Annotated in this window: 187 protein-coding genes and 7 pseudogenes (2 of these 194 cut by a window edge); 107 read left to right on the top strand and 87 right to left on the bottom strand. The window is 58.3% G+C overall.

Going from position 1 to position 230686, the window contains the following annotated elements:
* Positions 1 to 220: the 5' portion of a glycoside hydrolase gene (locus WA302_RS12085; RefSeq protein ID WP_238476121.1), read on the bottom strand. Its footprint begins 29 nt before the window's first position; the window shows 220 of its 249 coding nt (coding positions 1-220); the start codon lies at positions 218 to 220; the stop codon falls past the left edge of the window.
* Between the two features lie 442 nt (positions 221 to 662).
* Between WA302_RS12085 and WA302_RS12090 the strand changes: the two genes are divergently transcribed.
* Together WA302_RS12090 and mgtA are read left to right on the top strand one after the other, a co-directional pair.
* A complete protein-coding gene (locus WA302_RS12090) occupies positions 663 to 1361 on the top strand; it encodes an MgtC family protein (protein WP_025303346.1) in 699 nt (232 codons plus the stop codon).
* 241 nt (positions 1362 to 1602) lie between these two features.
* Positions 1603 to 4302, top strand: a complete 2700-nt coding sequence (gene mgtA / locus WA302_RS12095) for a magnesium-translocating P-type ATPase (protein ID WP_043140563.1) — start codon at positions 1603 to 1605, stop codon at positions 4300 to 4302.
* A gap of 48 nt (positions 4303 to 4350) precedes the next feature.
* Here the strand turns inward: mgtA and WA302_RS12100 are convergent, their stop codons facing one another.
* The 4 genes from WA302_RS12100 to WA302_RS12115 all read right to left on the bottom strand — a co-directional run bounded on the left by WA302_RS12100 (position 4351) and on the right by WA302_RS12115 (position 7320).
* A complete protein-coding gene (locus tag WA302_RS12100; protein ID WP_060447854.1) occupies positions 4351 to 5124 on the bottom strand; it encodes a DUF3307 domain-containing protein in 774 nt (257 codons plus the stop codon).
* Positions 5125 to 5126: 2 nt separating this feature from the next.
* Positions 5127 to 5723, bottom strand: a complete 597-nt coding sequence (locus WA302_RS12105; protein ID WP_025303343.1) for a hypothetical protein — start codon at positions 5721 to 5723, stop codon at positions 5127 to 5129.
* 212 nt (positions 5724 to 5935) lie between these two features.
* A complete protein-coding gene (locus tag WA302_RS12110) occupies positions 5936 to 6115 on the bottom strand; it encodes a hypothetical protein (protein WP_019453520.1) in 180 nt (59 codons plus the stop codon).
* Positions 6116 to 6210: 95 nt separating this feature from the next.
* On the bottom strand, positions 6211 to 7320 hold the full coding sequence (locus tag WA302_RS12115; RefSeq protein WP_273830665.1) for a YbdK family carboxylate-amine ligase: 1110 nt from the start codon (positions 7318 to 7320) through the stop codon (positions 6211 to 6213).
* A gap of 151 nt (positions 7321 to 7471) precedes the next feature.
* On the opposite strand from WA302_RS12115, the gene WA302_RS12120 reads away from it, so the two are divergent.
* From WA302_RS12120 to arsC, 3 genes are all read left to right on the top strand, one after another.
* A complete protein-coding gene (locus WA302_RS12120) occupies positions 7472 to 7798 on the top strand; it encodes a metalloregulator ArsR/SmtB family transcription factor (RefSeq protein WP_025303341.1) in 327 nt (108 codons plus the stop codon).
* Positions 7799 to 7868: 70 nt separating this feature from the next.
* Entirely contained in the window at positions 7869 to 9158 is a 1290-nt protein-coding gene (locus WA302_RS12125) for an arsenic transporter (RefSeq protein WP_025303340.1), read from the top strand.
* Between the two features lie 14 nt (positions 9159 to 9172).
* Positions 9173 to 9604, top strand: coding sequence for a glutaredoxin-dependent arsenate reductase (gene arsC, locus WA302_RS12130; protein ID WP_025303339.1), 432 nt, complete (start codon positions 9173 to 9175; stop codon positions 9602 to 9604).
* Between the two features lie 26 nt (positions 9605 to 9630).
* On the opposite strand, the gene WA302_RS12135 is transcribed toward arsC, so the two are convergent.
* Genes WA302_RS12135 through fdhD form a run of 3 tightly spaced genes read right to left on the bottom strand, consistent with a single transcriptional unit; the run spans position 9631 to position 12446 of the window.
* On the bottom strand, positions 9631 to 10593 hold the full coding sequence (locus WA302_RS12135; protein WP_261456466.1) for a Dyp-type peroxidase: 963 nt from the start codon (positions 10591 to 10593) through the stop codon (positions 9631 to 9633).
* A gap of 34 nt (positions 10594 to 10627) precedes the next feature.
* Positions 10628 to 11545 (bottom strand): bestrophin family protein, encoded by a 918-nt coding sequence (locus WA302_RS12140; RefSeq protein ID WP_025303337.1) that lies wholly within the window; start codon positions 11543 to 11545, stop codon positions 10628 to 10630.
* A 58-nt stretch (positions 11546 to 11603) separates the two neighbouring features.
* The gene (gene fdhD / locus WA302_RS12145) at positions 11604 to 12446 is read right to left on the bottom strand and encodes a formate dehydrogenase accessory sulfurtransferase FdhD (protein ID WP_025303336.1); all 843 of its coding nucleotides are present in this window, start codon (positions 12444 to 12446) and stop codon (positions 11604 to 11606) included.
* A gap of 896 nt (positions 12447 to 13342) precedes the next feature.
* On the opposite strand from fdhD, the gene WA302_RS12150 reads away from it, so the two are divergent.
* The 13 genes and pseudogenes from WA302_RS12150 to umuC all read left to right on the top strand — a co-directional run bounded on the left by WA302_RS12150 (position 13343) and on the right by umuC (position 25078).
* Positions 13343 to 14287, top strand: a complete 945-nt coding sequence (locus WA302_RS12150; RefSeq protein ID WP_025303335.1) for an alpha/beta hydrolase family protein — start codon at positions 13343 to 13345, stop codon at positions 14285 to 14287.
* A gap of 278 nt (positions 14288 to 14565) precedes the next feature.
* Positions 14566 to 15507: a LysR family transcriptional regulator gene (locus tag WA302_RS12155; RefSeq protein WP_025303334.1), complete on the top strand. Its 942-nt coding sequence runs from the start codon at positions 14566 to 14568 to the stop codon at positions 15505 to 15507.
* A 268-nt stretch (positions 15508 to 15775) separates the two neighbouring features.
* A pseudogene (locus WA302_RS12160) lies at positions 15776 to 15961 on the top strand (DNA polymerase V); the annotation flags it as partial.
* A gap of 14 nt (positions 15962 to 15975) precedes the next feature.
* Positions 15976 to 16221: a hypothetical protein gene (locus WA302_RS12165; protein WP_049295892.1), complete on the top strand. Its 246-nt coding sequence runs from the start codon at positions 15976 to 15978 to the stop codon at positions 16219 to 16221.
* A gap of 84 nt (positions 16222 to 16305) precedes the next feature.
* Positions 16306 to 16761: pseudogene (locus tag WA302_RS12170) on the top strand (resolvase); the annotation flags it as partial.
* Between the two features lie 75 nt (positions 16762 to 16836).
* On the top strand, positions 16837 to 17208 hold the full coding sequence (locus WA302_RS12175; protein ID WP_126502249.1) for a hypothetical protein: 372 nt from the start codon (positions 16837 to 16839) through the stop codon (positions 17206 to 17208).
* Between the two features lie 313 nt (positions 17209 to 17521).
* Positions 17522 to 17701 (top strand): annotated as a pseudogene (locus tag WA302_RS25335) (SOS response-associated peptidase family protein); the annotation flags it as partial.
* Between the two features lie 194 nt (positions 17702 to 17895).
* Positions 17896 to 18324, top strand: a complete 429-nt coding sequence (gene umuD / locus WA302_RS12185; RefSeq protein ID WP_049209475.1) for a translesion error-prone DNA polymerase V autoproteolytic subunit — start codon at positions 17896 to 17898, stop codon at positions 18322 to 18324.
* Positions 18325 to 18420: 96 nt separating this feature from the next.
* Positions 18421 to 20958 carry a TonB-dependent receptor gene (locus tag WA302_RS12190; RefSeq protein ID WP_380824848.1) on the top strand — a complete coding sequence of 846 codons (2538 nt, stop codon included), beginning with the start codon at positions 18421 to 18423 and terminating at the stop codon, positions 20956 to 20958.
* Between the two features lie 168 nt (positions 20959 to 21126).
* A complete protein-coding gene (locus tag WA302_RS12195) occupies positions 21127 to 21639 on the top strand; it encodes a sigma-70 family RNA polymerase sigma factor (RefSeq protein ID WP_025303329.1) in 513 nt (170 codons plus the stop codon).
* 17 nt (positions 21640 to 21656) lie between these two features.
* A complete protein-coding gene (locus WA302_RS12200) occupies positions 21657 to 22574 on the top strand; it encodes a FecR domain-containing protein (RefSeq protein ID WP_038629539.1) in 918 nt (305 codons plus the stop codon).
* A gap of 250 nt (positions 22575 to 22824) precedes the next feature.
* Complete coding sequence (locus tag WA302_RS12205) at positions 22825 to 23556, top strand: energy transducer TonB (protein ID WP_158523806.1); 732 nt, start codon at positions 22825 to 22827, stop codon at positions 23554 to 23556.
* 205 nt (positions 23557 to 23761) lie between these two features.
* Positions 23762 to 25078, top strand: a complete 1317-nt coding sequence (umuC, locus tag WA302_RS12210; protein WP_049204968.1) for a translesion error-prone DNA polymerase V subunit UmuC — start codon at positions 23762 to 23764, stop codon at positions 25076 to 25078.
* Between the two features lie 27 nt (positions 25079 to 25105).
* Here the strand turns inward: umuC and aceE are convergent, their stop codons facing one another.
* A complete protein-coding gene (aceE, locus tag WA302_RS12215; RefSeq protein ID WP_336064011.1) occupies positions 25106 to 27781 on the bottom strand; it encodes a pyruvate dehydrogenase (acetyl-transferring), homodimeric type in 2676 nt (891 codons plus the stop codon).
* 154 nt (positions 27782 to 27935) lie between these two features.
* On the opposite strand from aceE, the gene WA302_RS12220 reads away from it, so the two are divergent.
* The gene (locus WA302_RS12220) at positions 27936 to 28373 is read left to right on the top strand and encodes a MarR family winged helix-turn-helix transcriptional regulator (protein WP_025303324.1); all 438 of its coding nucleotides are present in this window, start codon (positions 27936 to 27938) and stop codon (positions 28371 to 28373) included.
* On the opposite strand, the gene WA302_RS12225 is transcribed toward WA302_RS12220, so the two are convergent.
* Positions 28374 to 29453, bottom strand: coding sequence for a transketolase-like TK C-terminal-containing protein (locus WA302_RS12225; protein ID WP_089181047.1), 1080 nt, complete (start codon positions 29451 to 29453; stop codon positions 28374 to 28376).
* A 491-nt stretch (positions 29454 to 29944) separates the two neighbouring features.
* On the opposite strand from WA302_RS12225, the gene WA302_RS12230 reads away from it, so the two are divergent.
* The 7 genes from WA302_RS12230 to WA302_RS12260 all read left to right on the top strand — a co-directional run bounded on the left by WA302_RS12230 (position 29945) and on the right by WA302_RS12260 (position 58654).
* Positions 29945 to 31108 (top strand): colicin-like pore-forming protein, encoded by a 1164-nt coding sequence (locus tag WA302_RS12230; RefSeq protein WP_226905715.1) that lies wholly within the window; start codon positions 29945 to 29947, stop codon positions 31106 to 31108.
* 304 nt (positions 31109 to 31412) lie between these two features.
* A complete protein-coding gene (locus tag WA302_RS12235; RefSeq protein ID WP_049209473.1) occupies positions 31413 to 32594 on the top strand; it encodes an MFS transporter in 1182 nt (393 codons plus the stop codon).
* 98 nt (positions 32595 to 32692) lie between these two features.
* A complete protein-coding gene (locus tag WA302_RS12240) occupies positions 32693 to 33649 on the top strand; it encodes a diiron oxygenase (protein ID WP_025303320.1) in 957 nt (318 codons plus the stop codon).
* A gap of 14 nt (positions 33650 to 33663) precedes the next feature.
* Complete coding sequence (locus tag WA302_RS12245) at positions 33664 to 34575, top strand: class I SAM-dependent methyltransferase (protein WP_025303319.1); 912 nt, start codon at positions 33664 to 33666, stop codon at positions 34573 to 34575.
* 21 nt (positions 34576 to 34596) lie between these two features.
* A complete protein-coding gene (locus WA302_RS12250; protein ID WP_336064016.1) occupies positions 34597 to 41727 on the top strand; it encodes an amino acid adenylation domain-containing protein in 7131 nt (2376 codons plus the stop codon).
* The gene (locus WA302_RS12255; protein ID WP_336064018.1) at positions 41727 to 57773 is read left to right on the top strand and encodes a non-ribosomal peptide synthetase/type I polyketide synthase; all 16047 of its coding nucleotides are present in this window, start codon (positions 41727 to 41729) and stop codon (positions 57771 to 57773) included. Before WA302_RS12250 ends, WA302_RS12255 begins: the two co-directional genes overlap by 1 nt.
* Positions 57774 to 57919: 146 nt before the next feature.
* Complete coding sequence (locus WA302_RS12260; RefSeq protein ID WP_049204955.1) at positions 57920 to 58654, top strand: thioesterase II family protein; 735 nt, start codon at positions 57920 to 57922, stop codon at positions 58652 to 58654.
* Between the two features lie 50 nt (positions 58655 to 58704).
* Here WA302_RS12260 and WA302_RS12265 read toward each other — a convergent pair whose 3' ends face one another.
* The 4 genes from WA302_RS12265 to WA302_RS12280 form a co-directional block, all read right to left on the bottom strand.
* The gene (locus WA302_RS12265; protein WP_025303315.1) at positions 58705 to 59121 is read right to left on the bottom strand and encodes an RbsD/FucU family protein; all 417 of its coding nucleotides are present in this window, start codon (positions 59119 to 59121) and stop codon (positions 58705 to 58707) included.
* A 48-nt stretch (positions 59122 to 59169) separates the two neighbouring features.
* Positions 59170 to 59934, bottom strand: coding sequence for an SDR family NAD(P)-dependent oxidoreductase (locus WA302_RS12270; RefSeq protein WP_336064020.1), 765 nt, complete (start codon positions 59932 to 59934; stop codon positions 59170 to 59172).
* A 21-nt stretch (positions 59935 to 59955) separates the two neighbouring features.
* Positions 59956 to 61191, bottom strand: coding sequence for an MFS transporter (locus tag WA302_RS12275; RefSeq protein WP_016927236.1), 1236 nt, complete (start codon positions 61189 to 61191; stop codon positions 59956 to 59958).
* 270 nt (positions 61192 to 61461) lie between these two features.
* Positions 61462 to 62496: a LacI family DNA-binding transcriptional regulator gene (locus WA302_RS12280; RefSeq protein ID WP_025303312.1), complete on the bottom strand. Its 1035-nt coding sequence runs from the start codon at positions 62494 to 62496 to the stop codon at positions 61462 to 61464.
* A gap of 297 nt (positions 62497 to 62793) precedes the next feature.
* On the opposite strand from WA302_RS12280, the gene kynA reads away from it, so the two are divergent.
* A complete protein-coding gene (kynA, locus tag WA302_RS12285) occupies positions 62794 to 63636 on the top strand; it encodes a tryptophan 2,3-dioxygenase (protein WP_025303311.1) in 843 nt (280 codons plus the stop codon).
* Positions 63637 to 63659: 23 nt separating this feature from the next.
* The gene (gene sbmC / locus WA302_RS12290) at positions 63660 to 64127 is read left to right on the top strand and encodes a DNA gyrase inhibitor SbmC (protein ID WP_049204947.1); all 468 of its coding nucleotides are present in this window, start codon (positions 63660 to 63662) and stop codon (positions 64125 to 64127) included.
* Positions 64128 to 64224: 97 nt separating this feature from the next.
* On the opposite strand, the gene WA302_RS12295 is transcribed toward sbmC, so the two are convergent.
* From WA302_RS12295 to WA302_RS12475, 37 genes are all read right to left on the bottom strand, one after another.
* Positions 64225 to 64923: a hypothetical protein gene (locus WA302_RS12295; RefSeq protein WP_089181043.1), complete on the bottom strand. Its 699-nt coding sequence runs from the start codon at positions 64921 to 64923 to the stop codon at positions 64225 to 64227.
* 53 nt (positions 64924 to 64976) lie between these two features.
* Positions 64977 to 65354, bottom strand: coding sequence for a hypothetical protein (locus WA302_RS12300; RefSeq protein WP_025303308.1), 378 nt, complete (start codon positions 65352 to 65354; stop codon positions 64977 to 64979).
* A gap of 177 nt (positions 65355 to 65531) precedes the next feature.
* On the bottom strand, positions 65532 to 66020 hold the full coding sequence (locus WA302_RS12305; protein WP_071826121.1) for a hypothetical protein: 489 nt from the start codon (positions 66018 to 66020) through the stop codon (positions 65532 to 65534).
* Position 66021: 1 nt separating this feature from the next.
* Entirely contained in the window at positions 66022 to 67347 is a 1326-nt protein-coding gene (locus WA302_RS12310) for an RHS repeat-associated core domain-containing protein (protein ID WP_336064024.1), read from the bottom strand.
* Positions 67248 to 70313 carry a DUF6531 domain-containing protein gene (locus WA302_RS12315; protein ID WP_336064026.1) on the bottom strand — a complete coding sequence of 1022 codons (3066 nt, stop codon included), beginning with the start codon at positions 70311 to 70313 and terminating at the stop codon, positions 67248 to 67250. The genes WA302_RS12310 and WA302_RS12315 overlap by 100 nt, the downstream gene beginning before the upstream one ends.
* Before the next feature lie 2 nt (positions 70314 to 70315).
* Positions 70316 to 70756 carry a DcrB-related protein gene (locus WA302_RS12320; RefSeq protein ID WP_025303306.1) on the bottom strand — a complete coding sequence of 147 codons (441 nt, stop codon included), beginning with the start codon at positions 70754 to 70756 and terminating at the stop codon, positions 70316 to 70318.
* A gap of 54 nt (positions 70757 to 70810) precedes the next feature.
* Positions 70811 to 72739: a type VI secretion system Vgr family protein gene (locus WA302_RS12325; protein WP_025303305.1), complete on the bottom strand. Its 1929-nt coding sequence runs from the start codon at positions 72737 to 72739 to the stop codon at positions 70811 to 70813.
* Between the two features lie 142 nt (positions 72740 to 72881).
* Positions 72882 to 74327, bottom strand: a complete 1446-nt coding sequence (locus tag WA302_RS12330; protein WP_043138720.1) for a serine/threonine protein kinase — start codon at positions 74325 to 74327, stop codon at positions 72882 to 72884.
* 49 nt (positions 74328 to 74376) lie between these two features.
* Positions 74377 to 77031 (bottom strand): type VI secretion system ATPase TssH, encoded by a 2655-nt coding sequence (gene tssH / locus WA302_RS12335; protein WP_043138717.1) that lies wholly within the window; start codon positions 77029 to 77031, stop codon positions 74377 to 74379.
* Positions 77032 to 77087: 56 nt separating this feature from the next.
* Positions 77088 to 78158 carry a type VI secretion system baseplate subunit TssG gene (gene tssG, locus WA302_RS12340; protein WP_049206010.1) on the bottom strand — a complete coding sequence of 357 codons (1071 nt, stop codon included), beginning with the start codon at positions 78156 to 78158 and terminating at the stop codon, positions 77088 to 77090.
* Positions 78155 to 80041 (bottom strand): type VI secretion system baseplate subunit TssF, encoded by a 1887-nt coding sequence (tssF, locus tag WA302_RS12345; protein ID WP_261456455.1) that lies wholly within the window; start codon positions 80039 to 80041, stop codon positions 78155 to 78157. The genes tssG and tssF overlap by 4 nt, the downstream gene beginning before the upstream one ends.
* A gap of 4 nt (positions 80042 to 80045) precedes the next feature.
* Positions 80046 to 80621, bottom strand: a complete 576-nt coding sequence (locus tag WA302_RS12350) for a type VI secretion system baseplate subunit TssE (RefSeq protein ID WP_043138711.1) — start codon at positions 80619 to 80621, stop codon at positions 80046 to 80048.
* Between the two features lie 2 nt (positions 80622 to 80623).
* A complete protein-coding gene (locus WA302_RS12355) occupies positions 80624 to 81445 on the bottom strand; it encodes a type VI secretion system accessory protein TagJ (protein WP_315903100.1) in 822 nt (273 codons plus the stop codon).
* Positions 81446 to 81460: 15 nt separating this feature from the next.
* Positions 81461 to 82447, bottom strand: a complete 987-nt coding sequence (locus WA302_RS12360; RefSeq protein WP_261456454.1) for a type VI secretion system-associated protein — start codon at positions 82445 to 82447, stop codon at positions 81461 to 81463.
* A 28-nt stretch (positions 82448 to 82475) separates the two neighbouring features.
* On the bottom strand, positions 82476 to 83249 hold the full coding sequence (locus WA302_RS12365; protein WP_025303297.1) for a PP2C family protein-serine/threonine phosphatase: 774 nt from the start codon (positions 83247 to 83249) through the stop codon (positions 82476 to 82478).
* The gene (gene tagH / locus WA302_RS12370; RefSeq protein WP_261456453.1) at positions 83249 to 84985 is read right to left on the bottom strand and encodes a type VI secretion system-associated FHA domain protein TagH; all 1737 of its coding nucleotides are present in this window, start codon (positions 84983 to 84985) and stop codon (positions 83249 to 83251) included. The genes WA302_RS12365 and tagH overlap by 1 nt, the downstream gene beginning before the upstream one ends.
* 480 nt (positions 84986 to 85465) lie before the next feature.
* Positions 85466 to 85801: a T6SS amidase immunity protein Tai4 family protein gene (locus WA302_RS12375; RefSeq protein ID WP_227255704.1), complete on the bottom strand. Its 336-nt coding sequence runs from the start codon at positions 85799 to 85801 to the stop codon at positions 85466 to 85468.
* Between the two features lie 69 nt (positions 85802 to 85870).
* Positions 85871 to 86209 carry a T6SS amidase immunity protein Tai4 family protein gene (locus WA302_RS12380; RefSeq protein WP_227255705.1) on the bottom strand — a complete coding sequence of 113 codons (339 nt, stop codon included), beginning with the start codon at positions 86207 to 86209 and terminating at the stop codon, positions 85871 to 85873.
* A 20-nt stretch (positions 86210 to 86229) separates the two neighbouring features.
* The gene (locus tag WA302_RS12385; RefSeq protein WP_089196535.1) at positions 86230 to 86709 is read right to left on the bottom strand and encodes a type VI secretion system amidase effector protein Tae4; all 480 of its coding nucleotides are present in this window, start codon (positions 86707 to 86709) and stop codon (positions 86230 to 86232) included.
* A 51-nt stretch (positions 86710 to 86760) separates the two neighbouring features.
* The gene (locus WA302_RS12390; protein ID WP_004961372.1) at positions 86761 to 87243 is read right to left on the bottom strand and encodes an Hcp family type VI secretion system effector; all 483 of its coding nucleotides are present in this window, start codon (positions 87241 to 87243) and stop codon (positions 86761 to 86763) included.
* Positions 87244 to 87547: 304 nt separating this feature from the next.
* Positions 87548 to 89053: a type VI secretion system contractile sheath large subunit gene (gene tssC / locus WA302_RS12395; RefSeq protein ID WP_016927259.1), complete on the bottom strand. Its 1506-nt coding sequence runs from the start codon at positions 89051 to 89053 to the stop codon at positions 87548 to 87550.
* Positions 89054 to 89056: 3 nt separating this feature from the next.
* Positions 89057 to 89593 (bottom strand): type VI secretion system contractile sheath small subunit, encoded by a 537-nt coding sequence (gene tssB, locus WA302_RS12400; protein ID WP_016927260.1) that lies wholly within the window; start codon positions 89591 to 89593, stop codon positions 89057 to 89059.
* A gap of 120 nt (positions 89594 to 89713) precedes the next feature.
* A complete protein-coding gene (gene tssA, locus WA302_RS12405; RefSeq protein WP_049206021.1) occupies positions 89714 to 90745 on the bottom strand; it encodes a type VI secretion system protein TssA in 1032 nt (343 codons plus the stop codon).
* A 23-nt stretch (positions 90746 to 90768) separates the two neighbouring features.
* A complete protein-coding gene (gene tagF, locus WA302_RS12410; protein WP_025303290.1) occupies positions 90769 to 91488 on the bottom strand; it encodes a type VI secretion system-associated protein TagF in 720 nt (239 codons plus the stop codon).
* A gap of 18 nt (positions 91489 to 91506) precedes the next feature.
* Positions 91507 to 95142 carry a type VI secretion system membrane subunit TssM gene (tssM, locus tag WA302_RS12415; protein ID WP_336064046.1) on the bottom strand — a complete coding sequence of 1212 codons (3636 nt, stop codon included), beginning with the start codon at positions 95140 to 95142 and terminating at the stop codon, positions 91507 to 91509.
* On the bottom strand, positions 95142 to 96344 hold the full coding sequence (locus WA302_RS12420; RefSeq protein ID WP_049272050.1) for a DotU family type VI secretion system protein: 1203 nt from the start codon (positions 96342 to 96344) through the stop codon (positions 95142 to 95144). The genes tssM and WA302_RS12420 overlap by 1 nt, the downstream gene beginning before the upstream one ends.
* Positions 96345 to 96365: 21 nt before the next feature.
* A complete protein-coding gene (gene tssK / locus WA302_RS12425; RefSeq protein ID WP_025303287.1) occupies positions 96366 to 97712 on the bottom strand; it encodes a type VI secretion system baseplate subunit TssK in 1347 nt (448 codons plus the stop codon).
* A gap of 40 nt (positions 97713 to 97752) precedes the next feature.
* The gene (gene tssJ, locus WA302_RS12430) at positions 97753 to 98283 is read right to left on the bottom strand and encodes a type VI secretion system lipoprotein TssJ (RefSeq protein ID WP_099817134.1); all 531 of its coding nucleotides are present in this window, start codon (positions 98281 to 98283) and stop codon (positions 97753 to 97755) included.
* A 29-nt stretch (positions 98284 to 98312) separates the two neighbouring features.
* The gene (tagV, locus tag WA302_RS12435) at positions 98313 to 98813 is read right to left on the bottom strand and encodes a type VI secretion system accessory protein TagV (RefSeq protein WP_025303285.1); all 501 of its coding nucleotides are present in this window, start codon (positions 98811 to 98813) and stop codon (positions 98313 to 98315) included.
* 48 nt (positions 98814 to 98861) lie between these two features.
* Positions 98862 to 99254 (bottom strand): DUF4150 domain-containing protein, encoded by a 393-nt coding sequence (locus WA302_RS12440; RefSeq protein WP_004934933.1) that lies wholly within the window; start codon positions 99252 to 99254, stop codon positions 98862 to 98864.
* A 16-nt stretch (positions 99255 to 99270) separates the two neighbouring features.
* Positions 99271 to 99906 carry a DUF3540 domain-containing protein gene (locus WA302_RS12445; RefSeq protein WP_025303284.1) on the bottom strand — a complete coding sequence of 212 codons (636 nt, stop codon included), beginning with the start codon at positions 99904 to 99906 and terminating at the stop codon, positions 99271 to 99273.
* 30 nt (positions 99907 to 99936) lie between these two features.
* A complete protein-coding gene (locus WA302_RS12450; RefSeq protein ID WP_043138675.1) occupies positions 99937 to 101004 on the bottom strand; it encodes a pentapeptide repeat-containing protein in 1068 nt (355 codons plus the stop codon).
* Entirely contained in the window at positions 101001 to 103553 is a 2553-nt protein-coding gene (locus tag WA302_RS12455; protein WP_261456451.1) for a DUF2169 family type VI secretion system accessory protein, read from the bottom strand. The genes WA302_RS12450 and WA302_RS12455 overlap by 4 nt, the downstream gene beginning before the upstream one ends.
* 171 nt (positions 103554 to 103724) lie before the next feature.
* Positions 103725 to 104225, bottom strand: coding sequence for a hypothetical protein (locus tag WA302_RS12460; protein WP_025303281.1), 501 nt, complete (start codon positions 104223 to 104225; stop codon positions 103725 to 103727).
* A gap of 100 nt (positions 104226 to 104325) precedes the next feature.
* The gene (locus WA302_RS12465; RefSeq protein ID WP_025303280.1) at positions 104326 to 104715 is read right to left on the bottom strand and encodes a DUF3592 domain-containing protein; all 390 of its coding nucleotides are present in this window, start codon (positions 104713 to 104715) and stop codon (positions 104326 to 104328) included.
* Positions 104716 to 104725: 10 nt separating this feature from the next.
* Entirely contained in the window at positions 104726 to 107065 is a 2340-nt protein-coding gene (locus tag WA302_RS12470; RefSeq protein ID WP_025303279.1) for a type VI secretion system Vgr family protein, read from the bottom strand.
* 512 nt (positions 107066 to 107577) lie between these two features.
* Positions 107578 to 108510 (bottom strand): LysR family transcriptional regulator, encoded by a 933-nt coding sequence (locus WA302_RS12475; RefSeq protein WP_025303278.1) that lies wholly within the window; start codon positions 108508 to 108510, stop codon positions 107578 to 107580.
* Positions 108511 to 108607: 97 nt separating this feature from the next.
* On the opposite strand from WA302_RS12475, the gene pcp reads away from it, so the two are divergent.
* The gene (gene pcp / locus WA302_RS12480) at positions 108608 to 109255 is read left to right on the top strand and encodes a pyroglutamyl-peptidase I (RefSeq protein WP_025303277.1); all 648 of its coding nucleotides are present in this window, start codon (positions 108608 to 108610) and stop codon (positions 109253 to 109255) included.
* A 34-nt stretch (positions 109256 to 109289) separates the two neighbouring features.
* Here pcp and WA302_RS12485 read toward each other — a convergent pair whose 3' ends face one another.
* From WA302_RS12485 to ydgT, 3 genes are all read right to left on the bottom strand, one after another.
* Positions 109290 to 110321: an NADP-dependent oxidoreductase gene (locus WA302_RS12485; RefSeq protein WP_025303276.1), complete on the bottom strand. Its 1032-nt coding sequence runs from the start codon at positions 110319 to 110321 to the stop codon at positions 109290 to 109292.
* Positions 110322 to 110406: 85 nt separating this feature from the next.
* Positions 110407 to 110826, bottom strand: a complete 420-nt coding sequence (gene uspC, locus WA302_RS12490; protein ID WP_025303275.1) for a universal stress protein UspC — start codon at positions 110824 to 110826, stop codon at positions 110407 to 110409.
* A gap of 197 nt (positions 110827 to 111023) precedes the next feature.
* A complete protein-coding gene (gene ydgT, locus WA302_RS12495; protein WP_025303274.1) occupies positions 111024 to 111239 on the bottom strand; it encodes a transcription modulator YdgT in 216 nt (71 codons plus the stop codon).
* Between the two features lie 1337 nt (positions 111240 to 112576).
* On the opposite strand from ydgT, the gene flhD reads away from it, so the two are divergent.
* The 17 genes and pseudogenes from flhD to WA302_RS12580 all read left to right on the top strand — a co-directional run bounded on the left by flhD (position 112577) and on the right by WA302_RS12580 (position 129346).
* The gene (flhD, locus tag WA302_RS12500; RefSeq protein ID WP_004934891.1) at positions 112577 to 112927 is read left to right on the top strand and encodes a flagellar transcriptional regulator FlhD; all 351 of its coding nucleotides are present in this window, start codon (positions 112577 to 112579) and stop codon (positions 112925 to 112927) included.
* The gene (gene flhC / locus WA302_RS12505; protein WP_016927281.1) at positions 112927 to 113511 is read left to right on the top strand and encodes a flagellar transcriptional regulator FlhC; all 585 of its coding nucleotides are present in this window, start codon (positions 112927 to 112929) and stop codon (positions 113509 to 113511) included. The genes flhD and flhC overlap by 1 nt, the downstream gene beginning before the upstream one ends.
* A gap of 145 nt (positions 113512 to 113656) precedes the next feature.
* Positions 113657 to 114547: a flagellar motor stator protein MotA gene (gene motA / locus WA302_RS12510; RefSeq protein ID WP_015378266.1), complete on the top strand. Its 891-nt coding sequence runs from the start codon at positions 113657 to 113659 to the stop codon at positions 114545 to 114547.
* Positions 114544 to 115620 (top strand): flagellar motor protein MotB, encoded by a 1077-nt coding sequence (gene motB, locus WA302_RS12515; protein WP_043138656.1) that lies wholly within the window; start codon positions 114544 to 114546, stop codon positions 115618 to 115620. Before motA ends, motB begins: the two co-directional genes overlap by 4 nt.
* Positions 115617 to 117638: a chemotaxis protein CheA gene (gene cheA / locus WA302_RS12520; protein ID WP_099817135.1), complete on the top strand. Its 2022-nt coding sequence runs from the start codon at positions 115617 to 115619 to the stop codon at positions 117636 to 117638. The genes motB and cheA overlap by 4 nt, the downstream gene beginning before the upstream one ends.
* 32 nt (positions 117639 to 117670) lie before the next feature.
* A complete protein-coding gene (gene cheW, locus WA302_RS12525; protein ID WP_025303271.1) occupies positions 117671 to 118171 on the top strand; it encodes a chemotaxis protein CheW in 501 nt (166 codons plus the stop codon).
* Between the two features lie 196 nt (positions 118172 to 118367).
* Positions 118368 to 120038, top strand: coding sequence for a methyl-accepting chemotaxis protein (gene tsr, locus WA302_RS12530; RefSeq protein ID WP_025303270.1), 1671 nt, complete (start codon positions 118368 to 118370; stop codon positions 120036 to 120038).
* Positions 120039 to 120114: 76 nt separating this feature from the next.
* Positions 120115 to 121731: a methyl-accepting chemotaxis protein gene (locus WA302_RS12535; RefSeq protein ID WP_047730456.1), complete on the top strand. Its 1617-nt coding sequence runs from the start codon at positions 120115 to 120117 to the stop codon at positions 121729 to 121731.
* A 37-nt stretch (positions 121732 to 121768) separates the two neighbouring features.
* Complete coding sequence (gene cheR, locus WA302_RS12540; protein WP_141968156.1) at positions 121769 to 122641, top strand: protein-glutamate O-methyltransferase CheR; 873 nt, start codon at positions 121769 to 121771, stop codon at positions 122639 to 122641.
* Positions 122641 to 123690 (top strand): protein-glutamate methylesterase/protein-glutamine glutaminase, encoded by a 1050-nt coding sequence (locus tag WA302_RS12545; RefSeq protein ID WP_025303269.1) that lies wholly within the window; start codon positions 122641 to 122643, stop codon positions 123688 to 123690. Before cheR ends, WA302_RS12545 begins: the two co-directional genes overlap by 1 nt.
* Before the next feature lie 102 nt (positions 123691 to 123792).
* Positions 123793 to 124182 (top strand): chemotaxis response regulator CheY, encoded by a 390-nt coding sequence (cheY, locus tag WA302_RS12550; RefSeq protein WP_004934862.1) that lies wholly within the window; start codon positions 123793 to 123795, stop codon positions 124180 to 124182.
* Positions 124183 to 124192: 10 nt separating this feature from the next.
* On the top strand, positions 124193 to 124837 hold the full coding sequence (gene cheZ, locus WA302_RS12555) for a protein phosphatase CheZ (RefSeq protein WP_004934858.1): 645 nt from the start codon (positions 124193 to 124195) through the stop codon (positions 124835 to 124837).
* A gap of 125 nt (positions 124838 to 124962) precedes the next feature.
* Positions 124963 to 125196 carry a type II toxin-antitoxin system VapB family antitoxin gene (gene vapB, locus WA302_RS12560; protein ID WP_089195989.1) on the top strand — a complete coding sequence of 78 codons (234 nt, stop codon included), beginning with the start codon at positions 124963 to 124965 and terminating at the stop codon, positions 125194 to 125196.
* A pseudogene (gene vapC / locus WA302_RS12565) lies at positions 125196 to 125593 on the top strand (type II toxin-antitoxin system tRNA(fMet)-specific endonuclease VapC). The gene vapB and the pseudogene vapC overlap by 1 nt, the downstream one beginning before the upstream one ends.
* A gap of 126 nt (positions 125594 to 125719) precedes the next feature.
* Positions 125720 to 126871 (top strand): flagellar biosynthesis protein FlhB, encoded by a 1152-nt coding sequence (gene flhB / locus WA302_RS12570; protein ID WP_043138644.1) that lies wholly within the window; start codon positions 125720 to 125722, stop codon positions 126869 to 126871.
* Positions 126864 to 128942, top strand: a complete 2079-nt coding sequence (flhA, locus tag WA302_RS12575) for a flagellar biosynthesis protein FlhA (RefSeq protein ID WP_025303268.1) — start codon at positions 126864 to 126866, stop codon at positions 128940 to 128942. The genes flhB and flhA overlap by 8 nt, the downstream gene beginning before the upstream one ends.
* The gene (locus WA302_RS12580) at positions 128942 to 129346 is read left to right on the top strand and encodes a flagellar protein FlhE (RefSeq protein ID WP_038629510.1); all 405 of its coding nucleotides are present in this window, start codon (positions 128942 to 128944) and stop codon (positions 129344 to 129346) included. Before flhA ends, WA302_RS12580 begins: the two co-directional genes overlap by 1 nt.
* 2 nt (positions 129347 to 129348) lie before the next feature.
* Here WA302_RS12580 and WA302_RS12585 read toward each other — a convergent pair whose 3' ends face one another.
* From WA302_RS12585 to flgA, 5 genes are all read right to left on the bottom strand, one after another.
* Entirely contained in the window at positions 129349 to 129651 is a 303-nt protein-coding gene (locus tag WA302_RS12585) for a helix-turn-helix domain-containing protein (protein WP_015378258.1), read from the bottom strand.
* Positions 129644 to 130018 (bottom strand): type II toxin-antitoxin system RelE/ParE family toxin, encoded by a 375-nt coding sequence (locus WA302_RS12590; RefSeq protein ID WP_025303266.1) that lies wholly within the window; start codon positions 130016 to 130018, stop codon positions 129644 to 129646. Before WA302_RS12590 ends, WA302_RS12585 begins: the two co-directional genes overlap by 8 nt.
* A gap of 230 nt (positions 130019 to 130248) precedes the next feature.
* Positions 130249 to 130683 (bottom strand): flagella synthesis protein FlgN, encoded by a 435-nt coding sequence (locus WA302_RS12595; protein WP_025303265.1) that lies wholly within the window; start codon positions 130681 to 130683, stop codon positions 130249 to 130251.
* 40 nt (positions 130684 to 130723) lie between these two features.
* Positions 130724 to 131035 carry a flagellar biosynthesis anti-sigma factor FlgM gene (flgM, locus tag WA302_RS12600; protein WP_004934832.1) on the bottom strand — a complete coding sequence of 104 codons (312 nt, stop codon included), beginning with the start codon at positions 131033 to 131035 and terminating at the stop codon, positions 130724 to 130726.
* A 129-nt stretch (positions 131036 to 131164) separates the two neighbouring features.
* Positions 131165 to 131818 (bottom strand): flagellar basal body P-ring formation chaperone FlgA, encoded by a 654-nt coding sequence (gene flgA / locus WA302_RS12605; RefSeq protein ID WP_025303264.1) that lies wholly within the window; start codon positions 131816 to 131818, stop codon positions 131165 to 131167.
* Positions 131819 to 131978: 160 nt separating this feature from the next.
* Here flgA and flgB point away from each other — a divergent pair, with 160 nt between their 5' ends.
* The 11 genes from flgB to flgL all read left to right on the top strand — a co-directional run bounded on the left by flgB (position 131979) and on the right by flgL (position 142133).
* Entirely contained in the window at positions 131979 to 132392 is a 414-nt protein-coding gene (gene flgB, locus WA302_RS12610; RefSeq protein ID WP_025303263.1) for a flagellar basal body rod protein FlgB, read from the top strand.
* Positions 132393 to 132397: 5 nt separating this feature from the next.
* Positions 132398 to 132802, top strand: a complete 405-nt coding sequence (gene flgC, locus WA302_RS12615) for a flagellar basal body rod protein FlgC (RefSeq protein WP_004934826.1) — start codon at positions 132398 to 132400, stop codon at positions 132800 to 132802.
* A 12-nt stretch (positions 132803 to 132814) separates the two neighbouring features.
* A complete protein-coding gene (gene flgD, locus WA302_RS12620; RefSeq protein WP_016927297.1) occupies positions 132815 to 133492 on the top strand; it encodes a flagellar hook assembly protein FlgD in 678 nt (225 codons plus the stop codon).
* 54 nt (positions 133493 to 133546) lie between these two features.
* On the top strand, positions 133547 to 134770 hold the full coding sequence (flgE, locus tag WA302_RS12625; protein WP_099817138.1) for a flagellar hook protein FlgE: 1224 nt from the start codon (positions 133547 to 133549) through the stop codon (positions 134768 to 134770).
* Positions 134771 to 134782: 12 nt separating this feature from the next.
* A complete protein-coding gene (locus tag WA302_RS12630; protein WP_025303261.1) occupies positions 134783 to 135538 on the top strand; it encodes a flagellar basal body rod protein FlgF in 756 nt (251 codons plus the stop codon).
* Positions 135539 to 135556: 18 nt separating this feature from the next.
* Positions 135557 to 136339: a flagellar basal-body rod protein FlgG gene (flgG, locus tag WA302_RS12635; protein WP_004934819.1), complete on the top strand. Its 783-nt coding sequence runs from the start codon at positions 135557 to 135559 to the stop codon at positions 136337 to 136339.
* Between the two features lie 83 nt (positions 136340 to 136422).
* Positions 136423 to 137124: a flagellar basal body L-ring protein FlgH gene (flgH, locus tag WA302_RS12640; RefSeq protein WP_004934817.1), complete on the top strand. Its 702-nt coding sequence runs from the start codon at positions 136423 to 136425 to the stop codon at positions 137122 to 137124.
* Positions 137125 to 137134: 10 nt separating this feature from the next.
* Positions 137135 to 138235 (top strand): flagellar basal body P-ring protein FlgI, encoded by a 1101-nt coding sequence (locus tag WA302_RS12645; protein WP_004934816.1) that lies wholly within the window; start codon positions 137135 to 137137, stop codon positions 138233 to 138235.
* Positions 138235 to 139179, top strand: coding sequence for a flagellar assembly peptidoglycan hydrolase FlgJ (flgJ, locus tag WA302_RS12650; protein ID WP_169540639.1), 945 nt, complete (start codon positions 138235 to 138237; stop codon positions 139177 to 139179). The genes WA302_RS12645 and flgJ overlap by 1 nt, the downstream gene beginning before the upstream one ends.
* 285 nt (positions 139180 to 139464) lie before the next feature.
* A complete protein-coding gene (flgK, locus tag WA302_RS12655; RefSeq protein WP_033643519.1) occupies positions 139465 to 141114 on the top strand; it encodes a flagellar hook-associated protein FlgK in 1650 nt (549 codons plus the stop codon).
* A gap of 59 nt (positions 141115 to 141173) precedes the next feature.
* Positions 141174 to 142133: a flagellar hook-associated protein FlgL gene (gene flgL / locus WA302_RS12660; protein WP_016927302.1), complete on the top strand. Its 960-nt coding sequence runs from the start codon at positions 141174 to 141176 to the stop codon at positions 142131 to 142133.
* A 273-nt stretch (positions 142134 to 142406) separates the two neighbouring features.
* Here flgL and sra read toward each other — a convergent pair whose 3' ends face one another.
* From sra to fliF, 14 genes are all read right to left on the bottom strand, one after another.
* A complete protein-coding gene (sra, locus tag WA302_RS12665) occupies positions 142407 to 142541 on the bottom strand; it encodes a stationary-phase-induced ribosome-associated protein (RefSeq protein ID WP_197759062.1) in 135 nt (44 codons plus the stop codon).
* A gap of 356 nt (positions 142542 to 142897) precedes the next feature.
* Positions 142898 to 143680 (bottom strand): flagellar biosynthetic protein FliR, encoded by a 783-nt coding sequence (fliR, locus tag WA302_RS12670; RefSeq protein ID WP_043138626.1) that lies wholly within the window; start codon positions 143678 to 143680, stop codon positions 142898 to 142900.
* 2 nt (positions 143681 to 143682) lie between these two features.
* Positions 143683 to 143952 carry a flagellar biosynthesis protein FliQ gene (gene fliQ, locus WA302_RS12675; protein WP_004934803.1) on the bottom strand — a complete coding sequence of 90 codons (270 nt, stop codon included), beginning with the start codon at positions 143950 to 143952 and terminating at the stop codon, positions 143683 to 143685.
* Positions 143953 to 143973: 21 nt separating this feature from the next.
* Positions 143974 to 144735 carry a flagellar type III secretion system pore protein FliP gene (gene fliP, locus WA302_RS12680; RefSeq protein ID WP_025303257.1) on the bottom strand — a complete coding sequence of 254 codons (762 nt, stop codon included), beginning with the start codon at positions 144733 to 144735 and terminating at the stop codon, positions 143974 to 143976.
* Complete coding sequence (fliO, locus tag WA302_RS12685; RefSeq protein ID WP_025303256.1) at positions 144732 to 145136, bottom strand: flagellar biosynthetic protein FliO; 405 nt, start codon at positions 145134 to 145136, stop codon at positions 144732 to 144734. The genes fliP and fliO overlap by 4 nt, the downstream gene beginning before the upstream one ends.
* Positions 145136 to 145552, bottom strand: a complete 417-nt coding sequence (gene fliN / locus WA302_RS12690) for a flagellar motor switch protein FliN (protein ID WP_038876868.1) — start codon at positions 145550 to 145552, stop codon at positions 145136 to 145138. The genes fliO and fliN overlap by 1 nt, the downstream gene beginning before the upstream one ends.
* Entirely contained in the window at positions 145545 to 146549 is a 1005-nt protein-coding gene (fliM, locus tag WA302_RS12695) for a flagellar motor switch protein FliM (RefSeq protein WP_025303254.1), read from the bottom strand. The genes fliN and fliM overlap by 8 nt, the downstream gene beginning before the upstream one ends.
* A gap of 5 nt (positions 146550 to 146554) precedes the next feature.
* The gene (gene fliL / locus WA302_RS12700) at positions 146555 to 147040 is read right to left on the bottom strand and encodes a flagellar basal body-associated protein FliL (RefSeq protein ID WP_025303253.1); all 486 of its coding nucleotides are present in this window, start codon (positions 147038 to 147040) and stop codon (positions 146555 to 146557) included.
* A gap of 165 nt (positions 147041 to 147205) precedes the next feature.
* Complete coding sequence (locus tag WA302_RS12705; RefSeq protein ID WP_261456447.1) at positions 147206 to 148435, bottom strand: flagellar hook-length control protein FliK; 1230 nt, start codon at positions 148433 to 148435, stop codon at positions 147206 to 147208.
* Positions 148432 to 148878, bottom strand: a complete 447-nt coding sequence (gene fliJ / locus WA302_RS12710) for a flagellar export protein FliJ (RefSeq protein WP_043138615.1) — start codon at positions 148876 to 148878, stop codon at positions 148432 to 148434. Before fliJ ends, WA302_RS12705 begins: the two co-directional genes overlap by 4 nt.
* Positions 148879 to 148899: 21 nt before the next feature.
* Positions 148900 to 150261 carry a flagellar protein export ATPase FliI gene (gene fliI, locus WA302_RS12715; RefSeq protein WP_004934781.1) on the bottom strand — a complete coding sequence of 454 codons (1362 nt, stop codon included), beginning with the start codon at positions 150259 to 150261 and terminating at the stop codon, positions 148900 to 148902.
* Positions 150261 to 150965 (bottom strand): flagellar assembly protein FliH, encoded by a 705-nt coding sequence (fliH, locus tag WA302_RS12720; RefSeq protein ID WP_025303250.1) that lies wholly within the window; start codon positions 150963 to 150965, stop codon positions 150261 to 150263. Before fliH ends, fliI begins: the two co-directional genes overlap by 1 nt.
* A complete protein-coding gene (gene fliG, locus WA302_RS12725) occupies positions 150958 to 151950 on the bottom strand; it encodes a flagellar motor switch protein FliG (RefSeq protein WP_025303249.1) in 993 nt (330 codons plus the stop codon). Before fliG ends, fliH begins: the two co-directional genes overlap by 8 nt.
* Positions 151947 to 153641 (bottom strand): flagellar basal-body MS-ring/collar protein FliF, encoded by a 1695-nt coding sequence (gene fliF, locus WA302_RS12730; protein WP_049204117.1) that lies wholly within the window; start codon positions 153639 to 153641, stop codon positions 151947 to 151949. The genes fliG and fliF overlap by 4 nt, the downstream gene beginning before the upstream one ends.
* 315 nt (positions 153642 to 153956) lie before the next feature.
* Here fliF and fliE point away from each other — a divergent pair, with 315 nt between their 5' ends.
* Positions 153957 to 154271 carry a flagellar hook-basal body complex protein FliE gene (gene fliE, locus WA302_RS12735; RefSeq protein ID WP_025159836.1) on the top strand — a complete coding sequence of 105 codons (315 nt, stop codon included), beginning with the start codon at positions 153957 to 153959 and terminating at the stop codon, positions 154269 to 154271.
* A gap of 77 nt (positions 154272 to 154348) precedes the next feature.
* Positions 154349 to 154552, top strand: coding sequence for a hypothetical protein (locus WA302_RS12740; protein WP_141998313.1), 204 nt, complete (start codon positions 154349 to 154351; stop codon positions 154550 to 154552).
* A 173-nt stretch (positions 154553 to 154725) separates the two neighbouring features.
* On the opposite strand, the gene WA302_RS12745 is transcribed toward WA302_RS12740, so the two are convergent.
* Positions 154726 to 155325, bottom strand: a complete 600-nt coding sequence (locus tag WA302_RS12745) for an FMN-dependent NADH-azoreductase (protein WP_261456445.1) — start codon at positions 155323 to 155325, stop codon at positions 154726 to 154728.
* Between the two features lie 128 nt (positions 155326 to 155453).
* On the opposite strand from WA302_RS12745, the gene WA302_RS12750 reads away from it, so the two are divergent.
* Complete coding sequence (locus tag WA302_RS12750; protein WP_261456444.1) at positions 155454 to 156383, top strand: LysR family transcriptional regulator; 930 nt, start codon at positions 155454 to 155456, stop codon at positions 156381 to 156383.
* A gap of 479 nt (positions 156384 to 156862) precedes the next feature.
* Here WA302_RS12750 and WA302_RS12755 read toward each other — a convergent pair whose 3' ends face one another.
* From WA302_RS12755 to fliD, 4 genes are all read right to left on the bottom strand, one after another.
* A complete protein-coding gene (locus WA302_RS12755) occupies positions 156863 to 157723 on the bottom strand; it encodes a helix-turn-helix transcriptional regulator (RefSeq protein WP_025303244.1) in 861 nt (286 codons plus the stop codon).
* Between the two features lie 308 nt (positions 157724 to 158031).
* A complete protein-coding gene (fliT, locus tag WA302_RS12760) occupies positions 158032 to 158400 on the bottom strand; it encodes a flagella biosynthesis regulatory protein FliT (RefSeq protein ID WP_004934765.1) in 369 nt (122 codons plus the stop codon).
* Entirely contained in the window at positions 158400 to 158810 is a 411-nt protein-coding gene (gene fliS, locus WA302_RS12765; protein ID WP_025303243.1) for a flagellar export chaperone FliS, read from the bottom strand. The genes fliT and fliS overlap by 1 nt, the downstream gene beginning before the upstream one ends.
* A 32-nt stretch (positions 158811 to 158842) precedes the next feature.
* The gene (fliD, locus tag WA302_RS12770) at positions 158843 to 160258 is read right to left on the bottom strand and encodes a flagellar filament capping protein FliD (RefSeq protein ID WP_049204116.1); all 1416 of its coding nucleotides are present in this window, start codon (positions 160256 to 160258) and stop codon (positions 158843 to 158845) included.
* Positions 160259 to 160539: 281 nt separating this feature from the next.
* On the opposite strand from fliD, the gene WA302_RS12775 reads away from it, so the two are divergent.
* The 7 genes from WA302_RS12775 (at position 160540) to tcyN (ending at position 166732) form a co-directional block, all read left to right on the top strand.
* On the top strand, positions 160540 to 161811 hold the full coding sequence (locus WA302_RS12775; RefSeq protein ID WP_043138593.1) for a FliC/FljB family flagellin: 1272 nt from the start codon (positions 160540 to 160542) through the stop codon (positions 161809 to 161811).
* Positions 161812 to 161993: 182 nt separating this feature from the next.
* Entirely contained in the window at positions 161994 to 162716 is a 723-nt protein-coding gene (locus tag WA302_RS12780; RefSeq protein ID WP_004934752.1) for an RNA polymerase sigma factor FliA, read from the top strand.
* A 55-nt stretch (positions 162717 to 162771) separates the two neighbouring features.
* Positions 162772 to 163281: a flagella biosynthesis regulatory protein FliZ gene (gene fliZ, locus WA302_RS12785; protein ID WP_025303240.1), complete on the top strand. Its 510-nt coding sequence runs from the start codon at positions 162772 to 162774 to the stop codon at positions 163279 to 163281.
* A 124-nt stretch (positions 163282 to 163405) separates the two neighbouring features.
* Entirely contained in the window at positions 163406 to 164398 is a 993-nt protein-coding gene (locus WA302_RS12790) for a D-cysteine desulfhydrase (RefSeq protein WP_049209050.1), read from the top strand.
* A gap of 115 nt (positions 164399 to 164513) precedes the next feature.
* The gene (gene tcyJ / locus WA302_RS12795; RefSeq protein WP_197819139.1) at positions 164514 to 165314 is read left to right on the top strand and encodes a cystine ABC transporter substrate-binding protein; all 801 of its coding nucleotides are present in this window, start codon (positions 164514 to 164516) and stop codon (positions 165312 to 165314) included.
* Positions 165314 to 165976 carry a cystine ABC transporter permease gene (tcyL, locus tag WA302_RS12800; protein WP_025303237.1) on the top strand — a complete coding sequence of 221 codons (663 nt, stop codon included), beginning with the start codon at positions 165314 to 165316 and terminating at the stop codon, positions 165974 to 165976. The genes tcyJ and tcyL overlap by 1 nt, the downstream gene beginning before the upstream one ends.
* 3 nt (positions 165977 to 165979) lie before the next feature.
* Positions 165980 to 166732: an L-cystine ABC transporter ATP-binding protein TcyN gene (tcyN, locus tag WA302_RS12805; RefSeq protein ID WP_025303236.1), complete on the top strand. Its 753-nt coding sequence runs from the start codon at positions 165980 to 165982 to the stop codon at positions 166730 to 166732.
* Between the two features lie 29 nt (positions 166733 to 166761).
* On the opposite strand, the pseudogene WA302_RS12810 reads toward tcyN, so the two are convergent.
* Positions 166762 to 166863 (bottom strand): annotated as a pseudogene (locus tag WA302_RS12810) (type II toxin-antitoxin system HicB family antitoxin); the annotation flags it as partial.
* Between the two features lie 194 nt (positions 166864 to 167057).
* A complete protein-coding gene (putA, locus tag WA302_RS12815; protein ID WP_025303235.1) occupies positions 167058 to 171029 on the bottom strand; it encodes a trifunctional transcriptional regulator/proline dehydrogenase/L-glutamate gamma-semialdehyde dehydrogenase in 3972 nt (1323 codons plus the stop codon).
* Positions 171030 to 171600: 571 nt separating this feature from the next.
* On the opposite strand from putA, the gene putP reads away from it, so the two are divergent.
* The 7 genes and pseudogenes from putP to WA302_RS12850 form a co-directional block, all read left to right on the top strand.
* Positions 171601 to 173085, top strand: coding sequence for a sodium/proline symporter PutP (gene putP / locus WA302_RS12820; RefSeq protein WP_025303234.1), 1485 nt, complete (start codon positions 171601 to 171603; stop codon positions 173083 to 173085).
* 244 nt (positions 173086 to 173329) lie between these two features.
* Positions 173330 to 174175 carry an iron uptake transporter permease EfeU gene (efeU, locus tag WA302_RS12825; RefSeq protein ID WP_261456443.1) on the top strand — a complete coding sequence of 282 codons (846 nt, stop codon included), beginning with the start codon at positions 173330 to 173332 and terminating at the stop codon, positions 174173 to 174175.
* 20 nt (positions 174176 to 174195) lie between these two features.
* Complete coding sequence (gene efeO / locus WA302_RS12830; RefSeq protein ID WP_261456442.1) at positions 174196 to 175329, top strand: iron uptake system protein EfeO; 1134 nt, start codon at positions 174196 to 174198, stop codon at positions 175327 to 175329.
* 11 nt (positions 175330 to 175340) lie between these two features.
* Positions 175341 to 176639, top strand: a complete 1299-nt coding sequence (gene efeB / locus WA302_RS12835) for an iron uptake transporter deferrochelatase/peroxidase subunit (RefSeq protein WP_089181026.1) — start codon at positions 175341 to 175343, stop codon at positions 176637 to 176639.
* Between the two features lie 716 nt (positions 176640 to 177355).
* Entirely contained in the window at positions 177356 to 178144 is a 789-nt protein-coding gene (gene phoH, locus WA302_RS12840; protein WP_015378226.1) for a phosphate starvation-inducible protein PhoH, read from the top strand.
* A 47-nt stretch (positions 178145 to 178191) separates the two neighbouring features.
* A pseudogene (locus tag WA302_RS12845) lies at positions 178192 to 178447 on the top strand (replication endonuclease); the annotation flags it as partial.
* Position 178448: 1 nt separating this feature from the next.
* Positions 178449 to 178775, top strand: a pseudogene (locus WA302_RS12850) (integrase core domain-containing protein); the annotation flags it as partial.
* Positions 178776 to 178872: 97 nt separating this feature from the next.
* Here WA302_RS12850 and WA302_RS12855 read toward each other — a convergent pair.
* The gene (locus WA302_RS12855) at positions 178873 to 181473 is read right to left on the bottom strand and encodes an N-6 DNA methylase (RefSeq protein ID WP_336064086.1); all 2601 of its coding nucleotides are present in this window, start codon (positions 181471 to 181473) and stop codon (positions 178873 to 178875) included.
* Positions 181474 to 182275: 802 nt separating this feature from the next.
* Positions 182276 to 183205: a phage portal protein gene (locus WA302_RS12860; RefSeq protein WP_336064087.1), complete on the bottom strand. Its 930-nt coding sequence runs from the start codon at positions 183203 to 183205 to the stop codon at positions 182276 to 182278.
* 311 nt (positions 183206 to 183516) lie between these two features.
* Between WA302_RS12860 and lpxO the strand changes: the two genes are divergently transcribed.
* Positions 183517 to 184419, top strand: coding sequence for a lipid A hydroxylase LpxO (gene lpxO / locus WA302_RS12865; RefSeq protein ID WP_025303230.1), 903 nt, complete (start codon positions 183517 to 183519; stop codon positions 184417 to 184419).
* A 36-nt stretch (positions 184420 to 184455) separates the two neighbouring features.
* On the opposite strand, the gene chaA is transcribed toward lpxO, so the two are convergent.
* Both chaA and WA302_RS12875 read right to left on the bottom strand, forming a co-directional pair.
* A complete protein-coding gene (chaA, locus tag WA302_RS12870) occupies positions 184456 to 185559 on the bottom strand; it encodes a sodium-potassium/proton antiporter ChaA (RefSeq protein ID WP_025303229.1) in 1104 nt (367 codons plus the stop codon).
* A gap of 294 nt (positions 185560 to 185853) precedes the next feature.
* Entirely contained in the window at positions 185854 to 186672 is an 819-nt protein-coding gene (locus tag WA302_RS12875; RefSeq protein ID WP_025303228.1) for a siderophore-interacting protein, read from the bottom strand.
* A gap of 130 nt (positions 186673 to 186802) precedes the next feature.
* Between WA302_RS12875 and chaB the strand changes: the two genes are divergently transcribed.
* The 10 genes from chaB to WA302_RS12925 all read left to right on the top strand — a co-directional run bounded on the left by chaB (position 186803) and on the right by WA302_RS12925 (position 197946).
* Positions 186803 to 187030 carry a putative cation transport regulator ChaB gene (gene chaB, locus WA302_RS12880; protein ID WP_025303227.1) on the top strand — a complete coding sequence of 76 codons (228 nt, stop codon included), beginning with the start codon at positions 186803 to 186805 and terminating at the stop codon, positions 187028 to 187030.
* Between the two features lie 251 nt (positions 187031 to 187281).
* Positions 187282 to 187977, top strand: a complete 696-nt coding sequence (locus WA302_RS12885) for a gamma-glutamylcyclotransferase (protein ID WP_025303226.1) — start codon at positions 187282 to 187284, stop codon at positions 187975 to 187977.
* Between the two features lie 301 nt (positions 187978 to 188278).
* Entirely contained in the window at positions 188279 to 189232 is a 954-nt protein-coding gene (cbl, locus tag WA302_RS12890) for an HTH-type transcriptional regulator Cbl (protein ID WP_025303225.1), read from the top strand.
* Between the two features lie 175 nt (positions 189233 to 189407).
* Entirely contained in the window at positions 189408 to 190976 is a 1569-nt protein-coding gene (locus WA302_RS12895) for an ABC transporter substrate-binding protein (RefSeq protein ID WP_261456439.1), read from the top strand.
* Positions 190976 to 192031 (top strand): ABC transporter permease, encoded by a 1056-nt coding sequence (locus tag WA302_RS12900; protein WP_025303223.1) that lies wholly within the window; start codon positions 190976 to 190978, stop codon positions 192029 to 192031. Before WA302_RS12895 ends, WA302_RS12900 begins: the two co-directional genes overlap by 1 nt.
* Positions 192028 to 192897 (top strand): ABC transporter permease, encoded by an 870-nt coding sequence (locus WA302_RS12905; RefSeq protein ID WP_016927339.1) that lies wholly within the window; start codon positions 192028 to 192030, stop codon positions 192895 to 192897. Before WA302_RS12900 ends, WA302_RS12905 begins: the two co-directional genes overlap by 4 nt.
* Positions 192887 to 193729, top strand: coding sequence for an ABC transporter ATP-binding protein (locus tag WA302_RS12910; RefSeq protein ID WP_025303222.1), 843 nt, complete (start codon positions 192887 to 192889; stop codon positions 193727 to 193729). Before WA302_RS12905 ends, WA302_RS12910 begins: the two co-directional genes overlap by 11 nt.
* Positions 193726 to 194397, top strand: a complete 672-nt coding sequence (locus WA302_RS12915) for an ABC transporter ATP-binding protein (protein ID WP_043138574.1) — start codon at positions 193726 to 193728, stop codon at positions 194395 to 194397. Before WA302_RS12910 ends, WA302_RS12915 begins: the two co-directional genes overlap by 4 nt.
* Before the next feature lie 132 nt (positions 194398 to 194529).
* The gene (locus WA302_RS12920; RefSeq protein ID WP_025303220.1) at positions 194530 to 196104 is read left to right on the top strand and encodes an ABC transporter substrate-binding protein; all 1575 of its coding nucleotides are present in this window, start codon (positions 194530 to 194532) and stop codon (positions 196102 to 196104) included.
* A 231-nt stretch (positions 196105 to 196335) separates the two neighbouring features.
* A complete protein-coding gene (locus WA302_RS12925; RefSeq protein WP_336064097.1) occupies positions 196336 to 197946 on the top strand; it encodes a hypothetical protein in 1611 nt (536 codons plus the stop codon).
* On the opposite strand, the gene WA302_RS12930 is transcribed toward WA302_RS12925, so the two are convergent.
* Positions 197943 to 198611: a prepilin peptidase gene (locus WA302_RS12930; protein WP_025303218.1), complete on the bottom strand. Its 669-nt coding sequence runs from the start codon at positions 198609 to 198611 to the stop codon at positions 197943 to 197945. The two genes, WA302_RS12925 and WA302_RS12930, sit on opposite strands and share 4 nt — an antisense overlap.
* A 430-nt stretch (positions 198612 to 199041) precedes the next feature.
* Between WA302_RS12930 and WA302_RS12935 the strand changes: the two genes are divergently transcribed.
* A complete protein-coding gene (locus tag WA302_RS12935; protein WP_261456437.1) occupies positions 199042 to 200541 on the top strand; it encodes a YchO/YchP family invasin in 1500 nt (499 codons plus the stop codon).
* Here WA302_RS12935 and narL read toward each other — a convergent pair.
* Positions 200538 to 201188, bottom strand: a complete 651-nt coding sequence (narL, locus tag WA302_RS12940) for a two-component system response regulator NarL (protein WP_025303216.1) — start codon at positions 201186 to 201188, stop codon at positions 200538 to 200540. The two genes, WA302_RS12935 and narL, sit on opposite strands and share 4 nt — an antisense overlap.
* 10 nt (positions 201189 to 201198) lie before the next feature.
* Positions 201199 to 202983 carry a nitrate/nitrite two-component system sensor histidine kinase NarX gene (gene narX, locus WA302_RS12945; protein ID WP_260514708.1) on the bottom strand — a complete coding sequence of 595 codons (1785 nt, stop codon included), beginning with the start codon at positions 202981 to 202983 and terminating at the stop codon, positions 201199 to 201201.
* Between the two features lie 350 nt (positions 202984 to 203333).
* On the opposite strand from narX, the gene WA302_RS12950 reads away from it, so the two are divergent.
* From WA302_RS12950 to WA302_RS13050, 21 genes are all read left to right on the top strand, one after another.
* Positions 203334 to 204728, top strand: a complete 1395-nt coding sequence (locus WA302_RS12950; protein WP_089195977.1) for a NarK family nitrate/nitrite MFS transporter — start codon at positions 203334 to 203336, stop codon at positions 204726 to 204728.
* Positions 204729 to 205500: 772 nt separating this feature from the next.
* Positions 205501 to 206400: a winged helix-turn-helix domain-containing protein gene (locus tag WA302_RS12955; protein ID WP_336064101.1), complete on the top strand. Its 900-nt coding sequence runs from the start codon at positions 205501 to 205503 to the stop codon at positions 206398 to 206400.
* Positions 206401 to 206580: 180 nt separating this feature from the next.
* Positions 206581 to 207543, top strand: coding sequence for an NAD-dependent epimerase/dehydratase family protein (locus WA302_RS12960; RefSeq protein ID WP_025303213.1), 963 nt, complete (start codon positions 206581 to 206583; stop codon positions 207541 to 207543).
* A gap of 174 nt (positions 207544 to 207717) precedes the next feature.
* Positions 207718 to 208767, top strand: a complete 1050-nt coding sequence (gene wecA / locus WA302_RS12965) for a UDP-N-acetylglucosamine--undecaprenyl-phosphate N-acetylglucosaminephosphotransferase (RefSeq protein WP_025303212.1) — start codon at positions 207718 to 207720, stop codon at positions 208765 to 208767.
* Positions 208768 to 208812: 45 nt separating this feature from the next.
* Positions 208813 to 209946: a polysaccharide export protein gene (locus WA302_RS12970; RefSeq protein WP_336064102.1), complete on the top strand. Its 1134-nt coding sequence runs from the start codon at positions 208813 to 208815 to the stop codon at positions 209944 to 209946.
* A 27-nt stretch (positions 209947 to 209973) separates the two neighbouring features.
* Positions 209974 to 212157, top strand: coding sequence for a polysaccharide biosynthesis tyrosine autokinase (locus tag WA302_RS12975; protein ID WP_060433316.1), 2184 nt, complete (start codon positions 209974 to 209976; stop codon positions 212155 to 212157).
* A gap of 4 nt (positions 212158 to 212161) precedes the next feature.
* Positions 212162 to 213460, top strand: coding sequence for a flippase (locus WA302_RS12980; RefSeq protein ID WP_043138544.1), 1299 nt, complete (start codon positions 212162 to 212164; stop codon positions 213458 to 213460).
* The gene (locus tag WA302_RS12985) at positions 213441 to 214289 is read left to right on the top strand and encodes an ATP-grasp fold amidoligase family protein (protein ID WP_025303208.1); all 849 of its coding nucleotides are present in this window, start codon (positions 213441 to 213443) and stop codon (positions 214287 to 214289) included. Before WA302_RS12980 ends, WA302_RS12985 begins: the two co-directional genes overlap by 20 nt.
* Positions 214290 to 214295: 6 nt before the next feature.
* Positions 214296 to 215450 (top strand): hypothetical protein, encoded by a 1155-nt coding sequence (locus WA302_RS12990; RefSeq protein WP_336064104.1) that lies wholly within the window; start codon positions 214296 to 214298, stop codon positions 215448 to 215450.
* A 3-nt stretch (positions 215451 to 215453) separates the two neighbouring features.
* Complete coding sequence (locus WA302_RS12995; RefSeq protein ID WP_025303206.1) at positions 215454 to 216359, top strand: glycosyltransferase family 2 protein; 906 nt, start codon at positions 215454 to 215456, stop codon at positions 216357 to 216359.
* A gap of 1 nt (position 216360) precedes the next feature.
* Positions 216361 to 217416 (top strand): glycosyltransferase family 4 protein, encoded by a 1056-nt coding sequence (locus WA302_RS13000; RefSeq protein WP_049209033.1) that lies wholly within the window; start codon positions 216361 to 216363, stop codon positions 217414 to 217416.
* Positions 217417 to 217423: 7 nt separating this feature from the next.
* Positions 217424 to 218167, top strand: a complete 744-nt coding sequence (locus tag WA302_RS13005) for a glycosyltransferase family 2 protein (protein ID WP_038876984.1) — start codon at positions 217424 to 217426, stop codon at positions 218165 to 218167.
* An 11-nt stretch (positions 218168 to 218178) separates the two neighbouring features.
* Positions 218179 to 220038: a carbohydrate-binding protein CenC gene (locus WA302_RS13010; protein ID WP_151428105.1), complete on the top strand. Its 1860-nt coding sequence runs from the start codon at positions 218179 to 218181 to the stop codon at positions 220036 to 220038.
* A gap of 292 nt (positions 220039 to 220330) precedes the next feature.
* Positions 220331 to 224092, top strand: a complete 3762-nt coding sequence (locus WA302_RS13015) for a nitrate reductase subunit alpha (protein ID WP_060433303.1) — start codon at positions 220331 to 220333, stop codon at positions 224090 to 224092.
* Complete coding sequence (gene narH, locus WA302_RS13020) at positions 224089 to 225633, top strand: nitrate reductase subunit beta (protein ID WP_025303201.1); 1545 nt, start codon at positions 224089 to 224091, stop codon at positions 225631 to 225633. Before WA302_RS13015 ends, narH begins: the two co-directional genes overlap by 4 nt.
* Positions 225630 to 226352, top strand: a complete 723-nt coding sequence (narJ, locus tag WA302_RS13025; protein WP_025303200.1) for a nitrate reductase molybdenum cofactor assembly chaperone — start codon at positions 225630 to 225632, stop codon at positions 226350 to 226352. Before narH ends, narJ begins: the two co-directional genes overlap by 4 nt.
* A gap of 2 nt (positions 226353 to 226354) precedes the next feature.
* Positions 226355 to 227032 (top strand): respiratory nitrate reductase subunit gamma, encoded by a 678-nt coding sequence (gene narI, locus WA302_RS13030; protein WP_025303199.1) that lies wholly within the window; start codon positions 226355 to 226357, stop codon positions 227030 to 227032.
* A 273-nt stretch (positions 227033 to 227305) separates the two neighbouring features.
* Positions 227306 to 228313 (top strand): 3-oxoacyl-[acyl-carrier-protein] synthase III C-terminal domain-containing protein, encoded by a 1008-nt coding sequence (locus WA302_RS13035; protein WP_261456435.1) that lies wholly within the window; start codon positions 227306 to 227308, stop codon positions 228311 to 228313.
* Positions 228310 to 229326, top strand: coding sequence for an NAD-dependent epimerase/dehydratase family protein (locus WA302_RS13040; protein ID WP_197822343.1), 1017 nt, complete (start codon positions 228310 to 228312; stop codon positions 229324 to 229326). The genes WA302_RS13035 and WA302_RS13040 overlap by 4 nt, the downstream gene beginning before the upstream one ends.
* On the top strand, positions 229319 to 230125 hold the full coding sequence (locus WA302_RS13045) for an MBL fold metallo-hydrolase (protein ID WP_043138513.1): 807 nt from the start codon (positions 229319 to 229321) through the stop codon (positions 230123 to 230125). Before WA302_RS13040 ends, WA302_RS13045 begins: the two co-directional genes overlap by 8 nt.
* Positions 230122 to 230686, top strand: the 5' end (the start) of a protein-coding gene (locus WA302_RS13050) for a F390 synthetase-related protein (RefSeq protein WP_261456434.1). Its footprint extends 722 nt past the window's final position; the window shows 565 of its 1287 coding nt (coding positions 1-565); its start codon is at positions 230122 to 230124; its stop codon lies off the right edge, out of view. Before WA302_RS13045 ends, WA302_RS13050 begins: the two co-directional genes overlap by 4 nt.

Below are 230686 nucleotides of genomic sequence, written 5' to 3' on the forward strand. Positions count from 1 at the left end.
TAAGGCGTAACGTCGAATGTGCGGCCGTCGGCCAGTTTGGCGCGCAGGCTGTGGGCCGCGATGACAGCGAAAGGCTGCGCGTAAAGTTGGCGGCCAGCGTCGAACCGTCGCTAAAGGTCGTCTGCTGCACCCAGCCGTCCCGATCGAGCCAGCGGAAGTCGAACAACGCTTTGTCCCACAGGGCCTGATGCAGCGGCCGGAAGGCGGCGTCGGCGCCCAATGTCGCCACCTTCTATTTGTGACATCGAAATATAATCGCCGTATTCCAGTTTATTTTTCGTTTAATAAATTAGCCTTTACTTCATTATCCGACGTCACTATACTCAGCCAAAATTTCGGTGGAGAAACTCAATTGGACAGTTGTAGTTGTAATAAAACAAATAAGGCAAGCTGACCAATTCTCTTCTGATTTGTTGCTTGCCGTTATCGGCGGGCAGCACCCCTCTCCAGTTATTTCTGAGCTGTGCATACCCGAGTAATAAACGTTTCCTGATGCCTGACGGTTTCAGGTGAATCGAGTTGGACGTTATTATGGTATTTTGCAGCCACAGCCTTTTCCCTCCAGGCACGACACGCTGATTCGCTGATTTATTTTCAGCGCGCTTTCGCGTGTGCTAAACAGCACATGATTTTATCTCCTGCGGTTAATTAAGGGGACAGTCATGGCTATGACTCCTTTCGTTTTAAATTTATTGCTGGCGATGTGCCTGGGCGCGGTCATTGGCGCCGAGCGCCAGTGGCGCCAACGCATGGCCGGCCTGCGCACCAATGCGCTGGTGGCGACCGGTGCGGCGGTCTTTATTCTCAGCTCCATGTCCACCGATCCGGCCAGCGCCGGCCGGGTGGCTGCGCAGATCGTATCCGGTATCGGTTTCCTCGGCGCCGGCGTTATCATGCGTGAAGGGCTGAACATTCGCGGCCTTAACACCGCCGCCACGCTGTGGTGTTCGGCGGGGATCGGCGTCCTGTGCGGCCTGGGCCAGCATTGGGATGCGGTGGTTGCTACGCTGGTGATCCTGTGCGCCAATATCCTGCTGCGCGAAGCCGCGCAGCGTATCAATCTGCAGCCGCACCAGCAGGCAACCGATCTGGAACTGTGCTATCGCATTCAGGTGACCTGCGGCGAGCAGGACGAAATTCTGGTGCGCACCCTGATTCTGCAGGCGCTGAACGGCGTGGCCTTGCGGCTGCAATCCTTGCGCAGCGCCGATATCTCCAGCCCGGGGCAATTGGAAGTGTGCGCGGAAATTACCGCCACGCCGGCCGCGCAAAAAGAAATTGAGGGTATTGTCTGCCGCGTCAGCCTGGAGAAAAGCGTGAGTGCCGTTCGCTGGCGCGTCGCGTCCGAATTACCGGTCTGATTAATTATATAAATATTTATTAACTTGATTATATGCTCAGGTTATTCGGGCTCGCCTGAATAACGCGGAGCATTAAGGAGGCGTTATGGACGATGACCCCGGAAGGAAAATGATTCCAGCGTGGCTGACAGGGTAATTCCGCCATTTAGTCACGCTAATAAAAAATTCCAAGCTGCGCAGAGTCACCTGTTTATCGGGCGGGGCTTCGCTGTGCGCAGAACGAAAATAAGAGAATAGCGTTATGACTCAGATTAATGAAAGAACGCGTCGCCGTGATAAAGACGCGGTGACCTACGCCATTGCGCAAGAGGCGACCAACAGCATCGCTCAAACGCTGGCGAACCTGAAGTGCAACCGCAACGGCTTGACCCAGGACGACGCCGATGAGCGGCTGGAACAGTTCGGCGCCAATCAGGTCGCCCATGACAAGGCGCCGCATGCCCTGATCCAGCTGATCAAGGCCTTCAACAACCCGTTTATCTTCGTGCTGATGGTGCTGGCTGCGATCAGTTTCTTTACCGATTATTGGCTGCCGCGCCAGAGCGGTGAAGAAACTGAACTCACCGGCGTCATTATCATCCTGACCATGGTCACGCTGAGCGGGCTGCTGCGTTTCTGGCAGGAATACCGCACCAACAAAGCGGCGGAAGCGTTGAAGTCGATGGTGCGCACCACCGCCACGGTGCTGCGCCGCAGCAGCTACAGCGCGCATCCGCTGACGTTGGAAGTGCCGATCCGCGAACTGGTGCCGGGGGATATCATCCAGCTCTCCGCCGGTGACATGGTGCCGGCCGACGTACGCCTTATCGCCTCGCGCGATCTGTTCATCAGCCAGGCGATTTTGACCGGCGAAGCGATCCCGATCGAGAAATACGATGCCATGGGCAACGTGGCGCAGAAGTCGAGCGAAGGGGAAGTGTCCAGCGAGAACGCGCTGCTTGAGCTCTCCAACATCTGCCTGATGGGCACCAACGTCGCCAGCGGCACCGCTACGGCGGTGGTAGTGGCGACCGGCGGGCGCACCTACTTCGGCTCGTTGGCCAAGTCAATCGTTGGTTCGCGGGCGCAAACCGCGTTCGATCGCGGGGTGAACAGCGTCAGCTGGCTGTTGATTCGCTTCATGCTGGTGATGGTGCCGGTGGTGTTGCTGATCAACGGTTTCACCAAAGGTGACTGGAGCGAGGCGGCGCTGTTCGCGCTGGCGGTGGCGGTCGGCCTGACGCCGGAAATGCTGCCGATGATCGTCAGCTCCAATCTGGCGAAAGGGGCGATCGCCATGTCGCGTCGCAAGGTGGTGGTGAAGCGTCTGAACGCCATTCAGAACTTCGGTGCTATGGACGTGCTCTGCACCGACAAGACCGGCACGCTGACCCAGGACCGCATCATTCTCGAGCACCACATCGACGTCACTGGCGCCAGGGATAACGAAGTGTTGCACCTGGCCTGGCTGAACAGCTTCCATCAGAGCGGCATGAAGAACCTGATGGATCAGGCGGTGATCCGTTTCGGGCGCGGCAAACCGGGGATTGAAGCCCTGGGGCGTTTCAGCAAGGTGGATGAGCTGCCGTTCGATTTCGTGCGCCGCCGTCTGTCGATCGTGGTGGCGGATGAGAATGGCAAGCAGCAGCTGATCTGTAAGGGCGCGGTGGAGGAGATGCTGGAGATCGCCACCCACGTGCGTGAAGGCGACAAGATGCTGGAGCTGGACGACGCGCGCCGTGCGGCGTTGCAGGCGCTGGCCCGCGAGTACAACGAAGACGGTTTCCGCGTGCTGGTGCTGGCGACGCGTGAGTTGGATGCGCAGCGCCCGGCCGAACCGCTAAGCGTGGCCGACGAGCGCGACATGGTGGTGCAAGGGCTGCTGACCTTCCTCGACCCGCCGAAGGAGAGCGCGCAGCAGGCGATCGCCGCGCTGCAGGAAAACGGTGTGACGGTGAAGGTGCTGACCGGCGACAACCCGGTGATCACCTGCAAGATTTGCCGCGACGTCGGGCTGGAGCCGGGCGAGCCGCTCTCCGGGCTGCGGATTGAACAGATGGATGACGAAGAACTGGCGCGCGAAGTGGAACAGCGCACGGTCTTCACCAAGCTGACGCCGCTGCAAAAATCGCGGGTGCTGAAAATGCTGCAGGCCAACGGCCATACCGTCGGTTTCCTCGGCGACGGCATCAACGATGCGCCGGCGCTGCGCGATGCTGACGTCGGCATTTCGGTCGACACCGGCACCGACATCGCCAAGGAATCGGCGGACATCATCCTGTTGGAAAAGAACCTGATGGTGCTGGAAGAGGGGGTGATCAAAGGGCGCGAGACCTTCGGCAATATCATCAAGTATCTGAACATGACCGCCAGTTCCAACTTCGGCAACGTGTTCTCGGTACTGGTGGCGAGCGCCTTCATCCCGTTCCTGCCGATGCTGGCGATCCACCTGTTGATTCAAAACCTGATGTACGACATTTCCCAGCTGTCGCTGCCGTGGGACAAGATGGACAAAGAGTTCCTGCGCAAACCGCGCAAGTGGGACTCCAAAAACATCGGGCGCTTTATGCTGTGGATTGGGCCGACCTCGTCGATCTTCGATATCACGACGTATGCGCTGATGTGGTACGTATTTGCTGCCAACAGCGTGGAACACCAGGCGCTGTTCCAGTCCGGCTGGTTCATTGAGGGGCTGCTGTCGCAAACGCTGGTGGTGCATATGCTGCGCACCCAGAAGATCCCGTTCATTCAGAGCACCGCGGCGCTGCCGGTGTTGCTGACCACCGGGTTGGTGATGGCGCTCGGCATCTACATTCCGTTCTCGCCGCTCGGCGCCCTGGTTGGCCTGCAGCCGCTGCCGTGGGAATACTTCCCGTGGTTGGCCGCTACGCTGGTCAGCTACTGCGTGGTCGCGCAGTTGATGAAGCGTTTCTACATCCGCCGCTTCGGCGAGTGGCTGTAAGCCGCCTCGGCGTTCACTTCGGGGGCGAAATTCTTCGCCCCTGCACTACTACAGCAGTTTGTTGACCAGCAGGCCGAGCATGATGGTCAGCGTGAAGGAAAACAGCGTGCCGAGCAGCACATACTCGGTGCGCATCTTATCGTCGCTCTGGCGCAGATCGCCGAAACGGAAGATAGATTTGGCCGCCAGCAAAAAACCGATCGCCGGAATTTGCCCCAGCAGCACGAAGGTCAGGATCAGCGTTCTCTCCAGATAGCCAATCTGTTTGCCCGCGCGCAGCAGCGAATCGTTGTCGGCCTTGGCCGAAGGCGGCATTTGCGGCGTCCAGTGCGCCAGTAGTTGCCCGATCAGCAGGCTCATCGGCAGATAAATCAGGCTGTAGGCCACCAGCACCAGGCCAATTTGCCAACGCCCCAACTGCTGCCCCAGCGCGGCGAGCAGTTCACCGGCATTCGGCGTCAGCCCCAGCCACAGCAAGGCGATCACCGCCAGATGCAACCCCTGATCGAGCAGGAAACTGCGGGCCGGGCTCAGGCGGGTCATGACGGTGACTTTCAGCAAATCGATCAGGTAATGGCTGACGGCGATGACCAGCAGGCTGACCAGCACCTGAAGTGAAGAAAGCCCGCCGTGCAGCAGGCCGAACCCGGCCACCACCCAGGCGGCCAGCACCCCGTGCAGCAACGCGTGCAATACCAGAAAACGCGAACGCGCGCGATGTTGGATTTTGTCTTCCACCCAACTCAGCGGCTGCAGCGGAAAATCCGCCAGCAGATGGACGAGCAACAGCCAGGCCAGCAAAGGCGCATAGGTCAGATCCATAGTCAGACGATCCTGTTAATGGCGTGAATAAACCGCATGATTTCCTCGTAGGCCGCGCGTTTCAGTGCGGCGGAGACCGTGGAGGCGGCTTTTTGCAGCTGGTCCGCCACGGCGGCGCCGCTGTCGGCGAACATTCTCATCTGGACGATGCGCGCTTCGGTCTGCGACAGGCGGCCAATCACATGATCTAACATCGGCAGCAGATCGCTGACAATGGCGTTTGTCCGATCGTTGTCGGTTTTCAGAGCCAGGCGGCAATTTTTCGCCATGGCGTCCAGCGCGCTGCCGGAGTTGATAAAGGCACTGCCGTAACCCGCGGCGTCGGGCCGTTGGCTGCCCAGCCCGACGGCGACGCGCGCATCCCAGTGCGCGGCGCCCATCGCCCGCAGCGCGAGGCGAATATATACCGCCAGCAGCAGCCCGTCCTCCGGGGCGGCCTGCGCCTGGAAGGCGTCGCCGCGAAAGATTTCCACCTGATGAAGCTGCCCGTCGCGCTGCAGCCGATCGAGCAGGCTGTGCAGCTCGTTGAGGTAGTTGACGGTATCTGATCGGCGAGAATCGACCAGATCGCCGCTGATTACGCTGATTGGCGTCGACATAGCGTGTTCCGTTGCTTACCGAGGGATGACTATAAATTCGCACCTGGATACGAATATGTCAATAATTCGTCTTTGGATACGAATTTGTAGGGAATTCGCCTGTGAGAACGAAATGCGGTGGCGTGAGGAAAGGGGACGAACGGCCGGGAATGCGCGGGCCTGTCAGGCTCGCCACCGGCGGTGTAGAGGGAAAATGGCCGGCAACCGGCCGTTCAGAAACTTTTAACCAGCACTTCACGCGGCATTTCGCTGCCGTGCTTCAGCAGGTGCTCAAACGATCGTTCGCTGCTTTTCAGCTGTTGCAAAAACTCCTGCGGCGACAGATCGTGTTTTTTGCCGCTCATGTAAGCCAGCGCCAGTTCTTTTGCCTGATAGCGGGAGAAGTTGTACATGGTGTCCTCGATACGGTGAATGTCAGTGCTCACGATTGTAGCGAAAGAGCACATAATGAACAGTGGCTTTGGCGTATGGAATCGATAGCCGAAACTTAACTTGCCGGTTGCAACAGCTCATCGCACAGGCGTTTGATCACCTGAGCCTGCGGCAGGCCGTTGTGCAACATCTGACGGATATGCTCCGAATCGCTGATGCCCTGGCGGACATGGTGCTCGACGGCCTGTAACACGGCCCGATCCTCCCGCCGCTCGGCGAAATCGCTCAGCGCCTCGAGGGTGTGCAGGATGTGGGCGGTCAGGCTGCGGCGGCGCAGCGTCGTGGGATCGACGTATTCGGCGGCAAAACCGCTGCGATAGGCGTTGATCTTGTTGTAGTGGGTGAAGGCATCGTATTCCGGCGCGATCGGCGTCCGGCGTTGCAACAGAAAATCGGCCAGCAGACGGCAGTAACCGACCAGCAGCACGGCGTGCGCGAGGCGCAGCGGCGTATCGCAGATGCGGATCTCCACCGTGCCCAGCTCCGGTTTCGGCCGTGCATCCCAGTAAATATCCTTGACGCTTTCAATCACGCCGGCGGCGTTCAACCGTTCGTAGTAAGCGTTGAATTCGCGCCAGCTGTAGATGTGTTCCAGGCACCCGTAGTTGGGGAAAGAATTCTGGGCGCTGAAGCGGGAACTGGCAAAGCGCGTGTCGACCCCCTGATACAGCGGCGACGAGGCGCTGAGCGCGATCAGCTGCGGAAAATAGGGCGTCAGCGCATGGCACAGGTACATCGCCTCGTCCCCGTCGTTGACGCCGAGGTGAATGTGTTGGCCGAATACGCAGGCCAGCTTGGAGAGATAGCCAAAACGGCTGGCCAGCTGCCTGTAGCGCGCGCTGTCGCTGATGACCTGCTTGCGCCAGTCGTTGCTCAGGTGCCGACCACCGCCGCAGACGTCACAGCCCAGGCGCTGCGCGCTGCGCCGGACGGTATGGGTCAGGGCGCGCAGCTCGGCGTGCAGCTCATCGAGATCGCGGTGCACCGAGCTGTTCAGCTCCACCATCGATTGGGTGAGCTCATGCTTGACGCGCCGGCGGTCGCCGACCGCGCTGACCACCCGGTCGGCCCGATCCGCCAGATCGTAGTGCTCGGCATCGACCAGCTGTAACTCTATTTCGGTGCCGATGGAGAGCCTTTCCGAACGTTTGAATGTGAGCGGCATGGTACCTCCTTCCTGCAAGAACGGCATAAAGATAAGTATATGTCTCGGTGAGGAGGGCAACGTTTTGCATTTTATATTTGTTTTTTCGAATATGAAGATGGTATCTTCACGAGCGATTTGTGGAGAAGATAAAGGTTAACGGGAGTGCGACATGACGTCATTGACGCCGCTGAAGCTGTTTAAAAACCTGTCTGACGAGACGCGTCTGACGCTGGTGCTGTTGCTGCGCCACGCCGGCGAGCTGTGCGTTTGCGAGTTGTCGGGCGCACTGGCGCTGCCGCAACCCAAAATCTCAAGGCATCTGGCGATGCTGCGCGAAAGCGGGCTGTTGCTCGATCGGCGCGATGGTAAATGGATACATTATCGCCTGTCGCCACATATGCCGGCTTGGGCCGCGGCGATTATTGAGCAGGCTTATCAGTGTCGGCCAGAACAGATGACGAAGTTAGCGCAACGTGTGGCGAAAGGTTGTCCGTAACGGTAAAAAAATTTACGTAAATACATATGAAAAATCGAATATGTAAACTTAAAAGGGCGAAAGAGCAGCGATGATAGTGGCAGGGGCGATCTTTATTCTGACGTTGATCTTGGTCATCTGGCAACCGAAAGGGCTGGGCATCGGTTGGAGTGCGTCGTTCGGGGCGGGATTGGCATTATTGAGCGGCGTGGTGCACGTCGGCGATATTCCCGTGGTGTGGCAGATAGTCTGGAATGCGACCGCGACCTTTATCGCCGTCATCATCATTAGCCTGTTGCTGGATGAAAGCGGCTTCTTCACCTGGACCGCCTTGCATGTCGCACGTTGGGGCAACGGCAAAGGTCGATGGCTGTTTACCTATATGCTTCTACTGGGGGCCGTAGTGGCGGCGCTGTTCGCGAACGATGGCGCTGCGTTGATTCTGACGCCGATCGTGATCGCCATGCTGTCGGCGCTCGGTTTTCGTCCTGCTGCCGTGCTGGCTTTCGTCATGGCGGCGGGCTTTATCGCCGATACTGCCAGCCTGCCGCTGGTGGTGTCCAACCTGGTAAATATCGTTTCAGCGGATTTCTTCCGGCTGGGCTTTACGGAGTATGCGGCGGTGATGGTGCCGGTCAACCTTGCCGCCGTCGCGGCGACGCTGGTGATGTTGCATCTGTTCTTCCGCAAGGATATTCCGCAGCGCTACGCATTGACGCGTTTACCGGTGCCACGGGAAGCGATTCGCGATCGTGCGACTTTCCGAACCGGCTGGGCGGTATTGGCACTGTTGCTGATTGGCTTCTTCGCCCTGGAACCGCTCGGTGTGCCGGTAAGTTTGGTCGCTGCCTGCGGCGCGCTGGTTCTGTTGGCGGTGGCGAAACGCGGGCTAGCGATCGATACCGGTAAGGTGTTGCGCGGAGCGCCCTGGCAGATCGTCATTTTCTCACTGGGCATGTATCTGGTGATCTACGGGCTACGCAACGCAGGCTTGACCGATTGGCTTTCCGGTGTGCTGGACGCATTGGCGCGGCAGGGGCTGTGGGCAGCGACGTTTGGCACCGGCTTCCTGAGCGCATTTCTCTCTTCCATCATGAATAACATGCCGACGGTATTGGTGGGGGCGTTGTCTATCGACGGCAGCAGTGCGGAAGGCGTCATCAAACAGGCGATGATTTACGCTAACGTTATCGGCAGCGATCTCGGCCCCAAAATTACCCCGATTGGCAGCCTGGCGACGTTACTGTGGCTGCATGTGTTGGCAAAAAAGAACATCGTCATTACCTGGGGCTATTATTTCCGCGTGGGACTGGTGATGACGCTGCCGATCCTGTTCGTCACCCTGGCCGCGCTGGCGCTGCGGCTGTCCGTTTTGTCCTAACCGGAGAAACCGTCATGAGCAGTATCAAGATTTACCATAACCCGGCCTGCGGCACGTCGCGCAACACGTTGGCGCTGATCCGCAACAGCGGCGCTGAGCCTGAGGTGATTTTGTATCTGGAAACGCCGCCCAGCCGCGAACGGTTGATTGCGTTGCTGGCCGAGATGGGCATGACGCCGCGCGCGTTGCTGCGTAAAAACGTCGCGCCTTACGCCGAGTTGAAACTGGACGAGACTCGTTGGAACGATGATCAACTGATCGACTTCATGCTGCAACAGCCGATCCTGATCAATCGCCCCATTGTGGTGACCCCGCTTGGCACGCGTTTGTGCCGTCCGTCGGAGGCGGTGTTGGAGATTCTGCCGGATCCGCAGCGTGGCGCTTTCAGCAAAGAGGACGGAGAGCCGGTGATTGATGCGCAGGGCCACAGGATAACCAACGGCTAATCGCTGTGGCCCCGCATTTCATTCAATCAGTGCAGTTCGGCGCCGCTGCGGTCGGCCAGCGCTTCCAGCAGCGGGGCGGAAGGCACGAAGAACAGGGTGCCGGTCACCGCGTGGCTGAAATCGAGCAGCCGATCGTAGTTGCCGGCCGGGCGGCCGATAAACATGTTTTCCAGCATCTGCTCGATCGGCTGCGGGGAGCGCGCATAGCCGATAAAGTAGGTGCCGAATTCGCGCAGGCCGGGGCGGCCGAACGGCATGTTGTCACGCAGAATTTTCACCTCGTTGCCTTGCTCGTCGGTGATGGTGGTCAGCGAACTGTGCGACGACGACGGTTTGACCGCTTCATCCAGCTCGATGTTGGACTGCTTATGGCGGCCGATGATCTTCTCCTGCGTTTCCACGCTGAGCGAGTTCCAGCCCTGCATGTCGTGCAGGTATTTTTGCACCAGCACATAGCTGCCGCCGCTGAACGCCGCGTCTTCGTCGCCGATCACCGTGTAGTCGAAGGCTTCGTGCCCCTCCGGGTTCTCCGTGCCGTCGACGAAGCCGATCATGGCGCGCTGATCGAAATAACGGAAGCCGTGCACCTCTTCTATCACCGTCACGGCGTCGCCGAGTTTGGCGGTCAACTGAGAGGCCAGTTCAAAACACAGATCCATTTCATCGGCGCGGATGTGCAGCAGGATGTCGCCGGGCGTGGCGACGGCGACGCGCTCCCCGCTGCCGATCGGGCTGAACGGATGCAGCTGGCGAGGGCGCGGCGCGCCGAACAGCGTATCCCAGGCTTCGGAGCCGAAGCCGCAGACGCAGGTGAGATTGCCTGCCGGCGCGCGTTTGCCGACCGAACGCACTACGGCGGCAATGTCGCCGCACCAGGTGCGCACCGCCGCCAGATGGGCGGGAACGGGCGACAGGGTAGCGACGATGAAGATGGCATGGCGCGTCACCGGTGTGAATACGGCTTGCGGCAGAGGGTTATTTGCATTCATTGCATTCGGCTCCAGTGTGTTCGGGTGAAATAGATCAGATCAAATTAAAGTGCTCGTCGGGTTTCATCGGCGGTGGCAGCGGGCTTTGGTCGTTCATTTCCAGCAGGTTGCGCTCGATGGTGTTGCAGATGGCGTTTAACGGCAGATGGTTAGCCGACACGCCAAACGGATCCTCCAGCTCTTCGGCCAGTGAGTCCCAGGATAAGAAGGTATAGGAAATGAACACTGAAACAAACGGTGTCATGTAATGCAGGTCGGTCACCAGGGCAAAAGGCAACAGGCTGCAGAACAGGTAAACGGTGCGCTGCAGGATCAGGGTATAGGCGAACGGCACCGGCGTGCTGGCGAGCCGTTCGCAGCCGCCGAGGGCGTGGGACAGTTCGCTCAGCTTGTTGTCGAGCAGCTCGAAAGTGATGTCGCTCAGCAGCCCCTGTCGGCGCAGCTTGCCGATCTCCTGGCCCAGCATCAGCAGGATGCGGTTGGTCGGCATCGGGCTGGCGATCACCTCGGCCAGCTCTTGGCTGCTGAGATTGTGGTACAGATCGGCGGTCGGGTCGGTGCCGCGCAGCTGATGCTTCAGGCTCCAGCTGAAGGCGATCAGCAGCTTGGCAACCTTTTGCTGCACCGCCGATTCGTCCGGCAGCAGGCTTTTGATCTGGCGCAGCAGGGAGCGCTCGGTAATCAGCAGCGAGCCCCACAGGTTGCGCGCTTCGACAAAGCGGCTGTAGCCGGCGTTATTGCGAAAGCCGAGAAAAATGGCGATGGCGATGCCCAGCAGGCTGAATGGTGCGATGGTTAAATGCACGCCGAGCTGTTCGTACCATTGGTAGCTGATCACCGCCACTATCGACATCAGCACGTTCAGCGATAGGCGAAAGGTGATCTTTGATAGCACGGAACCGTGCCAGGCGAACAGGCGAAAAAACCAGTTCTGATTCGGGCGAATTATCATGACGTGGGTGCTTCCTGGTGTCCTGCTATTGAGAATAGTCGATTCTTATCCGGCGGCGTTAGGCCGCCGTTGTCGATTGCCAGAGCCGCTGCGGATGCGTATAGACGGTGGCGCGCCCCGGTTTGCTGAAGCCCACCAGCGTCAGGTTGCTGCGTTCGGCCACTTCCACCGCCAGGCGGGTGGCGGCGGAAACGGCGAACAGGATCTCGACGCCGCACATGGCGGATTTTTGCACCATTTCATAGCTGGCGCGGCTCGACACCAGCGCCGCACCCTGCAGCCACGCCTGTTGGCTGCGGTAGCCCAGCAGCTTGTCGAGCGCCACGTGGCGGCCGACGTCTTCACATCCGCCGCTGAGCGCGCCGTCCGGCTGGATCCAGGCCGCCGCATGGGTGCAGCCGGTCAGTTTTCCTACCGTTTGCACCTCCTGCAGCTGCGCTAACGCCCGGTCGAGCAGCGCCAAATCGAAACGTTGCGTGAAAGGCAGTGGTGCGATGGGCTGAGCAACCTCCTGCAGCTGTTCCACCCCGCAGACGCCGCAGCCGGTGCGGCCGGCCAGGCTGCGGCGCTTCTCTTTCAGCTGCATAAAGCGGCGGCTCGAGAGTTCCACATGCACTTCAATGCCGTTGCAGGCCGGTTGCTGGCGGATGTCGTAGATGTCGTCGGGGGAGGCGATAATGCCTTCGGACAGCGAAAAACCGATGGCGAAGGCCGCCAGATCTTTCGGCGTCGCCATCATCACCACGTGGGAAATGCCGTTGTACACCAGGGCGACCGGTACTTCTTCCGCCAGCCAATCCTGTTGCGCCTGAGCCAGATCGTTGCGCTGCCAGACCGCGTGGCGCGACAGGCATTCCTGTTTGATATCGTCGGTTTCTGCGAGGAGTAGGTGCTTGTTCATAACGTTCTCGTGACTGTCGGTGACGAGGCGCCGACGGGGATGAATTCTTATTAGCAGGTGTGGGGATTATACAGGATTCTGATCCCGCTCGCGTAGGGAATCACGCCCTGCAGGTTATCCACAGTTTTGGTGGATAACGTGTGTGCAAGGCAGAGTGAAACCGTTAGCAGGCGTAAAAAAATCGCTAAGAAAATTATTATATTACGCAGAGGACTGCAGCGTATGGCGACTTTTGGCGATGGATGCCGCTTTGCGCCACGAACACAATGACGGTATTAAAATACAGTGCTTTAGAAAGTCAGGGGGCATGGAGAAGAGGCGCATTTTTTAATCAGCAGGTTTATCCTGTCGTCGTTTGCTCTGGCAATGAGCCTTACGTGATTAAGCACCGGTGCAAAAATGTCAAAATTGGTACTCGACGATGCGGCATTGCGACGAGTCTGCGCTTGAACAGCCGCGGCACTTTTTCTTCTGACAAGCCACCAGAGTGAACATAACCCTATCGATATATTCACCGTGATTTCAAATGAGCCGCTGACTTATCAAATTGAAACGTTGTCGGCATTTTATGTGGGTTTTTACGTCATGGAATTTTTGGCGTTATTAATAATGACTTGTGACTTGTGACTTGTGACTTGTGACTTGTGACTTGTTATTGGTGTAAGTGATTTTTTTATTATCGCTGAGGTCAGCCTCTGTCTGATTGCTGCTTCTGTCTTTTTCTCATCGCCCCCTATTGTTGTTGTTTAGTGAAACAATACGTTTATATTTTTGCTATTTATCGCAAACAATATCCTTACTAGTATCCATCTCAGCTAAGCAATACAGCGCATCTGCGAACTATTGATTAACTAATATGCACTTTAACCAATATATTATAAATGGAGCACAATATCATGACACAGACAACGTCTACGCCAAGCCGTGAAGAAGCCGATGCCATCGTTGAAAGCATGGTTGCTATTTTCAGTAAACCTATCCGTTCTCCGGTCATCGGCAAACCCACTGACTTCGGTTTGCAGTATGAAGACGTCTTTTTCCCAGCGTTGGACGGCGTGCCGCTGGAAGCGTGGTTCATCCCTTGCGTAGGTTCCGACAAGGTCATCATCTGTAACCACCCTGTGTGGTGCAGCCGGACTGGCCTGCCTGCCGACCGCGAGCCGTGGCGTTCCATCGGCGCTGCAGGCGGTAACGATTTTGCTTTCAGCTTCCTGCCGGACTATAAAATTCTGCACGATGCAGGCTACAACGTACTGGCTTACGACCTGCGCAATCTGGGTCTGAGCGGCGAAGCTAACGGCGGTATCGGCAGCATCGGCGTGCTGGAAGCGCGCGACGTCGTGGGGTCATTGAACTATGTCCGCAGCCGTCCTGACCTGAAAGGAAAGAAAATCGGTTTGTTCAGTCGCTGCATGGGCGGTAACGCGACGTTCTTTGCGATGGCGAAATATCCGGAGCAGTTCAATGATGTCCGTTGTGTGGTTATGCCACAGCCGATTTCCATGCGTGCCGCCGTTGGCGTCGCGACGGAATTGGCCGGTATCCCGGACCGTCTTGATGAAATTGACGAACGTCTGGCGATGGTCACCAGTTTCCATCTGGATGACATGGATCCTTCCGTGCCTGCGCGGACCAACACCAGCGTTCCCACCTTCATCTATCAGGTACATGACGACGTGATGACCCGGCCATCCGATGTGCAGAACATTTTCGACAGCATGCCGGTTAAAGAGAAACAGCTGCACTGGATCCGTAATACCACCCACCGCTGGGATGGTTATCTGTACTTCCAACGCGAGCCAAAGCTGATGTTGGACTGGTTCAATAATTACATGAACTGAGGGTGAATGGATCTTTTAAGCAGTATTTATTTTTAATGTGATGAATAAGTGAGTGTGTCCACATGGAGTTATAAAAACTGCATTTCGCCATCACCTTTTTATTTCACGGAATTCTCCTAGGGCATCGCTCGTTTTGGCGGTGCTTTTCTTTCTTTTTTTTGTTATTCAATTAATATATTTATTTCTGGTTGTGACGGAATAGTCGTTCTGGATAATATTTTGCGGTGGCATAACGTCTGGACCTCCCCATGAATATGCAAAACGTTAGGAGATATCGCATGAATACCCTGGAAAATCTGAGGATTTTTTTGCGTGTGGCCCAGACCTGCAGCTTCACAAAAACGGCAGACGATCTGGGGGTGAATAAGAGTCGAATTTCCATTGTTATCCGCCAGCTGGAAGACGTGCTTGGCGTACGCCTGTTACATCGAACCACCAGGGCAGTGCATCTGACGGAAGACGGCTTGGCGTTTTACGAACGCGCAGTAGAAATACTCTCTTCGGTAGATGACCTGCAGACGATGTTTGTCGAAAGGACGGAACTGAAAGGCAAGCTGAGGGTGGATATGCCTACGGATATAGCCAACAGCATTATTATCCCTAAACTCCCCGATTTTTTTTCCCGCTATCCCGGCATTACGCTGGAATTATCTTGCACCGACCGGCGGGTGGATCTGGTACAGGAAGGCTTCGACTGCGTTGTCCGGGCGGGTGCCGTTTACGATAAGAACCTGGTGGCGAAACTGATTGGAGAAATGCCCGTATTCAACCTCGCCAGCCCGGATTATCTGGCGAGAAAAGGCACGCCATACAGTATCGATGACCTTCTCAAGTATCAGCATGTGGCCGTGCACTATACGCCGAATATTGGTAGTAAGCCGATGGGCTGGGACTACCTGAAAAACGGTAAATATGAATATTTAAATCTGCCAGGATCGCTGAAGCTGAACAATGCGCAGTCGTTTATTGCTGCTGGGTTGGCGGGGATTGGCTTAATCCAGTCACCGATGCTTGGCGTGCATAACCACGTCGAGCGTGGCGAGCTGCTGCAGATTCTGCCTGATTGTGAGCCTGAGCCGATGAAGTTCTGGTTCGTCGTCGCGCATCGTCATAATTTGTCCCGTAAAGTTAACGTATTCATGGATTGGATAACCGAGCAGCTCGCACCGTGGCTTACGAAGAAGGGCGCGGTACGGGATAACACGCCGATTAATCGCTGAATATCACGGTCTTCGGCACCGTTCGCCATGACAGTGCATGACTCACCATGGCTATCGATATGCCGTGGGGGCGAGTGCCAGGTTATCCACAGTTTTGGTGGATAACGTGTGTGCAAGGGGCAGTAAAACACTTAGCAGGCGTAAAAAAAAATCGCTCAGAAAATTATTATATTACGCGGCAAAGCGCGATCCGCAGGGGGATAGGGGGTTGCACGCGTTCGCGTTTTGTTTATGCCTTGCTGTATAAATATACAGCCTGGTTGTGATTATGCTGAGTACTTTAAGGTTGTATGCTTTTTCACCAGGTGACCCCCTGACGTTACCGCTGTTTGCCGATCGCGTGGCCTGCAGTTTTCCTTCCCCGGCGCAGGACTATGTCGAGAGCCGGCTGGACATCGGCAAGCTGCTGGTGCGGCACCCCAACGCCATCTATTTCGTGCGCGCCAGCGGTGAGATGGAGCGAGCAGGATGGATCAGGCACTGAATTTTTCACTCAGCTATGCGCAGCTGACCCGGGAAGCAGAAGATGCGATTAAAAAATGCAATCTGAACCAGGGCGGGATGGGTTACACCCTAGAGTTGGGTAAGGCTTCTGTCATTCTGAGTTTCTGGTACGGTCTGGCGCTGCAGGGCTATCCGGGCACAATAATGGATGAACGTGTTGATGCCGACCGGCTGCGCCTGCATGTCCTCATCTATAAGAGAGAGGAGTGACATCGTGGCAACGGTTAACGTTCGCCGGCCGTCGCCGCTGCAGCGACGGATGCTGATTGTGCTGGCCGCCCCCAAACGGTAACTGATATTTTGCTGGTTGAGCAGATAGACCGCCTGACCCGTCTCAGCAACAGTGACTGGATGACGTTGAAAAAGCAGATTGAGCAGCATGAGTTACGGATTGTCAGCCTGGATGTCCCTACCTCATGGCAGGCGCTGTCAGAGAAAGATCCTTCACAGGCGGGCCCGATCACCCGTGCAGTAATAACCGCCATCAATAACATGCTAATCGACCTGATGGCCGCGATGTCACATAAGGACTGGTTGAGTCGCCGCTAACGGCAAAAGCAGGGAATTGAACGGGCGCATACGTTGGGTAGATACCGGGGAAAACAGGCAGATCAGGAACGACATCAGAAAGTCCTGTACTACCGACAGATTAAGAAACTGAGCATCCGAGAAACAGCAGACGCGACAGGCTACAGTACTTCCCAAGTTTGTCGTATTCAGGCCTTCTATAAAGAAGTTGAGACTGATTAAAAAGCAGCCTTAATGTACAATAATTTTCGATATCCCAACTGACCCCATGAACAATCAATGAGTTAGAGGTGAAAGATGATTTCATACAAAAAAATCATACCTGCTCTTGTCATATTCGCTTTATCTAATGCTGTGGCATATGCGAATGATTTCGACAAATCAAATGAAGCGATGGCAATTTCAGCAATAGGTTTTTCTGGCTCAAATGCTCGTGTTGCACATGATGTTTGTGGGGCAACCAATGAGAAAATTGATAAATATAAAAAACAAATAAAAGACTCATTAACTAGAACATTAAAGTATGAACAGTCAGGATTCGATACGCATTGGGATAATGGTTGGAAAAATGCTGATTTTTTGGTTAAGTCATTAAGTAATGATGAAGCCTATAAAAAAGAATATTGCCGAGAGGTTTTAGATGGAATTAATAATCCTGAAATGAATTAAGGATTATTCCTTATTCGGGGTTCTACGCCGGAACCCCAGATTTTTCCGTCCGCTAAAATTATCCCCGGTTGAGCAGCTTTATACCGTCAGCTCGCAGTGGATTATCAGGGGAAATGTGGCGGTACAGCGTTTGTCGGGTTATCCCAAGCTCCTGGCATAACGTACTGACTTTCGTCTCTGGCCGTCCCATTGATGCCATTGCCAGTCGCAATTTTATTGGCGTCATTTTGTAAGGCCGTCCGCCGTTCCTCCCGTGGGCTCTTGCTGAGGCAAGGCCTGCCGCTGTTCTTTGCGGCGCTGTACGCAGCAGAGACCGACGGCCGCGCGCGACTGGCTCGACACCCGCTTAGTCCCGCCCTCTGGTCAAATGCAGGCTGACGTGTGCAGCCTGCAGGCAGAGGATTTCGTCTGGCAACCGGTATCGCCCGCCGTCGGCGCCGTTCGCAATGACAACCCCTCACTCATCCTGCCCATCGATACGCCAACGGTCTGAGTGCCGCATTATCCACAGTTTTGGTGGATAACGTGTGTGCAAGGGGCAGTAAAACACTTAGCAGGCGTAAAAAAAAATCGCTCAGAAAATTATTATATTACGCGGCAAAGCGCGATCCGCAGGGGGATAGGGGGTTGCACGCGTTCGCGTTTTGTTTATGCTTTACTGTATAAATATACAGTTTGGTTGTGATTATGCTGAGTAATTCAAGGTTGTATGCTTTTTCACCAGGTGAACCCCTAACGTTACCGCTGTTTGCCGATCGCGTGGCCTGCGGTTTTCCTTCCCCGGCGCAAGACTATGTCGAAGGTCGGCTGGACATCGGCAAGCTGCTGGTGCGGCACCCCAACGCCACCTATTTCGTGCGCGCCAGCGGCGAATCGATGATCGACGGCAATATCCGGGATGGCGATCTGCTGATTGTCGACAGCGCCCTGACGCCGGAGCACGGCAATATCGTGATCGCCGCGGTGGACGGCGAATTCACCGTCAAAAAACTGCAGCGTCACCCCGATGTGCGGCTGTTGCCGATGAACCCCGCCTACGCGCCGATCGTGTTCGACGACGAAGCGCAACTGGAGATCTTCGGCGTGGTGACCTTTATCGTCTACGCGGCCCGGTGACTTCGGCCCTTTTTTTCATTTTTTTTCTGCCCGATCTTTTCGTTGGCGTGACCTCTCTACTGAGTTTCCAGTTCATTACACTCAGGGGAATCCTTCATGGCCATAAAAAACAAGAACGGCGCAGGGCGTACGTTCACATCAGCCAAACGTACCGCCGGGAAGCGGGTCGCTATCGGGGTAGGGTGCGCATTATCGGGCATGCTCACCTCCGCGATGGCGGCGCCCGGTGCGTCGGTGCCACCGGCGGCGGTCGAGCAGTCCGCTATCCTGCCTTTCGCCATTCCCGCCGGTGACCTGGCGCCCGCCTTGCAGACGGCGGCCGCTAAGGCCGGCGTGATAGTGATTTTCACGCCCGAACAGACGCGTGGAAAAAACACCGCGGGCCTGCAGGGGCATTATCGCCTCACCGACGCGTTCGATACGCTGTTGGTGGGCAGCGGATTGCGCGCTCAGCAAACCGCACAGGGATATCGGTTGGTCGACGCCGGGCCGGTTCAGCCGTTGACGATACCGGAACTGTCGGTGGTCGGCGGTTTGTCCGACAGCGTCGCCGCCGGCCGTTCGGTGTTGGATAAAGAAGACATCGAACGCGTGCAGGCAGACAATATCGCCAGTTTGCTTGATCGCTTGCCTGGCGTAGGGATGGCGGGCTCGCCGCGCCCGGGCGGCCAAAGCCTGAATATCTGGGGCATGGGGGACATGGAAGATGTGAAGGTCGTGCTGGACGGGGCGCCGAAGGGATTTGAGAAATATCGGCAGGGCTCGGTATTCATCGAACCCGAACTGCTGAAAAAGGTTGAGGTCGATAAGGGGCCGCACAATCTGTTGAACGGCAATGGCGGCTTTGGCGGGACCATTACGCTGGAGACCAAAGATGCTGGGGACATGCTGCTGCCGGGCGAAGATTTTGGCGGCTTGCTGAAGTACAGCTACCACACCAACGATCGTCAGGGCATTTACAGCGGTGCCTTGTACGGCCGTACGCCGGAAGGATCCGCCGACGGTTTGCTCTACATGAGCAAGCGTGACGGCGGCAACCTGAAGCGGCCGGACGGCACGCGTTTTGCCTATTCTGCCAACGATCAGGCTTCCTACCTGTTAAAAACCAATATTTATCTGAGCGAGGCGCAAACGCTGACGCTGTCGGCGATGCGATCCGATTCCGATGGCTGGCAGCCTTTTGCCGCCAAGCGGGACGATATCGCCGCGCCCAGCCAGGCGGATATCGATAAATATGGCCGGGAAGAAGCGTGGCGCCGCATTCTGGTGTATCGCGACCAGACAGACACCAATTACTCGGTGAAATGGAATCTGGCGCCGGAAGCGCAGCCGTTGCTGAATCTGACGCTGTCTTACGCCTATTCGAAGACCGAGCAGCATGACAAGCGGCCGGATTCCGCTTCAAAGTTCAGCTATCTCGGTACGCTGGGCAATGAAAGTTGGGTGAACTATACCGATCGGCAGTTTGACGTCAGCAATGAAAGCCGTTTCGCCAGCGGTCCGCTGGAGCACAAGCTGTTGCTCGGTGCGCGTTGGCATAAACATCAGCGCGATACCCTGATGTATTACCCTTCGCAGGTGAAAAACGCCAGTTACAACTACGGCTATTTCCAGCCGTACTACATGCCGGCGGGCGAACAGGAAACCCGCAGCGTTTATCTGCAGGATGCGGTCAGCTTCGGCAGCCTGACCGTGACGCCGGGCGTGCGTTACGATCATGTGACCAATACCGGGCAACCGAACCGGGCGCCGCGCTATAACGACAGCGATCCGCTCGTGGGCCATGATTACAGCAGCGTGACCTATACCGGCTGGTCGCCGCATTTGGGCGTGATGTGGAAAGCGACGTCGAATCTGTCCCTGTTTGCCGACGTTAGCCGCACCTGGCGCGCCCCGGTGATCGACGAACAGTACGAAGTGCAATACGCTGCTTCCAGCGTGCCCGGTACCAGCCGCGGCCTGCAGGTGGAACGCATGACGGGCGTTCGTCTCGGCGCGGTGCTGGACTTCAACGATGTGTTGATGGCGCGGGACAGCCTGCAGATCCGCACTACGCTGTTCCGCAATCGCGGCAAGGACGAGATTTTCTATCGTCGCGGCGTAGTGTGTGACGCCGCACGGCACGGGGGCCAATGTGGGCAACCGTTGTCGAACTATCGCAACTTGCCGGGCTATACCATTGAGGGCGTGGAGCTCGAATCGTTTTATGACAGCGAAAGCCTGTTCGGCAGCCTGTCGTTCTCCTCGATCCGCGGCAAACGCGACGCTTCACCGCGCGATCCGTGGGGCAACGAAACCTGGATTGCCGAAATTCCACCCGTTACGGCACACGCGATGCTGGGCATGAAAGTGCCGCAGTGGGACATGGCCTTCGGCTGGACCGGCGATTTCGTACGTAAACAGGATCGTTCACCGGCCGACGGCGATCCGATGGCCGTTGTCTGGGCCCTGCCGAAAACCTCGGGTTATGCATTGCACGGCCTGTTCGCCTCGTGGCAGCCCAGCGGCTTGCACGGCTTCGAAGCCCGCGTGGCGGTGGACAACCTGTTCAACCGCGATTATTACCCTTACCTGGGCGAATCGGTGTCCGGCGTAGGGCGCAACATCAAATTCAGCGTCAGTCAGCGTTTTTGACGCTCCTGTCTGCAGGGGCCATTTAGGCCCCTTTTCACGTTTCCTCCTCCCGTATTTCCCTACTTTTTCGCCGTTTATAAATCATCAGCAATCGCTTGACACAGAAGTTACAATTTTAAAATAATAATAATTATCATTTTCAATATCATTATCAATTGGTGTCACCGAATGGCGAGGAAAGAGGCCGCGGCAGCCAACGGGTTTGCTCAACAGCTTTACCTTGAGCATCACAGTTGGCTATGCCATTGGCTGCGACAGAAGGTTGGGTGTGCGCATCACGCCGAAGACCTGGCGCAGGATACTTTCATCAGTATTTTACTGAGCCCGCAGTTGCTCGCCATTCGGCAACCACGCCCCTTCCTGGCGACCGTAGCGCGCCGGCTGGTGGCGAATTATTACCGGCGTAAAACAATCGAAGAGAGCTATCTGCAGGCCTTGAGCGAGTTGCCGGCGATCGAGGCGCCCTCGCCGGAAGTTCGTCAACAAACCCTCGAAATGCTCGAACAGTTGGATCAGGCGTTGGACGGATTGCCGGCGCACGTCCGCGAGGCTTTCCTGTTGGCGCACCTGCAGGGCATGCGTTATTGCGACATCGCTGAACGTTTACGGGTGTCGACCAGCTCGGTGAAACAATATCTGCAGCGCGCTAATTTGCACTGTTTCTTTGCATTGGCGGCGTAACGGCAGGTGCGGAACCCATGATGGAATCGGATATCGATCGGCAGAGCGCGCGAGAGGCCGCCGCGTGGTTAACGCAGCTGATGTCGGAAGAGGCAAGCGACGCGGATAGGGAAAACTGGCGACGTTGGTATCAGGCGAAACCGGAAAATGAACGCGCCTGGCGGCATATCGCCGCGTTTTCATCCCGTTTTTCTCTGCTTAACGGGGCGGCGGCGCAGCGTAGTCTGTCGCAGTTGCCGAACCCGCAACGTCGCCGGTTATTGAGAAGCCTGGCGGCCATCGGCGTGGTGGGGACGGTTGGTGTCGGTTCGGGCGCGCTGCCATGGCGCCCCTGGCTGGCGGATTACCGTACGGCGGTGGGGGAACAGCAAACCGTCGCGTTGGCGGATGGCGCGCAGTTGATGCTGAACACGCAAACGGCGGTCAACGTCAGCCGTCAGCAGGCCACATTGCTGGAAGGCGAAATGATGGTGAATCTGCCGCCGGAAAGCGGTGCGTTGACGGTGAGATTGCCGCAGGGCGAGCTCATGGTGCAGGCTGCTCGCTTCAGCATTCGCCTGTGGGAAACTTACAGTGATATCGCCGTTTATCTTGGCCGGGTCACGATCCTTTCACCGGCGCATCGGAACGCGGTGCTCAACGCCGGTCAGGGCGGCAGATTAAGCCGGCAAGGCATTGGCGAACCGTATCGCGTGACGCAAGAGCCCGGTTGGCGGCAAGGCATGCTGCTGGCCGACAACATGCGGCTGGACGACTTCCTGATGGAACTGGGGCGTTATCGTCAGGGCGTTATTCGCTGCCGGCCGGAGGTCGCCGGCCTGAGGCTCTCCGGTGCGTTCCCGCTGGCTGACCCCGAGCGCGTCATCGCGGCACTGCCCGGCGCGTTGCCGGTTAGGGTAAATATGCTGTCAAAATACTTCATCACCGTATCCTAAAGTTTTTTACTCTGCCATTAGGGCATTTCCTTTTCTATTGACCTGTTCTTTCTCGTTACCTGCCCGGTGCCGCGTGCCTAAACGACCTTTCTGACATACCCCGACTGCCGTTGACCGCTGCGTACGTTGGTCTGTTTTACGCTTAACCTGAGTACCGCTCCCTATGTTCAATCACAACGTATTATCTGGCGATTTCTCTTTACCCCCTACAGGCGGGCGATGGCGCTGGGCTACCGCCAATGTGTTGGCGTTGGGTCTGCATGGTGCGTTGTTGCTTGGCCTTGGTTATCACCTGGTGCCACCGTTGCTGCCCGCGGCGCAACCGATGGTGTTGATGATGGTTGCCGAGCAGGCTGAATCGACACCCAATACGGAGCCGATGCCAACCGGTGTGCGCCAGGTACAGGCGGTGGCGCAACGGCAGGCCAATCGGGAACCGGAGGCGGCGATGCCTCCGCTGATTCATGCACCGCGTGCAACGGAGCGGCAGAGCAAGGCCAAAGGGCAACGGAACGACCCCATCAAACCGAAGACGGAACCGCCGCGCCCAAGGCAAGAAGAACAGGAAAAAATGGCGTCTGCAAACTCAAGAGCATCAAGCACCAGCGCGCCGCCGTCTCTGGATGGAAAGCGTGTTGCCGCGCCGCAAACCAGCGTGGCGTCGCAGCCGAGTCAGGATGCCTCGGTCTGGAGCGGCCTGCTGTTGGCGCATTTGAGCCGTTTCAAACGCTATCCCGCCCTGGCGGTACGCCAGCAGCGCCAGGGTATTGTTCAGGTTGCCGTGACGTTGGATCGACAGGGAAACGTGCTGGGCGTGAAGCTATTGCGATCGAGCGGCGTTGCTTCGCTCGACCGGGAGGCGCTTCAGTTACCGCAGCGCGCTTCTCCACTGCCCGCACCCGGCAACGAGATCGCAGCGGGGCAGGCGGAATTCAGCGTGACCATTCCGATTCGTTTCGATCTGCGTGAAGTTCGCCGTTAATGAAAAACTCGGCTCCAGGTAAACGGAGGGCTGAGTTAAAAGCCAAAGTGCATCAAACGGATAGCAGCGATGAGGTGGTTTCTACTTGATCGTCGCCAGAAAAATACAAATACTGTATGCATGAACAGTAACCTGGTGCCGTTATGAATAACAACCCACTGACGATAACGCCAGTCTGGCCTCTGGCGATGAAGGGGCAGTAGCCATGTTCGCCCTGGTAGACGTCAACAGTTTCTATGCTTCCTGCGAGACCATCTTTCGGCCCGATCTGCGGGGGCGGCCGGTGATTGTACTGTCCAACAACGATGGCTGCGTGATCGCCCGTAGCGCCGAGGCGAAGGCATTGGGCGTGCCGATGGGGGCGCCTTATTTCAAAATCAAAGAGGAGATGCGCCGCCGCAACGTTGCGGTGTTCTCCTCCAACTACGCGCTGTACGCCGACATGTCCCGCCGGGTGATGGACACGCTGGAAGAGATGGCGCCGGCGGTGGAGATTTATTCGCTGGACGAAGCCTTTCTGCGGCTGGACGGCGTGGCGCACTGCGAGGCGCTGGAGCCATTCGGCCAGCGGGTGCGCGATCGCATCCGGCGCGAGCTGCATTTGACGGTCGGGGTCGGCATTGCGCCGAGCAAAACGCTGGCCAAGCTGGCCAACTTCGCCGCCAAGAAATGGCGCGGCACCGGCGGCGTGGTGGATTTATCCGATCCGGCGCGCCAGCGCAAACTGCTGGCGTTGCTTCCGGTGGAAGAGGTGTGGGGCGTGGGGCGCCGCCTGACTCGCCAACTGCAGGCGATGGGTATTCACACCGCGCTGCAGCTGGCGGACTGCGATACCCGGCTGGCGCGTAAAACCTTCAGCGTGGTGCTGGAGCGCACGATACGCGAGCTGCGCGGCGAATCGTGCCTGCAGTGGGAAGATGAGGCGGCCGCCAAAGAGCAGATCATCTGTTCCCGCTCGTTCGGCCAGCGGCTGACGCACTACCCACACATGCGCGAGGCGATCTGCAGCTACGCCGAACGCGCCGCCGAAAAGCTGCGGCAGGAAAAGCGCTATTGCCGCAACGTGTCGGTATTTATCAAAACCAGCCCGCATTCGGCGGGCGAAGGGTATTACAGCAATATGGGCACCGCCCGGCTGCAAACCCCGAGCAATGACAGCCGCGACATCATCGCCATGGCGGTACGTGCGCTGGAAAGCATCTGGCAGGAGGGGCGACGTTACCTGAAGGGCGGCGTGGTGCTGGGGGATTTCAGCGCCGCCGCCATGGCGCAGATCGATCTGTTCGACGACTGCCCGCCGCGCCGCAACAGCGAGCGGCTGATGGCGACCCTCGATCGCCTGAATCAGGAAGGGCGCGGGCGCGTGTGGTTCGCCGGGCAGGGGATCGTCAAGCCGTGGCAAATGAAGCGCGACATGCTGTCGCCGGCCTACACCACCCGGCTGGCGGACATTCCGGTGGTGCGGCTGGGGGAGCGGGCGCCGTGCTCCGCCGAATCGAAGGAAGAAAAACGCCGCGGGTGACAACCGGCGGCGTGGGTAGGCTGAGTGTTACTTCACCGCCGCCGGATCCGGCTTATCGGGGGCGATGCCATACAGCGCCATGGCGCGGTTGACCTCGCTGCGGGCGATACGGCCTTCGTCAGCCAGCAGTTTCAACGCGGCGAGCGCGATGAAATGGCGGTTGACCTCGAAGAACTCACGCAGCGCCTCGCGGGTGTCCGAGCGACCAAAGCCGTCGGTGCCCAAGGCGATAAAGGTGCGGTCGGGCAAGAACGGTTTGATCTGATCGCCGACGATCTTCATATAGTCCGTCACCACCACCACCGGGCCGGGATGCGCCGCCAGCAGGCTCTGAATATAAGGAACTTTCGGCGGATCTTCCGGATGCAGCAGGTTCCAGCGTTCGGCCGCCATGCCGTTGCGGCGCAGCTCGCTCAGGCTGGTGGCGCTCCAGATATCGCTGGCGACGCCAAAGTCCGCCGCCAACAGCTCCGCCGCCGCCAGCGCCTCGCGCATGATGGCACCGCTGGCGACCAGCTGAGCGTGCGGGCTCTCTTGGTTTGTCGTTTCGCTCTGTTTGAGCAAATAGGCGCCCTGGATAATCCCGTCCTCCACGCCCGCCGGCATCGGCGGCTGCGGGTAGCCCTCGTTGAGCAAGGTGATGTAGTAGTAAATATCCTCTTGTTCAACGAACATCCTGCGCATGCCGCTCTGGACGATCACCGCGAGTTCATAGGCATAGGTCGGATCGTAGGAGACGCAGCTGGGGATCACCGAAGACAGCACGTGGCTGTGGCCGTCGTCATGCTGCAAGCCTTCGCCCATCAGGGTGGTTCTGCCGGAGGTGGCGCCGAGCAGGAAACCCTTGGTGCGTGCGTCGGCCGCCGCCCAGGCGAGATCGCCCACCCGTTGCAGCCCGAACATGGAGTAGAAGATATAGAACGGGATCGTCGCGACATCGTGGTTGCTGTAGGCGGTGCCGGCGGCGATCCAGGTCGATATCGCACCGGATTCGTTGATGCCTTCCTGCAAAATCTGGCCGTCTTTGGCCTCTTTATAGTAGCTGAGCTGCCCGGCGTCTTGCGGGGTATACAGCTGGCCGAGCCAGGAATGGATGCCAATCTGGCGGAACAGGCCTTCCATGCCGAACGTGCGCGACTCGTCCGGCACGATGGGCACGATCAGTTTGCCGATGTTGACGTCTTTGAGCAGCGTGCCGAGGATATTAACGAAAGCCATGGTGGTCGACATGTTGCGTTCGCCGCTGCCCTTCAGGAGGCCGTCGAAGCGCGATAGTTCCGGTATCGCCAGCGGAGCGGATTGGCCGAAGCGGGCAGGGATGTAGCCGCCCAGCGCGGTGCGCGTCGCGGTGATGTACTTCGCCGCCGCGCTGTCGGGTTCGGGCTTCAGGTAAGGGATCTCTGCCAGTTGGGCGTCGGAGATGGTCAGCCCTAAACGGTCGCGGAAGGCTTTCACCGCATCCTGGCTCATTTTTTTCAGCTGGTGGTTGATGTTCTGCCCTTCACCGGCTTCCCCCATGCCAAACCCTTTGACGGTTTTGGCCAGCACCACCGTCGGCCTGCCCGGGGTATGCACCGCCTGATGGTAGGCGGCGTACACCTTTTGCGGATCGTGGCCGCCGCGGTGCAGCGCCCAGATCTCATCGTCGCTCAGGTCGGCGACCAGCTCGAGCAATTCCGGATACTTGCCGAAGAAGTGCTCCCGCACATAGGCGCCGCTTTGCGACTTGAAGGTTTGGTAATCGCCGTCGACGCACTCCATCATGCGCTGCATCAGCAGCCCGGAGCGGTCTTTTTGCAGCAGTTTGTCCCAGCCGCTGCCCCAGATCACCTTGATCACCTGCCAGCCGGCGGCTTTGAAGGTGCCTTCCAGCTCCTGAATAATCTTGCCGTTGCCGCGCACGGGGCCATCCAGCCGTTGCAGGTTGCAGTTCACGACGAAGATCAGGTTATCGAGTTTTTCTCGCCCGCCCAGCGCAATCGCCGCCAGCGATTCCGGCTGATCCATCTCGCCGTCGCCGAGAAACGCCCACACCTTTCTCCCCTGGTGCGGTTTCAACTCGCGGTATTCCAGATAGCGCATGTAGCGCGCTTGGTAGGCGGCGGTCAGCGGCCCCAGCCCCATCGAAACGGTGGGATATTGCCAGAAATCCGGCATCAGCCGCGGGTGCGGGTAGGAGGAGAGGCCGCGGCGCGCGGATTCGCGGCGAAAGTTGTCGAGCAGCTCCTCGTCGATGCGGCCTTCGAGATAGGCGCGGCCATAAATGCCGGGGGCGGAATGGCCCTGGATATACACCATGTCGCCGGCGAAATCATCGGTGCGCCCACGGAAAAAGTGCGTGAACCCCACATCGTAAAGCACCGCGGCCGATTGGTAGGTGGCGATATGCCCGCCGACGTTGGAATGTTTGCCGGCACGCAGCACCATCGCCATGGCGTTCCAGCGAATAAACGCATTGATGCGCGCTTCAGCGGCCAGATCGCCGGGATACGTCGGTTGCTTATAGGCCGGGATCGTATTCACGTAGGGCGTGGTGACCATGCTGAAGAAATCACCGTGTTTTCGCTGATCGGCTTCGGCCATTCTTTCCAACAAAAAATGCGCGCGTTCACGGCCGTCGATGTCAGTGACACCTTCAAATGCCTCAAGCCATTCAGCCGTCTCTTGTGGGTCGAGATCTGCTTTTACCGCAGGTTGGTTCATAAAAGCTCCAAATGTACTTACCTGATAAGGCGCTGAGCGATACAGGGATTCAGTGAATTGCAAGTGCAAGAGTTGCAAATGCAACAATAGCGAAACCCACTCTATCCCTTTACAATTGCAATTGCAACTCACCGGTTTTGACGAGAAAAATGACATGACAGATAAACAACCCGACCTGTGGTTCTCCTTTGTGCGCGCGCATCGGGCGATGATCAGAAAGATAGAGGCGAAGTTGTCGGAAGCGGGGCTGCCGGTTTACGCCTGGTATGACGTGTTATGGGGATTGGAAAGCGGGGAAAACGGCACACGCCGCATGCATGAGCTGGCGGACGTGTTGGTGATTGAGCGTTACAACCTGACCCGCCTGATGGATCGCCTGGAAAAAGAGCGGCTGGTCACGCGTTTTCGATCGGATGACGATCGCCGGGCCTCCTTCGCGACTATCACCGAGGAAGGCAAGGCCCTGCGGAAAAAGATGTGGGAGATCTACCGTTCGGTGGTCAACACCCACTTTCTCAACCAGTTCAGCGAAGAAGAGGTCGCACGCTTCTCCGACGCGTTGAACAATGCGATGCAGCTGGCCAGAGAGTGATCAGGCATCGGGCGTGATGTGCAGAACGCGCAGCGCATCGGCGATCAGCGCCGAAGGGATTTTCTGCTCGTCGGCCAGCAGTTTAAGGGCGCAGAGCGCAATCCATTCCGCCTGCGGGTAGTGGATTTCGCCGCGCACCCGTGAATCTGAGCCCACCGCGGCAAAGCGCGCGGGAATGAATCGCCTGAGCTGATTGGCAATCAGGTGCGAGTAGTCGGTAACGGCGACGACGGGGGCATTCCCGGTACCCAGGCACGTTTTCAGATGGCATTCGCCGCCGCTGTCCTGGCGCTGCATGTCGGCGAGTTCGGCGTCCTGCGCCAACCGCGTGTAGCTGGGGCAACTCCAGATTTCAGACGCAATCCCCCAGTTTTTCAACACTTTGGCCGCCTGCTGAACGCGGGCGAGCGCTCGGCCGGCGCCACACAGACGAACCTGCAACGGCGAGTCTGCCGCGGCGGCGACACGATACATTCCCTTGAACGCCTGTTCTGCGACAAACGGTTCCCCTGAAGAGAGGGGGCCATTGTCTGCGTTGGTCGCGAGATACACCATCTTCCTCGTTCCCTCCAGATAGAGCGCGTGGAGGGCGTGATGGAGTATCGCGCCGGTTTCTCGGGCATTGGCCGGATCGAAAGGCAACCAGCCCGGCATGGCCGTGAGCTGAAGCGGGAACCAGGCCTGAACGCCTTTGGGCAAATCGGCACTGCCAGTATCCGCATCGCTGATGAAAATCCCTTTACGATTGGTTTCCGGCTCAAGCCCGCGAAGCATGTCCACCGAGGGCGTGTTGACGAAGTAAAACAGCGGCTTCTCATAACGCTCTGATTGATGGCCAAACCAGAGCGGCCAGGCGGTGGCGTAGTGGGAACTCGGTGGCTCGGCGCGCCTTCTGCCGTCGATAAGCCAGATGTCGCCGCTGGCGTTAAGTTCGTCCAGCGTTTGCGCCGTCCAGGCGCTGGAAGAAGGGCGCGAGGCGCCGGCTTTTTGGCTGACGGAGGTCATCTTGCGGATACAGGCTTCGGCCAGGGTTTTGGTTCTGGCCGAGGCGGCGGGCAGTGTTATACGTTGAGGCGACATGCGGAGTACCCTTTTTTAGTTGCAAGTGCGATGATTGTAATTGCAATTCATGACGTATGCCAATGACTTCTGAACAGGCCGCCGCCGTCCAGGCGTGACCTGCGGCGGTATATTCAGGTTCTGCGGAAGGGAGCCTATTTGTTTCACCGACCAGACAGCCGTCATACGTTGTCCTTATTTCTGCGTTTTTTTATAAATGGCGGGCAGCTAAAAACGGTTTGCCAATATTACTCAGGCACGCGTTAGTGAACGCTAAACGAGGATATCGGCATCTTAAAAATAAAACGAAATAAGGATGAAAGCATATGCCTGGATTTAATTATGGTGGCAAAGGGGATGGGACTAATTGGAGTTCTGAACGCGGTACGGGCCCAGAGCCGGGGGGTGGCGATAAAGGCCATTCCGGCGATCGCGATCGCGGCGGCGCCGGCGTTGGCAGCAGCCCGGAACAGCAACAGATAGCGGCGATCCAAAACGATCCGGCGCTGCGCATGAAGCTGGCGGCGGTGATTAAGGCGGCGCGCAGAATTAACCCGGATGCGAAATTGCATATTGAAAGCGTCAGCCCATCCGGCACGCTGAGCCTTTCCGCCACCGGTTTGACGGCCGATCAGGCGAAGCACATTGGCCTGGGGGGACTGGTGATGGGAGTCAACGCCAAGGGGGTGACAGTGGCGATCGGGGATATCGAAACCGGCCATGCGCGAAAGCCCTCAACCCCTGGCAAAGGCGGCAACAATGGCCTGAATGCCGGGCAGATCGGCGCCTCTTCGTTAGGCAGTTTCGTGACAGACTCGCATCGCGATCGGCCCGTCAGCGGCTGGCATGGCAACGGCAAAACCGGCGAATTCTCGACGACCCGCACGACCGGGAGTTACTACGGTTTTCATCATTTGAAGGTGGAAAAGCAAGACGGAGTGGCGACCTACAGCCTCTACTATAAGGCCAATAAGAACCGGCCCGCGTTTATCGCCGTGGTGAGAGGGGATAACCTGAATGCCATGGAGGTGAAATATGCCAACGGCAAGCCGGTAAAATCGCCCGGCTCGGTAAAAACGATCGTTAAGGAATTCGTCGAATATCAAAATGCGGAATTAAAAGCCATCAAGGATGGCGTCAGCCTGGCCGCAGGTATCAATAAAGATATCGCGGAAAAGATCGGCGCGAAATACGCCAAACTCGCCAAGGATTTGGAGGCGGGAATTCAAGGAAAATATATCCGCAACGTGCAAGATGCGGAGAAAACCTACGAGCAATTGACGAAGGGCCTGAACAAAAAGCTCAAGGCGCAGGACAAAGCGGCGATTGTCGCCTGGCTGAAAATGATCGATGCGGAACAGTATGCCCGCAATGCGCGGGTATTGGGCAAGGTCTTCACCGGGGTGGACTGGGCGATCAAGGGCGCGGATCTGGTAAACGCCGCGATTGAAGGTTTCTCTACCGGCAACTGGAAAGCGTTCCGCAACCAGCTCGAAGCGCTCGGGTTGTCGATCGGCGCAGGGTATACGCTCTCCGTTATCGCCGCGTTTTTCGCGCCGACGCTGGTGTCGTCGACGGTGGGCATTTTCGCCTTCGCTTACCTGTTTGGCTGGGCCACCAGCTATATCGATGCGGCCCTTGCAGGAGAACTGGAAAAATTCATCCTCGAGATGTAACAAGCTCATGACAGAAGAGGGGGCATGCCCCCTCTTTTATGGGGTATGAACGCGCCCTGAACAATGCATTAGCATGTCTCATGTAGTTCTTAAGTTGATGATTTTTATCTGTGTAGTTAGTCTTATGTAGCCATCTCCCCGTCATCGGATAATTTCATTATTTTTCTTCCTGTTATGTGATTTTCTTCACGTAAAACACTATTTATCATCCTTTATTCATTAGTGATATTTACATATAACAATTGTTCTCCTAGTTTGTTCATGGTTATTAACATTCGGATTAATGTTCTGTTGGAGTATGGATATGTTGACAGGAAAGTGGGTGCCTCTGCCCTTTATCCTTGTGGTTTCCTTATTGGCTGGGTGTATTGAAGTGGATATGTCCGTTCCCAGCTTTCCGGATATGGCTGCCAGTTTCGGTGTTTCTGAAGGGCATATTCAGCGTACGATCACCTATAACTTCTTGGGATTTGTGTTTGGCGCGTTGATTTATGGCCCACTGTCAGAGTCGATTGGTCGACGCAAAACCATGTTGATCGGTGGGGCTATCATGCTGTTAGGTGCTCTGGGATGTACCTACGCCACTTCAATCGATCTTTTGATGTTGTCCCGCTTTATTCAGGGGTTGGGGGCTTGCACGCCGGTGGTAGTGGCTTACGCGATCATCGCAGACCGTTATCAAGGGGCGGCCATGTACAGCATGATCGGTCTGGTTAATGCCTGTATCTCGATTTTCATGTCGCTAGCGCCGATCGCCGGTGGTTGGATTAATGAGCATTGGGGGTGGAGAGGAAACTATGCGGTTGTCGCGGTGATCACCGCAGCGGCGGTACTGCTGGAATTGTTGTTCCTGCCGGAAACGAAGAAAGAAAAAACGCCATTCGATCTCAAAGCCATTGTGGGAAGCTATGCCCGGCTGACGGCGAGTTTCCAATTCATGCGATTATCGTTGATTCCTTCACTTTTCTTTGCTGCTTATATGGTATTCATCGCCTCCAGCGCTTTTCTTTACCGTGAAACCTTTGCGTTCTCGCTGTCGGCATTTGTCGTTCACTTTTTTATTATCGTGGCGTCATTTTCAATCCCCAGCCTCTTTTCCGCCCGTATTATCGCCGCGTTTGGTGGCGATCGGCGCGCTGAGAAAATCGGTATGGCGTTAGCCATCGTCAGCATTCTCGCTCTACTGACGGCGACAACGCCTTGGGCTATTACCCTGCTGATGAGCCTGTTCTGCTTCGGTTTTTCTATCTGCTATCCGACGCTGTTCGCACGTTCCATGAGTGTCTACCCGGAAATTTATGGTGTGGCGGCCTCCTATATCATGAGCATGCGCTCGCTGCTGGTTGTGGCTATCACGGGGATGGCCAGCTACGTCTTTATCGGGCGGCCGGAGGAAATGAGCTATGTGATGGCGAGTGTGATAGGCGTTGTCGTGTTGTTGTCTATGTTGAGTATCGTGGCATCCCCAAGCAAAGCTGAAGAATAAATAATCGTTTTCGCATGACCCCCGGCTAAATATTTATATTTGGCCGGGATCGGCATGATTTTTTTAAATACATGTATTCCTTCATCTGGAGAATATCTATGGAAAATGAAACCATGGTTTCGAAGGGCGGTTTGTCTGCCGCCTATACTGATAAATGGGAACAGCGCGCATCAATAAGAACCCGCCCCGGTAAATTTATCGACTTTACTATTCCTGGCGCATTTTTCCCCGAGGAGAATCAGCCGATATTTTTGGCTGACATGATGAGCGGCATGGACAATGAGAGGAAGTCAAAAATACTTACTCAGTCATTGTTTAAATACCTCAATGATATCGTTAATCTTGAGATCAAACTCATTAACTCAGCATGCAATAAAATTATCTACGGCGATCTCGCTGTCAAATTTGACGAACAGATTAAATTGAATGCTTATACCGTCATCATCGATGAGTATTACCATGTTTATATCGCCAGACATATGATCAATCAACTTAGAGAGCATGATGCCGATCTCGGTGCGCTGAGTTACCCGGATTCTGACGCCTATGTGGCCGTTACAGAGGTGATGAAACGGTTACCTGAGCGCTGCCATGACATTTTCGAGATCATTGCGGTGTGCATTTTCGAAACGACCCTGGTGAGAGAGCTGGTGGAGTTCTTTAATAGTGACGGCGTTCATCCATCGATTAAATACTATGTTAATGACCATATGAACGATGAGTCCAGACACTATATTTTCTTTCTCGAATTACTTGGCTATATCTGGACGAGGTTGGATGAAAACGATCAGGCGATGATCGGCGGGCAGATCGCTGATTTCGTAAAAATGTATTTGAATGTTGAATCAGAGAAACAGTTTAACATTGAGCTGTTATCGAAGATAACTCATGATTGCGAAGCCAGCCGGGAGTCAATCAATAAGGTTTATCGCGGTTTTGAAGTGACGCCTGATGTCCCCATTGTTAAAAACGTGCTAATGGCTTTGAAACGAACCGGCATTCTGAATTCGCCGATAGTGCGCCAGGGATTCGAAAATATTGGTTGGATAATTTAATCATGGAGATGGGTATGGATAGTTTCGCCTCGCATAAAACACATTCTAAACTGGCCTATTTGACTGAAACAAAGATGTTGGCCGATGAAATAAAAGCGCGTTTACGGAATAGCAATTCGCTTATTCTTCCATTAGAGAGAAATCTTGAACTGGTCGATCAATTGACGGAGTTTGAGCTTGGTCGTTTCCTCCTGCATAACCGCGGCCTCAATGGCTACTGGACGTCTTACATTTTCCAGCATCCCGCCGGAAAACCCGCCGAACATGTTTTGGAAGACTGGCTTCTGAATCGCTCGTTGCTGTGCCGGGCGCGCGAGCGTTACTACCGTTATCAGACCTTGCTGGCTGAGTTGATTACGCAGGCGGAGACGCTGGCTTCAATCCCGTGCGGGGTGATGGATGATTTATTGGATTTGGATTACAGCGGCCATGGCGCGGTGCAATTGACCGGCATTGATCTTGACCCGGAGTCACTTTATCACGCCAACGAAAAGGCCAAGCGCGTTGGCATGGCGAACCGTTGCCGATTCTCGCAGCAGAATGCCTGGGAGTTAAAAGAAAAAAACGCTTTCGATGTGATTACCAGTAACGGCCTGAATATGTATGAGTCTGACCCGGACAGGCTGGTGGCTTTGTATCGTCGGTTCTTCGAGGCATTAAAACCAGGGGGAACCTTGTTGCTCAGTTTCCTCACGCCACCGCCGGAAAAGAACGCGCCCACCGGGGAGTGGGATAAATATGAAACGCCAATGGCGGACCTTTTGCAGGAGTTCGCGATCTTTGGCGACATTATTCAGGCTACCTACCTTAATTTCACTTCAGAAGCAGAGATCAGGCAACAGATAACCCAGGCAGGGTTCACGGTTAAAGATATCAACTACAGCTCACGCGGCGTGTTGCCGATCCTCGTGGCGGTAAAACCCTGATAACCCAAAAGAGTAATATCCATGAAGATTCTGAACATTCTTGTCAACCACACCGTAGAACCGTTGCGCAGCCATATTGTCCGTTACTTGCTGGATGCCGGCCACTTTGTCTACTTAATCGGTCTGAGCGACGCTGAGCGAACGCGCTGGACAGGTTCGCAGCACAACCTCTTTTGCTATTCCGACGTTGGCGATCAGCGTATCGACTATGAGCTCTGTCTCGAAGAAAGCGCCTCGGTGAGAGGCCCCATCGTCCGGTTAGCCGTTTTCGCCGATCGACAAAATGTGTTGTTCCAGATTCATGCTGAAGAAGACGGGAATATCAGGGCGTTAGCTGAGCGTGAGCTGCCGTGGCGGGAAGCCCGCCGAGCGTTGTCGCAGACGGTGTTGGGCGAGTTGTTCATCGATGGCGTGGTCATGCTCAGCCGTGAGGCGAAAGATCTGGATATTGCTCTGCCTGAAGGGCCAAACCGAGTTACGGATTGGCTGGTTGCCCAGCAGAGGGTACAGCAAGAGCAGCGAGCGCTGGAAAACGATGAACCGCGTTATGGCTGCTTCAACCTGAGGGATGAAGTGTCTGCCGTTAACGATGCTGCAGTGGTTCAACGGACCATCGATGGCGTTGCGCAGCCGCAACAGGCTTTGCTGTTGGCTTTCCAGTTGCAGTTTCTGCTCAACGCACGGCGGCCTGGGCTTTATGCGCTGCAATTGCAAGATAGGCAACGCAGCAGCAAAGTATTACGGTTACTCAACGGAACGGAAACATACGCCGAGCTCTCTCCTTGGTTAGTGCGGGTACTGCAGGGGGACCCGGCGAACCCATTCTACGAATCCCATCATGACGGCCGTTTTTTATCTGTGGTTGGTGTAGATGTCATCATGGATGAGGGGGATGTCGACGCGGCAGCGGCCCCGATCAGGATCGTATGGAACAGCACGCGCTGTACGCTCAGTTTGCAATTTTACGGCGAAAACCCCTTTTTCGACGTTGTAGCCGCAAATATCGATGAGTTTATGGCGGCGCTCGCCACATTCATGCGTAATGAAGGGGATATAGATGCGTTGACCGGCGTGTCTGAAAATAGCTACCAACGTTATTATGCGAAAATTAATGCCACGCAATGTGAATATCCGAGACAGACTATCGTCGGGATGTTTGAACAACAGGCAAGGGCGCTTAACGATCACCCTGCAGTGATAACGAAAAATGAAACGCTCAGTTATCGAATGCTGCAGCAACAGGCCAGTCGCCTGGCCGACTATCTGCAACGGCAATATGGGGTAGCGGCAGGCGACAAAATTGCCTTGATGATGCCGCGTGAGGCGGAGTTGGCAGTATGCCTGATGGCCGTGCTTAAGCTGGGATGCGCCTATATTCCGATCGACAAAAATGCGCCCGTAGTGAGGACCTATTCTATTTTGGCCGATGCCCAGCCGGCGTTAATCATCGGTGCGCATGCTCAGTCAGCTGGCAGCCTGCCGCAAGGGCTGAGTTATTTGGATTGGCGTGAATATGCCGCTTCTCCTTTCGCTGGGGCCGACGGTTGCAACGAATTCCCCTCCCAGGCTGAGGCTTCAGCATTGGCCTATATTATTTACACCTCGGGAACGACAGGTAAGCCTAAAGGGGTTGCCGTAGAACATCGCAGCTTTGTGAATATCGCCAGCGATATTTCTCGACGCATGTCTGTGACGCATCAGGATCGTTTTCTGGCGATCACGACGTTGGCATTTGATATTTCAACTCTGGAAATATTTATGCCGCTCATGTTTGGCGCCACGGTGGTATTAACCGACCAGAAGACGTTGTTGGCGAATAATGACTTGCCGCACTTTATCGCGAGTCATTCCGTGAGCCTGATGCAGGGGACGCCTTCTTTTTGGCATCAGGTCGCGCAGCAATATGCCGAGACAACGCTACCCGTTCGGGCATTGTGCGGTGGGGAAGCGGTGCCGCATGCGGTGGCGCGTTGGTTGTCAGAAAACACCGAGCGTGCGTGGAATGTGTATGGGCCAACCGAAACGACGGTTTGGTCTACCGCGGATGAACTGTTGCCTGGGGTTGATAGCGTCACCATTGGGCGCCCGCTGGCGAATACCCAGTGCTTTATCTTGGACGAACGGCGGCGTTTACTTCCTCCCGGCGTGATCGGGGAAATGTATATTTCGGGGTTGGGCGTTGCGCGCGGTTACTACGGCAATGCGCGTCAGACGCAAGCAAGCTTTTTGCCGAACATATGTTCCAGCACGCCGTCAGCCTGGTTCGGTCGCATCATGTACAAGACGGGCGATCGCGTGCGTTGTTTGCCCGACGGCAGATTTGAATACCTCAGCCGATGGGATAACCAGATAAAATTGCGGGGACATCGGATCGAACTGGGTGAAATAGAGTCGGTTTTGCGAACCTACCCCGGGATGCAGCAGGTTGTTGTAAATTTACAGCCGGCCAAGGAAGAACAACAGGCGTTCCTGGTTGCCTATTATCAGGCCAAATCGCCGGTGGCACGCCAGCAACTGCAGGATTATCTGGTGACGCTGCTTCCGGACTACATGCTCCCCAGCGCTTATATGTACCTGCCTGAGATCCCCTTGAATATGAATGGCAAAGTGGATCGTAAAGCCTTGCCGCAGGTACAAGCGCAAGATAAAGCGCATTACGTAGCGCCGGGAAACGAGTTCCAGCGATGCCTGTGCCAGCTATTCCAGGATGTATTGGGGAGCGAAAGCGGACGAATCGGCATTACCGACGACTTTTTTGCTTTGGGAGGCAACAGCCTGTCGGCCATTCGCTTGGTAAATCGCATAAACGGTACGCTTCAGTGCGATCTGAAAGTTAAAGATATTTTCGAAAGAAAAAATGTGGCCAGGTTAACGCCATTGGTGGCCGCCGGGCGCGGCAGTTTTCTTTACCAAGACTACCAGATTGCACAATGTGATGAGACCCATCTGTACCATCCTTTCCCGCTGAATAATGTTCAGCAATCTTATTATCTGGGACGAATGAAAAGTTTCGATCTCAGCGAGGTCTCTACCCATATTTATAATGAATTTGTTTTCGACCATATTGATCACGAAAAATTGGAGCGTGCCTATAATCAACTTATTGCACGCCATCCTGCGTTGCGCACCGTATTTGAAGAGGGAGAACAGCGATTTTTAAGTGCGGCAGCGCATTACAAAATAGGCTACCACCCCCTGAGAAATGAAGACGAGCTATTGGCTTTGCGCGCCGAGTACTCGCACAAGGTTTACAAACCGGATTGTTATCCGCTGTTCGATATTTTCCTGAGCGAGTATCAAGGGAAATACCTTCTGCATGTCAGCTTTGATGCCATTATCATTGACATGACCAGTTTTGAAATATTATTCGGCGAGTGGATTGCGTTATATCACGACGAAAATCTGGCGCTGCCGCCGCTGGATATCAGCTACCGCGATTATCAGCTGCAGTACGAGCGCCTGCGCGGCAGCGCATTATTTGAGCGGGCGCAGCAATATTGGCTGCAGAAAATCGATGATTATACGCTGGAGGTCGGATTGCCGCTGGCCGCGCATCCCGCCAGGATCGATAAGCCGAGCTTCCGGCGTTTGTCTGCGACGATACCCATGTCGAGTTGGCAAAAGATCGTCGACAAATGCCAGCGCTTCAATATTAGTCCGACCGCTCTGATCCTTGAGCTCTACAGCAGAACGTTATGTTATTGGTCTGGTCAAGAGAGCCTTTGCCTTAATTTAACGCTGTTCAACCGTTTGCCGTTACATTCTCAGGTCGAGCAAATTATTGGCGATTTTACCGTTTTAAGCCTGTTCAATTACCAACGTCAAAATGGCGTTGCGATGAGCGAACAGCTATCGGCTATCCACCGCACCTTGCTTAATGACGTCGATAATAATTTATTTGACGGCATTGACGTACAGCGTTTGTTGAAACAGCGGCGGAATCTGCCCGCCAATACGGTTATCGCGCCGGTGGTGCTGACCAGCGTGCTTGGCATGAACAATAAAGCGAGCATGTTTGAATTGCCGCTTAATGAAGGATATCGCGGCGTTCAATACGCAATCTCCCAAACGTCTCAGGTGTGGCTCGACCATAAAGCCTACGAAAACGATGAAGGGTTCGTTGCCGAGTGGGATTATGTCGAACAATTGTTTGATGAGAAAACCATCAAGGCCATGCACGAAGGCTATTGTTCTCTGATTCGATGGGTGGCAGAACACGATTGGGAAACCATGTCATTCCCGCAGCCTGAACTGCCGGCGGAACATGCGGAAGCGGTCATGCGCTGGAATGCCACGCAAAGTACGGTGTCGGAGCAAACGCTGCACGGGTTGTTCCTTTCCAGTCTGGAAACGCCGCAAACGGCCGAGCGCATTGCGGTGATCGAAACCGAAGGCGAACGCCACTTTACCTACGCCAGGCTGGAACAGGACAGCAACACGCTGGGGCGTGCGCTATTGCGGCATACCAAGGGCGAAAAGGGACGTATTACCGCTATTCTGCTGGAGAAAGGGTATGCGCAGGCCGTCTCAACCCTTGGGATCATGAGAAGCGGCGGCGCTTATCTGCCGTTGCACATCGAATGGCCATGGGAGCGCATACGCGACATTCTGCAGCAAGCCCGGTGCGATATCTTGCTGCTCTCTGCTCAGCAGCGTCATGACCTGGCACATGAGCTGTCGGCGTTGCCTTCGGATATCACGATTTTGGTGTTCGACGAGATAGTGGCGCCGGCGCAGGAACGTGCGTCGACGGAGGTTGCCTGGCCGATCGTCAGGGCTGACGATCTGGCCTACATTATTTTTACCTCTGGCTCTACCGGTAAACCGAAAGGGGTAGCGATCGATCACCAGGGGGCGGTCAATACCATCCTGGCTGTTAACCAACGTTGGTCGGTCGGTCGGGAAGACCGGATACTGGCGCTGTCCGAGTTGAGCTTTGATCTGTCCGTTTACGATCTGTTTGGCTTGTTGGCCGTGGGGGGCGGTGTGGTGATCCCTTCCCAGCGTGAGACCAAAGCGCCGCAAGCTTGGGTGGCCGCGCTGCGCCGACATAACGTGACCCTCTGGAACTCGGTGCCGCAATTAGCGGGCCTGCTGGTTGACGAAGTCGAACCTGCGACGCAGGCGCTAACCCGGTTACGGCTGTTCCTGTTGAGCGGCGATTGGTTGCCGCTCAATTTGCCTCATCGCCTGAAAACCCAATCGCCAGACAGCAAGATGGTGAGCCTGGGGGGCGCGACGGAGGGCAGCATCTGGTCCATTTGGCATGAAATCGATCGGGTAGACGCGAGGTGGAAAAGCATTCCTTATGGCGTCGCCATGCCGAATCAACAGATGTGGGTGCTGGATGAGTGGGGGAGTGCTTGTCCTTTCGGCGTAACCGGAGAAATACATATCGGTGGGCTCGGCGTTGCTCAGGGATATTGGCAGGCTGAAACGCTGACTCGAGAACGCTTCATTTATCATCCAACCTATGGACGCCTGTACAAAACCGGCGATCTGGGCCGCTGGTCGGCGGAAGGCTATATCGAGTTCCTCGGCCGAAGAGATGCTCAGGTCAAGCTTAACGGTTATCGCGTGGAGCTGGAGGATATCGAGAATAACTTGAGCCAATTACCTGGGATCCGGCAGACGGTCGTGCGGCTCAGCGAGGGTGACCTCATGGCTTACGTTGTTCCCGAGGCGCAACAGCCGGTGCCGCTCTATTTTGCTAACCGCGACGCATTCGTGCTTTCGCTGCCGGCGTTACGTCAAGATCTGCAACCTTCGCGAGCGATACCCTATCCGCTGGATGAAGCGGTTTACCGTGCCCGCAAGAGCACTCGCCAGTTTACCGCGGAGGCGTTATCCGCCGAAACCATCAGCAGTCTGTACGAAGCGCTGCCGGGGTGGTTGACGCAACAGATGGCGCAAGAGGGAAGCGCGCTGCCGCCTGCGTCTTTGGCCGGGCTGTTGGCCGTATGCGCCGCTTTCCGTTCGCCGCAGCGCGCGTTGCCAAAATATCGCTATCCTTCGGCCAGCAGCCTCTATGCGGTGCAAGTGTATCTCGGGCTCCCGGCGGCGATGGGAGAATATGCCGCGGGTTATTACTACTACCATCCGCTGGAACAGCATTTGTACCAGGCAGAAGCGTCGGGAGAACACACCGGGCCTTATCTGGACTTGGTGGTTCGGTGGGAAACCATCACCGCGTTATATGCCGAGCGCGCATTCGCTTTGGCGCAGATAGAAGTCGGCCACATGTTGGCCTTGCTGACTGAGCATCTCCAGTCTTTGGGCGTCGCTTATTACGTCAAGCCTGCTGACGCCGTTTCACCTGACGAGGGGGCATTAGCGTGTCGGATCCACCTCGGCGTTTGCGCCGTCACTTCACCACCGCAAGTCAGCGTCGATTTCAGCGTGATGGAAAACGAGGGGGGAACCTATGTCGCTCGCGCGTCAGGGCGACACTATTGCCTCGGTGAGACCTCCGTGCTGACCGAATCATCAGACGTGTACGGGGTGTTGCAGTCGTCTCAGGTGTTGTTGCAGGCCCATGGCGCTAAGAACGCGTGCCATTATCAGGCCAGTGGCTGGATGATGCAGCGATTTGGCGCGCTCGCCGCCCAGCGGCGAATTGGCGGCTGCATTCTTGGCGTCACGCCGGCCGAGGACACGTTGTGCAGCATGGCGATAGGGTATGCGCGGGCCGAGGATGAGCCGGTCTTTGACGTTCCTGCGCTCACTGTCTCGATGACCCAGGCGATCAGACGGCATTTGGCGCGTCGTTTGCCGGACTATATGTTGCCGCAGCACGTTACTTTGATCCCGGAAATCCCCTTGTCTAACAACGGTAAGGTCGATACATCACGCTTGCCGAAAGTCGTCAAGCACAGCGAATGTCTGGCTCCGCGCAGCGATGATGAGATACGGATGCGCCGACTTTGGGCGGAGCTTCTGGACAAGCGTGAAGAGCGAATCGGTTGTGACCAAAGCTTCTTCACTCAAGGGGGGAATTCGCTTCTGGCTATGCGACTGGTACGCAAGATCAACCTCGCGACGGGAACCGAGATGCGTCTGGAAGACCTCTACAACAACAATACGATTCAGGAAATGGCGGCGTGGGTCGCCGGGCAACCTTGTGGCAACGGCAGAGAAGAAGGGGCGCTGTAATGATGTTGACGGATTTATTGAACAACCTGAAAAAAAATAACATTTTATTGTGGGCTAAAGCGGACGATCGGTTGGGTTTTTCTGTCGACAAGGATATCGGCTTTGATGCCGATCTGAAGGCTGAAGTGGCGGCACGCAAAGACGAATTGTTGGCGCTGTTACAGGACAATGGCGTGACCAGCGAACAATTCGCGAAGGAAACGTCTTTTCTGAGGCTACCGCCAAGTAGCTGGCCACTTGCGCTGGACTCAATTCAGCAAGGCATGTATCTGCAAAGCGACATCGACGGCTTGCCGTATACCTATACGGTACCGTTGTTCATTGGATTGCCGCAGGTGGATATCGCGCGGTTGCGAAACGCGCTGCAAACCTTTTTACGGCATCAGCCCCTGTTGCGTCAGTCGATTGATAGCGATATGAAGCGCGTTTTTCTGGCGCCTGAGCAGTTTGCACTGGAAGTAGAAAGGATTTCCTGGTCCGAGCTGGAAAGTAAGAAACGGGCGTTGGCACAACAAACCTTCCCTATGCCGGAAGGGCAGTTTGCGCGCTTTGTGCTGCTGGTGCGGGCTGAGACGCAAGAGGCCGTTTTGGCGTGCGTTCACCATCATATGCTGTCTGATGCCCCTTCCGTCCAGCATTTTGCTCATCAACTGTTGAGTGCGTACGCCACACCGTCTGTATCGGCGCAGCCTGAAGCGGGGTACCTAGATTACTCCGCATATCAACAGTGGCGGGTGCGGCAAGATGATGTTCAGGCGTTCAGAACATCGTTGGCCGCCCGTTTGAATCAGGCGGAACCGCCGGCATTGCGACAGCGCCATCTCTCTGGCGTGGAGAATCGTGCCTTTGCCGTGCAGGCAGGATTGACGTCGGAGGTTGTCGAGCGTTTGACGCAGGCATGCGGCGAACGGGGACTGACGCTCTATTCTCTGTTGTTTACGACGTTCGCCCATGTATTACGGACCTTTAGCGGCCAGGACAGCGATTTCCCTATTGGACTGACAGTGATGAATCGCCCCGAGGCGTTCAGCCGCGCCATTGGGCCGTTTATCAGCACCCTGCCGGTCATCGCCGCATTGCGCGCAGACCAAAGCGTGTTGAGCAATGTCAAAAGCATTCAGCACGATATTTTGCAGTTGCAGGAACATCCGTGGGTGAACATTGGGCACTTGGCGCCGGAGATCGACGGTGGCGCGGTGCGCATCAATGAACTGGTTCAGCTGCTATTTACCTTCCATAACTTTGAAAACGGCGATATCGCCGTCCCCGGCGTGGAATATCGTCTGGAGCCTTATCCCGATCTGGCGGAAAAGTTTGGCATGTCCTTATTTGCCGCTCAACGAGACGGTCAAATCGATTTCACGTTAACCGCGGCGGAGAATCGTTACGAAGAGGACTACGTTCGCAATATTCTCGAGGCGTTAGTTTATGCGCTGGGCCAGTTTGATCGGCAATCCTGGGAGACGCCGCTCGAACAAATCGATTTAATCACGCCAGCCCAGCGTCGGCAGGTGCTGTCTGAATGGAATGACACGCGCTGCGATTATTCAGAAGATGAGCATATCGCGTCTTTATTGGAAGCGCAGGTAGCGCTGACGCCGGACAATATCGCCTGTGCGGATCGGCATCGGCAATTGACGTATCGCCAGTTGAATCTACAAGCCAATCAGTTGGCGGCCGCCTTATCGTCACGTGGGGTGGGGCATGGCGCCTGCGTTGCGCTGTGTCTGGATCGCAGCGTCGAGCTATTGGTCGGTATTTGGGCGATCCTGAAATTGGGGGCCGCCTATTTGCCTGTCGACCCGGCATTCCCCGACGATCGTCTCGATTACATTCTACAGGATAGCCGGGCCGACGTAATTATCTGCCATCAGGCCTACCGACACCGGGTGGCGGCGCCAGGGCGGCGGCTGGTGGTGTTGGATGATGAATCGCTGCGCCACGAGCTTGAGTTGTTGAGCGATGAAAACATGGCGCGTCAGATATCACCGAACGATCTGGCCTATGTCATCTATACCTCCGGGACCACAGGGCAGCCCAAGGGCGTGATGTGCACGCACCGCGGTTTGATCAACCGTATCCAATGGATGAATAAATCCTATCCGCTGACGGCAGCCGATCGGGTGTTACAAAAAACGCCGTACATTTTTGACGTCTCCGTATGGGAACTGATTTGGGCCTCTCTTTACGGCGCCAACATCGTTTTTGCCGATCCGGATGGCCACAAGGACGCGGATTATCTGATTGAGCTGATCGAGCGCGAAACCATCACCGTACTGCATTTTGTGCCATCCATGCTGGCGGCTTTTACCGAGACATTACAGGGCATTCAACGCGATCGAAACGTCAGCTTGCCGAGCTTGCGCTACGTGTTCTGCAGCGGTGAAGAGCTCAAACTGACCCAGGTCAAAGGGATTAAGCAGTGTTTGCCTCATATCGCCCTGCACAATCTTTATGGGCCAACCGAAGCCTCCATCGATGTGCTGTATTTCGACTGTAACGATCCGGATATAGATAATGTCCTGATCGGGCGGCCGATTGATAACATGAAAGTGTTGGTCCTGGACAAAGGGCAGCGGCTTTTGCCGCCCGGTGCGGTGGGTGAACTCTACCTTTCCGGCGTCGGACTGGCGCGCGGCTATCTGAATAAAGCGGCGCTGACGGCGGAGAAATTCATCGTCAATCCGTATTGCACCGAATGGGATGAGCGGGCGGATGACTATGCCTGTTTGTATAAAACCGGTGATTTGGTGTATCAGCGGAATGATGGGCAAATCGTTTATGTTGGCCGCAATGATTTTCAGGTGAAAATACGCGGATATCGCATTGAGTTGGGTGAAATCGCCCAGCGTCTCGAAGCGTTTGACTTGGTGCGCCAGGCGGTGGCGCTGGTTTATCAACAGCCCCATCCCCGCCTCGTGGCCTATTACACGGCGCAGGCACCGTTGCCGGAGGCGACGCTACAACACTTTCTTGCCGCCGCCTTGCCCGAGTACATGGTGCCGGAGACCTTTATCTGGTTGAAAGAATGGCCCGTCACGGTGAATGGCAAACTGGATCGGCGTGCGCTTCCTGAACCGTCTCTGCCGGTCGTACAGGAACGTGTCGCACCGCAGTCGGAGAGGGAAGCGCAGATCGCCGCCATTGTTGCGGAAATGATGGGGATCGATGAAGCGCATTTCAGCTGTGAGGCTAACCTGTATCAGTTGGGGCTGGACAGCATCATGGCGATCAAGCTGGTGAGCAAATTGCGCCAGGCGATGGGCGTATCGATCCGGGTGAAAGACGTGTTCGCCAGCAAAACCGTGCATGCACTCCATTTACGTCTCGCTCAGCATCAGCAGCAGGTGATGATTGAAGGCAAACGGGAGCAGGGCGTATTGGTTGGCGAGTTGCCGCTGCTGCCTGTCCAACGCTGGTTCTTTGACTGCGCATTCCCTTATCCGAATTATTGGAACCAGGCGTTTCTGCTGGATGTGCCGGCGCTGGACGTCGAACGCCTGCGCGAAGCGCTGCACGCATTGATTCAACATCACGATGCGCTACGCCTGACGTTTACGTCTGAGGATTCGTCGCATTGGCGCCAAGGCTATCAACCGATGCCGGACGCCATCGAACTGCGGTGTCATCATGTCGAACGCTCGGCACCGCAATGGCAAGAGGCCCTGTCCGCCGTGCTGACCGAATGGCAAAGCGATATCGATCTGGCCGACGGGCCGCTTTATCGTTTTGGTTATGTCACGGGGTTCGACGAGGGGCGAGCCCGTATTTTCTGCGCTTGCCACCATTTGGTGCTCGATAGCGTCAGCTGGGGCATTCTGGCCCGCGATCTGGCGAACGCCTACCACGGTGAAAGCCTTGGAGATAAGGGAACGAGTTATCGTCAGTGGACTGAGCACTTCGAGCAATATTGTGCCAATCACGCGGAAGAGGCGTCTTACTGGCGGGCCAGGATGGCGGACTACCGCCCCGTTGCGTTGCCGGCTGCGCGCGGCGCTACGATGGTATGCAGCCGCCTCGCGTTATCAATAAAAGTGACGCAGGCGCTGCAAACCGAGGGTTTACGTGCCTTCAATGCGAAAGTCGACGAATGTTTGCTGGCGTGTGCAGACGGCATGCTCGCTCACTGGTTTAACGGAGAGCTGACCCATGTCACCGTTGAAGGGCACGGACGCGAAGAGATTGATGCCACTCTGGACGTTCATCGTTGCGTCGGGTGGTTCACGTCACTTTATCCCTGTGCGCTCTCATCCTCTCCCGATCCGGCAATGCGTTTGCAGGCGGCCAAAGCGCAACTGCGCGGCGTGCCTCATCAAGGCGTAGGATTTGGCGCGTTTGCCCGTGAGCTAGGGTTGCCGCTGCCCAATGTTTGTTTCAACTACCTGGGACAGCTGACTTCGCCGGATGAAAAGGATTGGGCGCTGGTCATGTCGCCGGTCGGTGAGACGCGCCATCCTGACAACGGCTTGCCTTTCGGTATTACGCTCTTTAGCTACATAGAGCAAGGTCGGTTGCAGCTCGAAGTCGTCAGCGGTCTGTCCGGTGAGCAAAATCAACAGTTGCTGGAGGCCTGGGAGGCGGCTATAGACACGCTGATAGCGTGCTGTGAACGGCAGGGAAGAACCCAATACGGCCTTGGCGATTTCATCAATGTTGCGGATGAACGCGACTTACAGCATTTACCTCTGCAGGGCGGTGCCGAAAACGGCGACTGCTTTGCCATGACCGAGATTCAGAAAGCCTATCTGGTTGGGCGCTTTGAAAACTATGAGATCGGCAACGTCGCCAACCACATCTACAATGAGTTCGTGTATCCGCGCCTTGATGACGAACGTCTGGAGCTGGCGATTAACCGATTGATCGCCCTCTGTCCGGTGCTGCGCACCGTGTATGACGCGGAAAGCATGACTCAGCGCTTCATTTCGGTGTCGCAGGCCGGCCATTATGCCTTGGCGGTGAATGACCTGCGCCTCGACGATGAGGCTACCGCGCTGGCGCGCGTGCGCAAGCGTCTGTCCCATCAGGTCTATCAGGTCGACCGTTTCCCGTTGTTCACTTTTGAAATCAGCCGGCTGCGCGATCGCGACGTGCTGCATATCAGTCTCGATCTGATTTTGCTGGATGTGCAAAGCCGTCTGGCGCTGTATCAACTGCTTAATGCGCTGTATCGGGGAAATGTCTTGCCGCCGCTGGCAACCGTGAACTTCAAAGACTACCAGGAGCATCTGGCCCATCTGAAGGCCTCCCGTTGGTATCAACGAGATTGCGCTTATTGGCAGGACAAGCTGGCCGATATGCCGCTGCGGCCAAACTTACCGCTCAAGGTACCGTCGGCCACGGTTGAACACCCGCGCTTTGCAGAGCATACGCTATATATAGACAAACAAATTTGGCAGGATTTCAAACGGCAAGCGCAGCATTATCAGGTCTCATACTCGTCGGTATTGCTGAGCCTCTATGGCTACCTCATCGCGCGATATTCCGGCAACAGCGAGTTTCTCATTACCATGACGCTGTTCAATCGCTACGCGGTTTGCGAGGAGGTAAACGACATTTTAGGTGATTTTACCTCGACCAACCTGTTCCACTTTCGCGATGCCGGCGAGGATCTGTTCACCACCATCGAGACGACGCATAAGCGCATGTGGGACGACATTCAGCATGCGTTGTACAGTGGGTTGGATGTGCAGCGCGATCTGGTGAAACTGCACGGCCTGGATCGCCATTCGGCGGTGTCGCCGTTGGTCTTCACTGGCGTCGTAGGGCAACAAACCGGCGATTGGGATAAACAGGCGTATCTGGAAGACAGCGAGGTGCGCGAGCAGCGATATTGGTGTGCGCAAACCTCTCAGGCTTGGATCGACCTGCAGGCTATTGAAGTCGATGGCCGCTTTATGAGCAAGTGGCTTTATGTCGAACAGCTGTTTGATGAAGAAACCATTGCGCATCTGAATCGCGCCTATTGCCGTCTGATCTCGCGATTAGCGCAGCAGCCTTGGGAAACGCCGGTGGGATGCGAAAACTATTTGCCTGAAGCGCAAAGAGAAATGATGCAGCGGGCAAATGCCGTCACTCAGCCTCTCAGTGAAGAAACCCTGTTCAGCGCGTTCGATCTGTTGGCGACGCAAGCACGGCATCGAGAAACGATCGCGGTGTATGACGGGGAAGCGGCGATCGGCATGACCTATGGCCAATTGAAACAAGACAGCGATGCTTTGGCGCAGCAGGGGATGGGCTCATCTGCGCCGCTGATTGCCGTATTGGCGGAAAAAAGCTACGCCCAGGTCTGTGCCTGTCTGGCGATCATGAAGGCCGGCAAGGGCTATCTACCGTTGCATGTGGAGTGGCCGGCGGGGCGCATCGCCGATATTTTACAACAGGCCGGTGTAGAACAGCTCTGGCTGACCCGGGCACAGTCGGCGCGTGCGGATATCCGGACACTGAGCGAAGCGGGTTATCAACTGCTGGTCATCGAGGATATGCTGGATGAGGCGACCGCTTTGCCACCGTGTTTCGGCTTGCCGCACGTCAGCGCCGCCGATGTGGCCTATGTCATTTTCACTTCCGGTTCCACCGGGCGGCCAAAAGGGGTCACCATCGATCACCGTGGCGCAGTGAATACGCTGCAAGCGGTAAATCGACGCCTCTCGCTGACCGCTGAAGATGCCCTGTTCGCGCTGTCTGAATTGAGCTTCGATCTCTCCGTCTATGACATCTTCGGCGCGCTTAGCGTCGGTGCGGAGATCGTCTTACCGGCTCAAGAGAGCGTAAAAGATCCGGAGCGGTGGTTGCCGCTGCTTGCTGAGCGTGAAGTCACCGTCTGGAACAGCGTTCCACAGCTTGCCGGGCTGCTGGCCGATGCCGTGGCACGGCAGGGATGCTCACTGCCAAGGCTGCGCGCGTTTTTAATGAGCGGTGATTGGATCCCGCTGAATCTGCCGGAGACGTTGCGCACACTTTGGCCGCACGCTGACTGCATCAGCCTGGGCGGGGCGACTGAGGGCAGCATTTGGTCCGTTTGGTACCCGATAGAGGCGATCGATCCGGCCTGGCGCTCCATCCCTTATGGCACCGCGATGCCTCATCAGGCGCTTTATGTTTTGGATCCGCAGGGACAGATGTGTCCGGTTGGCGTGACCGGTGAGCTCTATCTTGGCGGGATGGGGGTGGCATTAAATTATTGGCGAAATCCACAGCTCACGGCGGAGCGTTTCATTTCGCACCCTCGTCACGGACGCCTCTACAAGACGGGCGATTTAGGGCGCTGGCATGCGGCAGGTTATGTCGAATTCCTGGGGCGCAACGACTTCCAGGTCAAGCTGCGCGGGCATCGCATTGAGCTCGGGGAGATTGAAAGCCGGCTTCTGCAATGCGGCGGGATCCACCAGGCCGTGGCACTGGTGATGGCGCAGCCGGCACCGATGCTGGTGGCTTATTACGTCGGCGAAGCGAACGCTGACGAGAAAATGCTCCGTTCGCGACTGGCTGAACAATTGCCGGAGTATATGGTACCGGCGTATCTTATCGCTTTGGATGCCTTGCCGCTGACGGCGAATGGCAAACTGGATCGCAACGCCTTGCCGCTACCCGCAGCCGAAGAGCAGGCGACTTATTGCCCGCCGCGTGACGACCGTGAACATCAACTGTGTCGGCTGTGGGGCGAGATCCTGCACGTGCCGGCGGATGAACTCAGTACCCAGGCGGATTTGTTCCAGTTGGGCATCGACAGTATCGCCAGTATCCAAATGGCGGGGCGGTTAAGGCGCGAATTGCAGCTGGATGTCACGCTGAAAGAGTTGCTGACGTGTCGCACCATCGCATCGTTCTACGACACTCTGCTCGGCCGTCAAACCGTTGGCGGCATCCAGACCGTGCAGCGCGAAACAGGGGCCTTGAGCGGCGCAGTTCCGCTGCTGCCCATCCAGCAATGGTTCCTGGCACATGATCTGCCGCATCCGCAGCAGTGGAACCAGTACGGGCTGTTGGTGGCGCCTGGCATGACAATGGCCCGTCTGCAATGCCTGTTGCCGCGCCTCGTGGCGCAGCACGACGCGTTCAATCTGCGCTTCGAAAAAGATACCCAGGGAGAATGGCGTCAATGCTACCAGCCGCAGGCTGCGCTGCCGCCATGCCACGCTTTGGACATTCGCGCATTGTCGCTGCCGGAAGACCACCCGGATTTTGACGCCGCGCTGTTGCAGCGTTTTGCCGACTGGCAGCAGGCGTTCGATCTGCAGAGCGGGCCTTTGGCCGCGTTCGCCGTTCTTGAAGGGTACGCGGACGGCAAGGCCAGGGTGTTCGTCGCTTGCCATCACCTGATTGTCGATGCGGTCAGTCTGCAGGTGATCGTCGACGATTTACGACGCCTGAGCCAAGAGGAAACGCTGCCGGAGAAGGCCAGCAGCTATCGCCAATGGGTGAACCATCTGCGGCAACGTGCGCAAATTACCTCTCATGAACGTGAAGAGTGGCTGGGGCAATTGCCGGGCAGCGAAGTTCATGCGTTGCAAGCGCTGGGCGGAACCGCGACGACGCGTCATGCCCTTGCGTGGGGGGAAGGGCCATCCTGTCGCTTGATGCAGCACCTCGCCATGTTCGGCATGCAGCCGCAGGACATGGTGGCCTGGGCGGTTGGCCGCGTTTTGCATGATTTGACCGGACAAACCGCCTTTAGCCTATGGTTTGAGGGGCACGGTCGGCAAGCGGATGAGCGAACGCTGGATATCTCCAGGACGATGGGCTGGTTCACCAGTCGTTATCCCGTGCGTTTTAGCTATCAACGCGATGCCAGGGAGCATTTGCTCGCGGTGAAAAATAATCTGAGACGTTGGTCGCAGCGGGCGGAAAACTTCGGTGTCCTGTGTGGTTTGCCCGTGGTGAGAGAGGACGGCATCAGCATCAACTACCTGGGCAAGATGGAGGCGGCGGGAGACTGGGCGCTGGATCACCACTTTGTGGGGCTGCATCGCCATGCCTCCCAGGAAGGGACGCATCTGATCGATATCGTCGTGTTGAACGTTGGCGATCGTCTTGAATTGCGGGTCGAAAGCCGGCTGCGGGAGCATGACGCGGCCTGGTTGACGCAGCGGCTTATTCGAGAGTTGGAAGATGGCCTGGTATCAATGAATTGGCCATCCTGGCGTTGGTTAACCGAATCGGATGTCGATTTCGCCCTCCCGCAACCCCATCTGGATCGGCTGCAACATGCGCAGGCGGTTGATGCGGTCTTCATGGCCAATAGTCTGCAGCAAGGGATGTTGCACCATTCGCTGGCCTTTGGCGACGCCGATCGGGTGTATCGCGTGGCTACGCGCTGGGATTATCACTGTGCGATCGAGCCCGAGACGTTCAAGCGGGCGTGGCAATGGGTGCAACAGCAGTTCTCCTGCCTGCGGTTGCGGTTCGATTGGCGCGGTGAAATCGTGCAGGTCGTGGATCATGAAGGGCGCTTCCCTTGGCACGTCCATGACATCAGCCATCTGTCGCCTGAAGAGCGGGAACACGCCTTGCACAGGCTGCAGGAAAGTGAGCAGCAGGCCAGCTTCGATCTCCAACAAAGCGGACTGTACCGTGTCTGCCTGGTCAAACTGGCGGATGATCACTTCGCTTGCCTGTTCTGTGTACATCACGCCATCCTCGATGGTTGGAGCAGTCCGCTGCTGGTGGGGGCGCTGCATGACGCTTACCTGGCGTTTTCTCACGGACGTGAGCCGGCGGACAGACCGGATCTCTTTGCTTCAGTGCAGCACTACATTCAACGGCATCGCGATAGGGACACGGATTTCTGGCGCGACTACCTGAGCTCGGTCGACACCTCGCCGGATCTGAGCGGATGGCGCCGTCCGGATGCGGAGTCATCGGCGTTAGCAGCCATTAAGAGCGTCTCTGCTGCAGGGATTTGCCGCTGTGAACTGAGCGCCGAAGAGCGCCGGTGCGCGCTCGAAGCTGCCCAGCGCCAAGGCATGACCCTGAACGCCTTGCTGCAATACGCCTGGCACAAGGTGCTCGCACTCTACTCCGGTGCTGCCGTGACCGTGGTGGGCACCGTGGTGGCGGGAAGGATGCTGCCGTTGAATGGTATCGAAAACACGCTGGGCATGTTCCTCAATACGCTACCGTTGAAGGTGGAGCATCAAAGCGATGTGCCTCTGATTCAGCAGGCACATCGGTTGCAGCAAGATATTAATGAAGCCAATACCCGATGCCTGGTCGATCTGGCTCATCTGCAGCCTGCGGGCCAGCGCCTGTTTGACTCGTTGTTCATTTATGAAAATTACCCGCAGCCTGATGAAGACCGCCACCGCGAACTGCGTCATCAATTCGTCGGTCGCAATGAGCAGAGGGATTATCCATTGGTCGTCAGCGTGGAGGAGGAGCCGGACGTTCTGCTGATTAAGCTGGAATATGCGGCAGAGTACTTTGATGCGGCGATGATGCGGCAAGCGATGGCACTGTTAAAGGACATCGTCGGCCACATGGCGAAAGACGCGAGTACGGAGACGGTGGCGATAGCTCCGGTTTATTGTGAGCCGGAGCAACCCTTGTTGCTTCCTGCGCCGGGGAATGCCGCCACCTTATCGCAAGTGTTGGCGCACTACGCATGCAGCCGGTCAGACGCTCCGGCGCTGAGTGACGGCGAGCGCAGCTGGAGCTACGCCCAGCTTGACGCAGAAGTGACGCAACTCGCCAATCTCATCGCCGGCCGCCTTGAGAAGACGCCGCACGCGCCTATTGCCTTGCGACTGCACAGCAAAGTCTTGACGGTCATGGCCTTGTTGGCGATAGGACGACTGGGCGCAGCTTATGTGCCGCTGGACAAAGACTATCCGCAGGAGCGTATCGATTTCATTCTGCGTGACAGCCAGGCTATCGCCGTATTGACGATGTCTGGGGATGAAGGGGCCGAGTACGGTATTCCGTCTATTCCCTTGTTCGGCACCGCGGGAGAAGCGCTGTGGCGCAAACAGGCCACGATGCCGACGTTCACACCTGCGGCGGAGAAGACCGCCTACATACTTTACACGTCCGGCACGACGGGTAAACCCAAAGGGGTTAGCGTGGGGCATGGGGCGCTGCTCGCCACATTGCGAGGTTTCTGGCAGCAGTACTTCCAGGGCAGGGAAGCGCTGAAAACGTACAGCATGACCAACCCCGTTTTCGACATTTTCGGTCTTGAATACGGTTTGCCGTTATTGAGCGGCGGCTGCGTTACCTTGGGAACTCACCATGTCACTGGGCTGGATTGCCGTAAGTTCGATTTCATCCAGTCAACGCCCAGCATGCTGGAAATTGTCCTACCGGTATTGCAGGGGGACGAGGAATGTTTACTTCTGGTCGGCGGTGAAAAGCTTGAGCCGCATTTGGCGCAGAAGGCCCTGGCTGTTTTCACGGCGCTCGTCAATGTCTACGGTCCGACGGAAACCTGCATTTGGTCAACCGGTAAACATTATCGGCGTGCCGCGACGGATCGCGTTTTAACGATAGGCCGCCCTTTGCCGGGAGAACGTTGTCTGGTGTTGGACCCGGCCGGCAGACCTTTGCCTGTCGGGGCCATCGGCGAGCTCTATATCGGGGGCAGCGGCGTGGCCGAGGGTTATCACAACCAGCCTGAGCTGACCGCCTCACGCTTTGTTTCACTGTCGTTTGCTGAGGGGATATGGTATCGCAGCGGCGATCGCGCGCGCATTTTGCCAAATCGTGAAATAGCATTCCTTGGGCGGCAGGATCAGCAAGTCAAGTTGCACGGCCATCGTATTGAGAAGGGCGAGATTGAGCAGGTTATATTGCAGCACGAGTCGATCTTGCAGGTTACCGTGCAAATATGCCAAGTGGCGGGGGATGGGAACGTCGGTCAGGCGTTGGTTGCCTATTATGTGGCGCAGGGCGAAATTAACGCCGGGCAGTTGAATGAACACGTCGGTCGACAACTGCCGGATTATATGGTGCCTGCCTATTGGATTGCGTTGTCTGCCTTGCCGCTGAACGCTAACGGCAAACTGGATGTGCGTGCGTTGCCGTCGGTTGACGCCGGTGAGGCATCTCCAACGGCGCAGAGCGAAATCGCTACGCCGCTGGTGAAGCAGTTGCAGGTTATCTGGCAAGAATTGCTCGGTTGCGAGGCGGTGGGCGTCAATACCTCGTTCTTTGAACTAGGTGGGAACTCCATCATGTTGACCCGGCTCTATGGCATGTTACCCGACCAGGTTCAGCAAAAAATCGGTCTGATAGATCTCTTCCGTCTGCCGACCATTGCCCGCATTGCCGCGCATATCGAAGGTCGCCAACATGAAGCGGCGCCGGCACCGACGACTGGACCGATCAATGCCCGGGACGATATCGCCATTGTGGGGATGGCGGGCCGTTTCCCAGGCGCGCAAACGCTGGCGGCATTCTGGCAACGGTTATGCGATGGCGAGGCGTTTATTACGCATTACTCGCGCGAGGCGCTGGCGGCATCGGTTGACTCCGCACTGCTGGATCATCCGCATTATGTTCGCGCCCAGGGGATGCTCGACGATATCGATCGCTTTGACGCCGATTTCTTCGGCTGTACGGCTCAGGAAGCGCGTCTGATGGATCCGCAGCAGCGAATTTTCCTGGAATGCGCCTGGCATGCTTTGGAAGATGCGAACTGCGATCCGCAGCGCTTTGCCGGTGATATCGGCGTCTATGCGGCCATCGGCAACAGCAACTACGAAAGAGACGTTGTTCTACCGAACATGCCGCAGGCTGATTTGATCGATCATTACCAGTTGATGATTCATAACCAATCCCACTTCCTGGCGACAAAAACGGCGTACAAGTTGAACTTGACCGGGCCGGCGATGACGATCCAAACGGCTTGTTCATCCTCGCTGGTCGCTGTTCATCAGGCTTGTCGCGCCTTGCAGGCGGGCGACTGTCAGGTCGCATTGGCAGGCGGCATCTCCATTGGTCAATTAGCGCGCGGTGGTTACCTGTACCAGCCAGGGATGATCTTCTCACCTGATGGTCACTGCCGTCCGTTTGATGCGCAAGCGGCGGGAACCATTGAAGGACAAGGGGTAGGTATTGTCGTGCTGAAACCTTTGGCGCAAGCGCTGGCGGACGGTGATGCTGTGTATGCCGTTGTGAAAGGGTCGGCCGTAAATAATGACGGGCGGGATAAAATGGGATTCACTGCGCCAAGCGAGAGCCGTCAACAGGCGGTGATTGCAAAGGCATTGGCCGATGCCGATGTCACGCCGGCGGACATTTCCTATGTCGAAGCGCACGGCACCGGCACGCCATTGGGCGACCCTATTGAAATTGCCGGGTTGAAAGCGGCCTTCGCCGGACAACAGGCGGAACACGCCTGCGCAATCGGCTCGGTGAAAAGTAACCTGGGGCATTTGGATGTCGCGGCAGGCATCGCCGGCTTGATTAAAACGGCGTTGTGCCTGCAGCATCGCACGTTAGTTCCCACGCTACATATGCACCGTGAGAATCCGGCATTAAAACTGGCTGAAGGGCCGTTTTATGTGAATGTTGAAACCCGCAACTGGGAAAGCGCCACAGGGCTCCGCACCGCCGGCGTCAGCGCTTTCGGCATTGGCGGCACCAACGCACACGTTATCCTTCAGCAGGCGCCGAACACGCCGACAACCGCGCCACGGTCCGCTCAGCGCAATATGCTGTGCGTTTCTGCGGCGGATGACGCAGCTCTCGAACGGATGAGTGAGGCTTTGGCCGATCATTTGGCAACGCATCCTGAGCATTCGATGGAGGCGGTTGGCTATGCCCTGATGGCGCAGCGACACCGCTATGCATGCCAACGGTGGGTATCCGGAGATTCACGGGAAGCGGTCGTCGCGCGGTTGCGCGAGAAGGGCGAAACGATGGCCCGACCTGCGTTCGAGGCGCAGGTGGCCTTTATGTTCCCGGGCCAGGGCGCACAATTCGTCGGCATGACACAGGCGTTATATGACGCCGAACCGCAATTCCGAGTGGAGGTCGATCGTTGCCTCGCATTGCTCGAGCCGATGATGGGCGGTGAAATAACGCGGGAAGACGTATTGGCGAACGGGGAGAGCGTACACCACACCGCAATCACTCAAGTGGCGCTGTTTGTGTATGAATATGCGTTGGCGCAGTGGTATCGCTTCCTCGGTGTTGAGCCGACGGTGATGATTGGCCATAGCCTGGGCGAATATGTTGCCGCATGTATCGCCGGCGTATTTTCTCTGGAGGATGCGCTCAAGTTGATGCTCAAACGCGGTGCGCTATTAGCGCACACCGCACCGGGGGCGATGCTGGCTATCAAACAGTCGGCGGAGGGCGTAAGCGAACAGGCTGCCGCGTTGGGCGTCGATATCGCCGTCGTTAATGATTCGGGAAGCTGTGTCATTTCCGGCGCGGCGTCGGCAATCGCCTCTTTGCAGGCGAGCTTGATCGCCCAAGGGGTATCTTGCCATCCGGTTAAGGTTTCGCACGCGTTCCATTCGCGTTTATTGGAGCCTGTGTTGGCAGAGTTTAAGGCCGCGCTGCAAGAAATTGCCTTCAACGAGCCGCAGTTACCGTTTATCTCCAATTTGACCGGCCAGTGGGCAACGGCGGAACAGGTTTGTCAGCCCGAATATTGGGTGCAGCACCTGCGGCATACGGTGCAATATGACGCCGGCCTGCGTACCTTGCTTGAACGCCGTGCCGATGACAACTGGGTATTGCTGGAAGTAGGGCCGCGTCAAATTCTGAGTACGTTGGCGTCGCGCCATCCGGCATTGGGGAATGCGGCCGTTGTCGTTTCTTCACCGCGCAACGCTACGGATGAGCGGCAGGCTGCGCAGATGCTGTGGCGTTCCGTTGGCGTGCTGCATATGTCAGGTGTGGAAATCAACCAGGAGCGTTTCTGGCGGTGTACGGGGCAAGCGTCTTTGCGTCTACCGGCATATCCTTTCGCGCCTCAGCGGCATTGGTTCGGTGTGATGAATTCACCCGCTCATTCGCGGCCGGCCCCGGTTCCGGCGGAGGCAGCCGTGCACCAAGGAGATATGCAACAACGGGTGGCAATGTTGTTCAACGAGGTTCTGGGGTGTGAGTCGGTCGATCCACAGCGCGGGTTCTTCGAACTGGGCGGCGACTCGCTGAGCGCATTGCAACTGATTGGCCGCCTGCAAAAAATGACCGGTATACGTCTTGAGCTTATGGCCATGGAACAGCCGAGCGTCGTGCAAATAGCGCAATCGCTGGAGGCTCATGCGACAGCGAAGCCTCAGGGCGAAAGCGGTTTGGTGAAGCTGCGCGACGGTGAGGATGAGGGGATGATGCCACTTGTGTTGATCCACCCCATCGGCGGCGACATCTATTTCTACCGGGAGTTGGCTCAATGCTTGGGAAGCAGCAGAACGATTTATGCCATACGTTCACCTCTGCTCAATGGCTCGGGCGCCTTCGAGAGCATCGAACAATTGGCGGGAGAGTATCTGGCTTTGCTGAAGCCGCATCTTGAGCGAGGCGAATGTTGCCTGGCCGGTTCTTCGTTCGGCGGTATTATCGCGTTTGAAATGGCGCGGCAGTACCAAGAGGGAAAACATGTGTCTCTGCCGGTAGTGATGATTGATTCCCCAGGACAGGGAAATCTGCCTGCGGCCATGACGGATGAACAGATTTTGGACTACCTGCTTTCATTTGGCCTGGTGTCACTGGACATTGATTGGGATGCCTGGAAGGCGATGACCCAAATGGCGGATAAAATCCATTATTTATCTGAGATCACCAAAGGAACTGCGGCCGAAACGCTCTTTTCCTCGGCGTTCTTACCTCGTTACTTGAGCACCTGGCAACGGCATAACGTGATGATGCAGCGTTACCACCCGCATGCGTTGATGAGTGATGTGCTGTTTTTCTCTCACCGTGAGGTGATTGCAGATTTTCCTGAAAATCAAAGCAAGTTCTGGCATCCCTGGGTGTTGGGCCACTTCGAGGTGCAGGTAATTCCGGGGAACCACCTGACGATGAACGCGGGAGAAGGCGCGGCAATGATGGCGGAAAAAATGACTTCGTGGTTAGGGCATTGGACGCTGGCTTGATGGCGCAGCGTGTTCGCTATACCTGAGGGGAAATCAGCGGGATAAACTAGCCCGCTGATCCCGCTACGGTATTGATTTTGATTACGCCGCTCCCGTTCTCCGCGGTGGCGGATAGCGTCATATTCTTGCAAAGCAGAGGAAGCCGTATGTGGTTTGAGCAAATAAAAAGGGGTACCGGTGGGGATGATGAGCATATTTTATTTTGTTTCCCTTATGCCGCCGGAAATGCCGAGGTATTCGTGCCATTCTCTCACTACGTCAATAGCAATACGTCCGTGTACGCCATGCAACTGCCCGGCAATGGGCGCCGCTTTTCAGAGGCGTTGTGCAATGATGTCTGCAAAATTTTGGATGAGGTTGAACGAGAAGCCACGAGCCTGATGTCGGGAAAACCGTACTCATTTCTTGGTCACAGCAATGGCGGATTATTCGCCTTTGAATTGGCGAGTCGTTTTATCGCTCAGGATAAACCGCCGGCGCGAATTTTTATCGCCGCAGAAGCACCGCCGCACATTACGGATTTTAAGCATGATCCGATGCATTCAGATGATGATGAAATGGCCGAAGTATTGCGTCGTTATGGCGGAACTCAACCTGATATTTTGGATGACGTTGATTTCAGAAGCTTATTTTTTCCTATTATACGCAACGAGCTGTCGATTAATTTTCATATGAAACGGGCGTTGAAGGAGAAGACGATCAATTATCCTTTGGTGTTGATTCACGGCAGCCGCGACAGCACTGTTTCCAAGACGGACATGGCGGCTTGGGCGCGCTATACAAGCGCGCATATCGGTCTGCACACCGTTTCGTCGGATCATTTCTTCATCAATCATCAGCCGAAAGAAGTGGCGGATATCGTGAATCAGCAGCTGGCGTAAAGCGCAGGTATGGCGGTTGGGGCACAACCGCCATTAACGCAATGGCGTCATCACACCACCGGCGCCACCGTCAGCAGCAGGTTGGCGAAGCGGCGCTGTTCGCCGGAGGCGATCACCAGCAACGTCCGATCCGATTTGACCGCGGCGTAAAACGCCTCGCGCGGCAGGTATTCGATCGGGCAATGTTCTGGCAGCAGCTGCCGGTATTCGGCTTCGATAGTGTTGGTGAAGTCCGGCGGGCAGGCCATCAGCGCCGCGCTTTCCACGTTGATGCAGGCCAGCAGTTTTTCCAGGATCGGCGGAGCGGCGAGCGTGCCGGGCGCCAGGTTCAGATAGACCACGGTGGCGTCTTTCGGCGCGTGGGTCATGCAGGCGTAGTTGCCGTCGGCGATCAGCACCTGGGTTTTATGCCCGCATTGCGCCAGCGCGGCGAGCAGCGGCGGGTGGATGATGGCGGATTTAATCATAAGGCGATACCTGAATAGGGGGCGGCAGCCGTGCCGCCCGCAGCTGAATTACATGCGGTAGATGCCGCCGTTGATATCAAGAGTGGCGCCGGAGATGAAGCCGTCGTATTCCGCCGCCAGAAAGGCGATGGCGCGCGCCACGTCGTCCGGCGTGCCTGCGCGGCCCAGCGGGATGGCGCGAACGGTTTCCTCCGCCGATTCTTGGGTGGTGTGGCGATTATGGAAGCGGGTGCCGAGGATCAGGCCGGGCGCCACCGCGTTTACCCGGATGCCGTGCTCGCCCAGCTCCGCCGCCAGCGAGCGCGTCCAGGTGAGCACCGCGCCCTTGGTGGAGGAATAGACCAGCGAGCCGGAGTGGCCGCCGGCGCGGCCGGCCTGCGAGGCCAGGTTGACGATGCTGGCGCCGTTTGCCGCCGCCTTCAGGAACGGTAGCGCGCTCTGCGTCACGTTCAGCATGGTGGTCATGTTCACGTCGATCACGGTTTGCCAGAAGGCGCGGTCGATCTCGCCCAGCCATTTGCGCCCGACGATGCCGCCGACGTTATTGACCAGAATATCGATGCCGCCGAGAAACTCGGCGCCGGCCGCGACGCAGCGCAGCGTTTCGTCGGTATCGATGAGATCGGCGTAGCCGTAAGCGGCTTTTTGCCCCAGAGAATGGGCCAGCGCCACCAGCGCCTTGGGGCCGCTTTCGTCGCTGTGATAGTGAAAATAGATGTCGCAACCGGCCTTTATCAGCCGCTCCGCAGTGGCGCGGCCAATGCCCTGTTCCGCTCCGGTGATAAAGACCTTTTTGCCCGCAAGATCGCCCATGATTGACTCCTTATTGGTTCGTTAAGAATTGATGACGCCTTCACGCTGTTTGGCGCAGTAGAAAATGCAGATCAGCCCGGTGGCCAGCAGGCACGAGGCCAGGAAAAACAGCCCCGGCGCGCTGCTGCCGGTCAGATCGTTCAGCACGCCCACCGCATAGGGGGCGACAAAACCGCCGATATTGCCGATGCAGCTGACCACCGCCAGCCCGGCGGCCGCAGCCGCGCCGGTGGAGATATTGGCGGGCATGGATAAAAACGGCGGCACGGCGGTGTAGATACCGATGGCGGCGATGCACAGGAACGACAGCGCGACGAGCGGGTCGTATTTAAAAAACGTCACCGCCCCCATCAGGCCGATGGCGGCAACCACCATGCTGAGGCCGGCAAATACGCCGAGCTTTTTGGTTTTGCTGGCCCACAGGCTCCACGGATAGACCAGCAGCGCGGCCAGGCCGTAGGGAATGAGCGCCAGTAGGCTGACGCGGAAGATATCGCCGCCGGAGAGGGCGCTGATGATCGACGGCAGCCAGGTGCCGAAGCCATAAATGCCGCACACCATGCCGAAGTTGAGCAGCGCGTAGAGCAGGTATTTCTTGTTTTTAATCCCCTTCAGGAAGTCAGCCAGCGTGATTTTAGAGCCGGATTTGGAGCGGCCGGCGTTGCTCATCAGCCAGGCTTTTTCCTCCACGTTCAGATAGCCGACGTCTTTGGGGGAGTTCTTGATCAGGAACGGGATCAGCAGGCCGATGACGATCGGCGGCAGCCCTTCGAGGATAAACAGCAGCTGCCAGGGGGCGAACCCGAACCAGTCATGCTGAATATTGAGAATAAAGCCGGAAATCGGCGAGCCGACCGCGTTGGACAGCGGCTGGACGATGATAAACATGCCGAGAATTTTGGTGCGGTATTTCTCCGGAAAGAAAACCGTGAAGTAATACACCACCGAGGGAAAGAAACCGGCTTCGCACACGCCCAGCATAAAACGGCAAATATACAGCTCCAGCGGCGTGCGCACAAAACCGAGCAGGGTCGCGAAGATGCCCCAGGAAATTAATATTCTGGCGAACCAGATGCGCGGGCCAAATTTAATGGTGCCGGCGTTGCTGGGTATTTCAAACAAGAAATAGCCGATAAAGAAAATCCCGGAGGCGAAGCCGAAAGCCGAGGCGGTCAATCCCAGATTATCTTCCAACGCTTTAGCGGCGTAGGCCATATTGTTGCGGTCGAGAAAGGCCAGGAAATACAATAAGATCATGAGGGGGACAATATGCAGCGTCAATTTCCTGATGGCGCTGCGTTCAATATCCGTTGGCATTGTTTTTTTCATCATGGTTTTTCCCATGTGGTTAATCGGAATAATAGCGGCCCAGCCCAAAGTCATGAGCGGCGTGCTGAATAACGACGTTGCGTGCATAAAAGCGTCGCGCCGTTTATTTATTGCGACGATTCTATTTTTTCTGCTTTTAGCTGCGACGATCCGGACGATGCCGGCTGCGCATCGTCTGGGAAAGTCGTTTTTACCGTATTAACCGGCGGTTTTGACCGAGCGCCGGCTGATGACCGACGGCGGGAAGAGAAACTCGCCGGGCGGTTGCAAATCATTGTTGATACGGCCGATCAGGCGTTCGACCATCAGCTGCGCCATCTCCGCCAGCGGTGGGCCAATCGACGTCAACCCCGGTTCGGCCAGGCCGGCCAGCGCGATATTATCGATGCCGATCACCGAGATGTCTGCGGGCACCTGGATGCCGGCGGCGCGCAGGCCCACCATCAGCCCGATGCCCAGCGCATCGTTAATCGCCACGATGCCGTCCGGGCGCGGTGCCAACGCGAGAACGCGCGGCGCCAGCGTCAGCCCCAATTCGAACATTTCCGTGTCGCCGTAGGCGCTGTTGGCTTTGCCTTCGATCACCCGTTGGCGTTCGCTCAGGCTGTGCCCCAGCGCGCTCAGAAAACCGTCGATCTTGTGGCTGCGCCCGACGGTCAGCGTCGCTTCGGTGGCGAACACGATGTGTCGGCAGCCGCGCTCGAGCAGGTGCTGCGCGGCCAGGCGCCCGGCGGCGATATTGTCCATCGACACGCTGTCGAACAGTCGGGTATCGGTGGCCATCGGCTCGGCGAACGGGCTGTCGTAGCTGACAATCTTCATGCCTCGCTCGGCGGCCCGAACAAAATGAGTCTGGCGAATGTCGCTCGCCGCTACGATGATGCCGCGCACGCCGTGCAGGAACATATCGTCGATAAACGCGGCTTCTTCCTGTTCCTGGCGGTAGGCGTTGCCGAGCAAAACGCGGTAACGGTGAACCCGCGCCGCGCCGTCGACCGCATGCGCCAGCGCCGAAAAGCTCGGGTTGACGATCGACGGCAGCAGCAGGCCGATGATCTTCGCCTGCGGCGCGGGCACCGCCGCTCGGGCCGGCCGGTATCCCAGGGTTTCCATCGCCCGTTCGATGCGCTCACGGGTCTGCGCGCTCATCTGGTGGCTGCGATTGTTCAGCAGGTTCGACACGCTGCTGATGGACACGCCGGCCAACCGCGCCACATCACGAATATTTGCCATTTGCCGATACCTTGCTGCCTGCCGTTAGCCTGCAATCTATAAGGGAAGCCGGCCGCAGGCAAGCTGGAACCGGGGCGCTGCGCGCATGGGATTGCGCATTTGTGAGAATCGTCAGGCGGCAGCCGTGTTGTTTACTAAACAACACAGGGGGAGAGGGGCAATGTGTTAACGCAGATGAGTGAGATCTGCGAAGCACCTCTCGTTTATCGCCCTTCGGGGCGGCGGGTTCTGTACTATTGTTTTCTCTTTGCGGCACGTTCCAGGCCGATGGGGCGCTGGGCGCAACGGAGAGAACAGATGAACAAACGGGAATTAGAAAGCGCGATTGTCACCGATTTTTCCAAACGCATGAGCTATGGCGACTACCTGTGCCTGGACTCGCTGCTGGACTGCCAGCACCCACTCTCCAACCCGCCACATCATGACGAAATGCTGTTCGTGATACAGCACCAAACCTCCGAACTGTGGATGAAGCTGATGCTGCACGAGCTGCAGGCGGCGGTGCGGCTGGTGCAGCAGGACAAACTCAGCCACTGTTTCAAAATCCTCGCGCGCGTCAAACAGATCCAGCGGCTGCTGTTCGAACAGTGGGCGGTGCTGGAAACGCTGACGCCGTCGGAGTACGTCGAGTTTCGCGATGTGTTGGGCAGCTCGTCGGGCTTCCAGTCGCATCAGTACCGGTCGATCGAGTTTCTGCTCGGCAACAAGAACGCCGCCATGCTGGCGGTGTTTAGCAGCGATGCGGAAAAGCACGCCGCGCTGAAGGCGATCCTCGAAGCGCCGAGCCTGTACGACGAATACTTGCTGTACCTGGCACGCCACGGCCTGCCGATCCCGCAGGAGTGCCTCGAGCGTGACTGGACGCAGCCCTACCAGCGCAACCCGGATCTGCTGCCGGCGTTTAAAGTGATCTACGACAACCCGCAGACCTACTGGGAAGCCTATGAAATGGCGGAGAAGCTGGTGGATATCGAGGAGAGTTTCCATCTGTGGCGTTTCCGCCATATGAAAACGGTGGAGCGGATCATTGGCTTTAAGTCAGGTACCGGCGGTTCCAGCGGCGTCAGCTTCCTGAAAAAGGCGTTGGATCTGACCTTTTTCCCCGAGCTGCTGGACGTGCGCACCGAAATCGGCGCCTGAAATAACGTGGGAGGATAAGGGCGATGAGCGTGAGGATTATCGATAAAGCGGCGGAGAAGGTGGTGGGAGTGAGAGTCGTGGGGCCGTATCCGCAGACCATCCCGCAGGGCTCGCAGCAACTGCTGGCATGGCGGAAACGCCACGGCGTGCCGTTTGGCAAATGGCTGGTGCTGTATTGGGACGATCCGGCGGAAGTGGCGCCGGAAAAGCTGCGTGCCGACGTAGTGATAAGCGTGGCGGACGATTTCGCGCTGCCGGCGGGTAGCGAGGGCGTGACCGTGCAGACGCTGCCCGCCGGGCAGTATGCGGTCTACCACGTGCGCATCAGCGATGGCGATTTCGAGCGGGTGTGGGGCGAGTTCTATCAGAAGCTGCTGCCGGCCAGCGGCTACCAGCCGGTTGAGGGGGTGAGCTATGAGCACTATCTCAACGACTGCGAGGCCGACGGCTATTTCGACCTCGAGATTTACCAGACGGTGAAGAAGTGGTGAGGGGGCTAACGGCGCGGTAGCATATCAAAAGGCTCTTTGGGAGCCTTTTGATGGGATATTTAAAGATTCATTTAAAAGAGGAACAGTCATAAGATAATTATTCCATGTCTATATCATAGAATGTATATTTAAGGTTTTTTATAAAATCTATTGTTTGCAGTAAGCGAACGTCTATCTTTTGATATGCCAAACAATCCTTCTCTAACTGGTTTATTATGGATAAACATCTTTCATCTTGCTCGTCCATGGCATCATAAAAATCTTGGTTGCACAAATCTAGCATTCTTAAGAATAACGAATCGGAAATTGTCTCATCTGATGGTGGTGTTTCCCCTGGGATATGATGGGTCGCACTGAGCAATAAAAACCCATGATACGAAAAATCACAGCCCAACAAGAAATAAAGACCCTCTTTGATTGGTGTCTTATAAACGATGGCCGATGTATCCGATGCGACAATTAAAATGTTCTCTTTGGATTGGAAAACTGCTTCGTCTTGAATAGTGACGTGAGATACGAAGCTATCGATACATTCTGATAATTTTATTTCTCGTAATGAGTCAACATCAAGGGCATGACGCTCGCTTGATGCTTTAAAAAAAGAAGGAACGCTCAACAACAAAAAAGAAAGCTCGTTTGTTTTCTTGTTGATTAAAAACCAGTCAAGGGAGTCCATTTCACTAAAATTACTGCTTCCAAAGAAATTACTGATATCATTTTCTAACTCATAGATATCACTGTACTGGCTTTTCATTGATATATTAAAGTTGGCGATATCCCAGAAAATATTCATCATCTGTTACCTCAGAGTGTTATAAAGATTTCAGTGGGGTCGCCTCTAAGAGAGCGCTAGTGAAAAATGAAACCCAGCAACTTTATCTTATATCTTGCTGGTTGTGATTCACCCGTCGCCGTGATTATTGTTATTCTGTTTTTGTGCATTTCCGACTCTACATTCTGAATGTAGATATCCAGATTTTCATTTTTATATGAAGGTATTGGGTCATATGGGTACTCTATGACTTTTATCCCGCTTATTTTTTCTGCGATCGCCTTCCTGATGTTTTCATCTATATCCCATATGGGTATCGCAGAGCTGTTATCATAAAGTACTTTTTCGTTAGAGTTAGGGATGGATACTTCTTTTTTAAATAAACGAAACTGCTCTTCGTTACCATCAAATAGTTGCCTGTTTGATGGGGTAATGACAATTTTCTCTTTGTTCATAATATTTAAATAGATCTAGTGAATAAATGATTCATGCCTTTATTGATTGTTAGTGTGCGAAGTGAAGATGTAGTTATTTGCGATATTCGAGGGGGGGGGTGAAAAATCACACACACTCTGCATTATGGAATGAGTGTGTGAATTTTTATATAATAATGTGGATGAGTTTCCTCTTTTTTAATAAATTATGTTATTCCTTTTGCAATATTTTCGCCATTCATCCTCAGTATGAAATGCACTGCGATAGTTGCACACTATTGTTCCCGTTAAATTATGTGGGTCATAAGCAGCGTCAATATGCCCCCATGAACCACTAACTGGAAGTTGTATATGAGTTTTTTCATAAAACCATGTTCGAAGATTTTTGGTAATAGCACCTTCTACTTTTTTTTGTATTCCCATCATGAGTTTTTCAGGCGCAAAACGCCAACTGCAAAGCACTGCATCTGTAATGAAGGCCCCGGAGAAGTCGGCAATTATATATATATCGCCGGCTTTTTCTTTTTTTGTACTGATTATTGTTCTGTATGATGTAGTCCTACCATCTGACTTTTCTGGCCAACCCTCCCACAATCTGGAGCCTTTTATTAGCATTTCTCGGGTTGTCGCTGTACCTAGCGTTATTCCCGCGAGTTCTAGTGTTCCGTCATAAGTATCTAGTTGCATTTTACAATCCAATTTCAAAAGGCTTATCAATTGGCTCAAGAACAGTTTTATAGTTAGAAAGGAAAAATTGAGTTCCTCCGCCTTCGCCGAATCTCGTTGGGTCTTGAGATATCGCTTTACCTGTTCCTGCAATCGTTTCTCTTTTTACTCTATATGCTTGTATTTTAGATCTATAACCAAATTTTTCATGTGGAAGCACCTGCAAACTTTCCCATAGCTTGGCTCTACTGCCACCTGCAGCATCTAGCGTCGCCTTGTTGAAGTAAAAACCAGATTGCCCTGGAGCGCCGCCATAAACAATGTCACCTTCTTTCAACATGATATTTGACCAAGAGTCTCGTCCTTTGTAGATACCTCGACCTTGCCATTGTCGACCAAAAGCTGCCTGATTATGATCGTTGGCTTTGGTTGCTGCGCATCGAGGCTTCCATCCCCAAGGATCCACCCAACCCAGCGGATTCGGCGCGTATTGGTACAGGTTGATCCCGCCGGCCAAACCTATCGGATCGTGCTGGGTAAATCTGCCGATATCCGGATCGTAATAGCGGAACAAATTGTAGTGCAATCCCGTTTCCCGATCCAGGTATTGCCCCTGCAGGCGCAGGTTTTGGGAATAATCCAGATCTTGCTGATTTTCCTCATACTTTATGCGGCCCCAGGCGCTGCTGTGACTCTGCCAGCGCAGCGTTCCGTCGCTGTCGGTCAGGCTTTCCGGTTCGCCGTTCGGCGCCGTGTGGAAGTAAAATACTTGGGCCGGCGTGTGGCCGTCGATGCGCGCCAAAGGTTCATAGCTGCCCTGATCGGCATAGACATAGGTGAGGGGCATGCCGTCGCGAGTTTCCTGCAGCAGCCGGAAACCTTCCCACAAAAACGTGGTGGTTTGGCATTTGCCGGCCGGTTGGCGCAGATCCTGACTTTGCTGCCACACCCGCTTTTGCGTGCGCCGCCCGAGCGGATCATAGTGGAACTGCACATGCTGCTGGGCTTCGCTGCGATGTTGGCTGTAGCGCACCATCTCGCAGAGGCGATGATCGGCGTCGTAGAGATATTGCCAACGGTAGTGGCCTTTGCGTTTTTCCACCGTGCGGCCAAAGACATCGTATCGGTAATCAATTCCCTGATAATGCAGTACGCGGTTGTGCCGCTGGCGGAATTGCCCCTCATCCAGCAGGTTGGATGCCGGATCGTACCGGTAGCGCTCGGTATCCGGCAGCGTGCCGTCCCGGCTCAGCAATCGACCGGTGGCATCGTACTGATAACGCTGGTAGGAGAACGGGTTGGCGTTGTGTTCTTCGCCGTCAGGTTGTTTTGATAGTCGTAGGACCACTGGCGCGAGCTGCTGGCCGGCGCCGGGCGCTGGCGGTTGTCATTGAAGATCTCCCGCCGGTCTTTGCGCCCCAGCCGATCATAATGCACTCGGCTGGTCAGGCGACCCTGCGTACGGCTCAGCTCGCGGTGCAGATTGTCACGCTCGAACTCGCTGAGGGTGATATCGTCCAGCGCCAGCTGCAGCAGGTGGCCGCTGCCGTAGTACAGCGCGCGCAGCGCGCGTCCGTCGGGCAAGGTGGTTTGCGTGCGGTTACCCATCGGATCGTAATCATAGCGCAGCGTACCGTTGGCACCTTGTTCACGGGTTACCCGCCCCAGCAAGTCATAGTCAAAACTGACCTCGCTCTGAGCCGTTGTCGGCTCGTCATGCCATGCGTTGCCGCGGTCACTGGCGGCATGCAGCAGTTGGCCGAGCGGACTGTAGCGGTAGCGGGTTTCTCCATCGGGCGTCTGTTTGCTCACCAGTTGGCCGGCGCCGTCATGGTTGAAATAGTGCGAGAAGGCGGCGGAGGTATTGGCGGCGAAGCGGCGCTCGACGACCCGGCGGCATTCGTCGTAACGATAGCGGGTGCTGACGCCGTCCAACCCGATTTCTTCCTGCAACAGATTGCAGGCCGTCCAATGGAACAGGTAACTTTCGGCATTCTCGTTGCGCAGCGCCGTTAATCTGCCGCGGGCGTCGTAGTGGCGCACCACCTCGCCATCGAGCGGATTGCGCGTGGCCAGCAGGCGGCCGGCTGCGTCATAGCGATAATGCGTCAGGCGCCCATCGGCCCCCTGATAGCGATCCAGCTGGCCCTGCGCGTTCCAGCTCCGCGTCTCTTGCCAGCCCTCGGCGCGCTGCAGCTGTGTCAGGCGGCCGGCGGCATCGTAGCGGTAATGGACGCGTTCGCCGGCGGCGTCGGTCACCTCGCTGAGCCAGCCTTGAGCCGTATATTTGTAGAGGGTTTGTTTGCCGGAGCAATCGCGGGCGCGCAATAATTGCCCGTGCTCATCATAAGCGAAATGGCTGATGCCGCCGTTGGCGTCGACGGCTTGCACCACCTGGCCATAGCCATCGCGCAGGTAGCGCTGGGTATGGCCGAGCGGATCCTCTTCCTCGACCAGATTACCGGCTTCATCGTAGCGGAAATGCCAGCCGTGGCCGAGCGGATCGCGTGTGGCGATCAGCATGTCTTCGTCATTCCATTGGTAATGCCAGACCTCACCACGCTCGTCGGTATATTCGACGATCAGCCGTTGGGCGTTCCAGCGGTGCTGGTGCCGCAAGCCGTCATTCTCGGTGACCGTCGTTAACCCGGCGGCCAAATCGTAGTCGATTGTACAGCCGCCGCCGGCGCTGTCGCGGTGTTCCACCACGCGCCAGTCGTCGAACATCGCCCAGTGATACTCGAAGCTGGGCCCACCGGCCTGTTGGTGGCGGGTCAGCAGGTGTTGGGCGTTATAGTGGAATTCGCGTGTGACCAGGCCGCCGGCGTCGATCACCTGATGCAGATCGCCGCCGTCGTCATAACGGTAGCGCACGCGTGGTTCGTCGTTATGCCGCAAGGCGGTGACGCGATCGTCGAAGCGCGGATCGCCGTATTCCAGCCGCAATGTCATGGTGCCGGCGCTGTCGACGATGTGGCTCAGGCGCTGTCGTTCGTCGTAGTTCAGCAGCAGCGCATTATCGTACTCATCGCTCAACGACACCAGCCTCAGGCGGGAAGGGGTCTGCGGCAGCGGCACGAACAGCCGCCAGACGCTGCCGTCGGTGTCGGCGATCAGCAGCTGTCCCTCTTCACCGCGGCGGAACATCAGCCCTTCACCGGCGCTGAAGCTCGGCTGGTTCACCTCAGGCAGCGGGAAGCGTAGCTCACGACCGGTTTCATCATGCAGGCAACACTCAATGACGCCGTCCCGGTCGTTAAGATCGACCCAAATTTCAAAAGGCGTGCGCCAGCCGTGGCCAAACAGTCCCTGATAGCCATTGCGGCTGTTGTAATTGCGCTGCCAGATCAGCGGAAAGCGCGCCGGCAGCAACAGGTCCAGATCTTCTTCGTCGTTCAATACCTTGGCGCCGGTGGCGGCATGCACCGGGTTAAAGGCGGCGTGGATCGCTTCGCCGAGGGCGTTAACGCCCGCCGCCGCCAGACCGCCGCCGATCATGCAAGGCAGGTTCTTAACCAGCTTGGCCGGATTACCGAGCAGCAGCGGCAGCACGGTCAGCGCCAAACCGATACCCGGCAGCTTGCCGCTCTTGATGTCGCGTACCACCACCGTGCCGCCGCCGATCTGCACATTTTTGGAGACGTCGGTCGAGACTTTCGCCTCGCAGGTTGAACGGTCATTGCTGCGTACGGCCGGTTGGCCGTTGATAAATACTTTACTGGAGCCTTCCGCCAGGTATTGCGGAAGCGGGTGTTTGTCGCAGCTGATTTTATCTTCTTCCAGCGGTTGGCTGGGCTGGCTGGGGCCGGCGACGCCGGGCTGCCATAGCTGCGAGAGGATATTACCGCCGGCGGCCAGCAGCTCGGCGCCATAATCCCAGAAGCTTTGCGGCGGCTGTGGCGCCGGTAACGCTTTGATCTCTGCGGGCGTGAGTAAACGACCTGCGGCGCGTGCCGCCGGTTTGGCGTTGGTGAAGACGTTGGGGGAGCCCGTGAGAATGACGCCGGAGACGGAAGGCGGGAAGAGCCAGTTGGCCACGGCGTCGCAGCCGTTGCTGATATGTTCTCCGACGCCGGTCAGGCTGGTGGCAAAACCGACGATCAGCCCGGCGCCGACGCAGCCGGAGGCCGCCGTCGCCGCTGCGCCGAGCACCGCCACCCCTGCCAATGCCGGCGCTGCGGCGGCGGCTGCTGCGGACACGGCGGCGGTCGCCACCGCATACACCGCGACTTCGGCGACGGCGCTGGCGATGTCCGCCAACGCGCTGGTGTGGATCAGTTCATCATCCTTTCTTGCTGCCCAGATCTCAGCCATGGCTATTGTTCACTGTGTTCGGTCAAGACCAGCGACGCTTTCACCTGCTGCCAGTGAGCGTCATCCTCGGGGGTGAAGGGGCGCATGGCGGCATAGGTGACGATCAGTAACGTCTGGCTCTCGTCCGGCTGCACCGCCAACTGATGCTGATGATGGTGGTGTCCGGCGCGGATAAAGCGACTGGTGACTTCAATCGCCTTGAGATGGCCCTGCGGCCCGGCGCTGATGCGCCGGCGCGGCGACTGTTGCAAATCGCTGATCTGTGGCAGCAGTGCTTGCCACTGCTTCTCGAATTCGTCCTCCAGCGTGGCACCTTGCGGAATGATGCCGCGGGTGATGACCAGCGAGGCGCCGGTTTGCGGGTTTTTGAGAATATTGACCGTGCAGTCCTGCCAGGCGATGGCGGGGAGGGTGAAATGGCCTTCCTGGAAAAGGTAATCCATGGATGTCCTTGCAAGTAATCAGGGGAAAGGACGCGGCGCAGGGCCGCGTCGGCATCAGGATTTCGGGAACAGCTGATCGACGGCGCTCTGGATTGCCGCCTGATGGCCACCGCCCGGTGCGGCGGTGCGCGCGGCGCCGCCAGGCTGGTTGAGATCCAGCTGGCCGCCGGTATTGATCTCTCCGTCCTCTTTCACCGTGATATTGAAGCTGGTGCCGGTGATGTTGATTTGGCCGTTCGCCAGCAGCTCGATCACGCTTTCGCCGCACTCGAGCCGCAGCGATTCGCCGGAGCCGAGGGTAAAGGCGTTAACCACGGCGTCGCTGCGCGTTTTGCCGGTCAGCGCGGAGGATTCGCCTTTGACGCCGGTTGCCTGATTGAGCACCACCCGTTTGATCTGGTTGCCGCCCACCAGATGCGTGTGGTCGTTAGCGATGGTGTGGCTTTCATCGTTTTTCACCTGGGTGTCCATGTTGCGCTCCGCCTGGATCCACACCTGTTCGGCGCCGGCCTTGTCTTCGAAACGCAGGGCGTTGGCGTTGTCGGCGGTGCCGTCCTTGGTGCGGCTCATAAAGCCCATCTGGGTGGCGGCGGCCGGCAGCGCCCAAGGCGGCATGCTGGCTTCGTTATAGACGCGCCCGGTGACGATCGGCCGATCCGGATCGCCGTTGATAAAGTCCACCACCACTTCGTCGTTCACGCGCGGGATCTGCACGCCGCCGTAGCCTTGGCCGGCCCAGGCGCTGGAGACGCGCACCCAGCAGGAGCTGCCGTCGTCTTTCGGCCCGAAGCGATCCCAGTGGAACTTCACCTTGATACGGCCGTATTTGTCGGTCCAAATCGATTCGCCGGCCGGGCCGACCACCCGGGCGGTCTGCGGCCCGTGGGTTTTCGGCCAGGTGGCCTGCTGCGGCGGGTGCCAGGGCACGTCCGCCGGCAGCACGATGAAGTCGATACGGTGTTCGCTGCTCTGATCGTCGCCGCTGGCATAGCGGTTCTCTTTCAGATGGTAGTTGGCCTGCAGCGTCAGGTACTCGCGGTTGTCGTCGGCGTGCGGGGCGTTATACAGCGTAAAGGTGCTGCCGGGAGCAATGCCCAGCGCGGTGGCGGTACCGCGGATCTGCTGATGTTCGGCCTGCCAGGCCTCCTGGCGCACGCGGGCGTAGAACTCCCCCTGCTGATGCTCGGTGTAGCGGCCCGGCCAGTCGTAAACGTCGATCTGCCCCGGCGTCGGCGAGACCGGGTTTTGCCGTGCCTGGAACAGCCAGGCGTTCGGCTTGCGGAAATCGTAGTCGTCCAGGCTGTAGATACCCGGCGTGACGCGATCGGACAACGTCCACTGGCTGATGCCTTCCTCGCTGGTGCTGCCGCCGGACGGCGTCAGGTGGTAGGGGATCATCTCATAGCCGGGATAGGGCTGGTGGTGGTGGGGGGCGTCCCCGAGCACCAGCGTGTGTTTGCCCATCTCGTGTTTGAAATAGTAATAGATGCCCTCCAGCTCCATCAGGCGGCTGATGAAGTTGAAACTGCTTTCGTTGTACTGCACGCAGTAGCCCCACAGGCGATAGTCACCGGTCAGCTGATCTTCCAGCTGCACGTTGTGCTCCGCCAGCAGGGTCTTGACGATCTGCGGCACCGTCTGTTCCTGGAAGATGCGGAAGTTGCGGTCCTTGGTCATCGGCCAGAGATCCGGCTGCACGTGCAGGTTATACACCGCGTAGCGCGTGCCGCCGATCTCTTCGCTGCTGACGGCGATGGCGGTGATCTTGCCGTTCAGGTAGCGCGGGGCGCTGAGGAAGCCCTGGGTTGGGATCTCCAGCGTCAGCGGTTGGCCGAGCAGCGCTTTGCGATCGAGCCGCGCGTCGGTGCTCAGCAATTCAATAGAGAAGTCAAAAGGGGTGGAAAGCGCTTCGATACCGTCCAGTGAGCGGAACAACAGTTGTTCCTGGCCCAGCGGCGTGTGCGCAATAATGCGGTCCAACATGAGAACGTCCTCTGTGATTGACGTCATGCCCTGCATACTCCGGCGTTGCAGCGGCCTTGCCGCGCGGCCAATGAGGATGGGCAGTGGTGCGTCAGTCTCATGAAATAGGGAAACCCCGCCGAGGCGGAGTTTCAGAACGGGATTAACCGGCGGTGGCCGGATTGACCAGCCAGGTGCCGGCGGTGTCGATGCTGAGCTGCTGGCGGCGGAGTCGATCGTCGTGGCGGATTTCCAGCTGATAGCGGCCTGGCGCCAGGTTCAGGCTGGCGAAGCCGTTTGCGCCCGGCGTCACCTGCTGCGGCTTGCCGTCGAGGCTGACCTGTTCGCCCGGTTGCAGTTTGAAGTACACCAACGCCACCGGCTGCGGTGGCGGTGCCACCTTTTCAGGTTCCGCGGCTGCAGGCTGCGCGGTTTGCGGCGCGCTCGGCTGCTCCGTCAGGGTTTTCTGCGCCGGCGACGCCTCAGTGTTTTGGGCCACAGCCTGGGTATCGTCCTCGCCGCCGCTCAGCCAGGCGACGGCACCGATCACCAGCAGCGCCGCGACGCCGGCGCCGGCCATCATCGGGCGCGAGAATTGGGTGCTGCGCGCGGTAACGGCGCCGGCGGCGGCTGCAGCGGCAGCCGGGTTGGCGGCGACCAGCAGGTTCTCCGGCGCAGCCGCAGGGGTGCTGATGATTTCGTTCTCATCGGCGATTGGCAGATGCAGCAGCTCGGCCATTTCATCGATGGTCTGCGGGCGGTCTTCCGGCTTCAGCGCCAGCGCGCGATCGACGGTGCGCAGCAGCTCCGGCGAGTAGCCGGCGGGGCGGCGCTCGGCCAGCGGCTGGTAGCTGTCTTCGATGCTGCGCACCACGCTGACCGGCGGCGGCGAACCGACGATCAGCGTGTGCAGCACGGCGCCCAGCGCGTAGATATCGGTCCAGGGCCCCTGTTCGCCGTCGCTGTTCTCGGTGTACTGCTCGATCGGCGCGAAGCCCGGTTTGAGCATGATCTCCGTTTCGTCTGACAGGTTACCGATCTCTTTACGCGCCGATCCGAAGTCCAGCAGCACCGGCAGCTGGCTTTCCTGGATCTGGATGTTATCCAGCGAAATGTCGCGGTGCAGATAGCCTTCCTGGTGGATGGTGTTGATGGCGCTGAACAGCGGCGGCAGCAGCCGCCGGATCCACGCCTCGTCGATTTTCTCCGGTTGCTGCGCCTGCAGGTTCTTCAGCGTGGTGCCGCTGTAAAACTGGGTGCCCATGTAGGCGGTGCCGTTCTCTTCCCAGAAGCGCAACACGTGCAGCAGGCCGGGGTGCGAGAAGCGCGCCAGCAGACGCGCCTCCTGAATAAAGCTGTTCAGCCCGGCCTGGAAGGTTTTGCTGAAGCGTTCACCGCGCAGCCCGATGCTGAGATCGTCGTTGCGTTTCGCCAGCGAGGTTGGCATGTACTCCTTGATGGCGATGGTGCGTTCCAGTTGGTGATCGTAGGCGCGGTAGACGATGCCGAAGCCGCCTTCGCCGATCGCTTCCTGGATCTCGAATTCATTGAATCGATAGCCGCTCGGCAGGCTGTTCGAATTCGGTTTGGTTATCCCGGTTCCCGACATAGTGATGACTCTCTGTGTTCAAAGGGCCGCCGTCTCGGCGGCCGCGGCGTTATGCCTGAAATTGACAAATGAATTCGTGGTTCTGCAGCGCGATATGCAGCTGGCGATAGCGCTGGTCGTTGGCGCTGCCTGTCAGCAGGGTGTGGCTGATCTGCGGCAGCAGGGTGTTGGTCAGGATGGCGTCGACCATGCGGCCACCGGACTCCACCTCGGTGCAGCGGCTGACGATCTGCTCGATGACCGCGTCGTCGAAGGTGCAGACGATGTCGTGATTCTCCGCCAGGCGACGCTGGATGCGCCCCAGCTGCAGGCGCACGATGTTGCCCAGCGTGGCGTCGGTCAGCGGGTAATACGGCACCACCAGCAGGCGGCCGAGCAAGGCGGCCGGGAACACCGACAACAGCGGCTGGCGCAGCGCGCCGCTCAGCGCTTCCGGCTCCGGCAGCAGCTCCGGATCGCTGCACAGCCCGGCGATCAGATCGGTGCCGACGTTGGAGGTCAGGATGATAATGGTGTTGCGGAAATCGATATGGCGGCCTTCGCCGTCCTCCATCCAGCCCTTGTCGAACACCTGGAAGAAGATCTCATGCACGTCCGGGTGCGCCTTCTCGATCTCGTCCAACAGCACCACGCTGTAAGGGCGGCGGCGCACCGCCTCGGTCAGCACGCCGCCTTCGCCGTAGCCGACATAGCCGGGGGGCGCACCTTTCAACGTCGAAACGGTGTGCGACTCCTGGAATTCGCTCATGTTGATGGTGATGACGTTCTGCTCGCCGCCGTACAGGGTTTCCGCCAGCGCCAGCGCGGTTTCGGTCTTGCCGACGCCGGACGGCCCGGCCAGCAGGAACACCCCGACCGGCTTGTTCGGATCGTCCAGCCGCGCCCGCGAAGTGCGCACCCGGCGGGCGATCAGATCCAGCGCATGGCGTTGGCCGATCACGCGCTGGTTCAGGGTGTCGGAGAGCTGCAGCACCGCCTCAATCTCGTTTTTCACCATGCGGCCCAGCGGGATGCCGGTCCAGTCGGCCACTACCGCCGCCACGATGTTGGCGTCGACGGCGGCGAAGATCAGCGGCGCTTCGCCCTGCAGCGCGCTCAGCTGCTGCTGAAGTTCGCCCAGCTGGGCGCGCAGCGCGTCGGCGTCAGGGGCCGCCTCTGTTTCTTCGCCGGTAGGCTCCGCTTCCTGCTGGTGCAACTGGGCGCGTAGCGTGATGATCTCTTGGATCAGCGCCAGCTCCTGCTGCCAGCGGTCGGTCAGCTGTTCCAGCGCCTGGCGCAGCGCGGTCAGCTGGGTTTCAATTTCCTGCGGGCGCAGGGGATCGCCAATGCCGACTTTGGCCTCGCGGCGGGCGATATCCAACTCTATCTGCAGCGCATCGATGCGGTGGCGGCAGTCTTCGACCTGGGCAGGCTCGGCGTGTTGGCTGACCGCCACGCGCGCGCAGGCGGTATCCAACAGCGCCACCGCTTTGTCCGGCAGCTGGCGGGCAGGAATATAGCGATGCGACAGCCGCACCGCGGCGTCCACCGCTTCATCCAGCAGCAGCACGCGGTGGTGTTGTTCCAGCGGACTGACGGTGCTGCGCAGCATCAGCAGCGCCTTGTCTTCGCTTGGCTCGTGCACCTGCACCACCTGGAAACGGCGGGTGAGCGCCGGGTCTTTCTCGATGTATTTCTTGTATTCCGACCAGGTGGTGGCGCCGACAGTGCGCAGTTGGCCACGCGCCAGCGCCGGTTTCAGCAGGTTGGCGGCGTCGCCGGTGCCCTGGGTGCCGCCGGCGCCGATCAGGGTGTGAATTTCGTCGATAAACAGGATGATCGGCGTCGGGCTGGACTGCACTTCGTCGATCACCGCCTGCAGCCGTTTTTCAAACTCGCCTTTGACGCCGGCGCCGGCCTGCAGCATGCCGATGTCCAACAGGCACAGTTTCACGTCGCGCAGCTGCGGCGGTACGTCGCCGGCCACGATGCGCAGCGCCAGGCCTTCCACCACCGCGGTTTTGCCGACGCCGGCCTCGCCGGTCAGCAGCGGGTTGTTCTGGCGGCGGCGCATCAGGATATCGATGATTTGCCGGATTTCCTCATCGCGGCCGGCCACCGGGTCGATCTCGCCGTTGCGCGCTCTGGCGGTCAGATCCTGGGCATACTGCGCCAGTACGCTTTCACCGCTGCGCGGCGCGCCGGATACGTTCTCGGCGCCGCTTTCCGCCGGCGCATCCTGGGCGTTTTCCGCCGAGTGAGCGGTGATGGCGGCGAACTGATCCATCAACAGATCGGCGTTGATGCGCTCGAACTGCGGGGAAATGGCCTTCAGCAGATGGCGCAGGCTGTAGGTTTTCAGGATACCGAGCAGCAGGTGGCCGCCGCGGATGCGCGCCGCGCCGAATTTCAATGAGCCATAGACCCAGGCGCGTTCTACTGCGCTGTCGATGTGCTCGGACAGATCGGAAATGGCGCTGGCGCCGCGCGGCAGGCGATCGAGCGCCTCGACGATGTCGCGCGCCAATTGCGCCTCGTCCAGCGCGAAGTGGCGAACGATTTGCTGCAGATCGCCGTCCGGCGATTGCATCAGCTGATGCAGCCAGTGCGCCAGTTCGACGTAGGGGTTACCGCGCAGCTTGCAAAACGCCGTCGCACTTTCCAGAGAGGTGAATAACAGGCTATCCAGTTTGCCAAATAATACCGAGCGGCTGATTTCAGACATGGTTTTCCTCAGGTCTCAGAGTGGCCTGGCGCCGCAGGGCGTCGGCCGAAATAGGGTCAGAACGGGTTTTCCAGCGGTTCAGGGCTGAAGATCAGATCGTCGAGATCGCGCTGTCGCCGATGGTCGGCCAGCCAACTGCTCAGGCCCAACCGCTGCGCGCCGCCGAGCTGGATGCCGTGCGCCTGTTCCTTCGCCAGGATCAGGCGCACTTCCCAGACGAACTCGATGCCCAGGTATTGGCGCACCCAGTCGCGCAGTTGCCGGCACAGATCGGCGCCGGGCAGGAAGCGGTCATAGTCCCGCTGCGGCATCGGCCCCAGCTCGATGCGGAACTTGTGCTGGATATCCCGCACCGCGATGCCGAGAAAAGCCGACTCGCCTAGCCGTGGCGCGCCGCGTCCGGCCTTGAGCCGCGCCTGCTCGCGCGGCTCCACCCGCAGCCAGTGCGGCACGTTCTCGACGATGCGCACCGGCACCTTGAAATACTGCTGCAAAATCTTGCTCAGGCCTTCCGGATCGCGGCTGTGGCGAATCAGATGACCGGCCATAAAATGTTTGGCGTGGGCGTTGATGCTGTCGCGTTCTTGCTGCGCCGGCTGGCCGAGGCCGATCAGGCTCGACAGGTACTCGTCGAAGCGCCGGTTGTCCGGGCGATCCAGCGATACCGTCGGTTGCGCGTCGGCCCAGGCGCGGTAAAACAGCAGCGTCAGCCGGTGATGGAACAGATTGGTGAACGCCAGCAGGGTGGTGTCCTGATGGTGATACACCCGTTCGCGCACGTATTCGGTCAGGTGCAGCGGCAGCGGCCCGTTGGGGCCGAACAGACCGAAACTGAAGATCGAAACGTCGTGCAGCGGGCTGTTGGCGCGCGGCGTCACCTGCGCCAGCGTGGAGGGTGCGAACGACAGCGAAGGTTCCTGCCCCAGGCGCAGCATCTCGTGACGCGGCAGCGGTGCGCGTCCCAGCAGGTAGGGCTGGCCGCCCTGGGCGTCGATGCGGCGCAGCAGCTGAAACAGATCGTGCTTGTAAGGCGCGCTGCGCAGCCGCGGCCAAAAGTCGTCCGGCAGGCGATACAGCGCGTTGATCTGCGGCGGCGCCAATTCGGTGGCGATCATCTCCGCGTTCATATCAGCGTCCTTTTGCCCATGCGCGCCTGCCAGTAGGCGATTTCGCCGCGTTGCTGGCTGGAGAGCGTCATCTCGGTGAAGGTGTTCATCGCCACCAGGCGCGAGAACAGGCGCTCCAGCACGCTGCCGAGCAGGTAAGGGCTGTTGCCCGAGAACGCCTGCTCATCGACCGTCAGATCGATGGCGATGCCGCGCGCGAACACGATGGGGCCGGGTTCAGGCACTCGCCGATAGACCGGCCGCAGGTTACAGTGGCGCACGCCCTGAATTTGTTTGGCGATCGCCGGTTCGCTCAGGTTGCCGTACAGCCCCAGCAGCTGGCGCAGGCTGGCGGCACCCTGTTCCGGATCGCCGTCCATCATGCTGAGGTAGTTCAGCTGCAGCTGGCTGATCAGCCGCCAGGTGATCATCCCTTCGGCCAGCGCCGGACGCGGCGGCGTAGGGCCTTTGCGCAGCGAGACCTGCTTGATCGGGATTGAATCGGGCATCACGAAATTGCCCTGATCCTGCTGCAACAGCATCAACGGCAGGTCGCGGCTGGTGCACAGCACGTCGGCGGTGAGGTATTTCAGATCGCTGTGCCACGGCGACTGCCGTTCGTCCACCAGCGATACGAACACTTCCGAACCGGCATAGCCGGTGCGGGTGCCGTAGCGGCGGGCGTGCTCCGACAGCGTGCGCTGTTCGCGCCGCAGCGAGAAGTAGGCGCCATAGTTGCCGTCGTCCGCGCTCAGGGTGCTGTAAAACGGCCGAAACTCTTGCTCGTAGCGTTTTTCGCTGGCGCTGCCGCCGAGCCGCTGCACTGAAAACACTTCGTAATCCAGCGGCCGGATATTGTCGACCACCAGATGGTATTCGTGGTTCTTTTCGTTGATCGCGATGCGTTCGGCCACTTTCGGAAACAGGTTGATCACCGGCGTACAGTGCAGCGACAAATGGGCAACGTCGACCACCCGTTCCAGCGCGGCGTCGTGCCGATCCAGCAGCACCACGATCTCGAACTGGCGCAGCGCTTTTTTCCCTTCGCGCACGCTCTGCAGCAGCGGACGCAGGCCGTTGACGCTGAAAAACTGGAAGCGCGCCGGGAAGGCGAAATACTCCTGCAGCAGCCGGTAGCCTTCAAAGTTGCGCAGGTCGTTGGGCAGCAGCGCCTGCTCGGCGGCGAAACCCTCCTGCCGCAGCCCGTCCAGCGCCAGCGCCCGCCGCTGCGGTTGCGCCTCCACCGTTTGGCAGACAAGCCCGACGCTGTGCTGCATCAGCAGTTCCAGCAGCTGCTGCGCCTGCATGTCCGGCCCGGCCAGGTAAAACATCAATTGGTCCAACTGCAGGTTGTTGAGCGTCACGCTTTCGTAGCACTCGAGACGAATGCGCAGCGCGCTGACGCAGCCGCTGTGCTGCAGCCCCAGCGAGGCCAGCGGGATATCGGCCGGAATGCCGCCCAGCTCGACGGCGGCGATGCGCACCGGCTGCAGCGTGACGTCATGGGCGGTGGTGTAGCTGCAGGTGATGCCGCTTTTCTTCAGCGTCTGGCTGTCCATCATGGTGCCGCGCGGCACCACGAAACCGTTGCTGATGTCGCCTTTGCTGCTGTCCGGCTGCAGCTCGGCGATCGCCATCGACGGCGTCGGCGACAGGTAATTGGGGTAGATGATCTCCAGCAAGCGCTGAGAAAAGCGCGGGAACTCGGCGTCCATTTTCAGCTGCACGCGCGAGGTGAGGAAGGCGAAGCCTTCCATCAGGCGCTCGATATAAGGGTCCGCCACGTCGATGCCGCGCATGCCGAGACGGCCCGCGACCTTCGGGTACTGTTCGGCGAACTCGGCGCCCATCTCACGCAGATAGGCCAGCTCGCGGTTGTAATAATCTAACAGTTTACTGTCCATCGCCTTACCCTATGTCTTTCAGATCGAAGTGGCCGTTTTCCAGATCCACGTCGGTACGGAACAGAAACTCCAGCGGATAGGGCACGCACCACAGGCGGCCCTTGATTTCGATCGACAGCACGTTGTGCAGTTCCAGCGAGCCGGTGTCCGAGATGCAGCGCACCTGCAGCCCTTCGGGCAGAATGCGCGGTTCGAAATGGAGGATGGAATCGGTCAGCGCGCGCTGAATGTCGAGCCATTCGATGTCCGACATGCGCTTGCCCGCCAGCGAGGCGATGCCGTAATTCAGCGTGGAGCGCCGCACCTGCGGAAAATCGCCGAGATCCAGATTGGATTCGCTGTTGACGCAGTTGAACAGCCACTGCAAATCGCGCAATACCCGGCGGCGCAACTCGCTGTGCGACACCAGGTTGCGCACCTGCGCCTCCTGTTTTTTCTGCGGTTCGTCGTCGGTCAGCATGTCGAGCAGCACCGGCTGCATTTTGTCGCGTGAAGTCAGGCGCTCGCTGTCCTGACGATTGCGATAGCCCTGGCGGCGCAGATCGCCGCCGTCGTAGTGGGGTGGGCGTTTATCGTTCATGTTCAGGCGCTCGCGTCGAAGCTCAGCTGCCGCAGGCTGTGCAGCGGGAATTCGTCGCTTTCGCTGAGCCAGGTCTTCAGGCCTAGCCCCGCATAGTGGGTGCCGTCGCCCAGCGGTTGCCATTCGGTGCGTTTGCCCAGCAGCAGCGCGTCGTCGCTGCCTTCGGCCAGCGGGTAACGGGCGGGCAGTTGGCATACCTGTTCGCGGCCGTCGGTCAGACGCACCAGTGCATGGCTCCACACCAGATCGATGGCGCTCTGCGGCGCCTGGAACTGGATCGCGGCGATATCGGCGAACGGCAGCCAGTAGTAAACGCCGTTCAGCGCCAGCTCGCATATCGGCCCGAGGCGGCCGTCACCGTCGGTCAGCCAGTCGAAACTCAGCTGCCGCTCTTGGTTCCCTTCAGCCAGCGTTAACTGCCCGGCGCCGGCCGGTGCGGCCTCCAGCGCTTCGTCGCGCAGCGTCTGGGCCTGTTCGGCCGCCCCTTGCGCATCCTGATGCAGCGCCTGCACCAGCAGTTGCAGCCAGGGCTGATCCTGCCGCAGCAGCGCCGGCGCGGCCGCGCCGGCAAACACCGCCTGGCGTTGCAGCTCGGCGTTGACCGACTGCATCAGCAGCAGCGTGGTCGGTTGAGCGATCGGTTTCAGCGCCTGCCAGGATTTCAGCTGCGCGTTGGCGCGCGTCCAGTTGCCGCTCAGGCACAGCAGTTGCACCAGCGCAGCGCGCAGGTCGGCATCCGCCGGTTTCGCCTTGATATCGTTTTCGACGGCGGTGATGGCCGCGGCGATCGACTGCCCTTGCAGCATGCTTGCTAATGATTTCACAGGCTTTCCTTATAATCAGTGAGTGGCGCCGTTAACCGACAGGTAGCTGCCGCTGGCGGGATCGACGCGGTCTGCGGCCAGCTTTTCCACCAGCTTGAAGGTCAGCGGGGCGGGGGCGCTTAGCAGCGGCTGCCAGGCGGTTTGCGCCTGCTGTACGCGCTGTTTGACCTTGTTCTCGTCGGCGGCATCGACGCGCGGCATTTCAACGATCGCTTCACCGTTGAACGCCCAGGCGTGCAGCTTCGGTTCGAAGCTCAGCAGCAGGAAGCTGCCCGGCGCCTGCGGGTTGCCGCCCAAAACCAGCCGTTGGGCGTTGGCGCTGACGACGGTCAGCGCGCGATCGCCGCCGTTCACCTTCGCCAGCGGGTAACCTTGCAGGAACCACAGCGTCGGCGAGAGGGTTTGGCCGCCCTGTTGCAGCGTGACCGCGCCGCTGCCCTGCAGCCAGCCGTCCTCGCCGCAGCGCAGCGCCTCACCAGCGGGAATGAATAGCGCGCCGCCGTTGGCTTCGTCACCCCAGAAGGTGCGGAAGTGGCAGCCCTGCGGCAGGCTGAAACGCTGAGGCGGCGCGGTGTCCGCCTGTGGAGAGGTGACGGCCACCGCCGCAGGAATGGTCGGCGGCGGCGGGGTTTGCGCCTGCTCGACGGCCTCCTGTTTGACCACCGGTTTCCAGCCGCGCGCTTTGGCGGCTTCGCCGCTGGCCAGCTTCTCACCGCGCTTGTCGGTCAGCGTCCAGGGCAGGTGGCCGGCTTTCGGGCACTGCTTTTCCAACAGATTGCCGACGCGCGGCAGGAAGTCGTTCAGCACCGCCGGATCCTGGCTTTGCGCCGAGACGATGCGCAGCGGGATGCTCTTGCCGCACCAGCTTGCCGGATTGCTGTTTTTGACGTCATCGATAAACACTTCCAGCTTCTGGCTGGGGGAGTAAACCAGGCGATAGTTCATCGCCTGCGCGGTCGGCACCGCCATCAGGGCGACGAGCCCCGGCATCCAATATTTCATAGTGAACCTTGCTGTGAATGTGCGCTGCTCAGTCGCGGCTCAGAAACCGCTCCGCATCCGCCAGCGAATGCAGCAGGGTGGTTTCCTGCGGTGAGCCAATCCAGACGGCGATAGCGCTGTAGTTATCGCTGTTATTGTTTTTCTTCCATGCCTGCTGCATCAGGGCGATCCACTCGCTGGGGGAGTTGACCATATGCAGCGACTGTTCCAGTTCGGCCTGGCTGAAGCTGTGCCAGAAGCCGTCGGTGCACAGCAGGAAAACGTCGCCGTCTTCCAGCTGCAGCACGTCGCTGTAGGTGGCGTCGCGCTCTTCGTTGAGCCCCAGCGCGAAATACAGCAGGTTGCTGTTGATGCCGTTGGTCTGGTAGCCGGCGTCCTGCATCTGTTGGATCAGGCTGTGGTCGGTGGTGACGGTATGCAGGTAGCCGCGGCGGAACAGGTACAGGCGGCTGTCGCCGGCGTGCGCCCAGTAGGCCAGCTGGTAATCGCGATCGATAAACAGACTGACCAGCGTGGTGCCCATCTTGCTGTATTCGTCCGACTGCCGCTGCTGCTGGTGGATGGCGGCGTTGGCGCTGGTGATGTGCTGACGAATGCTCTGGGCGTTCAGGTGCTTTTCGCCGTCGAAGTTTTGCAAAATGGTGTCGCGTGCCAGTTTGGCGGCGATATCGCCGCCCGGAAAACCGGCGATGCCGTCGCACACCACGAAGCAGGCGGCGCGGTTGCCGAGCACCTCGCCGGTCTGATCCTGGTTAGAGGCGCGGCCGCCCTGGTTGGAGGTAGAGGCTATGGTGATATTCATTACGCGTCCGGTTTGGTCTGTGAGTCTTTGTATTGATTCACTTCAACGTCATAGGCGTGCAGGAAGGCTTCGCCGAACAGGGTGTGGAAATCGTCCTCGATCTCGCCGGAGGTTTGCTGATAGTTCTTCACGAAGTAGTCCCACAGCGCGGCCTTGCGGTTGGCGGGCAGCGACAGGCGCGGCGCCACGCCTTCCTTGCGCGCTTCCTCTTCGAGGCGCTCCGGGTTGAACGACTGCAGCATGGCGGCGATGATGGCGCGAATACCGGCGATCATCCCCAACTGGTGCGCCTGCAGGTCGATCAGCGCATCGCGCACCGCCTGTTCCGGCGGCATAAAACCTGGCATCTGGCTGCCGAACATCTGCATCAGCACCGTTTTTCCCGAAGGCAGCAGCTTGAACGGGTTGTTGGCTTCGTCGAGGATCATGGTCATCTCGGCCTTCACGCCGCGCTTGAGGATCGAGCGGGATGAGAGCAGGGCGACGGTGCCTTGCGAGAACAGGCTCAGCAGGCGACCGGCCTGGCGGATCTGTTGTTCGTCAAAGTGCGGCTGCGGTTGCAGATCGTCGAGACCGATGCCTTGCAGCAGCGCCGCCAGCAACGGCCCTTCCAATGCGTCGCCACTTGGCGCGGCGGCGTGCTGCCGCTGAGCGGACTGGTAGGCGACCGGATCGATGCCCAGGCGGTTGCCCTGGCGCGGGCGCGGAGGTTGCGCTGGCGGTTCCTGCTGGCTGAACTGCGGTGCAGGTTGAGGCTGTGGCTCGGGGATCTGCACGGGCGGCGGCGTCGGCTGTGGGCGCGGCGCCTCCGGTTGTGCGGCGATCGGCGCCGGTGACGGCGACGGCGGTGCGGGCGGCTGTACCGGCTCCTCCGGCTGGGCCAGCGGCACGGCGCCGCCCATCAGCAGCCCCAGCGGATCGTTGCTGTTTAACGTCTCTGGCGAAGCGGGCGCGGATGAACCGCCGAACAGCGCCAGCGGATCCAGCTCTTGCTCCGGTTGCTGCGCATTCTGGACGGGGGGAGCCGGGCGCGTCGGCGCAGCCTGCTCCGCCAGCAGCGCGCTGGGGGTGGTGTCGGCCAGAATGTGTTCGCGCTCAAAGGTGGTGTCGGTGTTGAACAGCGCCGCCGGATCGGTTTGTTGCTGCTGCAGCTGGCGCAGATCGACCTCGCCTGCCAGCTGCGCCAGCGGATCGGCCGGGTTCAGCTCGCGAGCGGGGGTCTCCAGCAGCGGATGATTGTCCGGATTGGTGATCGGCGACGGTATGACGGCGGCCGGCGCGTTCGGCGTAAATTCTTCCACCAGGCTGTCCCAGATTTCGTTGGGGATCGGCGCGGCGGATTTTTCTTTGGCGGCGGCTGCAGGGGCCGCAGCCGCGGCAACGGCCTTGGCCACCGGTTGAGCCTGCGGCGCGGCGTGCTGTTGCAGCGCGCTGACTTCAATCTGGTAATCGTCGATGCCGAGTACGTCGCCGTCCTGCAGTTCAACCTGGCGGCCACGTTCCAGCGGAATGTCGTTCAGCAGCACGCGGGTAACGTTGCCGCGATTGGTGATGCGGCATTCGCCGTCAGCGGAAATGTGCACGATCGCCTGCAGGCGGGAAATGGCGCGCTCTTCGTCCGGCAGCACCAGGTTGTTGTCCACGCTGCGGCCGATGGTGCCGCCCGGCGGCAGAAAATCGCAACTGCTCTGCGGCGGAACCTGGCCGCTTTTATTTTTTACAATGGAAAATCGCATAAGGCATTCCTGCTGATGGGGATTTTAGACTGCTTTGGGCGTATGTTGATTTAGTCATCTAATCTGATGGCTAACTTCTATTCTGTTCTTTTTTGTAATAGGTGTTTTTTGGTAGTTGAGTTAAGTAGATAAAGGTGAATATCAAACTGCCATAGTGTATAGAGTCATAGTCATCGTTGCCTAGTGGGTAGAAGAGATTAAGAAAATCATTCCCGTATGCAAAAATTGAGAGCTGTATGACGCCCATGACAACTACAATGAGACAGTTGAAAACAAAAAATGGATAATTGTGTTTGCGAGCCGATAATTTTTTTAAGTAATATAATGCCACTAAAGTTATGAGTGACAATGAAAAATAGGAAGGTAAGAATCCATATGAGTAAGTTGATAGCGTGACGTCTGGAGTCATGTTAATAATCAATAAGTTTTAATTCTCTTGAGTTGATAACTTTATGAAATTGGATTCAACAATCCTGACTATTACTTAGAGTAACGTTCAAAAATGGTTTCAGCTTCACTGGCGTTCTGCAGTGAAAGACAATCTAAAGTATGGTAAGTCCCTTGAACTGAGCCTTGGCTATTTTTATTTGCGTACTGTTCAGCCAGTTTTTCACCTTGTTCAAATGCATCCATCGGCAGTTTACTCAATTCTAAATAGGCGGAAGCGGAACGGAAGGCGTCTTGCTTGGTTCTTTCTGAGTCAGTGGACTTCCCAATGCAGCGGCTGGTTAACCAATTTTTATAAAGTGCCTCTTGCGATAAAGCATTGAGCGAGTTTTCAGCAAGGACTACATGGCTTCCGAGCAGCAGAGACATTAAAAAGTACGTGTATCTTCTCATCCGAGATAACCTTTGATATGAGCCGTCGTTTGAGCAACTCTGATATCAGTTGTCGTCTTTTCCTTGGTATTTCTTGATGATGGCTTGCAGCTCTTGGCTGTGTACAAGATCGATGCACTTGGCCATCGTCATCGGCTCCCCTGACATACTGTCATAGGGCTTTGCCAGAAATTCTTTTGCCAGCGCCCTGACGGCGGTATGCGCTTCCAGAGAATAATCGCCGAATTCCGTGTAACCCCGAGCGGCGGCGGCGGCATCGTTTTTGACTTCTTTTGCTGAGTACCCCTCGGCGATGCAAACGCTAAGCGCGTAGTTTTTGAGGTACTCTTCGGGGGTATAGGTTTCTTTGGCTTGAGCCGATTGAATACATCCCAAAAATATCATGCTTGCAACACACAGGGATTTTATTTTAGTAACCATATAGATGCCTCGTTGGATTTTGGAAAGTAACAATGATCTGAGCAGGTTGTACCGTTCCATAATGTTGCGTGTCCGCTGGCATCATTCCATCCTGGAACAGTGAAAACCAATATCCCTTTGTCTTTTGAAAAATCACTAGGGGTAGGGTTTTTAATCGTTTTATCAGGTTTGCCGAACTTATAATTCAAAAAGTTAATAATATCTCTGACGCGATAAATGTACCAATTTTTATCTTTGCCTGAAACGGTCTTCCATGCTCCTCGTTCAACTTTAAAACCAGAATAATTGAGCGTGTAACTCATGCGTATTGCGCAGGCATTGGTGAATCCTTGCAATGGGTCATTGACGCCAAGCTCAATGTTAAGACCTACATTTCCACCTATCTTTTTGCCAACGTCAGTAATATCTACGTTGATTTCGCTAAATCGTTGCCACGCTTGTTGGAATGAAGGGCGACTCATTATAACGTCCTCTGTTGATAGATGCCCCTAAGTCGGGGCATCTGTGTGGGAAGATTAAGCTTCGCGGTTTTCCTTGATGTTCCAACCTGCGCTGCTTTCGGCGCCTTTGCCGCCTTTGTCGCTCTGCTCCCAGTATTGCTGTTTCACTTTCGCCGCCTGGAAGGAGTAGGTGACGCCCACGGTGTCTTCGCCGCCTGCGCCGGTGTACTGCACGGCGGTGACCAGCACGTCGTCCAGGGTGATTTTAACGTACTCAACCTGAGTACCGCCCGCCTTGCAGACAGACAACTCAACCTTGGTCAGGTGCTTACCGCTGGAGCAGTGCTTCAGCAGCGCCGGGGTTGACTTGTCGACCAGCGCGTTAACGTGCAGATCGTTGAAGCACACTTTGCCGGCACCACCGCCGCCGCCAACGCCCATATTGCCCGGTTGAGAAGCGCCCCAGGAGAAAGAAGTAATGTCGGTCCAGCCTTTGTGATTCGAATCTTTGGATTCGCCGCTGGCACCTTCAACTTTCAGGAACATATCAATAGCCATAGTTTCTTCACTCTTTATTAAGGGTTAACAGTAGTATTAACGTTACGTTGAAAAACTCAGGTAATAGCAGCAGGAATTGCAAGTGTGGTAATGCATTACCAATTTATATCCTTGTGCCATGCACCTTCTTAAATACCGAAAACTATCGGTACGGGTTACCGAGCCACTATTAAGTGCTAATGGCTCAATGCTTAATTATTTCGCGTTATCTTGATTCCATGTGCGATTCGGGTTTTCTGCGATAGGCTGACGATGAGGTTGATACATCAGCCAGGCCGCACTACCGCGGCCTGACTTCAGCCCATCAGGACGCGTCGTTTTGCTTCAGCGAAGGCAGCTTCGACACCAGGCGCAGGGAGACGGTCAGGCCTTCCAGCTGGTAGTGCGGGCGCAGGAAGAACTTGGCGCTGTAATAGCCCGGGTTGTCTTCGATCTCTTCCACCTGCACTTCCGCCGCGGCCAGCGGTTTGCGCGACTTGGTTTCCTGCGAGGAGTTGGCCGGATCGCCGTCCACGTAGTTCATGATCCAGTCGTTCAGCCAGCGCTCCATGTCGTCGCGCTCGCGGAAGGAACCAATTTTGTCGCGCACGATGCACTTCAGATAGTGCGCGAAGCGGCAGCAGGCGAACAGGTACGGCAGGCGCGCGGAAAGCTGGGCGTTGGCGGAGGCGTCGGCGTCGTAGTATTCCGCCGGCTTCTGCAGCGACTGCGCGCCGATAAAGGCGGCGAAGTCGGAGTTTTTGCGGTGCACCAGCGGCATAAAGCCGTTTTTGGCCAGCTCGGCTTCACGGCGGTCGCTGATGGCGATCTCGGTCGGGCACTTCATGTCCACGCCGCCGTCGTCGCTCGGGAAGGTGTGGCACGGCAGGTTTTCCACCGCACCGCCGGATTCCACCCCGCGAATGGCGGTGCACCAGCCGAACTCTTTGAACGAACGGTTGATGTTGGCGGCCATGGCGTAGGCGGCGTTGGTCCAGGTGTAATTGCCGTGGGTCGCGCCGTCGGTGTCTTCTTCGAAGTCAAACTCGTCTACCGGGTTGGTGCGGATGCCATACGGCAGGCGCGCCAGGAAGCGCGGCATCACCAGCCCCAGGTAGCGCGCGTCTTCCGATTCGCGCAGGCTGCGCCAGGCGGCGTACTCGGTGTTCTGGAAAATCTTGGTCAGATCGCGCGGGTTGGAGAGCTCTTGCCAGGACTCCATCTGCATCACGCTCGGCGCGGTACCGGCGATGAACGGGCAGTGCGAGGCGGCGCCGATCTTGGCCATTTCGCCCAGCAGCTCCACGTCCTGCGGGCTGTGATCGAAGTAGTAGTCGCCCACCAGGCAGCCGAACGGTTCGCCGCCGAACTGGCCATACTCTTCTTCGTAGACTTTCTTGAAGATCGGGCTCTGGTCCCAACCCACGCCTTTATAGCGCTTCAGCGTGCGGCCCAGCTCCTGCTTGGAAATGCTCATGAAGCGGATCTTCAGCATCTCGTCGGTTTCGGAGTTGTTGACCAGATAATGCAGGCCGTGCCAGGCGCCTTCCAGCTTCTGGAAGTCGTCGTGGTGAATGATCTGGTTGATCTGCTGCGACAGCTTTTCGTCGATTTCCGCGATCAGCGCCTGGATAGTGCGATAGGCGTCGGAAGAAACGGTGACGGTGTTTTCCAGCGCCTGCTGCGCCAGGGTTTTCACCGCGTTCTCGACCGCTTCTTTGGCCTGATCGGTCTTCGGCCGGAACTCTTTGTTCAGCAGCGCGCTGAACTCATCGCTGGAAAAAGTCTCGGTGGTTTGCAACGCATTCTGTTGCTGAGGCGAGTTGCTCATCGATTAATCCTCACGCTCGTTGTTGTCGTCGTTAACCGCCGGCTTCGGCGCGTCGGTCAGGGATTGCAGCAGCGCCGGGTTTTGCAGGATCTTGGAGATCAGCTCTTCGGCGCCGTTCTTGCCGTCCATGTAGGACAGCAGGTTGGAAAGCTGGGTGCGGGCATCCAGCAGATTGTCCAGCGCGTCGACCTTGCGGGCGATAGCGGCGGGGGAGAAGTCTTCCATGCTTTCGAAGGTCAGATCGATGTTCAGCTTGCCTTCGCCGGTCAGGGTGTTGTCGACCTGGTAAGCGACGCGCGGCTTCAGCGATTTCATACGCTCGTCGAAGTTGTCGACGTCGATTTCCATGAATTTGCGCTCTTCCACGCTGGCTTGCGGGTCGACCGCTTTCCCCACCAGATCCGCCATCACGCCCATCACGAACGGCAGCTGGATTTTGCGCTCTGCGCCATAAATTTCGACATCGTATTCAATCTGTACGCGCGGCGCGCGGTTGCGGGCGATGAATTTCTGCCCGCTGCGGGATTTCGAGTTTGACATGATTTACTCCATCTAATGGCGATTGGGAACGCGCCTCGTCCGGCTGGGAGAGTCAGGTTCTGATTCGGGTCTGCGCAGGGCAGACGGTATCGGATGCGTCAAGAGAACAAAGGTCGGCGGCTAGCTGTTCTCCTCGTTGTCGGGGCGACCGAGAATGGTCTCCAGTTGGTTAAGCCCATCGGGCGCCAAATCGCGGACGATTTGCATAAAGTCCAGCGTAATCAGTCGCTGGACTCGATCGATCATCAGTGGCGCCGGGTGGCTCGGTTCATGAAGACGAAAATAGTTTTTCACCTTGTCCAGCATCAACTGGGCGTCGTCGCGCGACTGGATCTGCGCGCTGCGCCAGTTGAGTGGAGCGGTGGCGCTCTGTACGGCGGCCGGTTGCTGCATGGCAGCCGCTTCAGGCGTCGCGTCTGGTTCGTCGGCGGCCGGGGCATCGCTCTGGCCGGCGAGCGCCACCAGAGAAAACACCTTGGTCAGCGCGCTCATTTCCGGCAGCGCGCTTTCCCCCAGATGGCGGGTCACTTCGCTGCGAATGGCGCTCAGGGTGTTGGCGATGCGCGTCACCAGGGCGCCTTCGGGGCGATCCTGCTGCGCCAGTTCATCCTGCAGCCGCGCACGGCCGCCGGGAAAGTTGGGGCACTCCTGTTTGCTGCCGTCGAGCAGGGCACCGGCATCGCGCAGCGAGATTTCTCCGGCGGCGCTTTTCAGCAGCGGCGCGGCGCGTACGCTGGCGGCCAGCGCCGCTTTGTCGCCAAGGTCGGCCAGCGCGTTGATGCGAAACAGCGGGTCGGCTTCCCCATCGAACTCCAGCGGCGGCTGCAGGGTGTTCCAGTAACGGGTCATCGACTGGTGGACCAGCGTCAGCCCGTCGGCGTAGCCCGGCAACCCGCGCAGCTGGGTCCAGGCGCGGGTGAGATACAGCATGACGCGCAGGTCTTTGGTGCGCGTTAGCAGCGAGGTCGCGAGGCGCTCGACCTGCACCCAATCCGGCGCTTCTTCCGGAATGATGGTGCTGCCGAACTGTTGTTCGGCCTTGCCGGTGGCGGCTTGTTCCATCGCCAGAAAGTCGGCGTCGTATTCCAGGTTGTCGCCGCAGGGATTGTCCGCGTCAACCGGGGCCAGCAGGGTATCGGTATCGATAGCCATAGAATTTCCTTCAACGAACGATGTTAATCAAACATTTGCGGGTACTGGCCGCCGCGGCCGGGGCGCGCCCAGCCGTTGGGTTCGAACAGCAGTGAAAACAGCTGCACGGTGAGGTTGCCGCTGTGCACGTGGGTGTAGAGCGGATGTCCGTCGGCCTGATTGGTCCACCAGAAGCTGGTGTACTGCGCCGGATCGAAGCAGTCGGCGGCCTGTTGCCAGCCGAGGCCCGGTACGTCCGGATGCTGGAAACCGATAATCGACAATATCTCGGAATCCGCTTCCGCCGGTGGGCTGGGCAGCGCCGGGATCGCCTGCAACGTGCGGTCGATCTGCTCGGCGGAGAAACCGTTGCGCACGCCGTTCAGCAGGGTATGGCCGAGCTGTTGATACCAGCTCGCCGCCATGTTCAGCTGTTGCGGGCGCCATTCTTGCAGGCTGAACAGGCGCAGTGCGCAGATGGGGTAGCGCCGCCCGACGCGATCGCGCGCCGGCAACAGGCAACCCATCTGCACGTACGGGCTGCCGAGCGTGGCGGGGATCACGAAGTTCCACACCGGTGCGTTGCTGAACGGGTGGCCGTTCGGCCCCTGTGCATCGCGCTGTAAATTCACCAGCCCGTTATGGAACCAGTGGGCCCAGTTGTTGACCACCGGGTCAGGCAAACGGCGTTGCAGGAAGTCACCGGCGGAAGGAAGTTTGCCGTACCAGCCGATGCTCGTCGGGGCGCTTGAATCAGTGCTCATGGTCATGTCCTTTCGGGGCTACGGGCACGAGAAGGCCGGCAGTTGGAACGGATTGCGGATGCTGTTGGGCGTGAACTCCAGCGTGACGCGGTGGCCGTCGAGATTGAACGTCGCCTGGCGGCCGAGGCCGCCGGTGCCCGACGATTGCGCCATGTCGACCAGGCGATTCAGCGCCCATGGTCCGCTGGTCACCAGGCTGGCGGTGGTGCCGTTGGCCAGCGCCAGCTGCAGATGCACCTGGTTGGTATTGCGGGTGCCCGGCCAACTGACCACCAGCGGTACCTGTGGGCCGTGGCTGTATTTGAACAGCTGCCCGTCGATATCCAGCGTCAGGTTGAGGATGTCGTTATCCATCCGCACCGGCCGCACGGTCACGCGGTAGGAGGGCGTCGCCGTGCCGTTGGCGAAAAAGGCGTCGCGGATGCGCTGCGCCTGCTGGAACGACCGCAGGATGCCTTCGCCGCCGGGCAGCGTCTTGCCGTCCACGCCGGGCGTGAAACGCCAGTTGGCGCGGGTGGTATCGACCTTGCCCTGCAGATTGTCGCGGAAGAAGCTGTCCATCAGCCCGCTGTTCGGCGCGAACATGCGCGCCAGATCGTCCGGCGTCACTTCCTGCCGCGCCCGGGCCACCAGCGGATAACGGCCGGCGATCGCCTGGCGGCAGAAGCTACCGACCTCGAAGCTGATGCGCTTTTTCACGTTCTCCATCTCTTTGCGCTGGGTATCGCTGCTGGCGCCGATCGCCAGCGACAGCAGCATCTGTTTGAACGGCACCGGCAAGCGGCCGGATTCGGCCTGCAGACGCGGGATAATGTCGCTCGGCGGCGCCGACATGCCGCTGTTGGCCGCGCCCTGCACCGCCGTCAGGTAACTGTACAGTTCATCGACCTGTTTCAGCACGCTGTCGAAAGGGATCGCCTTATTGCCTTCGCCCTGGCTTTGCGCCAGCTCCAGCAGCGGCGCGAAGTGCGCCATCACCAGCTGTTCCGGCTGGGCCGACACGTCACCGTCGGCGTTGGCCGGCCGGTTGGTGAACAGCGCTTCCAGCGTGCGGTTGGCATTTTGGTTCAGCTTATCTTCGGTTTTTGCCAGCAGCGAGCGCGAATCGGCGTCGTTTTTTTCGTCGCGCAGGGTGACGTTTTTGCTGACGTTGACCAGCAGATTGCGCATTGGCGACGGGTTGCCGGACAGCAGGCGCGCGCTGCTGATGCGCTGGGTCAGGTTGCCGATGTTGGCCAGTTGGATATCCCCCAGCAGCTCATCCCAGGCGCTGATGAAATCTTGCATGTACAGCTGGCGGATGGTCTTGGTCAGATCGGCGCTTTTCTGCTCCGGCGTCTGGCTGTTCAACACCCAGACGTCTTCCTTGCGCAAGGTGTCGGTCACCGGGTCGATGTTGTCGTTGAACGCTTTCCAGTACCCTTGTGAGGTGAACAGGCCCGGTACGCCGTCGGTGACCGGTTTGCCGCTTTTGCGGCTGAACGCCAGTTCGGTCTGCGGGCCGGCCAAATCGACCAGGCTGACCGGCTTGATGTCGGTCTGTTTCAGCAGCAGGCGCTTGAGGCGGCCATAGACGCGCTGCGACAGCGGCGCCCGATTGAGTGCGGCCTGCGCCTGCGCCACCAGCTGTTCGTCTTTGGCGTAAGGCGAGGCCTGGATCTGCGCATCCAGCAGTTGGCTGAGGTGCCATTCGATCTGCTGCAGCTGTTTCTGCGTGCTGCCCTGCGGCAGGTTGCGTTGCAGGTTGAGCATCACCCAGGCGCGCAGGAATTTACCGTCGTACTGCTTTGGCAGATACAGCATCTGATAGGCCTTCAGCGCTTCGTAGCTGAAGTCCGCGTCGCCGTGGTTGTCGTTGCGCAGCGTGGTGGCGATCTGTTGCGCCACCTGCGGCAGCAGCAGCTCTTTCAGCGCTTTTTGGTACAACGCATTGCCGGCGTCGCCCACCTGATCGCCGCGGAACAGCCCCATGCGGTAGGTGAACGGCGGATCGTCCAGCGAAAAGTTCTGGCTGTCCGGCAGATGCAGCAGGCTGTTGAGGAACGGCAGCAGCGAGAACATGTCGCCGTTGCCCAACTGGGTCAGGCTTTGCCCCTGTCGCTCGACGCCGGGCACCTTGGCGGCCACTTCCGCCAGATAGGCCTTGTTGTTGCCGTAGCTGGTGAACCACAACATCGCCAGCACCGCCAGGATCACCGCCAGCGCGATGTACCCTGCCCAGTGCAGGGCGCGGTTGCGGTATTCCCACCAGCGGTTGCTGCCCGCCAGCCCGGACTCCTGGAAGACCACCGATTCCAGCGTCTCTTTCAGGAAGAAGCTCTGGCCTTTGGCTGCCGGGATCGGCGTTTCCTGCCCCACGCTGTCCCAGGCCGCGTTGGCCTGCACCCCTGAGTTGGCCGTCGGCAGCTGCAGGTAGCGGTTCAGTTCGCCCATCACCCGGTCAAACGGCAGACCTTCCTGCGTGCCGCTGGTGAAATAGATGCCGCGCGGGGTAAAGCGGGTTTCAAAACTGGAGGTGGCGAACACCTGTTCCAGATATTGGCCGAGCAACTGGCGCAGCGCGGCGAACTCCTGCGGGAACAGGTAGCTTTCGGCGCGTTGGCGCGCGTCGTGCTCCATCAGCAGCGTATCCGGCAGCGCCGCATCCAGCCGTTGTTGCAGCAGGGCGTATTGTTGTTCGAAGGCGGCGTTCAGGTTGAAGTCCGGCTGCCGTGAGCGCTCGTAAGGGAAGGTGAATCCCCAGATCTGGTCGCGCTGTGCTTTATCGAAACTGCCGAAGTAGGCCATAAAGCCGTTGAGCAGGTCGGTTTTGGTCACCAGCACATAGACCGGGAAGTGAATGCCCAACTGTTCGTGCAGTTCAATCAGGCGTTTGCGCAACGCGCTGGCCTGGGCGGCGCGTGCTTCGGCGCTGTCGCTCAGCAGATCGGCGACGCTGATGGTCACCATCACGCCGTTGATCGGCTGGCGGGTGCGGTATTTTTTCAGCAGCGCGACGAAGCTTTGCCATTCACCGGCGTCTTCTTCGCGCTGGCTTTCCTGGGTGGTGTAGCGGCCGGCGGTGTCGAGCAGCACGGCGTCGTTGGTAAACCACCAGTCGCAGTTGCGGGTGCCGCCCACGCCGCGCAGCGCGGCTTTGCCGAAGCGATCCGCCAGTGGGAAGTGCAGGCCGGAGTTGACCAGCGCGGTGGTTTTGCCGGCGCCGGGTGCGCCGATGATCACATACCACGGCAACTGGTACAGATATTGACGGCTGAAGCGGGTCATCCAGCGATGTTTACCGTCGCCCTGGCCCGGTGCGAAGCGCGCCTTTTTCAGCAGCTGCGCCGCTTCGTCGAAACGCTGTGCCAACTGATCGTCTTGTTTGACCTCGGGCTTGCCGTCTTCCGCCGGCACCGCTTCGGCGGCGCGCAGATTGCTCAGCAGGCGGCTGTTGAACCAGGCACTGTAGAGGCGCGGGATCAGGCGGCACAGGAACCAGATCAGGTAAATCACGCCGATGGCGATCTGGCGGTTGAGTTCCGGCTCCAGCGGGCGATAGTCGCCGATGGCCACCAGCGGGCCGATCGTCCAGATGATGAACGCCAGCGCGGTGATGCCGACAAAGCCCCACAGCAGGCGGCTGGTGATGATGGAGAATAACGTACTGAGCATTACTTTCCGGTTCCTTGCGGCAAGCCGTTGATTTCCGCCTGGGTATTTTCAGGGGCGACCAACAGCGTAATTTCTACCCGGCGGTTCAACGCGCGGTTCACTTTGTTATCGTTCGGCGCGACGGGGTTGCTCTCGCCGCGGCCCTCGGCCTTGACCCGCTGCGGGTTGGCGAGGTGTTTTTGCAAGCGGGCGCTGACCGCTTCGGCGCGCGCCAGCGACAGCTCCCAGTTGGAGGCGAAACGGGCGCTGCGGATCGGCACGTTGTCGCTGTAGCCGGTGACCAGGATCTTGCCGCTGACGCCGTTCATGGCGGCGGCGATGCGGTCGATGACCGGGATATAGTTGGCGCGTACCGTGGTGGCCGCGGAGTCGAACAGCCCGTCACCTTTGAGGATCACCACGCTTTGCTGCGCTTCGTCGCGCACCACCACCAACCCCTCGGCGATCTCTTTACGCAGGAAACTTTTCAGGCTCAGCGTCGGCGGCGCGGCCGGCGCCGGGTTACCGATCGCCACCTGCGGCAGATTGGTTTGGTAAATCGCCGCCAGCACCGGGCTGGTGTTGTCGCCCAGTCGCCAGTTGAGGGCGATGAACAGCAGCGAAGCCAGGAAGCCGGTCAACGCCACGCAGGCCCACAGCGGCACCAGCGGGCGCCACAGTTTCTGCTGTACCGGCAGGTCCAGCGCATGAGGCGACAGCGGCGGGGCATAGCCGCCACGCACCGATCGGATCAGCTGCAGCAGGCGCTGCTTCATGGTTTCCAGCTGTGAGCGGCCGTTTTCCATCACCCGGTAGCGGCCTTCAAAGCCCAACAGCAGGCAATAATTGATCAGTTCCAGCAGGTTGATGTGCTCGCGCGGGCTTTGCGACAGCTTGGCCAGCAGCTGGAAAAACTTCTCGCCGCCCCAGGTTTCGTTATGGAAAGTCACCAGCAGCCCGCTGCCGGACCACACGCTGTTGCTGCCCCACGGGGTCAGCGCCGCCGCTTCATCCAGCGCGGTGCACAGACAATAACGCGCGCCGATGATCACCTCGTAAGGCAGGTTGGCGCGTTGGCCGCGGATCTCGAAGCGGCGCATTTCGTCAATGAGCTGTTGGCGCAGCTGCGCCGGGTTGGCGTGCGTGGCCGACTGGCGGATCTGCGAAATGGCGTTCAGCAGCGGGTTGGCGGCGTCCACCAGCGGATTGGCCGCCGGCGCCATGCTATTTTCCTGAGTCATAGGTTACCGGTCCGTATGGCTGCGAATCGCCCAAAATTCCATGTCCAGCCCCGGGAATTCGCCGGCCAGGTGCAGGGCGAAGGCGCTGGATTTTTCCATCTGTTTCCACAGGTCGCCGCCTTTTTCCAGCTCGAAGTAGGTGTAGCCGGCGTGATAGGGGATCTGGCGCGGCGCGGCGGGCATGGTGCGTAAACCGATACCCGGTAGCTGCAGCTGCACCAAATCGCGGATGCGCGTGACCGGGGCGATCTTCATCTGTGCCGGGAAATGGGTCAGCAACACCTCGGCGGCCACGTCGGCGCGCACCGCCAGCACGAAGCCGAAATCGCGCATCATTTTGGCGTCCTGCACGGTGGCGACGTTCAGCCCGTGGGAACGTTCGACCAGCGTCAGCTGAATGGCGTTGTCTTCCAGCACCACCGACAGCCCTTGACGCAGCAACAGCATCAGCTTGCCGAAGCACAGCGCCAGGTTGTCGTGGTCATACACCGGCAGGCGGCCTTCCGGGGTGCGCTGCGCCGAGAAGCTGGCGAGTTCGGTGGCGAACTGCAGCCAATCGGCGAACAGGCGTTCTGGGTGCAGATGATCGAGGTGGTAGGCGTGGCTCACCTGGCCGAGATGGCGGTTGATCAGCTGCAGCAGCATGAAATCGACCATTTCGGAACTGCCGCCGCGGCCCGGCTGCAGCAGGCGCTGGCTCATCTGCTGGCTGCGCTGTTGCAGCAGGCCCTGCAGATCGTTGATGAAGGTTTTCAGTACCGGGTTGCCCTGGCAGTTCAGCATCGGCGGGATCTGCGTGGTATCGAGACGCAGGCTGTTGTCGCCGCGCTTTTCCAGCACGCGGGTAACGCCGAGCGCCGTCCATTCGGCGTTGAGCTCACTCTCCAGCATCAGCCGCAGGCGCAGGCGACCGAACTGCAAGGCCGCGCTGCCCACCGAGACGGCGTTGAGATCGTCGACTTCGTTCTCATAAGCCAGATAGCGCGCCAGCGCCTCCGGGCTTTCCTGAAAGATCACGTCTTCACGCCCCGCGCGGTAGGTCGGCAGAGCCAGCACCACGTTTTCACCGGTCTTGTTTTCAGCGATGGTCAGCGGCGCGGGCGCCTGCTGGGCGCCGGAGAAGCGAAACGGCGTGCCGTCCGGCATGATGCCGCTGGCGGCGTTGAGCGCAATCTTGCCCTGGCGCAGCAGCGTTTGGTCCAGATCCAGGGTGAGGAACCCCCAGAAACAGCCGCTGTGGGCCTGGCCCCAGTTGCGCATATAGCCTTCGAGATAGTTTTCCGCCTGCTGGAAATGGTGAGGGCGCAAAAACATCCCCTCAGTCCAGACAACCTTATGAGCATCTTTCATCATCACACCTATAGTTACTTCGCTTCAGCGCAGCGGTAGGTCAGTCGACCTTTTTTACGGGGCGCAGGCCACTCACGCCCGCGACGATATGCGCTTCCAGCTCATCCGGCGAGAATTGCCATACCTTGTAGAAATTGGTTTCGGTAGGTTCCGGCAGCGGCAGTGAAATGCGCCAGGTCTTGCCGTCCAGATTTTGATATTCGGCGATCACGCCGATGTAACGTGCGTCCAACGCGCTTTGCCCGCCGAGCGTCTTGCCGGTCTGGCCCGGCGTCAGGAAGAACTGATCGCTGTCCAGCAGGCTGTTGCCGAGCACGCTTTTGGCGTCGTTTTGCAGACTGAAGAAGTCGGCATCCATGAATTCCGCATCCGAGCGCAGCAGCAGCACGCGAATTTTGATCGGCGCCGGTTGAGCGCCGGCGGCGGCGTTGACCTGGCGGTCAGCGTCAAACACCAGACTGTAACGCGACGGCACGCTTTTGGCGGAAGACATGCAGCCGCCGAGCGCCAGCGCGCCCAGCAGCAGAAACAGCATCCCGCACCAGCGGGAAGCGATAGGGGTCGTCATCATAGGAATCTCGTCGCCCGCAGGCGTGCTGACTACTGGAGGATCCAGGTGGCTGAGCCGGCGTTTTTACACGCCTTGCTGTCGCCGCCGACTTTGACGCAGTCCTGTTTGGCGGCGCGCGCGCGACGCGGCAGATCTTTGCGCAGCGTTGATTTGTAGCGCGCTTCCGGCACGCCGGCGTTGGCCTGGATATATCCCATCAGATCGCCCCCGCGGATGGCGGAGATCGCCAGCCAGTTGTTTTCCACTTCGCCCAGCGCGTAGAACGCGGCGGCGTTGTCCAGGCTGCCGACGGCGGTGCCGGTATAATTCGGGCTACTCATGATGCTGGCGGCATACAGGCTGCGGTACTCCTCACCGATCGGCTTGAACTGTTTCGGCGCGCTTACCGCGGCGCGGTGCTGCAGGGTGACGCCGTTGACTTCACTGCTGATGAGGGCGTCGTTATTGAGCGCCGGCGGCGGTGGCGGCGGGGTGGAACAACCGGCAAGCGTCAGGGCGGTCAGCAGCGTCAGGGTAATCCGTGTTTTCACAATGTCCTCTTTTTCTTGATTGAATGGCTGTGTAATAAGGCGCCGTCATCAGGGCGCAAGCAGCAACACTTTTAATTGGCTCGGCACGATGCGCATGCCGAGCGCGTTGGTGGAATTCTGCAGGCTGAGGCTGGTCAGCCGGGTGGCCGGAGTGCCTTTGAGCAACACGGTAAAGGCGCCGGTCAGGTGGCGGGATGGCCCCATCACCGTCCCGGAAGCGACACCGGTGGCTACGCCGGGGTTGTCGCCGTTGGTCAGGGGCGTTACCGTCGCCATGTTGTGCGCCGGGGTACCGACGAACAGAATGTTGAACGCGTTCGGGATGGCGGTCGGCGCGAGGGCGATATCCGGGTAGGGTACGGGCACCGGCGCCGGGCTTGGCGTCAGACAGACGTCGGGAAACGCCAGGTCCACGCCGATCATTTGGCTGTTGGCAAACATAAAAGGCCTCCGCAGGTTATCCGACGTGGATTTGTTCCGAATCCAGCTTGGTGATGTCTTTTGAGGTAATGAGCGTGTTGCGGGCATGAATGCGGGCGTAATCTTCCGCCTGATAATCCAGCTGCCCGGCGCGCACGTGCTCGGTTTGGCGCACTTTGCGGAACAGCGAATGGCTGATCTGGCTGACCGAATGCCACAGCGACTCGCAGCGTTTACCGACCAAACGGCTGATGCTGACGAAGGCCGACAGCTCTTCGCCGCTGTATTTCATCTTGTCGACGTGGCAGTCGCCGCTGTTCGCCTGCAGCGTCATGGCGTCGCCGCTCAGTTTCAGCGCCTGCGCGCTGTGCAACGACAGCGAGCCGTTCGGCGTTTCAATCTGCAGATCGCCTGCGACGCAGAGCCGCGCCGTGCTTTGCGGCTCTGCCCGCTCGAGGACGGCGATCGCCCACAGCTGGTGGCCGCAGCCGGCGACCAGCACGTTATCGCCGAGGGCCGGCGTCAGCAGGCAGCTCGCCGCCCGGCGACAATGCCAGCCACGACCTTCACATTCCACTACCAGACTGCCGTCCGGCAACAGGTTGACGACCTGGCCAGCGGCCTGTTGGGGCGGTGCGATGTTGACGGCGCGAGTTGTGTTGGCAACGCTCATGGTGATCCCCTCGTGAAGTGGTCAATGCATTCAGATTCGGCTCTGGCGCTGTGCGCTCCAGGTTTCGGCGGCGTACAGCTCTTCGTCGCTCTCGAGGATCCCGCTGCGATCGCTCCAGCGCGTTTGCTGCTGGTGGGCGCGATGCATACGGGTGCGCATAAAGCGCGCGCGCCGGAAATCGGCGGCGCCAATGTCGGCATAACAGAAGTCGGCGTAGGTCAGGTCGCTGTCGCTGAAATCACAACGCGCCGATCGGCTGTGCTGAAATACGCATTGATACAGTCGCGCCTGGCTGAAGTTGGCGGCATCCAACGTCGCTTCGCTGAAGATCGCCTGATCGAACTGCCCGCCGCGACACTGCGCCTGAGTCAGATTGGCCTCCAGCCACAGCGACTGCTGCGCCTGTACGCTGGTCAGGTTGGCGCGCCGCAGCGAAGCGCCCTTGAAATTGCTCTGGCGCAGCGTCGCCTGGCTGAAGTCGACGTCGTCCAATTGGTTATCGGTAAACTGGCAGGCGATCAGGCTCTGCCCGGCGTAACTTTTGCCGCGGTGGTCACATTCGAAAAACGTGACGCGGTCGAAGTTCACGCCTTCAAACTGCGTTTTACAGAGATTTAATCGAAAGAACGTGACAAGGCATAAGCGCGCCTGATTCAACATGGCGCCGTCGAGCGGGCTTTCGTAAAAGGTAGTGCGATCGTGCTGAGTGGCGGAAAAATTCGCGCCGGCCAATTGGCACGACATCCAGTGACTTTGGTTGAGCGACAGCCGGCTGAAGTCGCTCTGTTCAAGCCGGCAATCGTTGAACATCGTCAGTTCGATATGGCTCTCGCTGAAGCGGCTGGCCGACATGGCGCACTGATTGAAGGCCGTTTGCTTCAGATCCGCCCGCGTAAATTGTGCGTGTTCGAGCTGGCAATCGCTGAAAACGCTGTCGCGCAGATCGCAGTCAGAGAAGTTCACGCCGTTCAGGTTCAGTTCGTTGAACATGCCGCCGGCCAAATCCAGACCGGCGAATGACAGACCGTGCAAGTCCTCTCCGGCGATCGGCTCGCCGCGTTTTACGCGCTGGCGTATCTGCTCTGGTTTTGAGGTCATACTTCCTTCCCGTTGTGGCGAGGCAATGTTTTCACCCTGGCGGTATAGGCTCTCTCTAGCCGGGTTGCCTGATCCACTTGCGACTGCGACAGGTCAGCCCGGAACAGGTTGGCGCCCTGCAGGTCGGCGTCTGACAGCACGCATTTTTGCAGGATAGCTGCAATGAAATTGGCATCGCGCAGGCTGGCGCGAGACAAATCGCTGCGGATGAACAGGCTGCCACTGCCGTTGGCCTGGCGGAAATCGGCCTCGTTCAATCGGGTTTCCGACAGATCGCAATTATTGAGACGCGCCCGGCTAAAATTGGCCCGCTGCAACGGCATCTGGCGTAAATTGCACTGGTTTAGCGTCGCGTCGCTGAAATCCGTCTGCGGCAACAGTGTCTTCGCTGCAAAGGCGCAGGCTGTGAGACGTGCGGCGTGGAAGCTGAGGCTTTGCGTCTCGGTGTCAACCCAGGCGCAACTTTCCAGCCGCGCCTGACTGAAGTTCACCGCCAGCAACCGGCATTTGACGAAGCTGACTTTGTCGAGCCGGGCGTGGCTGAATGTCAGCTGCTCCAGCTGCAGTTCCATCAGGGTAATGTTGGCCAGCGTGGCGCGGCTGAAATCACATTGTCCGAGCAAGGTTTCGTATCCCAGCAAATCGCGTAATGACGCCATCGTGAAATCGCAGCGTTGAAACAACGTTTGCTGAATATTGGTCTCATGCAGCTGCGCGCCGCCGAAATCTGTCGCTTCGCATTTCGCCAGGGCCAAAGAGGCGTGGCTCAGATCGGCCTGCTGCAAGACGGCGCCGCTGAGATCGGCGCGCGCCAACATCGCCTCGCGAAGATCGCAACCCACCAGTCGGGTTTGGCGTAGATTGGCGTTTTCCAATAACGCACCGCGTAAGTTAGCCTGGCAGAGATCCATGCCGGACAGATCGGCGCCGGTGAGATCAAGGCCGCTGAGATCTTTATCGCGCAGCATGGCGGCGGCGACGCGTTGGCGAATGATTTGCGCCAGATCGCCACTTAAGCGCAGTGCAGGGCTTTGCGCCTGCGCTGACATTAAATACATTTGGTGCAGCGCGCGCTCGCTTTCCCCCAGCTGCTTCTCGCTGAACGCGTCGGGATGCTGGCGCGCCTCCTGGAACAGCAGATCGCGCTGCTGCTGGTAGCTTTCCGCACCGGAGGGCGACACGTGATCCCCTCCGGGGTTAAGCGGGTCGATACCCTCGGCGTGCGCCAGCTTGAGCATGTCCTGATACTGCACCTCGGCCTGGCTTTCCAGATGCTCGACGAATTCGGCGAGTTGGTCCAGCTTCGGCGGCGCTTCTTGCGACGGTAGCGGGAACAGTTCATCGATGTCCTGGCCTTCACGCAGCAGGCGCTGGCGATGCTCTTCGCGCTGCTGGTGCTCGTAGGCGGCGATATTTTCCGCCATTGGGCTTTGCTGCGTCGGCGTTTCCGTATCCAGCCAGGCACCGATGCACGCCTCCGGCAGCAATTCTTGTTCGCGAAAAGCGTGCAAAGCACCCTGTTCTTTATCCAGCCGCTGGGCCAACACCTGCCGATAATGCGCGGTGGAACGGGGCTCCCCTTCGGTTTCCAGGGCCGGCATCAGTTGCATCACGTCGGCGGCATCGTCCTCATTGATGCGCGCGCTACCCTGATAGATCAACAGCATCTGTTCCCGATGCGGGAAGAACCAGACGGTGGTATGGCGCATCGCGATCTCTTCGAAATGCGTTTCACCGCCGCGCAGTCGGTTGATGAAGCAGCGCGCGCGCCACGGCGGTAAATGCCCTTGCTGCACCGGTTCTGAAGGATGCATATTCCAAATCCGATAGGCAGCCCGCGGCGGCAAGCTATCACGTTGAGGAAACTGCTGATCGCTTTCTGCCATGTTGAACAGGCGCCAGTCGATATCGTTGGCGAAGCCGGGAAAGCCGTGCTTCAACCAGTCGGCGTCGTAGTTTTTACCGATGCGGGAGAAGCGACGCGGCCAGGTGATATCCAGCGCGTCAAAGCTTGCCGGCTGGGTGCTTTGCCGAGGAGACGCAAGGCGTCCCTGCAGCGGTTCAACATTGGGTAGGCGATGGATGCGGCCCTGCGGAAATGTTTCGGGAGTGGCGCCGATGCCGTGCGGATTATCGGCGAACTGGGTGCCGCCGTAAGCCCGGCGCCAGTCCAGACGCATTTCTGCAAAGGGTAGAGGCGTGGAGGGACGATCGTTGATCCAATGGCGATCGCCGAAAACCACCAGCGTTTTCTCCAGCGAATCAAACTGGATCTTCACGGCGCAGGCGGTTTTGTCTTGTTGATGGTGGGTGTAGGCGTTGCCAGTGGCGAGAAACTCCGCACAGGCTTTTGGGATAGCCAGATCGAGCACGCCGCCACTTAACGTAAGTTCGTCGGCGGCCAACTGCCACAGTTCCGGTTCGGGGCGCAGACGCGGGGAGGCCCCCATGTCGGCCAAGGCCAAAACGGAAACGCCCAGATGATTTTGCCCTTGCCAAGAGAAGGGGCGATGAAGCGCGCTGAGGCGCAGAGGTTTTACGACTTTCATTGTGTGTGTAAAGCTTCCTGTGGATATCAGCTGGCAGCCAGGCTGCTTGCTCAAAAACAATCCGTTTTTCGGTTTAATAGATATCAGGCTATGTCACAACAGATGAAGAAAACGATGCGGCGTTCAGCGCCGATCGCTAATGCGGGGAGAGTCCCACTTCGAAATGGATGATCAAGAGGACAGTGCGTTGTCCTTCCCGTTTATTCCGCGAGCCAGCAGCACGGCGGCGACGGACAATGACGCGGCGATCGCCTTGGCGGTAAATTGGCCGGTGCTCTCCAGGTGATAGGGCGCAAAAAATCCGACGCCAGCGGTGCTCAGAACCAGCAGCGCGACGAGCGCCGCAAAACAGGGCAGCTCTATCGCCAGCGTCAGTCTGCCGGGTGTCGCCGCACCGAGGTAACGCATCAAAAAACCGGGCAAAATCAGGAACCCGATCAGCTCTGCGGGAGCATTCACCGCAGACATCACCTGCTGATTGTATTTCAGGAGCGCTAGCATCAGCGCGACAAAGATCAGCAACCGCATGGGTAAGGCGGCCGCTCGGCTTGCCGACAAAAAGGTTTTGCCGATCGCAGCGAGCAATACGCAGCCGACCAGGATGCCAAAGACGGTAAACAGGATCTGTCCCCAGAGGCTGTCCTGCGTCGAAAAGGCAATGAACGCGCCCATCGTGACACTTCCTTATACAAGGTGATTTAGCGAACTGATGAACGATAAGCCGTTTGCAGAACGTTGAAATCGGATCGCGTGATTGAGGGATCCTTTTCGCTTAAAGCCGGGAAAGCTCTTCGATCACCGCTTTTTTGGGGTTCTTCGGGTCGTACTTTATCGCGGTGAAATGGCCCGGTTGATAACGCGGCAGATCCACGACGCTGATCGGGCCTTTCGCCACGGCCGTATGGTTTTTTCCGTCTTGGGCGATGTACTTGACTTCGACTTCGCAGACCGGCCGATTTCCGTCCCACAGGTTGGTCTGGCGAATGCTGACGATTTGCCCGGAAGCGGAAATACCGTTCTCCATCACGCTGAGGGAAGAACCGATATGTTTGAAATAACCCCAGATATCGACCGTGATGAATTTGAAAAAGCCCACCAGACTGAGGATGGGAGCCAATAAAATCAACCCGATAACGGTGAAAACATTTTTGGCCTTCGACATGGGAGTCCCTTTACAAGAAGATCGCCAGCGCCTTGGTGCTCAGCCGTAAGGCGCCGTTGGTGACCAGCGCGCCAAGCTGAGTGAACGTCATGGGATCATTACTGAGCTTGAAATTGGTTTTGCTGATCGACAGCGGGTTATGCGAGATATCCAGCATCGTGTGTTTAAGGCTGGTCGCCGTCAACGAAAGATTGGAGCCGTAGAAGGCAAAATTGGCCCCGGTCGCCACCCATTTCCAGCCGTGGCAGTTATCTTTCCAGTTCGGCGTTTGTACCGAGACGCCGTCCGCACTGGTGATATCAATGGTTTTCGCCTTGATGGTCAGCGTGCCGGTGATCGTTGTGTTCTGGTTATTATTATAGGTTTCGGTGACATCCCCGGTCACGGTAGCGGTCTGGCCGCCCGCTTCAATCGTCAGGACTTGCCCGCCGGCAGTAATGGTGGTGTGCTGACCGCCGGCGGTGATGTTGACGGTCTGCCCCTGCTTGATGGTGCTGGTCTGTTGCCCTTCGGTAATGTCGAGGGTCTGGTTGCCTTTCACCGTGACATGCTGGGTTTGCGTAATGTTTTGCGTCTGCGCGCCGTCAAGCTTGAAAGACTGATTGCCGGTGATGTCGATTTTATCGCCGCCGTCGATAATCGTCAGGTCGCGGCCGCCTTTGATGTTCACCGTCTGGTGAGCGTTCAGGTTGGCGGTGTCCAGCCCATTGACGGTCGTCGTGCGTTTCGCTTTGTACAGGAACGTGGCGTCGCCGGTGACGGTGTCGTCCTGCTGGCGCCCGATGGTGGTGGTGCGACTGCCGTCAATATTGACGTTCTTGTCGTTTTCCACCGTCATGTTCATGTTGCGTTCGGCATGCATGTCGAACGATTCGTTGCCGGGCGAGTCTTCCAGGAACAGGAAGCTGGCGTTGTCGGCGCCGCCGCCTTTACTGCGGCTCATAAAGCCCATTTTAGTGGCGTCGCCGGGCAGATCCCACGGCGGCATGCTGTCTTCGTTGTAAACGCGGCCGGTGATGATAGGGCGATCCGGATCGCCGTTGATAAAGTCGACCACCACTTCCTCACCCACGCGCGGGATCTGGATCCCACCGTATTTCCAGCCGGCCCAGGCGCTCGAGACGCGCACCCAACAGGAACTGGTTTCATTGCCGCTGCCGTGGCGATCCCAACGGAATTTGAGTTTCACCCGGCCATATTTATCGGTCCAGATGCTTTCGCCTTCCGGGCCCACTACTTCGGCAGTTTGCGGGCCGTGGGTTTTCGGCCAAGGCGTGGTGCGCGCCGGGCGCCAATTGATGTCCGCCGGAACGACCTGAAATTCGGTTCGCTGCTCGCCAACATCATTATCGTTGCTGGCGTAGCTGTTTTCCTGCATGAAGTACTGCGCGCTGACCACCAGGTAGGCGCGGTTGTCTTCCATACGCGGCGCCTGGGTCAGTTGAAAACGGTAGCCGGGCGCAATGCCCTGCGAATTGCCTTCGCCGCTCATCTGCTCGTGCTGCGCTTCGAACTCCTGTTGGCGAACCTTGACGTAAAACTGGCCGTGGGCGTGATCGGTATAGCGACCGGGCCAGTCGAACACCTCGGCTTTGTCCTGCGCGAACGAGGCGGGATTCTGCCGGGCCTCCAGCAACCGCGCGCGTGGCTTACGAAAATCGTAGTCATCCAGGCTATAGAGGCTGGGCGTGATGGCGTCAGAAACGCTCCAGCTATTGATGCTGTCCTTGTTTTCCACCAGGCCGCCTTCCGCGAGCTGGTAGGGAATGCTGGCGTAGCCGGCGAGTTCCTGATGGGCCGCCGGCGCGTCAGCCAGCACCAGCGTATGGCCGTCTTGCTGGTGCGTGAAATAATAATAGATGCCTTCGTGTTCCATCAGACGGCTGATGAAATCGAAATCGCTCTCCTGATACTGCACGCAGTATCCCCAGATGCGGTAGTCGTAACTCAGGCGGTTATCGATTTTCACCTGATACTGCCCCAGCACCTGAGTCAGGATGTCGGGAACGGTTTTTTCCTGGTGGATGCGAAAATCGCGGTTTTGCGTCAGATACCACAGCGTGGGGCGCAGCACGGCGCGGTAGATATAGTAACGGTTGCCGCCAGCTTCTCGGCCGGAGAGGGTCATGCGCGTGATATTGCCGTTGAGATAACGCGGTGCCAACGGATTGCCCCGCAGCTCCAGCGTGATTTTTTGTCCCAGCAGCGCTTTCAGATCGAGCCGATTGTCGGGGCTGAGCAACTCGACGTCGAACTCGAACAATCCGGCCAGTTTTTCCTCGCCGGAAAGGCTTCTGAACAACAGCTGATGGGAGGGCAAGGGCGTGTGCGCAATGATAAGACGATCCATACTATTCCCCGCTTTAGGCATAGCTACCGCACGAGAATTGACGCGCGATCCCGATGGCGTATCTGTCACGAATAGAGACAGGAACTGACGAAAGATTTAACAAAGTTTACACAAAGGCACGATTTGTGCAGTCTACAATAGAGCTCTGCATTTGCAAAATAGCCTTGTGGATCAATGCCCAATTCGTTAACTTGCTCACGATCTTGTTTTTTATTATCTAAAACATATAGATGCGAGCAGATCATTTTTTATCTCAAATTATTGGGAAATTGGTAATACCAAAGAATAAATGTGTAACACATAAGTCAACGTGCTTATAAAACAACTCTTTTTTTACGTAAAAAAAGTCGCTGACTGTTTTTTATCCTTACCATTTGCCAGTTAAAGATGATCAAATATATAAATTTGGCGAATGTTAATTCGGATGATTCCTATTTGGTGGGCGTCCCAGGGCCCACCGACGGGCCTGGGAACATGCGTTTGAACGGTTGAAAATGCAGCGAATACCGTCGTTAACGTGGAGAGGAGTCGAAGGAGAGTTGACCTACCAGCTCGCAGAGCCAGATTAACGCCGGGTCGCGTTGCGCCTGCCGGCCGGCGATCAGCTCAATGGGGAAAGGCGCGATGGCCAACTCGTCAGGCAGCGGGAGAATGCGTACGCGTTGCGGATCGGAAAAATGCCGGGCCGCGCTGGCGGCCAGCGTGGCGATCAGATCGCTGTCGGCGACCACGGCCGGCAGAGCGGCAATATGTGAAAAGGTCACGGCGACTCGCCGCTGACCGCCGATTTCCGCCAGACGCCGGTCGACCAGCCCTCTGGCAGAGCCATCGTCTGCCGGTGCGTACAGCCCATGCGGCAGGCTGAGGTAGCGTGCCAGATCCCAGCGGCCATCCGCCAGCTGGGGGTGTGAACGGCTGGCGATACACACCAGGTGCTCTTCAAACAACGTGCGCACATAGTGGCTTTCCGCACCGGAAAGATGTCCTCCCAGCGCGATATCCACCTCGCCGCGATCCAGTTGCCGATAAATATTGTGGCGATCCAGACGCGAAACGCGAATATCGATGCCGGGGGCGGTCTGACGCAACCGGCTGATGAGGGTGGGCAGCAGCAAGATATCGGCATAGTCGCCGGCCGCCAGCGTAAAACGCCGCTGCCCGGCGGTGGCCGGATCGAAACGGGCAGGGGGGGCCAACGCCAGATGGATCTGTTCAAGCACCTGCTGTATTTGCGGCATCAATTGGTGGGCGCGCGGCGTGGGTGACATGCCGCCGCCGCTGCGCACAAACAGGGGATCGTTGAGAAGAATGCGCAGCCGCGCCAATGCATTGCTGACGGAGGGCTGAGCGCGGTTAAGACGCCGGCCTGCGGCGGTGACGTTGCGCGTCTGATACAACGCCTCAAACACCACCAGCAAGTTGAGATCGACGCTGGCTAAATTCATTTTATGAATACTCTATATACAGATAATCCATTTCCAGAATCATACTGTGTTCTTTAGGCTGAAAGCACACAAATTTAGCCTTCAATCAGGGGAAATGATGAACAAAGTCTTGGTCACCGGCATTGAGCCGTTCGATGGCGATGCGGTGAATCCTTCCTGGCAAATTGCGCAGGCGCTGGCCGGTGAACATATTGCCGGCGCGGAGATCGCGGTGCTCGAGCTGCCCTGCGTATTGGGCGTGGCCAATCAGCAATTGATCGCGGCGATTGAGGCGCTGCAGCCGCTGGCGGTGATTTGTCTGGGCCTGGCCGGCGGCCGGGCCGAGATTTCGCTGGAACGGGTGGCCATCAATCTGATCGATGCCCGCATTCCCGACAATGCCGGTAAACAGCCGATCGACGTACCGGTGGTGGCGGGCGGGCCGGTAGGGTATTTTAGCACGTTGCCGGTGAAGGCCGCAGTGCAGCAGCTGCGCCGACAGGGGATCCCGGCGGCGGTCTCTTATACGGCAGGTACCTATAACTGCAACCATATTTTTTACGGTCTGCGGCACTATCTGGAGACGCAGCACGTGAGTGTCAGGGGGGGGTTCGTACATATTCCGTACAGTCATGAACTGGCGGCGTCCCATCCGGGCAAGCCGAGCATGGCGCTGGCGACGATGGTGGAAGCGGTGCGCACGGTCGTACAGGTGACGCTGACGGTAGAGGAAGATGTGCGATTCGGCGACGGCGCCGTACATTAAAAGCAGGGCGTGGTGTACCACGCCCTGCTACGGGTTATTCGTCGGCGACGCGGATCACCAGTTTGCCGAAGTTTTTGCCCTGCAGCAGGCCGATAAACGCCTGCGGCGCCTGCTCCAGCCCATCAACGATGTCCTCGCGGAACTTGATTTTCCCCTGTTCGACCCAACTGCTCATTTGTTGCAAGAATTCGTCAAAGCGTGAGCCGTAGTCGTCGAAGATGATAAAGCCCTGCATGCGGATGCGTTTGCGCAGGATCAGCCCTTCCAGCAGGGGCAAGCGGTCCGGCCCCGCAGGTAATCCGGTGGCATTGTAATGGGCGATGATGCCGCACACCGGAATGCGTGCTTTGGTGTTCAACAACGGCAGCACGGCGTCGAACACCGCCCCACCGACGTTTTCGTAATAGATGTCGATGCCTTTTGGGCAGGCGGCCGCCAGCTGTTCGGCAAAGTCAGGGGCGCGGTGATCGAGACAGGCGTCGAAACCCAACTCTTCCACCACATAGCGGCATTTTTCCGCACCGCCGGCGACGCCGACGACGCGGCAGCCTTTCAGCTTCCCGATTTGGCCGACCACCGAACCGACCGCACCGCTGGCGGCGGCGACCACCAGCGTTTCACCTGCCTGCGGTTGGCCGATGTCGAGCAACCCCATGTAAGCGGTAAATCCCGGCATGCCCAGCACGCCCAGCAGGCGGGAAGGATGCGGCAGGTGCGGGCCTAGGTTGCGCAGGCCGCTGCCGTCAGACAGGGCGTAATCCTGCCAGCCGTCATAACCCAACACCCAATCGCCGACGTTGAAATCGGGATGCTGTGAAGCCGCCACGCGCGATACCGTACCGCCCACCATGACCTGACCGATCTCCACCGGCGGCGCGTAGGAGGGGGCATCGCTCATGCGCCCGCGCATATAAGGATCCAGCGACAGATAAACGGTGCGCAGCACCAGCTGCCCGGCGGCGGGCTGCGGTGCGGGGACGGTATCGAGACGGAAGTTGGCCGCCGTCGGTTCGCCGTGCGGACGCGAAGCCAGCAGGAAGCGGCGGTTCTGTTGAGAAGGGGACATCGAAAGCTCCTTTGCGTTGCGACAAACAAGATTCGTTAAGCCTAGTCCAGGGGCGGCAAGGCAACGTTACCGAATGTGCTTAGCCTTAGAGCGGAACGATCAGCACGTCGATATGGCTGATATTGATAAAGCGGGCGGCGGAACAGGAGACCTTATTCATCATGCCGTCGCGATGGTTGCCGCAGAGCAGCAGGTCGAACGGCTGACGGCGGCTGGCGTATTCCAGGCTATCACCCAGCTCGCCGTGCACGATCAACGTATCGGCGATCGGGTAACCGGCGCGTTGACGCAGTTCCTCCATAAACAGCCGGGTTTCCTCCTCCATCAACGTGCGTAAATCGCCCAGCATTGGCCCGGCGAAATTATTGTACATTTCCGGGTTGGCGAGCGTGCTCAGCAAGGTGATGCTGCCGCTGTAAGGGCGGACGATGGAGACGGCCTTTTCCACCAGACGGTGGCTGTCAGGGGCAACGGCAACGGTGACCAGAACGTTTTGATACCCCATATCCTACTCCTTGTTGTATCCATCGTGTTTCAGGCTGCCGCATCGGTGGCCTTGGTGGAAGTCTTGCGTCGGATAAAGGGTAGAACCTGGCGGGTGGAATAAATGTGTTTCGCATCACGCGCGGCAATAAAAGCTGAATTTGCACCGGTTATATAGCAATAAAAGATAAAACCGTTGCCGCACGTAATTTCACTGAATTAAAGCACCTGCGTCCACAGCGTTTTCGGCACCTTGCCCAGATCGAACAGTTTACCGGCAACCAGCTCAGCGCGACGGTGGTCGGCAGCGCGGTACATATTGCTCATTTCTGTATCATTTTCAATGGAGTAGTTCAGTTTGTCGTACACCTTCTCCAGGCTGTCCAAAGAGGAGCATTTACGGAATGTCAGCAGATATTCGAGCGTATCGGTCATGATTAAAATATAGCCTGTTAATAGTTAAAGCCGGGTGAATAACACATCGGCGGCTCACGGCGACGCCGTCGAGGTAGCGATGTACGACCTGACAAAAATCATTTCAAGTAGATAAATTGCACTGGGTAATGATGTCACGCCGCCCGTAGCGGCGCTTTGATAAATCATAATATGCCCGTGCGCCGTCAGCAATCTCATCCTGCTGATAAATGGAGAAATAGGGAAAGTCTCAGGGCGGCTGACGGCAGACGCGTCGTCGTCGCTGCTGTGCACAAGCACGCGCTGCCGTGCCAGGCCTCATTCTGCAGTGATTTTTTCACCCGGCCGCGGCATTGGGTGGTGTTTTTCGCCGCCGCTGACGTTAAAACGCCGTTTTTCTCGATGGAGAAATATGAAGAGTAAAACAAAACTGCGTTTTATTTTATGACCATAAGGGGATGAAATCGTAAGCCATGTAAATAATCATCTGGGGATGAGGGGAAATTATCACGACGACAAAAAAGAAATAAAAAGCATTAAAGTTTTATGGCGTGCTGCCGATATATCGTTTTGGCGGAATTTAACGCAAAAAAAGTATTCTTGCATCGTGCTAATACGGAAACATATCGTTACGTCTGTGAGCTTGTTCACTACGCCCGCGAATCATTGATAAGCCATAATCACCTGATGTTGAAAATTAAAACAGCCTCAGGCTGGGGGCTTAAGTCAAATCCGATAGCTAATAACCTTATAGTTTACACTGGTTATTTTTCAGCTTGGATATTTTTTAGTAACTCAAATGGTTATTTATACTGAGTTTGTTGCCTATATACAGATTTTTGTTCTGTTATTTTGGTTTGGTGATGCTTTTGTTCGAATTGATCTAAAAAAGATAATTTTTTGGCGGATAAACATTGTTTTTAAGACGTTTTTTTACCTATGGTTGTTTTGTGTACAAAATGGCGGTCAATAAGTGAGCGTATTTGGGGGTATTTGGCTTAATTATTTTTTATTTTTGTGATCTATGTCACATTGTATTTAAAATTGCCTCTCACTTACATTGTGTGTGCTAATGGTTCGGGGGTAGAGTTGCGCTGCTTTAGGAATAATCTTATTAAATTTGTAAAAATAGTTTCATGGTGACTAAACACTATCGAAGCAGAATGCTGTACATCCATACACGTAGGTTTACGCTCGTAGCAAATACTGAACAGTGGTCGAATTTAGCGATTGTAGAAAATTATAGCAGTCGTTTTTGAGAGATTAATTTGCCAACTTTGGGAAACAACCCAAGTCACGGGCGATAAAATTTATCACCCAGCGTATGTTTTTAAACATAGTCTGTCGGGATGGGGAATATGGGTACGTCTGAATTACTTAAGCATATTTATGACATCAATTTGTCATATTTACTTTTAGCACAGCGTTTGATCAACGATGAAAAAGCGTCCGCGATGTTCCGCCTGGGTATTGATGAAACCATGGCCGATGCGCTGGCGCAGCTGACTTTGCCGCAAATGGTCAAACTGGCCGAGACCAACCAGCTGGTTTGCCACTTCCGCTTTAACGAAAGCCAGACCATCGAACGCCTGACCAAAGAGTCGCGCGTCGACGATCTGCAACAAATCCATACCGGCATTTTGCTATCAAGCCATTTACTGCAAGAGCTATCGAGTAAAGACGCTAGCCCGACGAAGAAAAGAGCCTGATGATGGTTGAGAAAAGTATCGTTCAAGAAGCCAAGGACATTCAGCTCGCTATGGAGCTGATTTCGCTGGGAGCCCGACTGCAGATGCTGGAGAGTGAAACTCAGCTCAGCCGTGGGCGCTTGATTAAACTTTACAAGGAGTTACGCGGCAGCCCGCCGCCAAAAGGAATGTTACCGTTCTCAACCGACTGGTTTATGACCTGGGAACAAAATATTCACTCGTCGATGTTTTACAACGCCTACCTGTTTCTGATGAAAAGCGGGCAGTGCAGCGGAGTGGAGGCGGTGATCAAAGCCTATCGCCTCTACCTGGAACAGTGCCCGCAGCAGGCCGGCGAGGCGCCGCTGCTGGCGCTGACCCGTGCCTGGACGCTGGTGCGTTTCGTCGATAGCGGCATGTTGCAGCTCTCCGCCTGCAGCTGCTGCGGCGGCGCATTTATCACTCATGCGCATCAGCCGCTGAATGGTTTCATCTGCAGTTTATGCCAACCTCCATCCCGCGCCGTAAAAAGACGTAAACTTTCGCCGCAACTGGCCGATATTATTCCTCAACTGCTGGACGAGCAGGTCAAACGCGCCATTTGAGCCGCCACGTTGCCGGCTCTCGGCAATGAATACCGACGTGTGATACGCAGGGGCGGCATGCCGCCCCCAGACACGCAGCCTGGTCTGTCGCGCCAGGGCGCGTTTGCCCCACCTTCCATCCACATTGTTAATTTAAGGAATGCGTGTGCTAGTTATTTTGGGTTATCTCGTGGTATTGGGTGCGGTGTTTGGCGGCTACCTGATCGTGGGCGGTCATCTCGGTGCGTTATACCAACCGGCGGAGTTTCTGATTATCGGCGGGGCGGGTGTCGGCGCTTTCATCGTCGGCAACAACGGCAAGGCAATCAAAGCCACGCTGCGCGCGCTGCCGCGGCTGATGCGCCGTTCCAAATACAACAAAGATCTGTACATGGATCTGATGGCGCTGTTGTTCCGCCTGCTGGCCAAATCTCGTCAGCAAGGCATGCTGTCGCTCGAGTTCGATATCGATAATCCGCAAGAAAGTGAAATTTTCTCTAATTATCCGCGCATCCTTGCCGATAACACCCTGGTGGAGTTCATTACCGACTATTTACGGCTGATGGTGAGCGGCAATATGAATGCGTTCGAGATCGAAGCGCTGATGGACGAAGAGATCGAAACCTACGAGCAGGAAAGCGAAGTGCCCGCCGGCAGTTTGGCGATGGTGGGTGACTCCTTGCCTGCGTTCGGTATCGTCGCGGCGGTGATGGGGGTGGTACACGCCCTGGCTTCGGCCGATCGGCCGGCCGCGGAACTGGGCGCGCTCATCGCTAACGCCATGGTCGGCACTTTCCTCGGTATTCTGTTGGCCTACGGCTTCATCTCGCCGCTGGCCACGTTGCTGCGCCAGAAGAGCGCCGAAAACGTCAAGATGATGCAGTGCATCAAGGTCACGCTGCTGTCGAGCCTGAACGGATACGCACCGCAGATCGCGGTCGAGTTTGGCCGCAAAACGCTGTATACCACCGAACGTCCTTCTTTCGTTGAGCTGGAAGAACACGTGCGCCGCGTGAAAGCGCCGGCGCAGCAGGCGACGGAAGAAGAAGAAGCATGAAACAGAATCATCCGGTCGTTCTGGTCAGAAAGCGCAAGTCGCATCATGCCGCCCATCACGGCGGCTCCTGGAAGATCGCTTATGCCGACTTTATGACGGCGATGATGGCGTTCTTCCTGGTGATGTGGCTGCTGGCGATCGCCAGCCCGCAGGAGCTGACGCAAATCGCCGAATATTTCCGCACGCCGCTCAAGGTTGCCCTGACCAGCGGCGACAAGAGCAGTTCCGAAAGCAGCCCAATCCCGGGCGGCGGCGACGATCCGACGCAACAGCATGGCCTGGTGAGAAAGCAGGTCGACTCGCCGGACTCGCGCGCCGAAGAGCTGCGCCTGAACAAGCTGCGCGAAAAGCTGGATGAGTTGATTGAGTCCGATCCGCGCCTGAAGGCGCTGCGTCCACATCTGTTGATCAACATGATGGATGAGGGGCTGCGCATTCAGATTATCGATAGCCAGAACCGGCCGATGTTCAAAACCGGCAGCGCGCAGGTCGAGAGTTATATGCGCGATATTCTGCGGGCGATAGCGCCGATCCTCAACGACCTGCCGAACAAGATCAGCCTGTCCGGCCACACCGATGATATCCCTTACGCCACCGGCGAGCGCGGCTACAGCAACTGGGAACTGTCGGCCGATCGCGCCAACGCCTCCCGACGCGAGCTGATTGCCGGCGGCCTGGCGGAAGGCAAGGTGCTGCGGGTGGTGGGCATGGCGGCCACCATGAGCCTTAAACAGCACGGCGCCGATGATGCGATCAACCGTCGTATCACCGTGCTGGTGCTGAACAAGCAAACGCAAGAGGGCATCGAACACGAAAATGCCGAAAGCAACGCGATGGATATCGCCCAGCCGGATAGCCTGAAGCAGCTGGCGCCGTCGGCGACTGCGCCGGCCAGCCAAACGCCGGAACCCCAGGCGGTAACGCCGACCGATCAAGCGACGCCGCCGGCGATGGACCCTGCCGCCCAATCGCAGACATCCCCGGCGATAGCCCCGGCCGGCCAAACGCCGGAACAATCGGCGGCTGCGCCCGCACCGACTAACCGCGACTCACAGCCAGAGGTGACCCCGTGAGCATGGACATTAGCGATTTTTATCAGACCTTCTTTGATGAGGCGGACGAGTTGCTGGCCGACATGGAGCAACACCTGCTGGAGCTGGATCCGCTGGCCCCCGATATCGAGCCGTTGAACGCCATCTTCCGCGCGGCACACTCGATCAAGGGCGGTGCGGCGACCTTTGGCTTTTCGGTGCTGCAGGAAACTACCCACCTGCTGGAGAACCTGCTGGACGGTGCAAGACGCCAGGAAATGAGCCTGAGCACCGAGATTATCAACCTGTTTCTGGAAACCAAAGACATTATGCAGGAGCAACTGGACGCCTATAAAACCTCGCAACAGCCTGACGCCGAAAGCTTTGAATACATTTGCCAGGCGCTGCGCCAGCTGGCGTTGGAAGCGCAACAGCAGCAGGAGGCGCCCGCGGTTCAACCGGCCGTTCAGCAGCCCGTTGTTCAGCACGCAGCCGCGCCGGCGGCGATCGAAGGCGGCATGCGCATCAGCCTGAACGGGCTAAAAGCCAGTGAAATCCCCTTGATGTTGGAAGAGCTGGGCAACCTCGGCGAGGTTAAAGATCCGCATCAGACGGAACACAGTCTGGACGTGACGTTGCTCACCTCCGCCAGCGAAGACGACATCAGCGCCGTGCTGTGCTTCGTGTTGGAACCGGAACAAATCAGCTTCTCGACGCCGACGCAAAGCGAACCGGCCGCCGTGGAAGCGAGCTTACCGGAAGCGGTTGCCGTGCCGGAACCTGCGCCAGCGCCGGTCGCCAGCGCCGTGCCGCCTGCCGCCAAACCGGCGGCCGCAGCGGCGGAAGCGCCGAAAGCGCGCGCCAAGGCGAGCGAATCCACCAGCATTCGCGTGGCGGTGGAAAAGGTGGATCAGCTGATCAACCTGGTGGGCGAGCTGGTGATCACCCAGTCGATGCTGGCGCAACGCTCCGGCACGCTGGATCCGGTGAACCACGGCGATCTGCTGAACAGCATGAGCCAGCTGGAGCGTAACGCGCGCGATCTTCAAGAGTCGGTCATGTCGATCCGCATGATGCCGATGGAATATGTCTTCAGCCGCTACCCGCGCCTGGTGCGCGATTTGGCCGGCAAGCTGAACAAACAGGTGGAACTGACGCTGCAGGGCAGCTCCACCGAACTGGACAAGAGCCTGATCGAACGGATTATCGATCCGTTGACGCACCTGGTGCGCAACAGCCTCGATCACGGTATCGAAGAACCGGCCACCCGCATCGCCGCCGGTAAATCGGCGGTGGGCAATCTGGTGCTGTCGGCCGAACATCAGGGTGGCAACATCTGTATTGAGGTCATCGACGATGGCGCCGGCCTGAACCGCGAAAAAATTCTCGCCAAGGCCGCGTCGCAAGGGCTGGCGGTCAGCGACAGCATGAGCGACGAAGAGGTCGGCATGCTGATCTTTGCTCCGGGCTTCTCTACCGCCGAGCAGGTGACCGACGTTTCCGGCCGTGGCGTCGGCATGGACGTGGTGAAACGGAATATTCAGGAGATGGGCGGCCACGTCGAGATCCGTTCACAGGCCGGTAAAGGCACCACCATCCGCATCCTGCTGCCGTTGACGCTGGCGATCCTTGACGGCATGTCGGTCAAAGTGAACGACGAAGTCTTTATCCTGCCGCTGAACGCGGTGATGGAATCGCTGCAGCCGCAGGCGGAAGATCTTCATCCGTTGGCCGGCGGCGAACGCGTGCTGCAGGTGCGCGGCGAATACCTGCCGCTGGTAGAACTGTATCGGGTATTTGAAGTGGAAGGCGCCAAAACCGACGCCACGCAGGGCATCGTCGTCATCCTGCAAAGTGCCGGCCGCCGCTATGCGTTGCTGGTGGATCAGCTGATCGGCCAGCATCAGGTGGTGGTGAAGAATCTGGAAAGCAACTACCGCAAAGTGCCGGGCATCTCCGCCGCGACCATTTTGGGCGACGGCAGCGTGGCCTTGATCGTCGATGTCTCGGCGTTGCAAACCTTGAACCGTGAAAAGCGTCTGACGGACGCCGCCGCATAATAATGAGTTTATTGATTTAAAAGGTGAATGATATGGCAGGATTGGCAGCCGTCAGCAAATTGGCTGGCGAAACGGTAGGGCAAGAGTTTCTGATTTTCACCCTGGGCAACGAGGAGTACGGCATCGATATCCTCAAGGTGCAGGAAATTCGCGGCTACGATCAGGTGACCCGCATCGCCAACACCCCGGCGTTCATCAAGGGGGTCACTAACCTGCGCGGCGTGATCGTCCCGATCATCGATCTGCGGGTGAAATTCTCGCAGCAAAGCGTGTCTTACGATGAGAACACCGTGGTGATCGTACTGAACTTTGGCCAGCGCGTGGTGGGCATCGTGGTTGACGGCGTCTCCGACGTGCTGTCATTGACCGCCGAGCAGATCCGTCCGGCGCCGGAGTTCGCGGTGACGCTGGCGACTGAATACCTGACCGGCCTCGGTTCGCTGGGCGAGCGCATGTTGATCCTGGTGGATATCGAAAAGCTGCTGAGCAGCGAAGAGATGTCGCTGGTCGACAGCGTGGCGAAAAGCGTCTGATTCATGACCTCAGGGGGGCAGGGCGCTGCCCCCTTCATCCATCACTCTTCCTGACCTGTCGCGATGCCGCAGACCGTACCAGTAACCCCCACTAAAAATAGTTACTTTCCCGCATAAAGTTTTGCCGCGCGGCGCCGATAACTCTCACATTCAACGTCATCAGAGCCTGTCTGCGCGGGCTTCAACAAGGGAAATCATGTTAAATCGTATGAAGGTGGTCACCAGCCTGTTGCTGGTGTTGGTGCTGTTTGGCGCCTTGCAGTTGATTTCGGGCGGACTCTTTTTCTCCTCGCTGAAAAGCGATAAGGAAAACTTTACCGTCCTGCAAACTATCCGCCAGCAGCAGCTGCAGCTGAGTGAAAGCCGCGTTGACCTGCTGCAGGCGCGCAACTCCCTGAACCGTGCCGGTATTCGCTACATGATGGATACCAACAAGATCGGCAGCGGCGCCACCATTGATGAACTGCTGGCCAAGGCGAAAGAAGAGCTGGGCGAAGCGGAAAGACACTATGCCGCGTACGAAAAAATCCCGCAGGATCCGCGTCAGGACCCCCAGTCGGCGGAACGCGTTAAACAGCAATACGACATTCTGTACGGTGCGCTCTCCGAGCTGATCCAACTGCTGGGCGAAGGCAAGATCAACGCCTTCTTCGATCAGCCTACGCAGAGCTACCAGGACAACTTTGAGCAGAGCTACAACGTTTACCTGGAGCAAAACGGCAAGCTGTACCAGATCGCAGTCGACGGCAGCAACAGCTCCTATAACTCGGCCATCTGGACGCTGATCGTGATCCTGGTGGTGGTGCTGGCGGTGATCGTGCTGGTCTGGACCGGTATCCATCACATCCTGGTGCGCCCGCTGAACCGCATGATCGATCACATCAAACAGATCGCCGCCGGCGACCTGACTCAGCAGATCGTCGTCAACAGCCGCAACGAAATGGGCGTGCTGGCGGCCAGCCTGAAACACATGCAAGGCGAACTGATTGAAACCGTCAGCGGCGTACGTCAGGGCGCGGATGCCATCTACAGCGGCGCGTCAGAAATCGCTGCGGGCAACAACGATCTCTCCTCCCGCACCGAGCAGCAGGCCGCGTCGCTGGAAGAGACCGCCGCCAGCATGGAACAGCTGACCGCGACGGTGAAACAGAACGCCGAAAACGCCCGTCAGGCTTCACAGCTGGCGTTGAGCGCCTCCGAAACCGCACAGAAAGGCGGCAAGGTTGTGGCCAACGTGGTGCAGACCATGCATGACATCGCCGGCAGCTCGCAGAAAATTGCCGATATCACCGGCGTGATCGACGGTATCGCCTTCCAGACCAACATCCTGGCGTTGAACGCCGCGGTGGAAGCGGCGCGTGCCGGCGAGCAGGGCCGCGGCTTCGCGGTGGTGGCCGGCGAAGTGCGTAACCTGGCGCAGCGCAGCGCGCAGGCGGCGAAAGAGATCAAAGGCCTGATCGAAGATTCGGTCAGCCGCGTCGATATGGGCTCTGTGCTGGTCGAAAGCGCCGGTGAAACCATGGGCGACATCGTCAATGCCGTCACCCGCGTGACCGACATCATGGGCGAAATCGCCTCGGCGTCGGACGAGCAGAGCCGCGGTATCGATCAGGTTGGCCAGGCGGTAGCGGAAATGGACCGCGTCACCCAGCAGAACGCCTCGTTGGTGGAAGAATCCGCCTCGGCGGCGGCGGCGCTGGAAGAACAGGCCAGCATGCTGACCCAGTCGGTGGCGGTATTCCGCCTGAGGCAGGAAGGCCAGGAAGAGTTTAAAGCGCCTGTCACCAGCAAGGCGACGGTAACACCGGTAATCAATCATAAGAAAATGAACGCCAGCGATCTGCAGGATAACTGGGAAACGTTCTGACCGGTATCGGGCCTCTCTCGCAGGGGCCCTTTTCCCTACGTAGGCCGGTCGCCGGCCGGCTGCAAGGAGGTTCACAGTGTTTAACCGAATCCGTATCTCTACCAGCTTATTCCTGTTGTTGATGACCTTCTGCGTTCTGCAGTTGGCCAGCAGCGGCCTGTCGTATTCCGCGTTTCGCTCCGATAACCACAACCTCGACATCATCACCCTCGGCAGCCAGCAGCGCGATTCGCTCAGCCTGAGTTGGGTGTCGCTGTTGCAGGCGCGCAATACGCTGAACCGCGCCGGCACCCGCGCGGCGCTGAAGCTGCCGCAGGAGCAGGTGAACGAACTGATGAGCAGCGCCCGCAGTTCGCTGCAGAAGGCCGATCTCTATTTCAATCAGTTCATGGCGGTTGAACGCAGCAGTGAACAGCAAAGCCAGCAGACGGCCACCACCAAGGCCAGCTACGAGCGGCTGCGCGGCGCGCTGCGTGAACTGATCGGTTTCCTGGAAAAGGGCGAGCTGCAGGCGTTTATGGATCAGCCGACGCAGAAAACCCAGGACCTGTTCGAGGCCGACTTCGTGCAGTACCTGCAGTTGGTCAACGGCGACATCAGCGAAGCCAGGGACGCCAACCAGTTCTCCTTCACGCTGGCGGGCCTGATGCTGGCGGGGGCGGTCTTGATGCTGATCGTGGTGACCGGCAGCGCCATGTGGTGGTTGCGCACCATGTTGGTACAGCCGTTGAACCAAATCCGCAGCCACTTTGAACGCATCGCCGCCGGCGATTTGGCGACGCCGATTCAGGTGTATGGCCGCAATGAAATCAGCATGCTGTTCGCCAGTCTGCAACGCACGCAGCAGTCGCTGATCGGCACCGTCGGCGCGGTGCGCGACGGGGCGGAGTCGATTCTGATCGGCCTGCAGGAGATCTCCGAAGGCAATAACGATCTCTCTTCCCGCACCGAGCAGCAGGCCGCTTCGCTGGAAGAGACCGCCGCCAGCATGGAACAGCTGACCGCGACGGTGAAACAGAACGCCGACAATGCGCGACAGGCCTCACAGTTGGCGCGCGATGCCTCGGCCACCGCGGCCAAGGGCGGCGAACTGGCCGGTGACGTTGTGACCACCATGCACGATATCGCCAACAGCTCGCAGAAAATCGGCGCTATCACCAGCGTGATTGACGGCATCGCTTTCCAGACCAACATTCTGGCGCTCAATGCGGCGGTGGAAGCGGCGCGCGCCGGTGAACAGGGGCGTGGTTTCGCCGTGGTCGCCGGTGAAGTGCGCAACCTGGCGAGCCGCAGCGCGCAGGCGGCGAAAGAGATCAAGGTGCTGATCGACGAATCGGTCAGCCGCGTCAAACACGGCTCGGTGCTGGTGGAAAACTCCGGTGCCACCATGCAGGACATCGTGCGTTCGGTGACCCGCGTGACCGACATCATGGGCGAGATCGCGTCGGCGTCGGATGAACAGAGCCGCGGCATCGAGCAGGTGACGCAGGCGGTGACCCAGATGGATCAGGTTACTCAGCAGAACGCCGCGCTGGTGGAAGAATCCGCTTCTGCCGCCACCGCGCTGGAAGAGCAGGCCATTACCTTGGCCGACGCGGTCGCGGTATTCCGTCTGGCGGACGATAACTTCGTCGCGCCAGGTAACAGCAACAACGCAGTTTCACCCGTGGTAAAGGAAGCCCAAGATTGTTAAACCGCATAAGCAGCACGTTTTTCTCCGGTGAGGTGGCATGAAACAGACGCCGTCAACTTCTAACCGGGATACTGCGTCGATGTTGACGCAAATGGTGCAGCGCCTGCCGCTGTCGGACGTGCATTTTCGCCGTATCAGCCAGTTGATTTATCAACGCGCCGGCATCGTGCTGGCGGAGCATAAGCGCGAGATGGTTTACAACCGCCTGGTGCGCCGGTTGCGGCTGTTGGGATTGCACGATTTCGGTGACTACCTGGCGCTGCTGGAAAGCGACCCGAACAGCGCGGAGTGGCAGGCGTTCATCAACGCGCTGACCACCAACCTGACGGCCTTTTTCCGCGAGGCGCATCACTTCCCGATCCTGGCGGAACACGCGCGCTCGCGGCCGAACGGCTACAGCGTCTGGAGCACCGCGGCCTCGACCGGCGAAGAACCGTATTCGATCGCCATCACGCTGAGCGATGCATTGGGTCAGCGGGCCGGCAGTTGCCAGGTCTGGGCCAGCGACATCGATACGCAGGTGCTGGAAAAAGCGGAGGCGGGCGTATACCGCCAGGAAGATCTGCGTACCCTGACGCCGACCCAAATGCAGCGCTATTTCCTGCGCGGCACCGGGCCGCATCAGGGGCTGGTGCGCGTGCGGCCGGAGCTGGCGGCGCGGGTCAACTTCCAGCCGTTGAACCTGCTGGCGCCGGAGTGGGCGCTGCCGGGGCAATTCGACGCCATTTTTTGCCGCAACGTCATGATCTATTTCGATAAGGCGACGCAGGAGCGCATCCTGCGCCGCTTCGTTCCCTTGCTTAAGCCGGGGGGGCTGATGTTCGCTGGCCACTCCGAGAACTTCAGCCAGATCAGCCGGGATTTCTACTTGCGTGGGCAGACCGTGTATGGGCTGACCAAGGAGAGGTAATGAGTAAAATCAGAGTGTTATGCGTAGACGATTCGGCACTGATGCGTCAGCTGATGACGGAAATCGTGAACGGCCATCCCGACATGGAAATGGTGGCGACCGCGCCGGATCCGCTGGTGGCGCGCGATCTGATCAAAAAATTTAATCCCCAGGTGCTGACGCTGGACGTCGAGATGCCGCGCATGGACGGGCTGGATTTCCTCGAGAAGCTGATGCGCCTGCGGCCGATGCCGGTGGTGATGGTCTCTTCGCTGACCGGTAAAGGGTCTGAGATCACGCTGCGCGCGCTGGAGCTGGGCGCGGTGGATTTCGTCACCAAACCGCAGCTCGGTATCCGTGAGGGCATGTTGGCCTACAGCGAACTGATTGCCGAGAAGATCCGCACCGCCGCCAGAGCGCGCCTGCCGCAGCGTTCCAACAGCCCGGCGCCGGCGATCCTCAGCCACGCGCCGCTGCTGAGCAGTGAAAAATTGATCGCCATCGGCGCTTCCACCGGCGGTACCGAAGCGATCCGCCAGGTACTGCAGCCGCTGCCGGCCACCAGCCCGGCGCTGCTGATCACCCAGCACATGCCGCCCGGTTTCACCCGTTCGTTCGCCGAACGGCTGAACAAACTGTGCCAGATCACGGTGAAAGAAGCGGAGGACGGCGAGCGCGTGCTGCCGGGCCACGCCTACATCGCACCGGGGGACCGCCACCTGGAGCTGGCGCGCAGCGGCGCCAACTATCAGGTGAAGCTGCATGACGGCCCGGCGGTCAACCGCCATCGTCCGTCTGTCGACGTGCTGTTCCGTTCGGTGGCGCAATATGCCGGCCGCAATGCGGTGGGGGTGATCCTCACCGGCATGGGGAACGACGGTGCGGCGGGGATGCTGGAGATGCACCGCGCCGGGGCGTATACCCTGGCGCAGAACGAGGCGAGCTGCGTGGTGTTCGGCATGCCGCGCGAGGCGATCGCCAGCGGCGGCGTCAGCGAAGTGGTTGAGTTGGACAGGATGAGCCAGCGCATGTTGGCGCAGATTTCCGGCGGCCAGGCATTGCGCATTTAATTTTAGTCCGCAGGGTTTACCCGGCGGCGATATGACCCTGGTTCGCCGCGCGGCGGCCTGCGGTTTTGCATCATTAAACGGTTAACTATTTCAGGAGTAACAATGGCAGACAAAAACCTCAGATTTCTGGTTGTGGACGACTTTTCCACCATGCGCCGCATCGTCAGAAATCTGCTGAAAGAGCTGGGCTTCAACAACGTCGAAGAAGCTGAAGATGGCGCGGATGCGCTGAACAAGCTGCGCGCCGGCGGTTTCGACTTCGTGGTGTCCGATTGGAACATGCCGAACATGGACGGACTCGAACTGTTACAGACCATTCGCGCCGATAGCGCGCTGGCCGCGATGCCGGTACTGATGGTGACGGCGGAAGCCAAGAAAGAAAATATCATCGCGGCGGCGCAGGCCGGCGCCAGCGGTTATGTAGTGAAACCATTTACGGCGGCGACGCTGGAAGAAAAGCTCAACAAGATTTTTGAAAAATTGGGCATGTAAGGAGAGGGCGATGAGAGACATTCCAATGCCTGCCAGCGATGCAGCGACCGCGGGAGAGATCATTTCCCGCATCGGCCAACTGACCCGAATGCTGCGCGACAGCATGCGCGAACTGGGGCTCGATCAGGCGATCGCCCAGGCGGCAGAGGCGATCCCGGATGCGCGCGACCGTCTTGACTATGTCGTAACCATGACGGCGCAGGCGGCGGAACGGGCGTTGAACTGCGTGGAAGCGGCGCAACCGCGCCAGGCGGAGCTGGAATCCGGCGCCAACGCGTTGAAAGGGCGCTGGGACGAGTGGTTCGCCAATCCCATCGAACTGGATGACGCGCGTTCTCTGGTCAACGACACGCGCCAGTATCTGGATCAGGTGCCGGGCCATACGGCCTTCACCAATGCCCAGCTACTGGAAATCATGATGGCGCAGGACTTCCAGGATCTGACCGGTCAGGTGATCAAGCGCATGATGGATGTGGTGCAGGAGATCGAAAAGCAGCTGCTGATGGTGCTGATGGAAAACATGCCGGAGCAGCCGGTGAAGGAAAAACGGCCGAACGACAGCCTGCTGAACGGCCCGCAGCTCGACCAGAACGGCGTCGGCGTCATCGCCAACCAGGCGCAGGTCGACGATCTGCTCGACAGCCTCGGTTTCTGAGGCTTTTCGGGGCGCGCGACGGCGCGCCCCGAAAGTTGCGCGGTGTCCCGCAAAGATTAATGTATATAGCATTACTATATACATCATGGCGGTTATAATTTGTACTCCAATTTAAGGAGGTCGCCATGACGTTAGGTTCTGTCTTTACCAATAATCGGACACAGGCTGTACGCTTGCCCGCAGAGGTGCGTTTCCCTGATACCGTTTCTAAAGTGACCGTTCGCGTAGTGGGCAAAGAGCGCATTCTTGCCCCCCTGGAGAATACTTGGGACAGTTTCTTCTGTGCGGCAAATGAGGTGAGCGATGATTTCCTCAATGAACGTGCAGGACAGCACCAGGGTGAGCGGGAAGATTTTTGATGTTCAGTCATATGCTGGACACCAACATTGTTATCTATGTCATCAAGCGCCGGCCGCTGGAAGTGCTGGAGGCATTCAATCGCTATGCAGGTAAAATGGTCATTTCGTCGATCACCTATGGCGAATTGGTTCACGGGTGGAGAAAAGCGCTCGTCCAGCGGTTAACGCCAGAGTCGTTGAAGATTTTGTCTCCCGATTGGACATTCTCGATTACAGCGCCAAAGCGGCATCGCACTATGGCAATATCCGGGCTGCGCTGGAACGCCAGGGAACGCCTATTGGCGTAAACGATCTACATATCGCCGGGCATGCGCGCAGCGAAGGATTGATCCTGGTGACCAATAATCGACGCGAATTTGAGCGCGTTGAGGGTTTGCGGCTGGAAAATTGGTTGTAACCTCTCCCTGATGGTCTCATCCCCTAAATAACCCGCCTTTTTCCCCGTTGTTCCGCCAATGGCATCGCCAATTTTTTGGCATGCTGACCGCCATTCTTTACCCTCCCGACACAGGAACGGCGTTTCGTGGCTGAAGACAGCGATCTGGAAAAAAGCGAGGCCCCCACGCCCCACAGGCTGGAGAAGGCGCGTGAAGACGGCCAGATCCCGCGTTCCCGCGAATTGACCTCGGTGCTGATGCTGCTCTCGGGCCTCGCGATCATCCTGATGTCCGGCAGCAACATGGCGCAACAGCTGGCGGCGATGCTCACGCAGGGGTTGAACTTCGACCACGGCATGGTCAGCAACGATAAACAGATGGTGCGCCAACTCGGCATGCTGCTGCGCCAGGCGGTGCTGGCGCTGTTGCCGATCATGGCGGGGCTGGTACTGGTGGCGCTCGCCGCGCCGATGCTGCTGGGGGGCATTCTGTTCAGCGGCAAGTCGATTAAATTCGACTTGAAGCGGTTGAACCCGTTGTCCGGGTTGAAGCGCATCTTTTCCACCCAGGTGCTGGCCGAGCTGCTGAAAGGGATCCTGAAAGCGACGCTGGTCGGCTGGGTGACCGGTCTTTATCTGTGGCACAACTGGGCGGCAATGCTGCATCTGATGACCCAGCAGCCGCTCGATGCGCTGGGCAATGCGCTGCAGATGATCCTGTTCTGCGGTTTTCTGGTGGTGTTGGGATTGACGCCGATGGTGGCGTTCGACGTGTTCTACCAGCTGTGGAGCCACTTCAAGAAGCTGAAGATGACCAAGCAGGATATTCGCGACGAATTCAAAGACCAGGAAGGGGACCCGCACGTTAAGGGGCGTATTCGTCAGCAGCAGCGGGCGATCGCCCGGCGCCGCATGATGGCCGATGTGCCCAAAGCGGACGTGATCGTCACCAACCCGACGCACTACGCCGTCGCGTTGCAGTACAACGACAAGAAAATGAGCGCGCCGAAGGTGCTGGCCAAAGGGGCCGGCGAAATCGCCTTGCGCATTCGCGAGCTCGGTGCGGAGCACCGCATCCCGATGCTGGAAGCGCCGCCGCTGGCGCGTGCGCTGTATCGACACAGCGAGATTGGACAACATATTCCGGCCACCCTGTATGCCGCCGTCGCCGAAGTGCTGGCCTGGGTGTACCAGCTGCGCCGCTGGCGGCGCGAGGGCGGCCTGATCCCGAAAAAACCTGAACGTTTACCGGTGCCGGAAGCACTGGATTTTGCAAGAGAGAGTGACTCTGATGGCTAATTTGGCCTCCCTGCTTCGTTTGCCGGGCAATTTTAAAGATACGCAGTGGCAGGTGTTGGCCGGCCCGGTGTTGATCCTGCTGATCCTGTCGATGATGGTGCTGCCGTTGCCGGCGTTTATCCTCGATCTGCTGTTTACCTTCAACATCGCGCTGTCAATCATGGTGCTGCTGGTGGCGATGTTCACCCAGCGCACGCTCGAATTCGCCGCCTTCCCGACCATTCTGCTGTTCTCCACATTGCTGCGTTTGTCGCTCAACGTCGCGTCGACGCGCATCATCTTGCTGGAGGGCCACACCGGTTCCGCCGCCGCCGGGCGCGTGGTGGAAGCCTTTGGCCACTTCCTGGTGGGGGGCAACTTCGCCATCGGCATCGTGGTGTTCATCATCCTGGTGCTGATCAACTTTATGGTAATTACCAAAGGTGCAGGGCGTATCGCCGAAGTGGGCGCGCGCTTCGTGCTGGACGGCATGCCGGGTAAACAGATGGCGATCGACGCCGACCTGAACGCCGGGCTGATCGGTGAAGACGAAGCGAAGAAACGCCGCGCTGAAGTGACCCAGGAGGCCGATTTCTACGGCTCGATGGACGGTGCCAGTAAATTCGTGCGTGGCGATGCCATTGCCGGCCTGATGATCATGGTGCTGAACGTCGTCGGCGGCCTGTTGGTCGGTGTCGTGCAGCATGGCATGGAGCTGGGGGCGGCGGCGGAAAGCTATACGCTGCTGACCATCGGTGACGGCCTGGTGGCGCAGATCCCAGCGCTGGTGATCTCCACCGCCGCCGGCGTCATCGTCACCCGCGTCGCGACCGATCAGGACGTCGGCGAGCAGATGGTGGGCCAGCTGTTCAACAATCCGCGCGTGATGTTGCTGAGCGCCGGGGTACTGGGGCTGTTGGGCCTGGTGCCGGGCATGCCGAACCTGGTGTTCCTGCTGTTTACCGCCGCTTTGCTGGGCCTGGCCTGGTGGCTGCGTGGCCGTGAACAACAGGCACCGAAAACGGTGGAAGAACCGGCGATGCCGGAGAATCCGCAGGCCGCCGAGGCCAGCTGGGCCGACGTTCAGTTGGAAGATCCGCTGGGGATGGAAGTGGGCTACCGGCTGATTCCGATGGTCGATTTTCAACAGAACGGCGAGCTGCTGGGGCGTATCCGCGGGATCCGCAAGAAATTCGCGCAGGACATGGGCTATCTGCCGCCGGTGGTGCACATCCGCGACAATCTGGAACTGCCGCCAGCCAGCTACCGCATCCTGATGAAAGGCGTTGAGATCGGCAGCGGTGAAGCGCAGCCGGGCCGTTGGCTGGCGATCAACCCCGGCAATGCCGTGGGCGAGCTGGCGGGAGACAAAACCGTCGATCCCGCCTTTGGGCTCGAGGCGGTATGGATCGACAGCGCCTTGCGCGAGCAGGCGCAGATCCAGGGCTTTACCGTGGTGGAAGCCAGTACCGTAGTAGCGACGCACCTTAATCACCTGATCGGCCAGTTCGCCAGCGAGCTGTTTGGCCGCCAAGAAACTCAGCAGCTGCTGGACCGTGTTTCACAAGAGATGCCGAAGCTGACCGAAGACTTCGTGCCGGGCGTGGTGTCGCTGACGACGCTGCACAAAGTGCTGCAAAACCTGTTGGCCGAACGCGTTTCTATCCGCGATATGCGCACCATCGTCGAAACGCTGGCGGAACATGCCCCGGCGCAAAGCGATCCTTATGAGCTGACGACCGTGGTGCGGGTGGCGCTGGGCCGGGCGATCACGCAGCAGTGGTTCCCGGGCAACGGCGAGATTCAGGTTATCGGCTTGGATACCCAGCTGGAGCGCCTGTTGCTGCAGGCGTTGCAGGGCGGCGGCGGTCTGGAGCCGGGGCTGGCCGATCGCCTGCTGGAACAGGCGCGTCAGGCGCTGCAACGGCAAGAGATGCTCAGCGCGCCGCCGGTGCTGTTGGTTAACCATGCGCTGCGTCCTTTACTGGCGCGCTTTCTGCGCCGCAGCCTGCCGCAGCTCGTGGTGCTGTCCAACCTGGAGATTAACGACGATCGCCAGATTCGCATGACGTCGACCATTGGAGCCGCCTGATGAAACGCTGTCTGTTCGTGTTGTGTTTGCTGGCGCCGTTAACCGCCGGTGCGGTGTCCGGCTCCTGGGTGGCCGAAGGGGCGGGCGTGACGTTGGAACAGGGCGGCATGCGCGATGAGTCCGCCGGTTTGCGGCCGCCGAACGCGTTGCCGGATGCCAATGCGCGCATCACCCGCGTCAGCTGGCGCTACCGTTTGCTGGGGCCTGAACCAGTGGGGCTGCAGGCGCAGCTTTGCACGGTCAACCGCTGCATTCCGCTGGGCGGCGGCAGCGGCAGCAGCAACGGTCTGCAGGGCGAGCCGGCCAATGCGGAATTGCGTTTCGTCTATTACGTGCAGTCGCAAGGCGGGTTGAACCCGCCGCTGCGGGTGATTGGCAATCAGGTGATCGTCAATTATCAGTAAGATCAGGCCAGAATTTGCAGGCCGTTGCGTTCCACCAGCGTCAGCAGCTTCATCGCGGCGGAGTTCGGTTGCGCTTCGCCGCGCTCCCATTTCTGTACCGCCTTTTTGCTGACGTTGAGATACAGCGCAAACACCGGCTGACTGACGTTTTCCCGTTCGCGCAGCGCGCGGATCTCGGCCGGCCCGAACTGCTTCACCGGCCGCAGGCACAGCATGTCGAAAGTGCGCATGGTCACGTCGTCGACGAAACCGGCGCGGTGCAGGCCCTGAACTTCCTGGTGGATCTCGGCAAGAATTTTACTCATCGCTTAGCCTCCGTAACTCCCTGTTGTTGACCAGCTGGTAGAGTCTGAATGGCGAATAATCCAGATACAGCGCAGCCAGATGTTTCAATCCCTGTAACTCATCCGCACTGATGTTTTCTCTCTCGCTTTTGGCAAAGCCGCGCATAAAAAACAGGCGGTCTTCATCGCGAAAAACGATCAGCACCCGATAGCCGCCACGTTTGCCCGCACCAGCCCGAGCGATGCGCTTTTTGTATACGCAACCGCCAAGATTGGCGTCGTACCGCTGATGCTGCATTTCTCGCGCCGCTTTCACTATCGTGGCGTCGCTAATGCGCTCGCGTGCGGCAAAACCCTGAAAGGTTTTGGTGAGATAGATATCAGCCATTCGCTCTCCCTGCGAATCTATACCCGTTAAGGGTATATTTCAAGTGATTTAAAAATCACCACAGGGTGACAAGTGGCCAAAGGGAAAGAAACAGCCAAATTCACGTTCTGCGCAGCCTGACGCATAACGTTAAGGGAACTCAGGAGGTGATGAGGTGAAAATGCGAGGGGATGCGCAAAAGTCGGCTAACGCGTGCCCGGTGATAGGCTCACCGGGCGAAATGAGTCAGGTCAGACGCCGATTTTTCTGCCGAGCAGGCTGCCGGCGTGCGACTGGCCGTCCGGGCCATACAGCGATTTGTTGTTCTTACTGAGGATAGCCAGCGCCTGAGCGTTGTGGTCGATCTGCTGATTGAGCAGCAGGCCGTTGTGCTGGTTCTTCTCACGCAGCGTTTGGCTCAGCAACTGAACGCGTTGCCAGCGATCGGCCAGAGGCGCATGGCTGGCATAGGGCGCGCGTTGCCCGCAGGTTTTTTCCTGCCCCAGGCGCTGTTGCTCGAGGTAAGCGACCGTCGCCAGCAGTTGGCTTTTGGCATCGGTGACGCGCTGCAAGGCCACGCCGGGCAACTGGCCGGAACACAGCAAGTCGTGCTCTTCCTCCAGCACGCCATTGAGCGCCTGCAGTGTTTCCAACAGTTTGTCCAGCAGTTGTACCAGCTTTTCCATAGTGATGACTTATCCTTTATCGCTACCCGCCGCCGCGTTGTCAGTCGCGTCCGGCGATCCATTGAACATCGCTCTGCGCGTCTTGCAGCAGTGCGTCGGCGATTTTGCCGGCGTCCATCTTCAGTTCACCGTTGCGGATCGCCTGTTTGATGGCCTCGACCCGGCCCATATCGATATCCTGGGTGCCCGGTTGCATCAGGCGCGCCTGCGCCTCGCTCAGTTTGACCTGCGTGCCGCTGACGGCGGTTTCGGCCACGGCGGCCTTGCGCGGTTGGAGCGGGTTGTCGGCCGGGGTTTCACGCGGTTGCACAGTGGAAACCGGCTGTAACCGCTGGGTGCGATCGATACTCATGGTCCATCTCCGTTTACGCCGTGGCCGCTCGGGGGCGACGACGCTGCAATGAAAGTTTTGCGGCCCTGGTGGCCAATAAAATGCTGCTTGATTTGTCTTATCGGCAAGGTTTGCGGAACCTTTACTTTTTTATAACGTAATACGGATCGCGCCGTCGTCCCCGACCACGCCGCTGACGATCTGCCCGGACGCCATGCGCACCCGCACGCTGTCTTCGGCGGCGGCGTTGTTCATCGCCTTACCCGCACCGCTGATGCTGAATCCTTCGCCCTGTGCATTGACCTGTACCGATTGCCCGGCCTTGATAATCCAGGCGCGGCGCAGCATGGCGAGGGTCAGCGGCTGACCGGGGCTAATGTTGCGCAGGCTGACGGCACCTAACGCTTTGCTCGCTTCGGTCAGCGCACGCGGCGGCAGGGTATCGAGCCGACCTGCTTTCAACGTCAGATCCGCCGCCGTCAACCGGCTGCCGGCGCTGATGCCGCGCGCCGAAACGAGATAGCGGCCAAACACCTGCACCTGCGTCTGGATAAAACGCCGCTCCTGGCCACAGCGCGCCGAAATGCTGACGTTGCCGCCGATCCGCGCGTTGGGCGGCAGCGACAGCTGCGGCAGTTCGCAAGCGGGCCATTGGTTCGGCGGCGTGCGCACCCGCACTTTTACCTGTACCGGTTCGCCGCTGAACTTGCCTTGGATGAAGCTTTCGATTTGCGTCGCCAGATCGTCGGCGCGCGCGTTCAGACTGCACAGCAGGCCGATAAGCAGCAGCATTTTACCTTTCATCGTCATCTTCTCAAGCTTCATCGGGATACGCGTAAGTGTACCCGCAGCGCGCGCAGGCTAAGCAGATAAATAGCGCCCCATTTTGCGTTTATTCCCGCGATAGGGTAGCGCGGGGGGCGTTTATGCTGTCGACTCCAAATTCTAACCTCGCGGAGGGAGCATGCTCGACAAACTGGACGCGGCTCTGCGCTTTGGCCAAGAGGCGCTGAACTTGCGCGCCCAGCGGCAGGAAATTCTGGCCGCCAACATCGCCAACGCAGACACACCGGGTTATCAGGCGCGGGATATCGATTTCGCCAGCCAATTGAACAAAGTGATGGAGCAGGGGCGCGTCAGCGGCAACGGCATGTCGCTGAACCTGACGGCGGCGCGCCACATCCCGGCGCAGACCCTGCAGCCGCCGCAGCTCGATCTGCTGTTCCGGGTGCCTGATCAGCCGTCGATGGACGGCAACACGGTGGACATGGATCGCGAACGCACCAACTTTGCCGATAACAGCCTGAAATATCAGACCGACCTGACGCTGCTCAACGGTCAGATCAAAGGGATGATGTCCGTGCTGCAACAAGGATAAGGCGCATGTCTTTACTGAATATTTTTGATATCTCCGGCTCGGCGTTATCGGCGCAATCCCAGCGCATGAACGTCAGCGCCAGCAACATGGCCAACGCCGACAGCGTGACCGGTCCGGACGGCGAGCCTTACCGCGCCAAGCAGGTGGTGTTCCAGGTCGCGGCGGCCCCCGGGCAGCCGACCGGCGGCGTACGCGTCGCTCAGGTGGTGGACGATCCGGCGCCCGAGCGTCTGGTCTATCAACCGGGCAACCCGCTGGCGGACGCCAAGGGCTACGTGCGCATGCCGAACGTCGACGTGGTGGGTGAAATGGTCAACACCATCTCCGCTTCCCGCAGCTACCAGGCCAATGTCGAGGTGCTCAACACCACCAAGTCGATGATGATGAAAACCCTGACGTTGGGTCAGTAACCGGAGGTTCCCATGGCTATCGCCGCAACCACGAACGAGTCGTTGGACAACACCGTCATCGGTAACAACAGCAAAAATACCAACAGCCAGGATCTGCACAACAGTTTCCTGACGCTGCTGGTGGCGCAGTTGAAAAACCAGGATCCGACCAATCCGATGCAGAACAACGAACTGACCTCGCAGCTAGCGCAGATCAACACCGTGCAGGGCATCGAAAAACTCAACACCACGCTGGGGTCGATCTCCGGCCAGATCAACAGCAACCAGTCGCTGCAAGCCACTGCGCTGATCGGCCACGGCGTGATGGTGCCGGGCAATAACATTCTGGTCGGCAGCAAGGACGGCAAGGTCAGCACGACGCCGTTCGGCGTGGAACTGGAGCGCGCCGCCGATCAGGTGACCGCTACCATCACCAACGCCAGTGGGCAGGTGGTGCGCACCATCGAAATCGGCGGCCTGACCGCCGGTGTGCATGCCTTCACCTGGGACGGTTCGTTGGATGACGGCTCTACCGCACCCGACGGCGCCTACAAAGTGGCGATTAACGCCAAAGGCAATGGCGAGCAACTGGTGGCGCGCAGCCTGCACTTCGGCCTGGTGAACGGCGTGATCCGCGACGGCAACGGCGCCAAGCTGGATCTCGGTCTGGCGGGCAACGCCACCCTGGAAGACGTGCGACAGATCTTATAACCCTAAGCATCAGGCTCAATCGGACGATAGCCTGACCACTATTCGGAGAATAACATGGCCTTTTCTCAGGCAGTCAGCGGCTTAAACGCGGCAGCAACCAACCTGGACGTGATCGGTAACAACATCGCCAACTCCGCGACAGCGGGCTTCAAATCCGGCAGCGTCTCCTTTGCCGACATGTTCGCTGGCTCGCAAGTCGGTCTGGGCGTCAAAGTGTCCGGCATCACCCAGAACTTCAAGGGTGGCACCACCACCGGCACCAGCCGTGCGCTGGATGTGGCCATCAACGGCAACGGTTTTTTCCGCATGCAGGATAAAGACGGCGGCATCTTCTATACCCGCAACGGTCAGTTCAAGCTGGATGAGAACCGCAACCTGACCAACATGCAGGGGCTGCAGCTGACCGGCTACCCGGCGGCCGGTTCTCCGCCGACCATTCAGCAGGGCGCCAACCCGGTGCCGCTGAGCATTCCTGAAGGTATGATGAACGCCAAGGCATCCACCTCCGGCGAGATGGTGGCCAACCTGAAGTCCACCCATAAAGTGCCGGAGAACAAGACCTTCGATCCGACCAAACAGGACAGCTACAACTACGTCAACACCATCACCGCTTACGACTCGCTGGGTAACGCGCACAACATCAACGCCTACTTCGTGAAGACGGAAGACAATAAATGGCAGGTCTACACCCAGGACGGCAGCGCCGCGCCAGTGAACGCCGGCACCATGGAGTTCAGCACCAGCGGCAACCTGGTGAAAACCACCAGCACCAACGGCGCGCCGGGCGAGTTCAGCATGGTGATCCCGATGACCGCCAAAGACGGCGCACCGGCGCAAAACTTCACCCTGAGCTTCGCCGGCAGCATGCAGCAGAACGTGGGCAGCGACTCGGTGAGCAAGGTATCGCAAGACGGCTATGCCGCCGGTGAATACACCAACTTCCAGATCAACAACGACGGCACAGTGGTGGGCATCTACTCCAACCAGCAGACTCAGGTGCTGGGCCAGATCGTCATGGCCAACTTCTCCAACCCGGAAGGGCTGGCGTCGCAGGGCGATAACGTGTGGCAGGAAACCGGTGCGTCCGGTCAGCCGCGCGTTGGTCTGTCGGGCGGCGGCGGCTTCGGTAAGCTGACCAGCGGCGCGCTGGAGTCTTCCAACGTCGATCTGAGCCAGGAGCTGGTGAACATGATCGTCGCACAGCGTAACTACCAGTCCAACGCCCAGACCATCAAGACGCAGGACTCCATCCTGCAGACGTTGGTTAGCCTGCGCTAATAAGGCCGAGTTATGGATCACGCGATTTATACCGCGATGGGCGCGGCGCGCCAAACGCTGGAACAGCAGTCCATTACCGCCAACAACCTGGCCAATGCGTCGACGCCGGGCTTTCGCGCCCAGCTCGCCGCATTGCGCGCGGTGCCGGTCGACGGGCCGAGCCTGGCGACGCGCACCTTGGTGACCGCGTCGACGCCGGGCGCCGATATGAGCCAGGGGGCGCTGAACTATACGGCGCGCCCGCTGGACGTGGCGCTGCAGCAGGACGGTTTCCTGGCGGTGAGCCTGCCGGGTGGGGGGGAAGCCTATACCCGCAACGGCAACATTCAGATCTCCTCCACCGGGCAGTTGACGGTGCAGGGATTGCCGGTGATGGGTGACGGCGGCCCGATCGAGGTGCCGCCGTCGGCGGAGATCACCATCGCGGCCGACGGTACCATTTCGGCGCTGAACGCCGGCGATCCGCCGAACACCATCGCGCAGATCGGCCGTCTGAAGCTGGTGAAAGCCGATGCGCGCGAAGTGATGCGCGGTGACGACGGGCTGTTCCGCCTGACGCCGGAAACTCAACAGCAGCGCGGCAATCAGTTGCAAAACGATCCGCAGGTGCGGGTGATGCCGGGCGTGCTGGAGGGCAGCAACGTCAAGCCGATGGAGACCATGGTCGACATGATCGCCAACGCCCGCCGTTTTGAAATGCAAATGAAAGTCATCCACAGCGTGGATGAAAACGAACAGCGTGCCAACTCACTGCTCTCAATGAGTTAAGCAGCAAGGAAATAACCGATGATTCCATCCTTATGGATTGCCAAAACCGGTCTGGACGCGCAGCAGACCAACATGGACGTGATCGCCAACAACCTGGCGAACGTCAGCACCAACGGCTTCAAACGCCAGCGTGCGGTATTTGAAGATTTGCTGTACCAGACCATGCGTCAGCCGGGGGCACAGTCTTCCGAGCAGACCACGCTGCCTTCCGGTCTGCAGATCGGCACCGGCGTGCGTCCGGTGGCGACCGAGCGTCTGCACAGCCAGGGCAACCTGTCGCAGACCAACAACAGTAAAGACGTCGCCATCAAGGGGCAGGGTTTCTTCCAGGTGATGCTGCCGGACGGCACCCAGGCCTACACGCGCGACGGCTCGTTCCAGATCGATCAGAACGGCCAGCTGGTCACATCCAGCGGTTTCCAGGTGCAGCCGGCGATCACCATTCCGGCGAACGCGCTGTCCATCACCGTCGGCCGCGACGGCATCGTCAGCGTCACCCAGCAGGGGCAAACCGCCGCCCAGCAGGTGGGTCAACTGACGCTGACGACCTTTGTCAACGACAGCGGTCTGGAGAGCGTGGGCGAGAACCTGTATCAGGAAACCGAAAGCTCGGGCGCGCCGAACGAGAGCACGCCGGGGCTGAACGGCGCCGGTCTGCTGTATCAGGGCTACGTGGAGACCTCCAACGTTAACGTGGCGGAAGAGCTGGTCAACATGATCCAGACTCAGCGCGCTTACGAGATCAACAGCAAAGCGGTTTCGACTTCCGATCAGATGCTGCAAAAGCTGACGCAACTGTAATCTGTCATTGACGGGCCCGGCTTGCCGCGCCCGTCATTCTCTTTCGTGAAACAAAGGCGATACCCGTGGTAACCACATATTCGATGGCAATCCTGCCGCGGCAGGGACAACGCTGGCTGGCGGGAATGGTGATGCTGACGCTGAGCGGCTGCGCTTATATTCCGCATAAACCGCTGGTGGACGGTGCGACCACGGCGCAGCCCGCGCCGGCCAGCGCGCCGATGCCGAACGGCTCGATCTTCCAGACGGTGCAGCCGATGAACTACGGCTATCAGCCGCTGTTCGAAGACCGCCGTCCGCGCAACGTCGGTGACACCCTGACCATCGTGCTGCAGGAAAACGTCAGCGCCAGCAAGAGCTCTTCCGCCAACGCCAGCCGCAACGGCGCCAGCAAGTTCGGCGTCGCCACCTCGCCGCGTTACCTTGACGGCCTGTTGGGCAATGCGCGCGCCGATATGGACATTTCCGGCGACAGTACCTTCGGTGGCAAGGGCGGCGCCAACGCCAACAACACCTTCAACGGCACCATTACGGTGACGGTCAACCAGGTGCTGGCCAACGGCAACCTGCACGTGGTGGGGGAAAAGCAGATCGCCATCAACCAGGGCACCGAATTCATTCGCTTCTCCGGCGTCGTTAACCCGCGCACCATCAGCGGCAACAACTCGGTCACCTCGACGCAGGTGGCGGACGCGCGTATCGAATACGTCGGCAATGGCTATATCAACGAAGCGCAGACCATGGGCTGGCTGCAGCGCTTCTTCTTAAATGTTTCACCGTTCTAAGGATTGACTGATGCTGAAAAAATGGTTTATCGCGCTGTGCGTCGGGCTGGTGTGCTTGCCGGCGGCGGCGGAGCGCATCCGCGATCTGGTGACGGTGCAGGGCGTGCGAGACAACGCCCTGATCGGCTACGGCCTGGTGGTGGGGCTGGACGGCTCCGGCGACCAGACCATGCAGACGCCGTTCACCACCCAAAGCCTGAGCAATATGCTGTCGCAGCTGGGCATCACCGTGCCGCCAGGCACCAACATGCAGCTGAAAAACGTGGCGGCGGTGATGGTGACCGCCAAACTGCCGCCGTTCTCGCGCGCCGGGCAGAACATCGACGTGGTGGTCTCATCGATGGGCAACGCCAAGAGCCTGCGCGGCGGCACCTTGCTGATGACGCCGCTCAAAGGCGTGGATAACCAGGTCTATGCGCTGGCGCAGGGCAACGTGCTGGTCGGCGGCGCGGGCGCGGCGGCCGGCGGCAGCAGCGTGCAGGTCAACCAGCTGGCGGGCGGGCGCATCAGCAACGGCGCCACCATCGAGCGCGAGCTGCCGACCACCTTCGGCAGCGGCGGCGTACTCAACCTGCAGCTGAACGACGAAGACTTCACGCTGGCGCAGCAGATCAGCGACGCCATCAACCGCCAACGCGGCGGCGGCACCGCGACGCCGCTCGACGCCCGCACGATCCAGGTGCTGGTGCCGCAGGGCAACAGCTCTCAGGTGCGCTTCCTGGCGGAGATTCAAAACATCACCGTCAACGTCGGCGCGATGGACGCCAAAGTGATCATCAACTCGCGCACCGGGTCGGTGGTGATGAACCGCGATGTGATCCTCGATTCCTGCGCCGTCGCCCAGGGCAACCTGTCGGTGGTGGTCGATCGGCAGAACACCGTCAGCCAACCGACGACGCCGTTCGGCGGCGGCCAGACGGTGGTGACGCCAAACACCCAGATCTCGGTGCAACAGCAGGGCGGATCGCTGCAGAAGGTGAACGCCAGCGCCAACCTGAACAACGTCATTCGCGCGCTGAACGCGTTGGGCGCCACGCCGATCGATCTGATGTCGATCCTGCAGGCGATGCAGAGCGCCGGCTGCCTGCGCGCCAAGCTGGAAATCATCTGATGGCCGGCGATCTGATGGCGATGTCGGGCGCGGCCTATGACGCCCAGGCGCTGAACGGCCTGAAGCGCGATGCGGCGGCCGACCCGCAGGGCAACCTTAAGCAGGTGGCCCAGCAGGTAGAAGGCATGTTCGTGCAGATGATGCTGAAAAGCATGCGTTCCGCCTTGCCGCAGGACGGGGTGTTGAGCAGCGATCAAACGCGGCTCTATACCTCGATGTACGATCAGCAAATCGCCCAGCAGATGTCGCAAAAAGGGCTGGGGCTGGCCGACATGATGGTCAAGCAGATGAGCAATGCCAATACGGTGCCGAGCGAAACGGCGGGCATGTCGCCGATGGCGCTGGACAACGAGGTGCTGCAAACGCTGCCGAACCAGGCGCTGGAGCAGATGGTGCGCCGGGCGATGCCGAAAGCCCCGCCGGCCGCCGCGCCGCTGTCGCTCAACAACGGCAACTTCGTCGCTCGCCTGTCGATACCGGCGAAGGTCGCCAGCCAGCAGAGCGGCATTCCGCATCAGCTGATCGTCGCGCAGGCGGCGCTGGAATCCGGCTGGGGGCAGCGCGAGATCCCGACCTCAGACGGCACGCCGAGCTACAACCTGTTCGGCATCAAGGCCGGCGGCAGCTGGAACGGGCCGGTGACGGAGATCACCACCACCGAGTTCGAACAGGGCGCGGCGAAGAAGGTGAAGGCGAAGTTCCGCGTCTACGGTTCGTATGTCGAAGCGATTGCCGACTACGTCAAACTGCTGACCAACAACCCGCGCTATGCCGACGTGGCCGCCGCGCGCAGCCCGGAGCAGGCGGCGCATGCGCTGCAACGCGCCGGCTACGCCACCGATCCGCAGTACGCCAGCAAACTGGTCAGCGTGATTCAGCAGATGAAGAGCGCGGGGGAACAGGCGGTGAAAGCTTACACCCACGATCTGAAAGATTTGTTCTAAATCCCCGTCATTCTTGACGCCGCAGCGGCGTTGACTGCACAAGCTCGCCCCGGTCACTTGGCTTAACCAAGCGCTCGGGGACGCCCTTGCTTGTCGCCTTGCTGCGACGCCAATTATTTAGGGGATAGGCGGTAACGAAGGCTAGCTGGATGCTGACCGCGTTGCCGCTTTTTTTCCTCAAGTTCTTCTCATTTTGGCCGATAACCGAAACAGGCTGAGCGAACAGGCTCAGCAGCTCAATTAAGAACCCTGTGGGCCACCGGCGCCGCAGCATAAGGAATTCCGATGTCCAATAGCTTAATCAATACCGCGATGAGCGGGCTGAATGCGGCTCAGGTGGCGCTCAGTACCGTCAGCAACAACATCTCCAACTACAACGTGGCGGGCTACAACCGCCAGACCGCGATCCTGGCGCAGAACGGCGGCATGGCCACCATGAGCGGCTTTATCGGCAACGGCGTGACCGTCACCAGCGTTAACCGCGAGTACAACCAGTTCATCACCAACCAGCTGCGCGGCGCACAAAGCGCGTTCGGGGCGCAGAACGCCTATTACGAGAAGATTTCGCAGATCGACAATCTGTTGGCGAGCAAGACCAACCCGCTGTCGACCAACATGCAGGATTTCTTCACCAACCTGCAGAACCTGGTGAGCAACGCCGGTGACGACGCCGCGCGCCAGACGGTGCTGGGCAAGGCCAACGGTCTGGTGAACCAGTTCAACAACACCGATAAATTCCTGCGCGACATGGACAACGGCGTTAATCAGCAGATCAGCGATACGGCGCAGCAGATCAACAGCTACGGCCAACAGATCGCCAAGTTGAACGACGAGATCACCCGTTTGCGCGGCAGCGCCGGCGGCGAACCGAATGCGTTGCTGGATCAGCGCGATCAGTTGGTCACCGAATTGAACCAGCTGGTGGGCGTACAGGTCACGCAACAGGACGGCGACGCCTATACCGTCTCCTTCGCCAACGGCTTGACGCTGGTGCAGGGCAGCAATACGTATCAGGTGGAAGCCGTGCCTTCCAGCAGCGATCCTTCCCGTCTGACCATCGGCTATAACCGCGGCAACGGCGCCAGCGAAGTGCCGGAAGGCCAGATCACCAGCGGCACGCTGAGCGGCGTGCTGAAATTCCGCAGCGAAACGCTGGACGGCGTGCGCAATCAGCTGGGCCAGTTGGCGCTGGCGATGGCGGACAGCTTTAACCAACAGCATCGCGCCGGCTTCGATCTGAACGGTGACGCAGGCGGCGACTTCTTCAGCTTCAGCGGTGGCCGGGTGGTGGATAACACCCGCAACACCGGCGACGCGTCGCTGTCGGTTTCTTACACCGATACCGGCAAGGTGAAGGCTAACGATTATCGCGTTGAGTTCGACGGCAGCAACTGGCAGGTCAGCCGCCTGCCGGACAATGTGAAAGTCAACGCCACGCCGGGCACCAGCGCCGACGGCAAACCGACGCTGAACTTCGACGGGTTGGAAGTGAGCATCGACGGCAATGCGCAGGCCAAAGACAGCTTCACCGTGAAGCCGGTCAGCGACGTGGCGGGCAACCTGAAAGTGGCCATCACCGATTCGTCCAAGATCGCCGCCGCCGGTAAAGACGACAGCGGCCGCGGCGATAACGAGAACGCCAAGAAGCTGCTGGATCTGCAAACCAAAAACCTGGTGGACGGCAAAGCGACCCTGAGCGGCGCTTACGCCGGCATCGTCAGCGGCGTCGGCAACCAGACCGCCGCCGCCAAGGCCATCGCTACCTCGCAGGCCAAAATCGTCACGCAGCTGGGCGCGCAACAGCAGTCGATGTCCGGCGTCAACCTTGACGAAGAGTACGGTGAACTGCTGCGTTTTCAGCAGTACTACATGGCCAACGCGCAGGTGATTCAGACCGCCAGCTCGCTGTTCGACGCGCTGCTGAATATTCGTTGATTTCATTGTTAATCGGCGCCGATAACGGCGCCGGTCGCTCAGAGTAAGGAACCCACAGCATGCGCATGAGCACCAGCATGATGTACCAACAGAACATGAACGGCATCACGGGCAACCAGTCGCTGTTCATGAAGGCGGCCGAGCAGCTTTCCTCGGGCAAGCGGGTGATCAACCCGTCCGACGATCCGCTGGCGGCGTCGCGCGCGGTGATGTTGTCGCAGTCGCAGGCGGAAAACAGCCAGTACACCCTGGCGCGCACCTTCGCTCGTCAGAACGTGTCGATGGAAGAAACGGTATTGGCCGGCGCGACGTCCACCATCGCGGATATGAAGGCGCTGATCGTCAACGCCGGCGGCACCGAAAGCGATAACGATCGCCAGTCGCTGGCCACCCAACTGCAGGGGCTGAAAGATCAGCTGCTGAACCAGGCCAACAGCACCGACGGCAACGGCCGCTATATGTTCGGCGGATATGTGAACGACAAGGCGCCGTTCGTCGATAACGGCGGCACCGTCAGTTATCAGGGCGGGGACAAGACGGTTCAGCAGAAAGTGGACGCCAACCGCACCATGACCATCGGCCATACCGGCAACGCGGTGTTCATGTCGTTGACCAGCAATCCGAAGCCCGAGCCGGACGGCAGCGCGCCGGTCAGCAACGTATTCGAGAGCATCGATATTGCGCTGAACGCGTTGAAAACCCCGCTGCAGGGCGCCGATGAGGCCACCAAGCAGCAGGTGAACGATGCCTTGGCGAAAGCCAACCGCGGTCTGGACAACTCCTACAACAACGTGTTGAGCGTGCGCGCCGAGCTGGGCAGTCAGCTGCAGGAAATGGATCAGCTGGACAGCATCGGTAAAGAGCGTGACATGACCAACCAGATCCAGATGAGCGCGTTGACGGATGCCGATCTGGCCGAGTCTATCTCGTCTTATTTCATGCAGCAGGCAGCGCTGCAGGCGTCGTATAAAACCTTCAGCGATATGCAGGGCATGTCGCTGTTCCAGATGAATCGTTAAGAGCAATACCCCGTTGCCTGACCGCGACGGGTTTCCCTTTAGTGCGCTTAGAAAATGCCTTCTCCGTCTCGCGGGGAGGGAGGCTTCTTGAAACCGGGTGCACTCGTTTGGCGCGTCGCTCGTTCTCCCACTACTGACTGAGTGACGCGCCTTTTTTTCATCAGGAAAGAAATAATACGATTGTCCCCCCCTGTTTAATGCGCAATGGCATTATTGAAATCAGTGGCGGAATAATCGCGATGGATATTATTTTCCTGACGATAAATAGCGCTGCTATTTCTTTTTCTTCTCCACTTTCCATTTTTCGCCGTCGGCCGTCTCGGTAAACGAAACTCTAAATTTGTTGCTTTTCCAGTGGGTCAAACCGAATAACCGGCGTGCTTTGCGGTTGCTTTTCGCTTTAATCATGAACTCGCTCCTGTGGTTAGCAAAGGTCGATGCTGCGCCCTGCAGCCGGCAGGCGCCGGACGCATTTATTCAGGGTGTAAGTTATCTGTCGCGCATTTTACCCTGCGTGACTGCGTTATTTTTTATTTCCAATTGGGAGTCAGCGTTTTTATCGCCGCTGATGGCTAGCGTGGTACAAGCGATATTTCTGTTGCCGGGTCTATTCTAGGTCGGGGTTTTATTTATTCAAGCCGCCGGAGACATTTGAACCTTAATCCGGATAAAAGGCGTTTCTCAGGCTTTTGTCCCAAGAAAGCGTTTTTATTGCCATTTTGTCTCAGGCAGATAAGGGGGAAAGGGAGGGGCGTTGCAGGGGCTTAGAAGGTCATGCCGCCGATTACCGCCGCCAGTCGATCGAAGATTTCACCGAACAGATGTTCACAGAACGGCGCCAGCATCGGCATCATCATACCCAGCGTCATGATGCCGAAGGTCATGGTGACCGGGAAACCGATCACGAAGACCGACAGCTGCGGGGTCATGCGATTGAGCAGGCCGAGCGCCATGTTCAGCGTCAACAGCAGGCAGATCAGCGGCAGCGCCAGCATCATGCCGTTGATGAAAATCAGCGAGCCAACCTGGGTCAACACCAGGAAGCCGTTGCCGTTCAGCGGCTGCGTTTGGATAGGCAGGGTATGGAAGCTGTCCGCCAGCAGTGAAATCAGCCACAGATGGCCGTCGAAGCTGAGGAACAGCAGCATCGCCAGCAGGTTAAGCAGGCGTGCCAGCACCGGCATGTTCGGGCCGCCGCTGGGATCGAAGAAGGTGGCGAACGACAGACCCATCTGCATGCCGATCACTTCGCCCGCCAGGCGCACCGCCGCGAAGGCGAACTGCATGGTCAATCCCAGCGCCACGCCGATCAGAATCTGTTGAACCGCCAGCCACAGGCCGGCGGCGGAGAAGATCGGGATATTGCTGGCGGGCAGCGTCGGCGCGATCAGGATGACGATCAGCCCGCCAAGGCCGATTTTGACCTTTTTGCTGATTTGTTTTTCGCTGAATATCGGCGCGGTGCTGATCAGCGCCAGAATGCGCAGCAGCGGCCAAAAATAGTGGCTGAGCCAGACGGTGAGCTGGGCGCTGTCGAAGGTGAGCACGGTCAGCCGATCAGGGTGGGCAGGTTGCTGAACAGAGTGCGCATGTAGTCCAGCAACAGATTCAACATCCAGGGACCGGCGATGATGATGGTGGCCACCACCGCCAGAATTTTAGGGATGAACGACAGCGTCATTTCGTTGATCTGGGTGGCGGCCTGCAGCAGGCTGACGACCAGGCCGCTGATCAGCGCCGCCAGCAGCAGCGGGGCGGCCAGCGCCAGCGCGACTTTCATCGCTTCGGTGCCGAGCGCCATAACCGATTCAGGTGTCATCTCGCGTTCTCCGGTCAGGGGTTACGAATAGAAGCTCTGCGCCAGCGAGCCGAGCAGCAGCTGCCAGCCATCGACCAGCACGAACAGCATCAGCTTGAACGGCAGCGAGATGGTGGCGGGCGGCACCATCATCATCCCCAGCGCCATCAGCACGCTGGCGACCACCAGGTCGATAATCAGGAACGGAATGAACACCGTAAAGCCGATCTGGAAGGCGGTTTTCAGTTCGCTGGTGACGTAGGCGGGCAGCAGGATGCGCATCGGCACCGCCTCCGGGCCGGCCAGCGGCGGCTGATTGGCCAGTCTGGCGTACAGCGCGAGATCGGTTTCGCGCGTTTGGCGCAGCATGAATTCGCGCAGCGGCTGCGCGCCTTTATCCAGCGCGACTTCCAGCCCGATTTTGTCCTGGCTGAACGGCAGGTAGGCGTCCTGATAAACCTTGTCGAACACCGGCGACATGATGAAGAAGGTCAGGAACAACGCCAGCCCCAGCATCACCTGGTTCGGCGGCGCCGAAGGCGTGCCCAGCGCGTTGCGCAGCAGGCCGAGCACGATGATGATGCGGGTGAAGCTGGTCATCATCAGCAGCATGGCCGGCAGGAAGGTCAGCGAGGTCAACAGCACCAGCGTCTGCACCGGCAGCGACCAGCTTTGGCCGCCGTTGGCCAGCGGCTGACTGATCAGCCCCGGCAGTTGTGCCAAAGCCGCCGGGCTGATGAACAGCAGGGCGGCAGGGAGCCAAACCGCCGGACGGCGGACGAGGGTATGAAGAGTCGAGGTCATGCCGATTTTTCCGGGCGTTTCAGAACTTTTTGCATCAGTTGGCGGAAGTCCGCCGGCGTCGCCACGTCGGCCGCGCCCTCGTCTTTCGGCGGGGCGGGCAGGGTGTGCAGCGGGGTGATCTGCTGGGCGGTGACGCCCAGTACCAGCAAGGTGTCATCGACTTCCACCACCACCACGCGCTCGCGCTGCCCGACCTGGCAACTGGCGCGCAGGTTGAGCAGTTTGTTGTTGCGCGCCTGCGGGGCGAAACCCAGCCGACGGAACAGCCAACCGGCCAGCAGGATCAGCAGCAGAATGCCGCCGAGCGCGCTGCTGACCTGCATCAACACCGAACCGGCCGGCAGGGCCGGCGCGGCGGGGGATTGGCTGCTTTGAACGGTTACGGGCGCCGCAACGGTCATCAGCGGCTCAGTCGACGCATGCGTTCGGACGGGGTGATAATGTCGGTGATGCGCACGCCGAACTTGTCGGCCACCACCACCACTTCACCTTGTGCGATCAGGTAACCGTTGATCAGGATGTCCAGCGGCTCGCCGGCCAGGCCGTCCAGCGCCACCACCGAGCCTTGCGACAGGCGCAGCAGCTCTTTGATGGTCATCTTGGTGCGCCCCAGTTCCACGGTCAGCTTGACCGGAATATCCAGGATCAGGTCGATATCCTGCAGGCTGCCGAGCGCATCCTGAGCTTCCAGCGACTTGAACACCCCTTCGGTGCTCGCGCCGGATTTCTCTGTCGACTGCTGCTCGTTAAACGCATCAGCCCACAGATCGTCTACGGATTCCTTTCCTTCGCCAGACGGTTGCTTAGGATCACTCATTGGGCTGTTCCTCACTCAGAGCATTCAAAATAGGGTTAATCAAATGTTCAACACGCAGGGCATATTGCCCGTTTAACGTGCCGTATTGGCTGGTCAGAACCGGTACGCCGTCCACATGGGCGATCAGGCGTTCCGGCTTGTCTATCGGTAATACATCGCCCGGTTGCAGCTTCAGGACTTTCGACAGCCGCATCGGGATATCGACGAAGTTGGCGATCAGCTCCAGTTCGGAGTGCTGCACCTGCTTCACCAGCGTTTCGCGCCAGTGGCTGTCTTCCTGCCGCGAATTTTCCAGCGGCGGGTTGGTCAACAGCTCGCGCAGCGGTTCGATCATCGCGAACGGAATGCAGATGTTGAACTCGCCGGTCAGCGCGCCGATCTCCACCTGGAACGGCGTGGTGACCACTATGTCGTTCGGCGAGGTGGTGATGTTGGTGAACTTCACCTGCATTTCGGCGCGCACGTATTCCACGTCGATCTTGTAAATGGCGCTCCAGGCGTCGCCATAGGCGTCCAGCGCCAGGCGCAGCATGCGTTTGATCACCCGCTGTTCGGTCGGGGTGAATTCGCGGCCTTCGACTTTGGTCGGGAAGCGGCCGTCGCCGCCGAACAGGTTGTCGACGGCGATGAACACCAGACTCGGCGCGAACACGAACAGGGCAGTGCCGCGCAGCGGATTCAGATGCACCAGGTTCAGGTTGGTCGGCACCGGCAGGTTGCGGGCGAACTCGTGATACGGCTGGATTTTGATCGGGCCGACGGTAATGTCCGGGCTGCGGCGCAGCAGGTTGAACAACCCCATGCGGAACTGCCGGGCAAAACGTTCGTTGATGATTTCCAGCGCGTGCAGACGCTCGCGCACCACGCGGCGCTGGGTGTTCGGATCGTAAGGCTTGACCTCGCTCTCTTTGCCGACTATCGCTTCGGGTTCATCACCCGCGCTGTCGCCGTTGAGCAAGGCGTCGATCTCTGCCTGTGAAAGAATGCTATCGCCCATAGTGATTACCGCAGTATGAAGGCGGTGAACAGCACGTCGCTGACCACCTGCTTCGGTTGTCCCTTAACCAGCGGCGGGCTGAGCACGTCCTTAATCTGCGCCACCAGCTGTTGCTTCCCTTGTTCATTGGCCAGCTGGCCCGCTTCCTGACGGGAGAGCAGCATCAGCAAGCGGCTGCGCACTTCCGGCAGAAAATCGTTCAGCTGACGGCGGGTACTTTCGTCCGGCAGACGCAGCGTGAGTCCGATATACAGCACGCGATCCGGGTTGTTGTCCGGCGTCACCAGGTTGACGGTAAAGGTGTCGAGCGGCATGAACACCGGCGCGGCCGGCGGTTGCTGTTTGACGGCGGCCGGTTCGGCGCCGTTTTTATGCTGTTGCAGCAGCCACCAGCTGTAGCCCGCGGCGCCACAGGCGACGACGCTGATCAATACCAGCAGGATGACCAGAAGGGAGCGTTTCGGTGCTGCCGGAAGGGTGTTCTGAGACATAGCCAAATCTAATTCCTGTTGTTCCACCCGCAGCCTGCTAGGCGGCGGGCATGGCGCGCGGCAAAGCCGCACGCATGACATGTAAAGGTATTATCGCGTCTATCACGGCGTGCAATAGCCTGAATAGACGCGCAAATGGGTGCCAGCTTGGGCGTTTGCGGCGGCTCAGGCGAAAATATCGACGCCGTTGACCGCACTGGCCATGCGCTGCAGCGCCACCGGCGCGCTGACGCCGTCGGCGGCCGCAGCCTCACCGCCAGCATGTTCAGCATAGCTGGAACGCCCCTGGCCGTTGGACGCCTGCTGCTGCCCCTGTTGCCATTGCGGGGTGGACTCGCCGCCCACGCTGCTTTGCCCCAGGTTGATGCCGCTCTCCGCCAGCGCGTGACGCAGCTGCGGCATCGCTGCTTCCACCGCCGCGCGCACCTGACCGTGGGCGGAGGCAATGTGCAATTGCGCCTGCTGATCGTCCAGTTTCAGCGTGATCTGCAAGGCGCCCAGCTCCTGCGGGTGCAGGCGCAGCTCGGCACTTTGCTGGCCGTTGCGGTGGAACATCAGCACCTGTTGGTTCAACGCCTGCTGCCATTCCGGGCTGCCCAGCTGCGCGTTGAGCTGCGGCGTAGGCGGTGCGGTCACCAGTGCGCTGGCCGGTGCGGCCGTTTGCGTTGGGCTGGCGGCGGCCAGGGAGACGGCGTGGTTGAGCGTCGGTTGCTGCTGTGCATCGCTCGCCGGCAGCGGCTGTGCGGCACTTGCGCGCTCACCGCTGGTCGGTTGCGGGAGCGCCGCCTTGGCATTATCGTCGCCGGTGGCCGGCGTTTTCGCCCCTGTCAGCGACGGAGCAGGGGATGCCGATGAACGCGCGGCGGTTTTATCACCGGCCGCCGCAATGTTCAGCAGGCCATTGCCGGGCTGCAGTGCAGTCGCCTCGTCAGCGCTTTCCACCGGCAGCGAACGTTGGCCTTCGGTCGGTTGCGCCTGGGCGACGAGCGCGGCCGGCAGCATGGCGTACAGCGCCTGCAGCGTTGCGGCATCCAGCTCTTTGGCGGCGGCGATCGGTGGTTGCGCCGATTTGTCGCCGGCGATGGGCGCCTCGGCTTCGGCGCCTTCAGGTGAAAGCGCATCGGCTGGGGTGGCCGGGTTCTGCAGCAGGCCGCCGCGCTCGCCGAAGGTGGCTAGCAGTTGATTGAGCTGGTTGCGGCTCAGGGCCGGGGCGCGTTCCTCGTCCGCGCTCAGCGCGACCGGCGGCTGTTTGCCATCGGCGGCGGGCGCGAAACGTGCGCCGAGCAGCTGGGCGAAGGCCGATGACAACTGGCTCTCATCCAGCGCCGACGTCAGTTCGGCCAGGCCGCCGGCATCGCCGGGTAAGGCCAGGCCGGGCAGGGCGTTCAGATTCATGGGTTGATATTCCTTTGTGCACTGCGTTGAGCGAACTCATCCATCAGTTTTTGATCCCGTTTGTTCTCCTGCTGCTGCTCCGCATTTAAGGCGCGGGTATGCAGGGTCTCGAAAGCGTTCAGCCGCTGTTGTTTGTCTTGCCATTGCTTCACCGCATGATCCACTTTCTGCCCCCACTGCAGCAGCTGCTGGCGGTGCTGGTCGATGGCCTGTTCCAGCGTGCCGATAAACTGCTGGTAGTTTTGCCAGCTAGAGCTGTCCATGCCGTCGCAAAGTGTATGATTCAGCTTCTGGCGGTATTCGTCCTGATAGTTGAGCAGCATCGACAGCTGTTGCTCTGCCGCCTGCTGCGCCTGCCGTACCTGGCCCAGCTGTTGCGCGGCCTGTTCCACCGCATCCTGCGCCAGATCTCGCAGGGTAATCAGGGGAGATTGTGATTTCATCGCTGTGCGCCTCTGGTGACGTTAAACAATCAACTGCTGCAGCTGTTGACAGGCTTCATCGTAGCCGCTGCGTTCAAAGATGCCCTGTTGCAGGTACGCTTCCATCTGCGGGTACAGCGTCATCGCTTTGTCCAGCAACGGATCGCTGCCGGCCGCGTAGGCGCCGACGCTGATCAGATCGCGGTTGCGCTGATAGCTGGCCAGCATCTGTTTGAAGGTGCGTACCCGGCGATAATGCTCTTCGTCGATCAGCGACGTCATGGCGCGGCTGATTGACGCTTCGATGTCGATAGCCGGGTAATGGCCGGCTTCCGCCAGGCGCCGGGACAGCACCACGTGGCCGTCGAGGATGGCGCGCGCCGAGTCGGCGATCGGGTCTTGCTGATCGTCCCCTTCGGTCAATACGGTGTAGAAGGCGGTAATGGAACCGCCGCCGCTGATGCCGTTACCCGCGCGTTCCACCAGCGCAGGCAGTTTGGCGAAGACCGAAGGCGGATAGCCTTTGGTCGCCGGCGGTTCGCCGATGGCCAGGGCGATCTCACGCTGCGCCATGGCGTAGCGGGTAAGGGAATCCATGATCAGCAACACGTGCTGCCCGCGATCGCGGAAATCTTCGGCGATGCGGGTGGCGTAGGCCGCCCCCTGCATGCGCAGCAACGGCGATACGTCCGCCGGCGCAGCGATCACCACCGAGCGCGCCCGGCCTTCGGCACCGAGAATGTTCTCGATAAAGTCTTTGACCTCGCGGCCGCGCTCGCCGATCAGGCCAACGACGATCACATCTGCCTGGGTATAACGGGCCATCATGCCGAGCAACACGCTCTTGCCGACGCCGGAGCCGGCGAACAGGCCCATGCGCTGGCCGCGACCGACGGTCAGCAGACCGTTGATGGTGCGCACCCCCACGTCCAGCACCTGCTCGATCGGCGTGCGCTGCAAGGGGTTGAACGGCGCGGTGATCAGTGGCGCGCGGTAACCGGTTTCCGGTGAAGGCAGGCCGTCGAGCGGTTTGGCGCTGCCGTCCAGCACCCGTCCCAACAGGGCTGGGCCGAGCGGCAGCTGTTTGCCGGCGCTTTGGCCTTCCGGCGCGATGCGGGCGTAAACCCGCGCGCCCGGCACGATACCTTCCACTTCTTCCAGCGGCATCAGGAACAGCCGCTGGCCGTTGAAGCCGACCACTTCGCTTTCCACTTCCTGCACTTCACCGGCGTCGTGCCGTTCGATGAGGCAGGTCGCGCCGAGCGGCAACTGCAGGCCGGTAGCCTCCAGCACCAGCCCGGTCGCGCGGGTCAGGCGGCCGTAGCGGCGCACCGTCGGCGCGCGGGCGATGCGTTTTTCCAGCGTATCCAGAGAACTCAGCCAGCGGCCGAGACGCGCGGTCATCAGACTTCTCCCGGTGCCGCCAGGCGGCACAGTTCATGCCAGCGCGTCGCCAGGCTGGCGTCGAGATCGCCTTCCTCTGCGCTGACTTTGCAGCCGCCCGGATGCAGTTCGCCGTCCGCCAACAGGCGCCAGCCGTGCAGGCTGAGGGTAACCCCCAACTGTTGCTCGACGCGGGGGTAGTCGTCCGGGTGGACCCGCAGCTGCGGCTTGCCGTTGAACATCGGCTCCTGCTGGATCAGCTGTTGGATCTGCGCGAGCAGGGCGGTGCCGTCGCACACCGGCGGCTGGCCCAGCACCTGTTTGGCGGCGGTCAACGCCAGCTGCATCAACCGTGAAGCGATCACGCTGTCGAGCGCGTCCAGCGTGTGCTGGAATTCGGTAACCAACTGCTGCCAGTGGGCGGTCAGCGGCTGTTGCTGCTGCTGCGCTTCCAGCAGCCCTTGCTGACGGCCTTCTTCCAGACCGGACTGAAAACCGGCTTCATAGCCTTTTTGCTGGCCGTCGGCATAGCCCAACTGCTGGCCCTGTTGCTCAGCCTGCAGCCGCAGCGTCGCCAGCTGCTGTTGCAATTCGGCCTGCGCGTCCGGCGACGGATCGCTTTGTTCGAGATCCGGCAGCGGCGGCAGGTCGAACGCCGGTTTCTGTTCACCCAAATCGTTGAGCGACCAGGGCTGCCAGGGCAGGGTGTTAATGCGATCAGACATAGGTGTCCTCGCCGCCGCCAATGATCATTTCGCCGGTTTCCGCCAGGCGTCTTACCACCAACAGGATGGCTTTCTGCTCGTTCTCCACCTGCGACATGCGCACCGGCCCACGGTTGGCCAGATCGTCGCGCAGGATGTCGGCGGCGCGTTGCGACATGTTCTTGAGGAACTTCTCGCGCAGCGGTTGTTCGGCGCCTTTCAACGCGATCAGCAGCGACTCGCCTTCCACTTCCTGCAGCAGGCGCTGGATGCTGCGATCGTCGACTTCCACCAGGTTTTCGAACAGGAACATCTCGTCGATGATCTTCTGCGCCAGCTCGCCGTCGTATTCGCGCATCGCGTCGATGACCGCTTCTTCCTGCTGGGTTTTCATCAGGTTGATGATCTCGGCGGCGGTGCGCACCCCGCCCATTTTGCTGCGCTTGAGGTTCTGGCCGTCGAGCAGGTTGTTCAGCACTTCGGTCAGCTCCGCCAACGCCGCCGGCTGCACGCCGCCGAAGGTGGCGATACGCAGCATCACGTCGTTGCGCAGACGTTCGTCGAACAGGGCCAGGATATCCGCCGCCTGGCCGCGTTTGAGGTGCACCAGAATAGTGGCGATGATCTGCGGGTGTTCGTCGCGGATCAGATCGGCAGCGCTCTGCGGCTCCATAAAGTTGAGCGTTTCCATGCCGGTGGTGGTCTCGCGCGATTCGAGAATGTCTTCCAGCAGGCTGGCGGCGCGCTCTTCGCCCAGGGCCTTGACCAGCACCGAGCGCAGATAGTCGCTGGCGTTGACGCTCAGCGCCGCGTATTGCTCGGCGTCGTCTTCAAACTCAGTCAGTACTTCGCCGAGCTGTTTGTGCGAAACCTGGCTCATGCCGGCCATGGTGCCGCTCAGCAGCTGTACTTCGCGCGAGGAGAGGTGCTTGAACACCTCCGCCGCGCGATCTTCACCCAGCGTCATCAGCAAGATGGCGCTTTTGTCGGTTCCGGTCAGGCTCATATCTCGTTACTCATCCATTGGCGGATTACCAGAGCGACCACGCGTGGGTCTTTATCAGCCAGATCGCGGATCCGCTGGCTCTGGACTTCTGCGCTGACGCGCTGCTGCGATTTACGACGCTGCGCCAGCTCCTCGTTGCTCGGTTTGCCGCTGTCGGCCGGTTTGGCGGCAGGGGCATTGGCGGCGGCGATGGCGGCCTGTTGCGCCGCCTGGCGCTGTTGCAGCTGTGGCCGCACCAGTTTGCGCCACAGCAGCCAGGCCACCAGCAGCACCAGCAGATAGCGGCCCGCGTCGATCAGGCGATCGATAAACGACTGGCTTTGCCAGAACGGCAGTTCGCCACCGGTCACCTGACTGTCGGTAAACGGCGTGTTGACCACGTTCAGGGTATCGCCACGGCTGCTGGAGTAGCCCATCGCTTCACGCACCAGCGCTTCGATCTGCGCTAACTGCTCTTTGCTCATCGGCTGCGGTTTGCCGTCTTTATCTACGCCGAGGTAGTTGACTACCACGGCGACCGACAGACGCTGCACGGTGCCGGCTTTTTGCTGGGTGTGGCGAATGGTGCGGTCGAGTTCGTAGTTGGTGGTCGCGTCGCGACGGGTATTTTGCGGTACGCCGTTGGCCGCCGCGCTGCGGGTGGTTGCGGCGTTTTGCGCGGTGGCATTGTTGCCTGCGGCGTTGGCCGGCTTGGCGGTCTCAATCGGCGCGGTGGCCGGTGCGCTTGGCTGATTGGACAGCGCGCCTGGCACGCCGCCCACCTGTGGCCCGCCGATCTGCTCGCTCAGGCTGGTTTGCTGAGAGCGAATAGCGGCTTTGTCAGGCTGTTGGTTAGGTTGGTACTGTTCATCGGTTTGTTCGCGCGTGGCGAAGTCGATCTGCGCCGTGACCTGCGCACGCACGTTGGCGCTGCCGACCACCGGGGCGAGGATCGCCTCGATGCGGCGCTGGAAGCCGTTTTCCACTTCGTTGGCGTATTTCAGCTGCGAGGCGTTGAGATCGCGCCCGGTGCCGTCGGACTGCGTCAGCAGGCGGCCAGCCTGGTCGACCACGGTCACGTTGCCCGGCGGCAGGCCGGCGACGCTGCTCGAAACCATATAAACGATGGCGTTGATCTGGCCGTCGTCCAGCGCACGGCCGGGTTGCAGGGTCAGCGTCACCGACGCGGAAGGAGATTTCTGTTCGCGTACGAACAGCGAGGGTTTCGGCAACGCCAGGTGAACGCGGGCGTTTTGCACCGGCCCCAGCGACTCGATGGTGCGCGACAGCTCGCCTTCAAGGGCGCGCTGATAGTTGATCTGCTCGCTGAACTGGCTGATGCCGAATTTTTCCTGATCCAGCAGTTCGAAACCGACGGCGCCGCCTTTCGGCAGCCCTTGCTGCGCGAGGCGCAGACGGGTTTCATGCACTTTTTCCGCCGGGATCAGCAGCGCTGCGCCATTTTCGGCAAAGCGATAAGGGATATTCATCTGCGTCAGCTGGGTGACGATGGCGCCGCCGTCGCGGTCGTTCAGATTGCTGTACAGCACGCGGTAGTCGGGGCTTTTCACCCACAACAGCAGCGCGACGACGATCGCGATCGCGGCGGAAGCGGCGACCAGCAACGGAATTTTCGGGTTGGCGCGCAGACGATTCCAGATGGCTTGCAGGCCGTTGTCGCGGCTTTCGCCGGCGGTTATCGAAGCACTCATTTTAGGTCTCGTCCTTCAATGGCGCTCACGATCCCGTATGGGCCGCTGAGCAGCTCCCTGCCAGGCTGATGAACGGTATGGTTAGCGTTGTGTGACAAAACAGACTCCCTGATACACATATCTTCTAAATAGCGGCGCTCCCATTTCTGGGCAGGCCATTATTCGCCTTATCAGACGATTCCGATTGCCCGATAAGCCGGGTTTTTTGCAGTTAATTAACCGCTTTAGGTCTGAAAACGCTGTGCTAGGGTGTGCATCATTGGAGAAGTGCAGGGTGAAAACGTCACCCGGCGAGACGAGATGATTGAGGATCAGATGGCGATTCAGGGCATTGAAGGGGTACTGCAGCAGATGCAGACCATGGCGGTTCAGGCCGGCAAGATGGGGCAGAATGCGGCGCCGCAGGGCGTCAGCTTCGCCAGCGAACTGACCGCGGCGCTCGGCAAGATCAGCGAGACCCAGCAAACGGCGCGCAAACAGGCGCAGGATTTCGAACTGGGCGTGCCGGGCATCAGCCTGAACGATGTGATGGTCGATCTGCAGAAATCGTCGGTGTCTTTACAGCTGGGCGTACAGGTGCGCAACAAGCTGGTGGCGGCCTACCAGGATATTATGAATATGCCGGTGTGATGAACGTGCCGATCATTTTTCAGTGAAATTTGGGTCGGCGCTGTTACCCTATAGCGACGGTCATTTATCGGGATAGGATGATGTACAAATCGCTGTATCTTGCTCTGGGTATCATGGCGTTGTCTGGATGCGCCGGGCAAAACGATGACTATTCATCGGCACAAAAAAATGCGGCTCATCAGGACGCCGGCAAAGAATGGAAAGCGTTTGTCGCGCCACTGTCGGTGAAAACGCAGTCGCCCGGCGAGCGAGAAATGAAACGCGCTGCCCGGCAATACTGAAGTCACGACTTCAGCCAATAGGCAAAAAAAACCAGCTATCGAAATAGCTGGCTGAAGGTGCGATAAAACATTTATGTATGTGATGTAGGAGCGTCGACGCCCGCTCGAAATGGTGCCGACGTGGTTATCATATTTGTTATGTTATAACAAATCAATGCTGCTGTGCGTTTGCTTCAGCCTGCCAATTCTGCGATCCGCTCGCGGGCGTTCGCCAACCCCTGAGCGAGGCCGTGCGGTTTCATATCCAGCCCTTCGGCATAGATAAACTGCACGTCGCCGATCCCCATCAGCCCCATCACCGAGCGCAGGTACGGCGTCACGGCGTCAGTCGGCTGGCCGGCGTGTATGCCGCCGCGTGAACTGAATACCAGCGCATTGACGCCTTCTACCAGCCCCACTGGGTAAGTGGCGGTATAGTTGAACGTCACCCGGGCGCGGGCCACCAGATCGAACCAGTTTTTCAGCTGGGTTGGAACGTTGAGGTTATACATCGGCGCGCCGATCAGCAGCAGATCGCTCCCTTTCAGTTCGGCAATCAGCCGGTCGGAGAGCACTACCGTCGCTTTGGCGCGTGGACTGATGTTTTCTGCGCCTCGCAGCGCATCGAACAGCTCGCCGTCCAATACCGGCAGATCCAAGGCCGTCAAATCGTGTTCGACGATCTGATCTTCATATCCTTTGGCCCGACGCGCCGCCAGATAGTGGTCAATCAGGTTATTGGTCTGCGAGTCGTTTCCCATAATGCTGGATTTGAGTACCAGTATTTTTTTCATGCTGTTGTCCTCTGACGGTAATCTGTGGTTTTCACCGGGACTCCGGAATAACTGCAGGTTACCATTGCCTGATGCTCACCAGTGGTGATAGGTTTTCACTTAATTGATTCCAATTTGGAAGCATTAAGATGAAAAGCGATCTCAGCGCACTGCCGGCGTTTGTTGCCGTAGCGGAAGGCGGCAGTTTTGCCGCCGCCGCAGAAAAACTGCATCTGACACGTTCTGCGATCAGCAAAATCGTGTCGCGTCTGGAGGCGCGGCTGGGCGTGATGTTGTTTATGCGCACGACGCGCAGCCTGAGCCTGACGGATGAAGGGGCGTTGTACTATGAGCACTGCCGGCAGGCGTTGGCGAACGTTCAGGCGGCGGAAAACCAGTTGGACAGTGGCAAGATGCAGGTCCGAGGCCGGCTCAGGATCTCGATGCCGGTGTTGTTCGGCCATCTGTGCATTGCACCCTTGATGACGGCACTGGCGAATGAGCATCCCTTACTGACGCTGGAAATTTCGTTCAACGACCGCAGGATCGATCTGATCGATGAGGGGTTCGATCTGGCGGTTCGCATCGGCGAACTGGCGGACAGCGGCAGTTTGGTTGCCCGGCGCCTGGGCGAACACGGCATGCTGCTGTGCGCCTCGCCCGACTACCTGCGGCGCAGTGGTGAACCGAGCACGCTGGACGCGTTAAGCCAACACCAGGCGGTGGGGTATCTGCACGCCGGCGCCGTGTTGCCCTGGCAACTTCGCGGCGAAAACGGTGAGCTGCAGTCGTTCAGGCCACCGGCCAAGATGATGATGGATGACATGCAGGGGATCGTCGATGCCGTTTCCGCCGGAGCCGGTATTGCCTGGCTGCCGGAGTGGCTGGTACGCGAGCGGCTGATGGCAGGGACGCTGGTGGAAATCATGCGCGGTGGATCCAGCCTCAGTTTTCCGGTGAATGCCGTGTGGCCCTATATGCCTTACCAGCCGCTCAAGGTGCGGCTGGCGGTGGAAAAACTGGTGGCGGAGCTACCGGGGAAATTGGCGCTTGTGGCACCACCGGTATTGCCGTGCTAATGGCCGGTGTCGCAACCGACAAGGAATGGGCGCTAATCTACCGAATAGAGGGGCGAAAACGGTGCTGTCAGGCTTATTGAATACGCAGGTGACCGTTTATTATAGCCTGATTAGTAGGGTTATTATTCGAGGCAGGTCAATGAGCACGAAAAGCGAATCCAGATGGCGTCTGATCAGTATTTTAATGCTGACGGTACTTGCCGTATTAATTGGCGTTCTGGTTAAACTGGACTGAAGTCTGACCAGGCGATAAAAAGCCTGGCCGTTTTATTGTGCGGCAAGTAAACGCATCATGTCTTCTTCATACAACAATACCAACAGCCACAGCCCCAACAACGTGATTGCCAGAGAAAATAATCGCTTTTCATTACGCATCATTTATTTCGCTCTTCGGCGGATGAACGTTGCGTAGCGTATCTCGGCGGTGTGACAATCGTTAGGGATCTGTGTCAAATAAAGCCATTTTGTTACGCGTCTATTTAGGTTTCTCCGGCGACCAGCGACTCAATGCCTTGAGAGCCGGGTTCCATAATCCTTTGATGACCGCGAATAGCGGTAGGGGCGAAACCGAAACGTTTGCGAAAACGTTCGGCGAAACGTGATGCGCTTTCATAGCCGACATGTTGCGCAATGGCGGAGATCGGCCAGTCGGTCGACTGCAGCAGGGCCAGCGCGCTACTCATGCGCACGTCGATCATCAGATTACGCAATGCGGTATTTTCCATCGACAGTTTGCGGCGCAGCATCACTTCACTCATCGACAGGCTTTCCGCCACTTTGGCCGCCGTCCAAATGCTGTGCGGATCGGTTGCCAGGCAGCGACGCACGCGTTGGGTGAGGTCTTTGGCTTCGTTGTGGATGAAGCGAATGCCGAACTGGGCCAGCCACAGCAGAATTTCCAGCATTTTGTGCCGCACGATGATGGTGGGAAACCGCTGCCGGAGCGCCAGCGCCAGGCTGGTCGTCTCAAAACTGTGCTTCAGGGCGCAGGGCAGGTTGCGCAGCGCCAGGACGGCATCGAACGGCATTGGCGTCGGCGCTTCCTCAGCCGGAGGCTGAATCGTGAGCAGCCGTGGATCGCAGGTCAGCAACTGGCAGCTGAAAACACCTTCTGCGGATGGGCCATTAATAATATCCACCGTTTGCCCCCCGTCGATAATCAACAGCTCGCCGGCATGAGCCACCACCTCGTGTTGTTGCCAGCGTACGCGCTTATGGCCTTGTTGTATCAGATACAGATGTGGTTGCTCAAAATAGACTGAAGGGAATAATAATTCAGTATGCTGAATGATGTGCGCTGAGGCGCCAATTCCTGGACAGAGATTAATTGTACGTTCCATCGATATTCATTTCGCAGCCATTATCTGAGAATATCTTTACGCTTTGATCCGCGTTGGAGCAACATTTTTCCATGGGCCGTGAAACACAGCGGCGTGTTTTATCTATCAAAAATCAATTTCCTGCTGAACAGAAAACGTCCGTGTCGGGATAATGTTTATCCATTAAAGTGAGAGCCAGGCTCGAAGCGCGCATTTTACCAATTACCCATAAACTGAATAATTCAAATGCCATAGATTAATATCCTAACGTAACCCGAGAGTAATAGCGCATAGTGCTATTTAATCCATTTTCGTCAGTATTGTCGATCTTATCGGACCTGTGGTTCCCCCAGCAACAGCGCACGATCATGAAACTGGCCGTAGGTATTGTTGACCACGTTCTGGCGCGTGGACTGTTCGATCAGCATCTTCAGCTCATCCATCCGCTGCTGTAACAGACGTTTGAGCTCGGTTTCGTTGTCGAGGATCTGTTGCAGCTTATTGCGCAGCATTTCCTGCAGCGCCATTGACGGGCCGGCTTGCCCGGTGAAGGCGGCGGTTTTTTCCACCGCCGTCACGTAAGCGAATTCGAGCTCGACGAGCTCCTCCCAGCGCCCGGTTTGCGCCAGCGCGATCATCTGGCTGCTCAGGCTATAAATTTGTTGATAAGCGGCTAACAGCTGCTGTTGACGTTCCATTACATGGCGTCCTGCGAAGGTTGGTAGTTAGGGCCAATCTGGCGCCAGGCGTCGGCGATGTTTTCCAGCAGTTTGACCACTTCGGCGATCGCCGCTTCGTCGTTGTGCAGGTTGGCCTGCATCAGCCGACGCTTCATATAGTCGTACAACGCCGCCAGGTTTTCGGCGATCTCACCACCCTGCTGAGGGTCGAGGCCGCTTTTCAGACCGTTGTCGATGATATTGATGGCTTTGGACAGCGCCATACCTTTGCCGGCGATATCGCCCTGGTTCATCAGGATGCGTGCGCGAAGCAGGGCGCTGAGCGCCCCGTCGAACAACATCACGATTAACTGGTGCGGGCTGGCGCTCATGGCGCCGCTTTCCAGACTGACCTGCGCATAGGCCTGAGTGCCGCTTCTGTTATACATGTTGTTTCTTTACCTGTTACCTGGTTAAGGGATCACTTTGCCGAGAACTGCTGTTGTAAATAGTTACCTGTGCTGCTCAATTTGGACATCATGGTATCCAACTGAACGAACTGCTGCTTATAGCGGTCGATGGTGTTCTGAATGCTGGCCGTGACCGTGGTTATCTGGATGTTCAGGCGATCGAGATTGGTGTTGATGCTCTTGGTCGAGTTCTCGATGATGCCGCCGGCCTTGATGTAATTTTGGATATCGTTGTGGATCTGGGTGGCCATACCGGTGTCTTTGCCGTTACCGGCGAAGAAGTTGGCGACCTGCTCCGGTTTTTCGTCGATGGCTTTGTTCAGCTTGGTGCTGTCGATTTCCAGCTTGCCGGTTTTGACGTTGGTGGTGATGCCGAGGTTGCCCAGGCCTTTCAACTCCGGGTTGTCTTGAGCCGAGCTGAGAGCGCTTTTGATCGAGGACTGGATACCGCGCAGGGTGTTGTCGCCCAGCAGCGCGCCGTTTTTGGCGTTCTGCGCTTCACCGGGTTTGACCGGGGTGTATTTGGTCAGTGAGTTGAAAGTGTCCAGCAGTGTGTTGTAGTTATCCACCCACTCTTTAATCTTGTCGGCGCTGCCGCTCTTGTCGATGCCGATCACCAGGTTTTGCGGTTCACCGACCTTGGTGGTGGTTTTCAGGTCGAGCGTTACGCCCTGCAGGGCATCGGCGATCGAGTTGGTGCTGCGCTTGATTTTCGTGCCGTTGACGACGATTTCCGCATCCTGACCGGGCACGGTTTGCTTCATCGCGGTGCTGCCATCTTTCGGTGGATTTTTAGGATCGAAGTTGAGGATGGCGCCGAGCTTGTCGTCGTTATTAACCTGCACCGCAATGGTGTTTTTTTCGCCGGGCGTGGTGGAGCTCAGTGCCAATTGATAGTCGTTGTCGCCGACGCGCATGATGCTGGCGGTGACGCCGGATTTCGATTTATTGATGGCGTCGCGCATCTCGACCAGCGAGGTCTGATCGTCGCTGAGCGGGATTTTTGTTTCTTTCGGCGGGTTGCCTGCTGTGATGCTAATCGAACGATCGCTGCTGCCCGGATTACCCAACTTGGCCTGCTGGTCGGCGATTGGCGCCTGTGTGGTCAGCGTTTGCGGCTGTGCCAGTTTCAGCACTTCGATTGAATAGTTGCCCGGCACCGATTTATCGGTGGTGGTCACGGTAAACTGATCGTGCTTGGTGGCGGTGGTGTTGTTGAAGAATTCCGGCTTAGCCAAATCTTTGCTCAGATTGTCAAACTTCTCCAGCGAGCTTTTCAGCGTGCCGTAAGCGGTCAATTGGGCGTTATAGCTGGTTTGCTGGGTGGTATAGGGCGTCAGGCGCTGTTGTTCCGCTTTGGTCAGCTTGTCCAGCAAACCGTTGAGGTCGAGTCCTGAGCCGATGCCTAATGAACTGATCGATGCCATTCGTGCTTCTCCTTGGTAATGACTTTATTCGCTTTACGCGTTATCGGCCCAGCGGTGAAAAAGTTTACCGAAAAAAATAAAAAACCGATGGCGCAATAGAAGAGGGAAAAGCCGCGTTATTTCTGCCATTGCCGCAAGCGCAAAAATTTTTAAAAAATTGCTAAAGGTTGTTAGGGGAGGGCCGATACCTGAGGGGACGGTGGTTGACGCCGTGGGCAAACAAGCCCGAACCTTTTAACTGTGTTGCGAAGAACGCAACTGACTCGTAAGGAAAGCAAACAATGGCACAAGTAATCAACACTAACAGCCTGTCGCTGATGGCGCAGAACAACCTGAACAAATCTCAGTCTTCTCTGGGTACTGCGATTGAGCGTCTGTCTTCCGGTCTGCGTATCAACAGCGCGAAAGACGACGCTGCGGGTCAGGCGATCTCCAACCGTTTCACTGCTAACATCAAAGGCCTGACTCAGGCTTCCCGTAACGCCAACGACGGTATCTCTCTGGCGCAGACCACTGAAGGCGCACTGAACGAAGTTAACGACAACCTGCAGAACATCCGTCGTCTGACCGTACAGTCTCAGAACGGCTCCAACTCTTCCAGCGACCTGCAGTCCATCCAGGATGAGATCTCTCAGCGTCTGTCTGAAATCAACCGTATCTCCGAGCAGACCGATTTCAACGGCGTGAAAGTATTGAGCGCAGATCAGAAACTGACCATCCAGGTTGGTGCAAACGATGGCGAAACCATTGATATCGAACTGAAAGACATCAACGCTAAAACTCTGGGTCTGGATAAGTTCAGCGTGGCTGATCCTATCGATACCAGCAAAATTGGCACCACTAAACTGACCGCCGTTGATAAAATGGCTGCGCCGACCATCAACGCAGACAGCAAAGCCGCAACGCCTAAAAACAGCGACGGCAAACTGTATTCTACCGATGATGGTGCAGGTAACGTTGCTTACTTCGTTAAATCCACCGACGGCGGCATTTATGACGCAACCGTAGCGGCGGATGGTAAAGTTTCCTGGGATTCAAGCACCGCAACGACCAAAGCGACTGCGGGTATGAAAGAAACTTCTCAGGTTAAAGTTGGCACCACTAACATCAGCGGCCTGACCGGTAGCGATGAACTGCGCACTTACACCGATCCAGCCGGCAAATCTGGCTACGTGGTTAAAGGCAAAGACGATAACGGCAACGACGCTTACTTCAAAGCGACTGTAGACGCTTCCGGTAAAGTGACCAAAGGCGCGCAGCAGTCCACCGATCCAAAAACTGCCGATCCGCTGGCAACCCTGGACAAAGCGCTGTCTCAGGTTGACTCCCTGCGTTCTTCTCTGGGTGCGGTACAGAACCGTTTCGATTCTGTTATCAACAACCTGAACAGCACCGTGAACAACCTGTCCGCTTCTCAGTCCCGTATCCAGGATGCTGACTACGCGACCGAAGTGTCCAACATGAGCCGTGCCAACATCCTGCAACAGGCTGGCACCTCTGTTCTGGCACAGGCTAACCAGTCTACTCAGAACGTTCTGTCCCTGCTGCGTTAATCGTCTCTCCCGATTAACTGTCGCAAAGAAACCCCGCTTCGGCGGGGTTTTTTTATGCTCGCGCACCGCGCGGTTATTACATGGCGCAAATAAAGCCTGTTTTGTGCGACTGTTCAGCCGATTGGCATTTCGCCCCCTACGCATAATAGCGCTGACTCTCTTATCCGCAGGTTTAAGACATAGTGAGCGATCTGTATACCGCCGAAGGCGTGATGGACAAAAATTCTCTCTGGCTGCGCTACGTGCCGTTAGTGCGCCACGAGGCGTTGCGCCTGCAGGTCAGGCTGCCCGCCAGCGTGGAGCTTGACGACCTGCTGCAGGCCGGGGGAATCGGGCTATTGAACGCCGTTGAGCGTTATGACGCCCTACAGGGAACCGCCTTTACCACCTATGCGGTGCAGCGCATTCGCGGCGCGATGCTCGACGAGCTGCGCAGCCGCGACTGGGTGCCGCGCAGCGTGCGACGCCATGCGCGTGAGGTCGCGCAGGTGATGCGGCAACTGGAACAGCGTTACGGCCGCCCGGCGAGCGAGACGGAAGTGGCGCAGACGCTGAATATCTCGCTGGATGAGTACCGTCAAATTCTGTTGGACACCAATAACAGCCAGCTTTTCTCCTACGACGAATGGCGTGAGGAGCATGGCGAAAACGCGGAACCGATGCTGGAAGGGCATGAAGAGGCCAACCCGCTGCATCACCTGTTGGAAGGCAGCCTGCGCCAGCGAGTGATCGACGCCATCGAGGCGTTGCCGGAGCGCGAAAAAATGGTGCTGACGCTGTATTACCAGGAAGAGTTGAATCTCAAAGAGATCGGCGCCGTGCTGGACGTCGGGGAATCCCGCGTCAGCCAACTGCACAGTCAGGCGATCAAACGGCTGCGTGCGCGGCTGGCGAACGATACCTGACGGCGGCCCGCCGCCCCTCAACTTGATGACCCATGCGACAACCGGACTGCCCCTTATGCCAGGAATACTGTTAAAGAAACGGCCGCTTAGCCGTTACCTGAAAGACTACAAGCACAGCCAGACCCATTGCTCCCAGTGCGGCAAACTGTTGGACCGCATGGCGCTGGTGTTTCGCGGCAAGATTATCAATAAAGAAGCCATCGCGCGCATGGATCAGCCGATCGACGATGCGGTCTGGCAAAACGTGCAGCACGAGCTGACCGCGCTGTGCCGCTTTTGCAGCGAGATCTCCTGTAACAGCCACCCGAGCTATTTCGACATCATGGCGTTCAAGCAGTATCTGTTCGAACAGACCGAGATGAGCCACAGCACCATCCGCGAGTATGTGGTGCGGCTGCGTCGGCTGGACGAAATGCTGGTGGCGCGCAACTATCCGGCGGATAAATTCGCCAGCAGCGCCAGCCATCAGCGCATTATCGACGATCTGCCTACCGCGGCGCACAACAACTACCGCATTGCGCTGCGCAAATACGATCAGTATCTCGCCTGGCAGCGCAGCTACTGAGATTTTCCCCGGCCGCTGGGCCGGGGTCTGCGGATCCCCCCGTGATAAAGGATGATTATTCAGTTCACATCTGCTAAATCTATCGGTTATCAGATGTTGATATTCGATTCCCTGGGGGGAAGTAGTGAACCTGCAACAACGACTGGCGCAATTTCCGCGTCTGGATCTGGTTGGCACCGCCACACCGCTCGAAAAGCTGTCCCGTCTCTCCGATTACCTCGGCCGCGAAATCTACCTTAAACGTGACGATGTCACTCCTATGGCCATGGGCGGCAACAAGCTGAGAAAGCTCGAGTTTCTGGCCGCCGATGCGCTGAGGCAAGGTGCCGATACGCTGGTCACCGCCGGCGCCATTCAATCCAACCACGTGCGCCAGACGGCGGCGGTGGCGGCGAAGCTGGGCCTGCACTGCGTCGCGCTGCTGGAAAACCCTATCGACACCCGCGCGGAAAACTATTTGACCAACGGCAACCGCCTGTTGCTCGGCCTGTTCAACGCCGAGGTGGTGATGTGCGAAGCGCTGCACGATCCGCAGCAACAGCTGGCAGAACTGGCGACGCGCCTTGAGGCGCAGGGGTTCCGGCCTTACGTGGTGCCGGTGGGCGGTTCCAATGCCCTGGGCGCGCTGGGATACGTGCAGTGCGCATTGGAAATCGCCGAACAGAGCCAACGCAGCAACGTGGCATTCAGTTCGGTAGTGGTGGCGTCCGGCAGCGCCGGCACTCACGCCGGGCTGGCGGTGGGGTTGCAACAGCTGCTGCCGGAAACCGAGTTGATCGGCGTGACGGTCTCGCGCACCGTGATCGATCAACTGCCTAAGGTGGAGCAGATCCAGAAAGCCCTGGCTTGTTCGCTGAATATCGACGAGCTGGCGCCGATCGCACTTTGGGACGATTATTTCGCGCCGCAGTACGGCATGCCGAACGAAGAGGGCATGGCGGCGGTGCAGCTGCTGGCGCAGCAAGAGGGCGTGTTGCTGGATCCGGTATACACCGGCAAAGCGATGGCCGGTTTGATCGACGGCATCGCCCAGCGGCGCTTCCGCGGTGAGGGCCCTATTCTGTTCGTTCACACCGGTGGTGCGCCGGCGCTGTTCGCCTACCATCCGCAGGTGTAAAAACCGCTTGTTATTCCATTTTGAACTATATTTATAAAGTTATATTCCTTTATGCGGGCGGTCGCACTGTTAAAGTGCTGATATCAAAAAAGATAAATAACACACAGGGGTGTTTATGATGTTTGCGAAAGTTCGTCGTCAATGGTTGTTGGGCGTGGTGGGTATTGCGTTGGCCGCCGGTGTGACGACTCAAACCTACGCCGCTGATAACCTGCTGCAGCAGGTGAAACAGCGCGGCACGCTGATCGTCGGGCTGGAAGGCACCTATCCGCCGTTCAGCTTCCAGGGTGAAGACGGCAAGTTGACCGGTTTTGAAGTGGATTTCGCCAACGCGCTGGCGGAACATCTGGGCGTGAAAGCCAAGCTGAACCCGACCAAGTGGGACGGCATGCTGGCGTCGCTGGATTCGAAACGTATCGACGTGGTCATCAACCAGGTGACGCTCTCCGATGAGCGCAAGAAGAAATATGACTTCTCCACTCCGTATACCGTTTCCGGTATTCAGGCGCTGGTGAAAAAGGGTAACGAAGGCACCATCACCAAGCCGGAAGACCTGAAGGGCAAGAAGGTCGGCGTCGGCCTGGGCACCAACTATGAGCAATGGCTGCGCGCGAACGTGCAGGGCGTAGACGTGCGCACCTACGACGACGATCCGACCAAGTATCAGGATCTGCGCGTTGGCCGCATCAACGCCATTCTGGTGGATCGCCTGGCGGCGCTGGATCTGGTGAAGAAAACCGGCGATACGCTGGCGGTAGCCGGCCCGGCGTTCTCTCGCCAGGAATCCGGCGTGGCGCTGCGCAAGAACAACCCAGAGCTGCTGGCCGCGATTGACCAGGCGATCGCCGAGATGCAAAAAGACGGCACGCTGGCGAAGATCTCCGAGAAATGGTTTGGCGCGGACGTAACTAAATAATGCACGAAAGTATTCAACTGGCGCTGGATTCAGCGCCATTTTTATTGAAGGGCGCAATACTGACGCTTCAGCTCAGCCTGGGCGGTATGGCGCTAGGCTTGTTGCTCGGTTTTCTGCTGGCGCTGATGCGCCTTTCGCCGCTGTGGCCGCTGTCGTGGCTGTCGCGTATTTACGTGTCGCTGTTCCGCGGCACGCCGTTGATTGCCCAGCTGTTTATGATCTATTACGGTCTGCCGCAGTTCGGCATCGAATTCGACCCTTTCCCGGCGGCGCTGATTGGCCTGTCGCTCAATACCGCCGCCTACACCTCGGAAACGCTGCGCGCGGCGATTTCGTCGATCGATAAAGGGCAGTGGGAAGCCGCCGCCAGCATCGGCATGACCCGTTGGCAAACCCTGCGCCGGGTGATCCTGCCGCAGGCGGCGCGCACCGCCTTGCCGCCGCTGGGCAACAGTTTTATCGGCCTGGTGAAGGACACCTCGCTAGCCGCCACCATTCAGGTGCCGGAACTGTTCCGCCAGGCGCAGCTGATCACCTCGCGCACGCTGGAAGTGTTCACCATGTACCTGGCGGCATCGCTGATTTACTGGGTGATGGCGACCCTGCTTTCCGCACTGCAAAACCGTCTGGAAGCCCACGTTAATCGCCAGGATCAGGAGTAACGCATGAGTGCCATTGAAGTTAAGCAATTGACCAAGCAGTTCAAGGGTCAGACGGTGCTGCATGGGATCGATCTGGCGGTGGACGCCGGTGAAGTGGTGGCGATCATCGGCCCGAGCGGCTCAGGGAAAACCACCTTGTTGCGCTGCATCAACCTGCTGGAGGAGCCGGATTCCGGCACCATTCGCGTCGGCGATATTCAGATCGACGGCAGCAAGCCGCTGAGCAAACAGAAAAATCAGGTGCGCGCGCTGCGTCAGCAGGTCGGTTTTGTGTTCCAGAACTTCAACCTGTTTCCGCACCGTTCGGTGCTGGAAAACATCATCGAAGGGCCGGTTATCGTTAAAGGCGAGGCGAAAGCCAGCGCTGAACAGCGCGCCCGCGCGTTGCTGGCCAAAGTGGGCCTGAGCGGCAAAGAGGCGGCTTATCCGCGGCGTCTGTCCGGCGGGCAGCAGCAGCGGGTGGCGATCGCGCGCGCGCTGGCGATGCAGCCGGAGGTGATTTTGTTCGACGAGCCGACGTCGGCGCTCGATCCCGAGCTGGTGGGGGAAGTGCTCAATACCATGCGCTCACTGGCGGAAGAGAAACGCACCATGGTGATCGTCACCCATGAGATGAGCTTCGCCCGCGACGTGGCCGACCGAGTTATCTTTATGGATCACGGCCGCATCGTTGAACAGGGCCCGGCCAAAGCGCTGTTCGCCAACCCGCAGCATCAGCGCACCCAGCAATTCCTCGACAAGTTCCGGAATCAATAAGGCGTCGGGGGCGTTTCCCCCGACCGCATTCACTCCGCTTTCAACCATTCGTTTCGCGCGGCGGCGGCGAGAAACCCGCTGCGGCTACCGTATCCCGGGTGTTGCCGAACCAGAGAGTCAATGCGTCTCATAGCGCTCTGACGCGGCTTTCAAACAGAATAATCCGTCTATGTTGTTATCGTCCAAGAGCGACGCCCCACCCTGTAAGGATAATAAGGCGCTAACGACTGATCGGCCTGCGGGCAATAAAAAACCCTGCACGAGTGCAGGGTTTGCGTAGCGGTGAGCCAATCAGGCGGCGATGCATGGCCGCCTTGACGATGCGTTAACCGATGGTCATCAGGCTGGCGTTACCGCCGGCGGCGGCGGTGTTGACGCTCAGCGAACGTTCGATCAGCAGGCGTTCCAACAGGATGTTGGTTTCACCGTGGGCGAAGCCCTGCACCGAAACGATGGCGCCGCCGCGCTGCGCGATCTGCTCGCACAGGGTGCGCAGCTGGTCGGCATCGCCGTGGTAGATGGCGGCGTCGAACTCGACCTTATCCTGCTGCCAGTCTTTGCTGAAGGCGATGCGCGCCTGCACATCGTTCGGCAAGCGGCGGAACAGATTGCGCTGCAGTTCCGCTTCCGGCCACAGCACGCAGCTGCCAACCGCCAGCACGGCGGCCAGCTGGGTCAGCGCGTCGGTTTCGTTATCCGCCAGGCACAGCACGCGTTCACGCGGCAACAGGGCATAGGTATTGCGCTCGCCGGTTGGGCCCGGCAGCGGGCGTACGGTGCCGCCCTGGCCCAGTTCCGCATAGCGCTGCGCCAATGCCGCCAGTTCGCCGTGTTGGCTGGTGACCGCCCATTTCTCCAGCGATTGCAGCGCACCCAGCAGCTGCGGCCGTGCGGTGGCTTCCATCGGGCGCTCTTCGTCCTGACGGTGCAGCGTACGTTGCAGCGCGTCGTCTGGGCGGTTGGCCAGCAGACGGTACAGGTACAGCGGACCGCCGGCTTTCGGGCCGGTGCCTGACAGGCCTTCGCCGCCGAACGGCTGCACGCCGACCACTGCGCCGACCATGTTGCGGTTGACGTACAGGTTGCCGACCTTGGCGCGTTCGGTCACCCGGGCGATGGTTTCATCGATACGGGTGTGAATGCCAAGCGTCAGGCCATAACCGGCGGCGTTGATCTGATCGACCAGCGCGTCCAGATTGTTGCGCTGGAAGCGCACCACGTGCAACACCGGGCCGAAGATCTCTTTCTGCAGCTCGTCGAAGCTGTCGAGCTCGATCAGCGTCGGCTTGATGAAGGTGCCGCGCGCCCACTCTTTCTCATCCTGCGCGCTGCCTTTGGCGGCCTGGTACACCTTGCGGCCTTTGGCACGCATCGCTTGGATGTGGCGTTCGATGCCGGTTTTGGCTTCGGCGTCGATCACCGGGCCCACGTCGGTCGACAGGCGCTCCGGATTGCCCATGCGGCATTCGGCCATCGCGCCGCGCAGCATTTGCAGCGTGTGCTCGGCCACGTCTTCTTGAATGCACAGGATACGCAGCGCGGAGCAGCGTTGGCCGGCGCTGTCGAAGGCGGAGGCCACTACGTCAGTCACCACCTGTTCGGTCAGGGCGGAGGAGTCGACGATCATGGCGTTCAGGCCGCCGGTTTCGGCGATCAGCGGCGTCGGACGGCCTTGCGGATCCAGACGGCCGGCGATGCTGCGTTGCAGAATGCCGGCGACGTCGGTGGAGCCGGTAAACATCACGCCGCGGACGCGGGCATCGTTAACCAGCGTTGAGCCGACGGTTTCACCCTGGCCCGGCAGCAGCTGCAGCACGCCTTGCGGAATGCCGGCTTCCAGCAGGATACGCACCGCCTGCGCGGCCACCAGCGGCGTTTGCTCGGCCGGTTTGGCCAGCACGCTGTTGCCCGCCGCCAGCGCGGCGGCGATTTGGCCGGTGAAGATCGCCAGCGGGAAGTTCCACGGGCTGATGCAGACCACCGGGCCCAGCGGGCGGTGGCTGTCGTTGGCGAAGTCGTCGCGCACCTGGCCGGCGTAGTAGTGCAGGAAGTCGACCGCTTCACGTACTTCGGCGATGGCGTTGTTGAAGGTTTTACCCGCTTCGCGCACCAGAATGCCCAGCAGGCTTTGCAGCTGGCTCTCCATCAGCTCGGCGGCGCGTTCGAGGATCGCGGCGCGCTCCGTCGGCGGCGTAGCGAACCAGATTGGGCCGGCGGCCGCGGCGGCGTCGAGCGCACGGCTGACTTCGCCTTCGGTGGCTTCACGCACGTAGCCGACCACATCGCCTGGCTCTGCCGGGTTGATCACCGGCTGCTCGACGCCCTGATCCAACTCGGCATCGATGATAGGTTCCGCGCGCCATGGATGGCTGGCGCTGGTGAGCAGGGCGCTGGACAGCGAAGCCAAACGCTGTTCGTTGGACAGATCCAGGCCGCTGGAGTTGGTACGTTTCTCGCCATACAGCTCGCGCGGCAGCGGAATGCGCGGATGCGGCAGACCAATCTGGCCTTCGCTGGCCGCCAGCGCTTCCACGGCGCTGACCGGATCGGCCACCAGTTCGTCGAGCGGCAGGGTGGCGTCGGCGATGCGGTTGACGAACGAGGTGTTGGCGCCGTTTTCCAGCAGGCGGCGCACCAGATAAGCCAGCAGCGTTTCATGGGTGCCGACCGGTGCATAGATGCGGCAAGGGCGGTTCAGTTTGCCGTCGGCCACTTTGCCCACTACCTGTTCGTACAACGGTTCACCCATGCCGTGCAGGCATTGGAACTCATACTGGCCAGGGTAGTAGTTATTGCCGGCCAGGTGATAGATGGCGCTCAGCGTATGGGCGTTGTGGGTCGCGAACTGCGGATAAATCAGGTTCGGCACCGACAGCAGCTTGCGGGCGCAGGCCAGGTAGGAAACGTCGGTGTACACCTTGCGGGTGTAAACCGGATAACCTTCCAGGCCGTCCATTTGGGCGCGTTTGATTTCGCTGTCCCAGTAAGCGCCTTTCACCAGACGGATCATCAGGCGACGGCGGCTGCGTTGCGCCATGTCGATCACCGCGTCGATGGCGAACGGGCAACGTTTTTGGTAGGCCTGGATCACGAAGCCGATGCCGTTCCAGCCGGCCAACTGCGGCTCGAAGCACAGTTTCTCCAGCAGATCGAGCGAGATTTCCAGTCGGTCGGCCTCTTCGGCGTCGATGTTGATGCCGATATCATACTGGCGTGCCTGCAGGGTCAGCGACAGCAGGCGCGGGTAAAGCTCTTCCATCACGCGTTCGTACTGCGCGCGGCTGTAGCGCGGGTGCAGGGCGGACAATTTGATGGAGATGCCGGGGCCTTCATAGATGCCGCGGCCGTTGGAGGCTTTGCCGATGGCGTGGATCGCCTGCTGGTAGGAAACCAGGTAGGCCTGGGCGTCGGCTTCGGTCAGGGCGGCTTCGCCCAGCATGTCGTAGGAGTAGCGGAACCCTTTTTCTTCCAGCTTGCGCGCGTTGGCCAGCGCCTCGGCGATGGTTTCGCCGGTCACGAACTGTTCGCCCATCAGGCGCATCGCCATGTCCACGCCTTTGCGGATCAGCGGCTCGCCGCTCTTGCCGATAATGCGGTTCAGCGAGCGGGACAGATTGGCTTCGTTATGGGTCGACACCAGCTTGCCGGTGAACAGCAGGCCCCAGGTGGCGGCGTTGACGAACAGCGACGGGCTGCGCCCGAGGTGCGAATGCCAGTTGCCGTTGCTGATCTTGTCGCGGATCAGGGCATCGCGGGTCGGTTTGTCCGGAATGCGCAGCAGCGCTTCCGCCAGGCACATCAGCGCTACGCCTTCCTGCGAGGAGAGGGAGAACTCTTGCAGCAGGCCTTGCACCATGCCGGCGCGGCCGTTTGCACTTTTTTGGTTACGCAACTTCTCGGCGATGCCGTAGGCCATTTTGTGAGTAGCCTGAGCAAGATCGGCAGGTAATCGCGCCTGTTCGAGCAACATCGGCACCGCTTCGGTCTCCGGGCGACGATAGGCGGCGGTGATGGCGGCGCGGGTCACCGATTGCGGCAGAATTTGTTCGGCGAAATCGAGGAATGGCTGGTGTGACTCTTCCTGCGCTTGCGGCATAATGTCGTCCGCTTCAGGCTGGCCCGCAGCGGCCAGCGCTGGAATTTCAGGAATATCGGTACCGCTCTCGAGACGCTCGAGGTAATTAAAGATGGCCTGCTTGATGAGCCAGTGCGGCGTGCGATCGATGCGCTGCGCGGCGCTCTTGATCCGGTCGCGTGTTGCCTCGTCGAGTTTCACGCCCATTGTGGTAGTGCCCATGCCTATCCAACTCCTGTGTTTAGAACCTATCCCATCAGGCTAGACAAACAGCAGGCTGGAAAGCCTGTTGGGATAGGTTCGTGTGATGTGTGGTGTCAAGAATGCAGACAATATCCTGCATGTTGCAACTTTGTGCAACCTTGTTAAATCAGGCGGATGAACGAAGTGTGAGTTTCATCGATTTTTTAACACAGGCAGTTGGCACGAATGTTGCGTTATTGAGCGAACGCGGCGGGGTTTATTACGCCGCAGGCGCTTTACCTTGCGGTATATGAGGGTAATAGCAGGGTGCAACTCATTTTGTTTGTCGTGAGTGCAACCTTTGAGCCCGGTAAATGTGACGCAGGGTAAACTTTGTGTAACTTTGTTGTTAAATATCTTGTTGGTTGATGAAAGGCTCATCTAGGATAACCGACGGTCAACAATTACGGGCAGAAACTATTTTACCTGCACTTGCTCGCAGGCTGCGCCACGTTCCGGCGCGGCGGCCAGTGAAATGCATTGCGCGTGGGTTTACCGGCGCCGGCTTGGCCGGAGCGAAACGCGAATAATAATGAAAGTGGAGAATTAAATGACAATGAGCACACCTATGCTGGTGACCTTCCTGGTGTACATTTTCGGGATGGTGCTGATCGGCCTGCTTGCCTACCGGGCAACCAACAACTTTGATGACTATATTCTCGGCGGTCGCAGTTTGGGCAGCGTGGTGACCGCGCTGTCCGCCGGCGCTTCCGACATGAGCGGCTGGTTGCTGATGGGCCTGCCGGGCGCCATCTTCCTCTCCGGCATCTCCGAAAGCTGGATCGCCATCGGCCTGACCATTGGCGCTTACCTGAACTGGAAGCTGGTGGCAGGAAGGCTGCGCGTACATACCGAAGCCAACAACAACGCCCTGACGCTGCCGGACTATTTCACCAGCCGCTTTGAAGACAACAGCAAGTTGCTGCGGGTGATCTCGGCCATCGTCATCCTGGTGTTCTTCACCATTTACTGCGCCTCCGGCATCGTGGCCGGCGCGCGCCTGTTCGAAAGCACCTTCGGCATGAGCTACGAAACCGCCCTGTGGGCCGGCGCCGCGGCGACCATCCTGTATACCTTTATCGGCGGTTTCCTGGCGGTGAGCTGGACCGACACCGTGCAGGCCAGCCTGATGATTTTCGCGCTGATCCTGACCCCGGTGATCGTGATCTTCGCCGTTGGCGGCATCGATACCTCGATGCTGGTGATCCAGGCACAGAACCCGGCCAACCTTGACATGCTGAAGGGGCTGAACTTCGTCGCCATCCTGTCGCTGCTGGGTTGGGGCCTGGGCTACTTCGGCCAGCCGCATATCCTGGCGCGTTTCATGGCGGCGGATTCTCACCGCACCATCCGCAGCGCGCGTCGCATCAGCATGACCTGGATGATCCTGTGCCTGGCCGGCACCATCGCCGTCGGTTTCTTCGGCATTGCTTACTTCGCCAATAACCCGGATCAAGCCGGTAACGTGTCGCAGAACGGCGAACGCGTGTTCATTGAACTGGCGATGTTGTTGTTCAACCCATGGGTGGCGGGCGTGCTGCTGTCGGCGATTCTGGCGGCGGTCATGAGTACCCTGAGCTGCCAGCTGCTGGTGTGCTCCAGTGCGATCACTGAAGACCTGTACAAGGCATTTCTGCGCAAAGGCGCCAGCCAGCGTGAGCTGGTATGGGTCGGCCGCGTGATGGTGCTGGTGGTGGCGTTGATCGCCATCGCGCTGGCGGCCAACCCGGAAAACCGCGTACTGGGCCTGGTGAGCTATGCCTGGGCCGGTTTCGGCGCCGCCTTTGGCCCGGTGGTGCTGATTTCGGTGATGTGGTCGCGCATGACCCGCAACGGCGCGCTGGCCGGGATGCTGGTCGGTGCGGTGACGGTGATCGTCTGGAAACAGTATGAATGGCTGGGCCTGTATGAAATCATCCCGGGCTTTATTCTGGGCTGTTTCGCCATCGTGGTTGTGAGCCTGATGGGCCGCCAACCTTCCGCCACCATGACCGAACGTTTCGATCAGGCGGAAGCCGAGTACAAAACGGTATAACGCCGTTCGATGTCAGTCAGCAAGGGGCGCGCAGAGCGCCCCTTCTTTTTGCCGGCTTACCCCGTCATCCGGCTGTAACACCTGGCGACATTTGATTAGAAAAAATCACGCTTGCGCCTCTTGTATTTCTTCTTGGCAGAATGATAATCACTCTCGTTGTATTTTACGTTTCTTTACAGAGTTGCCGCCGCTCATTTCGAGTCAGTTTTCTCTGCCGCCGCGGTCTTTTCAGGGGTGTTTATTTATGTTGGTTCCCTTTCTTATCATGTTCCGCGAGGGGCTGGAGGCTGCGTTGATCGTCAGCCTGATCGCCAGCTACCTGAAACGCACGCAGCGCAGCCAATGGCTCGGTGCGGTGTGGATCGGCGTGATTGTCGCCGCGGCGCTGTGTCTGGCGCTCGGCATCTTCATCAATGAGACCACCGGCGAGTTCCCGCAAAAACAGCAGGAGCTGTTTGAAGGCATCGTGGCGGTGGTGGCGGTGCTGATCCTCACCTATATGGTGTTCTGGATGCGTAAGGTGTCCAAATCGGTCAAGGTGCATCTGGAAGGGGCGATCGATCAGGCGCTTAACGCCGGTAAAGGGCAGGGTTGGGCGCTGGTGGCGATGGTGTTCTTCGCCGTAGCGCGAGAAGGGCTGGAGTCAGTGTTCTTCCTGTTGGCGGCGTTTCAGCAAGACGTGGGCGCCGCGGCGCCGATCGGTGCGGTGCTCGGGCTGGTTGCCGCCATCGTGCTGGGCATGATGATTTACTGGGGCGGTGTGAAGCTGCACCTGGCCAAATTCTTCAAATGGACCAGCCTGTTCATTTTGTTCGTCGCCGCCGGCCTGGCCGCCGGGGCGATCCGCGCCTTCCACGAAGCCGGTCTGTGGAACCATTTCCAGGACATCGCCTTCGATTTCAGCAACACCCTGTCGACCCATTCGCTGTTCGGCACCCTGCTGGAAGGCATTCTCGGTTATCAGGAAGCCCCGACGGTCAGCGAAGTGGCGGTCTACTTCCTGTATCTGATCCCGGCGCTGATTTTCTTTTTCCTGCCGCAGCGCGCGGAGCCGGCAGCGGCCCCGGCGCAACGTAAAATCAATCATTAATGTTTAATAGGGAATCTCGTATGTCTACTCCGTTATTTCGCCGCAAGGCGTTGCACGCAGCATTACTGGCTATCCCGGCGTTTGCGCTGAGCATCGACGCCTTGGCGGCGGACGTGCCGCAGGTCAAGGTCACGGTCAACGACAAGCAGTGCGAACCGATGCAGCTGACGGTGCCGGCCGGCAAGACGCAGTTTGTGGTGCACAACACCAGCCAGAAAAACGTCGAATGGGAAATCCTGAAAGGGGTGATGGTGGTGGAAGAGCGCGAGAACATCGCGCCGGGTTTCACCCAGAAAATGACTGCCACGCTGGAAGCGGGCGAATATGACATGACCTGCGGGCTGCTGAGCAATCCGAAAGGCAAACTGACTGTAACTGCGGCGGCCGGCGCTACCGACGGCAAGCCGAGCGCGCTGGATCTGGTTGGCCCGATAGCCGATTACAAAGTTTACGTCACCAAAGAAGTCGATGGGCTGGTGAAACAGACCAAGCTGTTCACCGACGCGGTGAAGGCCGGTAACGTGGAGCAAGCGCGCAAGCTGTACGCGCCGACCCGCCAGCACTATGAGCGCATCGAGCCGATCGCCGAGCTGTTCTCCGATCTGGACGGCAGCATCGACGCCCGCGAAGACGACTACGAGAAGAAATCGGCGGATCCGAACTTCACCGGTTTCCACCGCCTCGAGAAGGCGCTGTTTGCCGACAACTCAACCAAAGACATGGGCGCCTACGCCGATCGCCTGTACCACGACACCGTTGAGCTGCAAAAGCGCGTGAGTGAACTGACCTTCCCGCCGAGCAAAGTGGTGGGCGGCGCAGCCGGGCTGATCGAAGAGGTGGCGGCCAGCAAGATCAGCGGTGAAGAAGACCGCTACAGCCGTACCGACCTGTGGGACTTCCAGGCCAACGTCGACGGCGCACAGAAGATAGTCAACCTGCTGCGTCCTTTGCTGGTCAAGGCCAATAAGCCGCTGCTGGACAAGATCGACGCCAACTTCAAAACCGTGGACACCATCTTGGCGAAGTACCAAACCAAAGACGGCTATGAGTCCTATGAGAAGCTGACCGATGCCGATCGCAATGCGTTGAAAGGGCCGATCACCACGCTGGCGGAAGATCTTTCCCAACTGCGCGGCGTGTTGGGTCTGGACTGAGGCATAAGGTTATGAGCAACAAGGCAGGCCCGAATAACGGGCCTCATCCGCACTCTCAGGGGGCGGCATCGCCTTCGCGGCGCCGTTTGCTGCAAGGGCTGGGGCTGGGCGCACTGGCACTGGGCGGCACCCGTCTGGTGCAGGCGGCGGACAAAGCGGCGGAGCCGTTGGCGACGCCGCAGGATGAGCGCTGGCAGAAGCAGCCGTTTTATGGCCGCCATCAGGCCGGGGTGCTGACGCCGCAACAGGCGGCGATGATGCTGGTGGCGTTCGATGTGCTGGCGACCGACAAAGCGGGGCTGGAGCGCCTGTTCCGGCTACTGACCGATCGCATCGCCTTCCTGACTCACGGCGGCAAGGCGCCGGAGGTGGACGCCAAACTACCACCGCTCGATTCCGGCATCATGGGGCCGGAGATTTACCCGGACAACCTGACCATCACCGTCTCGGTCGGCGCATCGCTGTTCGACGAACGCTTTGGTCTGCAGGCGCACAAGCCGCTGAAATTGCAGAAAATGACCCGCTTCCCCAACGATGCGTTGGACGCCGGGCTTTGCCACGGCGACCTGCTGCTGCAGATCTGCGCCAACACCAACGAAACCGCTCTCCACGCGCTGCGTGACATCATCAAGCACTCGCCGGATCTGCTCAGCGTGCGCTGGAAGCGGGAAGGGTTCATCTCCGCGCACGCGGCGCGCAGCAAAGGCAAAGAGACGCCGATTAACCTGTTGGGGTTCAAAGACGGCACCGCCAACCCGAAGACCGACGACAAACCGCTGATGGATAAAGTGGTCTGGGTCGGCGACAGCGTTGGTGAACCGGCGTGGACGGCCGGCGGCAGCTATCAGGCGGCGCGTATTATTCGTTTCCGCGTCGAGTTTTGGGATCGCACGCCGCTGCAGGAGCAGGAAACCATTTTCGGCCGTGAGAAGCACAGCGGTGCGCCGCTCGGCATGAAGCATGAACATGACGAGCCGAATTACGCGAACGATCCCGATGGTAAGGTGATCCCGATGGATGCGCACATTCGATTGGCTAACCCCCGTACGCCGGAAAGCCAAAGCAACCTGATGCTGCGGCGTGGCTACAGCTATTCCCTTGGCGTTTCCAATGCCGGGCAGCTGGAAATGGGGCTGCTGTTTGTCTGCTATCAGGCCGATCTGGAGAAAGGCTTCCTGACGGTGCAAAAAAGGCTGAACGGCGAAGCGTTGGAGGAATACATCAAGCCGATTGGCGGCGGGTATTTCTTCGTGCTGCCGGGCGTGAAAGAGAACGGTGACTATCTGGCCAGCGGCCTGCTCAAGGCCTGAACCCGAAATGACGAGGCGGGATCGCCTGCCTCGTTTTACTTTGTTTTGCCTGCCGTACGGAAGATTGAGCGTCGAAAGTCAATTCAACACCTGGCCTATGGATTAAAAAGCACGCACCGCGTGCGCTTTTGTGGTGTGCAAAATTTAATCAGGAAACCAAAGTGTCATTCGCACTGTTTAATTATAATTTATTGATATTTATAGATTATAAATTCTTGTGGAATGACGTGTCGTGCGTGATATAGTGTTTTAGCGATAACTAAAAACAAAAAATATAAATTTTTTTACATTTTAGTAACGCGACAGGATTGAATGTCATTATACTGTAATCATCTGGCGGTAGTTTTCACACGGTGCACAGCTTGAAGCTGTAAATATCACTGCGGGGATCGCTAATGGTAAAGTCCTTGGTTGGGCTGGAAAGAAAAAATAACACATCTCCCCTGATTTCTCGTTGTAACGAGGGTTCTCTCTCCGACTCTCTTTTACCGGCAACTCCGCACTCTTATCGCTACCGAATCTCACCACTTTTTACTCCACGTTTATTGATGCAGTCCGCGTTGCCCCGTGAAAAAACGGCGCTTAAGCGTTGCCGTCAATTCACATTGTCCCTTGGCTCTTATTGGCTCGGAGGAGGCCAAAACCTAATACGTGTGTGAAACATAATCGCACGGCCTGGCCGTTGCGGTAGGTGAAACAAACTGTAAGGTGCCACTATGGGTAGACAGAAAGCAGTGATCAAAGCACGTCGTGAAGCGAAACGCGTTATTCGTCGTGACGCTCGTAGTCATCGCCAGCTGGAAGAAGAGTCTGTGACCTCGCTGGTGCAAATGGGGGGAGTCGAGTCTATCGGCATGGCGCGAGACAAGCGCGATAGCTCACCCATCGAGGCTAGAACCGAAGCTCAGGGTCATTACTTATCAGCCATAGAGAATAAGCAGCTGATCTTCGCCACCGGCGAAGCGGGCTGTGGCAAAACATTTATCAGCGCCGCCAAGGCGGCGGAGGCGCTGATCCATAAAGAGGTGGATCGAATTATCGTTACCCGTCCTGTTTTGCAGGCGGATGAAGACCTCGGCTTCTTGCCGGGGGATATCTCCGAGAAGTTCGCCCCTTATTTCCGCCCGGTGTATGACATTCTGGTACGTCGTTTAGGATCTTCCTTTATGCAGTACTGCCTGCGCCCGGAAATCGGTAAGGTAGAGATTGCGCCGTTCGCTTATATGCGCGGACGCACCTTCGAAAATGCGGTCGTTATCCTGGATGAAGCCCAGAACGTGACCGCCAGCCAGATGAAAATGTTCCTGACCCGCCTGGGGGAAAACGTGACGGTTATCGTTAACGGCGACGTGACCCAGTGCGACCTGCCGCGCGGCGTGAAATCCGGCCTCAGCGATGCCCTGGAACGCTTCGAAGAGGACGAGATGATCGGCGTTATCCGCTTTGAAAAACAGGACTGCGTACGCTCCGCTTTGTGCCAGCGCACGCTCAACGCTTACAGTTAACCTATCCGCTAATGGAAAGGCCGCTTCGGCGGCCTTTTTCTTGCCTATCTAAATACTACTCAATTCGTTTCGTTGGCAAAGAAGGGGGCTGAAAAAGTCCAGTTTAACCACAATTGGGATGCAGAGGCTTTCTCCCCAAAAGACGGCCAGCGTTATCTGGTGCGCATCTGGAGCAAAATGCGCACCGCGTTTAAAGACAACGGCCTGAGCGTTTACGGTATGCGTGTCGTTGAACCTCACCATGATGGTACGCCGCACTGGCATATGATGCTGTTCTGCGAGCGTAAACAGCGGCAGCAGATATCCACTGAAATTGCGGATGGACAACGGACCAGAACTGGTCTCACTGACGCTGGCACAGTGGGCTGAAGAGCATGGAGTGATGCTGGAATTTATCAAACCGGGAAAACCAACGCAGAATGCCTTTATCGAACGGTTTAACCGGACGTACCGGACAGAAATCCTGGATTTTTATCTGTTCAGAACCCTGAATGAAGCGCGGGAAATCACAGAGCACTGGCTGCTGGAATACAACAGCGAGCGACCTCATGAATCCCTGAATAACCTGACACCGGAGGAGTACCGGCTGATGGTCGAAAAACCGGAAATATCAAAAAGCGCGTGGAACTAAAACGGGTGTGCTTACAATACCATCCCCGTTGATTGGGGATGGTCAGTAATTATTTTTTCTACATGAAACTATAACTCGCTAATCTAGGGTTAATAGCTTAGTTTTCGTGCTTTTTTAAACCAGCCGTTATGAGTTTGCCTAGTAGTTCATCACCTCCCTCAGAAAGCTCCATTGTTTTGCTTTCTAATTTTTCTTTTGCAAGAATAAGCTCTTCAGTACGATTGATTAAATCATCAATGATTGATAAGTCTTCAGGGATTGGAATTAGAATGTTAGCAATATGATTGGGCTCAAGGTGTTGTTGTACAGCACCATATTCATTTCTAAGCATTTGGTTGAGGGCTTTATCAGTCATTAGGAACTGATAAACATATAGTCTTAATGAATGATCTTTTATTCTTACTCTGATTAAGTCGTCAGAAACTATAGCACCATCTAAACGTTTTGTAATATATGCAACCCGCCCAATAGTTCCCGAGCGAGTAATTACGATGTCACCCCTGTAAACCCGAATTGCATCAATTACAGATAACTGATTTTGACTGGCGAATTTTAAATTTAATAATTTCGCACTGTCAGATTTTTCTTGCAAAATGGCTGAGGGTGTATAGTATTTTTCTACATATTCTGAAATTTCCTCAACAATAAGGTTTTCGCTTTTCAAACGAGGGCCTTTGAATATTCTTATGTCATTAGAAATTTGACCCAATGTTGTAACTGACCACCCATCAAGACCATCGATAGACTCAATTTGTTTTATTGTTTCATTAAGATTAGGCAAGTATACCTGCGGATTAATTCTCAATTGAGAGTCAATTTCGGATTTTAGTATGGAGAACCTATATTCTGACTCCTCAAAGTTAGATGTCTTAAGTTTTTTGAAATCACTTAATATTTCATCAAGATCATGATCTATCTCATCGAGGATTTCATTGTTTTTTCCTCTTTTGAATATAGGGAATCCTTCGCTATCTTGACCAATTTTTTTAGAGATAGCCATGAAGATTGAATAATCCTTTTCGACCGATTCTTCTAATTTAGGTCGTTGTATAATCACGACACAAGTTCTGACTCCAGTATGGGGTTGGAATGTGTTTTTATGACAATTTATAACGGCTAGTAATTTAAATTTTTCTAAAATAAGATGTCTCAAAGGATAGTAGGTTTGCGTGTCAAGAAAACTCTTTGGCATAATTATCCCGATCTTACCACCTGGTGCTATCCACTGGAGGCAGCGTTCGAGAAATAGCATTTCTGGTGGAATACCATCAGAAACTAGCTCGTTAGTTGGTAAATACTGTCCATTACGGTTTGTCCAACGAATACCACATTGAAAATTATCTAATACATTCTTATCACTAATTCTTCCTTCACCAACACCTGCAAACGGTGGGTTTGTAAGAATTATATTTGGAGAACCAGCACCGCATCGTGCTACTACTCGTTCATTTAAATCAGCAATAGGTCCTAGGGAATCTCCTTGTGTCATCCCTGTATGGCCATCACCATTAAGAATCATAGCTGTTTTTGCAATTTTAACTAACCTTTTGCTGATTTCAACCATGAATAGGTTAGTTCTATGCTTATCTAATTGTCTTTGTTTGGCAATTGAAGTTCCTGCAGATGTAAGTATTTTCTTTCTTACATGGCGCATTGCTCCAGTTAAGAAGCCACCTGAACCACCTGCCGGGTCTAGAATAATGTCAGTGTAATCTGGATCAATTGCTTGCGCTAAAAAATCCACGACTAATCTATTTGTAAAAAACTGTCCTCTGCTTTTTTTTAGATAGGTTGCAGTATATTGCTCATAGGCATGTCCCATAATATCCCAGTCATGAGACTCATGCAGGTCGCTTAATAATCTATATCTTTGAAGTTCAACAACAACATCACAAATAGCACGAGGGCCCACAGATATTTTTTCATGGTCTGAGAATACATCCCGGTTTTGAGATACAACCTCAGAAAACAGAGAGTAGACACGCTCAGCTACAGCTTGTTGTCCTATGGGAGAATTATACTCCTCAGGGGAACAGTAAAATTCACAAAATTCGCTAGTTTTCTCTTCATCCATAGCTTTTGCTAAAATGATTCTAACCATATCCATGGTTAAATCATCTTCATCGCCATCAATTCCACGGCCATGTAATTTATTATGGCATTGTCTTAATAACCCTTTGATATCCTTGGGTCTTTTGAGTGATGTTTTTTTTCGTTGACTCAGTTCATCCCATGACTCTCCTTGCACGGGAATGCCAGTCCATTCAATAAGTTCATTTGTTGGTGTAAAGAAACGGCGAAAATAGTTTATGGTAGTCCCGTTAAACCAAATCCCACCTTCTGCACTTGTGTTGTAAATGTATGATACGAGCTGATTATAGCCTGTTTCAACTTTAGGGGCTTTACATTCGACAACCAAGAGGATTCCACCTTGGTCTTTATTTTTTTTTGCTTTTGGTGTCTTGTAGATAACTATGTCAGCACGAACTGGATTACCGAACTTATCTTTCAGTTCGGAACTCCCATAGTAAATTGTGACTTCTCGAGAAAGTACAGTTTTAGGGTATAGATATTCGTAATGCAAAACCCTTAGGTAATATTGTCTTACATGCTCTTCCGGGGTGGGTTCTAGCAATGAACCATCAATGAAATCTATTATTTTGCCATCTTCACTAATTGAAATCTTGAAATTATCCATTTTTTAACGCATCTCTAATTGTTGCCTCCTTGTTATCATATCACACCTCTAATGCGAAATAAATTAAAACATGGGGTAATGTCGCTGTTTCTAGATTGTATTGGGTTCGTTTTAATATTAGATATTATTGCATTAAGTGATGCTTTATTTTTACTGAGGTTGTTTTACTCCTATGGTGATGCGCCATAATTATTATACCTATGATACTTTAAGATGCTGGAGCATGAACTAAGGGGCGTGGTAGAGGGGAATTATTAGAGTTCTATCATCCTGCATCTTGAAGTTACTTGGGTATAGATATAATGCTTTTAATTATTCGAGATGATGGGTGGCTAAAGTTCTGGTTCGAAGTTCGCACAGTTTTCATTGCGGGGGAGAACTCACACTACAACCTATGGTGGTTAGTAAAACCTAAAACACCATGACTTCTGATTGATGATAAAAAATCCAAATAATAAATGCAAAAATAACACTTACAGAAATGGTTGGTTAGAACATGTTTATGCATTAAAATGCATGTGCTCACGTAATAAATTTTTTCATCATTAGGCCAACATTGGTGCCGTTCCTAACAACATTTACACTGCATTAAAACCGACCCATAAAGCGGGCAGGTGTGGCGGGGATAGCATTGCGCGCAGGCATGTATTTAATTATCAAAATTGACGGCGTCAGCGCGTCGTGGTGGCGTTCTGTTGTGCTGGTTTGATTCGCGGGTATATACGAGCAAGCGGGCTGTGGCGGGCGTGAGAGGGCGTTTGGTTGCAGGTATAAAAAGGCCGCCAATCTGGCGGCCGGTTTATCATTCGTCGTCGTTGTCGAGGCTGTACTTTTTAAACCGGATGACCTCGACGTCGGCCCAGTCATTCACCTCTTTGATGTGCTGCTGGAGCGGTGTCAGCTCATTGCGGACAAACACCTTTGCGGCCTTCCCCACGTCACCCACTGACGACGTTCTCCGGCTTGTCGCCCAGCAACTGGTAGGGGATGCGGTGGGCGTCCAGCAGGTCAGCGGCGCTGACCTTTTGATGTTGAAGAAGTCATCCTTTGTCGCTACCTCGCTGAGCGGCACAATCTTGATACCGTCGGGCTTCCCGTTCGGCGCGTAGAAGAACAGGTTTTTAAAGTTCCCCATGCCTTTAGAGTCGCTCATCGCTTCGCGCAACGCCTCAACATTGGTATTGTTCTGCGCGGCGTCGGTGACATACATGATATAGCCCGCGTGCGCGCCGTTCTGATAATACTTGCGGCGAAACAGCGTGGCGGACTCGTTCAGCCACGCGGAATTGAGCGCCGACAGATATTCCGGCATCCCATACAGCTCTTGATTGATATCCGGTTCCAGCAGGTGAAAAACGCTGTCGGGCGCGAATGGATGTGGCTCAGCGAACGATTGCACGAACCAGTAAACGCTCGGGTAAACGCCGCGCCGGCTGTATTTGGCCGGGGAAGTCTCCAGCTTCAACAGCTTGCCGGTCACGCTGAAACCCTTTTCTAAAAAGGTGTTGCCGAACACCAGATAATCCAGCACAAACCGGCTGAAATCCTGCTGTGACAGCAGCAGGTGCGGGATGTAGGTGCTCGCCAAAATATTGCGCTTCACGTAAATGGGGGAGCTGTGGTGCACGGCGGCGCGTAGGCTTTTTGCCAGCCCGGAAAAGCTGACGGGCGGTTCAATCCATTTACCGTTACCGACGCATTCCGTGTAGTCCAAAATGTCTTGGCGATCCAATACGACCGACGGCTTCTCTGGTTGTGAGGCCGGCGTTAGCTCACACGGCATATTAGGGTCTGCAAAGCATGCTGATGTAACCGAACGAAAAACTACCGGAGATCCAGGGCCTTTTTCTTGCTCGCTATTTATCATTTCGTTTAACCTTTGTGTAAATTATTGTGGTTTTTTGTATAGATTTTCGTTGAGTTAGCGTTAATGATTAATGGGTTCCAGATTGGCGCGCAATTTGCCTGTGCCGCCAAAAGGACATTATCTGGGGTGTGCGCCGCGCGGCGCATAGCGTGTGGGTTCCTTGATGCGATTCAAACATGAAATACATCATTCTGATTTTGCTTATTTTATGCGTCGTCTATGTGCATTACCGCGGACGGGTGCGCTACAACGTGTGGCGACAGCTGTCTGACCATTCCACCTTTACTGCACCGTTGAACGTTTTCATGTATCTGTTTTCCCGTGTGCCGACTACGCCGTACCTGAAGCCGGAGCAGTTCCCTGAGTTGGCGGTACTGCGGGAGAACTGGGAAACCATCCGCGACGAAGGACAGAAGCTGATGGAGATCCAGCAGATCAAGGCGTCCGATCAATTCAACGACGCCGGTTTCAACTCATTCTTCAAGACTGGTTGGAAACGCTTTTATCTTAAATGGTATGAAGACAGCCATCCTTCCGCCATGACCCTGTGCCCGCAGACCACGGAACTGCTGCGCAGCCTGCCTTCGGTCAAGGCGGCGATGTTCGCCGAACTGCCGGACGGCAGCCGGTTGCCGCGCCACCGCGATCCTTACGCCGGTTCGCTGCGTTATCACCTGGGGCTGATTACTCCCAACGATGACCGCTGCTTCATTGAGGTGGACGGCGAACGCTACAGCTGGCGCGACGGTGAAGGCGTGATGTTCGATGAAACCTATCTGCACTATGCGGAAAATCAGAGCGGGCAGAATCGTCTGATCCTGTTCTGCGACATCGAACGGCCGATGCGCTACCGCTGGGCACAGGCGGTTAACCACTGGCTGGGGCGCAATCTGATGAGCGCCGCCACCGCGCCGAACGAAGAGGGCGATCGTACCGGCGGCGTCAACAAGATGTTCAAATACATCTATGCGATACGCCGGGTGGGGAAACGCTTGAAGGCCTGGAACCGCACCGGTTATTACATCATCAAGTGGATTTTGTTCGGGGGGATCGCCGCGGCGATATTCTTCTCGGTATAACGAAGGCAGGGGCGCACAGAGTGCGCCCCTTTTTGATCAGGCGAAGATAGTCATCATGTAGGCGGCGAACAGCGCCAGGTGGGCGGTGCCGTTCAGCACGTTGGTGCGTCCGGTCGAGAACGACAGCTGGCACAGCAGCAGCACCGTCAGCATCACCACGATATGCGGCGTTTGCAGGCCGAAGATCAGCGTCTGCCCGGTCAGGGTGGCGATGATGGTCACCGCCGGCACGGTCAGGGAGATGGTCGCCAGCACCGAACCGAAGAACAGGTTCATGGCGCGTTGCACCTGATTGTTCAACACGGCGCGCAGCGCGCCCAGACCTTCCGGCGACAGGATCAACAGCGCCACCAGGAAACCGGTGAACTGCGCCGGTGCATTCATCTTGGTCAGCAGGCCTTCCAGCGGATTGGCGTTGAACTTGGTGACGGCGATCACTGCGATCAGGTGCACGATGAGCCAGGCGGCGTGCCAGGCGCTGCTGTGCGAAGAGGGCTTGCCGTGATGCGGATCGCCATCGTCGTCTTCATGCTCGTACACGAACAGGCTCTGATGGGTTTTGGTCTGGATCACCAGGAACACGCCATACATGGCGGCGGATATCAACGCCACCAGCAGCGCTTGCCCGGTGCTGAAGTTGCCGCCAGGCAGCGCGCTCGGGAACACCAGCACGATCACCGCCAACGGGAAAATCGCCATCAGATACTGTTTGATGCCGCCGAGGTTGACGTACTGGGTGGCGAACTTGCGCCCGCCGAGGAGCAGCGCGAAACCGACCAGGCCGGCGGAAACGATCATAATGATGGAATACAGCGTGTCGCGCATCAGCGCCGGTGCGGCGTCGCCGGTGGCCATCAGCGCGGAAATCAGGCTGACCTCGAGGATCACCACCGACAGGCTGAGGATCAGCGAGCCGTAGGGTTCGCCCAATCGGTGGGCCAGCACGTCGGCGTGGCGCACCACGCTGAAGGCGCTGCTGAGGATCCCCACCAGCGCGAGAATATTGATGCCGACGATTAGCGGAAAGTTATCGGTGCTACCCCATAGATTTAGCACTACCAACGCGGCGATAGGGAAGATCAGAGAGTATTCGGTGTGGCGAGATTTGGTGGATCGGCCAGGATCGTGTTGCGACTTCATGAGGGTGGCACTCCTTCTCAAACAGCGTAGCCCGTCAGCGCCGGTTGCCGTGATACGGCAACTCTGCGTTTCCAGTAGGTATTTTATATTAGGATACACCCACGGCGCCGGTGTGATGTTGTTTTTATCTGAGAAAGCAATTGCTTGCTTTATGTGATCAGGGTAGCAAAAAAACCGCACGGGGTGCGGTTTTATTTACTTACTTTTACGCAATAACGCCAAGTTTTAACGTTAGATTTGAGAAAAGTCACGTTTACTTGTTTAGTACTCGGTTAATCAAGGAAAATGAGACGATCAGTCGTCAATATTATCCATGATTTCATGCCGTTTATTGTGGTAACCCTCTTCATTTAGCCCCTCACGCCAGTAAGGCACAGCATAAAGACGATTACGATCGCATTGACGTTCACGGCGTAGGTAGCGGCGCAGCTCTACCACCAGGCGATCTTCACCGGCGAGCCAGAAGTGGGTATCGCTCTGCGGCACGGATTGCGCGCGGAACCGAGCGACCAATTCGTCGGTTTTCTCTGTGCCGCCGACAACCCAATTCACCTCAACGCCGGCAGGCTTTTTCAGGTCAATGACGTCAGCGTTGCTGTCGACGCGGACGAAAGCGCGTCCGGCGCTGTGCGGCGGCAGGTTTTCCAACAGCGCGGCCAGCGCAGGCAGTGAGGAGGGATCGCCCGCCAGGGAGTAGAAATCGGCGGCCGGCAGCATCGGTTTGGGGCCGCCTGGGTTGCTGATGCCGATTTTATCGCCGGCTTTCGCCTGGCGCGCAAAGTCGACCGCCGGGCCCTGATGGTCATGAATGGCGAACTCGATGTCCACTTCCGCCAGTTCCGGGCGCACGGCGCGGATGGAATAGGTGCGCACGATCGGGCGTACGGCATCTGCGGCCCAACGCGGGCCGTTTTCGGTCAGCGTCGGCAGGTCCGGCTGCGTCTGGCCGGCGAGCGGCAAAAAGACTTTGATGTGTGCAGCGGCGGCATTGGCCGGGTAGTAACGCAGATCGGGGGCGGTAAAGGTAATGCGGCGCAGGTGCGGCGTAATGTCCTGTACGCGGCTGACGGCGATCAGGTAGGGGGCGCGTGAGCGAGGGGCTTCGGTAGTCACGGGGATCTCCTTATAGTTCGTTTGGCGGTGAGTATAACATGTCGTTTGATAATGAGAATTGTTTGCTAATTGAGACGAAACCGCATGTGGGCTAGGCTTAAGGTTCACTCATCCTGAAAGGGGAGGCCATATGCCCTACCACAGCACGAACGACTTGCCGGACAATGTGAAGCATGTGCTGCCGGAACATGCGCAGGCGATCTATAAAGAAGCGTTCAACAGCGCCTGGCAACAATACCGCGATCCCGATGACCGGCGCGGTGACGACAGCCGTGAAGAGACGGCGCATAAGGTGGCTTGGGCGGCGGTCAAGCAAAGCTATCGTAAGGGCGATGACGAACGTTGGCATAAAAAGTAACGAATTATCACGCAGCAAAAATCGCGCAGACATTATGTGGAGCCCGGCAATTAATATTATTGCTGCTCAGTACAAATACTTTTTCACTTTAACGCCGCTTTGTAACTTGATTGCACGTCAGGAAAAGAATAAGGTCATTCTTATAAGGCGCGGTGATTGAATTAATAAAAATCCGCAGCCGAAAATAAAACATCAAAGGTTCAGCAGTGGCGAGGGAAGGCGAGAAATCGTATTCCCGGGAGGTAATATCAGTGTTAACGCGAGATTTTCTGCAAAAAGCGGATTGCAAAACTGCATTCGGCGCTATTGAGGAGTCGTTGTTGCTGACGCCTGAACAGCGTGCAGCCTCGTTGGATTGCACCTTATCGCGCCGGCCGGGTCACAGCCCCGTATGGATATTCGGTTACGGTTCGCTGATGTGGAACCCGGTTTTCGAATCGGAAGAAGTGCGGCCGGCCAAGCTGCAGGGTTGGCACCGGGCGTTCTGTATGCGCTTGACCGCCGGGCGCGGCACGCTGCATCAGCCGGGGCGCATGCTGGCGTTGAAGGCCGGCGGCCACACTACGGGCCTGGCCTTTCGCTTGCCGGAAAGCAAACTGCGTGAAGAGTTGGAGCTGCTTTGGAAGCGCGAAATGGTGACCGATTGCTACGTGCCGACCTGGTGCGAGCTGGAGTTGGATGGCGGCGAGAAGGTTACTGCGTTGGTATTCGTGATGAACCCGCAGCATCCGCTGTTTGAAGAAGACACCAGCTACCAGGTGATCGCGCCATTGATCGCCAGCGCCAGCGGCCCGCTGGGCACCAACGCGCAATATCTGTTTGCGCTGGATAACGAGTTGAAGCACCACGGCATGCAGGATGATTGCATCGGCGATCTGGTGCGCTGCGTGCAGCAATGGCTGCAGCAGAACCGCACCGGCGGCATCGGCAGTGAGGCCACCGCCTGAGGCTGCTGCGGGAATGCGAACGGTGAGGGGCTCAGCATGCTGAGCCCTTTTTTTATATCTAATGCCTATATTTAATAACTTTAATTTGCACAGTGATTGAAGGCATGTTTTTATTGTGGTTATCTATCCCTTTATTTTTAAAGTCATTCGCTGTTTTTTGTCAGTTTCCCATCCCCTATGCGAAGCAGAATGATCGACTTAGTATTAAATTGCATAAGTAAAGGTTATTTCTTATTTGTTCAGCCCCGCGGGACTCCGTATCAATATGGCTAACGCTACTGGAAGAAACAGGGAGACGGGGATGAACTTTCAACAATTAAAAATTATTCGTGAATCGGCGCGCTGCAACTACAACCTGACCGAGGTCGCCAATACGTTATTTACCTCGCAGTCCGGCGTCAGTCGGCATATTCGCGAGCTGGAAGAAGAGCTGGGCATCGAAATATTCATTCGCCGGGGCAAACGGCTGCTGGGCATGACCGAGCCCGGCAAAGAGCTGCTGGTGGTGGCGGAGCGCATTCTCAACGACGCCAATAACATCCGTCGCCTGGCGGATGTCTTCAGCAGCAACGACTCGGGCCAGCTGCATATTGCGACGACGCACACCCAGGCGCGCTATAGCCTGCCGGGGGTGATCAAAGAGTTTCGCGCGCTTTATCCGCGGGTGCGGGTGGTGCTCAATCAGGGCAGCCCTGAAGAGATCGTCTCGATGTTGGCCGCCGGCGAAGCCGATATCGGCATTGCCAGCGAACGGCTGATGAGCGACGAATCGCTGGCGTCGTTCCCATATTACCGCTGGCATCACACCATTCTGGTGCCGGAAGGGCACGAGTTGACGCGTCAGCCGCAGGTGACGCTGGAGATGCTCAGCACTTTGCCGCTGATCACTTACCGGCAGGGCATTACCGGGCGCGCGAAGCTGGATGCGGCGTTCAAAGCGGCGGGCCTGACCCCGGACATCGCGCTCAGCGCACAAGACTCCGACGTGATTAAAACCTATGTCGAACTGGGATTGGGCGTGGGCGTGCTGGCGGACATGTCGTATGAAAAAGAGCGCGATCGCGGGTTGGTCAGCCTCAACGCCGAGCATTTGTTTGAACCCAATACGGTATGGCTGGGCCTGAAACGCAGCCAGCTGCAGCGCAACTATGCCTGGCGCTTTATCCAACTGTGCAACCCGACGCTGTCGCTGACCGAAATCAAAGACAAGGTCTTCTCGTCGCAGCTGGACGCGGTGATTGATTACCAGATTTAACCGATAAGCGGCAGGCAATTCCTGCCGCGCATTCTGCATTGCCCGCCTAATAATCAAAACCCCATCTATATACATAAAAAGAATATCTATAGTGATTTAAGTACCTTCAGCTGCCGATCGCGCTCGCATACACTCGCAAAATTATTATAAATTCCATCCGCTTGGAGAGTTTCAGATGAAAGCGCTCGTTCCTTCTTTGCTGTTTTTGGCCGTGGCGGCCAGCGTTAACGCACAGGCGGCGACGCCGGCCAACACGTTGGTGATCGCACAGTCTATCGATGACGTGGTCAGCTTTGACCCGGCCCAGGGATTTGAGTTAACCACGGTGCAGTCGTTCAACAGCCTGTATCAACGTTTGATCCAGTCCGATCCGCACAACCCCATCGATCTCAAGCCGACTCTGGCCAGCAGCTGGCAGGCCGGCGCCGATAACCGCAGCCTAACTTTCAGCCTGCGCACGGACGCTAAATTCGCCAGCGGTAACCCGCTGCGGCCGGAGGACGTGATCTTTTCGCTTTCACGGGTGGTGAAATTGAATCTGGAGCCGTCGTTTATCCTGACGCAGCTGGGCTGGAACGCGAAGAACGTGGATCAACACCTGACCAAGGTGGATGACCATACGGTAAAAATCAGCTGGGATGAAAACGTCAGCCCGGCCTTCGTGCTCAGCCTGCTGTCGGCGCCGGTATCCTCGATTGTCGACGCCAAAGAGGCGCTGGCGCACCAGCAGGGCGACGATCTGGGGCACCAATGGTTGAACAGCCACTCCGCCGGCAGCGGCCCTTACAAAATTCGCACCTATGTGCCGCACGAAGTGGTGGTGCTGGACGCGAACCCCGGCTCGCCGGAAGGGGCGCCGACGTTGAAAACCATCCTGATCAAAAACGTGCCCGATCCGGCCGCGCGCCGTTTGCTGATTGAGCAGGGCGATGCCGATATCGCCCGCAACCTGGGGGCGGACCAGATGGCGGCCCTGAAGGGCAAGCCGGGCGTCAAACCGTTGGCCATTCCTTACGCCTCGCTTTATTACCTGCAGTTCAACGCCAAGGCGTCGCCGGTGCTCGGCAACCCGGCGTTTTGGGAGGCGGCGCGCTGGCTGTTCGATTACCAAGGCATCGCCGACGATCTGCTGAAAGGGCAGTTCCAGAGCCATCAGGCATTCCTGCCGGACGGTTATCTGGGCGCGCTCAAGGATCAGCCGTACAGCTTCAATCCACAGAAAGCCAAAGAAATACTGGCCAAAGCGGGGCTGAGCAACGTCAGTTTCCGTCTGGACGTCAACAACCAGCCGCCGTATCTGGATATCGCTCAGGCGTTGCAGGCCAGTTTTGCTCAGGGCGGCGTGAAGGTCGAACTGGTGCCGGGCATCAGCTCGCAGGTCTCCACTAAGGTGAAAACGCTTAACTACGATGCGACGCTGACCTCCTGGGGACCGGATTACTTCGATCCTAACACCAACGCGGCCGCCTTTGCCTACAACCCGGAGGACGGCAGCAAGACGCTGGCCTGGCGAGCCAACTGGCAGATCCCGGCGCTGAGCAAGTTGACGCTGGCCGCCACTGCAGAAAACGACACCGCCAAACGGGTGGCCGACTACCAGCAACTGCAGAAAGAGGTGCAGCAAAGCTCGCCGTTTGTCATCGGCCTGCAGGCGCGCAGCCTGATCGCAGTGCGTGACAACCTTAAGGGCTATGTGCAGGGCATCAACCCTGACATGGTGTTCTACAGCAAGGTCAGCAAGTAATGGCTGCTGACCTGTCCGCCAGCGCCGGGGCGGCCCGGCGGTATTGGCGCTGGGGCGGGCGGCTGCTCGGCGGCGCGCTGTCGCTGGCGTTAACGCTGCTCGGTCTGCTGCTGTTCACCTTCATGCTGTCGCACCTGGCGCCGATCGATCCGGCGCTGCAGGTGGCGGGCGATCACGCCAGCGAAGCCACCTATGCGCAGGTGCGGCACGAGCTGGGGCTGGATCAGCCTCTGCCGGTGCAATTTTGGCGCTATCTGGTGCACCTGGCGCATGGCGATCTGGGTATTTCGCGCATCACCGCCCAGCCGGTGTTGAGCGATCTGCTGCGTACCTTCCCGGCGACGGTGGAACTGGCCACCTGCGCCATTATCCTCGGCGCTCTCGGCGGCATTACGCTGGCGTTTCTGGCGGTGCTCAAACCGGGCAGTTGGCTGGATAACGCGGCGCGCTTGCTGTCGCTGATCGGTTATTCGGTGCCGATTTTCTGGTTGAGCCTGCTCGGGCTACTGCTGTTCTACGCCACGCTGCACTGGTCGGCGGGGCCGGGGCGGCTGGATGACATTTACTTGTACAGCATGGAGCCGCGTACGGGTTTCGTGTTGATTGACAGCTGGCTGTCCGGCGATCGCGAAATGTTCTACAACGCCATCAGCCACCTGTGGCTGCCGGTGGTGGCGCTGGCGCTGCTGTCGATGGCGGGTATCACCCGGCTGCTGCGCGCGGCGATGCTGGAAGAATGCAACAAGGAATACGTGACGCTGGCGCGCTCCAAGGGCGCCGGCCGCCTGCGCATTCTGCTGCGTCATGTGTTCCCCAACGTGCTGGGCACGCTGATCACCGTACTGTCTCTCTCCTACGCCAGCCTGCTCGAGGGCGCGGTATTGACCGAAACGGTGTTCGCCTGGCCCGGCGTCGGGCGTTACCTGACCTCGGCGCTGTTTGCCGCCGACACGCCGGCGATCCTCGGCGCCACGCTGCTGATCGGCACCTGTTTCGTGCTGTTGAATGCGCTGGCTGACGCCTTGACCTATTTAGTGGATCCGCGAACCCGATGAGCCAATATCTCTCTGAACACGAACCGCAAAGCGAGCCGGCCGTCGGTTACCGCCGCGGTCGACGCCTGACCACGCTGACGCTGGGCGCGGCGCTGGTGGCGATCCTGATCGTCACCGCGCTGCTGGCTCCGTGGCTGGCGCCTTTCGATCCCAATCTGCAGCATATCGAGCTGCGGTTACTGCCGCCTTCCGCCGCACATTGGCTGGGCACCGACGGCTTCGGCCGCGACTTGCTCTCCCGCGTGATTTACGGCGCACGGCCGACGTTGATCCTGGTGTCGTTGATTCTGGTGTTGACCATTCCCATTGGTCTGCTGGTCGGCATTTGCGCCGGTTATCTCGGCGGCTGGGTAGAGCGTATTTTGATGCGTCTGACCGACATTTTCCTGTCGTTGCCGAGCCTGGTGATCGCGCTGGCGTTCGTGGCGGTCATGGGGCCGGGGCTGATGAACGGCGCGCTGGCGTTGGCATTGACCAGCTGGCCGGCCTTTGCCCGCCAAGCGCGGGCCGAAACCCTGGCGCTGCGCCGCAGCGACTACCTGGCGGCAGCGCGTATGCAGGGCATCAACGGGCTGCGGCTGATGGTCGGCCACATTTTGCCTTTATGCCTGCCGAGCGCGGTGGTGCGCGCGGCGTTGAGTCTGGGCGGCATCATCTTGTCCGCCGCCGGTCTGGGGTTCCTCGGCATGGGCGTCGCGCCGCCGACCGCCGAATGGGGATCGATGGTGGCCGAAGGCAGTAAAGTGATTTTCGACCAATGGTGGGTCGCCGCCGCACCGGGCGGGGCGATCCTGTTCGCCAGCCTGGCGTTTAACCTGCTGGGCGATGGCCTGCGCGACAAAATGGATCCTCGTCATGGGCACTGATAACACCTTATTGACCGTTGAACGTTTGGCGATCGGCGTGCCGGGGCCGCAGCCGGTGGCGCTGGTGAAGAATATTTCGTTCAGCATGGGGCGGGAGCGACTGGCGCTGGTCGGTGAGTCCGGCTCCGGCAAATCGTTGACCGCGCGTGCGCTGATGGGGCTATTGCCGCCGCCGTTGCAGCTGCAGGCGCAGCGCCTGACGTTGGGCGATGAAGACTTGACGCGCCTGAGCGAACGCCAGTGGAGCCGCCTGCGCGGCGACCGGGTGGCGATGGTGATGCAAGATCCCAAACATGCGCTGAATCCCAATCAGCCGATCGGCCGTCAGGTGGAGGAACCGCTGGTGCTGCATGCCAAGCTAAGCCGCGCCGAGCGGCGTGAAAAAGTGCTGGATATGTTGGCGGCGGTGGGTTTGCCCGATCCGGCGGCGCTGTGCGGCCGTTATCCGCATCAGCTCTCCGGCGGGATGGGGCAGCGGGTGATGCTGGCCATTGCGTTGATCAACGATCCGCAGCTGTTGATTGCCGATGAACCCACGTCGGCGCTGGATCACCAGATGCGCGATCAGGTGCTGCAACTGATAGACAATCTGGTGGCGCAACGCAACATGGGGCTGATCCTGATCAGCCACGATTTGCAGCAGGTGGCGCACCACTGCGAGCGGGTGCTGGTGATGTACAAAGGCGAGCTGTTGGATCAACTGCCGGCAGCAGAGCTGGCGCAGGCCACGCACCCTTATACTCGCACGCTGTGGGCGTGTCGGCCGAGCCGCGAGACGCGCGGCAAACCGCTGCCGGTACTGGACCGCGCGCTGTTGGAGACGTTGAAATGAGCGTAATTGCACTGGAGAACCTCAGCGTCAGTCACCGTCAGGGCTATGAACAGCGCACCGTGGTGCACGACGTTAACCTGCGCATCGAACCGGGCGAGTGTTTCGGCCTGGTGGGGCCTTCCGGCTGCGGCAAGTCCTCGTTGCTGTGGGTGCTGGCCGGGCTGAACGACAGCTGGCGCGGCGGTTTTGAACTGCTCGGGCGGCAGCTACAACCGGGGCAGGCATTTACCGGCGAACTGCGGCGCGAGGTGCAGATGGTGTTTCAAGATCCCTATGCTTCGCTACACCCTAAACACCGGCTGTTGCGTACGCTGTCGGAACCGCTAAAACTGCTGCAGGAAAGCGACATCGAACGCAAAATCGGCGCGGGCTTTCGCCAGGTGGGGTTGGATCCGCGCCTGCTGGATCGCTATCCGCATCAGCTGTCGGGCGGGCAGCGGCAGCGCGTGGCGATCGTGCGCGCATTGTTGCTGCGGCCGAAGCTGTTGCTGCTGGATGAGCCGACCTCGGCGCTGGACATGTCGGTGCAGGCGGAAATCCTTAACCTGCTTAACGAGCTGAAACAGGCGGGCGATCTGACTATGGTGCTGGTCAGCCACGATGCGGACGTGATTGACCACATGTGCGATCGTTCGGTGGCAATGGCGCACGGCCGCATCATCGTTTGACCCTATGCCCGCCAACGTGGCGGGCATATCCATCTTGGTAATAAATAAAGCAATTTATCGTCGTTCTTCTGTTAATTCTTACCCTCTACACTCGTCAAACAGCGCAACCGCGTGATTGTGGAGAGTGTATCGATGAAACGGTTAATCCCAACCTTGTTGTATGGCGCGCTGGCGGCCGCTTTCGGTGCGCAGGCCGCCACCCCGCAGGATACCTTGGTGGTGGTCAGTTCGCTGGAGGGCATTATCAGCCTCGATCCGGCGGAGAGCTTTGAAACCGTCAGCTCGGCCAATCTGGTCAACCTCTATCAGCGCCTGGTGGCGCCGGATCGCGCCGCGCCGCAAAAGCTGGCGCCGGACGCCGCAGGCAGTTGGCAGGCGGGCGCCGATGGCCACAGCCTGACCTTTACCCTGAAACCGCAGCAACGTTTTGCTTCCGGCAATCCGCTGCGGCCTGAAGACGTGATTTTCTCGCTGGTGCGTGCGGTAAAGCTGAACAAGGCGCCGTCGTTTATTCTCGGTGAGTTTGGCTGGACGCCGGATAACGTTGAGCAGCAGCTGAAGAAGGTGGGGGATAACCAGGTGCAACTCACTTGGCCCGCCAACATCGGCAGCGAGCTGGCGCTGCGGCTGCTGACGGCGAACGTGGCTTCGATCGTGGATGAGAAGCTGCTGAACGAGCACGCGCAGCAGGGGGACTACGGTAACGCCTGGCTGCGCAGCCATTCCGCCGGCGGCGGCCCGTATCGGGTAAATAACTATGTGCCGCATGAGGCGCTGCTGTTTGGCCGCAACGATTACGCGCCGTCGCCGGCAAGGTTGAAAACGGTGCTATTCAAGAACGTCAGCGACGCCGGCACCCGCCGTTTGCTGTTGCTGAAGGGGGATGCCGACGTGGCCTACGATCTGGGCGCCGACCAGTTCGACTCGCTGCGCAACGCGCCGGGCGTGCGCATCGAACAGGCCGATGCGCCCCGGATCTATTACCTCGGTTTCAACACCGGCAGCAAAGACAATCCGGCGCTGGGCAATCCGGCGTTGTGGCAGGCCGCGCGCTGGCTGGTGGATTATCAGAGCATCGCCGAGCAGCTGCTGAAAGGGCAATATCGCGTGCATCAGGCCTTCTTGCCGCAGGGATTGGACGGCGCGCTCGACGATCGGCCATTTAAGCTCGACGTAGACAAAGCCAAACAGATCCTGCGCGATGCCGGCATCGCTGAAGGTACGCGCATCGATCTTATCGTCATCAACCAACCGCCGTATACCGACATCGCGCAGGCGCTGCAGGCCAGTTTTGCGCAGGCCGGACTGCGGTTGGATATCCATCCGGTGGTGGAAAGCGATCTGTGGGGCAAGATGCGCGGCCGCGATTTTCAGGCGATCTTCACCTACTGGGGCGCCGACTACCTGGATCCGAACACCAACGCCAGTGCCTTTGCTTACAACGTGTCAGGCGGGCCGAAAACCTTGGCCTGGCGCACCCAGTGGGGCATTCCCGCCATCAGCGCGGAAACGCGTGCCGCGGCTGCGGAAGGGAATAGCGCCGCGCGCAGCGCACGCTACGTCACGTTGCAACGGGAATTACAGGCCAGTTCGCCCTATGTGGTGGCGCTGCAGGGGCAAACGCTGGTGGCATTGCGGGACAATGTCGAAGGTGCCCGGCTGGATATCGCCAACAGCATGTTGTATCTGGATCGGGTCAGTAAGTGACGGCAACGCCGTGCGCCTGGCCGAGCTTTCTGTCGCGCCATAGGCCGACAGCGCGTGAAATCGTTTGCTGTTGCCACCACGAATCGTGAAATGTTGTGTCAGGGTGAAATAAAATGAAATTTCATAACGTGCTCATATGACGGTGATAGATTGGCTTCGAAAGGCGGCGTTGTTTACGCCTTTCACCGCGGTCGTCCGCAATGATGCGGACACATCACGTCAGGAGAGATTATGGACAATAACGAAAAGGCTTCAGCAGCGCGCGCAGCAACCTTGCTTGCCACCGGTGAGGTGGTTACGCCGGAACAGTTTTATCAGGACAGCGACGGAAGCAACTGGGGGCCGGCGATCAACAAAGCGGCGGCGGCGGCGCTGCAAGCCGGCGGTACGTTGTCCCTGGGGAAGCGGGTGTATACGGTCGCCGGACACGTACTCATTCAGACGACAACGGACATCTACGGCGGCATCGGTTTACGGGTGGTCGGATTGGGGCGGGCGACCAAAATTGTCAAGACGGCAGACAGCAGTTACACCAACGAACAGGGCGAAACGAAGAAAGCGGTGATCGTGGTAAAAGGCTTCGCCAATCTGACGCTGCACGGCTTGACGTTGCGGGATGATACCGGCGTAGACGACACCCACGGCGTGTGGTTCAGCGACCGCAATATGACGAAGTTTGATATTCGCGACATTTACACCAAGGTCGGCGGTTATTCGCTGTTTGTCTCGGGCGACATGTTCATCAACTGGCTGGTGAACGTGCAGATGGAGGCAAACGCCAATCGCCCGGGCGATGGGGTGCTGTGGATGGACAAGTCTGGCACCACCAATTTTATAGACGGCCTCTACGCCGCTCGCGCGAAGGGTACGGCGTTCAGAATTTCAGGGTTTTACTCTACTATCGGCTCGTTGGCTGCGGATGACTGCATCGGCGATATCTACTCTTTCAAAGATTTTAACGGCACGATCAATTCGTTGGGTTGCGAGAACCGCAACACGCAGCGCGCCGCCAATGTCAGCGTGCTGTCCACCAACTTTGCCCAAGGCACGATAGGCAATATCAATATCCAGGACGCGCAGAATGTGGAGAGCGGGGGCGTGTTGTGCCGATTCATCAACGAATCTCGTTGGGATATCGGTCAGTTGACTCTTTACAGCGGTTCTAAGACGCCTTTCCCGGTGGCGATCGCCGCCTGCAGCAACAATACCGAGGTAACCTTCAGTAACGTATACAACGGCGGCGTCCCGGTGGCCGGCAAAAGCACCGTCGATGTGACGTCGTTTTTAAGCGGGGTTGAAGCGATGTACAGTCTGGGCGAGCGGGGTATTGCCCCTTCCGCCTCCAGCAACCATTTGCCGCGCAATATATCGAAACAGCCATCGTGGACTTTTTTAGGCACCCTGACTGCGCCGGATCGGCAACCTACAACGCGCATTACTCTTCAACAGGGCGTAAGCACCAAGGTGCTGGCGTGCGATTTATATATCACGTTCGATCTGACCTCGCAGGCGACCGCCTTTATCGTCAATAAAGGCAGCTATAGCGCGAAAGGCGCCTTTATGTTGCGTCGCACTGGGCCGTTGAGCTGCGAAATATATTACCGTGTCGAGAAAGATTTCGGCTTTGGCAGTTATCAGGTGCAGACTACACGCGGCAGCTACTGGCGGCCGGACGGCGTTTCGTTGAGCACGCCGCCCTCCGATGCGTTGGAAATCCGCAGCGATGAGGTGTTATCCACGACCAGACTCGCGGTGATCCAACCACTGGCCAATCCGACAACGGCCAGCACGGCGGAAGTGGCCGGATTGCTCAATCGGCTGATCGAGACACTGAAGAATTAACCGAATAACGCCGGCGCGTTCTGGCCGGCGTCCAGCAAGAGCAGCAACCAGCCGGCGGCCGCCAAGGCGATGCCGAAAGGCTGCGGCGTTCGCCAGGCGCGACGGTTGCGTCTGCCGCGCGCCAATGCCATGCCTAATCCGAACATTGCCGCCAGGCAGACCAGCAGCGGCAATATTGTCCAACCGAGCCAGGCGCCCAGCGCGGCCAACAGTTTGAAATCGCCCTGTCCGATGCCGTTACGCCGCCGCACCTGCCGATAAAGCGCGTTGAGCAGCCACAATGCCCCGTAACCGGCCACGGCGCCGAGAACCGCGTCGTCAAGCGTTGCCCAGCGAGCGTCAAGATTGCACAGCAGCCCGCCCCACAGCAGCGGCTGGGTTAGCCGGTCCGGCAGCCACCGGTGACGCCCGTCTAGCCAGGCCAGGGCGATCAGCAGTGCCGCGGCCGGCGGTAACCACAGCCGGTGTGCTGCCGGCAGGTCGAAGGGCAACGCCGTCAACGCCAAACCCAGGGCCGTTAGCAGCAGGCTGCGGCGGCGCAATCTCGGCGGGCTGGCGCGCACGGCCGCCGTTCGCTCCAAGCGGGTGATGAGCGCGAAGGCGACCAGACCCGCCGACAGCAGCGCGGTGAAAAACAGCGCGTGCCACAGTGAGGAAATAAACATCAAGGCTCCGCCAGTCGTGAAACAGATGTTTAAAATAACGGCAAAATGCATATTTCATCGGGGTGAAATGCGGTGGATTGTGAGGAATGCGCAGTCGTACGCATCGCCACTTTACGTATTGCAGAGTGATACAATGCCTTGCGCGGTGGCGCTCAGCAGTGGTGTGCTGTGCTTTTTATCGGCAAAATCGACGCTAAAATGCGGTGAATTCATTTGGCGGCGGGAATGGATCGGTAAATGGTGCAAGTGACGCTGTCACTGAAGCGCGATTGGGGTTTATCCTATTGTTTCTGCTCGTCAAGCCGTTAGGCTTTAAGAGAGAGGCGTCCCCGCCAGGCCGGGACGTAAGGTTTTTCAGATCTGCCGTGGGAAAGGCGGCAGCAAAGCAGTGGGTTGGCATGCTCCAGGAGGGAGGGAGGCCAACGGTGTCATGAAAGACGTGATTCAGGCAATACTTATCAAGACCAAAAAACGATTCTGGCGCCGACGCCAGACGGCGTGGCTGGCCGGGCCACTGGTGTGGCTGGCCGGCGCAGCGGCCGCGTGCGCCGAATCCCCGCCGGCGCCGGACAGCGTCATCTCTTCTGAACAGGCCGCAGCGAATTTGCCGGAGTTGGGCGGTGCGCCCGACGATGCCGCGCGCGAGAAGCAGTGGGCCGAGATGGCCAAGCAACTCGGCGAAAAAGAGTTGAACAACGTTTCACGTCAACAGATGCGCAGCCGCGCCGAAGATTATTTGCTGGGCCAGGCGACCGGTGCGCTGCAGCAACAGGCGCAGGAGCTGTTGTCGCCGTTGGGTACCGCCAGGCTATCGCTGAAGATGAGCGGCGAGGGGGACTTTACCGGCAGCAACGGGCAGTTATTCAGCCCGCTGTACGACGTCGACGGATTGTTGACCTACAGCCAGATCGGCTGGCTGCAGCAAAGCGCCGGGGCGCTTGGCAATTTCGCGCTGGGGCAACGCTGGATCGCCGGCGACTGGCTGCTGGGGTACAACACGGCGCTCGACAGCGATTTTGCTCGGCAGCGCAATAGAGGCAGCGTCGGTGCGGAAGCCTGGGGGGATTATCTGCGTTTCTCCACCAACTATTACTACCCGCTGTCGGCGTTGTCGCAACAGCCCGGCGATGGGGTATTTTTCAGCCGTCCGGCGCGCGGTTACGACATCACGACGCAAGGTTATCTGCCGTTTTATCGCCAGATCGGCGGTTCGCTCAGTTATGAGCAGTATCTGGGCGATAATGTCGATCTGTTCGGCAGCGGCAAAAAACAAAACGATCCGCGCGCGATGCAGCTGGGGCTCAATTACACTCCGGTGCCGCTGGTGACGATGAAGGCACTGCATAAGATTGGCGCGGGCGGGCAGAGCCAGGATCAGGTCGAACTGGCGCTGAGCTATCGGCTCGGGGTACCGCTGGTGAAGCAGATTTCGCCGGAGTATGTGGCGCAGGTCAAGTCGCTGCGCGGCAGCCGCTACGATCCTATCGAACGCAAGAACGTGCCGGTGCTGGAGTTCCGTCAGCGCAAGTCGCTGCAGGTGTTCCTGGCTACGCCGCCGTGGAGCCTGCAGGCGGGGGAAACCGTGCCGCTGGTGCTGGAAATCAAGGCGCTGAACGGCATCACTCACGTCAGTTGGCAGGGGGATACGCAGGCGCTGAGCCTGACGCCGCCGCACAACGCCAACGATCCGCAGGGCTGGACAGCGATCGTGCCGCCGTGGGACGACGCGCCGGACGCCGCCAACAGCTACCGGCTATCGGTCACGCTGGAGGATGATAAACAGCAGCGCGTGACGTCCAACTGGATAGAGCTGAAAGTGGCGCCGCCACTGACGGCAACCGCCGGCGATGACGCGGGCCTGCCGCCGATCAAAACCCTGACGCCACCGCCGATCCCGGCGCAAACCGGGCCGCTGTACGGCGGCGATTAACCGTTTTTGCCCTGCAGCACCCATACGGCGGCCTCGACGCGGGATTTTAGCTTCATCTTTTTCAGCAGGTGTTTGACGTGTACCTTGACGGTGCTTTCAGTGATGGTCAGGCGACGGGCGATCAGCTTGTTTGGCAGCCCTTGGGCGATCAGCTTCAGGATATCTCGTTCCCGCGGCGTTAGTTGCTGAATATCACGATCGGCGCTGGGGCGGTTTTCCCGCAGGCTGGCGGCGAGGATCGGCGTCAGCGCTTCGCTCAGTACCATCTGCCCGGCTGCCGCCTGATGCAGCGCCTTCAGCAGATCCTCCGGCTCCATGTCTTTCAACAGATAGCCGTCGGCGCCGCGTTTGAGCGCACTGACGACGTCATCTTCATGGTTGGACACGCTGAACACCACGATGCGCCCTGACAGGTCGGTTTGGCGCAGACGATCCAGCGTTTCCAGCCCGTTGATGCCGGGCATGTTCAGGTCGAGCAGGATCAGATCCGGATCGTGCTGCTCCGCCAGCGTGACCCCTTGTTCACCGTTGCTGGCTTCGGCAATGACCTGCAGACGAGCGTCCATGCCAATCAGCTGTTTTACGCCGTTGCGCAGCATCGGGTGGTCGTCGATCAGTAAGATGGTGGCGGCGGTTTCTGTCGTCATGGTGTCTCCGTTAGTCGATGGCGTGGTTATCTGGCGTGAAGCTGACCCGCACCTCAGTGCCGCCGCCGCTGCGCGGTAAAATGTCGCAGCGGCCGTGCAGGCTCTTGGCGCGATCGCGCATGATGATCAAGCCGTAATGGTCGGGGCGAGACGTCTCGGCCGGCAGGCCGCGTCCGTTGTCGCAGACGCTTAGGGTCACTTCGCCCCGTTTATTGATGACCTGAATGCTCACCTCACTGGCGGCGGCATGCTTAAGGATGTTGCTGAGCGCCTCGCGGGCGATCTGCAGCAGGTGAATGGCCTGATAGGCCGGAACCGTGCGTGGCCCCAGCTGGTAATCGAGGCTGATGGTCAGGCCCAGCTTGGGATTGAACTCCGCCACCGTCGATTGCAGCGCCGCCAGCAGGCCCGGTTCGGTCAGCTGCAGGCGGAAGGTGGTCAACAACTCGCGCAGCTGGCGATAGGCGCCGTTCAGCTCTTCACGCATCTGTTGCACCAGCGCTTGGCTGGCCGAAGAGAGCGTTTCGCCCTGCATCTGCAGACAGGCGATCTGCATTTTCAGGCAGGAGAGCGATTGGGCGATGGAGTCGTGCAGCTCGCGGGCGATCGCCGCCCGCTCCTCCATCAGCATCAGCTGCTGTTGGTGGTCGACCTGACGCTCGATGGCCAGCACGCTGGTCAGCTGTTCCACCAGGGTATTGATCAGTTGGCGATGTTCATCGTTCAGCGGTTGCTGCGGCGCATGCTGTGCCACGATCACGCCGTAGTCGCCGAGCTTGTCGCTCAGGCTCCAGCTCAGCGACGGATTGTCGGGATGCTGGCGGTGGCTGTCGTTCAGGCAGGCGCTGCACACCGGGTTATGGCAATGCTCCGGCCTTAGCGGTTGGTTGCCGCTCAGCTGCAGCAGCGGTTCCCGGCTGTCGTTTTCATACAGCCGCACCTGAATGGCGCGCAACGGCGTCAGGGTTTGCAGTTGGTTGAGCAGCGGCGTCAGGCGGCTGCACAACGGCTCGCTGGCGTGCAGCTGGCGGCTGGCGCGGTAGAGGAAGCTCAGCACCTGATTTTTCTGCTGCAGGTCGGCGGTCTTCTCGGCCACGCGCTGCTCCAGCCCACTGTAGGTCGCCGACAGCTCGTCGGACATGGTGTTCAATGCGCCGCCAAGCGACGCCATTTCATCCTGGTGGCCGCGTTGTGCATAGCGGCGGCTAAAATCGCCGCGGCCTACCGCCAAGGCCATCTCCACCAGTTGCCGCCACGGATGCAGCAACCGGCGCCGCAGGTAGCAGGTGGTGCCGATCAACAGCAGCAGGGTCAGCGCGATGAAGCCGGCCTGCACCAGCGTCACCATCAGCAGGCGGCGCTCGGTTTGCCTGTCGATATCCGAGACCAGCTTGTCCAGCAGCTGCACGAAGTGCGCCACCTGCGGGGCGGCATCGGCCGGGCGCTGCGCGCTGCGCAGGCGAGGTTGCAGAGTCTGTTGCCAGTAATCACGCAAGGCGTCGAACGGTTGCGTCAACCCTTCCTGCTCCACCGAACGCTGCAGGTCGGGGCTGTTTTCGTCGCGCTCCAGTTCGCGGATCAACGTTTCATGCCGTTCATCCAGCGGTACCTGCGCCAGCAGTCGGTAGCTTTGCATACGCAGCGAGCCGGCTTTGTTGATGGCATGCGCGTTGCCCTGAATGCTTTGCGACATCCAGGCGGAAATCCCCATGCCGGCCACGCCCAGAATGCCCGACAGCAACATCAGCAGGGCGACCTGATTCACGATCGAAAGCGGGGTCAACAGGCGTTTCATAAGCGCGGGTTCCTGGCATTTGGCACCGCTGAAGTTCAGGGGCGAAGGCGGCGACGAGGTAAATAAGTAACGATTCAGCCGTATTTTTGATTATCCCTGAGCATAACCCCATACCTCGAATGAAGTACCCATTAGTTTCCAGCAGGACGGTGAAGCGGTAAAAATGACGGAGTGATGCTTTCTAATGCATTGATTAAAAGTGATTTAATTTTTATTCGGGGTGTACCCCTAAGGGGATGAAGGCGCTATTTGTGCCGCCAACTACTTGCATTCGGGTTGATATACATCAACTTTGCCGCCGGGGCCGCCCCCTAGGGTGTGCGGAATGATCCCCCGTGTCTGAGGTTTTTATGTCGCAACTTGCAACGCCTTCATCAAAGAAAACCGGTGCGCTGATTCAGGACTGGCGTCCTGAAGACAGCGCCTTTTGGCAGCAGCGTGGCCATCGCATCGCCACCCGCAACCTGTGGATTTCCATTCCCTGCCTGCTGCTGGCCTTCTGCGTCTGGATGCTGTTCAGCGCCGTTGCGGTCAACCTGAACAAGGTCGGTTTCAACTTCACCACCGACCAACTGTTCCTGTTGACCGCGCTGCCGTCGGTCTCGGGCGCTATTTTACGCGTGCCGTATTCCTTCGTGATCCCGCTGTTTGGTGGCCGTCGCTGGACCGCCATCAGCACCTGCTTCCTGCTGGTGCCGTGCCTGTGGCTGGGGTTCGCGGTGCAGGACAGCAGCACGCCGTACAGCGTGTTCGTCATTATTTCCCTGCTGTGTGGTTTCGCCGGGGCGAACTTTGCCTCCAGCATGGCCAATATCAGCTTCTTCTTCCCGAAAGCGCGTCAGGGCGGTGCGTTGGGGCTCAACGGCGGTCTGGGAAATCTGGGCGTCAGCGTCATGCAACTGGTCGCGCCGCTGGCGATTTCTTTCAGCCTGTTTGGCCTGTTTGGCGGCACGGCGCAAAATCAGGCAGAGGGGGGGCAGCTGTGGCTGGAAAACGCCGCCTGGATCTGGGTACCGTTCCTGCTGGTTGCCACCCTGGCGGCCTGGTTCGGCATGAACGATCTGGCCGCGGCCAAGGCATCGCTGCGCCAGCAACTGCCGGTGCTCAAGCGTGGGCATTTATGGATGCTGAGTTTGCTGTACCTCGCGACCTTTGGTTCTTTCATCGGTTTCTCCGCCGGTTTCGCCATGCTGTCGAAGACGCAATTTCCGGACGTAGTGATCCTGCATTACGCCTTCTTTGGGCCATTCCTCGGTGCGCTGGCACGGCCAGTCGGCGGCGCGCTGTCTGACCGTTTCGGCGGCGTGCGGGTGACGTTGATCAACTTTGTAGTGATGGCCGTGTTCGCCGCGCTGTTGTTCCTGACCTTGCCGATGGCGGGTGAGGGCGGTTCGTTCATCGCCTTCTACGGTATCTTTATGGTGCTGTTTCTCACGGCGGGGCTGGGCAGCGGGTCGACTTTCCAAATGATCGCCGTCATTTTCCGTAAAATCACTGTCGATCGCGTGAAAGCGGCCGGCGGCAGCGACGAGAGCGCGCAGCGTGAAGCGGTGACGGACTCCGCCGCCGCATTGGGTTTTATCTCGGCGATCGGTGCCGCAGGCGGCTTCTTCATTCCCCAGGCATTCGGCACTTCGCTGGCGCTGACCGGTTCCCCGGCGGGGGCAATGAAAGTATTCCTGGTGTTCTATATCTTGTGTGTGGTCATCACTTGGGCGGTGTATGGCCGCAAGAAAAAGTCCTGAGTATCAAACGATTTTCTCAATCCCTCCCGACAGGGGAGGGATATTTCGCTCATTCCGAGTCATCTCTCCTCGCTCTCTCAGTGAAATTTTCTGCCTTTAGGTAAAATTCTCATCTCCGCTTGCCGTTTTTTTCTTTTTTTATAGTTATATCTCTCAATATGGGAATGTCTTCTCCCAAGCGTATTATATTATTTGCACGGTTTTTTCGTTTTGTTGAGAGTATTCTTACATTAAAAGATTAATGTCTTTCCCGCAGGTTAAATGAAATTTCTGGGAGGGTAAGGCATAATTAGTGCGATTGTTATAAAATCAGCAATAGGGTTTTGTCTTAGATGCTGCACGCGCCGTGTGGAATGTGTGACAGGGTTAAATCAGATAACTCTCATTCTGTTTTTTCCGGCTTTTTGTAGTCTATCTGACAATCCGATTAGGTGGAAAAACACAATGAACTCACGGAGAAGAATGAAATTTCACAATTTCATTCGGTTAACAACTGAACAGGGTTGTTATTTTTTTCTTTTTAAATCAATGAGGTGATCATTTGAACTTTACGGTAGTCATGAAGGAAATCCATGTTGCCAACAGGGAAAAAGAGTCATTTGGATAAACGGAACATCCTTAATAAGGCCTAATGTAAAAAATGAAATCAGAAAATTTTTATAAAGGCCAATATCCGATGAATGCAACCTGTTGAGTTTACATTTAATTTCTTGAACATTTTTTGATATTTCTATACAAAGTGTGCAGGACAGGCACGCTAAGGAAATTAAAAGTGAATCTTGATAGAAGAATAAAGATTAGGAATCTCGATGTTCTGACTCCTGCCGGGGAGAAATTTCGTCTGCGTTGGAAGGAGTATCAAATTCTTTCGCTGCTTGTCGCCAGATCACCAGAACTGGTAACCCGAACGGAAATTATAGAAAATATCTGGAAAGGAACTTACTGCTCAGATTCAACGATAAATCAAACAATTAAATCTATTCGCCAAAAAATCAGCGACTCGGAACATACGCTTATCAGAACCATTCCTCGGCTGGGTTACAAGGTGGAAAATCAAGCGGCTTTTCACTTTATATCCGAGGATGAAGACTACGCTGATGATGATATATTAAATGGCGGTGATGATATTGGCGTTAATATTCAAGCGGAACTTTCTGAAAGTGAAAGTGAGTCCCCTGAGGCACACGATGAAAAAATAGATAAGCCGCGTAAAACGACGCTTGTTGCAGCGCCTGTTGCAACGGTAGAACCCTCCCAGGAACCCACTCGTGATAAAAAGTCGGCGACGGTGCGCCGATTTTTCAGCATGCCCGCCAGTCGCGTAGTGAAATACCTGACGGCATTTGCTTCTTTGCTGGTTATTTCACATTTTTCATATGTGCTCGGCAACCAAACTCGCCCGCCGGTGATCAATGATATTCAGAACAATACGCGCGTCGTGTTGACGCTGACGTTGAATAACCCCCATACCAACAGCCCACAAACCCTGTTCTGCCTGTACCAGGGGGAGAGCATGGAGCAGGCGACCATCGAATGTGTCGACCCTAAGCAGGGGCAGCTTAAATTACCGGTAAAATATGAGACCTCTTCTACGCCGGGTAAAGGTCGGATTAATCTCATATTGCCGAATAAAACCTTGCAATATCAAGTTGCTTACGATGTTAAAAATTAGTGCTAAATGAGGTTTTATCTTTAGCGATAATTTTACATTTGATGAAATATTTTATTTCATTATTTGTTATTTGAAAGCCGGGTTCGATTTGTCCAGTCTGGAACTCATTACCTAACGCATATTAGCGTCCTGTTTCCATCGAGGTGACAGGAATAATGAGAACCTGCTGAGTGACAAATTATGGATAAGCGTAAAGTAGCTATTATCGGGGGTTCCGGTTTTATCGGAACACGCCTGGCGAAACGTCTCAGTGTGCGCGATGATCTGACGTTGGTCATCGTTGATAAACAACCTAGCGCACATTTTCCGGCGCTCTATCAGTATGGCGACGTGACGCAACCCGAGACCCTGCAAGAGCCGCTGGCGGGCTGCGACGCCATCATTAATCTGGCGGCGGAACATCAGGACAACGTCGATCCCATTTCGCTCTATTATCAGGTCAATGTAGAAGGTGCACGGCATGTCTGCATGACCGCCTCCGCGTTGAATATCCACCAAGTCATTTTCACTTCCTCGGTTGCCGTTTATGGGTTCGTCGAGCAGGAAACCGATGAAGGAGGGCGTTTCGATCCTTTCAATCATTACGGCAAATCCAAGCTCGAAGCGGAATACGTTTATGAAGCGTGGCGCAAGGCGGATAGCGCCAACAAATTGACCATCATTCGCCCGACGGTGGTATTCGGTGAAGGCAACCGCGGCAATGTGTATAACCTGTTCCGCCAGATCGCCAGCGGCCGATTCGTGATGATTGGCAGTGGCAATAATATGAAGTCGATGGCTTACGTTGAAAATATTGCCGCGCGGCTGGAGCATGCGTTGGACCAGCAGTCAAGTTATCAGGTCAGCAACTACGTCGATAAACCGGACTTTACGATGAATCAATTGGTCGACGTTATTTCCTCCTCGCTGGGCAGAGAAAATAAGACGATTCGCATTCCTTATGTGGTGGGAATATGCGGGGCGACCGCATTGGATGTCGTGAGTAAAATAAGTCGTAAAAAATTCCCAATCAGTCGCGTCAGAGTGCAGAAATTCTGCGCCAGAACGCAATTTAAAAGTAATGTGCAAAATAATTTCGTGGCGCCGGTTGAACTTGATTCGGCAATCGAAAGAACCATTAAACATGAGTTTTCTGATAGATAACTTAACCGCACGCTGACGTTATTTACTTATTTCCGCCGACAAGCGGATAAATCTGTATTTTTCAGGATTAATTCATGCTGACTTATATCCTGGCAGGATCAATTTTGTTTTTGTTAATAGCGCATTGGGAGCTGTAACTCAAGGGCGGTAGCGTGCTTATTCGCTGGAGGAACGATGTTATATCAACTGAGCGTGATATTTGTGCTGGCGGTAGCGTGGGTCCTTATTGCCCGCCGGGCCGCCTTAACGGTGGGATTAGTGGATAAGCCCAATGCGCGTAAGCAACATCTGGGACACATTCCGCTGGTCGGCGGTATCGCCGTGTACCTGACGCTGATGCTGATGACGCTGTGGCAACCCGCCTGGCTGCCTGACAGCACCGTCTATCTGCTGTGCATTACGGCGCTGGTGGTGTTGGGCGTGCTGGATGACCGCTTTGATCTGCCCGTGGCGCCACGCGTCATGGTGCAGGGAGGGATCGCGCTGGCGATGATGCTGGCGGCAGGGATGCAGCTTTCCTCATTGGGCTATGTTTGGGGGCATCAGGAAGTGATGCTCGGTTATGGCGCGTTGCTGCTCACGCCGCTGGCGGTATGGGGAGCGATCAACGCCTACAACATGGTGGATGGCATCGATGGGCAACTGGGCGCCTTGTCCTGCGTGACCTTCGTCGCGTTGGCTATCGTGTTCGGATTGGGCGGCAGGGAAGATCTGGCGCTGTGGTGCCTGGGCCTGATCGTCGCGCTGGCGGCCTATCTGTTGTTCAACCTGAGCCTGTTCGGCGCGCGCAACAAGATCTTTATGGGGGACGCCGGCAGCATGGTGATCGGCTTCAGCGTGCTGTGGCTGGTGTTGCTGGCGACGCAGGGGCCACAGGCGGTAATGCGTCCGGTCACCGCGCTGTGGCTGATCGCCATTCCTCTGATGGACATGGTGACTGTGATGGTGCGTCGCCTGTTGCGTCGCCAAAGCCCCTTCAAAGCGGGCCGCGATCATTTGCACCATATTCTGATGCGTCGTGGGCTCAATGCGCGTCAGGCGCTGGCGATGAGCACCATGCTGGCGGTGACGTTGGCCTGCATTGGCATTTGCAGTGAAGTGTTGCAGCTGCAGGAAAGCCAAATGTTGGTGGCGTTTCTGTTCTGTTTTTGCGGTTATTTCGTCATGTTGCGCGAACCGCGTCAGGCGACGGTGTTCAGCGATAATCCGACCGTCGGCCGTTAATCCCCTCACGGGCTGCGGCAGCAGCCCGTTTATCACGGTACTTCCATGAATTTTCATTTGCCTCTTTTGATGCCATTGGCCTTCACCTCCGCGCTGTTGAGTGGATGTACGGTGGTTCCCGGTTCACATTTACCGACCAGCGGAAAAGCCATCGTCGTGCAACAGGACGACGATTTCGATTTGAATGACCAGGTACAGGTTTATCGCATGTCGCCGATGCTGCTGCAGAAAATGCGGCGCGTAGAACCGGTCGCCCGGCCGAACCCGGCGCTGGATCAGCGATTGCAGAGCTATCAATACCGCATCGGCGTCGGCGACGTGTTGGACGTCACCGTCTGGGATCACCCCGAGTTGACCACGCCGGCCGGGCAATACCGCAGCGCCAGCGACACCGGCAACTGGGTGCATGCGGATGGCACGATTTTTTATCCCTATATCGGGCGAGTGGCGGTGGTGGGCAAGACCGTCACCGAAGTGCGCAGCCTGATCGCCGGCCGTCTGGCGCAGTATGTGGAAAGCCCTCAGGTTGACGTCAGTATTGCCGCTTTCCGTTCGCAGAAGGCTTACGTGACCGGCGAAGTGAAAACCTCCGGCCAACAGGCGATCACCAACGTGCCGTTGACCATTCTGGATGCGATTAACGCCGCCGGCGGCCTGACGGACAACGCCGATTGGCGCAACGTGGTGCTGACCCATCAGGGCAAAGAGCGGGCTATCTCGCTGCAGGCGCTGATGCAGCGCGGCGACATCAGCCAGAACGCGCTGCTGCAGCCGGGCGACATCCTCTACATCCCGCGCAATGACGAATTGAAAGTGTTCGTGATGGGCGAGGTGGGCAAGCAAGCGACGCTGAAGATGGATCGCAGCGGCATGACCCTGACCGAGGCCCTCGGATCTTCCGAAGGGATCAGCCAGACGGTGGCGGATGCGACCGGGGTGTTCGTGATCCGGCCGAGCGGCGGTAAAACACCGCAGCGACTGGCGACGCTGTATCAGTTCGATCTCTCCGACGCCAGCGCGCTGGCGATGGGCGCTGAATTTCAGCTGCAACCTTACGACGTCGTGTACGTCACTGCGGCGCCGGTCGCGCGCTGGAACCGTTTGATCAGCCAGCTGGTGCCGACCATCAGCAGCTTTAACGATCTCAGCGAGGCGACCTTGCGCGTGCGCAACTGGTAACTCCGCAGGGTGAATAAGGAACAGAAGATGAAAAATAATGCGCTGTCCGTGATGGTGGCCGAACAAGACGAAAAGCTGGAGTGGGAACGCCTGATTGGGCCGCTGTGGGATAACCGCTGGCGGATCGCCGTCGTGACCGGCGTGGCAGGCATGTTGGGCGTCGCCTACGCCCTGTTGGCCACCCCGGTGTACCAGGCTACGGCGGTGGTGCAGGTGGAGAAGCAGCTGTCCGGCGATTCGCTGCTGCGTGAAACGTTGGACAGTTCAATGATGGGGCAAAATTCGGCGACACAGGATGAGGTGACGCTGGCTAAGTCGCGCTACGTGCTGGGAAAAACGGTGGACACCCTCGGTCTGACGGTGCGCGTCAGCCCGGACTATTTCCCGGTGTTCGGCAAAGGCTTTGCCCGCTTGAGCGGTGAAAAGCCGCCGGTGCTGAGTATTGCCACGCTGACGACGCCGGCGGACATGGAGGGCGAAGCGCTGACGCTGACGGTGCGCGATGGGCAGCATTACGAGCTGAGTTATGACGGCAGCAAACTGTTCAGCGGCGTGGTCGGGCAGCCGGTGGCGCAAGGCGGTTGGAACATGACCGTCTCGGCGCTGGACGCTTCGCCGGGCGCCAGCTTTACCGTGGTCAAAGTCGCGCGTCAAGAAGCGGTGGACGATCTGCGTAAATACCTGGACGTGGTGCCGGGTGGCAAGGATAGCGGCATCATGACCTTTACGCTGCCGAGCGAAGATCCGCAGAGCGCCGAGGCAATGCTGAAGAACATCACCGACAACTACCTGCAGCAGAACGTGGACCGCAAAACGGAAGAAGCTCAGCGAATGCTGGCGTTCCTGCAAGAGCAACTGCCGCAAACGCAAACCTCGTTGAACAACGCCGAAACCCAACTTAATCAGTTCCGCCAGCAAAATGACTCGGTGGATCTGTCGCTTGAAGCCAAATCGGTGCTGGATACTCAAGTGCAGCTCGAGGCCCAGCTCAACGAGCTGACCTTCAAGGAAGCGGAAATCTCCAAACTCTACACCCGCGCGCACCCGGCTTACCGGGCGCTGCTGGAGAAGCGCGCCACGCTGGAGGCGGAAAAGGCACGGCTGGGTAAACAGGTGCAGACGTTGCCGAAAATGCAGCAGGAGATCCTGCGTCTTACCCGCGACGTGCAGGTGGATCAGCAGGTTTACATGCAGCTGATGAACAAGCAGCAGGAACTGAGCATCAGCAAGGCCGGCACGGTGGGCAATGTGCGCATCATCGACGAAGCGGAAACCGCGCTGCGGCCGATTAAGCCGCAAAAGATGCTGATCGTATTGTTGGCGCTGCTGCTTGGCGCCGGGGGCGGCGCCATCGTAGTGCTGCTGCGTGCGGCCTTCCATCGCGGCATCAATGACATCGATACCCTGGAGAAGCGGGGCATCAACGTCTACGCCACCGTGCCGCTGTCGCCGTGGCAGGTGAAGCGCAACCGCGAGCAACGTCAGCTGCTGCCAAGGTCCGGGGGGCGGCGCTTGCCGATCCTGGCGGTGGCCGAACCGACGGACCTGTCGGTGGAAGCGATCCGCAGCCTGCGCACCAGCCTGCATTTCGCCATGATGGAGGCCAAGAACAACATTCTGATGGTCTCCGGCGCCAGCCCGGAAAGCGGCAAGAGCTTTACCAGCACCAACCTGGCGGTGGTGGTGGCGCAGGCCGGGCAGCGGGTGCTGTTGATCGACGCCGATATGCGCAAAGGCTTCCTGCACCGCTGGCTGGCGGATGATGGGCATCAGGGGCTGTCCGACATGCTGGTGGGCAACGTGATGGCGGAACAGGCGGTGCGGAAAACCGCCATCGCCAATCTGGACTTCGTGCCGCGCGGTCAGGTGCCGCCGAACCCGTCCGAACTGCTGATGCACCGCCGTTTCGCCGACTTCCTGCGCTGGGCCGGGCAGAACTACGATCTGGTGCTGATCGACACGCCGCCGATTCTGGCGGTTACGGACGCGGCGATCGTCGGCAATCACGCGGGTACCTCACTGCTGGTGGTGCGCTTTGAGGTGAATACCGTCAAGCAGATCGAAACCAGCATGCGTCGTTTCGAACAGAATGGCGTGGCGATCAAGGGCGTGATCCTCAACGGGATGGTGAAGAAGGCGGCAACCGACATGAGCTATTACAACTTCGCCTACCCAAGCCATCGGGAAGATCACCCGCAGGCAGGGGAATAAGCGGGTGAAGGCCATTATCACCAATGCCCTGTGGCTGATGCTTGAACGCGTTTCGCTCAGCCTGTCCGGCATCTTCGTCTCCATTTACGTTGCGCGCTATCTGGGGCCCGCGCAGTTTGGCACCCTCAACTATCTGTTGGCGACGATCGCCATCGTAGTGCCACTGGTGCAATTGGGCGCCGACAGCATCATTTTCAACCGCGTCGCCCGCCGACAGCCGAGCGGCATTCGCCTGATGCTGGCGTCAATACGCCTGCGTCGTTGGCTGTTCCTGGTGGTGGCGCTGCCGATGCTGATATGGAGCTATTTCAGCCAATCGCCCGCCAGCCAACTGATGACGCTGTTGCTGCTTATCAGCGCCTATTTCTCGATTCAGGACGTGTACAAAATTTATTACGATGCCCGCCTGCAGTCGAAACGCAATACGCTGATCAACAACCTGGCGCTGCTGCTGTCGATCGGGCTGCGGCTGGCGCTGGTGAGCGCGGCGCTGCCGCTGGTGTGGTTCGCGATACCCTACATCCTCAGCAGCGCCGTACCTTACCTGGCGCGCCTCTGGTTATTCCGTGCGGAAGCGGCGGCCTCGCCGCGGGTTACGCCGCGCCAGGCCAGGCGCTATGGCCGTTATTTGCTAAAGGTGGGCCTGCCGTTGGCCATCTCCAGCCTGTCGATAGTGATCTATACCCGCATCGATCAAATCATGCTGGGCAATCTGGTCGGCGAGCAGGCGGTAGGCTGGTTCAGTGCCGCCACCACCCTCAGCCAAGGCTGGGTTTTCGTGCCGATGGCGCTGATCACTTCGTTGATGCCGGGCATTGCTAGCTGTCGCGATCCGTTGGAGCAGGAGTACCGTATTCGGGTGCTTTATCTGGTGGTCTTGGGCCTGTCGTTGCCGGTGTTGCTGGGCCTATGGTGGTTCGCCCACCCGGCGATTGCGCTGCTGTACGGCGCCGCTTTCCAACCGGCCGCCAATATCCTGGCTATTTGCACGCTGACCTCGCTGTTCTCGGTAATGGGGACGGTTTCGTACCGCAGCATCGTGCTGTTCGCCGGCTATCGTTTTATCGCCATCAAGATGCCGTTGGTGGCGGTGGCGAACGTGGTGATGAATCTGCTGCTGATCCCGCGCTACGGCCTGATCGGTGCGGCGGTATCTACGCTGTTGGCGGAGTTCATTTCGTTCTTCGTGCTGAACAGTTTATTCCGTGGCGGAAAAATTACCCGACTGCAGCTGACCTGTTTTTACTGCCTGCCGCGTCTTGTCAGCAAATTAAGGAGAGAGCATGTTAAACATCCTGGTTAAAAATATTTCCAAGCGCCTGCCCGATGCCTGGCACCATCAGGTTAAATACGCGCTCTATTTCAAGAAGCTGCCGCACCTGTCAAAACCGACCGGCTTCAGCGAAAAGATCATGCGCCGCAAAATTTATCCGCGCAGCATCTACACCACTTTGTCGGACAAGTTCAAGGTGCGTGAATTTATCGCCGGCCTGTGGGGCGAGGAGTATCTGGTGGAGCTGTATGCGCATGGCACTGAACTTAGCTACGACATGTTCAGGCAATTGCCTAACGCCTTTGTGCTGAAGGCCAACCACGGCAGCGGCTATAACCGCTTGGTGTTCGACAAGCAGCAGATTAGCTACGCGGAGTTGTACGATCTCAGCAACGCGTGGATGCGCAGCAACTTTTATGAGCAGAGCCGCGAAAAGCATTATCTGGATATCGAACCCTGCATCATGGTGGAGCGCCTGTTGCTGGATGGCGAACAGGTGCCGAACGATATCAAGTTTCATTGTTTCAACGACAATCATGAAATTCGTATGTTCATCCAGGTGGATTACCAGCGTTTCGGCACCCATCGGCGCGATATTTTTGATATCGACTGGAACCGCACCGAAATTCGTATCAACTTGCCGAATGCAGACGAACCGATGCCGCGTCCTACACGGCTGGAGGAAATGATACGTTTGGCTCGCCAGACCGCGCAGCAGTTCTCTTATGTCCGTGTGGATTTCTACCAGGTCGGTGAGAAGGTGTATTTCGGTGAGTTGACGTTTACGCCTGGCGCGGGGTTAAGCAAGCTGATGCCGAAAAACATTGAGCAGGAATGGGGCAGTTATTTTACTGAGTAAACGCTTATGCAAAGAGTCGCCTCCAATTTTCAAATGCATGCCAATGCGGGTTATAATCAGTCGCGAGATTTAGTCAATCAATCAATTGTATTGACCTTCCTGCTGATGTTTTTCGTGAAAACGTTCCTGACCTCGGGATCGTTCAATAGCGAGCTGATTAATAAAGCGGTCATGGGGCTTAATGGCTTGATGTTGCTCTATGTTGGCTATGCATTTTTTATCGCTACGCTGGCGGAAAAGGCGGTTGCGGGTTTTTTGGTTCTGCTGTTTCTTGTTAATATTGCCACCGGTCATGGTGATTATCTGTTTGGTGCGGTATTCAGCACGGCGGTGATCATTTTATTTCGCCGCATAGACATGGGGCGTGGCGCTGAAATGTTTGCCATCACCTTTGTGGTGGCAGGGTTACTGGTGGTTATTCCCTATATCTTTTACACCGATGGGTTTGTTTACCTTGATGAGCGTTACGGCAATCGATTAACGCTGGGGTTCGATAATCCGAATACCCTGGCGTATTATTCTTTTGCCTTGTTCGCCACATTGCTGTGCCTGATCGATCATGCGAAATTAACGCGAGGAATGAAAAATATCGCTTCGCTGGCGGTATCGGCGTTAATTCTCCCGGTGCTGATGTATTCCTATTCTCGCACCTGTTTTATGTTGGCGCTGTTGATGTTGTTGCTGTTTTGGCTGGCGCCGCTGCTGCGTGTCGCGCCGAACAGAAAAGTCTGCATCGCGCTGACGTTGGCCATTGTAGGCTTTCAATTCGCCAGCGTTATACGCTGGGGGAGTAATCCGGCCTTGGACGTCCTCTTGAACCAGGCGTTGACCGGGCGAGTCTGGTTCTCCTGGCAGATGTTTCAGGCGGTGGGGCTACCCAATCCGCTGTTCGGCATGAATATAGAGCCTTATAAGCCCGTCGATTTCTTCTTCATCGCCATGTTTTATTCGGCCGGTGGCATCGCTTCTGTCGTCATGCTTTTTTGTTATTTTCACCTGTTGGGCAATATGCGCAGGCTGAGTCGGTTCATGCGCTGGGTGGTGGTTGTTTTCCTGCTGACAACCTTTACGGAAACCTATTTTTTGGTCCCGGTATTTAACGTGTCGTTATTGTTGCTTTGCCGTGGAAAAGAAATGATAAATTCTAAGTTGGAGGGTTAAGAAATGGATTTCTCGATCGTTATCCCTATTTATAATAGTGCACGCTACCTGCCGAAAACGCTGAAGCGGATTTTCAACGCTTGCCAAGGATTCGACTATCAGGTGATTTTGGTTGATGATTGCTCTGACGAGGATGATATCAAGTATATTCGTCAGATAGCGGCGACGAATAGCAATGTGATGCTGCATGAGAAAAAACAGAAGAGCAATGCGGCGGTGTCGCGCAACTTAGGTACCAAGTTAGCGCAATCGGAGATCGTGTTTTTCCTCGACTCTGATGATTACTTCACGACCAACTATATTATTCGTCGCATGAATAAACATGAGGATCGCCATATTGATATTATCTTCGGCAACTATGCGGAGGTGAGCGGCGATTCGGTGCGTGATTTCAACTTCCATTATAAATCCGGTTCCTCCGGCGAGGATTTTCTTTTTCTGGAAATGGGCGATATTCGTTCATCCACCATCAGCATCCGTAAAAAAAGCGATCGCCGCTTTTTATTTCCCGAGTTCCTCAATAAGCATCAGGACTGGGGTTTTTTGGTCAATGCCACCAATTTGGGCGCGCATGTGGCGCACGACGCCGGCGGAGGGGTGTTTCTCGACGTAGGGCGCTATGGGCGCATGACGGCGAAGCTCAATCTGGAGGCCAGCGACCGCTTTATCAATACCTTCCTCAGCCCCAGCGATCGCCATATCAGCGGATTCGCCTGCAAGCATCTGCTGGCCTCGCTGTATTCGGAAAACGCCCAGGCGTTCAATTATTACTCGTCGCGCATCGTGCGGCACAGCCTGAGCGGCAAGTTCAAGGTGATCAAATGGTATGGCGATTGTCTGGCGCGGTTGGGATTGTTCTCGGTTGGCGGCCGGCTGCTGCGCAATGTGCGCCAGGGATTCAGGAGATGATATGCAAGCACGCAAGGTAATCATCGTTATCGAAAATATCGCGGGCAAGGGCGGTACTGAACGGGTCGCCAGCGGTTTGGCCAACGCGCTGGCGCGTCTGCCGGGTTATGAGGTGGCGGTGTTTTCGCTGTTTGGCGAGCGGAGCTTCTTTCCGCTGGCGAGTGACGTCCGGTTGCGCTGCGGCGGTGGCGATTCGCTGTTCTGGCCATGGCGGCTGGCATTGGCGCTGCGGCGTGAACGCGCGGACGTGATCATTACCGTTTCTATGGGAAAACTGTCGGTGGTGATGACGCCTTTTCTGCGTTTGTTCTGTGCCCGCAGCCGGTTGCTATTAAGTGAGCACGTCAGCTTTCACCAGTATCCGCGCGTATTTAAGTGGCTGAAGTTGCTGGTTTACCGGCTGAGCGATCGCGTGATTTTCCTGACGCGGCAAGATAGCGACGCCATCGCTCGCTGGGTGGGGGCCGGAAAATGTCGGGTGATCGAGAACGTTTCGCCATTCGGCGCACAGGCGCCGACGCCGGCGCTGCAAAAAAAGGTGGCGCTGGCGGTGGGGCGATTGAGCAATCAGAAAGGCTTCGATCGACTGATCGCACTGTGGCGAGGGGTGGTGGCGCAGGCGCCGGATTGGCGTCTGCTGATTATTGGCGACGGTCCGGAGCGCGACGCATTGCGGCGACAGATTGAAGACGCCGGGCTGGAGCGGCAGGTGAGTCTGCTGCCGGCCACCGCTGACGTGGCGGACTATTATCGCCAGGCCAGCCTGTATTTGATGACCTCTCGCTATGAGGGATTGCCGATGGTGTTGATCGAAGCCATGAGTTTCGGCCTGCCGCTGGTGGCCTACGACTGCAAGACCGGCCCGGCCGAGTTGATAGACGATGGCGTCAACGGCTATCTGGTGCCCGATGACGACGCTGCCGCCTTCAGCGAAGGGGTGATCAAACTGATGCTCGATCCGGGTTTGCGCGAGCACTTCTCTATCGCCGCGTTAGAGAAGTCTCGTCGTTTTTCTCCCGAACGTATTTATCCCCAGTGGCAACAGCTCACCGAGTGAGGACAGAATGGAAAAGATATCCGTGATAATGCCGGCCTACAATGCTGCGAACTCTATTAAAGAGTCGATTTTAGGCGTGCTGAATCAGCGATTTACCGATTATCACCTGTATGTGATCGATGATGCGTCTACCGACGATACTGCCGAGGTGGTACGGCCGTTTATCCACGATCGCCTCACCTATATCCGTAATGAGCATAACCAGGGCGTGGCGGAAACGCGCAACATCGGCATTGAGGCGGCGAAAGGCGACTATATCGCCTTCTGCGACAGTGATGACGTATGGCTGCCCAACAAGCTGTCGCGGCAGGCGAGCATTTTGCAAACCCGCCGCTACGACGTGGTGTGCTCCCATTATTACACCTTCGAAGACGACCTGAAATTGATCAAAAACACCCGTGGTGCGGATGAGCTTATTGGCTATCAGGATATGTTGAAAAGCAACTGGATTGGCAATCTCACCGGCATCTACAACCAGAAGCGCATCGGTAAGGTGTATCAGCAAAAAGTGGGCCATGAGGACTATTTGATGTGGCTGGCGGTGCTGCAGAAGGCGCGTAACGGCCTGGCCTACTGCATTCCCGAACCGCTGGCCTGTTACCGATTGTCTACCCATTCGCTGTCGGGCAACAAAATCCGCGCCGCGGATTGGCAATGGCGGATTTACCGTCAGCATTTGGGGCTGTCTTACCAGAAATCCTGCTATCTGTTCGCCACCTATCTGTTCAATGCCGTGGTGAAAAGGAAGTGACCATGAGGGGGATGTATCAGAGGGTGGCTCTGGGCTGTTGCGCCTTGTGGAGCGCTTCGGCTCTGGCGCAGAGCTGCCAACCCAATCTGTTGGCCAACCCCGGCTTTGAGCAGGGGCTCAGCGGCTGGCGCGCGCAGGGCGCACAGGGCGACGGCGATACGCACAGCGGCCGTGGCAGTCTGCGTTATGACAATGCAGATGCAGCGCAGTACCGTACCTTCAACCAGGCGCTGCAGGTTGTGCCCGGGCAGACGATCGATTTCGGCGTCTGGCTCAAGACCCGCGGCGTACGCGGGCAAAGCCGCGACGGCGGCGCCGGGGTTTATCTGCAAAGCTTTGATGCGCAGGGGCGCTTTCTGGAAGGCAGCTATCCGGCTGGCGTGACCGGCGACAGCGGTTGGCGGCAGGTGAACGCCAGCTATACCGTGCCGCCGCAGGCGGCGCGAATCACTTTTGGCGTTTACCTGCGTAAGGGGAGCACCGGTACCGTCTGGTTTGACGACGCCTATGCGTGTACTCGAGCGCCTAAGCCGGCATTGTATCAGCTCGGCGCGTCGGCGCAGGGAAAGGTCGACACGCTGATAGTCACTGCGCAGCCGCAGCATTTGCAGGTCGATAGCGAATTGCTTAATGCCGAGGGGCAGGTTGTTCACCGTAGCCGCGACCGTTATCAAGTTGAAGGGCAGCGCCGTATCGAATACCCACTGCCGACCGGCCTGGCCCAGGGAGAGTACCGCCTGCGTCAGCAGGTCACCGGTCAGCAACCCCAGCCGGCACAGGGCAGCGAGCTGTCTTTTCGCGTTGGCCAGCCTGCGGCCAAAGTGGCGATCGACAGCAAAGGCTTTACCCTGCGCGATGGTCAACGGCTTTTCCCGTTGGGCATTTACGCCAACGTGGCTACCGATGAACATTTGGCGCGCATCGCCTCGGCGGGATTCAACACGGTGCTGAACTATGATTATGGGGAAAAGAAAGATCCTTACGCCTTTTTCCGCAACGCACGCAAGCGCGGGCTGCTGGTCATTTACTCCGTCAAAGATCAGTACCGCGGCAGCCGTTTCGCGCCGGCCGTGCGCGGTGGCGACTACGCGGCGATGACGGCCTGGTACGTGCAGCGCTTGCGCTCTCAGCCCAACCTGCTCGCCTGGTACATCAACGATGAACTGGGGCCGGAATATCTCGATAAGATCGAGGAAAAAAACCTGCAAATAAAGCGGCTTGACGGCGATCACCCCACCTTCCAGGTGTTGAACAAAACCGGGGAGTTGGACGCCTACTTTAACAGCAGCGACATTTTGGCGACCGACCCTTACCCGGTGGGGAACGATCGCGATCTGACGCGCACTACGCGTTATACCGAACTGACGGTGCAGGCCGCCCGCCAGGCACGCGGGGCCTGGGTGGTGATGCAAATCATGGATCACGCCGCTTATGACGCCCGCCGCAAGCCACATCCGCCGTCAGAGGCGGAAATCCGCAACCAGGCCTGGCAGGCGCTGATCGGCGGCGCTAAGGGGCTGTTGTTTTATTCTTATACCGATCTGTTTTACAAGCGTAAAACCGGCCGCTTCGACCAACGGGAGTTTGACGCCACCTGGCGTGGCGTGGCTGCCGTGTCGCAGCAAATTGCCGCTTTCACCCCTTATCTGCTGACGGGAAAATCGACGCCGCTGGCGGGAAGCGACCCGCAAATGCCGGCGCGGATGTTTATTCTGGGCGATCGCGCCTTGCTGCTGGTAGCCAACCCCTACTATCGAGAGGGAAGCACCCGCTTGCGCCTTCCGGCGGGCTGGCGGCAGCAGGGAGAGGGCACGGAGGTCAAGCTGGCGTTGCCCGCAGTGGGCACCGCGACGCTGTGGCTTCAACGCTGAAAGCGACGAGTTAGCATCACGCGGGAGGTTTCTCCCGCGTCCTACCCCCAAATACCCCACCTTGCCCCCCGCCCGTCAGTCTCTGTCATGAATTCCTGATTTATTCATTCAAATTCAATTAATTAAAGTTAATTCTCGCACCTATACTTTGGTGGTATTTCATCCCCGACGCGCGCGTCGCCTCCCGCTTTCTCTTGATCGCAATCAATTTGCCGCCGGTTGGCCGTCAGTAGGCTGGCGGCAGATTGAGCATGTCTTCTTATAACGACAAGAGCCTTCAGGAGCATTCCGGATGAGCAAATTTTTAGACCGTTTCCGCTATTTCAAGCAGTTGGCGGAGCCTTTTTCTGGCGATCACGGCCAGACCTTGAACACCAACCGCGACTGGGAAGACGGCTACCGCAGCCGTTGGCAACACGACAAAGTGGTGCGTTCCACCCACGGCGTGAACTGCACCGGTTCCTGCAGTTGGAAGATCTATGTGAAGAATGGTCTGGTGACCTGGGAAACCCAGCAAACCGACTATCCGCGCACCCGTCCCGATCTGCCTAACCATGAACCGCGCGGCTGCCCGCGCGGCGCCAGCTACTCCTGGTACCTGTACAGCGCCAACCGGCTGAAATACCCGCTGATGCGCAAGCGTCTGCTCAAGCTGTGGCGCGAAGCGAAAGCGCAGCACAGCGATCCGGTTGCGGCCTGGGGCTCTATCGTCGGCGATGCGGAAAAAGCCAAAAGCTACAAGGTGGCGCGCGGCCGCGGCGGTTTCGTCCGCTCCAGCTGGCAAGAGGTCAATGAACTGATCGCCGCCGCCAACGTCTATACCGCCAAAACCTTCGGCCCGGACCGCATTATCGGCTTCTCGCCGATCCCGGCGATGTCGATGGTGTCCTACGCCGCCGGCGCCCGCTACCTGTCGCTGATCGGCGGCGCCTGCCTGAGCTTCTACGATTGGTACTGCGATCTGCCGCCGGCCTCGCCGATGACCTGGGGCGAGCAGACCGACGTGCCGGAATCCGCCGACTGGTACAACTCCTCCTACATTATCGCCTGGGGCTCCAACGTGCCGCAGACGCGTACCCCGGACGCCCACTTCTTTACCGAAGTGCGTTACAAGGGCACCAAAACCGTGGCGGTGACGCCGGACTATGCCGAAGTCGCCAAGCTGTGCGACCACTGGCTGAATCCGAAGCAGGGCACCGACAGCGCGATGGCGCTGGCGATGGGCCACGTAATGCTGAAAGAGTTCCATCTCGACCGCGAAGTTGGCTACTTCCGCGACTATGTGCGCCGCTATACCGACATGCCGATGCTGGTGCTGCTGGAGCCGCGTGAAGGCGGCCACTACGCCGCCGGCCGCCTGCTGCGCGCCGCCGATCTGGTGGACGGATTGGGCCAGGAAAACAACCCCGAGTGGAAAACCGTCGCCATCGACAGCCACAGCGGCGATCTGGTGGCGCCGCAGGGTTCCATCGGTTTCCGCTGGGGCGAGAAGGGCAAGTGGAACCTGGAACAGCGCGAGGGCAAATCGCAACAGGAAGTCGAGCTGCAGCTCAGCCTGTTGGGCATGCATGACGACGTCGCCGAGGTGGGCTTCCCGTACTTCGGCGGAGCCGACAGCGAGCATTTCAACAGCGTGGCACTGGACGAGATCCTGCTGCACAAGCTGCCGGTGAAACGCCTGCGGCTGGCGGACGGCAGCGAAGCGCTGGTGACCAGCGTGTATGACCTGACGCTGGCCAATTACGGCCTGGAACGCGGGCTGGACGACGCCAACTGCGCCGCCGACTATGACGAGGTCAAGGCCTACAGCCCGGCCTGGGCCGAGCAGATCACCGGCGTGTCGCGCCACAACATCATCCGCATTGCCCGCGAGTTCGCGGAAAACGCCGAGAAGACCCACGGCCGTTCGATGATCATCGTCGGCGCCGGCGTCAACCACTGGTATCACATGGACATGACCTACCGCGGCCTGATCAATATGCTGATCTTCTGCGGTTGCGTCGGCCAGAGCGGCGGCGGCTGGGCGCACTACGTCGGCCAGGAAAAACTGCGGCCGCAAACCGGCTGGCTGCCGCTGGCGTTTGGCCTCGACTGGCAGCGCCCGCCGCGCCACATGAACAGCACCTCGTTCTTCTACAACCATTCCAGCCAATGGCGCTATGAAACTGTCGGCACCGACGAGCTGCTGTCGCCGCTGGCGGACAAGTCGCGCTTCGGCGGCAGCCTGATCGACTTCAACGTGCGCGCCGAGCGCATGGGCTGGCTGCCGTCGGCGCCGCAGTTGGGCACCAACCCGCTGCGCCTGGCGGAGCAGGCCCGCGCCGCCGGCCAGTCACCGGTCGAGTTCACCGTCGACGGCCTGAAAAACGGCACGCTGGGCTTCGCCGCCGAGCAGCCGGACAATCCGCAGAACTTCCCGCGCAACCTGTTCGTCTGGCGCTCCAACCTGCTGGGGTCTTCCGGCAAGGGCCATGAGTACATGCTCAAATACCTGTTGGGCACCGAAAACGGCATCCAGGGGAAAGATCTCGGCCAGCAGGGCGGCGTGAAGCCACAGGAAGTGGAATGGCGCGAGCAGGGCGGCGAAGGCAAGCTGGATCTGGTGGTGACGCTCGATTTCCGCATGTCGAGCACCTGCCTGTACTCCGACGTGGTGCTGCCGACCGCCACCTGGTACGAAAAAGACGATATGAACACCTCCGACATGCACCCGTTCATCCATCCGCTGTCGGCGGCGGTCGATCCGGCCTGGGATTCGAAGAGCGACTGGGAGATTTACAAGGGCATCGCCAAGGCCTTCTCCGAAGTGTGCGTCGGCCATCTGGGCCAGGAAACCGACGTGGTGACCTTGCCTATCCAGCACGACTCCGCCGCCGAACTGGCACAGCCTTACGGCGTGCAGGACTGGAAGAAAGGCGAATGCGATCTGATCCCCGGCAAAACCGCGCCGCACATCATCGCGGTGGAACGCGATTACCCGGCCACCTACGAGCGCTTCACCTCGCTGGGGCCGCTGCTGGACAAACTGGGCAACGGCGGCAAGGGCATCAGCTGGAACACCCAAACCGAGGTCGACTTCCTCAAGCAGCTTAACTACGTCAAGGCCGACGGCCCGGCGGTAGGGCGGCCGAAGATCGAGAGCGCGATTGACGCGGCGGAAGTGATCCTGTCGCTGGCGCCGGAAACCAACGGCCAGGTGGCGGTAAAAGCCTGGGAGGCCCTGAGCAACGTCACCGGCCGCGATCACCGGCATCTGGCGCTGAACAAGGAAGACGAGAAAATTCGCTTCCGCGACATTCAGGCGCAGCCGCGCAAAATCATCTCCAGCCCGACCTGGTCCGGCCTGGAAGACGAACACGTTTCCTACAACGCCTGCTACACCAACGTGCACGAGTTGATCCCGTGGCGCACCCTCAGCGGCCGTCAACAGCTGTATCAGGACCACGAGTGGATGCGCGCCTTCGGTGAAAGCCTGCTGGTATACCGGCCACCGATCGACACCCGTGCCGCGCAGCCGCTGCTGAACAGCAAGCCGAACGGCAACAAGGAGAAGGCGCTGAACTTCCTGACGCCGCACCAGAAGTGGGGCATTCACTCCACCTACAGCGACAACCTGTTGATGCTGACGCTGTCGCGCGGTGGCCCGATCGTCTGGCTGAGCGAAGACGACGCCAAAGATCTGGGCATCGCGGACAACGACTGGATCGAGGCCTTCAACGCCAACGGCGCGCTGACGGCGCGCGCGGTGGTCAGCCAGCGTATCCCGGCCGGCATGACCATGATGTACCACGCGCAGGAGCGCATCGTGAACCTGCCGGGCTCGGAGATCACCAGCCAACGCGGCGGCATCCACAACTCGGTGACCCGCGCCTGTCCGAAGCCGACCCACATGATCGGCGGCTATGCGCAGTTGGCCTACGGCTTCAACTACTACGGCACCGTCGGCTCCAACCGCGACGAGTTCGTGGTGGTGCGCAAGATGAACCGCATTGATTGGTTGGACGACGAAGGCAACGACTACGCGCAGGGCAGTCAGCAGGAGAACAGCAAATGAAAATTCGTTCGCAAGTCGGCATGGTGCTGAATCTGGACAAGTGCATCGGTTGCCACACCTGTTCGGTCACCTGCAAAAACGTCTGGACCAGCCGTGAAGGCATGGAGTACGCCTGGTTCAATAACGTGGAAAGCAAGCCCGGCGTCGGGTATCCGCACGCCTGGGAAGATCAGGAAAAATGGAAGGGCGGCTGGATCCGTAAAATCAACGGCAAGCTGGAGCCGCGCATGGGCAGCCGCGTCGGCGTGTTGGCGAAAATCTTCGCCAACCCGGACGTGCCGGCGCTGGACGACTACTACGAGCCGTTCGATTACGACTACCAGCATCTGCACACCGCCAAACAGGGCAAACACCAGCCGGTGGCCCGCCCGCGCTCGCTGATTACCGGGCAGCGCATGAACAAGATCGAAAGCGGCCCGAACTGGGAGGAGATCCTCGGCGGGGAATTCGAAAAACGCTCGCAGGACAAGAACTTCGATAACCTGCAGAAGGCGATGTACGGCCAGTTCGAAAACACCTTCATGATGTACCTGCCGCGCCTGTGCGAGCACTGCCTCAACCCGGCCTGCGTCGCCACCTGCCCGAGCGGGGCGATCTACAAACGCGGCGAAGATGGCATCGTGCTGATCGACCAGGACAAGTGCCGCGGCTGGCGCATGTGCCTGACCGGCTGCCCGTACAAGAAAATCTATTTCAACTGGAAAAGCGGCAAGTCCGAGAAGTGCATCTTCTGTTACCCGCGTATCGAAGCCGGGCAGCCGACGGTCTGTTCGGAGACCTGCGTGGGCCGCATCCGCTATCTCGGCGTGCTGCTGTACGACGCCGATCGCATCGAGCAGGCGGCGGCGGTGGAGAACGACAAAGATCTGTATCAGAGCCAGCTCGATATCTTCCTCGATCCGCATGATCCTAAGGTGATTGCTCAGGCGCTGGCGGACGGCGTGCCGCAGGGCGTCATTGAAGCCGCCCAGCAGTCGCCGGTGTACAAAATGGCGATGGACTGGAAGCTGGCGCTGCCGCTGCACCCGGAATACCGCACGCTGCCGATGGTGTGGTACGTGCCGCCGTTGTCGCCGATTCAGTCCGCCGCCGACGCCGGCGAGCTGGCGCACAACGGCGTATTGCCGGACGTCGAGAGCCTGCGCATTCCGGTGCAGTATCTGGCGAATCTGCTGACCGCCGGCGATACCGAACCGGTACTGCTGGCGCTGAAGCGCATGCTGGCGATGCGCCACTACAAACGGGCGGAAACCGTCGACGGCGTGGTGGACACCAGCGCGCTGGAGCAGGTTGGCCTGAGCGAAGCGCAGGCGCAGGAGATGTATCGCTACCTGGCGATCGCCAACTATGAAGATCGCTTTGTGGTGCCGTCGAGCCACCGCGAACTGGCGCGCGAAGCCTTCCCGGAAAGCAAGGGGTGCGGCTTCAGCTTCGGCGACGGCTGCCACGGCAGCGATGGCAAGTTCAATCTGTTCAACAGCCGCCGTATCGACGCCATCGACGTGACCGCGAAAACCGCGCGGCCGGAGGATGCCTCATGATCAGCCTGAAAGTGATCGCCCGCCTGCTGGATTATCCGGAGCAGGTGCTGTTTGACCATCAGCAGGCGCTGATCGAAGCGCTGGAGCCGGCCAGCGAGCTGGATCTGCACCACAGCGCGCAGCTGATTTTGTTTATCCGCCGCCTGTGCGCGCGCCCGTTGCTGGATGCTCAGGCTGACTATTGCGAGCTGTTCGATCGCGGCCGCGCCACCTCGCTGCTGCTGTTTGAGCACGTGCACGGTGAGTCGCGCGATCGCGGCCAGGCGATGGTTGACCTGATGGCGCAGTACCGCACCGCCGGGCTGGAGATCGACAGCCGCGAGCTGCCGGACTTCCTGCCACTGTACCTGGAGTATTTGGCCAGCCGCAGCGCGGCGCAGGCGCGGGAAGGGCTGCAGGACATCGCGCCGATCCTGGCGCTGCTGGGCGCGCGCTTGCAACAGCGTGAAAGTCCGTACGCGGTGCTGTTCGATCTGCTGCTGGCGCTGTCCGGCAGCGAGGTGCAGGCCCAGGCGCTGGAGACCCAGGTGGCGCAAGAGGCGCGCGACGATACGCCGCAGGCGCTGGATGCGGTGTGGGAAGAGGAGCAGGTCAAGTTTCTCGGCGAACAGGGCTGCGCCTCCGCCCAGCAGACGGCGCACCAGCGGCGCTTCGCCGGCGCGGTGGCGCCACAGTATCTGGATCTGACGGATGCGTTAACCGGAACCAAAGGACGCTAATCATGCAATTTTTGAATCAGTTCTTCTTCGATATCTACCCTTATCTGGCCGGCGCGGTATTCCTGATCGGCAGCTGGTTGCGTTACGACTACGGGCAGTACAGCTGGCGCGCCGGCTCCAGCCAGATGCTGGATAAAAAGGGCATGCGGCTGGCGTCCAACCTGTTCCACATCGGGATTATCGGCATCTTCGCGGGCCACTTCCTCGGCATGCTGACGCCGCACTGGATGTATGAGGCCTTCCTGCCGATCGACGTGAAGCAGAAGCTGGCGATGATCGCCGGCGGCGCCTGCGGCCTGATGACGCTGATCGGCGGCGCGCTGTTGCTGAAGCGTCGCTTGACCAACCCACGGGTGCGCGCCACCAGCAGCTTCGCCGACATCATGATCCTGACGTTGCTGGTGGTGCAGGTGTGCCTGGGCCTGCTGACCATTCCGTTCTCCGCCCAGCATATGGACGGCAGCGAAATGATGAAGCTGGTGGCCTGGGCGCAGGCGGTAGTGACCTTCCACGCCGGCGCCTCTGCGCACCTGGAAGGGGTGGCGATTATCTTCAAACTGCACATGGTGCTGGGCATGACGCTGTTCGTGCTGTTCCCGTTCTGCCGCCTGGTGCATATCTGGAGTGCGCCGGTAGAGTACCTGACCCGCCGTTATCAGCTGGTGCGCAACCGCCGCTGAGCCTGACCCCGCCGCCGCCGATCGCCAGCGGCGGCGCTATTCCGATAATTCCCCCGCCGTCTGCCCATTCTCGCCGCCTTGTCGTAAACTAATTATCTCAGTCATGTTACGCTTATGCTTCCGCCGACGGACGTCGGCCCGTGGTAGCCGATAACAAGAGATACCGCCTTGATGAAAGGCATTTTGGGACATAAAAACCGGGGATGATCCGCGTGGCCTTCGTGCCGTGCGGGAGAATCGCTTTATGGATAGTCAGGTTAATCAATAACAATAATGACCACACAATGTCGCTCACCCGAGCTGTTGCCTCTGAAAATCATTGCCACCGGGGCCGCGTTGCCGCCCAACCGCGTGGCGTCTTCTACGCTCGACGCTCGCCTGGGGAAACCGGCCGGCTACGTTGAAAAACGCTCGGGTATCGTTTGCCGCTATCACGCCGCCGACGATGCCAGCCAGGCCGAACTCGCTGCCGCTGCGCTGCAAGATGCGCTGGCTCGCCACGCCATCCCGGCAGCTTCCATTGACCTGCTGATCTCCGCCTCGGCGATATCGGTGCAGGCGCTGCCATGCACCGCCGCGCATATTCTCAAGGTGGCGGGGCTGGCGGCGGGCACGCCGGGCTTCGACATCAACAGCAGCTGCGTCAGCTTTATCTCTGCGCTGCAGGTAGCGGCGGGGCTGTTGAACGCCGGGACGTATCGGCGTATCGCCATCGTTTCGGCGGATCTCGCTTCACGCGGCATCGACTGGCAGCACGAAGAGTCGTCGCTGATTTTCGGCGATGGTGCCGCCTGTGCCATTGTGGAGTGCGGCGTCGGCGCCAGCGGTATCCTCGCCAGCCTGGTGGAAACCTATCCCGCCGGGAGCGAACTGTGCGAGATCCGCGCCGGCGGTACGCGTCGTAACCCGCGCGCCGGCATGTGTGAGCAAGACTTCCTGTTCCATATGCAGGGCAAGCCGCTGTTCCGTCAGGCGTCGGCGCTGATTGAGGGCTACCTCGACCGGCTGCTGAACGCCAGCGGCCTGACCCTGGCGCAGATCGCCACCGTAGTGCCGCATCAGGCCAGCCATCTGTCGCTCGAACATATGCGCAAACGGCTGCACGTCTCCAGCGAGGCGCTGGTCGATATCTACCGCCATCATGGCAATCAGGTGGCGGCGTCTATCCCGACGGCGCTGCATGCCGCCGTGACCACCGGGCGCTTCAATCCCGGTCAGCCGGTGATGCTGATCGGCACCGCCGCCGGGCTGGCGCTGGCCGGCATGGTGTTGCTGCCATGAGGGTGCTGGTCACCGGGGCGACCAGCGGGCTGGGACGCAACGCGGCGCAGTGGTTGCTGGAGGCAGGACATCAGGTGCGCGCCACCGGCCGCGATGAACGGGCCGGCGCAACGCTGCGTCAGCTGGGCGCCGAGTTTTGTGCGCTCGATCTGGCGCAGGCCACGTCGCAGCAATGTCGGGAGCTGGTGACCGACTGCGAGTGGGTGTGGCACTGTGCGGCCAAGTCTTCGCCCTGGGGCAGCAAGGCGGAATTTCACCGCATCAACGCCGCGGCGACGGAGAAGCTGGTGGAGGCGGCGGGGCGCTGCGGCGTGCGGCGCTTCGTGCATATCTCCACGCCGGCAATCTACTTCGATTTTCAGCCGCATTACGATCTTGACGAGGGTTACCGCGCCCGGCGCTTCGCCAATCACTATGCCGCCAGCAAGTATGCGGCCGAACAGCGCCTGTTGGCGCAGGCGAAGATCTATCCGCAAACCACCTACATTATGCTGCGGCCGCGCGGCCTGTTTGGCCCGCACGATCGGGTGATCGTGCCGCGGCTGTTGCAGCAGCTCGAACGCGATCGCGGCGTATTGCGATTGCCCGGCGGCGGACAGGCATTGCTGGATCTGACCTTTGCCCCCAATGTGGTGCACGCCATGGAGCTGGCCAGCCGGCAGCGCGGATTGTCGTCCGGCGCCGTGTACAACATCACCAACCACCAACCCCAGCGGCTGGCGGACATGTTGGATGCGCTGCTGCGTCAGGCGCTGGGGCTGAGTTACCGGCTGCAGGCCGTGCCCTATCCGCTGCTACATACGCTGGCCGGCGGCATGGAGCTGTGGGCAAGCCTGAGCGGCAAGGAACCGATGCTGACGCGCTACAGCGTGGCGGCGGTGCACTTCGACATGACCCTGAGCCAGACCCGCGCGATCGAAGAGCTGGGCTATCGGCCGCGTTACTCGATGGAAGAGGGGATCCGCCTGACCGGCGAGTGGCTGCGGCAGCAAGGAGGCGGACAACATGGCTAAAGTCACCGTTTTTGAAGTGGGCTATTGCACGCATATCGGCTGCATGGCGCTGCGCGGTGCCGGGTTCCGGGTGTGCAAATTCCCGGCGCGCGCCTATCTGCTGGAGGTAGGGGAGCGCCGCTGGCTGTGGGATACCGGCTACGCGCATTATTTTCAGCAGCACACGCAGTCGGGGCTGTTCAGCCTTTACCGCCGCATGACGCCGGTCTATTTCGATCCCGCCGAGTCGTTGGCGCACCAGCTGCGCGAAGCCGGTTACACCGAAGGTGACATCCAGGCGCTGATCGTCTCGCATTTTCACGCGGATCACATCGCCGGGCTGCAGGATTTCAGCCAACTCGACTTTATTTGCTCTGGCGAAGGCTGGCAGCAAACCCGTGGGCTGCGCGGTTTTGCGGCGCTGAAGCGCGCCTTTATTCCCGGCCTGATCCCGGCGGACTTCGAGAGCCGCCTGCAGTTTATGGAGGCTTTTCCCTCGGTGGCGTTGCCCGCGCTGCTGGCGCCGTTCGATCGCGGTTACGTGCTGCCGGGCAGCGAAGGGCAGATCGTGCTGGTGCCGCTGCCGGGGCATGCGGCCGGCCATATCGGCGCCTTTATCCTCACCGATGCCGGTTGGACGCTGCTGGCCAGCGACGCCGCCTGGTCGCCGCAGAGCTACCAGACGCTGCGCGGGCCTTCGCGCCTGGCCAATCTGGTGATGGACGACGCGGCGGCGTACACCCGCACGCTGGAGCGGCTCAACCAGCTGTGGGCGGGCGGCCAGGTCAACATTTTGCTGTGTCATGAGGGGGACCTGTGATCCCCTTCATGACCCTTTGGCACTATTTTCGCGCCCGACGCCTGCGCTTTGGCGATCGTGCGGCGCTGGAGGCGTATCAGGCCCGGCAGCTCACGGGCTTTGCCCGCCGGGTGCTGAGCAAGAGCCCCTATTTTCAGTGTTTCAGCCGCCGGCCGTTCGCCGAATGGCCGCAGATGGACAAGGCGCTGATGATGGCGCAGTTCGACCGGATGAATACCGCCGGGCTGCAGCGCGATGCGGTGCTGGCCTGCGCGCAGCGCAGCGAGGCGGATCGCGATTTCACGCCGAAGATCGGGCGCTACAGCGTCGGATTGTCGTCCGGCACCTCCGGGCAGCGCGGCGTGTTTGTCGTCAGCCCGCGCGAACAGCAGGTGTGGGCCGGCGGCATGCTGGCGAAAATGCTGCCGGACGGGCTGTTGGCCGGCGAGCGCGTTGCGCTGTTTCTGCGGGCGGACAATAACCTCTATCACAGCGTGAACAACCGTTGGCTGAGCCTGGCGTTTTACGATCTGCTCGCGCCGTTCAATGCGCATCTGCCCGCCTTGGAACGGCAGGCGCCCA

The sequence above is a fragment of the Serratia sp. 201 genome (assembly GCF_037027545.1).
Lineage (GTDB): Bacteria > Pseudomonadota > Gammaproteobacteria > Enterobacterales > Enterobacteriaceae > Serratia > Serratia bockelmannii.

What these genes read in the sequence shown, in the direction of transcription:
- flgA (WP_025303264.1), bottom strand. Translation starts at nt 131,818, where the DNA reads ATGAAAGGTAAAATGCTGCTGCTTATCGGCCTGCTGTGCAGTCTGAAC.
- WA302_RS12990 (WP_336064104.1), top strand. Translation starts at nt 214,296, where the DNA reads ATGCAAAGAGTCGCCTCCAATTTTCAAATGCATGCCAATGCGGGTTAT.
- tssJ (WP_099817134.1), bottom strand. Translation starts at nt 98,283, where the DNA reads ATGATGACGACCCCTATCGCTTCCCGCTGGTGCGGGATGCTGTTTCTG.
- cheZ (WP_004934858.1), top strand. Translation starts at nt 124,193, where the DNA reads ATGAGAGACATTCCAATGCCTGCCAGCGATGCAGCGACCGCGGGAGAG.
- chaB (WP_025303227.1), top strand. Translation starts at nt 186,803, where the DNA reads ATGCCCTACCACAGCACGAACGACTTGCCGGACAATGTGAAGCATGTG.
- WA302_RS12910 (WP_025303222.1), top strand. Translation starts at nt 192,887, where the DNA reads ATGGGCACTGATAACACCTTATTGACCGTTGAACGTTTGGCGATCGGC.
- WA302_RS12235 (WP_049209473.1), top strand. Translation starts at nt 31,413, where the DNA reads ATGTTGACAGGAAAGTGGGTGCCTCTGCCCTTTATCCTTGTGGTTTCC.
- WA302_RS12630 (WP_025303261.1), top strand. Translation starts at nt 134,783, where the DNA reads ATGGATCACGCGATTTATACCGCGATGGGCGCGGCGCGCCAAACGCTG.
- WA302_RS12190 (WP_380824848.1), top strand. Translation starts at nt 18,421, where the DNA reads ATGGCCATAAAAAACAAGAACGGCGCAGGGCGTACGTTCACATCAGCC.
- WA302_RS13005 (WP_038876984.1), top strand. Translation starts at nt 217,424, where the DNA reads ATGGAAAAGATATCCGTGATAATGCCGGCCTACAATGCTGCGAACTCT.
- narI (WP_025303199.1), top strand. Translation starts at nt 226,355, where the DNA reads ATGCAATTTTTGAATCAGTTCTTCTTCGATATCTACCCTTATCTGGCC.
- WA302_RS12960 (WP_025303213.1), top strand. Translation starts at nt 206,581, where the DNA reads ATGGATAAGCGTAAAGTAGCTATTATCGGGGGTTCCGGTTTTATCGGA.
- narJ (WP_025303200.1), top strand. Translation starts at nt 225,630, where the DNA reads ATGATCAGCCTGAAAGTGATCGCCCGCCTGCTGGATTATCCGGAGCAG.
- WA302_RS12120 (WP_025303341.1), top strand. Translation starts at nt 7,472, where the DNA reads ATGACGTCATTGACGCCGCTGAAGCTGTTTAAAAACCTGTCTGACGAG.
- motB (WP_043138656.1), top strand. Translation starts at nt 114,544, where the DNA reads ATGAAACAGAATCATCCGGTCGTTCTGGTCAGAAAGCGCAAGTCGCAT.
- WA302_RS12750 (WP_261456444.1), top strand. Translation starts at nt 155,454, where the DNA reads ATGAAAAGCGATCTCAGCGCACTGCCGGCGTTTGTTGCCGTAGCGGAA.
- WA302_RS12365 (WP_025303297.1), bottom strand. Translation starts at nt 83,249, where the DNA reads ATGAATATCACCATAGCCTCTACCTCCAACCAGGGCGGCCGCGCCTCT.
- fliD (WP_049204116.1), bottom strand. Translation starts at nt 160,258, where the DNA reads ATGGCATCGATCAGTTCATTAGGCATCGGCTCAGGACTCGACCTCAAC.
- flgK (WP_033643519.1), top strand. Translation starts at nt 139,465, where the DNA reads ATGTCCAATAGCTTAATCAATACCGCGATGAGCGGGCTGAATGCGGCT.
- WA302_RS12125 (WP_025303340.1), top strand. Translation starts at nt 7,869, where the DNA reads ATGATAGTGGCAGGGGCGATCTTTATTCTGACGTTGATCTTGGTCATC.
- WA302_RS12260 (WP_049204955.1), top strand. Translation starts at nt 57,920, where the DNA reads ATGTGGTTTGAGCAAATAAAAAGGGGTACCGGTGGGGATGATGAGCAT.
- WA302_RS12970 (WP_336064102.1), top strand. Translation starts at nt 208,813, where the DNA reads ATGAATTTTCATTTGCCTCTTTTGATGCCATTGGCCTTCACCTCCGCG.
- ydgT (WP_025303274.1), bottom strand. Translation starts at nt 111,239, where the DNA reads ATGACCGATACGCTCGAATATCTGCTGACATTCCGTAAATGCTCCTCT.
- WA302_RS12275 (WP_016927236.1), bottom strand. Translation starts at nt 61,191, where the DNA reads ATGATCTTATTGTATTTCCTGGCCTTTCTCGACCGCAACAATATGGCC.
- WA302_RS12900 (WP_025303223.1), top strand. Translation starts at nt 190,976, where the DNA reads ATGGCTGCTGACCTGTCCGCCAGCGCCGGGGCGGCCCGGCGGTATTGG.
- flgL (WP_016927302.1), top strand. Translation starts at nt 141,174, where the DNA reads ATGCGCATGAGCACCAGCATGATGTACCAACAGAACATGAACGGCATC.
- tcyN (WP_025303236.1), top strand. Translation starts at nt 165,980, where the DNA reads ATGAGTGCCATTGAAGTTAAGCAATTGACCAAGCAGTTCAAGGGTCAG.
- WA302_RS12475 (WP_025303278.1), bottom strand. Translation starts at nt 108,510, where the DNA reads ATGAATTTAGCCAGCGTCGATCTCAACTTGCTGGTGGTGTTTGAGGCG.
- WA302_RS12440 (WP_004934933.1), bottom strand. Translation starts at nt 99,254, where the DNA reads ATGTTTGCCAACAGCCAAATGATCGGCGTGGACCTGGCGTTTCCCGAC.
- tssC (WP_016927259.1), bottom strand. Translation starts at nt 89,053, where the DNA reads ATGAGCAACTCGCCTCAGCAACAGAATGCGTTGCAAACCACCGAGACT.
- mgtA (WP_043140563.1), top strand. Translation starts at nt 1,603, where the DNA reads ATGACTCAGATTAATGAAAGAACGCGTCGCCGTGATAAAGACGCGGTG.
- flgC (WP_004934826.1), top strand. Translation starts at nt 132,398, where the DNA reads ATGTCTTTACTGAATATTTTTGATATCTCCGGCTCGGCGTTATCGGCG.
- WA302_RS12390 (WP_004961372.1), bottom strand. Translation starts at nt 87,243, where the DNA reads ATGGCTATTGATATGTTCCTGAAAGTTGAAGGTGCCAGCGGCGAATCC.
- WA302_RS13015 (WP_060433303.1), top strand. Translation starts at nt 220,331, where the DNA reads ATGAGCAAATTTTTAGACCGTTTCCGCTATTTCAAGCAGTTGGCGGAG.
- tssM (WP_336064046.1), bottom strand. Translation starts at nt 95,142, where the DNA reads ATGCTCAGTACGTTATTCTCCATCATCACCAGCCGCCTGCTGTGGGGC.
- fliI (WP_004934781.1), bottom strand. Translation starts at nt 150,261, where the DNA reads ATGACCGCGCGTCTCGGCCGCTGGCTGAGTTCTCTGGATACGCTGGAA.
- WA302_RS12220 (WP_025303324.1), top strand. Translation starts at nt 27,936, where the DNA reads ATGACAGATAAACAACCCGACCTGTGGTTCTCCTTTGTGCGCGCGCAT.
- sra (WP_197759062.1), bottom strand. Translation starts at nt 142,541, where the DNA reads ATGATTAAAGCGAAAAGCAACCGCAAAGCACGCCGGTTATTCGGTTTG.
- fliP (WP_025303257.1), bottom strand. Translation starts at nt 144,735, where the DNA reads ATGACCTCGACTCTTCATACCCTCGTCCGCCGTCCGGCGGTTTGGCTC.
- umuD (WP_049209475.1), top strand. Translation starts at nt 17,896, where the DNA reads ATGCTGAGTAATTCAAGGTTGTATGCTTTTTCACCAGGTGAACCCCTA.
- fdhD (WP_025303336.1), bottom strand. Translation starts at nt 12,446, where the DNA reads ATGAACAAGCACCTACTCCTCGCAGAAACCGACGATATCAAACAGGAA.
- WA302_RS12350 (WP_043138711.1), bottom strand. Translation starts at nt 80,621, where the DNA reads ATGAACGATAAACGCCCACCCCACTACGACGGCGGCGATCTGCGCCGC.
- tssA (WP_049206021.1), bottom strand. Translation starts at nt 90,745, where the DNA reads ATGGCTATCGATACCGATACCCTGCTGGCCCCGGTTGACGCGGACAAT.
- WA302_RS13040 (WP_197822343.1), top strand. Translation starts at nt 228,310, where the DNA reads ATGAGGGTGCTGGTCACCGGGGCGACCAGCGGGCTGGGACGCAACGCG.
- flgH (WP_004934817.1), top strand. Translation starts at nt 136,423, where the DNA reads ATGGCAATCCTGCCGCGGCAGGGACAACGCTGGCTGGCGGGAATGGTG.
- WA302_RS12165 (WP_049295892.1), top strand. Translation starts at nt 15,976, where the DNA reads ATGGATCAGGCACTGAATTTTTCACTCAGCTATGCGCAGCTGACCCGG.
- WA302_RS13010 (WP_151428105.1), top strand. Translation starts at nt 218,179, where the DNA reads ATGTATCAGAGGGTGGCTCTGGGCTGTTGCGCCTTGTGGAGCGCTTCG.
- WA302_RS12645 (WP_004934816.1), top strand. Translation starts at nt 137,135, where the DNA reads ATGCTGAAAAAATGGTTTATCGCGCTGTGCGTCGGGCTGGTGTGCTTG.
- WA302_RS12915 (WP_043138574.1), top strand. Translation starts at nt 193,726, where the DNA reads ATGAGCGTAATTGCACTGGAGAACCTCAGCGTCAGTCACCGTCAGGGC.
- tssG (WP_049206010.1), bottom strand. Translation starts at nt 78,158, where the DNA reads ATGAACGCGGAGATGATCGCCACCGAATTGGCGCCGCCGCAGATCAAC.
- WA302_RS12300 (WP_025303308.1), bottom strand. Translation starts at nt 65,354, where the DNA reads ATGAACAAAGAGAAAATTGTCATTACCCCATCAAACAGGCAACTATTT.
- WA302_RS12995 (WP_025303206.1), top strand. Translation starts at nt 215,454, where the DNA reads ATGGATTTCTCGATCGTTATCCCTATTTATAATAGTGCACGCTACCTG.
- flgG (WP_004934819.1), top strand. Translation starts at nt 135,557, where the DNA reads ATGATTCCATCCTTATGGATTGCCAAAACCGGTCTGGACGCGCAGCAG.
- fliF (WP_049204117.1), bottom strand. Translation starts at nt 153,641, where the DNA reads ATGAGTGCTTCGATAACCGCCGGCGAAAGCCGCGACAACGGCCTGCAA.
- fliS (WP_025303243.1), bottom strand. Translation starts at nt 158,810, where the DNA reads ATGTATAACAGAAGCGGCACTCAGGCCTATGCGCAGGTCAGTCTGGAA.
- WA302_RS12360 (WP_261456454.1), bottom strand. Translation starts at nt 82,447, where the DNA reads ATGAAATATTGGATGCCGGGGCTCGTCGCCCTGATGGCGGTGCCGACC.
- WA302_RS12155 (WP_025303334.1), top strand. Translation starts at nt 14,566, where the DNA reads ATGAATACCCTGGAAAATCTGAGGATTTTTTTGCGTGTGGCCCAGACC.
- WA302_RS12450 (WP_043138675.1), bottom strand. Translation starts at nt 101,004, where the DNA reads ATGACCTCAAAACCAGAGCAGATACGCCAGCGCGTAAAACGCGGCGAG.
- WA302_RS12580 (WP_038629510.1), top strand. Translation starts at nt 128,942, where the DNA reads ATGAAACGCTGTCTGTTCGTGTTGTGTTTGCTGGCGCCGTTAACCGCC.
- cbl (WP_025303225.1), top strand. Translation starts at nt 188,279, where the DNA reads ATGAACTTTCAACAATTAAAAATTATTCGTGAATCGGCGCGCTGCAAC.
- WA302_RS12320 (WP_025303306.1), bottom strand. Translation starts at nt 70,756, where the DNA reads ATGGATTACCTTTTCCAGGAAGGCCATTTCACCCTCCCCGCCATCGCC.
- WA302_RS12255 (WP_336064018.1), top strand. Translation starts at nt 41,727, where the DNA reads ATGATGTTGACGGATTTATTGAACAACCTGAAAAAAAATAACATTTTA.
- chaA (WP_025303229.1), bottom strand. Translation starts at nt 185,559, where the DNA reads ATGAAGTCGCAACACGATCCTGGCCGATCCACCAAATCTCGCCACACC.
- WA302_RS12270 (WP_336064020.1), bottom strand. Translation starts at nt 59,934, where the DNA reads ATGGGCGATCTTGCGGGCAAAAAGGTCTTTATCACCGGAGCGGAACAG.
- WA302_RS12330 (WP_043138720.1), bottom strand. Translation starts at nt 74,327, where the DNA reads ATGTCGGGAACCGGGATAACCAAACCGAATTCGAACAGCCTGCCGAGC.
- WA302_RS12470 (WP_025303279.1), bottom strand. Translation starts at nt 107,065, where the DNA reads ATGGATCGTCTTATCATTGCGCACACGCCCTTGCCCTCCCATCAGCTG.
- aceE (WP_336064011.1), bottom strand. Translation starts at nt 27,781, where the DNA reads ATGAACCAACCTGCGGTAAAAGCAGATCTCGACCCACAAGAGACGGCT.
- umuC (WP_049204968.1), top strand. Translation starts at nt 23,762, where the DNA reads ATGTTCGCCCTGGTAGACGTCAACAGTTTCTATGCTTCCTGCGAGACC.
- wecA (WP_025303212.1), top strand. Translation starts at nt 207,718, where the DNA reads ATGTTATATCAACTGAGCGTGATATTTGTGCTGGCGGTAGCGTGGGTC.
- sbmC (WP_049204947.1), top strand. Translation starts at nt 63,660, where the DNA reads ATGAGCGTGAGGATTATCGATAAAGCGGCGGAGAAGGTGGTGGGAGTG.
- WA302_RS13000 (WP_049209033.1), top strand. Translation starts at nt 216,361, where the DNA reads ATGCAAGCACGCAAGGTAATCATCGTTATCGAAAATATCGCGGGCAAG.
- WA302_RS12325 (WP_025303305.1), bottom strand. Translation starts at nt 72,739, where the DNA reads ATGTTGGACCGCATTATTGCGCACACGCCGCTGGGCCAGGAACAACTG.
- flgM (WP_004934832.1), bottom strand. Translation starts at nt 131,035, where the DNA reads ATGAGTATCGATCGCACCCAGCGGTTACAGCCGGTTTCCACTGTGCAA.
- WA302_RS13045 (WP_043138513.1), top strand. Translation starts at nt 229,319, where the DNA reads ATGGCTAAAGTCACCGTTTTTGAAGTGGGCTATTGCACGCATATCGGC.
- WA302_RS12950 (WP_089195977.1), top strand. Translation starts at nt 203,334, where the DNA reads ATGTCGCAACTTGCAACGCCTTCATCAAAGAAAACCGGTGCGCTGATT.
- WA302_RS12110 (WP_019453520.1), bottom strand. Translation starts at nt 6,115, where the DNA reads ATGTACAACTTCTCCCGCTATCAGGCAAAAGAACTGGCGCTGGCTTAC.
- flhA (WP_025303268.1), top strand. Translation starts at nt 126,864, where the DNA reads ATGGCTAATTTGGCCTCCCTGCTTCGTTTGCCGGGCAATTTTAAAGAT.
- WA302_RS12105 (WP_025303343.1), bottom strand. Translation starts at nt 5,723, where the DNA reads ATGTCGACGCCAATCAGCGTAATCAGCGGCGATCTGGTCGATTCTCGC.
- WA302_RS12150 (WP_025303335.1), top strand. Translation starts at nt 13,343, where the DNA reads ATGACACAGACAACGTCTACGCCAAGCCGTGAAGAAGCCGATGCCATC.
- WA302_RS12895 (WP_261456439.1), top strand. Translation starts at nt 189,408, where the DNA reads ATGAAAGCGCTCGTTCCTTCTTTGCTGTTTTTGGCCGTGGCGGCCAGC.
- fliH (WP_025303250.1), bottom strand. Translation starts at nt 150,965, where the DNA reads ATGTCTGATCGCATTAACACCCTGCCCTGGCAGCCCTGGTCGCTCAAC.
- arsC (WP_025303339.1), top strand. Translation starts at nt 9,173, where the DNA reads ATGAGCAGTATCAAGATTTACCATAACCCGGCCTGCGGCACGTCGCGC.
- putA (WP_025303235.1), bottom strand. Translation starts at nt 171,029, where the DNA reads ATGGGCACTACCACAATGGGCGTGAAACTCGACGAGGCAACACGCGAC.
- tagH (WP_261456453.1), bottom strand. Translation starts at nt 84,985, where the DNA reads ATGCGATTTTCCATTGTAAAAAATAAAAGCGGCCAGGTTCCGCCGCAG.
- WA302_RS12745 (WP_261456445.1), bottom strand. Translation starts at nt 155,325, where the DNA reads ATGAAAAAAATACTGGTACTCAAATCCAGCATTATGGGAAACGACTCG.
- WA302_RS12985 (WP_025303208.1), top strand. Translation starts at nt 213,441, where the DNA reads ATGTTAAACATCCTGGTTAAAAATATTTCCAAGCGCCTGCCCGATGCC.
- fliN (WP_038876868.1), bottom strand. Translation starts at nt 145,552, where the DNA reads ATGAGTGATCCTAAGCAACCGTCTGGCGAAGGAAAGGAATCCGTAGAC.
- WA302_RS12240 (WP_025303320.1), top strand. Translation starts at nt 32,693, where the DNA reads ATGGAAAATGAAACCATGGTTTCGAAGGGCGGTTTGTCTGCCGCCTAT.
- WA302_RS12115 (WP_273830665.1), bottom strand. Translation starts at nt 7,320, where the DNA reads ATGCCGCTCACATTCAAACGTTCGGAAAGGCTCTCCATCGGCACCGAA.
- WA302_RS12315 (WP_336064026.1), bottom strand. Translation starts at nt 70,313, where the DNA reads ATGGCTGAGATCTGGGCAGCAAGAAAGGATGATGAACTGATCCACACC.
- fliJ (WP_043138615.1), bottom strand. Translation starts at nt 148,878, where the DNA reads ATGAAATCACAATCTCCCCTGATTACCCTGCGAGATCTGGCGCAGGAT.
- WA302_RS12375 (WP_227255704.1), bottom strand. Translation starts at nt 85,801, where the DNA reads ATGTCTCTGCTGCTCGGAAGCCATGTAGTCCTTGCTGAAAACTCGCTC.
- efeB (WP_089181026.1), top strand. Translation starts at nt 175,341, where the DNA reads ATGAGCAACAAGGCAGGCCCGAATAACGGGCCTCATCCGCACTCTCAG.
- WA302_RS12420 (WP_049272050.1), bottom strand. Translation starts at nt 96,344, where the DNA reads ATGGCGCCGGCGGCCAATCCGCTGGTGGACGCCGCCAACCCGCTGCTG.
- WA302_RS12755 (WP_025303244.1), bottom strand. Translation starts at nt 157,723, where the DNA reads ATGGAACGTACAATTAATCTCTGTCCAGGAATTGGCGCCTCAGCGCAC.
- tcyL (WP_025303237.1), top strand. Translation starts at nt 165,314, where the DNA reads ATGCACGAAAGTATTCAACTGGCGCTGGATTCAGCGCCATTTTTATTG.
- WA302_RS12445 (WP_025303284.1), bottom strand. Translation starts at nt 99,906, where the DNA reads ATGAGCGTTGCCAACACAACTCGCGCCGTCAACATCGCACCGCCCCAA.
- vapB (WP_089195989.1), top strand. Translation starts at nt 124,963, where the DNA reads ATGACGTTAGGTTCTGTCTTTACCAATAATCGGACACAGGCTGTACGC.
- WA302_RS12250 (WP_336064016.1), top strand. Translation starts at nt 34,597, where the DNA reads ATGAAGATTCTGAACATTCTTGTCAACCACACCGTAGAACCGTTGCGC.
- WA302_RS12920 (WP_025303220.1), top strand. Translation starts at nt 194,530, where the DNA reads ATGAAACGGTTAATCCCAACCTTGTTGTATGGCGCGCTGGCGGCCGCT.
- fliT (WP_004934765.1), bottom strand. Translation starts at nt 158,400, where the DNA reads ATGGAACGTCAACAGCAGCTGTTAGCCGCTTATCAACAAATTTATAGC.
- narX (WP_260514708.1), bottom strand. Translation starts at nt 202,983, where the DNA reads ATGAAACGCCTGTTGACCCCGCTTTCGATCGTGAATCAGGTCGCCCTG.
- fliL (WP_025303253.1), bottom strand. Translation starts at nt 147,040, where the DNA reads ATGTCTCAGAACACCCTTCCGGCAGCACCGAAACGCTCCCTTCTGGTC.
- WA302_RS12265 (WP_025303315.1), bottom strand. Translation starts at nt 59,121, where the DNA reads ATGATTAAATCCGCCATCATCCACCCGCCGCTGCTCGCCGCGCTGGCG.
- tagF (WP_025303290.1), bottom strand. Translation starts at nt 91,488, where the DNA reads ATGAGCACTGATTCAAGCGCCCCGACGAGCATCGGCTGGTACGGCAAA.
- WA302_RS12175 (WP_126502249.1), top strand. Translation starts at nt 16,837, where the DNA reads ATGATTTCATACAAAAAAATCATACCTGCTCTTGTCATATTCGCTTTA.
- WA302_RS12295 (WP_089181043.1), bottom strand. Translation starts at nt 64,923, where the DNA reads ATGATGAATATTTTCTGGGATATCGCCAACTTTAATATATCAATGAAA.
- flhC (WP_016927281.1), top strand. Translation starts at nt 112,927, where the DNA reads ATGATGGTTGAGAAAAGTATCGTTCAAGAAGCCAAGGACATTCAGCTC.
- WA302_RS12245 (WP_025303319.1), top strand. Translation starts at nt 33,664, where the DNA reads ATGGATAGTTTCGCCTCGCATAAAACACATTCTAAACTGGCCTATTTG.
- tssH (WP_043138717.1), bottom strand. Translation starts at nt 77,031, where the DNA reads ATGTCTGAAATCAGCCGCTCGGTATTATTTGGCAAACTGGATAGCCTG.
- WA302_RS12200 (WP_038629539.1), top strand. Translation starts at nt 21,657, where the DNA reads ATGATGGAATCGGATATCGATCGGCAGAGCGCGCGAGAGGCCGCCGCG.
- lpxO (WP_025303230.1), top strand. Translation starts at nt 183,517, where the DNA reads ATGAAATACATCATTCTGATTTTGCTTATTTTATGCGTCGTCTATGTG.
- tsr (WP_025303270.1), top strand. Translation starts at nt 118,368, where the DNA reads ATGTTAAATCGTATGAAGGTGGTCACCAGCCTGTTGCTGGTGTTGGTG.
- WA302_RS12100 (WP_060447854.1), bottom strand. Translation starts at nt 5,124, where the DNA reads ATGGATCTGACCTATGCGCCTTTGCTGGCCTGGCTGTTGCTCGTCCAT.
- efeO (WP_261456442.1), top strand. Translation starts at nt 174,196, where the DNA reads ATGTCTACTCCGTTATTTCGCCGCAAGGCGTTGCACGCAGCATTACTG.
- flgB (WP_025303263.1), top strand. Translation starts at nt 131,979, where the DNA reads ATGCTCGACAAACTGGACGCGGCTCTGCGCTTTGGCCAAGAGGCGCTG.
- WA302_RS12305 (WP_071826121.1), bottom strand. Translation starts at nt 66,020, where the DNA reads ATGCAACTAGATACTTATGACGGAACACTAGAACTCGCGGGAATAACG.
- WA302_RS12485 (WP_025303276.1), bottom strand. Translation starts at nt 110,321, where the DNA reads ATGTCCCCTTCTCAACAGAACCGCCGCTTCCTGCTGGCTTCGCGTCCG.
- fliZ (WP_025303240.1), top strand. Translation starts at nt 162,772, where the DNA reads ATGCCAGGAATACTGTTAAAGAAACGGCCGCTTAGCCGTTACCTGAAA.
- WA302_RS12585 (WP_015378258.1), bottom strand. Translation starts at nt 129,651, where the DNA reads ATGAGTAAAATTCTTGCCGAGATCCACCAGGAAGTTCAGGGCCTGCAC.
- WA302_RS12925 (WP_336064097.1), top strand. Translation starts at nt 196,336, where the DNA reads ATGGACAATAACGAAAAGGCTTCAGCAGCGCGCGCAGCAACCTTGCTT.
- WA302_RS12380 (WP_227255705.1), bottom strand. Translation starts at nt 86,209, where the DNA reads ATGATATTTTTGGGATGTATTCAATCGGCTCAAGCCAAAGAAACCTAT.
- tssF (WP_261456455.1), bottom strand. Translation starts at nt 80,041, where the DNA reads ATGGACAGTAAACTGTTAGATTATTACAACCGCGAGCTGGCCTATCTG.
- WA302_RS12590 (WP_025303266.1), bottom strand. Translation starts at nt 130,018, where the DNA reads ATGGCTGATATCTATCTCACCAAAACCTTTCAGGGTTTTGCCGCACGC.
- kynA (WP_025303311.1), top strand. Translation starts at nt 62,794, where the DNA reads ATGAACAAACGGGAATTAGAAAGCGCGATTGTCACCGATTTTTCCAAA.
- phoH (WP_015378226.1), top strand. Translation starts at nt 177,356, where the DNA reads ATGGGTAGACAGAAAGCAGTGATCAAAGCACGTCGTGAAGCGAAACGC.
- WA302_RS12740 (WP_141998313.1), top strand. Translation starts at nt 154,349, where the DNA reads ATGATGTACAAATCGCTGTATCTTGCTCTGGGTATCATGGCGTTGTCT.
- putP (WP_025303234.1), top strand. Translation starts at nt 171,601, where the DNA reads ATGACAATGAGCACACCTATGCTGGTGACCTTCCTGGTGTACATTTTC.
- WA302_RS12705 (WP_261456447.1), bottom strand. Translation starts at nt 148,435, where the DNA reads ATGAATCTGAACGCCCTGCCCGGCCTGGCCTTACCCGGCGATGCCGGC.
- narH (WP_025303201.1), top strand. Translation starts at nt 224,089, where the DNA reads ATGAAAATTCGTTCGCAAGTCGGCATGGTGCTGAATCTGGACAAGTGC.
- WA302_RS13035 (WP_261456435.1), top strand. Translation starts at nt 227,306, where the DNA reads ATGACCACACAATGTCGCTCACCCGAGCTGTTGCCTCTGAAAATCATT.
- WA302_RS12545 (WP_025303269.1), top strand. Translation starts at nt 122,641, where the DNA reads ATGAGTAAAATCAGAGTGTTATGCGTAGACGATTCGGCACTGATGCGT.
- fliE (WP_025159836.1), top strand. Translation starts at nt 153,957, where the DNA reads ATGGCGATTCAGGGCATTGAAGGGGTACTGCAGCAGATGCAGACCATG.
- WA302_RS12140 (WP_025303337.1), bottom strand. Translation starts at nt 11,545, where the DNA reads ATGATAATTCGCCCGAATCAGAACTGGTTTTTTCGCCTGTTCGCCTGG.
- WA302_RS12595 (WP_025303265.1), bottom strand. Translation starts at nt 130,683, where the DNA reads ATGGAAAAGCTGGTACAACTGCTGGACAAACTGTTGGAAACACTGCAG.
- fliM (WP_025303254.1), bottom strand. Translation starts at nt 146,549, where the DNA reads ATGGGCGATAGCATTCTTTCACAGGCAGAGATCGACGCCTTGCTCAAC.
- WA302_RS12090 (WP_025303346.1), top strand. Translation starts at nt 663, where the DNA reads ATGGCTATGACTCCTTTCGTTTTAAATTTATTGCTGGCGATGTGCCTG.
- WA302_RS12460 (WP_025303281.1), bottom strand. Translation starts at nt 104,225, where the DNA reads ATGGGCGCGTTCATTGCCTTTTCGACGCAGGACAGCCTCTGGGGACAG.
- WA302_RS12975 (WP_060433316.1), top strand. Translation starts at nt 209,974, where the DNA reads ATGAAAAATAATGCGCTGTCCGTGATGGTGGCCGAACAAGACGAAAAG.
- flgD (WP_016927297.1), top strand. Translation starts at nt 132,815, where the DNA reads ATGGCTATCGCCGCAACCACGAACGAGTCGTTGGACAACACCGTCATC.
- WA302_RS12195 (WP_025303329.1), top strand. Translation starts at nt 21,127, where the DNA reads ATGGCGAGGAAAGAGGCCGCGGCAGCCAACGGGTTTGCTCAACAGCTT.
- tssK (WP_025303287.1), bottom strand. Translation starts at nt 97,712, where the DNA reads ATGAAAGATGCTCATAAGGTTGTCTGGACTGAGGGGATGTTTTTGCGC.
- fliO (WP_025303256.1), bottom strand. Translation starts at nt 145,136, where the DNA reads ATGACCGTTGCGGCGCCCGTAACCGTTCAAAGCAGCCAATCCCCCGCC.
- WA302_RS12135 (WP_261456466.1), bottom strand. Translation starts at nt 10,593, where the DNA reads ATGAATGCAAATAACCCTCTGCCGCAAGCCGTATTCACACCGGTGACG.
- efeU (WP_261456443.1), top strand. Translation starts at nt 173,330, where the DNA reads ATGTTGGTTCCCTTTCTTATCATGTTCCGCGAGGGGCTGGAGGCTGCG.
- flgE (WP_099817138.1), top strand. Translation starts at nt 133,547, where the DNA reads ATGGCCTTTTCTCAGGCAGTCAGCGGCTTAAACGCGGCAGCAACCAAC.
- tssB (WP_016927260.1), bottom strand. Translation starts at nt 89,593, where the DNA reads ATGTCAAACTCGAAATCCCGCAGCGGGCAGAAATTCATCGCCCGCAAC.
- tcyJ (WP_197819139.1), top strand. Translation starts at nt 164,514, where the DNA reads ATGATGTTTGCGAAAGTTCGTCGTCAATGGTTGTTGGGCGTGGTGGGT.
- pcp (WP_025303277.1), top strand. Translation starts at nt 108,608, where the DNA reads ATGAACAAAGTCTTGGTCACCGGCATTGAGCCGTTCGATGGCGATGCG.
- WA302_RS12855 (WP_336064086.1), bottom strand. Translation starts at nt 181,473, where the DNA reads ATGGATAATTTCAAGATTTCAATTAGTGAAGATGGCAAAATAATAGAT.
- WA302_RS12465 (WP_025303280.1), bottom strand. Translation starts at nt 104,715, where the DNA reads ATGTCGAAGGCCAAAAATGTTTTCACCGTTATCGGGTTGATTTTATTG.
- WA302_RS12225 (WP_089181047.1), bottom strand. Translation starts at nt 29,453, where the DNA reads ATGTCGCCTCAACGTATAACACTGCCCGCCGCCTCGGCCAGAACCAAA.
- cheY (WP_004934862.1), top strand. Translation starts at nt 123,793, where the DNA reads ATGGCAGACAAAAACCTCAGATTTCTGGTTGTGGACGACTTTTCCACC.
- WA302_RS12455 (WP_261456451.1), bottom strand. Translation starts at nt 103,553, where the DNA reads ATGAAAGTCGTAAAACCTCTGCGCCTCAGCGCGCTTCATCGCCCCTTC.
- WA302_RS12280 (WP_025303312.1), bottom strand. Translation starts at nt 62,496, where the DNA reads ATGGCAAATATTCGTGATGTGGCGCGGTTGGCCGGCGTGTCCATCAGC.
- WA302_RS12230 (WP_226905715.1), top strand. Translation starts at nt 29,945, where the DNA reads ATGAAGCTGGCGGCGGTGATTAAGGCGGCGCGCAGAATTAACCCGGAT.
- fliG (WP_025303249.1), bottom strand. Translation starts at nt 151,950, where the DNA reads ATGAGCCTGACCGGAACCGACAAAAGCGCCATCTTGCTGATGACGCTG.
- cheR (WP_141968156.1), top strand. Translation starts at nt 121,769, where the DNA reads ATGAAACAGACGCCGTCAACTTCTAACCGGGATACTGCGTCGATGTTG.
- cheW (WP_025303271.1), top strand. Translation starts at nt 117,671, where the DNA reads ATGGCAGGATTGGCAGCCGTCAGCAAATTGGCTGGCGAAACGGTAGGG.
- WA302_RS12905 (WP_016927339.1), top strand. Translation starts at nt 192,028, where the DNA reads ATGAGCCAATATCTCTCTGAACACGAACCGCAAAGCGAGCCGGCCGTC.
- narL (WP_025303216.1), bottom strand. Translation starts at nt 201,188, where the DNA reads ATGACGACAGAAACCGCCGCCACCATCTTACTGATCGACGACCACCCG.
- flhD (WP_004934891.1), top strand. Translation starts at nt 112,577, where the DNA reads ATGGGTACGTCTGAATTACTTAAGCATATTTATGACATCAATTTGTCA.
- fliQ (WP_004934803.1), bottom strand. Translation starts at nt 143,952, where the DNA reads ATGACACCTGAATCGGTTATGGCGCTCGGCACCGAAGCGATGAAAGTC.
- flgJ (WP_169540639.1), top strand. Translation starts at nt 138,235, where the DNA reads ATGGCCGGCGATCTGATGGCGATGTCGGGCGCGGCCTATGACGCCCAG.
- WA302_RS12775 (WP_043138593.1), top strand. Translation starts at nt 160,540, where the DNA reads ATGGCACAAGTAATCAACACTAACAGCCTGTCGCTGATGGCGCAGAAC.
- uspC (WP_025303275.1), bottom strand. Translation starts at nt 110,826, where the DNA reads ATGGGGTATCAAAACGTTCTGGTCACCGTTGCCGTTGCCCCTGACAGC.
- WA302_RS12935 (WP_261456437.1), top strand. Translation starts at nt 199,042, where the DNA reads ATGAAAGACGTGATTCAGGCAATACTTATCAAGACCAAAAAACGATTC.
- WA302_RS12930 (WP_025303218.1), bottom strand. Translation starts at nt 198,611, where the DNA reads ATGTTTATTTCCTCACTGTGGCACGCGCTGTTTTTCACCGCGCTGCTG.